We start from the raw sequence: 230,686 nt of genomic DNA on the forward strand, positions 1-230,686 counted from the left end.
CGTCGCTCCTGTGCTTGTGCTTGTCTCACTTTTGTTTCCGGAAAAAATGCCGCTTGTCTTTTCGCTTCCTGAGCTTATCGCGATGGGGGCTGCAGTCCTTTTGACGATCGTGATCTCTAATGATGGGGATACGAACTGGTTTGAGGGAGCAACACTGTTAGCGGCATATACGATTATGGGAATCGGCTTTTACTTGCTGTAGTCATTGCACCCGGGCATTCGCTGCCCGGGTGTTTTTTTGGCGGATGCGGGGAAATAAGGTGCCAAAGTAGGATGAAATTTTCACCGCGACGGATAAAGGACGTATTTTGAAAGAAAATAACAGTGAATACGGAAAAGAAAGGAGCGAATGTAATGAAAAAATGGGCCGTTTCCTTATTGACGGGCGTGCTTCTTCTCTATGCGGCGACGGTTCCGACAATGGCAGCTTCCGGCAAACCGGCGCCTGGCACGGTGATCGATATATCAAAAGAAAATACGTATCCGAACCCGACGCAAGATTTGCCGCATTTAGAGCCAAGTTCGTTTACGAAACAGCTGTTGAAATCAGCGAACGTAAAAATTGAGAATCCGGAATTGATCCATCTCTTTAACGAATCCTCAGCGGCGAATACCCCTTGGGCTGTCGGCTACCGGGCGACGATTTATTTAGGCCAATGGCCACTCAATTACCAGTCGCTTGAGACATCCACGAATTGGGAATATCAAAAGGTCAACACGAATTTTCTCGATAACCGCAGCGGTGAGGCTGCGCAAAAGTTATATTATAGACAAGAAATGCAAAAGCACATCCGCGGCGGATTGACGGCAAAAGTGCCGAACGAAGAGGCGGTGAAGCGGATGATGTTAAATAAGGCGATGGAAAAAACGAAGCTGCCGCTATCATTCAGCACGGTTGTTGGAATTGGTACGAAAAAAGACCAGTCATACAATGTGCCGGCCAAAAAAATGGGCTATTTGTATGCATATGCTCCGGCCGTGAATGAAAAAGGAAAAGTGACGTATGGCGAAGTGTACATCGTTTTGAAAGGGAACAAAAAGAAAATCGTTGTCAAAAACGTGACGACAAGAGGGGTCGGGGCATGGATTCCGGTGCAAGACCGTCTATACATGTCTTATGTTATCAGCGACCAACCAAGATAACGAAGGTGTCCCAGAGGTAATGGGACACCTTCTCTTATGCCGCTATATGCACGTGAATGACACCTATCGGCCGCACTTTGTTTGTTCGAAGTTTCTTTTACCGTGCAACGCGTGCCGAACGTTTTGTAAAATCGACATTGCGGTAATAGGTTTGTTTGACAAGCACGTTTGGTCCGAGGCAACGCGCGGCCGGACAATGGCAAAGAAGTTCGTTAGCGAGTTTCGAACGGCGCCATTGGCGATACACGTCCGGCAACGAATCATGAATGATGTTGCCAAGTGGCGGTTCATCACCGAAATCGGTAACGATGACATCACCGGTAAAAATGTTGATGTTAAGCCGCGAGCGGCCGTCCGGGTCGTTGCGCACGGTGACGTTTTTGCTTTCATACAGCCGCTTTAATAGGCGAAGATCGTCTTCATTATCACTGCATGGATAAAACGGCAACGTGCCAAACAACATCCACACATTTTCATCACGAATATCGAGTAAATGATGGATCGCTTGGCGCAACTCCTCTAAGCTTAACGTCTCAAGCGCACCCGCAAAATCGCTCGGGTACATCGGATGAATTTCATGCCGCCGGCAGCCCATTTCCTCGACGACTTGGCGGTGGATCGTTTCCAAATGACGAACCGTCCGCTTGTTGATCATTGTTTCTGCGGACACCATTACCCCTGATTTCGCCAGCGCTTTCGCGTTATCGAGCATACGCTGGAAATATTTTTCACGCTGGGCACGCGTCGGTTTCCGTTCCATCATGGCAAAGCCGCCGTCGACAAAATCGTCGATCGTCCCCCAGTTGTGGGAGATGTGGAGCACATCCAAATACGGAATGATTCGTTCATAGCGAGCTAAATCAAGCGTTAAATTCGAATTGAGCTGCGTCCGCACCCCGCGTTCGTGTGCATAGCGAAGCAGAGGAACGACGTATCGTTCCACCGATGTTAACGACAGCATCGGTTCGCCGCCGGTGATGCTTAAGGAACGCAAATGCGGAATTTCTTCGAGACGACGGATCAATAAATCAAGCGGCAACGCATCCGGATCTTTCGTTGCCAATGTATAGCCTACGGCGCAATGTTCACAGCGCATATTGCAAAGTGTCGTTGTGGTCAACTCAATATTGGTCAACTCAAGTTTCCCGTATTCTTCAATATCGACATATGCCTCCCACGGGTCATATGCCGGTGTAATCGCCGGCATTGTCGATGAACGCATGGCCTTCTTCTCCTTTTTCCATTTAAAATCCCACCGTCCATTATCAGCCTCCGTCTTCACGCTTGTCAATCGTTTTGGCTCGTTTCTTATACATTCCATTTGTATGACGATGGTGCGGCCATCATGTTGTGGAAAATAAAGATTTTTTACACAACAAGGAAAAAGGGAGTATAATAAAGGAAGATTGGACAATTGGATGAACAGGGGAAGGGGCGTTGAACGGAAATGGACAAATTCCAGCAAAGCATGTATGACTTAATCGTCGAGACGTCGACGAAGTTGCCTAAAGACGTTCGTCGAGCAATCGCTCAGGCAAAAGTGCGTGAAAATCTGGGGACACGTGCAGCTATGGCGCTCGATACAATCGTTGAGAACATTCAAATGGCTGATGAAAACGTTTCACCGATCTGTCAAGACACCGGTTTGCCCACATTTAAAATCAAAGTTCCAGTCGGCGTGAATCAAATTGAAATGAAAAAAGCGATCCGTGCCGCCGTTGTCGAAGCGACGAAAAACGGCAAGCTGCGTCCGAACTCGGTCGATTCGCTCACTGGCAAAAACAGCGGCGACAACTTAGGAGAAGGCGTACCAGTCATTAAATTTGAACAATGGGAAAACGATTACATTGACGTCCGCTTAATTTTGAAAGGCGGCGGCTGTGAAAACAAAAACATTCAATACAGCCTTCCGTGTGAACTCGAAGGCCTCGGCCGCGCCGGACGCGACCTTGACGGCATTCGCAAATGCATTTTGCATGCGGTGTACCAAGCACAAGGGCAAGGATGCAGCGCTGGTTTTATCGGTGTCGGCATTGGCGGCGACCGCTCATCCGGCTATGAGCTTGCCAAAGAGCAGCTGTTCCGTCCGGTCGATGATGTCAACCCGATTGAAGAGCTGCGCCAACTTGAAGAATACATTATGGAAAACGCCAATAAGCTCGGCATCGGTACGATGGGATTTGGCGGTGAATCGACATTGCTTGGCTGTAAAATCGGCGTTATGCACCGCATCCCGGCGAGCTTCTTCGTGTCCGTTGCCTACAACTGTTGGGCGTTCCGCCGTATGGGCGTGAAAATCGACCCGCAAACCGGCGAAATCATGGAATGGCTATACCAAGATGGCGAGGATATTGATTTGACCAAAGAACTTGAAAAAGCAGAAGCCGCTGCGGCGCTTGAACAAGGGGAGACGCGCGTCATCGATCTTGTTCCGCCGCTATCTGAAGAACAAGTGCGCCAGCTTCGTGTCGGCGATGTTGTCCGCATCAGCGGCATGATTTATACGGGACGCGACGCCATTCATAAATATTTAATGGACCATGATGCTCCGGTCGATTTGAATGGGCAAATCATTTACCATTGCGGTCCGGTCATGTTAAAAGATGAAGAAGGCCGTTGGCATGTCAAAGCGGCAGGTCCAACGACAAGCATCCGTGAGGAGCCGTACCAAGGTGACATTATGAAAAAATTCGGCGTTCGCGCTGTCATTGGCAAAGGCGGCATGGGTGCGAAAACATTGCAGGCCTTAAAAGAGCATGGCGGTGTCTACTTAAATGCCATCGGCGGTGCAGCTCAATATTACGCTGACTGTATCCAATCGGTAGAAGGCGTCGATTTGATGGAATTCGGCATTCCAGAAGCCATGTGGCATTTGCGCGTTGAAAATTTCACTGCTGTCGTCACGATGGACTCGCACGGCAACAGCTTGCACGAGGATGTTGAAAAATCATCGTTGGAAAAGCTGGCCCAATTCAAAGAGCCGGTGTTCAAATAAACGTGAAGAAGCAACTGCAACCGAATGGCTAGTGAAAAGATGGCTTGGCCCCAAAAGCGTGTTTTGTATGCGCTTTTGGGGCTTTTTTGTAAAAAATGGCGCGCGTAAAGCGTTGGCGAGGGAAAACAATAAGAAAAAGGAAAAAGACGGTGGCTAAGGAGGAACTCTGCGCATGAAATGGCTTCTTTCCCTCGTGTTCATAATCGCACTCGTTCCCACCCCCGCTTTAGCGGCAAGCAATGCGCCGATCCATTGGGGATTCAAGCGGAGTGAAAACCATGAACCCCCGTCAGCGGGGAAAGAGCTTGATGAACTGTTGGCGAAGTACGATGCTTTTTATTTAGGCGATACGAGTGAAAAAACAGTGTATTTAACGTTTGATAACGGCTATGAAAACGGCTATACGGCAAAAATTTTAGATGTGTTAAAAGAAAAACAAGTGCCGGCTACTTTTTTTGTCACGGGCCATTACTTGCAAACCGCACCTGATTTGGTGAAACGAATGGCTGCGGAAGGGCACATCATCGGCAACCATTCGTGGCATCACCCTGATTTGACGACAGTAAGTGATGAGCGGCTGCGTGAGGAGCTGGAAAAAGTCAAAGAAAAGACAGAGGAATTGACCGGGCAAAAAGGGATGGTGTACCTTCGTCCGCCGCGCGGCATTTTTAGTGAACGGACGTTGTCCCTCGCCCGCGACCTAGGCTATTATCATGTTTTTTGGTCGCTTGCCTTCGTCGATTGGCAAACCGATCGCCAGCGAGGGTGGCGATATGCGTACGACCAAATGATGAAACAAATCCATCCAGGTGCGATTGTGCTTTTGCACTCTGTCTCGAAAGATAACGCCGACGCGCTGCCCAAAGTGATCGATGACTTGCGCAAACAAGGGTATACGTTTGCCAGCTTAGATGAGCTGATGGGGAAAAAGATGGGACTCCATCCGTGGCTGTTTCGCCCATAAGGCGCTTTATAATCACATATGGAGCGAAGTGTTTGGAGATGAGGCGTTTGTCCCTGCCTTTCCAACTGAATCGTATGCGGCTGCTTTGTCCGATTCGTTGGTTTGGCGGGGCGTTTTTCGTTATAATAAGGGCACGGACCAACGAAAAAGGTGAGGACAATGTGGAAACGAACGATCACCGTGCCTGCGCCGTATGATTTTGCCCATGTGCTCGACCGGCTTTCGTTAGATCCGCTGATGGCGGTTGACGTAGAGCGACAGCGCATCACCGTGCCGCTTCATCTTGACGGCTTAAAGATACCGGTCGTAATTGAAAGCATCGGCACAAAAGAAGCCCCCCGTTTTGTTGTTTTGGCACCGCATTCCAATCGGCAAGAAGACATTCTTGAGCGCGTCTCCCATTTATTCCAATGGCAGACGCCGCTTGCCCCGGTGTACGATCATTTCCGCACGACCGAGCTGGCGCCGCTGTTTGCCCGTTATGAGGGGCTGCCATTAGTGCTTGATTTCGATTTGTATTTTTGCCTGATGAAATGTTTCATCCATCAGCAACTTCATCTCAAAGTGGGCTATCGACTTACAGAACGGTTTGTCAAAACGTTCGGTGAGGAACGGGACGGCGTTTGGTTTTACCCGCGCCCAGAAGATATCGCCGCCCGCTCGTATGATGACTTGCGCGCCTTACAGCTGAGCAGGCGGAAGGCGGAGTATATCGTTGATGTGTCGCGTCTGATTGCCGACGGAACGCTGCGACTTGATGACCTCGAGCAAATGGAAGACGGTGAAGTGATGGAGCGGTTGACCGCCATACGAGGCATCGGGCCATGGACCGTGCAAAATTTTCTCCTGTTTGGGCTTGGCCGTCCGAACGTCTTTCCGCCGGCTGATATTGGCTTGCAGCGGGCGGTTGAACGACTTTTTCAGCTTCCGAAGCGGCCGACTGCTAGCGAGCTGGCATTGCTCGGCGAACGATGGAAGCCGTACACGAGTTATGCGGCTCTTTATTTGTGGAGAAGTATTGAATGAGAGGGACTGATATGACAAAGCAACAAACGAAGGTAAAGATTCAAAAAGGCGATCAATTTCCGCTGACGATTCAGCGCATCGGCATTAACGGTGAAGGGGTCGGTTATTTTCAAAAACAAGTTGTCTTTGTCCCCGGCGCCTTGCCAGGTGAGGAAGTGATCGTTGAGGCGACAGACATTCACCCTACCTATGCTGAGGCGAAAATCAAACGCATCCGAAAGCGCTCGTCTCACCGCGTCACGCCGTCATGCCCGCTCTATAACCAGTGCGGCGGCTGCCAGCTGCAGCACTTGTCGTACGAGGCGCAGCTTGAAGCGAAGCGTGACATTGTCATCCAAGCGTTGCGTCGTCACGTCCGTCGTCTCGATGTCGACAAAATTGACATCCGCCCGACGATCGGGATGAACGATCCGTGGCATTACCGAAACAAAAGCCAGTTTCAAGTCGGAGTGAAAAAAGGAAAGGTGCTCGCCGGGCTGTACGGCCTGAACTCACACCGGCTCATCGACTTGTCGGAATGTCGCGTCCAACACCCACAAACGACGCGCGTGACCAACATTGTCAAAACGATTTTGCAAGATTTGCGCATCCCCATTTACAATGAGCGGACAAGAACAGGCGTCGTACGGACGATCGTCGCCCGCGTTGGCTTTCATACGGGGGACATCCAGATCGTTCTTGTCACGGCGACGAAAGATATTCCGCGCAAAGAGCTGCTCATTGACGAAATTCGTCGCCGTCTTCCAGAAGTGAAATCGATCGTGCAAAACATAAACGGCGAAAAAACCTCGCTCATTTTCGGCGACGAGACAGAAGTGCTAGCAGGAGATGAATACATTCAAGAAACGCTCGGCGATTTGTCATTTGAGCTCTCCGCGCGCGCCTTTTTCCAGCTTAATCCCATCCAAACGGTGAAATTGTACGATGAAGTGAAAAAGGCATCCGCTCTCACCGGAACAGAGAGGATCGTTGATGCCTATTGCGGCGTCGGCACGATCGGTCTTTGGCTCGCTCGCGACGCCAAAGAAGTGCGCGGCATGGATACGATTCCGGAAGCAATCGAAGATGCAAAGAAAAACGCCAAAAAACACGGCTTTGAGAACACGCATTATGTGGTCGGAAAAGCGGAATATTGGCTGCCAAAATGGGTGAAACAAGGATGGAAGCCGGACGTCGTCATCGTCGACCCGCCCCGCGTCGGCTGCGACCGAGCGCTGCTTGAGACGATCCTTCGCGTCCGCCCGCAAACGGTCGTCTACGTCTCATGCAACCCATCCAGCCTTGCCCGTGATCTTGATACCTTGGCTAGGGCGTATCGCGTCGACTACATTCAACCGGTCGACATGTTCCCGCATACGGCGCATGTGGAGACGGTTGCGAAGTTGATTTTAACAAGATATTCATAAATGGAAACAAGGATAATGGTTGTTCATCAAAATCTGTATGAAAAAGGTCCCTTTTATGGTACCTGTGTCACTGCTTGATCTTCCTTATTTAGGGATTTTTATTAAAGTAAAAAGTGCCTGATCAGACGAAAAATTAGATTCCTTCGTTTCAGGCACTTTGATATTTGTTTAGCTCTGCCGGTCTTTCTGGATAGAGATATCAAGTGGGCCATCGTCAGTGCACTTTGGTTCTTGAGGTAACCTGTAATGACATAACGGTTTGTTTCATTAGGCAAGAGGTAGACATTCGACCCATACATGGTCACGGATCAAAAAACTTTTACTAAAGGCAACTGATTTTTATTATAATTCACTGACTCCCTTGATTTCATAAAACAGCAATCATATTTTCGTTAAGCAAGAAAAACCGGAAGCAATATTTCATCAACCAATAACTCAAGACGTTTTGCATCCATAGTCTCTCTGCGCAGGAGATTTTCTACTCGGATGAGGTCAAAAGGCAAGGTCAGTGTCGCGTCGCTGACCTCTTTTATTTTTTCTCCCCGGTTTTTTGCGAACCCAAGCAGTTTACGCATGACCAAGATATTTTTATTTCTAGCGTTAGTTTCAATCTTCGACAATTTTTCGCTGTCTTGTCCTATCTCAAATAAAATCGCATTCATTATTTCAAGCCCACCCTCTGTATAAATGCTTTGATAGAGGGTAAGCAACTGCAACAAGTCACCACGCAGGCTTCCTGTGTCCTCGATCTTATCAATCAATTCCCCGCCGAGCGCGTTCTTCGTTTTATATTCCATGATTTCATGGATTAGGTCAAATTTTGTATTCCATCGCCGGTATAAGACAGTACGGCTGGTTTTCGCAGCATGTGCGATTTGCTGAAAAGTAAGATTGGTATAACCGACTTTTTTGATCAACTCTATCGTGGCGTTATAAATGCTTTCGATCAGTGCGTCTCCTCGTCTACGCACATTCTTGCTCGCATCGTTCATTTCATTCACCATCTCTCCGCAAAGTGTTTGCCAACACGAGTTTTTCAAGCTTATATTTCAGCAAAAATCGGAAAACATTATATCATAATTTAAAAAAAATTTTAAGGTACATATTGAACCTTATTTTTAAATCATTTATACTAATTAAGGTACAATATGTACCTTAATTAAAAATAGGAGATGGAAATATGGGAAAAGAAAAATTACCAAAAGGAATGATTAGCATCGCGTGGATTTTGGTGCTTGGTGCAATTCTGCCTATGTTGGACTCCACGATCATCAATATTGCGGTGAACGATTTAGCCAAAGCGTTCTCAACCACCTTTGCGGTTACGCAATGGGTGGTGACTGGATATGTTCTCGCTTTGGGGATGGCAGTCCCGCTTTCCGGTTGGCTGATGCAAAAATATGATGGCAAGAAAGTATACATGGTTGCATTGGGACTGTTCTTAATCAGCTCGCTTCTTTGCGGTCTTGCATGGGATATGCAGAGCTTAATCGCATTTCGTATGCTGCAGGGGCTCGCTTCCGGCATCATAATCCCAGCGCTGACGACTTTGGTTGTACAAGCTGCTGGCAGTGAAAACCTGGGCCGTGTCATGTCCGTTGTCGGTATTCCGGTGGTTTTTGGCCCTATTGCCGGACCGGTTATCGGAGGATTCATTTTACAGCACTTATCGTGGCATTGGTTGTTTTTTGTAAACCTTCCTATAGGGGGCATAGCATTACTCATCGCACAATGGAAATTGCCGAAGTTCGAGGCAATGAATAAATCTGCAAAACTGGACTGGATAGGGATTCTGTTGCTGGCCATGTTATCTGGAATGGTTGTCTTTGGCGTGACGGAGATTAGGGCACAGAACACGCGAGCAACTGGCATCCTGGCATTCGGCATTGGCGCTATCTCGTTGGTGGCATACTTGCTTTATGCGTCGAAGAGAAAGGATCAAGCATTGATACCACTGGATCTGTTCAAATCAAAAAATTTCAGTGCTGCGTTTCTTTCACTGTTTTTAGCCGGATTTGCCACCAATGGGCCTATGCTTCTCTTCCCGATGTTTTTTCAAAATGTACTTGAGCTCAACGTCATTACAGCGGCACTTTGGCTGATTCCCCAAGGTGTGGGAATGCTGGTCACACGGCCTTTGATCGGTAAAATGACGGATAAGCTCGGGGCACGGTATGTAGTACTGCCTTCCATTGCCATAACCATCATCGGGACACTTCCATTTGTATTCTTTGATGCCGACACGTCGCAATGGCTCATATGGTTGGTACTGTTTGTACGAGGAATAGGCGTCGGAGGGATCACGGTCCCTGTGATGAGTGATTCTTACGTAGGGCTCCAAAAGCTGCAAGTCCCAGCAGCCAGCGTTGCCACCCGCATCATCCAAAACGTTGGAGCCGCCTTTGGTTCCGCCATTTTGGCAACGGTGGTCAGCAACGCTCTAAATGTGAAGGAGGCTACAGCAGCCAACTTTGCCGGCGCTTATCACGCAGGTTTTATCACAAGCTTAATCTTCATGGTAATTAGCATTCTGCCTGCACTGTTTTTGACAAACAAGATGAGCATAGCGAGGGTCGAAGGACAGTAATCTGCATCTAAGGCTTTGATTGTGAAATATATGAGTTGCTACTCTCATTAGAAATCAGAATGGCCTCTTGTCGGTGATCATTGACAAGAGGCAATCAGACTGTTGAAAAACGATTTTGTCAAGGGACAAAACCGTTTTTTTTATGATATATGTTGAGAAAACAACTGATGAGGAGAAACCACTTATGTACTACTACCAATCGAACGTAGAGATTCAACAAAATCGTCAAACTTATGAATCCATGTATGATCCGAGGTACCGTCAAGAATTTTGTGTAATGTAATGGGGTAGGGTTTCTCTGAAATGGATTTGAATTGATAGGGGACTGATTTTCTCCACACAGGAGACTGAATATTCAGTCTCTTGTGCGGAAAGGGAAAATCCCCTTATTTTGTTTATTTACAATATTTGGTTAACAATAACGTTCTTCAAACATTCGTTGAAGGGCTTCTTGCGCTTCGGCAAATCCTCGCAACTTTCGCCCTGCCCATTTCTCGTTAAAGTCCTGTATCGTCAAATATACGACTTTTTCAGCGGCTTCTAAACTGCTCAAACTGTTCATCGGTTTTAGGCGTTTCCGAATCTCCTTGATCGTTCGTTCGATGGCATTGGTCGTATAAATCACACTTCGAATACTGCTTGGATAGTCCATAAAGGTGAGAAGGACATCCAACTCATTTGCCCAAGATTGGACTTCCCTTGGGTATTTGTGAGACCATTTGGATTGAAACTGTTGAAACATCTCCAATGCGATTTCTTTATTCGGAGAACGATAAATGAGTTTCAGGTCCTCCGCCATTTCGAATTGATCTTTTTTCCGAACACGGCTGAGGGTGTTGCGGACTTTGTGCACGACACAGCGCTGCACATCGGCTTTCGGATACACCGCCTTAAAGGCTTCCTCCAACCCCGGAAGGCCATCGAAGACGCCAAGAAGCACTTCCTTGACGCCTCTTTTGTAGAGCTGTTGGAGAATCTCCTGCCATACATAGGCGCTTTCTTGTCCTCCTACGAAGAAATCAAGAATTTCACGATACCCTTCTTCGTTCACCCCCAATACCACATAAATAACTTCTTTCTCTACCGTATCCCGGCGAAGTTTCACGTACAAGCCGTCCAAATATAAGACCGAATAACGCTGGTGTAGTGGACGAGCGTGCCATTTCTCGATGTCTTCCTTCACGACATCGGTAATCCGGCTGATCGTCGCAGGAGAATAGGTGCTTCCTAGAATTCGTTCGATAAACTTGCCAATTTCACGCGTGCTCATGCCACTTTGGTACATCCTGATGATGGCTTCCTCCAGCCAGCCCGTGTGGCGTTGGTAAGGGGCAAACAGCTGCGTTTGAAATTCTCCGTTTCGGTCTCTAGGGACCAAAAGACCTTCAATCCGACCGTATTGCGTATCTAGATTTCTCTGATAGTAGCCGTTTCTCATATTCGACGTTCCAGCCTGTTCAATTTCGAGGAAATTTTTAATTTCTTCCCGCATGATCAGTTCTAATTTTTCCTTTACAAACTGACGAATAACACTTTCCAGTTGATTTGCCCAGTCTACATTCGGTATACTTCTTTTAGACATAGGTAGGGTTCTCCTTTCTCTGGAATGTTTTGGTCCAAATCAGAGAATACCCTACCTTTTTTCTTTTGGTCTAGCAAAATGCTTTACACAAAATTTTATACATCATCTGATCCGAACCATATCTTGGTTCCCATCGATAAATGGATGGATTGAAACAGTGTATATCAGTTACTTGAACCGTTTTATCCAAGTACCATTGGTCGCTCCACGATGGATCCGTTGATTTTTGTAAAAATCCTCATGATTCAATATCTAGAAGGGTTTCGATCCGTTCGGTTTACCTGTAAACAAATCCAGCAACACGCCACGTATCGCTGGTTTTTAAGCATTTCCGCCACCGAGAAAGTCTCTTGCCACTCCAGCGTTTCCAAGTTTCTTCGCCATCGGGTCGATCCTGGTGTATGGGAAGCGTTATTTGGTCATGTCCTTCAATGGATTCAAGAAGATGGTTTCTTGTCTCCGGATACGTGGGCAGCGGATGAAACAGAGTGAAAAAGCGAATACCAATAAACAAAAACGCATCCAAGTGATTCAGACGATGGTGGTGAAAGAAGATGAGGGCGTGTTACAACTGGTCAATGAAAAACGACAACATCATGGAAAAAAACCGTTCGCTCCCAAAGCAGAGAAGCTGGCAACCAAAAGGATGATCTGTAGCACCACAGATCCAGATGCTGAGTTATCGGTTAAACACGATCCGCGCGGTCTCTTTGCGTTCCACGATCATCGAATCGTTGACACCTTGCATCATTTTATTTTGGACGCTTACGTAACGGCCGCCACCGTGCCTGGCCATCGGATTTTGATGGGGCGAATCGAGCGGGTTGAACATCAAGTAGGATATTCTCTCAAGGAAATCGTGTTAGACGCTGGCTATGATAACGCCCGACTAGCAAGAGAATGAGAGAAAAAAGGGATTTTGGCGTATATATCGTATCGACGTTTTCACCGAAAGGAACATCCCGATTGTCGTTCCGCAAAGTTCCAACAAGTCACAGACAGACGATGTGGATGCGTGTCCCTTTGGCGTAAAGTTCACCTATTCGACGTCCACCCGTTCTGGATATCATGAGTACAAACCAGCCGTAAAAGGAAGTTGTGTGGGATGTCCTGACGCAACAGGCGCAAAGGATCGTGTATTTCGAGTTTCCGTTCATCAAGATATCTACGAACAGATGCGGAAACAACGATGATCGATGAGAGGAAAAGTGTTGCGATCGGTACGTCCATCGACCATTGAGCGAAGTTTCGCCGAAAGCAAAGAACTCCACGGTCTTCGTTTCACACGATACCGTGGAGTCCAGCAAGTACAAATTCAGGTTTGGATCACCGCCATGATCCAAAACCTCAAAAAGTGGACCAAATTGCGATCAATCCAACAATATGGTCACCTACCAAATGGAAGAGAAAAAGAAAAGAAAAAGTTCACCCTCCTCATGAGCTTTTTCTTGACGTCTGACTTTTTCAACACCTTGAAAAGCTAAGCAACACGTTGCTTAGCTTCAGCTTGTCGACAAAGTCGACAAGCTGTTTTATTATGAAGGTAAGACGAGGGAGAAATGGAGGAAAGGAACGATGCTTCGGCCACACCAAGAAGATGGGCGCTATACCGAAACCACGGTGAAACTGGATGATCTGGTTCCAGAGGATCACTTGGTAAGAAAGCTGGATGCGGCCATTGATTTTTCTTTTATCTATGATGTGGTGAAAGATCTCTACTCTCCTGATCATGGACGTCCGAGCATTGATCCAGTGATGTTGTTTAAAATGTATTTGATTCAGTATGTATTTGGGATTCGCTCCATGCGTGAAACCGTCGAACAAATCCGAACCAACGTCGCCTACCGTTGGTTTTTAGGACTTAGTCTTCATGATCCCGTTCCTCATCACTCGACGCCAAGTAAAAACTATGCGCGTCGTTTCGCTGGAACGGATGTATTCCATCAAATTTTTTCACGGATTTTAAAAGAAGCCTTTGAACACGGATTGGTAGATTCGAGTGTCTTGTACGTAGACTCCACTCATGTCAAAGCAAGCGCCAATAAAAAGAAGTTTACAACGGAAATGGCAGAAGTCGAAGCCAAAGCCTACCAACAGGAACTCGAAAAAGAAATCGAACGGGATCGGATCGCTCATGGAAAATCGCCGTTGCCATCTGAGAAAAAAAAAAACGGGAAGTAAAAGTAAGCAAAACGGATCCGGAGAGCGGACTGTTGGTGAAAAATGAACGGGAGCGAGTGTTTGCCTATTCGTATCATACAGCTTGTGATCGCAACGGATGGATTCTACAGACCTACGTGACGGCAGCCAACGTCCATGACAGTCAAGCGTTTTTTGTGCTGTTCGAACGAGTGAAACGGGAAATCCAATCATGTCCGGAAGCCGTGTGTGTAGACGCAGGATATAAAACTCCTGCCATTGCCAAGTATTTACTCGAACAAGGGGTAAAGCCGATTTGGCCGTACACTCGCCCGAAAACAAAAGATGGATTCTTTCGGAAATCAGATTTTGTGTATGACGAATATTTTGATTGTTATCTATGCCCCAATGATCAAGTTCTATCTTACTCTACTACGAATCGGGAAGGGTACCGGGAATACAAATCGGACCCGGCGGTGTGCCGAAGCTGTCCGTATCTTCATCAGTGCACGCAAAGCAAGAGCTACACCAAAGTAGTCACTCGCCACGTATGGCAGGACTACTATGAAGAAGCAGAGCATTTGCGGTATGTTCCGGAATACCGGGAACTCTATGCCCTCCGAAAAGAGACGATTGAACGGGATTTCGCCGATATGAAAGAGAAGCATGGTCTGCGCTGGACGCATTACCGGGGATTGGAAAAAAATGAGGCGCAGGCGATGCTTGTTTGTGCTGCCATGAATTTAAAAAAACTGGCGAATTACCTATGGAAGGCGAAGCACCGCCCTTTCTTTTCCTTTGCATGGCTTCCCATCCTACCCACTTTTTTTGAAAACATAGTCTATTTATGGAACAAAATGGGTTTCAGACATTCGTCTGAAACCCATTTTGTCAACAGTCTGAAAGCACCAAAGGTGCTTAAAAAATATATTTCGAAAGATGCTCCTTATCGGAAGCATTGGTCTATTTTAGATAATGAATGGAGGGGGATTCTTGAGATCTTTGAGTAACACCCGAGTTCGACAGTGACTAGGCAAACAAATCGCCTCCCAGCCCTTGATACAGAAGGGCTGAGAGGCAATTGGGCATACTTCTAGCGTGTATCTAGGAGCGAGGATGAATGTCTAGGATCTTCAGAGGAGGCTCCAGCCCTAGAGCCACAGAGGTTTTCCTTTGTTTGGTCGTGATCTTTGTACACTGATAGAGGTCACGATATTTTGAAGAAAAATGTCCTAACGTGGAGCGCTGACATTTGTCTCTTACTTTCGGCCACGATTTTACTCTCGATTCGGATCAAGAGGAGGATTAGACCGTGGAGAAGCACGTGAGCATAGATGCAATCCTCCAATTGATGGTACATTGACAGTAACCACGGTTACCCATCGAATGTACATGTCTATATTATAAACAAAAAAACTTTATATTAAAAGGATTAAATTATAAAGCGTGTGCCTATGAAATTCGGCGTTTTTTCCTAGGTTAACCACCGCTAAACCCTTGATATAACGGCATTTCTGGCATTTTCATTTGCCTAAAATGGGCCTCAAACTGTCGAACTCGGGTAACAATGACCAAAGGAAACAAGAATCCCCCACTTCCACCGGCATTAGCCGGTAAGTGGGGGTAGTTCAATCTTTTTTGTATAGGCGGATGATTGAATATTAATGTGTTCCTAAAAATCCGTACATAAATAGAAAAATAAAGATAAAGGTTAATACGGCACCTAGTATTGTTTGATTAAGTGTGTTTCCATTACTGTTTAAATTTTTTAAAAAGCTTGCTAAATTTAAAAACCACAAAACACCTATTATTGGTAAAACAAGTAAGTATATATATTCCATTTAAAAAACTCCTTTTACTTGTAAAGTTTGAACTCCCCCGGATTGACCCCCTAAATTTGGACACATCCTATCTTAATTTTAGGTTATTCTCAAAATTTCTCGTTTTTTCTTGGCAAGAAGACAAAATCCTCTTGCCTTATACGCGAACTTCTTTGATGATTAACGATTCCGTTTGCGCTTTTTTGTAAAATTCATGCGGTGGAAGATCGAGAATACTCGAATGAATCCTTCGCTCGTTATAAAATTTCATGTACTCCATCACGGCTTGATAAGCTTCTTCATAGCTGTCAAACGCCATTCTTCCTAGACATTCCTCCTCCAGTAAACGATGAAACGCTTCCATATGCGCATTCATATTCGGCGTCCGTGGTGGAATCCGTTCATGTTCGATTCCAAATCGCTCACAGGCAGCTTCAAAGGCATGAGAAATAAATTGCGGGCCGTTGTCTGTCCGAATCACAGGTTTATTTGCCTGTTCAAATTGCTGACGCTTGAATAACGCTCTTTGAAGCGTCTTTACGGCATCGCTTCCTGAACAACTCAACCCAATATGGTAATCAATTACCGAACGGTCATACACATCGATGAGCGACAAAACAAAGAAAAAGCGTTCTTCTCCTTCGATATATCCATATTTCACATCCATTTCCCATAACTGATTCGAGCCTGTAATAATGCGATTTCGAGCGAGTTTCTTCGGATATGGAATCCGTTTCTCTCGCTGCGGACGTAGTAAGTCCATCGCTTTACACAATCGATATACTTTTTTCTTACTGATCACAAGCTGATGGTCTCTTCTTAACTGAATGGTCAGCTTTCGATATCCGTAGGCAAATCCTTCTCCCATCACAAGCTCAGAGAGCCATTCTTGGATTTGTTCGTCTGACACTTTTTCGCCAGTTGCCGTTAGAGAGTAGCCGGGTGTTGGACGTCCCCCACCTACTGTTTTCTTCTCGACTTTTCCGTTCTGCTGATAATAGTAGGTTGAGCGATTGATTTCTAGAATCTCCAATACTTTTGTAATCGGATATCTTTTCTTGATCCACTGCTCGGCTACTTCCAATTTTTCAGTAAGTGAAGGTTCTTCTTTTTTATCAAATCACGCAAAATCGCGATTTCTAAATCTTTTTCCCCTAATAGCTTCTTGAGCTGCTCGTTTTCTTCCTCCAGCCGTTTGATTTCAGCTGAAGAGGGAGAGGAAACCATTTCTTGTCCTAGTTTTCCTTCTTCATATGCCTTCACCCATCTTTGCACAAGATTCGGGCTAAGCTCGTATCTTCTAGCTACCAATGCTTTATTTCCGACTTCTAATGCTTCTTTCACCACTTGTAGCTTAAATTCCTTCGAATGTTTTCTTCGTTTCATGTAATATCAAAAGCCCCCTTCATTTGGTCACTTCGATTATAAAAAACACCTTATCGAGTGTCCAAATTCATTAGGGGGCTAATGAGCAATGACCTGCTTCGCATCAAGTGTAATACTGTGCTGGATAGAAAGTGTTGTGCTAAAAGGCAAATCGGATTGCCATCTATGACAAAGGTGGATCTCTTTCATCTTCAATAGGACTTCATTGATCACGCGGATAGAAGGTACCCGTATCACAATTTGGAGAAACAAGGTAAGACAAAACAATCTTCATATGAGAGGGTTTTTATATGAAAAAGAAAATTTTTGCATATGTAGGGACAAGGAATGAAAACTCTCAACTTATCCATTATATTAATAATCTAAAAAAAGACGTACTAAAATATAAAAATGATGATATTGAAATAGAGTTTAACACGAGTGTTGATTATCCAAAATTAGACATACGCCTTCCATAAATTTGGGCATACTCAAACAAAGCAGCGGCCATCCCGGATTTCCAATCGAGAGGAAGCTGCCCAGAGAAAAAACGGCGAACGAACGAAATGAAGGAAAGAGAGACGTTCGTCTGTTTTTTGGTTTGATCATACAGCCATCGCAGCAACACATACGCGATGAACGCCGCAAACAGTTGGTTGTATACCGCATTTTCCGTCGTGCCAAACAAGGTCGGGACATTCAGATATTGCTTCACCCAACGGAAAAAGACCTCAACAGTCCAACGTTGTTGGTACATGTCGGCAATGGTTTCCGCAGACGCATGGAAGAGGTTCGTCACGACCCGAATGTCGCGGCCATTCGCATCTCGAAAGATCACCACCCGGTGACGCTTGGTGGAGCGGCATTGTTTCGTCCCCAACTGGCACGTGAAGTCGGCTTGAACCGATGAGGATGTGCTGGAAAGGCGTTTCAAGCTTTTTTTCTGATGAAGTTCGATGTTGTCCTTCATCCGAATGACAAAGAGCTGATGCTGCTCCACAAATCGATCGAGGCGTTCGATTTTGAAATACGCCCGGTCTTCCACCAGCACTTGTTGAGCGTTCGTCAACTGTTCTCCCACCGGGCCATCATGACGCAGTCCGATGGTTTCCACCACGTCTGCCGGCAACGAGGATTCCGGCGAATACGCGACGTGCAGCTTCACTCCGGCGCGTTCGCCGTGATACGGCGCCCATGGCAGGCGGTTTTTCCCGACCGTGACGGTCGTCGAATCCACCACCCGAAGCGGTTTGGGAAACCGAAGCGAGCGGCGGGTTTGGCGGTTGCACTTGGAAATGATCAACGCCAACAAGCGTTTCATGATGTCATAGGGAACTTCTTTCGCTTTCTTGGATACAGTTGAATAATGGAATCGCGGCAATCCATACAGAGGCCCCACATCGGCTCCGTGGCGAAAGCTTTTCCATTGATGCATGGCGGCCAGCAGGAAGAAGTGAATCAACTCGCGCAACGTAAAGGTTCGAGACGAATCACGATACCCAACCGCTTCGGCAATCAGTTGAATCTCTTCATCCGAAACAAGTTTTTGCATCAAATTCGGGAGTGTGGTATGCTTGTTCATAGAGAGCACCTCCTGGGTTTGTTTGTGTCGCTACTCACATTCTACAGGAAAGGTGCTCTTTTTTCTATACCCTTTGGATTTTATTGGATAATCAACACGCCTGAGAGTTTAATATTTTTACAGCTTATAATACAAACATATATAATTCCCTAGGATGTAAAAACTGTTTCAATAAAGGATTTTGTAATCAGGATAAAATAGAAAACGATGATATGGCTTTATTAAAAGCTAAGATGCTGGAAGCTGATTTTCTAATATTATCAAGTCCTGTATACTCTCATAATGTTTCAGGAGATACAAAAACATTCATTGATAGAATAAGTTATTGGTGTCATCTTCTTAGACTAGCTGGTAAACCAGGTTTAGTTATTGCTTCAGCATCTAGCAATGGAGCACATTTCGTTATTGACTATTTGGAAAAGATTTTTAGATATTTAGGGGTATTAGTAGTTGGAAGAATAAGTATCTTTAGTGTTAAAGAACCTGATATTTATGAACGTGAGAAATGCGCTAAAATTATAAATGAATATCTCACTGGTAATCTTAAAGTAAAAAGTAACGAAGATTTGGAAGCTGTTTTTCAGACAATGAAATATATTATTAGTAACCAATCAGAAAACCATGCAGAATTTTTATATTGGAAAAATAGCGGAATGTATAACTGCAACACTTTCCAAGAATACCTAGATAAATTGGAGTATAATCTTGTATGAGATTTTATAATTGTACTTTAATAATTTTATTTATCCACTAGGAGATTGAATATTCAGTCTCCTAGTGGAAAACACGAACATTTTTTAATAGAGTGATTGAAAAGCTACGCAACTTTCTATAAGAACATCTTTTATTAAAGTTTTGGTTTATCGCTCTTTATATTTAATTACAAAATTTACATAGGCCCCCATAACAGAAAAATTCGTTACCATCGAAAGGATGAAAACGAATCCAGTCGAAGTATCTCCTTGCAACTGTAATCTGTTGGAAAATAAATCTATCGAGATGTTGGTGTCAATACTCAACATATTAAAATGTTTCCAGGACGAAAGACCGGTGTCAAAGATGCGGAATGGATCGTGGACTTATTACGTCAATGGATATTAAGAGGAAGTTGCATTCCCAACCATGCGCATGGGAGTGGCAGGAATGGATCCGCTATCGTCGCAGTTCCATCGAGGAACGGACACGACAACTCCATCGCATTCAAAAAGTACTCGAAGGAGCGAAAATCAAGTTATCCTCAGTGGTGTCAGAAATCAGTGGGGTTTCCGCACAGAAGATGATTCGGGCACTGATTCAAGGCACCGATGATCCAAAAGTGTTGGCTCAATTGGTTAAAAGGCGGCTGAAAAAAAGCGAAGAGCTCCAGAGCGTGTGGAAAGGACTCCTCTCTTCCCATCAGCGAATGATGTTAGCTGAACAACTGCGACAGTGGAATATTTGGATGAAGCGATTGCCTGATTCGATCAAAAGATTGAGGAGTGAATGCGCCCTTTTGATAAAGATCTGGAGCTCATCGATAAGATTCCAGGAGTAAACCGGCAGAGTGCGGGACAAATTCTTGCGGAAATCGACACCGATATGAGTCGTTCTTTTCCGCGGACGATCTCGTTTTATGGGCTGGGCTGGCTTCGGGAAACCATGAAAGTGCAGGAAAATGAATATCGACACGAACGAAAAAGTTGAGGGCTTGTTTGGTTGATTGTGCTCGAGCCATGCACTACAAAAGGACATGTATTTGTCTGCCAAGTATTCATCGCATTGCCGCCTGGAGTGGGAAAAAACGAGCCGCCTTTTCATGAATAACTTGTTAATCAGAATATGTTAGGGAGGATTTCAATGCAAAATATAATTTATAGACCTAGTATTTTACTTCTAATTATATTCTTTATTTCCTTGATAGTTACTAAATTATTTCCATCATTAGCATCGACTATTTTCGATATATGGATTTTGGGCATTTGTTTGATTATTGCTATTTTTTTGCACGAATTAGGACATGTGATATTTGCGTTATTGTGTAGATTTAATTTCCATTTTTTTACTTTTGGTCCCTTTTTAATTGAAAAAGTGCAAGGAAAATTAAGAATACGTGAAAATAAACATTGGATTTATTTCGGTGGAGTTTCTTTTGTAACCCCTACCGTTGCAATTTTTTCTACAATAAAAGCAAAATGGGGATTATTTTTGCTGGGAGGCCCTTTGTTTAGTTTGATAGCATTTCTTGTATTTTTTATGATTGGGAAGATTTATCAGAACGATTTTATGCTATGGTGTTCCATTTTAAACATTATGATATTTATAGCCACCTCATTTCCGATTACAAAAGGGGAAGTAAACGACGGAGGAAATATATTTTTATTATTTAAAGACAGGGAACAAGCGGGTTTACAGATTTTAAAATTTCAAATACTTAGTGAAATGTTTAGTTCAAAAAGACCTATGGAATGGGATAAAGATCTGATTGAAAAGTGTAAGGAAATCATTAAAGAAAAAAATCCGCTAGAAAATCATATGATCTATACATTTCTTTTTTATTATTATTTTGACATTGGTCATGTGGAACAGGTTTTTTCAAGTATACAGCCAATCATAAATGAACCACTTACAAAGGAAAATAAATTTATCAAAGGTAATTTTAACAGTTTATACATACTCTATAAATTTTTATATGAAAACAATGAAAAAAACTTAGAAGAAATAGATAAATTATTTAAAGGAGTATCAAAATTAGATTCATATGCTTATAATCGTTCCCTTGCCATCATTAAGTATTTAAAGGGGGATGTGAAAGGAGCAAAAAGTTTGATAAACAAATTAGAACATGAATTAAGCTATACTAATGGTCAAGGTGTGTATCATGTTGAAAAAGATATCTTACAAAAATTAAGATTAAAAATGATGATATAATTAGCACATTATTTTGGACTACCTTTTTCAAATTATTATTTCAGTTCAAAATCTATATACATGCAACATGAAGAGTTAACTTCTCAGTCATCCTGCACACCCTAAGCGCTGCAGCACTTCCTCCGGACGTTCGTGGATGTAGTTGACAAACCGAGTAATGGCTTGAATGATATCGTTGCGATCCTTGTGAAATACATTGGCAATCACCGTATCTTTCAGCCATTTCCATAAGCGTTCGATCGGGTTCAGCTGTGGCGAATAGGGAGGAAGGTAAATAAAGTGAAAACACTGCCCTTCTTCCCGCAAAAACTCCTTGACCATTTTGGCATGGTGAATGCGGGCGTTATCCAACACCAAGACCATGAGACGGTCCGGATAGCGCTCTTTGAGCATTCTCAAGAAATCCAAGAACGTCGCGGCATTGGCAGCGGTCGTTTGATGAAGCACCGTTTCGCCATCGTGGATGTTGACCGCGCCAAACAGCGATACGTGGGCATGATGGCCGAACGTCGGCACTTGTTTTTGGCGGCCGACTGCCGACCATGTGGACCGCAAGACATGGTAAGAGCGGATATGTGTTTCATCAAGGTACAACAAGACCGAATCAGGATCCATTAAGTTTTTTTTATGAAGTCGATCTGTTTCTCAAAATTCTTTTGTCGATCCGGATCGCCTTTGGCCAATGTGTAGGTCGGCCGTGTCCACGACAGCCCTTTGCGGTGCAGGAGTTTTCGCAACGCTTCGCGGGAAATGCAAACACCGAAGTGCTTTTCGACATAGGATTGCAGGAGTTTGGTGTTCCACGCCGAAGCGACGTCCCAGCCCAGTTCTACGGGAGTGGTGGTCAACACAAGCTGTTTGATCTCTTCCTGCTGTTCTTCGGTGAGAAACGGCTCCCGCCCGGGGGCGAAATCCCGATGAAGCAAGAGCTCCAGACCGCCTTCGTTGAACAGCGACACATAATGGGAAACGGTTTGTCGGCACACGTTGACCATGGAGGCCACCTCTTTGCCCAAATAGCCTTCCATGACCAGGCGAACCGCCATCACCCGTTGGCGAAGAAGGGTGTTTTTGATTTTCCGTTCCTGTTTGCGAAGTGTCCGAGGTGTCCATCCGTGATCGTTGGTGATTTTGAGACGTTTCATGCAGAATTCCGCTCCTTTTCCATGCTTTTCCTTAGGAGCAGTATAACCGGAGTGGGAACCACTTATACGAAGGTTAACTTTTCAATGAGCATATATATAAAAATAGCGCGCAATCTTTGCGAGTTATTTTAGATTTTGCACAGTATCTCGTATGATTTGCACATTCTTTTGAAACGAAAGGAAGCTACTATTCGCCCACTTCCTTAGTAAAAATGTTCTTCTGTTGCTATACGGACAATTTCCTCGTCGATCTGCTGGCAGCTGTACAAAAACATTTTCCGTTCGATATACGCTCCGACTTCCTTTTTGGTTAGTAGCTTCATGTAATACTGTATGATGATTCGCTGGCTCAATGGCCGATGGTGGTTCAGCCCAAGTCTCGTTTGTAAATGGGGGAGTCTGGATAAAATCCAATAACATAGGGATTCGTCGAATCCATTTGAAAATTGAACAAAATCGTGATACCCTACAGGAACAGGAACGCATCTTTGGCCAGATGCATTTCATACAAAATGAAGACGGGAGCAATCCTTCTTTCGCTGTACATGAGCTTAATACCTTATTGAATTTGATAAAATAGGCCGATCTTTCGGTATTTTGGTTCTTTTTCCTAATCCAAGGGCAAGTCCACGATAAAAATCCGTGACTCCCTTAGTGGGTAAAGGAAAATAGAAGACGTGATACATTGAGCGTAAGTTTCTACGTTCACCTCAAAGTCATGAATGTGAATCATGGTCATGTCTCTCCACCGTAACTAAAAAATTTAGAATATTTTTTTGGGTAAGGGGAGAGAGGGATTCCGAAGGAATTTGCAAAAATAAAGTATTTTAATGCAGAAATACAATGATAATTTACATTACATCTGAAAACTTGTCTTGACCCGCGGCTGAAGCCGTATTTGCTTCAGCTGAAAAAAGAATTCACGACATATCGCTTGAAAATTGTGATGGAATTGAAAAGCGGCTATTCGATCCGCATCTATGAAATTTTGAAAAGATGGCAATTTATAAACGACGTGGAAATTCCGCTCGATGATCTGCGGAAAATGGTAGGCGCGACCGACAAGTATCTCGAATACCATAATTTCAAAAAAAGAGTCCTTGCTCCGGCGCAAAAGGAAATCTCGGCGAAGACGGACCTGGCGTTTGCGTATAAAGAAGTGAAAAGCGGCAGGAAAGTCGTGGCGATCCGCTTTTTCATCCGCGAGCGGCGGGTGGGCGGAAAAGGTGTTGTTCCGGAAATTCCGCATGAAACAGGCGGCGTCGATGCGCTATATTCCCAATGTCTTGCCCGCTTTGCGGAGCGCGGCCAGCCGCTGCCGCCAAAGGCATTCGCAAGGATAGCGCTGCTGTCGCAAAAAGTGTTCGGCGAGGACTGGATTGATGAATTAACGAAAATGATCGATGACGTTGTAGAGCGAACCGATATTCGCGAGCCGTTGTTTTTATTATACGAATAAAGGAATCAACGTTTATTTCTTCTTTTCTTCCTAACCATATTCCTCTTCCATTAGCCAAGGAGACTTGGGATTGTCCATGCGAAGCGCGTCCAAGAGACCGTTAGCTGCACTAAAAAACATTTTGTGAAACGCAAAAAGAAAAAAACGGCACTTACAGGCGTTTTTTCTTTTTGGAGAAATTCATGCCCGATCGGTTCAAACGCGTTGACGGGCGAATTTTGAACGCTTATAAACGCTTTTTTATCCGTTGGCTTGGCGTAGAGAAAAAAGTTGGCATATTGATGGAATCATCTTGTATTTGCCACCGCATCCGCTTCTTTTGCTTCGAATCGTGCCCTTCTCTCCGTCTGGAAAATAAATCCGCTTTTTGCTGTTTTTTATGCGATTTCGGCGACTCATCGTTTAACTTTATCGTTAACTCCATTTTTGTCAAAACAGAATTTTCAAGGCTCAAATTTTCGAAAAAAATCATTTTCGACAGCCTAGCCTGATAGGAAAATATTCTCTCTGACAGTTTGATTTCTTCCCGCATGATCATTTTCCTTCACAAACTGACGAATGACACTTTCCAGTTGATTTGCCCAGTCGATATTCGATACACTTTTAGACATAGGTAGGGTTCTCCTTTCTCTGGAATGTTTTTCGTCCAATCAGAGAATACCCTACCTTTTTTCTTTTGTTCTAGGCAAAATGCTTTTACACAAATCCATTTTTTCCAAAGTAACACCTGAAATACGGGGTTTTTTACTATTATCGCCACTGTTGACATACGTATCATGGATCTCCACAAGAGGATACTCTTCCCAACCATTTTTAACAGCATGAAAAGTGCTGTTCTTTTTGCACTTTCACATAATAACAGCCAATATTCCTTCATAAAAAAGAATTTCTGCTGCATTGGCATATCCTCATAAGAAAACTCTTCAAATCTGTAAATCGGAGTAGTTAGAGTATAATCTTCGACTGATACAGAGAAAGCCATAAAATTCCTCCTAACAGTCACAGACACTATTAACAATGCAAAGACATCCAATCCAATCATAGCGGTTTAAAGTGACACACCATTTCACAAAAACGTATGTTACTATCATTCCCTTTTTTACTGTTGAACGCGCTTGATTAAAACATCAAGCGAAACGGAAACATATTTCCCTGCAAAGGGGATAAATGGTCACTCATTTTGTTAACGATGGCCTTATGACCGATATTTTTTGGTTCATCACCAAATTTTGTGATTTAGTGACAAAAAAGAGAACCCGAGTTCGACAGTTTTGAGGCCATTTTAGGCAAATGAAAATGGCCAAAATGCTGTTATATCAAAGATTTCGCGATGCGGATCCTAGAAAAAAACACTGAATTTCATAGGCACACGACTTGTTTATTTTAACTTTTAAAACAGCTGAATATCGGTTATAATATAGGCATGTACATACGGCGAGTAACACGCAAAAACAAAGATGGAACGACCGTGGCGTATCTCCAGCTTGCTCACAACGAATGGGATCCGAAGGCCAAATATGCGAAAGCGAAGGTGATTTATTCGTTTGGGCGCGAAGACGAGGTGGATCGCGCTGTCTTGGAGCGTCTGGCCAAAAGCATTTCGCGATTCCTTTCTCCTGAGCAGGCTTGGGAAATCGAGACGTTGACAGGAGAAGTGTCGGATGACTTTCAGTTTCAATCAAGCAAACGCCTTGGTGGCGCTTGGCTTTTGGATCAGCTCTGGAGACAACTGGGATTGGGAGAGATTCTCCACTCCTTGTTTGCCTCCCGACATCATCAGATTCCGTTGGAACGGCTGATTTTTGCCATGGTGGCGAATCGTGCCCTTCATCCGTCAAGCAAGTTGGCGATGGAGGAGTGGGTGGAGAAAGACGTGCATATCCCTCATCTTCCCCAAGTCGCCAGCCACCAGTTGTACCGGGCGATGGATGAGCTGCTGGCTGTGCAGCCGGAATTGGAACGCCAAGTGTTCCATGCCGTGGCCGATTTATTGAACCTGGAAGTCGATTTGATTTACTTTGATACGACTTCGTCGTACTTCGAAGTGGATCCATCCGAAACACCAGAAGGAGAATCGCTTCGAAAGCAGGGGTTTTCCAAAGATAAGCGTCCCGATTTGGTCCAAATCGTCATTGGACTGGCCGTTACCCGGGAAGGAGTCCCCATTCGCGCTTGGGTATGGCCTGGCAATACGATGGATATGACGGTCATCAAACAGGTGAAACAAGACTTGATTGGCTGGAAGCTTGGGCGTGTGATCAGCGTGATGGACCGCGGATTTTCGTCTGAAGAGAATTTGCGAATCTTGCAACAGGCCGGGGGACACTACATTGTCGGCGAAAAAATGCGGTCCGGCAAAGCCGCCGTCGAAGAGGCCCTAAACCGTCGCGGGCGCTACCAACAAGTTCGCGAGAACTTGCATATCAAAGAAATCATCGTGGGCGACGGAGAAGCGCGTCAGCGCTATGTTCTCGTGTACAATCCCAGCGAAGCCGAACGCCAACGCAAGGAACGGGAAACGCTGCTCGAATCGCTGAAAGAGGAGTTGGAGGGGCTTCGCCAACTCCCCAATGAAGCTCATCATAAGGCCACCTGCCGGCTGCGTTCCCATCCGTCCTACGGAAAATACTTGCGTCAATTGAAGGATGGAACGCTTCGCATCGACAAGCAAGCGGTTCGTGAAGCGGAAACGTACGATGGCAAATATCTCATCCGAACCTCCGATGACACCTTGTCTGCCGAGGATGTCGCGCTCGGGTATAAGCAACTGGTGGATATCGAGCAGGCCTTTCGGACGTTGAAATCAACACTCGAGCTGCGCCCCATGTATCATCGCTTGGAAGACCGTATCCGGGCGCATGTGCTGCTCAGTTGGCTGGCTCTCTTGCTGGTTCGGATCGTGGAGATCCGAACTCATGAATCGTGGCCGAAAGTAAGAGACGAATGCGAGCGTCTCATGCTTGGACATTTTTCTTCAAAAAACGGCGACCTTTATCAACGAACCGAACTGACGGCCAAACAAGCGCTATTCCTTGCGGCTCTAGGGCTGGAACCTCCTCCAAAGATTCTAGGCATCCACCCTCGCACCTAGATACACGCCCGAAGTGTGCCCAAATGCCTCCGATCCCTTTTGTATCAAGGGGCGAGAGGCATTTTGTTTGCCTAGTGACTGTCGAACTCGGGGAGAAAGCACTAACGAGATCCTGGCAATAATGTTAGTGGTGAAATAAACATTAAGGAGGTCTCGTAAGTGCTTTCTATATCACTAGGATTGCCAGAATTTAAAGTGATTAAACAAGAACTTCTTTCCTATGGTTATGCGATTCATGTAGAGAAAACAGAGACACAGGAACGTTGCCCTCATTGTGGGTTTGCCACTTCCTCTGTCCACGACAGACGGACAAGAAAAGTACGGGATTTGGCGATTTTCCATCAACCGGTGAACTTGTTCGTAAAGGTAAAGCGCTATCGGTGCTGGAATGGTTCCCAAGTGTTTTCCGCCTCTTTGGAATCGATTTCACCCAATCAACACTACACCAATCGATTTTGTGAGTACTTGTATGAACTTTGCGAAGGTTCCACCATTCAAGAGGTTAGCCGAACAGAGCCCTTTTGCTTCTTTTCAGGAAGCAGCCAACACGCTTGAAAGGTGGAAGGAGCCTATTCTTTCCTACTTTTTGTGCCCATATACGAATGCCCGAATTGAGGGGACGAATCACAAGATCAAAAACATCAAACGCCGGGCATATGGCTATCGAAATCTAGAACGGTTTCGTTTGCGTGTATTTCTGGAGTGTACAGGGAACACTACAGGCAGTCAGGCTGCTTAAGCGCTCCCTTCTTCCGCTATCGGTATGATAGTTGATAGAATGGAACCCGTCAAGGAAAGCACTTGACTGTTTCCATTCTACCAACTTCGTGGTCTGTATGCGGAAGAAGGATCCTGACTGATGAACCTATTTCATCCAGCTAACATGTCTCTAGGATTGAGTAGAAATCACAGAAAATGGTGAAGACCCAAAAAATGAAAGGAGATAAGGTGACGATTTATTTCGCTAAAAACGAACAGCATACATCGATCGATGGGAAACAGGACGTTGTCTACAAGTTTTTTGCCTCTATTAAATCGAATCATAGTCATCAAGCAGTGCAATTTATATATTCGATTACTTGTGAGGATATAAATAAGAAATGTCACATCGACGTGGCCAAAGAAGAAGAACGAGCGAAAATGTTAATGCACTCTATTAAATTTCAAGATTGAGGGAGAGAGCATCATGCCGCAAAACTTAGTGTTGGATACCGATCTGTTACGCGCGAGAATCATGGCGTTAGAATATGATCATTTGACGGAAGCGGAAATTCGCCGTATTTATATGGAAGAAGCGGGAAAGGCCCCTCGCCTACATTAAAGTCTATCATTCAGACGATTTTAAAGAGGGGCAGGATTTTGGCTTTGACGACACGATTATTCATTTTTACGATGAGAAACAAGGGATTAATCAAAAATATACAATCACTCGTGGAAGTGAAATGTCGGAACATGATACGTGGAAGTCACTTGATCAGGGGGCAACAAAGTGATGATAGAGAGCTTTTAGAGTTTGGTGCTAAAGCCATATAAACAATAAATGGGGACTTGCATACCAAGTCGGGTTTTCTTTTTTCTCCCTCGCTTATTCTCGCTTTTTATTCGTCAGCAACGATTGAATTCCCCTGCTGTCCTCAAAAAACGGACAAAATTCCTCGTTCTTTTTATCTAAAAATGGATAAAATAGCACTTTTTATTAAAAAGGGCATTGTTATATGATACGTATGGATAGAATGGAACAGAGTGGAAAGGAATGGGTGGCCTTGAAAAGATATTGGCAAGCGTTATGGTTATCGGCACTTGTATTGATGGGAGGATGTCACATGGAGGAACAGAAAGAACAGCCGAAGGAATGGCCGGACACGGTCGCGTTTCAGGATGAGTATACCCGAAAGTTTCTCGTGTCGCCGAAGGAAGTAAAGGACGGATATTATTTGTTCCGTTCACAAACAGGTGGTTTTACAATGTTGTTTCCAGAAGAAGCGAGAATGGACGAAGGGTTGTATGAAAAGCATGAAAAAGAGTACGAACGTTCATTTATAAGGGGAAGTCGACAAAAGGAAAATGTCGCATATACTATCCATGTCATTTATGAAAATGACGAAATAACGGAAGATATAGATACGAATCTATTTCTATTATCGTCAAGAGCTTATGCGAATTATGATGGAGAATATAAAAAAATGAAAGGAGATAAGGTGACGATTTATTTCGCCAAAAAAGAACGGCATACATCGAACAATGGAAAACAGAACGTTGTCTACAAGTTTTTTGCCTCTATTAAATCGAATCATAGTCATCAAGCAGTGCAATTTATATATACAATTGGTTGTGATGATATAAATAAGAAATGTCACATCGACGTGGCCAAAGAAGAAGAACGAGCGAAAATGTTAATGCACTCTATTAAATTTCAAGATTGAAAGGAGGGGGGGATGATGCCGCAAAAATTAGTGTTGGATACCGATCTGTTACGCGCGAGAATCATGGCGTTAGAATATGATCATTTGACGGAAGCGGAAATTCGCCGTATTTATATGGAAGAAACGGGAAAGGAACCTCCCGCCTATATTAAAGTCTATCATTCAGACGATTTTAAAAGGGGAGGGATTTCGGCTTTGATGGAACGATTATTCATTTTACGATGAGAAACAAGGGATTAATCAAAAATATACAATCACTCGTGGAAGTGAAATGTCGGAACATGATACGTGGAAGTCACTTGATCGGGGGCAACAAAGTGATGATAGAGAGCTTTTAGAGTTTGGTGCTAAAGCCATATAAACAATAAATGGGGACTTGCATACCAAGTCGGGTTTTCTTTTTTCTCCCTCGCTTATTCTCGCTTTTTATTCGTCAGCAGCGATTGAATTCCCCTGCTGTCCTCAAAAAACGGACAAAATTCCTCGTTATTTCTATCTAAAAATGGATAAAATAGCACTTTTTATTAAAAAGACCATTGTCATATGATACGTATGGATAGAATGGAACAGAGTGGAAAGGAATGGATGCCGTTGAAAAAATATTGGCAAGCGTTATGGTTATCAGCACTTGTATTGATGGGAGGATGTCACATGGATGAACAGAAAGAACAGCCGAAGAAATGGCCGGACACGGTAGCGTTTCAGGATGAATTTACTCGTGAGTTTATGGCATCAACGAAAGAAGTCAAAGAAGGGTACTATTTGTTTCAATCGAAAACAGATGGGTATACGATGTTATTTCCTAAAGACGCTGTAGTGGCAAAATGGCTGTATGAAAGAGATGGAAAGGATTTCGAATCATTAGCTATCGGATGGGACAATGAGGAGGAAAATTTAGACTATTCTATAGATCTTCAATATGAACAAGGTGAGCACATGGAGGATATTGAAACCAATTTATATTTATTATCCTCTCGGGCTTATGCGGATTATAACGGTTCATATATGAAACAAGAATATAATGACAAAACTATTTATTTTGCCAAAAGCCAAAAAGACATTTCGGTGGATGATAAACATGATACGGAATATTTGTTTTTTAGTTATATTAAATCAAACAATAGCCATCAAGGAGTTTTATTTATATATTCAGTAAATTGCAATGATGCTAGGAAAAGTTGCCAAGTAAAGGTGGAGGAAGAAGAAAAAACAGCCAAAATGTTGATGAGGTCTATTACGTTTTATGATTAAGGAAGGGATACGCTGTGTCGCAAAAACTTGTGTTAGATACGGATCTGTTGCGTGCGAGAATCATGGCGTTAGAATATGATCGTTTGACGGAAGCGGAAATTCGCCGTATTTATATAGAAGAAACGGGAAAGGAACCTCCCGCCTACATTAAAGTCTATCGTTCAGACGATTTTAAAAAGGGGAAGGATTTCGGATTTGACGGCACGATTATTCATTTTTACGATGAGAAACAAGGTATTAATCAAAAATATACAATCACTCGTGGAAGTGAAATGTCGGAACATGATACGTGGAAGCCACTTGATTGGGCCTATAATCTCTTTGGGATCTTTGTGGGGAAAAGTCACAAACAATATAGCCACGCATTTCGTTTCGATAAAATAGTGACCGAAAAAATTAACGAGGAATTAAATCAGAGAGGAGCGACTATAAAACTCCAGGCAATAGGGCTTGGTCATTCGTTAGGTGGCAATCATGCACAAATGTTCCAGCTCATTGAGAAAGTGTTTGATCAAGTCTATGTGATCAATGATGCACCACCAAGTGTTTATCATTTGGCGTATATAGATCGTGGTTTTCGAAAAGAAATAGAGAAAAAATTTGATATTGAGTCTATACAAAATGACAACGCCATCTACTCTCTCCCCCCTGCGGAGTTGAAGGCGTTTGCGGAGGAATATTATAAGAAGCGCGTAGATGAACATTCGATCCATCATTTGACTGCTCAGGAGGATCTGCTGTATGCGGTGAGCGGGGTGCGGGGATTTATTGATATAGGCAGCCGTGACTGGATCGATACGAACAACCAATTTACGAGCCTCAAGGGCTTGATTGAGAAGATCCCTGATCAAGATGTAAAGGCGATTCAACTGTATTTCTCGCAATATGCGGATGTATACAATGAAAAGGGCTTGGACGGGGTCGTCCAAGCGATGACAGGGGTCGATCTCGAGTGGATCGAATCGCTTACACAATATGATGTGGGCGATTATGTATGGAACATGCCTGACATCGTGGAAAAAGTAAGCGATATGTTCAAGGACATGAGAGAGAAAATCCCGGAATTGTTAAAACATATAAAAATATTGCAGCGACATAAAGAGGCGATTCTGCAGGCATTCGTCGACTCCGGTTTTCTCACCATGGAACAAAAAGAAGCGATTTCGCAGGAAGTGAAGCATATTGAGCAAGATGTCAAGAAGCTGGATCAGATATTGAGCGATGTGCGGAACAACGCGGTTTGGTTCATGGCGCTCGGGGGGCTTTCATCGGGGATCGCACTATTTGTCGTGTTCAAACAGATCAAACATTATGTGACGGATATCCTCGCCCGGCTTCAGACGATTAACCGACATATGGCTGATGTGAGAGAAGCTGCGGTTACGAGTGTCGACGCGCATTCGCTGCATAAGGTGATCAACACCCTCGCACGCGCAAAAGGAAGAGAGTATGACAAGCAAGGGAATATGATCTTAGTAGGGTGGATCGAGACGGAAAAGGGGACGAAAAAGATTCGCCTGAACATATCGTCAGCGGTACGTCTATATCAGAAGGGGCTGCGCATTACGGAGGAGAAAGAAGCGGTGTTGCGTCAGATAAAGCGGCTTTATATCCAAGAGTATGTCGAAGATTTTGAGGGGAGAAAGCGACAGCTCATAAGAAAGATCGAAGACATGGAACAAAACCCAAGCGCCTACCAGCACTTGTTGGGCTCGTTTTCGTATGACGCGCAACAAGTGTATGTATTGCGTCGAATTGATGTGCATGAGTCGATTCCTACGATGGATCCGTCCATTCCTGATGCGTTTGAAGGAATGTTTGCGTCCTACGAACAAGAGATTGCCAAAGGGAGGGAGCTCATCGCCAACATCAAACAGGCGTTTGAGCAGTTTTTTGAGAAAGACAAGCAGTTAGCCAATCTTTTTGATTTGCGCTATGAGTAAAGAGGGATGTTACGTATGAGACAATTGAATATGCTTTACCATTTTGATGTGGAGCAAGATTTGATGGACAAGGCAACGGGATTTATTCAACTGTTGCATCGAATGCAGGAATGCGACAGGGATTTAGTGCAAGTGGTCCGTGACGCCATGAAGGACATGCAGGGAAAAATAGCTGATAAAACCAATGAAGCGATCGAGCAATATCAAAAGAGGAACGAATGGCAGTGTGAAATGTATCAAAACAGCATGAAGACAGCTGCCCTGCGCTATACGAATATGATCAACGATATGAGGGGACAGAACATCACTTTGTATTACGATGTAATCGTACGAGAGATGAAGGGATAAAAATTCTCATCGGAGATAAACAGGGGGACAGCCGGAAGAGAACAAGATAAAAAGTGCCTTCGAATGGTCGGAGCCTAGTGACATAGGTCTATATTCACCATTTTTTTTATTTTCAGTCGTTTTTATTAAGGTGGATATGAAAAAAGTAGATACTGAGATTAATAAAATATGGTATAAAATACTTATTTTTATATAAATGTATTTATATTGTTGCTTGATGGTAATTTTCTTGTTTAAAATTGTAGGGGAAAAATCTGGTTAAAGGGGGACTGGAAAATGGCAGGCGTGATTCGTCTCACACCGGAAGAACTGCGTGGTGTTGCCAGACAATATAACGTTGAGAGTTCTAATGTCACCGAACTCATTGCAAGGCTCGATCAAATGAGTCATACGCTTCAAGGGATTTGGGAAGGTGCTTCGAGCGAAGCGTTTATCCAACAGTATCAAGAGTTGCGCCCATCATTTGAAAAAATGGCTGTTCTATTGAACGAAGTGGGGCAACAATTGCACAATTCCGCTACCATTTTGGAAGACACGGATCAACAAATTGCCAGCCAAATTCGCGGATAAAGGGAGACATTCGGAAAAAAGCGCTACAAATCTTACAAAAGATTATGGCGCTTTTTTCTGTATGCATGTTAGATAAAGAGTTCAATGCTGTTCCTCTTGAACACCGTGAGTGTTGCGACCATTCCTTCCAAGCCCATGTAGGTGCCGCCTATCGGATGGGGAGGTCGCCGCAGGCAACAATGAAGCTTCATTTTTCAATGAGCATGTATATAATCGGAGGATTCCCAACCATGTATATTCAGGTCACGATTGACCTTCGCCATTATACGCACGATGTACTAGATCTTCGTTTATCCGATCTGTATTCGATTAAGAAGATGGTGGAGATTGTTTGGCAGTTAAAAAACATATCGACGCCACCGAGGGAAGGCTGCTGGGTGCGGGTTGAAAATAAACAAGCGGTCTTCCCTGGTTGTGCGACATTACAGGCGAGCGGTATTACCAATGGGGACCGCATTGTGATTTTGTAACCATCGAGAATGGGATAAGGAGCATTATTTTATTATGAGTGAAAAAAAGACGTATTTGGAAACGCAACTAGATGCTGTCATGATCAATGATCAGCCATATACGGTCATCTTTCAGCGCGCCAAATTGAAAATGCAGGATCCGTTGGAATTAGAGGTGCTAAAGGAAGTTGACCCTTGCATCGTGCGGGACATCGATGTATCCGAAGATGAGGTAAAAGTGGTGATCAAACCGCCTTCATCGTTTTTGACGTTTGCGGCGATAAGAAAGACCACATTACTTTCTCGCATCAGAGCCGCTCTCCATCTTGTTTCCAAGGTGAAGCATCATTCCGCTCGCCGATTGATTTTCATCGTCTGTCCGGAAAACCTGATGTTTAACCGGGCATTGGAGCCGTTTTTTCTACATGTGGGCGTGAAAGAAAGTTTGCCCCCTGATGAGTGGGATGACGAGCGCCTTCTTCGTGAAGTGAAAGCGACGGTGCTTGCTTTGACGGAAGGCGAATATCGCTTTGACGAATACTTGAAGTTTCATGAAACGTTGAAATGTTCCCCGATTGCGAAGGAATTATGGCAAGCGGATCATTTGGATGCGGTGTTAGCAGTTTTAGAGAAATGGGTGGATGAAGAAGAGGCAAAAGAACGGGCTAAAGTGCACATTCCCAAAAAAAGATGGAACATGCAAAGGTACATATTTTTTTCGGTCATCGGATTGTTAATCCCTGCAATCATCTATGTATTTTATTCTTTCTTTTTTGCGCAGCCGAAGCAAGAGGCCTATATCCAAAGTACAGAGTTGTTTTTGCAAAATAAATATAGCGATGTCATTACCACGTTGGAAGATTATGCGCCCGAAGACATGCCATATGTCATTCAGTACGAGCTTGCTTCTTCTTATGTCATGACGGAATCTCTCACAGAAGAGCAGCGTCAAACGGTATCGAACAATATTACGCTCAAAACAGATGAGCAATATATGTTGTATTGGATTTACATCGGCCGTGGTCAAAGTGAAGAGGCGCTTGAATTGGCGCGGACGATAGAGGATCGGGATTTAATTGTGTACGCGCTTTTAAAATATCGAGAACAAATAAAGGGCGATGCAGATTTGTCAGGGGACGAAAAACAGAAAAAATTGGATGAAATTGATCAGGAAATAAAGGAATACGAGAGGGAACGAAAAGAGAGCGAAGCTCAATTAGAGGAAGAACAACAAAGCGAACAACAGCCGCCGGCCTCCACGCCAGCCGCTGATTCATCTAGTGAGACAACGCAATCGTCGCATGAACCGTCTGCTACTAACAATCAAAAGTCCCAAAAGTAAAAAAGCGCAGCTGTGGGCATCTTAGGAGAGGATTGTATGAGCCAACTATGGGTTTTGTATGAAACGTATTGCCAACTGTTTTCGCTGACAAACGAAGAGAAGGTCATTGTCATTGGCAATCAGTTAGAACACCACGTGACCGTTTCATCTTTTTCATTTCGCAACGGATATATCCAAATCGAAAAGAAATCGGACGGCTCGACGCTTGCGGTATTGCAAGGAGGCCGACAGATCGGCGAGCTAAAGCCCGGATGTTCCATTACGGTTGACGTTGATGGGCAACAAATGACGATCGCATGGAGCGGTGAAGAACAGAGAAAATATGTTTATTATGTCGGGCAACAAAGCGAGGTGCTTGTCTCCAATGATCCTCAAGCAGATATTGAGACAACGAATGCCCGCTTTTCGTTGCGAAAGCATCGGGGACAATGGGTCGTCATCCCAGACGATGATGCTCCATTGTTTTTAAATGGGGTGCAGCTATCCGATGCTGTGTCGCTGCGAAACGGCGATGTTCTTTTATGTCCATATATGCAGTTTGTGTTTATCGAAGAAGATTTGCTTGCGGTGACCAGTAGCGAAGAGGTGGTTTCATCGCTGACCGAAACGATGCCGCCTCTTTCCGAGATGAAGAAAAAATATCCGATGTACCGTCGGACGCCGCGTATGATTTATGAGTTGCCGAGCGACAAAGTGAGCATTTCATTCCCGAGTCAGGAAGGGGACGGTGACCCGCGTGGTTTATGGTTGATGGTGTTGCCGCCGGTTATGATGTTGCTAGTGATTGGCGCGGTGGCTCTCATACAGCCTCGGGGCGTTTTCATTATGATTTCGATTGCCATGTTTGCAACGACGATCGTAACATCGACAGCGCAATATATGCGGGAAAAAAAGGCACGCCAAATGAGAAAAGAAAAACGTCGGCGCATTTATACAAATTACTTGGAGCAAAAGAGGGAAGAGCTTCAAGCGTTATCCGAAAAACAAAGAAACGTATTATACTATCATTTTCCGTCCTTTGAGCAGATGAAATCATTCGTCATGCAAGTGAACAGCCGCATTTGGGAAAGAACGGCGGAGAGCGCCGATTTTCTTCATGTGCGAATCGGAACGGCGGACGTGCCGGCCACTTATGAGGTGTCAGTGAGCATGGGCGATTTGGCCAACCGGGAAATCGATGATTTGTTGGAGCAGGCACAACATATAGCCAAGGTGTATCAAACCGTAAAACATGTGCCGCTTCCAATTGATGTGTCACACGGAGCGATCGGAATGGTTGGGAAACGATCCATTGTGAACGGTGAAATTGAGCAGTTGGTGGGTCAAATCGCGTTTTTCCACAGCTATCATGATGTGCGGTTTGTGGCGATTTTCTCAGAGGATGATTATAAGCATTGGGAATGGATGAAATGGCTCCCGCATTTTCAATTGCCGAATTCATTCGCCAAAGGGCTCATTTATAACGAGCAGACGCGTGATCAATTGCTGTCATCGATATACGAGATGTTGCGGGAGCGTGCCTTGGACGAAGAGAAAGACAAAAAACGGTTCTCCCCACATTTTGTGTTTATTGTAGCCGACCGTTCGTTAATTGCGGAACATGTGATTTTAGAGTATTTGGAAGAAAAAAATGAAGACATTGGCATTTCCGTTATTTTTGCTTCAGAGACGAAGGAGAGCTTAACGGAAAACGTTCATACGCTCGTGCAATACATTAACGAGCGGGAAGGTGAGATTGTCATTCAGCATCGGAAGGCGGCACATATTCCGTTTCAGCTGGATGAGCATTCAACAGAAGGAAATGAATCATTTGCCCGAATGCTACGCTCATTGAATCATCAAAAAGGAATGAGCAATTCAATACCAGAAAAAGTAACTTTCTTAGAAATGATGCAAACACGCCGGGCAAATGAGCTGCAGATCGTCCAAAACTGGTTGTCATGTCAAACGTCCCGTTCGTTGGCCGTCCCAATTGGATTGAAGGGGCGAAACGACGTTGTCGAATTAAATTTGCATGAAAAAGCGCACGGGCCGCACGGGTTAGTCGCTGGAACGACGGGATCGGGGAAAAGTGAACTGCTGCAAACGTACATTTTGTCATTAGCAGTACATTTCCATCCGCATGAAGTCGCCTTTTTAATTATTGACTACAAAGGGGGCGGCATGGCGCAACCGTTTAAGAACATGCCGCATTTACTCGGCACGATCACAAACATTCATGGCAGCAAAAACTTCAGCGCTCGGGCGCTCGCGTCCATCAACAGCGAATTGAAAAAACGGCAGCGCCTTTTTGATCGTTATGAAGTCAACCATATTAATGACTACATGGAATTGTACAAACAAGGCAAAGCAGAACAGCCTTTACCACACTTATTTTTAATCGCCGATGAATTTGCGGAATTGAAAAGCGAAGAGCCGGACTTTATTCGTGAATTAGTAAGCGCCGCTCGCATCGGCCGGAGCTTGGGCGTCCATCTCATTTTGGCAACGCAAAAGCCACGGGGTGTCATTGACGAACAAATTTGGAGCAATGCTCGCTTTCGGATCAGCTTAAAAATGCAAGATGTAAATGACAGCAAAGAGATTTTGAGAAATGGTGACGCCGCAGCGATCACAGTGCCGGGAAGAGCTTATCTGCAAGTTGGGAATAATGAAGTATACGAACTGTTTCAATCCGCATGGAGCGGTGCACCATATGTGGAGGAAGGAGTCGAGGCGGAGGATGAAATTCATATCGTGACCGATTTAGGTCTTGTGCCGGTGTCGAATGTGGCGACGGATCGGAAGCGAAGCCGCCAAAAGCCAAAAACGGAAATTGAAATGGTAGTCGAGCAAATCATTGAGACACAAAAACAATTAAACATCGAAAAATTACCAAGCCCATGGCTTCCGCCGCTTCCTCCACGTTTAGCGCGCCCAGCCTCAGTGACAGCGGAGGCCAATGCCTTTCCGATCGGCTTAAAAGACGAGCCAGAACTGCAAAGTCAGTCTGATTATTTCTATCAATGGCTTGAAGATGGGAATATTGGTATTTTTGGTTCGGCAGGATACGGAAAATCAACGACGATGATGACGCTACTTCTAAGTTTTGCGGGTGCCTACAACCCGGCGCAGCTTCATTATTACATCTTTGATTTTGGAAACAGCGCGTTATTGCCGTTGCGCCAGTTGCCGCATACAGCTGACTACTTTCGGTTAGACGATGAAAAGAAAATAGAAAAGTTCATCAAGTTCATGAAAGAGGAAATGGAGCAGCGCAAACAACGGTTTATGGAAAAAGAAGTGAGCACGATTAAATTATATAATGCGCTGTCAGAAGAGAAGCTTCCCATTATTATAGTGGCACTTGACAATTTTGATGTTGTAAAAGAGGAAATGCCTGACTTTGAAACGCAGTTGATTCAATATGCCCGCGACGGGCAATCCCTTGGAATCTTTTTCATCATGACAGCGACAAGAGTGAGTGGAATTCGCCCGCCGCTTATGAACAATTTAAAAACAAAAATTGTTCATTACTTCATTGACAGTTCGGAAAAGTTTTCGCTGATTGGGCGAACGCCGTACGATGTTGATCCGATTCCGGGCAGGGCGCTGGTAAAAAAAGATAATGCAGCTTTAACGCAAATCTATCTTCCGGCTGACGGGGAAGACGATATCGAAGTGCTCGAGAATGTCAAACGAGAAATGGAACGATTAAAAGAAGTATATCAACACATACCGAAGCCAAAACCGATTCCAATGCTTCCACCGCGGCTGTCAATGTCCGTCTTTACAAACACGTATGTTCAACACCGAGCTTCAGGATTCATTCCTGTTGGGCTCGATGAGCAAACGGTTCGCCCAGTGGCGATCAACATGCGGACGGATCCGCACTGCTTGATTGTCGGGCAATCAAGAAAAGGAAAAACAAACGTGGTCAAGGTCATTTTAGAGTCCTTACTTGTGCAAGAACCGGAAAGCATCGGCTTATTGGATGGAATCGACCGGGGACTCGCCGGCTACGCGAATCGGGACGACATTACTTATATAGAAGCAAAAGAGAGACTAGCGCAGTGGTTGAACGAAGCGGATGCTGTGTTGCAACAACGAGAGAGGGAGTATATTCAAGCAGTCAACGAAAATCGTGCGACAACGTTGGCGTGGCCGCCGGTTGTATTCGTCGTTGACAGCCTCTTGCGCCTTCAGCAAGAAACCGACAGCATCATGCAAGGCCGGATTGCCAACATGATGAAGCAGTACAGCCATCTTGGATTCCATGTGTTTGTTGCTGGAAATGCCAATGAATTTGTGAAAGGGTTTGACGCATTGACAGCGGAGTTGAAACAAATTCGTCAGGCCATTCTCGTAACGAAAAAATCTGAGCAAAGCTTGTTTGCATTGCCTTTTACAAGAAACGAACAAGAAATTGAACCGGGATTTGGCTATTTTGTCGTTGGTGGAAAAGACCAAAAAATCCAAATTCCAAAAGTCGAATAAATCAAAGGATCGGGAGAACGGATATGAATGGAAAATGGAAAATCGCGAAATTGATTGGATTGATCATCTTCATTGTCAGCCTTCCCGTACTGTTTTTTGCTTTCATTGGCCAAAACCCAATGAAACAAACAAACAAGGCGACCAATCATATTGCCGTTGTCAATGAAGATATGGGGGCGAAATACGATCAGAAAACCTATTTCTTTGGCAAGGAGATCGTCCCCGCCCTTGCCGACCGTTCAAGTTACCATTGGTCGGTAGTGAACCGCAGTCAGGCGGAGAACGGGTTGAAAAACAATGAATACGATGCAGTCGTGTATTTGCCTTCTGATTTTTCTCGAAACATTTTATCGTTTAATGACAAGCAACCATTAAAAGCCACAGTGCAATATAAAATCCAGCCGAATTTGGATGCGAAGCATAGGGAACGGGTGCAAAGAGAACTTGAAGCATCCAAAAACATGATCAATCAAAAAATGTCCACCCTCTATTGGAGTTACGTGGCGCAAGAGATAGCGGCGATTCGGAAGAAATTTAACGACATCTTAGAAAAAGAAATCGCGTTCCAGAAGGCGATGTACGCTTTTTATACCCCTAGCTCAGCCAAACTCGCCGAAGAGATTAAAAGGCAAAAAGATATGCTGCAGGAGCTGCTTGAGGCATCGAACAATGCGAAAGATTCTTCCGCTGGCACTTTGCAAGGAATCGAAGAGGCGGAAGCAGAAATCACCGCTTTTGTTGACAGCCTGAGCCAATACAGGGAATATCAACAACGGCAAAACGAACTTCTGCAAGAGGGGATTCATGAATACAAAAAGAGATTTAACGAACGAATGGATTTGATGCTCGGGAAGCCATGGGAGGTGAAGCCGGACGTTCGCCATCAAGAGCAAAATTTACTTGAATCAATCACCACTTTGCGAAACACGGTGGCAGAAAGCCACACATCACTAATGACCTTCAATGAGCAGCTGAAACAATCAACGGTTCAGGAACAATTTGAACAGTTGCTCACATGGAAGAAAGAGTTTGTTCGTCAGTATCAGATAGAAGTCAACAATCAAACGCTCGATCGTTTGCAGCAGTCGCTCATTGAGTTTCGACAAAAACTGCAATCTCCTTCCCCGGGCCAAACAGACGAAGAGCAACCGGCACCAATTGAAGCGCCACCGCAACCTGCCGATGAGAATTTGTTGGATGCATTGCAGCAACAACTTGCCAATTTGAAAGCACAATGGCAAGCGTTCAAACCGCAGAGTCCGCAGGAAAGCTGGGAGCATATTGAAGGTTCGATAAGCCAACTTGAGACGGAAATGGAAAAGACGAAACAAGCGTGGCAACAACAACTCGCTTTGCAACAGCAATGGCAGCAAAAATATGCACAACTCGTCGAACAGCTGAACAAACAATTAACTGAAGGAAAAGCCGATTCGATCGACGATATTGTGCAGCAAATCAAGGAAAAGGAACAGGCGGTTCTCGCGTCGCCGGCGCTGCCAGAAAGCCGCAAACAAGTGTTGTCATCTCATTTTGAAGCGGTGATTCAAAATCGAAATACAGCCGATCTTCTAGACTATTTTGCATGGTTATCGATTTTCGACGAGGCAGTGCAGCAAACAACTCGTTTTGATGAAGAGTTAGTTGATCAGCTCTTGATGAATTGGAATCAAAGAGATGCTATTTTCCAGATGCTATCGGATGTGCGAGGGTATTTTGAGGAGCTGGAGCAACACTCAGCGTCTTCGCTGAAAGAAGTGGAAGCGGCTGAAGAAAGTACAGAATCATTTATAGAGACAACGCTTGGGTATATACAGGAATACGATGAAAACGTGCAAAAAATGCAAGAGACGATCACAGGCCAGTTGCAGGAGCTCAGCGATGCGGTGAGCGAAGTGACGATGCAACTGCAAGAGGCGGTAAATGAAGGACAACAAACAGAAGAGATTTGGAGAGGAAACGATGGGGAATTTGTCATAACGATCCAACAAAACACGATGCAAGATGTACAACAAATTTCCGATCTCATCGCCTCGATTGCCGAAGATCAAGATCACATTGTTGATTATACAAATGAACTGCATGAAAAAATAGATTCAGTTCAAACGAAAGCAGACGAATTGAATGATAAATGGGCGGCCAATGTGAATACGACAAAGCAAATTCGCAATGACGTATATCGCCTTTTAAACAACACGATGATCGATCAACAGGCCAATGGCTATGTGTACGATTATTTAACAAACCCTGTGCAAGTAAGGGGCGATTTACCAGAGGAACAAACGACGTATACGCCGCCGGTTGTAGTGTTGATCATTGTTTTGCTGTGCGGCATGCTCATCGGTTTCTTCCTTCATTATTATTCTAATAGCCCATTCATGTTGCAGCTTGCTCTATTGCTCCTGATGAATGTGGTGGTTGGGTTAATCATCAATATCTATAGCTTGAAAATTTATCCGATGCAAGATGTGCGAGCCATCAAGTGGAGCGTGTTGACGATCGTTTTGTTATTCTTCTGTTCTTCGATGGTTCGATTGGCATTTTTGATCGGACCGTTTACCGGTTGGATTCTTGGAGTCGGGCTTGTACTTTTCTTCATCACTCCATTGCTCGATTTAGTGTTGCCTAACTTCCATTTTGAGCATCCGATTGCAGAAACGTATATATCGATTCAATACGGAGATCAACAAATCTTTTATTCGACCGTCGTAATGATGGGGGTTCTGTCATTATTGATGGCGGCTGTCCCGTTTTTGAAACATCGCCTTGCCGACCAACAAGAGGAGGGGGAAATGTATGAAGGATAAGGGGCGTTTTTCGTTCCTTTTCCTTCTTGTCCTGTTGTTGTTAATGACAGTGGCGAAGGAGGTAAAGGCGGATGAAGGGCCATCAGTGGAACCAAACCAATATGAGAGGAACCCCGTTGAATTGCGCACAGACTATATTCGGGAGCAGTCACTTTTAAACGGGAAAAAAGAGCTTCCAAAAGAACAGTTGACATTGACATTTCAGCGATCGACTCCTTCTGTTTTGGAGCGGACAAAAGCGCAATTGTTTTTATCTTCAGAGCGAAACACCAATACGATCACCACGAAAGCCGAAAAGTTAAAGCTGTTTTCATCAGCGAAGGAAATAACCACCTCGTCTCGTCCCGCATCGAATGAGGAGGAAGCAACGAATTCGTCCCATTTGCTTTGGGTGTTTGGGATTCTCATTTTCGCACTGCTTGCAGCGATGTTTGCGATCGTCGTCCCCCGAATGAAACAGTTTGTCCGTTAAGGAGTTTAACGGGGGATGCAAGGGGGCATTGCGGACAGGTGAGACGATGAGTGAGGAACATGAAATTGGGGAGGGAATCCAAGTGTCATCGACGTTAGAGTCAATTGAAAAGGAAATAAAGAGGAGAGCATACGAAACAGCGATCTCCATTTTACGGTCTTACCAAGGGCAAGTGCATGAAGCAATGGGAGAATTCCGAGATGGCATTCGCAGCTTTCATCGCGCCAACGATGAATATATTCCGCACTGGCAAGGAGAGGCGCGGGAAGCGTATGAGTGGATTTATGCTGATTTAAAGCAACTCGAGACACGAATTGGGACGACGGCGGATGAATTGGTTGACGAAATCAGCAGGGAAATCGCCCGTCTTCGTCGAAAGATAGAGGAGTTGTAATCCACTATGATTCGATTGAAGCCTGATGAGTTGGAAACGGTCGCCGGACATATTCCCGAAGCGGAAGATGCGTGCCAACGGGCACGGACGACGTTATCGTGGGAGCTCTCCTCCCTTGTGATGAATCTCCCGGGCGTCAGCACACCCGCGATCGAAGAGCTGAGGGATGAACTCGTTCATTGGCTGAAGCGTTATGAAGACAAACTGAACGAAGCCGAAGAACTTCTGTATCGCACCGCCGCCGCGATGCGCCAAGCGGACCAAACGCTCGCCGACAATATGAAGGAATTGGGGTTGGAGTTTCTCGGATGGTACGACGTGCAACGACTATTCGGCGAGTACGATCCGGTCACTGGGGAGCGCCTGTCAGCGGGAGATCGGCTGCTGGCAGGCGGGATGTTGCTATTGTCGGTTGTTCCACCGGCCAAAGGCGCCGGCATAGCCGGAAAAGCAGCGATCAAGGGAGCGAAGGCGCTCGACACCGCTTCCACCTTGTCGAAAGTGAAACATGTCGTGCACGGTGATAAAATAAAAGGGTTCTTCCAAACAATCTACCATCAAGTCGTCAAAGCGCCGTTGACGGAAACCGCCCGCCTGTTTAAGAAGCAGTGGGATGAATTCGTCGAAAGCATTGCCTCCGTTTCCTGGCAGCCGGCATATGCCGGCGATGTGGGCTTAGCATTTCAGGGAGGGATGAATGAAGCGAAAGATGTATCCCTCAACATGATAAAGAACGTTGAGGGGGGAGCGATTGGGAAGAGTGCTAAGGGTACGGGTAAATTTAGTAAGTATGATGTAGGATTATATAAAGAAATAAAAGGTGTACCGGGGTTAGATGCACATCATGTTGGACAAAAAGTAATTATGAAAAAATTCATTCGAAATTATGATCCAAATAATGCACCAGCAATATTAGTACCAAAAGCTGGACATACAAGAAAAGGTCCTAGGGGAATAGTTTCGAGAAGTTCAAAAGGAATTGAGAGTGCAAGACAATTATTAGCAAGAGATATAATGGAGTTAAGAAGAGTATATCCAGACATTCCTAATTCTCAACTTCGAAAATTAATTGAATTAAATAAACAATTGTATCCAGAGATGAGAAGGAGATGAGATATATGAATAAAGAAGAGTTTGTTAAACTTTTACATCAGTCAATTATAAAAGAAAATCGTAATTTTTATCGAGATATATTCAATAATACTGATATTAATGAAGTTACAGACCCCTATTGGAAAGAAGCATTGATGTTTTATTCGGAACTATCAGATAAAAATAAAGAAATATTATTTAAAATAATCGAACAAGTAGAAGTGGATGCTGTATCTAATATTTTAGGGGTGTTAGATGGGGTAGTATCAATAGGAGAAGAGGATATTGAGTTTAAAGTGACAATTAACAACAATAATGAACCAATTAATGGAGATTTACAAGACCTATTTTTGGAGTATGATGAAGAGAATAGATAACAAGTTTAGGAATACATTTTATATTTACTGATATACCATTTATAACTTTCTTTTAAAGCAATTTTTGAATTTTGAGATCTAAGTGTTATCAATAGAAATCAAAAGCTTCTATACTAACCTTCAGTGACTATAGCTTCTCAAGGTTTTTTCATTTTATAACAGAGCTAAGTAGCGATGCATCAAACAGACCAAACGCTCGCCGACAATATGAAGGAATTGGGGTTGGAGTTTCTTGGATGGTGCGCCTATTCGGCGAGTACGATCCGGTCACTGGGGAGCGCCTGTCGTTTGGGGATCGGCTGCTGGCAGTTGGGATGTTGGTTATTATCGGTTGTTCTACCGGCCAAAGGCGCCGGCATAGCCGGAAAAGCAGCGATCAAGGGAGCGAAGGCGCTCGACACCGCTTCCACCTTGTCGAAAGTGAAACATGTCGTGCACGGTGATAAAATAAAAGGGTTCTTCCAAACAATCTACCATCAAGTCGTCAAAGCGCCGTTGACGGAAACCGCCCGCCTGTTTAAGAAGCAGTGGGATGAATTCGTCGAAAGCATTGCCTCCGTTTCCTGGCAGCCGGCGTATGCCGGAGTAGGCCCGGCGTCTCGGGTGTGGATGAGTGGGTCCAAGAATGAAGTTAAAGATGCCACTTTCCACATGATAAAGAAAGCTGAAGGAGAGGCGGTTGGACGGGGGACGAATAAACTTTATAGAGGAGATAGTTTGTTGCACTCATCTAAAAGACCTAATGGAATTGGTAAACCGTTTATATCAGATTCAGGTAATTTAGTTCCTGCAAATAGTAAAGGCATATATAAAAATCGGCAAGTTACTGTTATAGAGCATATTCTCGGAGGTTACAGAAGGAAAGCAAAATCAAATAGTCCCTATATTAGTTTTACCGGTAACAAACTCGTTGTTGGAAATTACGGAGATTATTTAATAGAGTTAGATATTTCTTCTTTGAGAAAAGCCATTAGGTCAGGAGAAGTTAAGAATGTAGCTATTTTATCTCCGAAACAGATTCGAAAATTAATCGAACGAGATAGATCTTTTTCTGATTTTTGGAAGAAAAGGGCATTAAATTGGACTGAGAGAGATAATGAGTATTTGATAAGAGGTGAAGTACCTAGCAAATTCATAAAAATTTATCCTAGGGAGTGAGTATTAAATATGTTTCTATATTTTCAAAATGAATGTCTAGGTGAAATACAGGATATTAACACTGAAGGTATGTGGGTATACGGTAAACTTATAGCGAATCAAAATATGGTGAAGTTTAGGAAGTTTTTTGAGGATCTAACGAATGAGGAAAATCATTTTAAAGAAAGTGAATATAATGAGGAATGGTTGAATGATGATAATTGGTTTGTTGTAGATAGTCATGGAGATAAAAAGGGAATTTATTTACCTGCTGTGTATGAGGATGGAGAAATAAATTGGAGATGGAGATAAAGCTTAGGGTTAAGAAAAAACCTTGAAAGGTAACATGCCTTTCAAGGTTTTTTTCTATTGTACCTGCCATCGTGACTGTATTACAAGCATTGCCTCTGTTTCGTGGCAGTCGGTGTATGGGGTGTTCAGTGTCTCTGGTGTGGATGAGTGAGGCAAGAGACGCGTCCCTCAACATGATAAAGAACGTTGAGAGGGAGTAGTTGTAACTGCTAAACTAAAATGGACAGAATCCGACAAATAAAATTGAACACTCATTTACCAATTTTACTCCGAACAGCTATGATAGATGTTGAATGCTATCTAGCTGTTGGAGGGATGGAAAGGTGGATAAGTGGGAAGTGTACATGGAAATTTATCAGCTCTTAAAGCAAGGATTTAGTAAAGCCACTATCGCTAAAAAATTAAACATATCCAGAACGACATTATATAACTATTTAAAACGTTCACCAGAGGAAATGACGATATGGCTGGCTTCTACGAAGCAGCGAAGAAAAAAGTTAGACCCTTACCGAGAGATTATTTTACATTGGATTCAGAAGCATCCAGATCTATCAGCGTCTCAAGTACAAGATTGGCTGGAGGAACAATATCCCGATCTCCGTGTGGGAGAAAGTACGGTCCGCAGCTATGTGAGGAATTTACGAGAGGAGTGGAACATCCCAAAAGAAACTTCTGTCCGCCAATATCAAGCAGTGCCAGATCCACCAATGGGTCACCAAGCGCAAGTCGATTTTGGAAAAGTCAAAGTAAAAAATCAACAAGGAAAGGATATCGTGTTATATTTTATCGCCTTTGTTCTTTCGCACTCCCGTTATAAATACATGGAGTGGCTGAATCGTCCTTTTACGACGAGAGATGTCATCCAAGCGCACGAGAATGCGTTCCAATGGTTTGGGGGAATCCCAAACGAACTGGTTTACGATCAGGACAACCTGATTGTGGTCAGCGAAAATGCCGGGGATCTCATTCTCACGGCCGAATTTGAAGCCTATCGGAGACAACGAAACTTGACTCTTCTATAAATGCTAGTTTAAGAATGTACAAAAGTGATTGGATAAGAATGTACAATTTTGATTTTAACATGCATACTGATTTCGAGGTGAAATGGTGTGCATGTAAATTTGAAAATCACAACAGAGATTGAAATTCATAGTTTATCAGATTTGCCAAAATTTAAAACCCTTATGGAGAGTTTGGGAATGAAAATTAATAAGAGTCAATTAGCACGAGATCTCAATGTAGATAGGAGGACGATTGATAAATATTTGAATGGTCTTATCCCAAAAAAGACACGAAAAAGAGGGTCTAAGATTGATAAATACTACGATGTGATTTCTCAATTGCTTTCAAAAGAATCGAAACAAATTTTTTATTATAAACGGGTTCTTTGGCAGTACTTGAAAGACAATCACGGCTTAGAATGTTCCCAATCAGCCTTTCGGGCCTATATTTCTCGGAAACCAGAGTTTCAAGCATATTTTTCTGAGGGTAAACGGACAAAACCGGTTGGTCAGGTCGTTCGTTATGAAACGGAACCTGGAGAACAAGCGCAATTTGATTGGAAAGAAAATATTCGATACGTAACGAAAGAAGGGGAAATATTAAACGTTAATATAGGGGTATTTCTTCTGTCTCATTCACGATTTCGAACTTTTTTATTAACACTTTCAAAATCGCAGAGTGTGTTGATGTCCTTTTTGATGGAGACGTTTGAAAAGATTGGAGGCGTGCCGAAAACCATTGTCTTTGACAATATGAAGACCGTCATGGATGAAGCGAGAACGGAGTATTCGAAAGGGGTGGTCAATGAACGGTTTGATCAATTTGCCAAAGATTGCGGATTTGACATTCATCCGTGTAAAGCCGGTAGGCCTTATACCAAAGGGAAAGTGGAAGCCACGATGAAGCTAATCGATGAAATTCATGCCTATCAAGGTCAATTTTCATATGAGGAACTTCAGAATTTTGTTCAATCCCTTTGTGAACGGATCAATCATAGCTATCATCAAGGAACGGGAAAAATCCCTATCTTAGCCTTTGAACAAGAAAAGAATCTCTTACAACCCCTGCCAAGGAATGAAATAAGAGATTCTTACAAAATCAAACATACACTTGTAAAAGTCAATTCAGCGGGAATGGTTACCTATAAAGGGAATCAATATTCCGTCCCTGCTGAATACAAAGGAAAAACAGTTGGATTACAAGTGTATGATGACCATATTTACGTTTATTATAACATGCATTTGATTACTCAACATAGGATTAGTTCAATAAAACTGAATTATAAACAAGAACATTACATCGAAATCTTGTCGAGGGGATTACCTCATCACCCGGATATTGATGAGCTAGCCAAGAAGAATTTACTTGCGATTCATGAGGTGTATAAAAATGAATAGTAGTTATCAACAATTAATTCAAAACTTAGAGTATCTCAAGTTAAAACAAATGATTTGTCACCTGAATGAAACCATTGATTTTAGTACGAAAAATCAGCTGTCGTTCGTTGATACACTAGTAAAATTAACGAATTATGAAATTGATATGCGTGAAAGAAATATGATTAACTCGATGGTTAAGGTGGGGGCTTTCCCTCACCTAAAGGAATTAAAAGATTTCGATTTTGACTTTCAGCCTTCAATCAATAAACAACAGATTCTAGATTTTACGACATTACGGTTTATTGAAGAGAATGAAAATATTGTTTTTTTAGGTCCAAGTGGCGTTGGAAAAACCCACTTGGCGACTGCGATTGGAATCGCAGCTGCCAAAAAGCGGACAAGTACGTATTTCATTAAATGTCACGAACTGATTTTACAATTGAAGAAAGCGAAAATGGAAAATCGTTTAGACAATCGTTTAAAACATTATGGAAAATACAAGCTATTAATCATTGATGAGATTGGCTATTTGCCGATTGACAGAGAAGATGCAAAATTGTTTTTCCAGTTGATTGATTTACGGTATGAAAAGAAAAGCACGATATTTACTACCAATGCCAATTTTAAGGATTGGGGGGAGGTATTTCAAGATTCAAAGCTAGCCAATGCCATCCTAGATCGTATTTTACATCACGCGACCGTGATTAATATTGTAGGGGATTCATATCGAATAAAAAATCACTTAGAAAGAGAAAAAGAAAACGAGTAAAAATGTACATTCTTAAACAGTCAAAAGTGTACATGTTTATCTTGACATTTACATCTTCATGTATGTCGAAAGGCAGATCCGGAAAGTAAGGGGAAAATCGAAAACGTCGTAGGATTTATCAAACATAACTTTGCCAAACATCGGATCTTTACTACTATCGATGCATGGAATGAACAAGGATGGAATTGGCTGCGCCGAACAGGAAACGGCAGAGTTCATAATACGACAAAAAAGAGACCGGCCGATGTGTTCGAACTCGAAAAAGCACACTTACGACCGATCTCTCCATCATTGGACGTGACTGGTGTCCCCAAAACAAACCTTACCAACAGTATAACAAGGACGGTGAGAAAGGACAATACCATTCTGTACAAATCCAATCGATACACGGTTCCGTGCGGAACCTATACATCGTTTGGGAAAACGGTGCAAATCGTCATTCAAGAGGCAGAACAAGAACTCCTGATCTATGATTTGGAAACCGGGGAATACTTAGGGAAACACCCGATCACTCACGGCAAAGGGAAACTCATTCAAAACCGGAATCATCTGCGTGATCGAGCGAAAGGGATCGATGTGTATCTCGAGAGGATTGCCCATGAATTTGAAAATCCGGATGCGGCCAAGGAGTATCTCGAACGTATACGAAAAAACTATCCACGATATATACGGGATCAATTACAGCTCATTCAAAAGCAGCTGGCTCAATCTCCACTCTCTCTGTGCAGCCAAGCGCTGCAAAAATGTATGGAATTACAGTTGTATAGCGCCTCTGCATTTACAGATATGGTCGGTTACTTACAACGACAACATAGATGGAACACTTCCGACAAAGTCGTTTCAGTGAACCGAATTCAACCATTACGTGAGGGGAACCTTTCGGTTTTGGAAGCTCAACCAGCTGTCAGAAGCATCGAAGAATATATTGAGATTTTGGAGGGAAGAACGAAATGAGCCAGCTGGCGAAAGTACAAGAGTTATTGCGAACGTTGCGTTTGACAGAAACGGCTTTTCACCTGCCTGTACTAGTGAAACAAGCAGAAACAAACGAGATGACCTATCTTCGTTTTTTGTCCATAGTATTACAGTATGAACAAGATTGTCGGGAGAAAAAAGCACGGGAAAGGCGTCTAAAATGGGCAGCTTTCCCGTATTACAAGACATTGGACGAGTTTCAGCTGGATGAACAGCCATCACTGACAAAACGGCAATTTCATCAATTGCGGGAACTCGCATGGTTAGACCAACTTTTTAACTTAATTTTATTAGGACCGCCAGGTGTAGGGAAAACCCATTTAGCGATTGGACTTGGGATGGAGGCGATTGATCAAGGGTATAAAGTGACGTTTATTACCATGGGAGAGTTGATTCAAGCGTTAAAAACAGAAGAAATCACTCGCAAATCTCGAATTCGTCTTCAGCGTCTAAGAGAATCCAACCTCGTGATTATCGATGATCTCATGTTTATGGCGATGGATCAACGAGAAGCCAATTTGTTTTTCCATTTGATCAATGACTTGTACAATCAATCATCCATTATTTTAACGTCCAACAAGGGACCAAGTGAATGGGGAGAACTACTGGGGGATCCAGCGATCACTACAGCCGTATTAGATAGAATTATTCATCGGGCAGAGGTGATTCATTTAAACGGAGACAGCTATCGCATGAAGCATAGAATTTCCATTTTCAGCGATGAAACTGTTCAAAATTAATGAGCAAAAAGTGTTCAATTTTACTTGACGGTTACAGTAGTTGAGAAGAGTGCTATGGGGTACGGGTAAACCTTTACAAAAACATCATTATGCTACTAATAAAAGTAAAAAATATACTTCACAAATAGAGGCTATAACCAAAAAATATGGACTAGATTTGGATGGCGTTTGGAATATAGAAATTACTACCTCATCAGGGAAGACATCCAAATGCTTATCATGAGTATGTGTTAAGTAATATTAGGAATTTTGATAAAATAGCTAAGGGGGATAAAAGGAAATTTTTAATATTATTTGAACAACTAAAAGAGGAAATTAGAAAGAACCCAGAGATGCTTTATAAAGATTATTGGAGGAAGAAATAATGAGGTTTTATAAGTTGCTAATGGATGATAGTGACGATAGAGATGTAGTAGCACACTGTATAGATACAAAGGGATTTGAACAATATGAATTATCGGAAGGTAAGTACATTCATAATTGGAATAGCGAAATCACCTTTTACTTTGACCCTAAAGAAGCAGAAAAGTTAACAGATTATTTAGCAAATAATTTAGGATGGTTTATAGTTTCTGAAAGATTTAAAGCGATTTTAGAAGAAGTAGATAGTGGTATACAATATCTTCCTGTAAATGTAGTAAATAAAGGTGAAAATAAAATTTTAAAAGGTTTTTCTGTAGCTAACATTTTGAATGTTGTTGATGCATTAAACTTAGAACATTCAGATTACAGTGTGTTTGAGCTTGATGGTGAAAGAATATATAGTATTAAAAAATATGCTTTATGTAAAGAGGCAATACAATCAAAGCATATTATTAAACTCAAGGGTGATGAAATTCCAATATTCATATCAGAAGAACTTAGAGAATTAATAGAGAAAAATAATATAACAGGATTTGACTTCTTAGAGGTTAAAGTAATCTGATTTTATACAGTAATATGGCTCTGAATCATAAGGATCTGACTTCCTTAAAAGAACCAAAAATATCACGAGTGTTGATTATCCAAAATTAGACATACGCCTTCCATAAATTTGGGCATACTCAAACAAAGCAGCGGCCATCCCGGATTTCCAATCGAGAGGAAGCTGCCCAGAGAAAAAACGGCGAACGAACGAAATGAAGGAAAGAGAGACGTTCGTCTGTTTTTTGGTTTGATCATACAGCCATCGCAGCAACACATACGCGATGAACGCCGCAAACAGTTGGTTGTATACCGCATTTTCCGTCGTGCCAAACAAGGTCGGGACATTCAGATATTGCTTCACCCAACGGAAAAAGACCTCAACAGTCCAACGTTGTTGGTACATGTCGGCAATGGTTTCCGCAGACGCATGGAAGAGGTTCGTCACGACCCGAATGTCGCGGCCATTCGCATCTCGAAAGATCACCACCCGGTGACGCTTGGTGGAGCGGCATTGTTTCGTCCCCAACTGGCACGTGAAGTCGGCTTGAACCGATGAGGATGTGCTGGAAAGGCGTTTCAAGCTTTTTTTCTGATGAAGTTCGATGTTGTCCTTCATCCGAATGACAAAGAGCTGATGCTGCTCCACAAATCGATCGAGGCGTTCGATTTTGAAATACGCCCGGTCTTCCACCAGCACTTGTTGAGCGTTCGTCAACTGTTCTCCCACCGGGCCATCATGACGCAGTCCGATGGTTTCCACCACGTCTGCCGGCAACGAGGATTCCGGCGAATACGCGACGTGCAGCTTCACTCCGGCGCGTTCGCCGTGATACGGCGCCCATGGCAGGCGGTTTTTCCCGACCGTGACGGTCGTCGAATCCACCACCCGAAGCGGTTTGGGAAACCGAAGCGAACGGCGGGTTTGGCGGTTGCACTTGGAAATGATCAACGCCAACAAGCGTTTCATGATGTCATAGGGAACTTCTTTCGCTTTCTTGGATACAGTTGAATAATGGAATCGCGGCAATCCATACAGAGGCCCCACATCGGCTCCGTGGCGAAAGCTTTTCCATTGATGCATGGCGGCCAGCAGGAAGAAGTGAATCAACTCGCGCAACGTAAAGGTTCGAGACGAATCACGATACCCAACCGCTTCGGCAATCAGTTGAATCTCTTCATCCGAAACAAGTTTTTGCATCAAATTCGGGAGTGTGGTATGCTTGTTCATAGAGAGCACCTCCTGGGTTTGTTTGTGTCGCTACTCACATTCTACAGGAAAGGTGCTCTTTTTTCTATACCCTTTGGATTTTATTGGATAATCAACACGCCTGCAAAAATATCATATAAAAATTTTTCACTTTCTACTTTGGAATTGCTTAATTGAAATTAAAAAGGACAGCACCAAAATTATTGGTCACTATAGTGTGAGTAATGTTTAAGAGCAACACTTAAAGCTAAAATCGCAGAACTTATAGATAAGAAATATGAAAAATGATACCTTGATTGGCCACAAGCTTTTCAAGGTTTTTGTTTTAAAAACGAAGTTCACTGCTCGTGTGTCCTCGAAAATCTCATAAAAACAAAGAACTGATCTAGCGTACTACCGCCGCGATGCGCCAAGCGGACCAAATGCTCGCTGGAAATATAGAGGAATTGGGTTTGGAGTTTCTTGGATGGTGCGCCTATTCGGCGAGTACGATCCGGTCACTGGGGAGCGCCTGTCGTTTGGGGATCGGCTGCTGGCAGTTGGGATGTTGTTATTATCGGTTGTTCCACCGGCCAAAGGCGCCGGCATAGCCGGAAAAGCGGCGATCAAGGGAGCAAAGGCGCTCGACACCGCCTCTACCCTATTATCGAAAGTGAAACATGTCGTGCGCAGCGATCAAATCAAAGGGTTCTTCCAAACGATCTACCATCAAGTCGTCAGAGCGCCGTTGTTGGAAACCGCCCGCCTGTTTAAGAAGCAGTGGGATGAATTCGTCGAAAGTGTCGCCTCCGTTTCCTGGCAGCCGGCGTATGCCGGAGTAGGCCCGGCGTCTCGGGGATGGATGAGTGGGTTCAAGAATGAAGTTAAAGATGCTACTTTCCACATGATAAAGAGAGTTGAAGGGGAAACGGTTGGAAAAGGGATAATTAGTAGTACAACGAAGTAGAAAGTAACTATAAGACTAAAAGCTACTAAGCTATCTTCAGAAAAAATCCAATTGGATTGGTTACCTGATAAATATTCTGTTGTAGAAGTAAAAGGAACAGTTAAGGTTGCGGGCAAGGAAGTAGATGTGTCAAGAAGAGTTTACCAAATAGAGATTGAGAAAAATTATGTGCCGAAAGATCCTGCAGCAGCCGGGGTGACTAATAAAGAACTGATGTTGAAAGGAAAATCCCCTTATGTTGTTAAAGACAGGAAAGAAAGTAAAGTCGAACTTCACAAGCTGATTCAAAAAGAGCCTAGGGGAATGGTTGAGATTGCTGAATCTATACATAATAAGTTCAGCAGAGAATTACATGGCTTGGTAGAGGACGGAAATAGTTTTAGAAATGATTCGTTGCTTGAAAAACAATGTAATAATTTTAGGAGCAACTATTGGAAAATGCGTGCAAATGAAGATTAGAAGGGAGGAAAAATGTGATGAATGAGAAAATAAAAAAAATGATCGAAGAGTATGGAGAGGAAAGGGATTTTTTCGGAGGCGCATCAGAGCAGGAGATCCGAAAAGCTGAAGAAATACTCGGTTTACAGTTCCCTGAAAGTTATCGTGCTTTTCTAAAGGAATATGGCTCAGGCGGTATATGCGGGGTTGAAATCTTAGGTATTGAAGGAAATCTTGGGGCTTCTGTAGTAAAAGCAACAGAAAGATGGCGAAAGTTAGGGCTAGATAAGAAACTAATTGTTATCGAAGATTCAGGAGAATTTGTTCGATGTATGTATTCGGCGGATGTTCGTGACGAAAAAGTGTATAGTTGGGTTAGAGGAGGGAAAGAACTTTCCGTTCGCTATGATACATTTGATGATTATATAATGGATATGTTTCAAGAAGGAATTGATAACTTGTAGGTATATGAGAAAATGAATGGATAAAATTCTGGGTTGAATTGGAAAACGCAAATAAAAATAAATCTTGATTGGCGACAAGCCTTTCAAGGTTTTTGTTTTAAAAAACGAAGTTCACTGCTCGTGTGCCCTCGAAAATCTCATAAAAACAAAGAACTGATCTAGCGTACTACCGTTGCGATGCGCCAAGCGGATCAAATGTTCGCTGACAATATGAAGGAATTGGGGTTGGAGTTTCTCAAGTGGTACGACGTGTAGCGCCTATTTGGCGAGTACGATCCGATCACTGGGGAGCGCCTGTCAGCGGGAGATCGGCTGCTGGCAGGCGGGATGTTGCTATTGTCGGTTGTTCCACCGGCCAAAGGCGCTGGCATAGCCGGAAAAGCAGCGATCAAGGGAGCGAAGGCGCTCGACACCGCTTCCACCTTGTCGAAAGTGAAACATGTCGTGCACGGTGATAAAATAAAAGGGTTCTTCCAAACAATCTACCATCAAGTCGTCAAAGCGCCGTTGACGGAAACCGCCCGCCTGTTTAAGAAGCAGTGGGATGAATTCGTCAAAAGTGTCGCCTCCGTTTCCTGGCAGCCGGCATATGCCGGCGATGTGGGCTTAGCACTTCAGGGAGGGATGAATGAAGCGAAAGATGTATCCCTCAACATGATAAAGAACGTTGAGGGGGGAGCGATTGGGAAGAGTGCTAAGGGTACAGGAAAAGGTTTATTGCCGGGCGAAGGGAAAGTAGGAACTTACAAACAATTAATAAAACAAGGCAAAGCGTTTGATAACCTTACTCCACACCATATGCCATCTGCTGAAAAAAGCCGGTATAAAGCGAAATGATGGTGTTAGCATGAATATGGAACAACCACATCCTGGTACTGGGGGAAGACACCGTAGGACTTATACTTATGGACTTTCTGGAGAAAAATTAAACGATTATTTAAATCTTAGCTACCGAGATGCACTAGCACATGATATTTGGGATGCTCGAAGAATTTATATGAAGGATGGGCTATACACTCCGAAAATAAGAAAAAGTTTAAGAGATGTAATTCAATTGAATAAGGAATTGTACCCAGAATTATTTAAGAAGTAATTATTTATAAGGAGGGAATATTTTTGGATATTAAGTCGGAAATAAAAAAGGTATACGATAACCGTCTGCTTAAGACAGAAAAACAAGTGGAAGAATTTGAGCAAGCTTTAAAAAATATATATGAATATGGTGAGGTTTCAATTATTAAAGATTTAATTTTAGCTTTTGATGATAATACTGAACACCATGAGGTAATGTTTAACTTGGTGCATACTATTGAGCATTTATATAAGAATAAAATAGAGGAAGGGTTAAAACTAATTGCTACTTCTGTGCCAACGGTTATAAGTTATGGGAGGGAATGGATAGAAATTTTACATTACAGAATATTAAATCACCCCCATGTGCGTACAATTTATGCAAAAGTTTTGGAGAATATCGACATCAAAACAAGAAATATTATTAAAGATTTGTTAGGAGATATAAAGAAAGAAGATCCAGAATTGTTTGGTGAGTCAGTAGATGAGGTATTAGATAATATTTAAGAACTAATTATGAAAACCTTGATTGGCAATATGCTTTTCAAGGGTTTTCTATTTTCAATCTAACAGCTATATCAAATAATAAAGTGTGTTTACGAGAGAATTTAAGTATGTTTTTTACCAACATTTTAATTCAGAGCTCATAATGGTTCACCTACAACGAGCTTGGCTGCAATGCATGGTAAAGCGACTAACGCCACGAATACCCTTCGAGTACACTTTAAAACACGAGAGAACGCTTTCTCGTGGCGAGAAATAGGGTATAAACTTTTAACTTTTAACCGACTATGACAATAATAATAAACTGGCAAATTATTTTTGTATTGTATTTTCACTAGAGACGGTCGTATAATACTCGTCATTATTAAAAAGCGTTACATAAATTGTAATTTTTGTAACGGGAGGGCGACACATTGAACGTTGTCGGGTATATACGAGTCTCAACGCAAGGACAAGCAAGAGATGGTTACAGCTTGAAATATCAAGAAGAGGAAATCAAAGCATATTGTGAGAAAAACGGCTGGAACTTGATCCATATTTTTAGAGATGAAGGCATTAGCGGGGCAAAAATGAATGAAGAAGCGTTCGAAGTAGACAGGGTGGGTTTACAGGAGATGTTGGCCCACCTTTCTTCTCTCCAAATTAAGTATGGCGTGGTGTTAAACACAAGCCGGTTGTGGCGCTCTGACATGGTGAGAGTGTTGATTCATCGAGAGTTACAGAAGTATGGGGTGGATATTAAAAGTATTGAACAGCCATCCTACAGTATCTACAAAAAAGACCCAAGCGATGTATTGGTCAATGGACTAATGGAGTTATTAGACCAATATCAGCGATTGGAAATTGCTTTAAAACTAAAGAAAGGTCAGCATAAAAAAGCAAAAGAAGGAGGATATGCCGGAGGAAGGGTGATCTTTGGCTATACGAAACCAAAAGGGGAAAAGGAACTCAAGGTACATCATGAACAAGCTAAAGTGGTCAAACGGGTCTTTGAACTAAAACGAAAACATCCTCAAGGGTCTTTAGCTCACATTGCCAGGGTGTTAAATGATGAAGGGTACAAAACCGCTCAAGGAAAACCATTTACAAAAGTACAAGTAAAGCGAATTTTAGACCGAAAGAGCTTTTATCAAGGGATGTATACCTACGGCCCCATACAAGCCCATGGCAAACACGAAGCCATTCTTTCAAACGTCACTTAAAAAATTCATGAGTTTTCTTATATATCGATATAGATGATGCCTCCATGGACAGGCTGATGTACCAATGCGCACCGGAAGGTGAACGCTCGAACTAACGGATTGACCCCCTAAATTTGGACACATCCTATCTTATTTTAGGTTATTCTCAAAATTTCTCGTTTTTTCTTGGCAAGAAGACAAAATCCTCTTGCCTTATACGCGAACTTCTTTGATGATTAACGATTCCGTTTGCGCTTTTTTGTGAAATTCATGCGGTGGAAGATCAAGAATACTCGAATGAATCCTTCGCTCGTTATAAAATTTCATGTACTCCATCACGGCTTGATAAGCTTCTTCATAGCTGTCAAACGCCATTCTTCCTAGACATTCCTCCTCCAGTAAACGATGAAACGCTTCCATATGCGCATTCATATTCGGCGTCCGTGGTGGAATCCGTTCATGTTCGATTCCAAATCGCTCACAGGCAGCTTCAAAGGCATGAGAAATAAATTGCGGGCCGTTGTCTGTCCGAATCACAGGTTTATTTGCCTGTTCAAATTGCTGACGCTTGAATAACGCTCTTTGAAGCGTCTTTACGGCATCGCTTCCTGAACAACTCAACCCAATATGGTAATCAATTACCGAACGGTCATACACATCGATGAGCGACAAAACAAAGAAAAAGCGTTCTTCTCCTTCGATATATCCATATTTCACATCCATTTCCCATAACTGATTCGAGCCTGTAATAATGCGATTTCGAGCGAGTTTCTTCGGATATGGAATCCGTTTCTCTCGCTGCGGACGTAGTAAGTCCATCGCTTTACACAATCGATATACTTTTTTCTTACTGATCACAAGCTGATGGTCTCTTCTTTTAACTGAATGGTCAGCTTTCGATATCCGTAGGCAAATCCTTCTCCCATCACAAGCTCAGAGAGCCATTCTTGGATTTGTTCGTCTGGCACTTTTTCGCCAGTTGCCGTTAGAGAGCAGCCGGGTGTTGGACGTCCCCCATCTACTGTTTTCTTCTCGACTTTTCCGTTCTGCTGATAATAGTAGGTTGAGCGATTGATTTCTAGAATCTCCAATACTTTTGTAATCGGATATCCTTTCTTGATCCACTGCTCGGCTACTTCCAATTTTTCAGTAAGTGAGGGTTCTTCTTTTTTATCAAATCACGCAAAATCGCGATTTCTAAATCTTTTTCCCCTAATAGCTTCTTGAGCTGCTCGTTTTCTTCCTCCAGCCGTTTGATTTCAGCTGAAGAGGGAGAGGAAACCATTTCTTGTCCTAGTTTTCCTTCTTCATATGCCTTCACCCATCTTTGCACAAGATTCGGGCTAAGCTCGTATCTTCTAGCTACCAATGCTTTATTTCCGACTTCTAATGCTTCTTTCACTACTTGTAGCTTAAATTCCTTCGAATGTTTTCTTCGTTTCATGTACATCAAAAGCCCCCTTCATTTGGTCACTTCGATTATAAAAAACACCTTATCGAGTGTCCAAATTCATTAGGGGGCTAATGAGATCTTATATTGGATAAACAGTTTGAATAAATGAAGATTTTTACTTTGAAGATAAATCACGATAATCAATAGTTGAACTGATACAAAACGTAAAGTCGATACATACTGTTTTTGAAGTTTGGATTGACCTATTGTAAAATGAGAGTGCTCTTACAATTTAGAGAGATTCTCATACAAGGGCTATTTTATGCTCATCTAATTTTATCTAGCATCACGGGGATTATATCTTATTTAATGAATGTAGCGGGATTGTTTAAAAGCTAACAGTAAAATTACGAAGGAAAACAGGATGAGTGGTAAATGAAAAAAGTGATAAACATAATTTGGAATATTAGTTTTATATTTTATTTATTAGCACTGGTCATGCTGTTGTTTGTAGGAGTTATGTTTGTGGGAGCTAGAGGGCATGTATGGACAGACTTATCGTTAATCGAATATTTAAGGCGTTCTTCAAATTTCGTTCCATTTAAAACGATTAGTATATATATTAAGGCGATGTTTAACGGAAGTTTGAATATAAGTATACCGATAAAAAACCTCTTGGGTAACTTAATTATGTTTTTACCAATGGGAATTTATCTGCCTTACTATATTAAAAAGATAAACAAGGTAGGTAGGTTTACATTCTCGATGATTATATTGTTATTTGTGATTGAAGTAACACAATTAGTGACAAGAAGAGGAAGTTTTGATATTGATGATTTTATACTTAATATCGTAGGTGCTTGGATAGGTTTTATTATTTGGAAAACAAAAACCGTTCAGAGGTTACTTAAATTAGATGTTTCTTACTCTTCAGCTAAAGAGGGCTTTAGATGAATAAGACTAAACTCAGATACAGAACTTCCGGTTGATTGGAAGTTCTGCTTTTTTATATAAAATCAGCAATAAACTTTAACAGAGCCTATTCTAAAATAAAACAGCGCTTATTCCCTACACTGCTTAAACATCTAACAAGGCCGAAGAATTGGTTTATCGAATCGTCGAAAAAACGCTACTCACCAGAGTTAGGGAGATGGATGATGTATCTGCTCTTGTTCACTCGATCCTGCTTTTGTTCCACCATGATGAGATGGAATCAGTTGATTCAATGCGGTGGGGAAACTGTGTATGAGACATGAACCTCCTTTCAGGTAGTTAACAGCACGTTGATGTTAACTAAGGAGTTTGGTTCATGTCTTTTTATTTGTCTGATTGTAAGTTTGCTTATCTGGGGAGTGTGGCCTTCGATATGTGCATATGACAGGTTTACGGCATTTTTATTTGGACAGTAGTTTAGCCACAGGCTGGGCTGTGTGGGTGATGGCGCATCTACCAATGCTCACATTCTTTTTTCTGCTCCATCAAACGAAAAATACGCCTCGAGTCGTAGTCAAAATATATCTTCGGAACATGATGGGAGGCAGGGAGTGTGCGGTACGATAGAAAGCGAAGGGAGGCGAAAGGATGGCAAAAAAGATCGGGTTGTTCATTGCCAGCGCGGCCGCGTTGATGGTGCTCTTGTTTCACCTCGGGCCGCTTGTCGGATTGGCGATCACGCTGGCGATCTTGTACTATGCGTTCAAAAAGTATTTGAAAGCTCCATCGACGTTTGGAAAAATCGCATGGGCGTTGATTGGCTGTGCGGCGTTAGTTATCAGCGTTTCGAATGTGCCGGCGCTGATTGCGCTTGTCGCGGCATATGTCTTGTATGTCGTGTATAAAAAATGGAACAGTGCGAAAGGTGAGCGTACCGTTCCAGAAACCGATGACCCGTTTGTCAATTTTGAAAAACAATGGGCTGAGCTGCAAAAGCATCATTAATCATATGGATGGAAAAGGAGTGGATCAATGATGGGATTGTTCTCACGTTTGAAAACGATCATTGAGGCTGATCTTCATGAATGGCTCGATGAAAAAGAAAAGAAAAATCCAATTGCGTTGCTCAATCATTATTTGCGCCAATGTGAGCAGGAAGTTGAGCGGGTACGGCAGTTGCTTGAGCGCCAATATGTGTTGAAAGAGAAGTTTGCCCGCGAACATCACGAGGCAGAACAGATGGCGGAAAAGCGGGCCAAGCAGGCGGAGGTAGCCGAACGAGCTGGAGAAGAGGGATTGGCCGAGTTTGCGCGGCGTGAGCAGGCGCAATATACCGAACGGGCGGCCCGCTTAAAGCAACTGCTCGAACAAGCAAGCCACGAGCTGTTTGAGTTGGAAGCGAAATATGAGGACATGAAGCATAAGCTGAAGGATATGCAGATGCGGCGTATGGAGTTGATGGGGCGCGAAAATGCGGCGCGGGCACATTACCGGATTCATCGGGTGATCAATGGGGACACCGGTCCTGCTCAGGCAGCGTTTGCGGATGCTGAAGTTTATCTTGATCGCCTTGAACGGCAAGTCCAGTCCGATTATTATCGGAACACGATCGATGCGCGCATCGCTCAGTTAGAAAAGCAGTTGCAAGAAGGGAAATAACCGGATATGCTAAAGGCGTACATAGTTACGCCTTTTTCATTTTGGACAACAGGGGGCTCCCCACATGCTTGATCAGCAGAAGAAAACCGATTATGTCAGCTGGGCTGTCTTGCTCATCTTTTTGCTTTTTGTTGTCGAAATTGCATTTTTCCATCCTGGGTTGCTGTTTTCCATCGGATTAGCGATCGCTTTGCTTTATATCGGAAAACAGTCATGGCCACGCAAACGGGGGAAAGTGCTTTTTTGGATCGGTGGCATTAGCCTTGTGTTTCATGTGTTTACGATGGTGACGGCCCGGTTGGTCATTGTTGCTGGCTTATTTTATGTTCTGTGGAAATTCTTTCAATCCAAGCAGCAACCGACTGTCATTCGGCCAGTCATCATTGAAGCGAAGGACAGTCAAGGGGAAGTCATCGACCGAAAGCCGCTGTTTCATAATGTGCTGTTTGGACGGCAAACGACTCCCGAACATGTGTATGAATGGGATGATGTGAATATTCAAACCGGCATTGGCGATACGGTGATCGATGTCAGTAACACCGTCTTGCCAAAGGGAGAAGCAGTCATTGTTGTGCGCGGCTTGATCGGTCATGTGCGCGTGCTTGTCCCGTATGAAGTAGAGACAAAGGTCGTCCATTCAGCTATCTTTGGTGGGGGAACAGTGTTTGGGCAAGAAGCAAGGCATTTGCTTAACCAAACGCTCATTTATCAAACCCCTTCATATCAAGCGGCCGAGAGAAAACTGAAAATTGTCACCTCACTGATGATTGGTCACCTTGAGGTGAAGCGGTTATGAGCCGACCGTTGATGGTTTCTGTTTTGTCAGCGCTGATTCTTTTCATTTTGTTATCCCTTTCCTTTGTTTACGTGTTTCCGCCGGAGACGTGGGCGGAGTTGTGGGACAAAACGGTGATGGGCGTACCGTTTTTGCTGTTTGTGTCGGTTGTCAGCTTATTGATCGGGATCGCGAGCGGACTTGTGTTAGATTTCGTTTGGCGTAAGCAGCGGCAAGTTGTTATGCAGGCGCTCGAGCAAATTGAACACGGTGAAATGGGGGAACTTTGGCGGGAAGAGCCGTCACCGGAACTTCAGGACCTTTGGCGGCAAATCGAGAAGCTGCAAACGCAATGGCTCGAGCAAACGAAACGTGTTCAAAAATTAGCGGCAGAAAAGGTCGAACAGGAAGAACGGCTCGTTGAACGCATTCTTTCCGAAGAACGCACGCGGTTGGCGCGGGAGCTGCATGACTCCGTCAGCCAACAATTGTTTGCCGCTTCCATGATGATGTCAGCGATTACAGAAACAATGCCACCCGATGATGAACGGCAACGCAAACAATTGAAAATGGTTGAGCAAATGATTCACCAGTCCCAATTGGAAATGCGGGCGCTGCTTTTGCATTTGCGGCCGGTTCAGCTAAAAGGAAAGTCACTGCAAGAAGGGATGGAAGAACTGCTGACAGAATTGACGGGCAAAGTGCCGCTCGAGATGAAATGGAAAATCGAAGATGTTCCCTTGGATAAAGGGGTGGAAGATCATCTGTTCCGCATTTTGCAAGAGTCGCTTTCCAACACATTGCGCCATGCAAAAGCGAAAACGGTTGAAGTGTTGCTGATTGAACGGGACGGGTTTGCCATTTTGCGCGTCACAGACGATGGTGTTGGCTTTGATGTGGAACGTTCGAAAAGCGGTTCGTACGGGTTGCAGCATATGTATGAACGGGCGGCGGAAATCGGTGGAACATTGAAAGTAGTCAGCTTAAAAGGCCAAGGAACACGACTGGAAGTGAAGGTGCCGCTTGTGTATAAGGGGGGATGACCGTGATAAAGGTGTTGCTTGTCGATGATCATGAAATGGTGCGGCTTGGCGTATCCGCGTATTTATCCGCTCAACCGGACATGGAGGTGATCGGCGAGGCGGAGGACGGGCAAAAGGGAGTTGAGCTTGCTCTCACATTGCGCCCTGATGTCATTTTGATGGACCTTGTGATGGAACCGATAGACGGCATTGCGGCAACGCAGGAAATCATGAGTGCATGGCCGGAGGCGAAAATTATTGTTGTGACGAGTTTTTTGGATGATGAAAAGGTGTTCGCAGCGCTCGAAGCAGGGGCGACGAGCTATTTGTTGAAAACATCGAAAGCAAGTGAAATTGCCGACACCATTCGGGCCACGTTCCATGGACAATCGGTGCTCGAGCCGGAAGTAGCGGGAAAAGTCATGCAAAACCGGCGAAGACAACGAGAGCGGCTGCCACACGAACAGCTTACGAGCCGAGAGATGGAAGTACTTTTATTAATGGCGCAAGGAAAAACGAACCAAGAAATGGCCGATGAATTGTTCATTTCACTCAAAACGGTGAAGGTGCATGTGAGCAACATTCTCGCCAAACTTGGTGTCCAAGATCGGACGCAAGCGGTCATTTATGCTTTTCGTCATGGGTTGGTGAAATGATGCGTGCATCATTTAGTTGACATGTGTAAGAATATCGCCATGTTCATACGAAAACCGCTCCACTTCATCAAGACGAACAAGAAGATGAAACGGGAGCGGTTTTGTTGTTTGCGGTGGATCAGAACGGTTGATCTGCTGAGAGAAATCTCGTTTGTTTGACCAATTTGCGAAGATTTCGGTCACGGTGAAGCACTTCCGTTTGTGAACACTTCGACAGAGGATGGGATGTCTGCGAGTTTTTCTTCAAGATGATCGATTCATTCAGTTGTTTGTTCATCCTTACGTTTCCTCATGAAGCGGTTTATAATGCCACCAACTTTGCCGTACAATAAACTCATACAATAAAGAGCATTGGGTAGAAAAAGAAGGTGACCATGTTGGAAGCAAGGTGGAAGTTCGATAATAGTTATGCAAGGCTGCCAGAACGCTTGTTTAGCAACGTTCTCCCTACGCCAGTGCGTGCGCCGAAATTGGTGGTGCTCAACCGTTCGCTCACAGCCGAGCTTGGGCTGAATGAGGAAGCTTTACGAAGCGAAGAAGGGGTGGAAGTGTTAGCGGGAAATCGGATTCCGGACGGGGCTAGGCCGTTAGCGCAGGCGTATGCTGGTCATCAGTTCGGTTATTTCACCATGCTTGGGGACGGACGGGCAGTGTTGCTTGGCGAGCACATCACTCCAAGCGGCAAGCGGGTCGACATTCAACTAAAAGGATCTGGGCGGACGCCGTACTCTCGTGGCGGAGATGGGCGTGCGGCGCTCGGGCCGATGCTGAGGGAGTATATCGTGAGCGAGGCAATGCATGCCCTCGGCATTCCGACGACCCGAAGCTTGGCGGTCGTGACAACAGGAGAGACCATTATACGCGAAACTGAACTGCCTGGGGCGATTTTAACCCGCGTTGCGTCGAGCCATTTGCGTGTCGGCACATTTCAATATGCAGCGCAGTGGGGGACGAGAGAAGAGCTGTGCGCGTTAGCTGATTATGCGCTTGAGCGGCATTTCCCTGAGTTTGAGGCGGTTGCGAACCGCTATTTGTTTTTACTTGAACAAGTCATCAAGCGCCAAGCGGAATTGATCGCAAAATGGCAGCTTGTTGGCTTTGTCCATGGGGTGATGAACACCGACAATATGACGATCAGCGGGGAAACAATCGATTACGGGCCGTGCGCGTTTATGGACACGTATGACTTGAAGACAGTGTTTAGCTCAATCGATACGGAAGGACGGTACGCGTACGGTCATCAGCCGTATATCGGAGGCTGGAACTTGGCTCGTTTTGCGGAGAGCTTGTTGCCGCTGTTGGATGATAAGAAGGAAAAAGCGGTGGAGTTGGCTGAAGAAGCGCTTGGCCAATATTCAAAATGGTATGAGTACTATTGGCTTGGCGGGATGAGAGCAAAATTGGGACTTGCCGAGGAACAGGAACACGATGCAGAGTTGATCACCGAGTTGTTGCGGTTGATGGAAGAATACCGTGCAGACTATACGAACACATTCCGAGCATTGACATTAGGTGAGTACACTGGAATGGAGCTGTTTGACACTTCTGAGTTTCGTGAGTGGCACGAGCGGTGGCAAACGAGGCTTAGCAAGGAATCAGTCTCGCGAGAAGAAGCGTATGAACGGATGCGCCGTCACAATCCAGCGGTCATTCCGCGCAATCATCGGGTTGAAGAGGCGTTGGCTGCTGCAGTCAATTGTGGAGACTATCAGGTCATGGCTCGACTCCTTAAAGCGTTGGCCGATCCGTACGCTTACTCGCCGGAACAAGCGGAATACGCCGAACTGCCGCCGCCATCTGACCAGCCGTATCGGACGTTTTGCGGGACGTAATAAAAGGGACTTAGCAGCTCTTTTTTACTGTCAGTCCGGTGATGCTTTAATTCAATCATAAAGGTGAAACGAAACAATACGAAAACAAGAAAAGGAACTTTCCTATATCCAGAAAAAGGGACGAATGTTAGGAGCCCTTTTTTCTTTTTTCCTCTTTACTTTTACGTTACGTCAAGGTGTATCGTCATGAATAGGGAGGTGAGGAACATCGAATACACCGTGCATGAACTGGCCAAATTGGCAGGAGTGACAAGCCGGACGCTTCGGTATTACGATGAGATTGGTTTGCTCAAGCCGGCACGGTTGAGCGATGCCGGGTATCGGCTATACGGACCGCGTGAAGTCGATCTTTTGCAGCAAATTCTCTTTTACCGTGAACTTGGCGTGGATTTGGAAACGATCAAACAAATCGTTCATTCCCCGGAATTTGACGAACTTGAAGCGTTGCGGCAGCATCGCCAACAGCTATTGGAAAAAAGACGCCATCTTGATGCATTGATTGCGAGCGTTGAAAAAACGATTATTGCCAAAGAAGGAGGAATCACGATGAGTGACAAAGAAAAGTTTGCCGCGTTCAAGGAGCGGTTGATTGAAGAAAACGAGCGGAAATATGGAGAAGAAATTCGCCAGAAGTATGGCGACGAACAGGTCGATCGTTCCAACAATAGACTGCGGAATATGACAAAGGAACAGTTTGATGAGGCGGAACGGCTCGGCAAGGAAGTGCTAGAGGTGTTGAAAGAAGCGATGCAAGATGGTGACCCGGCCGGAGAGAAGGCGCAACGGGCGGCTGATTTGCACCGTCAATGGCTTTGCTTCTGGTGGGATCATTATTCCAAAGAAGCTCATGCCGGGTTGGCGCACATGTATGTTGAGGATGAACGGTTCAAAGCGCACTATGACCAAGTGCATCCGGGAGCGGCTGAATTTCTTAAAGAAGCGATTTTGATTTATACGGGAATGAAGAAGTAAGCCGGGCGCAGCCTGTTTCCTATCGGGAAGCAGGCTGCATTTTTTGTGGGGAGGAGTGGATGATGGCCAGCGCGCACAAAAAGTACATAGATAATCTAATTGCAATCGCTGTTTGTTATCATTAAAATGGAGGCACAAAGAGAGTCGTAGTAAGATGGGGGATGCAGTGTCGTTTGTTTCTGAAGAAAACAGAAAAGATTTGCATTCCCGTCTATAGCACACGCTGAACGAATTGTACTTTATTCAACGAGCGCTGGATGAATCGACGATTGTCGTGATTACTGACAAAACAGGAAAAATTACTTATGTGAATGAGGCGTTTTGCTGCATCTCCCAATATAGTCGGGAAGAATTGAGCAGCAATCCCCATCGTTTAGTTGAATTCAGGGCACCATAGCCCTGAGTTTTTTGGGAATATATGGAGGAAAATTGAGAAAGGGAAAATACGGAGGGGAGAGATGAAGAATAAGGAGGAAGATGGAAGTTATTATTGGGTTCAGTCGACGATTGTTCTTTTTTAGATGAACAAGGAAAGTCATATAAAATATGTTTCCATTCGTACAGATATTACCCGTTTATAACAAATTGAATATATGGCGAAACACGATGATTTAACGGGCCTTCCCAATCGACGGTTGTTAAAAGAACAGTTTCCACAAATGGTCGAGGAGACGAAAGCGAAGGGACATCTATTGGCTGTCTATTTTATTTATTAAAAACTTGCCACATTCAGCGGATGACCAAGCGATTATTGCTGCAGACATCAAGATGGCTCGCCAATTAGGCATTGACACCCTTGCGGAAGGAATTGAAAATAAAGAGCAAATTCAACAGTTAAAAGAAATGGGGGCAACAGCGGGCAAGAATATTTTTGGAGTCCGCCTGTACCGGAAACGGACTCGTTTTTGGACCGCACGAAGTGAGCAGTTTCAATATACATAACGAGAAAAACGAATGAAAGGAGTGGATGACATGGAAACGCTCAGAAAGCAACTGAGAGCCATTGACCAAAAGGGATATAAAGCGTACAAAGCGATTGAAGGGACCTATTCTTTTCCGGCGTTTACCCTTGCCATTGACCATGTGCAAGGAGACCCGTTCGCTGAACCATCGAAAATTCGAGTGATCGTGCCGCGGGCAAAGACAGTGTTAGCGGCAGAATGGACCAATACGACGCCGCGCCGCATCCGCTGCGAAGATGTGGTTGCGCGCCGTGTTCACTACGAATTACGGCAATGGCCATCGCGGGCGCGTGGGTCAGGAAAAAGCGGGCTTGTGTTGATCGACGCTCCAGGGCAAAAAGTGCTGGAGCGTACGGCGGTGCTAATTGGTGATGAGACGATTACTGTTTGTTTATCGGTTGGCTTGCCGGCCAATGGGCGGCGCATTTTAGCGAAAGAAGCGGAGAGTATTTTTTTCGAACAGATTCCGGCCGTGATCGAGCGGGCGGTGTATGGCCTGCGCGAAGGTGACATTCGACCCGCAGTCGAGTTGGCCGATCAGCAGCACACTATTCGGCGTTATTTGCATGAGCACGGATTGGTGGCGTTTATCGCTAACGGCTCCATATTGCCTCGTGAAAGCGGAGTGAGCGATAAGCCGCTGCGGCAAGGGGCGGTACCGTTTCAAAGCCCGCCGGAGCTCGAGGTGGCGATCCCTGTGCCTCACCGCACTGAGCCTGTGAAAGGCATGGGCATCCCGAAAGGAATTACACTCATTGTCGGCGGCGGTTACCATGGAAAATCAACACTGCTTCAGGCGTTAGAGCATGGTGTGTATGACCATATCTCCGGTGATGGACGGGAGTTTGTCATCACGGACAGCAGGGCAGTGAAAATTCGCGCCGAGGATGGACGCAGCGTTGCGCATGTTGATATTTCCCCATTTATCGGCATGCTGCCATATGGAAAGGAAACGACGCGTTTTTCGACGGAAAACGCGAGTGGCAGCACCTCGCAAGCCGCGAGCATGATCGAAATGATCGAAGCTGGGGCATCGGCGTTTTTGATTGATGAAGATACAAGCGCCACCAATTTGTTCATGCGCGATGCACGCATGCAGGCACTCATTGCGAAAGAGGCCGAACCGATCACTCCTTATATCGACAAAGCTCGCCAACTGTTTCATGACTATGGCATTTCGACGGTGCTTGTCGTCGGTGGTTTAGGAGACTATTTCGAGATTGCTGATGTTGTGATTAAAATGGAACAATATGTTCCGTCTGATGTGACCGTTGAAGCGAAACGGATCGCCGCAAACATGCCATCGGGGAGGAAGGCGGAAGGCGGGGAGTCGTTCGGCCACATTCGTGAGCGTATCCCGCGCCCGGAAAGTTTAAACAGCCAAAAAGGAAAAAAAGCAAAGGTCACAGCGAGAGGGCGGCATGTGATTCAATACGGGCAGACAGATGTGCTTCTTTATGCGCTTGAACAGCTCGTTGACGACAGCCAAACAAGGGCGATAGCTGCCGCGTTGTTCCATATCGAGCGGAAAGGATGGCTGGATGGAAAGAAGACAGTTCGTCAATTGCTTGATGCCATCGAGGAACAGTGGGACCGGCATGGGCTTGGCTCTGTTTCTTTCCGAAACGGTCATCCTGGTGAACTCGCTCGCCCGCGTCGTTTCGAATTGGCGGCGGCACTCAATCGGCTTCGGACGCTTCGGTGCAGCCAATAATAGCAGGCTGGCAGGAGAAAGGGGGCTCGTTTTCTCCTGTCAGCCAAACGAAATAGAGAACTAGGGACTTGTTTGTCTTATCAATCAAAACAGAAGCAACAGTTTCGAGAATGGTAACAGCTTGTGGGCACAAACAAGACAGCCCTTCGATCATTTCGTTTCGACTTCATAAAAAACAAGATAATCCTCATGCTGATAGTGATGCAACCAAAAAATAGCTGACAAAATGTGCTTGAATCCGTCTTTCTGACGGCGTTCCTATGATTTTGCTCTAGCGCTATCTGTCGATTATCGTTATAATTATGTTTATCAGTTCAACGCGGTGGAGGGCGGCAACGAAGTCGCCGGTTGGTGAGAGAGGGATCGGGGCATGAACAAATCCAAAGGCTGGATCGAATCTGAAATCAGCAAAGCCTTAACAAAGTGGGAGAAGGATTTTCTCGGCCGCGGTTCGTTGTCTGTCAAAACCGACATTTTGCGCGATATGATTATCGTTTCCTTGCATGGTATTTTGACGCCTGCCGAATACGCCCTTTGTGAGTCAAAGGAAGGAATGCTGGCAGTGAAGCGATCGCGGACGAGTTTGGTTGAATCCGGAGTCAATGACTTAAAAGAGATGATTTTCGAAATTACCGGTGAACAGGTGAAAAGCTTTCATACCGATTTAAGCACCCAGACAGGTGAGCGAATTATCGTCTTTAAACTGTTCAACAATTTGGAAAAACAACTGGTCAAATAAATGTTTTAGATGACAGGTTAACAAAATTGTTTTATAATTAAAATAATTTTTATCATCCTTAACTGAGAAACCTCTACGCGTGAGCGTAAGTGGGGGTGAATTGGTATCCTTCACCAACTGTGGAACGCATGCAGTTGGGGGGCTAAGAATCACCTACGTTTAAGTGTAAACGTAGGTGGGGGAGCGTTCAAATGAATAAAGAGGACGTTATGGTCAGGAGTCCTTCAAAAAACCTACATCTGCTTAGGTTCGTTGAAGGAAAACTGACCGGCGTCTGTTGCACAACCGACGACGGGAGATCTTCAAACAATCAATGAGTGATTGGCTGAAGGTAAACCGGCTATGGGCAATCTATGGGCAATGGAAAGGCCTTTTTTGGCCTCCTTTGCTTGATTGACATAGCCGGTTTTTTCTTTTTCTCCCGAACAACAGGAAGAGAACGGGGAGGAGATGTGAATGGGGATGGAATGGTTCGTATGGGGCTGGTTAGTAGCGGTGGGGATCGTTTTTGCCAGTGCGATTATATGGCTATTTCCACGCATGCCGGAGCAGTATGTGCGTATACACGTCTGGTTATTGCTTTTGCCGGGAGCGGCAGCGCTGGCTGGATGGATCAGCGCTGGAACCGTGGAAGTCGGGATGTGGCGGTTCGATACAGTCAGCTGGTTGGTCGGTATCTATATCTCGCTCCTTAGCTGGGTCATTCAACGGTTTGCCCTCCGTTATTTATATGGTGACCGTGCTTACCGGTTTTATTTTTCATTGTTGACTTGGACGGCATTTGCCGCCTCACTCACATGGGCGGGCGGTGATTTGCGGTTGATGGCCATATGCTGGGGGATGCCATTGATCGGTCTTGTGGCATTAACCGCGTTGAAAAAAGAGTGGGGGCCAGCTCGGTTTGTCGCCCGGCAGATGGCATTGGTATTTGGCATCAGTTGGCTTGCTGTTACCGTCGTAGCCGTTTGGCTCGGAACAGCGACTGGCGAATGGCAGCTTGCTTCTGCGTTGTCGGTGGAACCCCTTGCTCGTCTAGACGCTTGGGAGAAAGCGGTGATGAACGGGTTGCTTATTTTGGCGGCTATCATTCCGGCTGGGCAATGGCCATTTCACCGCTGGCTGATGGAATCGGCAGTGACACCGACACCGGTATCGGCGATCATGCATGCCGGGATCGTGAATGCCGGTGGGTTATTGCTTTGGTGCTTTTCTCCCCTCTTTAGCGGGACAGGGGCGCATGCGGCGCTGTTTCTCATCGCCTTTTTCTCGATTTTGATCGGGACAGGGATTAGTCTTGTGCATGTTGATTATAAGCGCCAGCTTGTCGCGTCAACGATGGCGCAAATGGGCGTCATGTTTGTGCAATGTGCCCTTGGTTCTTACGGAGGAGCGGTGGCGCATTTAATGCTGCACGGGTTGTTTAAAGCGACGCTTTTTCTGCAGTCCGGTTCTGTCGTTCCACAAGTGGGCCGGGCGGGATATCGAAAGGCGGGCGGTTCATGGCGAAGCGGCATGATCGTTGGAGCACTGCTTGGGACGGCTTTTTGGCTTTTTGCTTCCGGTGAACCAGCTCGATTGTTAAGTGCGCTTCTGTTTGGCGCTTCGGCATCAGTTGCTTGGGGACGGCTCGCTGACTTTCGCGAAGGCCGCTGGTTTGGCTTCGCTGTGGTCGCCACTTTGGCATTTGTCTCGGAAACGGTGCGTCATCAGTTTATGGTGCTCTTCAATGAAGAGAGGGTGTTCTCGTTTGTTCCGTCTGCTTCATTTGAATGGATGGTAGGCATGTTATTCGCCGCCGCAGCGCTCGCTGCCGTATGGATTGCAAACCGGCGCACGTCGATGCTTGCCGTTCGTCTGTATATGCGGTTTGTGCACTTTGGAGAACCGCGTCCAGCGGCGATGGAGACGCATCCACATTATTTGACAACCTATATGAAGGAGGGAATGGCCCGTGAGTAAAAGTGCAATGTCGCTTGAGCGAACGGTTGTAATGTTGAATGAAGATGACACGCAAGGCCGCCCGCTTGCTGACCTTGTCAAGGAAGCGGCAAAGGCGATTGCTCCGCTTTGGCCAATTTCGTCATTTATCGCCCGCCATCCATGGATGGGATTAGAAGGGGAGCTGTTTGCCGATGCAGCCGACCGATGGCAACAAGTTTATGGGATTGACTTGTATCCGCCGATGACCGTGTTCTATACAGCATTGGAAAAAGGGGAGATTGATCCTGTGTTCATTGAGCGGCGGCTGCAGAGCTGGCTTGACAAACAGTCACTCCCGGTGCCACGTCACGAAGCGGAACGGCTTTGCCGCTCCCTCCTTTGGAACGACACCGTGCCGGAAGAAGCGTTCAGTCTCCCAGAGATGGCTCAGTTAGCGGAAGGAACGCAACTGCGTCCGATGGCTGTCCAGCCGATTAGCAAGCGGTTGGATCAAATTGCTAAACGGCTCGATCAACAAATGATCAAGTGGTGCAAGTTATTTTACGATGAAAGTGGAGGAACATGGACGCTTCCTCAACGTGAACAAGGTTTTTATCAGGCATGGCGCCAGCTTGTAGTCACGGACCCGTCGCTTTCAAAAGATGAGCGGAAACGTTTTTCCGGTTGGCCGCATGATAAACATGAAGCACTGAACTACGCGCTCGAAAAGCTAGGGATACGGGACGAAGACGTGGTTGCGTATTTGGAAGCTCATTTGTTGGCATTGCCCGGATGGGCCGGTATGGCAGTATGGAGATCGCATCGAGCAGGCGATGAGGTGGGCGGATTGATCGATTATTTAGCTGTCCGGCTCTCGCTCGAGTGGGTACTTACGGCCCCGCATTTGCCGTTACACGGGGAAGAAAATGGAGAGCGCCGCGATGTTCTTCCACTGTTGGCAGCCTGGTTTTATTGGACCGGAATGACGCCGGAAGACTGGCGGCGCTTGCGGACGAACGAACAACAAGCCCGCCTGGCTTTTGCGGATCGCTTTTGGCGGATTGACCGCCATCACCTTTGGCTTGAGGCGTGGGAAGATACAGATGAAGCAAAGCTAAAAGAGGCGGTGTCCACACGTCATCGGATGAGCGAACCGGAGCAGGTCGCGGCTCAGTTATTGTTTTGTATTGACGTTCGTTCCGAGCCGTTTCGCCGTCATTTGGAAGCAGCTGGGCCGTTTGAAACATACGGATGTGCGGGATTTTTCGGCTTGCCGATTCAAACACGCGTGCTTGACAGCGAAGACGTCCATCCGTCATGTCCGGCAATTGTCGATCCCCGGCATGAAATTCGCGAAGTGGCGCCCCCTGAAGAAGTGGAGCCATATCGCTTCCGGCGTGATATGTTTCGCTTTGTCAGCAAGACGTTTAAAAAAATGAAGCAGCATGTGTTGGCTGGATTATTGCTTCCGGAAATGAGCGGGCCATGGCTTGGCTTACATACGCTCGCCCGGAGTGCGGCTCCGGCTTGGGCTGGGCAGGTCATTCGCTATACTAAAAAGTCGGTGGAACAAAAACCAAAGACGACGTTGTCGCTTCACTACCATGAAGGGGATGAAACGACCGGCCTGCCGATCGGTTTGACAAATGAAGAGCAAGTCGAATATGTGAAGCAGCTGCTTGTCACCATCGGTCTAACGTCCTCGTTTGCCCCGCTTGTTGTCGTTTGCGGTCATGGAAGCGAAACGACAAACAATCCGTACGCCTCGGCGCTTGACTGCGGGGCGTGCGGCGGTGTTGCAGGAGCGTTTAATGCTCGAGTGTTTGCCGCACTGGCGAATTTACCTAGTGTGCGAGCTGAGCTAGCAAAAGAGGGAATCGTCATTCCGGATGAGACCGTGTTTGTCGCTGCTGAACATATCACGACGGTTGATGAATTGCGCTGGTTGGAGGTGCCGCCGTTATCGGAAGCAGCCCAACAGTCGTTTGATCGGCTCAAGCAAGCACTTCACGATGTGAGCCGCCAGGCAAATGCTGAACGGATGATGAAGTTGCCGCATGTTGGCGGCAAGCCGCGCGATCCGGTAGCAGAAGCACAGCGCCGCGCGGTTGACTGGAGCGAAATCCGTCCGGAATGGGGATTGGCAGGAAATACTGCTTTTTTCATCGGACGTCGGGCATTAACGAAGGGTGTTCATTTGGATGGAAGAGTGTTTTTGCATAGCTACGATTGGCGCGACGACCCGACCGGTGAAGCGTTAGCCCGCATTATTGCCGGACCGGCGACTGTCGGGCAGTGGATTAATTTGCAATACTATGCGTCAACAGTCGCTCCACACTATTATGGAAGTGGCGATAAAACGACCCAGACGGTCACAGGCGGCATCGGTGTCATGCAAGGGAATGGAAGCGATCTGCTGGCCGGCTTGCCGTGGCAGTCAGTCGTGTCCTCCGACCGCGAGCTGTTCCATTTCCCGCTCCGGCTGCTCGTCATTATTGAAGCGCCGTCCTATTATATCGAGCGATTGCTCAATGAAAACAGCGAATTTCGGCGCAAAGTCGAGAATGGTTGGCTCCGTCTGTCCTCCATTGATCCAAATAGCGGGGCATGGATGAAATGGGGGGACACCCATTCCTTATCAGTGTGGTCACGTGAAATGGGAATAGGAAAATAATTGCCGCTTGCTCGGTTTACGTAGCAAGCGATTTTTTTATTAAAAATAAAAACGATTTGCTGTTATCGCGGGTATATAAAGTGAAAACTCCTTTCAGGAGGTGGAGAGATGGAAAGGGAGCTAATTGAGCGAATCCAGCACGGCGATGAAGCGGCGTTCGCTGAATTGTATGAGCTTTATGGAGAATATGCTCTGCGCGTAGCGGCAGCGGTGACTGGCAGCAGTGCGAACGCGGCGGATGCTGTACAAGAAACGTTTATCCGCGTGTATGACCATATCGGGCGCTTTGACCCTGCGAAGCCGTTTCGACCATGGTTTTATCGCATTTTAATCAATGAATGCCGGCGGTTAATGAAAAAGCAGCGAGCCGTGACGATCTTGAGCGAGGAGATGGGGGCTGCCGATCTGCTGACGTATGAAGACCGTTACACGTTTGCACAGTATGAAGAGTTATATAAGGCGATCGGGCGATTGAAGGAAAAGCAGCGCATTCCTGTCGTGTTGAAATATTTGCAAGGATTTACCACTGAGGAAATTGCTGATATTCTCGATTTAAACGTCAATACAGTAAAATCACGTCTGTTTAAAGCACGAAACCAACTAATGAAATGGATGGAAATGGAGGGAGAAAGGGGTGCGACAAATGGATGAACGGAAATGGGATGAAATGATTCAAGAGGCGTTGTTGTACGGAACTGATAAGGCAGCTGAGCAGAAAGAAGAGGTCTGGATGCATATTCGCTCTCGGATGGTAAAGCAGCAACGGAAACGTCGCCGAGGAGGCAAGTGGATATGGACGATGGCTTCGGCGGCCGCAGCAGTCATGCTGGCGTTTTTATTCACTCCTCCTGGCCAAGCAGCGATCGACCAAGTGAAGCAATGGTTTGTCCCGAAAAAAGTGGTCACAGAAGAAATTGAAGGACAAAAAGAACAAAAAGAAGTGACATTAAAAGAAGGGAAAGCCGGTTATGTCATTTACATTGATGAAAGCATGTACCGGCTGGAAAAAGGGGATGGATATGATCGGATTGTGCCGCTTCATCAAGGGAACGCCAACATTCCACCGGTATATATGGAAATTCGTCAAGTGACAGACCAATCCCCAGAAACAGTTGCCGCTGAGCTAGAACAGGAAGTGAAGGGAAAATATCCGATCATTATTCAAAATGGCAAGGTAAACGAACCAGTGGCTGGCTATGTGATTCAGGGAGAAGCTGGGTATCAGTGGAATGACGAAGTCGTTAGATATTATGTCGTTCCGAACGGCAAAGGCGGCGCGTTCATTATCGAACAACGGTATTTTCTTGAAGCAAGCGAAGGTCATGGCGCCCGGTTTGACCATATGTTAAAGCAGTTTCACATTGTCGATAAGCAACAAGGAAAATAAACGGTCTTCTGTCAGTCGGCACACAAAGGCAGGGAAAACAGTAGCGGGCAACGAAATAAAGTAGTAGATGATGTAGTAAACATTAGGCGCGAAGGAAAGAGGGAAAGCGGATGAAAACGCAGTTTATTGCTGGTCATGCACGACTGCCGGCTGGAATGGCGGCGAAAAGCCTTTACGATACGTTGACGATTACCGCGGAAATTGATAAAAAGTACGGGGTGATCGTGGAAGCGTCGTGCACGCTCGCGACTGAACACGGCCGTGACTATGTTGCTCGTCTGCTTCGCGGTCATTCGCTGCGTGATGGCATTGACGGGCTGTTAGCTGAGCTTGACGCGGGGTATTTAGGCAAAGCGCATTCCGCTCTCTGTGCGGCGCTGAAAGATTTGTACAAGCAATATTGTAAAATGGACGAGAAAGAACAATAAGCGGCTGTTCCTCATCGGCGGATGAGGACAGCCGCGTTTTTGCACAGAGCGGCGATTTGGACAACTGCCGTTTCGCTGTTGTTTTAGTTCTCGTCTGGCCGCCATGCCGGCAATGTTTTGCGCAACGGTTTGTCCTTACGGTAGCCAAGCACGTACTCAGCCTGCATAATCGTATGAATTTCCCGTGTACCTTCGTAAATGACCGGTGCTTTCGAGTTGCGTAAGTAACGCTCGACTGGATATTCGTTCGAGTAGCCATAAGCGCCATGGACTTGAACCGCATCATCGGCTGCTTGGTTGGCATAGTCACAAGCGATCCATTTGGCGAGCGACGTTTCCCGCGTGCAGCGTCGACCTTCATTTTTCAGAAATCCGACTTTGTAGACAAGCAGGCGGCTGATTTGCAAGCCGGCTTCCATGCGGGCGATCATTTGCTGAACAAGCTGGTGGCGACCGATTTCTTTACCAAACGTTTTTCGTTCATGGCAATATTTGACGCTCGCCTCTAAACACGCCATAATGAGGCCGACGGCGCCGGCAGCGACGGTGAAGCGGCCATTGTCGAGTGCTGACATGGCGATCTTGAACCCTTCTCCTTCCTCACCGAGCAAGTTTTCTTTTGGGACGCGGACGTTGTCAAAAAACAGCTCGCCCGTGTTGCCGGAGCGGATGCCGAGCTTCCCTTTAATCGGGCGCGACGAAAACCCGGGCATTGTCCGTTCGACGATGAAGGCGGAAATGCCGCGATGTTTTTTCGATTTATCCGTGTAGGCGAATACAAGGAAATGGTCGGCGATGTCAGCAAGGGAAATCCACGTTTTTTGCCCGTTTAAAATATAGTCATCGCCATCACGGACAGCGGTCGTTTGAATCGAAGCAACGTCTGAGCCGGCGTTTGGTTCGGTTAGGCCAAAGGCGCCGATTTTTTCCCCGCGGGCTTGCGGGATGAGATATTTTTGTTTTTGTTCTTCCGTCCCCCATTGCAATAGCGTCAAGCTGTTCAGACCGGTGTGAACCGAGACAGCGGTGCGGAAGGCGGTGTCACCGCGCTCGAGCTCTTCGCAGACGATGGCGAGCGAGTTGTAGTCCATGCCCATGCCGCCATATTGTTCTGGAATGCAGACACCCATTAAATTGAGCTCGGCGAGCCGTTTGAAAATGTTGCGGTCAAATTCGCCGCGCTCATCCCATTCTTTGATATACGGCATAATTTCTTTGTCGACAAACTTGCGAACCGTTTGCCGCAACATCTCTTGTTCTGGTGTAAAGTCGAAGTTCATCATCGTTTTACTCCTCCTATGCATCTATTGTATATGTCCGCGTTTGCTTGGCGCTTGCGGGCGCCGAGCCGTTGCGGGAAGCCATGTCTCTTGCGTTGGTCAGGACGATTCGTTTCGGTCGCTTTGGAGCGTTTGTTCGTTTCGCCATCCGATATCGGATTCGTTGTTATGCTCGCCAGCGAGCGGCGGTGGAAGCCGATAGGATACCGGCGTTTCAGATAGCTTGAGCGGGCTGGCGACAAGCGGGAGAGAGCCGACGGTCGGATGATGCATGATGACCATCATTTCACGCGCTGCCGTTTGTGGGTGGCGAAACAGTTCATCTAGCGTCTGTACCGGGCCGCACGGAATGCCTTTTTCAGCAAGAAGGCGTTGCCATTCCGCTCTCGTCCGTTGTTTGATCTCTTCGTTCAGCCGCCGGTTGAGTTCATCGCGATGGGCAACGCGGCCCGGATTTGTCTGAAAGCGAGGATCAGTTCCGATCGAACGATCAGATAACAACGAACAAAGCGCTTGAAACTGTCGGTCATTACCGACGGCGATGACGATCGGCCCGTCGCTCGCTTCGTATGTTGAATACGGAACGATGTTCGGGTGTTCATTGCCGAGCGGTTTTGGAATGTTGCCGGATAATAAGTAATTAGCGGCAACATTGACTAGTGCGCCGATAGCGCAGTCAAAGAGCGATAGATCGATTTTTTGTCCGCACCCCGTTTTTTCACGGGCGAGCAATGCCGCTTCAATAGCGATGGCCGCGTACAAGCCAGTAAATACATCTGTAACGGCCACGCCGACTTTGAGCGGGCCGGTGTCAGGGGTGCCATTAATGCTCATCCAGCCGCTCATCGCTTGAATGATGTAGTCGTAGCCGGCAAGTGGAGCGAGCGGTCCGGTTTCGCCGAACCCGGTGATCGAACAATAGATGAGGCGAGGATTCAAACGGGACAGCTCTTCATAGCCAAGTCCCCATTTTTCCATCGTCCCGGTTTTGAAGTTGTGAATGACAACATCAGCCGTTTCCGCCAAGCGGCAGACCGTTTTTCGCCCTTCCTCCGTTTTTAAATCGGCGGTTATGCTCCGCTTGTTGCGATTGACGGCCGTATAGTAGGCGCTCATGCCGTTTTTAAACGGCGGTCCCCAAAACCGGGTATCATCCGATCCACCCGGTGCCTCGACTTTGATGACATCGGCACCTAAATCGCCTAAAATCATCGTCGCATACGGACCTGCCAACACGCGGGACAAGTCGAGCACACGCACACCATCGAGTGCTCCTCCCATCGGGTTTTTTTCCTCCTTTCCCTTTCACATGCAAAAAGCCGGTTCCCTGCCAAATGTGCGAAACAGGAACCGGCTCAAGCGGACTGAGGGGGGCATTCCGGCACGGAGATGCCGTCAGGCCGCACAGTTCTTTTTCGGTGACGAGTATATGAAAATCAATGTTGTCTACCAAGCAGCAGGACAAATGAGCAGATGGTGCGTCCGTCTGGTCTGCACAACCGGCCAAGCTGACAGGAGACGGCTCGCTATATTTATTATAAAATTTTGATAGATAATTGTAAATAGTCTAAACATTACTCGCAAAAAATACTCGAGAGCTAAAGTCAGCTAAAGAGTGAAGCAAACATCCGTTTTGTTGCATTAACAATGTAGCGATTGCCGCCGCCGTTTCCCACTTTTTAAGCAAAGACCAAGCAGCTGATTACGATAGTCGGCAGGAAAACATCGCAGTCTGAGACCAAAAGCGCGCAACATTCGTCTATATCCATATATAATTGTAAAGAAAGGGGAAACGCTGACGTAAAGGAAGTGATGGTGCATGTTCCGCATTTTAGTGACGGCAGACGCCAATTATCTTCCACCGCTGAAAGTGCTCATGCATTCGTTATTTTGCAATAACCGGCGCCCGTTTACATTTTATTTGCTTTATTCGCGCATTGCGGAGGAGGAGATCCGGGCGCTTAGTGATTTTGTTCGCAAGCAAGGGCACGAGCTTGTGCCGATTTATGTGGATCCACAACTGTTTCATGATGCTCCGGTGTTTCGTCACTATACGGCTGAAATGTATTACCGGCTGGCGGCGCATATGTTTTTGCCTTCGGATGTCGAGCGCGTGTTGTATCTTGATCCGGATATTGTCGCTATCAACCCGATCGATGAGCTGTATGAGATGGATTTTGAGGGCAATTGGTTTATCGCCGCTGAGCATACACATTCCACGAAAGTAGCCAACTTGTTCAACAAACTCCGACTGAAGACACCGAATGCCAAGGGCTATTTCAACACAGGCGTAATGATGATGAATATAGCGATGATGCGGCAACACGTTCAGCTAGAGGAGATTTATCAGTTCATTCGCGACAACCGGTTTAAACTCGTCCTTCCCGATCAAGATGTGCTTAACGGACTGTATTGGGACAAAATTAAACCAGTCGACGGGTATCGCTACAACTACGATGCTCGTTACTATGATTTTTTACAGCTGCTGCCGAATCCAAAGCATGATTTATCGTGGATTGAGAAAAATACGGTTTTCATTCATTATTGCGGCAAAGAAAAACCATGGAAACAAAATTATAAAGGGGAACTCGGCCTGTTTTACAAGCGGTACAGCCAAATGCTTGAACTGGAAGGAGAGGCGATGGTGTAACCCGGTCGAGACAAAGGGAATTAGCCGCTTGTAAGCAAGAGCAGAAAAGCAATGTCAGTTAGGTCAATCAAAAACAAACGAATCAGCAAGGAGAAGAGAGCACTCGACTTGCTTTCTGTTATGGGAGGCATAACCCGCGACATTGCAGCTTGGAAGTGAGGGAGGCAAGCAAAAGGTGTCCCGTTAAGCGGGACCCCCTTGTTCGACTATCGTTTGCGTTCTTGCCGGCGGATGCCAGCCGCTGCAGCGCGCGCTTGCGCTTCGAGGTCTTCGTGGTCGGCAAATTCTTCGGAATACTCGACATCAATGTTGTCTTTCAGCTGCTTCGGCACCTGTGGTAAAGTCGCCTTATTTTTATCACGTGCCCGTTGTCCGCGAGATCGGCCCATTGTCCATGCCCCCTATAGAAAAGTGGTGAATCGTACGATTCATTCTTTAGGATGGCAAGGACAGAGCGGTTGTATAAATAGCAATCGTTTCTAATGGCGCGCTTTTTTAGCCGTATAACCGCCCGCTTGGTCGGCCATTTTAAAATCGCGGGCATAGCTCACTTCTTGGGCGCTTGTCAGTGTATGTTTTACTTTTTCACGTTTTCGTTTTTCCGCCATCACTCGTTCCCTCACTTTGCATCAAGATTCATTCAGTTCCATTTTGGACGACACGAGCCGTTTTTATGCATAAAAAGAGGATGTCTGGACGGACATCCTCTTTTTGGATCGTCATGCGTTCTCCCGTGTTTACGCTTCTTTCCGTTGTTCCTCTTCAAGCGTGAAGGAGGGATGGCGCATCGTATAAAGCGTGTAGTTGTCTTTCGTAATTTCATACAAATTGTACACATCCGCACCGATTTGTTCGAGCAGCGTCCGCCGCGTTTCATTGGCCGATGTCACATACGGTAGCTTTTCCACTGCCTTAATCGAGCGGACATTGACTTTACGGATGCGTAAAAATACTGTTTCGATGGAAAGTTCATAAAACAGTTCATGGAAAAATGCTTCTTTGGCGCGCCGGTTGTAGCCGAGTCCGTGGTATGGTTTGCCGAGCCATGTTCCTAAAAAACCGGCACCATCTTGTATATCAAAGAGGCTGATCGTGCCGATCGAGTTTCCCCATTCATCCAAAATCGTGCGTGAAATGACCTCTCCTCGTTCTTCGGCCTCAATGAGCTGTTTTGTCATAAACAAAAACTCTTCGTACGAGCTGGCTTTTTGGCGCACAAAAGGGAAGACGTCCGGGTGCACCATCAGCTCGTATAGCGCATGGCAGTCTTGCAACTCGCGTTTTTTCAGCATGGCCAATCCCTCCTTTTAAATGCCGAGGGCAGCCTCCCAACGCGAGTAGGACCCACCCTCGAAATTTTTTTATTAAAACTTCGTTAAAAAAATTTCGGGGTGGGAATCGAACCCACTAGAACCAGCGCGAGCGCTGGTGGCGCACCATTTGCCTTCCCCTTATTCCTGTTTGTATGCGATTATGAACAACAACTGTTCTGAAGTCTTCTTTATCATACACGATTAGATGGAAAAAAGAAATTGCTTTTTTGTTAATTTTTTTTGGATATTTTTTGTTCGTCTTGCGACAAAACTAAATCCTTGAGACAATCTTCTAACGTTGGAAATGAAAAGCGGAACCCGGCTTGCAGCAACTTTTCCGGGATGACGCGTTGTCCTTCCGTAATAAGCATGCTCATTTCACCGAGGAGGAGGCGAAGCGCTGCTGCAGGGACCGGAAGCCAGTGCGGACGGCGAAGCAGGCGGGAAACCGTACGGCCGAACTCATCCATTTGTACCGGATGAGGCGCCGTGAAGTTGACGGGCCCTGCCAGCTCATCATGTTCGATGATATAGGCGATTGCACGGGTGACGTCCTCAAGATGAATCCATGACAGCCACTGATGTCCGCTGCCGATCCGGCCGCCGATAAATAAACGATATGGTATGACCATCATCGGCAAGGCGCCACCGTGGCGAGCGAAGACAACACCAAACCGGGCATAAACGGTGCGGATGCCGCTCTGTTCGATTGGATGAGCCGCCGCTTCCCACGCTCGAACAGTTTTAGCGAGAAAATCAGCGCCATAATCGGTCGTCTGCTCGGTAAAGGTAGCGGAGTCGGAAGTGCCGTAAACACCGATGGCACTCGCGTTGATAAACAGTGACGGACGCTTAGATAGCGAGTGGATATAGTTGACCATTGCTTCGGTAGCTCGAAGACGGCTGTCAACAATCACAGTTTTTTGCTTCGTCGTCCAACGCTTTCGATTGAGCGGCTCGCCGGCCAAATTTAGCGCCACATCGATGGCGGTTGGTTTTTGGCTGTCGTTGAAGGAAAGATAATGAATGTTTCCTTCAGAAGGCTTGGGTGAGCGAGTGAAAATATAAACGTCATGCCCTTGTTTAGAAAAAGAGTGGGCGAGCGCCTGGCCGATTAGTCCAGTTCCACCATTTATGGCAATGCGCACAGTTCTTCCCTCCTTTTATTTTATGCATAAGGAAGCGGGAAATCATCGCATGCGGGTGACACGTTCCCTTCCCATTTCGCCGTTTATGTCGAGAATTCCTCTCTATGGTAAGATAAAGGAGAGGGGGAACGAGGCATGGGAACGATTGTTGACATTACGGTGACGAAAGAAAACGCTGAGCGGTTTTGGATCGTCATTCACCGCGACAACGAGTCAGCGTTAAAGCTGACAGTCGACCAAGACGTATTGCTTAAATTCCGTTTGAAAAAAGGGATGATCATCGACGATGCCCTTCTTCGTGATATCGTCTATGCCGATGGGATAAAAAAAGCGTACCAACAAGCGCTCTATTTTTTGGCGCATCGGATGCGATCGGAGCAAGAGATTGTTGAACACTTGAGAAAAAAAGGTGTTGTCGATCCGGTCATCGAAGAAGTGCTTGAAAAACTTCGCGCCGAGCGGTATGTCGATGATGAGGCGTTCGCTGCTGCTTATGTGCGTACGCAAAAGAACACATCTACCAAAGGACCGCGTCTCATTCAGGCTGAACTTGAGCGGCTCGGCGTACCTGCGAGTGTGATTGAACAAAGCTTAGTCGAATACTCGTTTAATGAACAAGTGATTGCAGCCCGCTCGCTTTACGAAAAGGCAAAAAAACAACGGCGGGCAGAGTCGGCGCGCGCTTTTTTGGAGCGAGTAAAGCAACAGTTGATGCGCAAAGGGTTTTCGCATGAAGTGATCGCTATCGTCCTAGCGGATGGGAGCGGCCATACCGAGGAGGAAGAGAGAGAAGCGCTACATGTTCAGGCAGAAAAGATTCGTCGCCGCTATGCGCATCACCCGCGCCCGCTTTATGAACAAAAAATGCGTCAAGCTCTTTACCGGAAAGGGTTTTCGCTTGCTTTGATCGACGAGTGGCTGCGCAGGCAAGATGACGATGGATGACCATCGCAACTAAAAACGGGAAAAGAAATGGTGCTGCCGGTTAAAAAAGAAAAAGGAGATGGCCAAAAATGCTCAAAGAGGAACAAAAACGATATAGTGAAATGACAAAAGAAGAATTACAGCAAGAAATCGCTGTCTTAACGGAAAAAGCTCGCAAGGCGGAACAGATGGGCATGGTGAACGAATATGCCGTTTATGAGCGGAAAATTGCTATGGCAAGAGCGTATATGATGAATCCAGCTGATTTTCAGCCTGGGGAGATATACGAGATTGAAGGGGCGCCAGGGGAGTATTTTAAAGTGCGATATTTAAAAGGGGTGTTTGCTTGGGGATGGCGGCTGAAAGGAAACGGAGAGGAGGAAGCGCTGCCGATCTCATTGCTGCGAAAGCCTAACTTGCCGTAAGTAAAAGCATGCAAGGGAGGCTTGACAATCGAAAACACGCCCCTTCCTCTATCTTTATCCGGTGAGCGGCACAGAGAGCCATTTGATGTTTGAAAGAAAACCTAGGGGATTGCCCCTAGGTTTTGTTACGACCGCTTGCGCGTTTCTCGCTCTAAAATGATCAAGTTAAGCGGTTGCCGCGTTTCACCGTTTACTTGCGCGTGGGCATGCTTGCGGTTAGCCCATGGCTGCGGGAACGGATTCGAATACAAGTTGTCATAAAACGCCTTGCGCCGATGGTGACCCATGACTGTTCACCTCGCTGCGGAATATGCTGGGGAACATGGCGGATAGCACCATGCTCCCACGTTTTTGCTCACTATTAAAAGAAGTCGCTTCGTTCACCTGAGGCGCGCATCCGTTCTTGCGGGTGGGTGTTGGTCGTACCGTCAGCCCGCTTTGATGCATACTCGGATTTGGCGCGTGGCTCTCCCTCAAACTTGTTGTTGTTTTGGTTTGGGAAGTTGTGCTCCTTATTCCGCACCGCACATTCCCCCTTAATGGAGTGCTCGTGTTGGGATGGCCAACACGTATTTTTATTATGGGATAATCGAGTGTGCTTATGTGTGCAAATTGTTGGGACAAACATGGGCGCTGGTGACCACTGTCAGTTTGGTGCGAGTTCGAGTTTTTTTCGTAGTCTTCCTTCGCTGAAAATCCATCCGGTGTATGAGCTGACAATGTTGAGGTTCCGGTCAAGCTGAACGACAGCGACGAACGAATAATATCCTTTACTCCGGTAGCGCAAGTCGGTAAAGCGTACTTCGTAATGGTCATCGTATTCGTTCATTTCCCAACGGTATACCGGGGAAAAGGATAAAAAAGCAGCAACATTTTCATCGCGTTTGGCCGCATTCATGACTGGGTGGTCTGGAAGCGGCCGCTTTTGGAAACGGGCGAGAATGAGAAGACGACCGCGTTTGATGCGGGCGACATAAAATTCGTCGCTCGTCGAAATGGCTAAGTGCCATTCACGGGGGCGCCACGTCGGTACGGTAATGATCTCGGTCACGCCATCGATCGTGGAGCGAACGAGCTGTTTTATGTTGGCCTGTTGGCGGAAGCGAAGCACGTAATATGCGGCGATGATTACATAGATGGTGAAAAATGTATAACCTGGGTGGGCGCCGAGAAGCAGTCCACCAATCCCGAGCAAATGGAGCACAAAAATGATCGGATCAAACGTATGAACGACGCCAAGAGCGATCCATTTTTTCGTAAACGGGCGCAACGCTTGTGTCCCGTAAGCATTAAAAATATCGACAAACACGTGAAAGGCAACGGCAATAAACGTCCAGAGCCAAACGCGGAACCAATCTGTCTCCGGATAGACGGCGGTCATCACGCCAACGATTAATAACGGCCAAAGAATGACGCTCGGAATCGAGTGGGTAATACCGCGATGGTTGCGAATATATTTGGCATTATTGTGCAATTTTAAAATCGTATCGATATCTGGCGCCTGTGAGCCGGCAAGCGTGCCGATCAACACAGCGCGCGATAAGAGCGGATCGTGGGCGATGGCGGGATCGAGCGAAGCAAGGCTGCCGAGCGCCACTCCCATTAAAACGTGTGTGCCTGTATCCAACGTCAAGGCACCTCCTTTATTAGCGTCGTTTGTTAGTATATCCCGCATGGAGCCCGGCCAATAACCGCTCCGTTTCAGAGCGGTTGGTCGGTGAGGTAAATAATAGTATCGGTAGTGTACCACATGATGCTGTCAGTCAGCGAGGGACAGAATGACTAAATCGGTGTCTATTTGTTGTTGGGGACATCTAGCAGGGAAGGAAAAAGGCTTGATCGGGGACGGTTTTACTCGAATAAAAAGCGCCCGCGCAATCGGCGGGACGCCTCATTCGTTTTGCTAGTCGCTTGGATTGCTGTCCATTTTTTTGAAAGTCTATTTGCTTGCTGCTATTTTGTCCGCTAACCAACTGGTTAGCTATCATTTCCAAGACGTTGGCCGATCGCCTTAAGTGCGGAAAGGAAAAATCGAACGGCGCGGTTGATATCCGGGTCGTTGAGCGCCTTAAACAAGTCGAACAGCCCGACTTTTGTCGGTTCGACAGAGGTCTGTTCGTACGCCTCGATAGCACCGGAGGCGATATGTTCAAGCAGTTTGGCTGTCCGTTCCGGATCAAGAGAAGAGGCGAGGCTGGCCCAGGCGAACGCGTGATTGACCATCGTTGTTACGGGTTTTTGATTGAGCTGGCCGACGACGATTTTTGCTACGTCTTCCCGCGCTTTTAATAAAGCGTTAGCTGCCTCAAGCAAACCGCTTTCGTGCAGCTGTTCGATGAACTCGAGGAGTTCGTGAACTGCTTCTTCACTGTCACCGACAGCCGCTTTTAGTTTCGTCAGCGCTTCGGCCCGTTTTTCCTCTTCGGTCATCTCATGTTTTTGAATGGTGGTAATCGGTTTAGCCACCGATTTTCACCTCCTTTTCCGCTTCCGTGAGCGGTACGTAATCGCGGCGTCGCCATTTTCGTTCGACCTCGACGCCGTTTTGCGGATGCCGCTTTTGAAAGCGTGGGTTTGTACGCGGCAGCGGCGTCTCTCCTGATCGTTCAAGCACTTCCATACGCACTCGGGCTTGCTTATACGCCGGTGTATTTGTGCGATGGTCGGTCTGTGGACCGGTTAAAATGTTAATAGCGCTCTCATTGGCGGTTGAATGCATCGGCAAGAACAGCTCATTGCCTCTGACCCGGTCGGTGACGAGCACGCGCACTTTGACACGGCCGTATGGTGAGATGAGCCGGACGAGCGCCCCGTCACTAATGCCGCGCTCTTTGGCGAGTTCTGGCGACACCTCAACGAAAATGTCCGGAAACTTGCGCTGGATGCCTTTTGATTTGTACGTCAAGTTTCCTTCGTGGAAATGCTCAAGCAGCCGGCCGTTGTTGACGAGCAAATCGTACTCTTCCGGGTATTGCACCGGTTCGACCCAGTCAGCTAGCGCAAAGCGAGCTTTGCCGTCCGGGAAGTTGAACCGCTCTTTGTACAAAAGTGGTGTGTCGGCGCCGTCATAGCTGCCCCAGCATAAGCTGTTCCAGCCTTCGAGCCGGTCATAATGCGCCTGCGAATAGAGTGGAGCCAAGCTGGCGATTTCGTCCATAATTTCGCTCGGACCGGCGTAATTCCAGTCGGCGCCAAGCCGTTTTGCGATTTCTTGAATGATCCACCAATCCGGTTTGGAGTCGCCAAGCGGCTCGAGCGCTTGGTAAAACCGTTGGATGCGGCGTTCGGTGTTTGTGAATGTTCCTTCCTTTTCTAAGCTCGGCGCTGCCGGCAAGATCACATCAGCAAATTGCGCCGTTTTTGATAAGAAAATGTCTTGGACGACGACAAAGTCGAGTTTCGCTAACGTGTCTTGCACGTGGTTGGCGTTACAGTCGACAAGCGCCATATCTTCACCGATGATATACATCGCTTTTAGATCACCGCGTTCAGCAGCTTCAATCATTTGAATGTTGTCAAGACCAGGTTTGGCATCGATGCGGACGCCGTACGCTTTTTCAAATTTCGTGCGCGCTGCGTCATCGGTCACATGTTGGTAGCCAGGCAGCCAGGAAGGGAGCGATCCCATGTCACAGGCGCCTTGGACGTTGTTATGGCCGCGCAATGGGAACGCACCGGCGCCCGGACGCCCGTAGTTTCCGGTTGCGAGCAGCAAGTTGGAAATCGCCGCCGATGTGTCGCTGCCGCCTGTATTTTGCGTCACGCCCATGCCCCAGAGGACGCATGTGCCGTCTGCTTTGTGAATCATTTCAGCAATGCGGATGAGATCGGTTTTGGCGATGCCGGTTATTTGTTCAGCATAATCGAGTGTGTATTTTTCTAGCAACTGTTTAAATTCATCAAAGAAATGGACGCGTTCGCGAATGAACGATTCATCATGCCAGCCTTGGTCAATGATATATTTCGTTACTGCCATGAGCCACACTTGGTCGGTGCCTTGTTTCGGACGGATGAACAAATCGGCACGCTCGGCCATTTCGTTGCGGCGCAAGTCCGCGACGATCAGTTTTTGACCGAACAGTTTATGCGCCCGTTTTACGCGAGTCGCAATGACGGGATGTCCCTCAGCGGGGTTGGCGCCGATGATGATAACCAAGCCGGCGGAAGCGATATCATAAATCGTGCCGGAATCGCCGCCCATGCCGACCGTGCGGAACAAGCCGTCAGTAGCTGGCGATTGGCAATAACGTGAACAATTGTCGACGTTGTTCGTTTCAAACACTTGCCGAGCCAGCTTTTGCATTAAATAGTTTTCTTCATTGGAAATTTTCGATGATGAAATAAAGCCGATGGCGTTGCCTCCGTATTGTTGCTTGATGGCGCCGAGCTTTTCTGCGACCAAGTCAAGCGCTTCCTCCCATGTCGATTCGACGAAAGTGTCCCCTTTACGGATGAGCGGTTTTGTTAAACGCTCTTCGCTGTTGATAAAATCCCAGCCGAATTTCCCTTTGACACACGTTGAAATGGCGTTGACAGGCGCTTCGGAAACAGGTTGGATTTTTAAAATCTTGCGTCCTTTTGTCCATACTTCAAACGAACAGCCAACACCGCAGAACGTACAAACCGTTTTCGTTTTTTTGATTCGCTGTTGGCGCATAGCGGCTTCAATTTCGGAAATGGCGAAGATACTCGTGTAATTCGGCTCAACTTCTTTGACAAAATCGATCATTGGTTTGAGCACATCTTGGTCTAAACCGGTCATAAATCCGGCTTCGCCGAGCATCGATTTTTCCATTAAAGCGTTGCACGGGCAGACGGTGACGCAGTGTCCACAGCTGACGCACGACGATTCGTTGATCGGCACGCCGCCATCCCAAACGACGCGCGGCCGTTCCGCTTCCCAGTCAATGGAGAGTGTTTCATTGACTTGTAAGTTTTGGCATGCCTCAACGCACTGCCCACAGGCGATGCATTGGTTCGGATCATAGCGGTAAAAGGGGTGTGACATATCTACCTCGGACGGGTCGACTTTCGGACGGTACGGATATGTTTGATGTTCAATTTGCATCATTTCCGCTGTGTTATGCAGCTTGCAGTTGCCATTGTTGTTGTCACATACCGTACAATACAAGAGATGGTTTTCCAAAAGGCGATCCATCGCTTCTTTTTGTGCCACTTTCGCCCGCGGTGAGCTAAGTTCGACGACCATTCCGTCTTCCACTAGCGTTGAGCAGGCGCGAAGAAGCGAGCCGTTAACTTCAGCGATGCACGTGTCGCACGTTTGAATAGCGCCAAGCTCCGGCGTGTAACAAACTTGCGGGTGAGGGAGACCGTGTTCATTGACAGTTTCTAAAATGGTCATCCCTTGTTTGACGTGATACGGGCGTCCATTGATGGTGACTGTTACCGTTCGTGTTTCCATCATCACTCCTCCTTTGCAAAATAAAAACTCCACCAGCGATGAGAAGCGTGTTTCATCGTGGTGGAGTAGTTCTTTAGCATGGCGATACTAAACAACCAATCCAATATTCACTAGATTCGTAGAAAAATAACAAGAGAAACCTTATTATTTTTCCACTATATACACATCTGTTATAGTTTATTATAGTATGGAGAAACATAGAACACAATGGATGAACAGGAAGTTTTTCAAACGTTGGCGAAAGGAGAGGGGATGGAGATGTCGAGAAAAGAAGCCGCGTTTAATGATATTGTGCGCAAAGTGCGTAAACAGTTGTTTGGCAAAGGACCGGAACGGATTAAAACGTATTTTGTCGACAACTTGGCGATCTCCATTTTGCATGGCAATTTAACGCCGACGGAAAAATTTATCGCCCGCACGCCGGAAGGGCGGGACATGGTGCATGCAGCAAGAACGAAAATGATTCAAGATGTGTATGCCCAACATGTGCCTGATGGTATGGAAGAACTTGCTGGATCGAAACTGCTTTACTTGTTCAGTGATATTAAAGTAGAAGAAGATATGGCCGTTTCCGTGTTTGTGTTTGAAAAACCGATTGAATTGTGACAAATTTGTGAACAATTTTGGTTGTGTTTCGCGATTGTTCATGGTATGCTTATGAATGTAAGTAATGTGAAAATAGGGAGAAGCCTTGTCGGCTAACGGGGGGTGTCCGGTTGGCAGAAAGGTTTCGAAAACGGATGTGCGTTGGTTTCGCTGCAGATCGTACTGGGTGTAAACTACCGCCGCCTTTCGTAAGCAGAAGGATGATTGACCTTCTGTATCGAAAGGCGGCGGTTTTATTTTGAACAAGGGAGGAGGGGGGACTTGTTGGACGGGTTTGTGGCCAAAAGACGGTATATCGTTAAATATCGAAATGGGCAGCTGGCCGAGGAAGAAGATGAGATCGCGCTCGAGTTTCCGCTGACGGTGGTAGTCAACGGGCAAGAGTTTGCGACAATCGTCTGCACACCGGGTCATATCAATGAACTTGTCATTGGTTTTCTGGCGTCAGAAGGAGTGATTCGTGTAATCGATGACATTAAGGCGATGACGATTGACGGGGAGCGGGGCTTCGTGTATGTGGAGCTCACCTCAGACGAGCTCCCGGCAAAACAGTTTTACGCGAAGCGATTCATCGGCTCGTGCTGTGGAAAAAGCCGGCAATTTTATTTTTACAATGATGCGAAAACCGCCAAAACGATTGTCGGCGGCATTACTGTCAAAGCGGATGATTGTGTGTGTTTAATGAAAACGTTACACGAACAGTCAATTGATTTTGCGGCAACCGGTGGCCTTCATAACGCTGCGCTTGCCACGCCGGATAGAATTGTCGTCATCCGCTCTGACATCGGCCGCCATAATGCGCTTGATAAATTGTACGGTTACTGCTTGCGCCATCAAGTGGCGATGAAAGACAAGCTTATTGTATTCAGCGGTCGCGTCTCGTCAGAAGTGCTCTTGAAGGCGGCGAAAATGGGCATAAGCATCCTGTTGTCGAAATCAGCGCCGACGACGCTAGCCTTAGATTTGGCGGAAGAACTTGGAATTACCGTTGTCGGTTTTTTACGTGGACAGGATTTTAATGTGTATACGCATGAGAAGCGTATTATTATCGAATGAAAGGGGAGAAAATGCCTTGAAAAACCGCTGGCTGATTGCTTTATCCGCTGTCGGCATCCATATCTCCATTGGATCGGTTTACGCATGGAGCAACTTTACGAATCCGTTGAAACAATTGTTTGGTTGGTCGGATCAAGAAGTCGCTCTCACATTCAGTATTGCGATCTTATTTTTAGGATTATCCGCCGCATTTCTCGGCCATTTTGTTGAAAAGCATGGACCACGGAAATCTGGACTATTGGCTGCCATCTTCTTTGGTCTCGGGGTGACTGGGTCCGGATTAGCGGTAGCACTTGGATCGAAGTACTTGCTGTATTTGTTTTACGGTGTGTTGGGAGGAATAGGGCTTGGTGTCGGTTACATTGCGCCCGTGTCGACGCTCGTCAAATGGTTTCCGGACCGTCGAGGGCTAGCGACAGGACTGGCGATTATGGGATTTGGGTTTGCCGCGGCAATCGCGAGTCCTGTGATGAATAGTTTGATTGATTCCGTTGGTGTACAAAATACGTTTTTTATTTTAGGTATCACGTATTTTGTCATTATGACGGTATCTTCCCTTTACTTAGAAAAACCGCCGGAAGGATGGCTGCCGGAAGGATTTCAAGAAAAAGTGAAGGCCGGAAAAGCCAAGCCTTCGCTTGACTTGGCGCAATTGACGGCCAATGAAGCTGTTAAAACAAGACGGTTTTGGTATTTGTGGTTTATGCTGTTTATTAACGTCACATGCGGCATTGCTGTTTTAGCGGTGGCCAAGCCGTTAGCGGTAGAAAGCATCGGCATCAGCCAAACGGCAGCGGCGGCACTGGTTGGCGCCATTGGGGTATTTAACGGGCTAGGGCGCATCGGTTGGGCGTCAGCTTCCGATTATATTGGGCGGCCGAATACATACACGACATTTTTCGTTTTGCAAATTTTGATTTTCTTCTTGTTGCCGAATGTATCCATTAAATGGCTGTTTGTTGTGATGCTGACGATTGTGTATACGTGTTATGGCGGCGGGTTCGCCTGTATTCCAGCATATATCGGTGATTTGTTCGGAACAAAACAGCTTGGCGCCATCCATGGTTATATTTTAACTGCTTGGGCAGCCGCCGGGTTGGTCGGACCCATGTTTGCGGCATATATTAAAGACACAACTGGCTCTTATGAAGGAAGTTTAGCCTTTTTTGGCGGATTGTTTGTCATCGCTCTCGTTTTGTCTTTGCTTGTTCGCATTGATATTCGTCAAATGCGTGCTCAATATGAACAGACAGCCTATGTTTCCACGACAAAAGAACAATCCCATCACGTATGAGTCAACTATTTTTCGGTGAAATCTAACGTAGATTCTTGATGAGAATCACGGACGTTTGTCTGTTGTGTTTGTGAGGAATGCCAGACAAAGCGTAGTAGGAAGGAAGCTACATTCCTATCAAAAGGACTCTCTCCCTGCTAGGATAGTGATTGATCCAAACAGCGGAGGGAGTCCTTCACTAGTTATAAACCTTTCATCCTGCAAAATGGTCTATGCTGTTTCCCCATTCTCATGTTGTCACGTTTTCAGCCTCTGTGTTTTTCCAACTGCCGATGCCGTGATGTGCATCGTTTTTACGTCATATCTTGAGCAAGATCTTCGTCTCTCCATGTTCTGTAGTGGATCACCCAGCCGTTTGTCTTCCTGCATGCTGCAAGTCATGTTGGGGGTTTTTTGGTATAATGGGATGGACAATAGACACCATGGGGGACATAATGAATATGACAACGTGGACAAAACGGTTTCCTGCCCGCGAGTTTCAGCGCGATTTGCTTGATTGGTTTGCCCGTGAGCGCCGCGATTTACCGTGGCGCCAAGACCGCGATCCGTATAAGGTTTGGGTATCGGAAGTCATGTTGCAGCAGACGCGCGTCGAGACAGTGATTCCGTATTTTGAAAAGTTTATCAGGCAATTTCCGACGCTAGAGGCGCTCGCTGACGCCGATGAAGACGAAGTGCTGAAAGCGTGGGAAGGGCTCGGCTATTACTCGCGTGTGCGCAACTTGCATGCAGCGGTAAAAGAAGTGAAAGAGCGCTACGGAGGAAAAGTGCCGGATAATCCGGATGAGTTTTCGAAGTTGAAAGGAGTCGGTCCGTATACGGTCGGGGCTGTATTGAGCCTCGCCTACGGCGTGCCAGAGCCAGCGGTCGATGGTAACGTCATGCGTGTGTTGTCTCGTTTGTTTTTGGTGACGGATGACATTGCTAAGGCGTCAACACGAAAGCGGTTTGAACAGATTGTCCGTGAAATTATGGCGTATGAACAGCCTGGGGCATTTAATGAAGCGTTGATTGAGCTGGGTGCTCTTGTTTGTACGCCGCGCCGCCCATCGTGCCTTCTTTGCCCGGTGCAAGCTCATTGCCGGGCGTTCGCGGAAGGGGTGCCAGAGGAACTGCCGGTGAAAACGAAAAAAACAGCGGTGAAACAAGTGCCCCTTGCGGTCGCGGTGCTGACTGACCAAGATGGGCGCATTCTGATTCGCAAACGTGATCATACCGGTCTGCTGGCAAACTTGTGGGAATTTCCAAGCTGTGAAATGAAGGGCGAAGGTGAGACAGAGAATTTGGAAAGGGCGTTTTTGAACGAGCAAGGTCTCGACGTCAAGCTTGGTGAACCTATCGCTTCGTTTGATCATGTTTTTTCCCACTTAGTTTGGAAGCTGACGGTGTTTTATGGACGATTGCTTGATGGCGAGCGGCTGGAGGAACCGTATCGATTGGTGTCAGAGAGGGAGCTAGAGACATACGCATTTCCTGTGTCACATCAGCGCGTTTGGCGGGAATATCAAGAGCACGCAGGCGAAGTGCGCCGCCTGCGTTAATCGGGAACTGGCATCGTGCCATGCGTGTACGTCGCTTCGCGGCGCCCAAGGCCGCCGCGCGCTTCAATTTCTTCAATAATTTCCCGATGAATCGTTTGCCCTTCGATGTTTAAATACGGAGCAATTTGCTGGAATGAATGGTGGAAATAAGCGAGTTCATCATCGGTCCATTCCGTTTTTGGAATCATTGACAGTTCAGTCATATCGCGGCCGACATACATAGGCTGCGCCTCCTTTGTTTGCGGAATTCGGCTATATTATACGTAAAGGAGTGGAAAAACATGAGTGGAAAAGTGGCGGTCGTTACGGGAAGCAGCCGCGGCATTGGTAAAGCGATTGCTTTGCGACTGGCGCAAGAAGGATATGATATTGTCGTTAATTATGCTCGCAGCAAAACAGCAGCTGAAGAAACAGCACGTGAAATCGAAGCGCTCGGCAGAAGAGCGCTTGTCGTCAAAGCGAACGTTGGCGACGTCGAGAAAATTCGTGACATGTTTGCCCATATAGACGAAGCGTTCGGGCGGGTCGATGTGCTGGTGAATAATGCCGCATCCGGCGTGTTGCGACCGGCGATGGAGCTGGAAGAAACGCATTGGAATTGGACAATGAATATCAACAGTAAGGCACTTTTATTTTGCGCCCAAGAAGCAGCAAAACGGATGGAAAAAGTCGGCGGTGGAAAAATCGTCAGCATCAGCTCACTCGGCTCGATCCGCTATTTGGAAAACTATACGGCTGTCGGCGTGTCGAAGGCGGCACTTGAGGCTCTTACGCGCTACTTGGCCGTCGAGCTGGCACCAAAAAATATCGCCGTCAACGCCGTTTCTGGCGGAGCGGTTGATACGGATGCGTTGAAACATTTCCCGAACCGCGATGAGCTACTCGCTGATGCGGCGGCGAACACCCCAGCCGGGCGCCCGGTGAAACCGGAAGATATCGTTAACGCCGTCTTGTTTTTGTTATCCGATGCGGCTGAAATGATTCGCGGACAGACGATCATTGTTGATGGTGGAAGATCTTTACTTTTATAATGTCGGCGGATAGAACGGCCACCTCCGGGGCATAGTAAGGTACGTGGAGGTGAGAGCAATGGCCAAACAACCGAACAAAACATCTGCTGGCACGAACATTCAAGAAGTAAGACAACAAAATGCACAATCGTCGCAAGCTGCTCAAGCTGGCCAATTCGGCACTGAGTTTGCGGCTGAGACGAATGTACAACATGTCAAACAACAAAATGCGCAAGCAGAAGCCCGCAAAGCACAAAACGCTAATCAGTAACCGATCATTATAAATGGCCGATGCCATCGAGCGCTAATGGCGGCGTATGTTGCCAAGAGAGCGCAGGCAAGAGGCCGGATAGGAAAGTCAAAAAGCGGAGGCAGTACGCCTCTGCTTTTTTGTCGACAAAAGCTGCTAAGGCTCTACATAATTAGCTAGAGGATTTGAAAGGCGGGTCGCGAAATGATAAAGCAGACGGCAGGACAAAGGGGAAGGGAGAATAGGAGGAGCATGGAACAGATTTGGGTGGATGAACGGGAAGAAACGTTATTTTTGTGGCATGAAATGGAGCGCTGTCAGGAGATTACCCGCCAGTTGGAGGAACTCGAACGCGAAGCGCCGACCATTGCTCTTCGTGAAGAAGTACGGCAAATGAAACAGCAAGTCGAAGCCATTCGCCGCGTGTTTGAGAGACAGATGTCATCTAGCGCTTGAAGCAGGCCGCATCCTTCAGCGCTGCACCGCTAGGCCGCTTTTGCTTCGGCAAGGCGGCTTTCTTTTCATTTGCGAAGTAAACAAGGTATAATGAAAAGAAGAAGCTCCCATCGGAAAGTAGGGAAGAGTGATGCCAGCATACCCACGGGAAGGGAAAATCATTCAAATCCATAGCTACAAACATAATGGGACGATCCATCGCATTTGGCAGGAAACGGTCGTGTTAAAAGGAACATCAGCGTATGTAATCGGCGGCAACGACAAAACGCTTGTCATGGAAGCGGACGGCCGGACGTGGGTGACACGCGAGCCGGCAATTTGTTTTTTTCACGCCAAGCATTGGTTTAACATTATCGCTATGATTCGCGAGGACGGAGTATATTATTATTGCAATTTAAGCTCCCCGTTTGTCTGGGATGACGAGGCGCTGAAATATATCGATTACGATTTGGATATTAAAGTGTTTCCTGATATGACGTACATGCTTCTTGATGAAGACGAATACGAGCGGCATCGCCGCGAGATGAACTACCCGGATGTGATTGACCGTATTTTAAAAAATAACGTCCAGAAGCTCATTGGTTGGATCCAAGAGCGGAAAGGACCGTTCGCGCCCGAGTTTATTGACAAATGGTACGGAGTGTTTCAGGCGTACCAAAAATAGCGGCATGAAAAAAGCCTGTTCGGCACCGCTGACAGGTTTTTTCTGCTTTTTCAGGGGGGATCTCCATGGGAAGTATCCGTCGTTACTGGCAGTTTGTCCGTCCTTACCGTTGGCATATCGCTGCCACAATGGTTATTGGCATCATAAAATTTTCTATTCCGTTACTCATTCCATTGTTGTTGAAATTCGTCGTTGATGACGTGATCGCCAATCACGCACTTTCACTTGAAGAGAAAACAAACCGCCTTTGGCAGGCGCTCGCCTTTATGCTGATCGTCTTTCTTGTCATTCGGCCGTTTGTCGAATATTACCGGCAATATTTCGCGCAATGGACAGCAAGCAAAGTGTTATACGATATTCGTCAGCAACTATTTCATCATATGCAAAAGTTGAGTGTTTCGTATTATGCGAACCACCGGACGGGTGAGGTGATCTCGCGCGTTATCAATGATGTTGAGCAGACAAAAGAATTTATTATTACTGGGTTGATGAATTTATGGATCGATATGGCAACGATCTTGATCGCCCTCGTGATTATGGTGAACATGGATGTCAAAATGACGCTTATTTCTGTCAGTACGCTGCCGCTTTACGCGTTTGCGGTCAAATATTTTTTTGGCCGCCTGCGTCAGCGCACCCGTCAGCGTTCACAGGCGCTCGCTGAATTGCAGGCATATTTGCACGAGCGAGTGCAAGGGATGCCGGTCGTGAAAAGCTTTGCGATTGAAGACGAAGAACAGCGGCGTTTTTCAAAGCAAAACGGTCATTTTTTAACGAAGGCGCTTATACATACGAGTTGGAACGCTAAATCGTTTGCAGCGGTCAATACGATTACCGACATCGCGCCGATCGTGGTCATCATCTATGCGGGGTATGAAGTGATCACTGGACAGATGACCGTCGGTACCATGGTGGCCTTTGTCGGTTATATCGAGCGGCTGTATACACCGCTTCGTCGCCTGGTTAATGCCTCGACGACGTTGACGCAGTCGTTTGCCTCGATGGATCGCGTGTTTGAATTTTTGGATGAGCGGTATGATATTGATGATGCGCCACAGGCGATTGAGTGTCGCTGTGTGAAAGGCGATATCGTCTTTGACCGCGTCACGTTCGCCTATCACGACGGTGGGCCGCTGGTGCTTCGCGATGTGTCGTTTTCCGTCAAAGCGGGGGAAACGGTCGCCTTAGTCGGTCCAAGCGGTGGTGGCAAATCAACGCTTGTTAGCTTAATTCCGCGTTTTTACGATGTGACCGATGGCCGCATTTTGCTTGATGGCATGGACATTCGCTCGTTTCGCGTCCGCAGCTTGCGCGATCAAATTGGCCTTGTGTTTCAAGACAACTTTTTGTTCAGTGATTCAGTGAAAGAGAATATTTTGCTCGGCAAGCCGGACGCGACGGATGAGGAAGTCATCGCTGCGGCGAAAGCAGCGAACGCTCACGAGTTTATTATGAGTTTGCCCGACGGCTATGACATGAGAGTCGGTGAGCGCGGCGTCAAGCTTTCCGGCGGGCAAAAACAGCGGATTGCCATCGCTCGCGTGTTTTTGAAAAATCCACCGATTTTCATTTTTGACGAGGCGACGTCGGCGCTCGATTTGGAAAATGAGCAATACATTCAAGAAGCGCTTGATCGTTTGGCGAAAAACCGCACGACGTTTGTCGTCGCCCATCGTTTGTCGACGATCACCCATGCTGATCGCATTTTGTTCATCGAAAACGGGCAAATTGTCGAAAGCGGCACGCATGAGGAACTCATGGCGAAACGAGGGAGCTATTACGAGTTGTTTATGGTTCAACACTTATGATAGTAAACAAAAATATTAATATTATTGAAAAACATAAAAAAAGCGGTTTTGCCTTAGGCAAAGCCGTTTTTTATTGTTTTATTTCTTTTTAGATAATTTTAATTTTTTATAATATTATATTGTATTATAGTATGATGCATGTCATAATTTTGTTGAGAGAGAAAAAGTTTCATGAAATGGGGTTATGAGGGGGGAGGGGGAGGATGGAAGCACCTTTATTGGAAGTTCGGGGGCTTCGAACCTCTTTTTTTACAGATGACGGGGAGATTCCCGCTGTCGATGGTGTTGACTTTTCTGCTCGTGAGGGTGAAGTGCTCGGTATCGTCGGGGAGTCTGGATGCGGAAAAAGCGTCACATCGCTGTCAATCATGGGATTATTGCCAAAAGGAATCGGCAAGGTGGTCGGCGGTGAGATTTGGTTTAAAGGTGAGAATTTAGTCGAAGCCTCAGAGCGACGGATGAAGCAAATCCGTGGGAATGAGATCGCCATGATTTTTCAAGAGCCGATGACGTCATTAAACCCATTATTCACCATTGGCGATCAGCTAGTTGAGGCGATTCGTCTTCATACAAAAATAAGGAAAAAAGAAGCGAGAGCACGGGCGGCAGAAATGCTCAAACTTGTCGGATTGCCGCGCGCCGAACAAATGCTGGATGAATATCCGCATCAGTTGTCAGGCGGTATGCGTCAGCGGGTGATGATTGCCATGGCGATGGCGTGCCAACCGGCGCTTTTGATCGCTGATGAACCGACGACAGCGCTTGATGTGACGATTCAAGCACAAATTTTAGCGTTGATGAAAGAATTAAACCGGACGTTCGGCACAGCGATTATGATGATTACTCATGATTTGGGAGTTGTGGCTGAAATATGTGATCGTGTGATCGTGATGTATGCCGGTCAAATTGTTGAAGAGGGAAGTGTTCAGGCGATTTTTCGACGGCCACAGCACCCGTACACCGCCGGTTTAATTCGCTCGATTCCCGATATCCGTGGTAAAAAGGAGCGTCTGTACTCCATTCCTGGACAAGTGCCGAAGCCGGGGAGCGTTCGCTGTGGTTGCCGGTTCGCTGAGCGGTGTGAATATGTGTTTGACCGCTGTCGTCAAGAGGATCCGCAGCTATATGAAACGGGCGAACAAGGACATCGCACCCGTTGCTTTTTGGCGCTAGAGAAGGGAGGGGGAGTCGATGAGCGACCTGTTGCTCGAAGTGAAAGGGCTTAAAAAATATTTTCCGATTACCGGTGGCATTTTTGGCAAACAAATCGGAATGGTGAAAGCGGTTGATGATGTGACATTTACCGTATATCGCGGCGAGACACTTGGGATCGTCGGTGAGTCCGGTTGTGGCAAGTCGACGACAGGACGAATGCTGATGAGACTGATTGAGCCGACGGATGGTTCGATCACTTTTGAAGGAAAAGAGGTAACGGCTTTATCCAAAACAGAGTTGCGTCGGTTGCGGCGCGATATGCAAATGATTTTCCAAGATCCGTTTGCCTCCCTCAATCCGCGCCATACGGTGGAAAAAATTTTAGAGGAGCCGTTGATTGTTCATGGCATCGGGTCGAAAGAAGAGCGGAAGCGTCGGGTGCGTGAGATGCTTGAAGTTGTCGGGCTCGGTTCGTATCATGCGAAACGTTACCCGCACCAATTTAGCGGCGGTCAGCGCCAACGCATCGGCATCGCGCGGGCACTGATGACCAATCCGAAGCTGATTATCGCCGATGAGCCGGTCTCAGCGCTCGATGTGTCGATTCAAGCACAAGTGCTTAATTTGCTTGAAGATTTGCAGAAACAGTTTGGCCTTACATATATTTTCATTGCTCATGATTTGGGAGTGGTACGGCATATTAGCGACCGAGTCGGCGTCATGTATCTAGGAAGGATGGTCGAACTAGCGGACAGTGAGTCGCTATATGAAGCGCCGAAACATCCGTATACGAAGGCGCTTTTGTCTGCTGTGCCGATTCCCGATCCGGACCATAAAGCGGAGCGTCAGCTACTCTCCGGTGATTTGCCGAGCCCGGCCAATCCACCGCAAGGGTGCGCATTCCATACGCGCTGCTCGGCTTGTATGGACATTTGTCGTGCTCAACGTCCAGCATTAAAAGAAGTAGCGACTGGACATTACGTCGCCTGCCATTTATATGAATAAACAGCAGGCGGTGTGATGATAGACAAAACAAGTAAGGGGGAGAAACGATGAGAAGAAACAAATGGTTTACCTGGCTGGCCATGCTGCTTGCCGTTGTGCTTGTCTTTGCCGGCTGCAGCAAGCCGAAGGAAAGCACAGGGGGCAGCAGCGAAAAACCATCGGCCCAAGACACTCTTGTCTATGGCCGCGGTGGCGATTCGGTATCGCTTGACCCGGCGACAGTGACGGATGGTGAGTCGCTCAAAGTCACGAAAAACATTTTTGACACACTGCTTGACTACAACGATAACGACACATCCGTTAAGCCAGCATTGGCGACGAAGTGGACGGTTTCTGAGGATGGACTGACGTACACTTTCGAGTTGCGTCAAGGTGTAAAGTTTCATGATGGCACGGATTTTAACGCTGAAGCAGTTGTATTCAACTTTGAGCGTTGGGCAAACGGCAATGAAGACAAGTTCCCATACTATGGCTCGATGTTTGGCGGCTATAAAAATGATGAAGGCCATGTCATTAAAGAGGTGAAAGCGATTGATGACTATACCGTACAGTTTGTGCTGAAGCGTCCGCAAGCGCCGTTCTTGAAAAATATCGCCATGCCGCCGTTTGCCATTGCCAGCCCAGAAGCTGTGAAAAAATACGGTGACAAATTTGGCGAACATCCGGTTGGCACCGGACCGTTTATCTTTAAAGAGTGGAAACGAAACGAACGGATCATGCTTGAGAAAAATAAAGAATATTGGGAAAAAGGTTATCCGAAGTTGAATCAGCTTATTTTCGTTTCCATTCCGGACAACTCAGCGCGCCTCAATGCCCTTTTAAAAGGGGAAATCGATATCATGGAAGACTTGAACCCGACGGACTTAAAACAAGTGGAAGGAAACAAAGAGTTTCAAATTTTTAAGCGTCCGTCGATGAACGTCGCCTATGTTGGACTGACAGCGACGAGAGGCCCTCTGAAAAACAAACTGGTGCGCCAAGCGTTGAACCATGCAGTCGATAAGAAAGCAATCATCGATGCGTTTTACGCCGGACAGGCGGAAGTGGCAAAAAATCCGATGCCACCGAGCATTCCAGGGTATAACGATGCCATTCAAGACTACCCGTTTGATCTAGAAAAAGCCAAACAATTGCTCGCGGAGGCCGGATACCCGAACGGCTTTGAAATCGAACTTTGGGCGATGCCGGTGCCGCGTCCGTATATGCCGGATGGGCAAAAAATCGCTGAAGCCATTCAAGCAAACTTTGCCAAAATCGGTGTCAAAGCGAAAATTGTGTCATATGAATGGGCGACTTACTTAGAGAAGCTCGCTAAAGGGGAAGCGGATACCTTCATGCTCGGTTGGACCGGCGACAACGGTGATGCGGATAACTTCCTATACGCGCTCCTTGACAAAGACAGCATTGGCAGCAACAACTACACGTATTTTGCGAACGATGAGCTTCATAACATTTTAGTTGAGGCGCAAACAGTCAGCGATGAAAATAAACGCAATGAGCTGTATAAACAGGCACAAGAAATTATTAAAGAAGAGGCACCGTGGATTCCGCTCGTTCACTCGACTCCGCTGTTAGCCGGCAAGACAAATATTCAAGGGTTTCATCCGCATCCGACTGGCTCAGACAAATTTACAAAAGTGGAATTTCAATAATCAGTTGGGAGAGGGGAAGGAGCGCATCTTCCCCTCTTTGTTTACCGCACGTTAAGGGAGGGATACTTGGGTGCTGTCGTATATAGTGAGAAGGGTGCTGATGATTATTCCCGTCTTATTTGGCATGTCGTTAGTTGTGTTTTTTATGATCCGAGCGATTCCTGGCAACCCCGCACAAGTCATTTTAGGACAAAAGGCGACGAAGGAAGCAGTGGCGGCTTTGACCCATAAACTTGGATTGGACGAGCCTTGGTATGTCCAATATGTCAAATATATTGGCGGGTTGCTGCGTGGCGACTTAGGGGAGTCTATTCGCACCGGCGCTCCCATCGCCGAAGAAATTTGGCCGTATTTGGCGGCAACGCTCGAGCTGTCGTTAGCAGCAATGTTGATTGCTGTTGTGATTGGTGTCAACGCCGGCATTATTAGCGCTTGGTTTCAGCATTCATGGTTCGATTATATTGCGATGGTATTAGCGTTAATCGGCGTTTCGATGCCCATTTTTTGGCTTGGGTTGATGGAGCAGTGGTTGTTTTCGATTCAGCTCGACTGGCTGCCGACGTCAGGTCGGGAGGACGTGCGTAACCCCATTGAGCCGATTACCCATCTCTACTTGATCGATACACTGCTCAGTGGAAATACGGAGCAGTTTTGGCAAGTCGTCCAACATCTCGTGTTGCCGAGTATGGCGTTAGCGACGATTCCGATGGCGATTATTGCCCGCATGACACGCTCTAGCATGCTCGAAGTGATGAAATCGGATTATATCCGCACCGCAAGAGCGAAAGGGGTAAGCATGTTTTGGGTTGTGTATAAGCATTCGTTAAAAAACGCCATTATTCCCGTATTGACTGTCATCGGCTTGCAAACAGGGCTATTGCTTGGCGGAGCAATTTTGACGGAAACGATTTTCAGCTGGCCTGGCATTGGACGTTATATTTATGATGCAATCGGTTACCGAGATTATCCAGTTATTCAATCAGGAATTTTAATTATTGCTGCCATTTTCATTTTCATTAATTTAATCGTTGACTTGCTTTATGCAGCGATTGATCCGCGTATTAAGTACAATTAACGAAGAGGGAGGCGTGTGTATGGCTGAATTAGCGCGCACACCGGCAACGCCACCGACAGCGATTGAGGAAGAAAGAACTGTTTCATTATGGGGAGAAGCTTGGCAACGGTTTCGAAAGAATAAAATCGCGCTTGTTGGGACAGGGATCGTCTTATTTTTTATTATGATCGCCATCTTGGCGCCCTGGTTGGCGCCGTATGACTACAAAGAACAGCAGTTGGCTGAGCGGCTGCAACCGCCTTCGAGTGAGCACTGGTTTGGAACGGATGATTTTGGCCGCGATATTTTCTCCCGTGTGATTTATGGAGCGCGCATTTCATTATGGGTAGGGTTTTTCTCTGTGCTCGGGTCGATCGTTGTCGGCTCATTGCTTGGCATTATCGCTGGCTACTACGGCAGATGGATCGATGGAGTGATTTCACGACTATTTGATATTATGCTAGCATTTCCGAGCATTTTATTAGCGATCGGCATCGTTGCGGTGCTCGGCCCGTCTTTGCAAAATGCCCTTATTGCCATTGCTGTCATTAATGTGCCGAACTTCGGCCGTTTAATCCGTTCTCGCGTGTTAAGCATTAAGCAGGAGGAATACATTATGGCGGCAAAAGCAATCGGTATGAGCGATTGGCGCATTTTGTTTCACCATATTTTGCCCAACAGCCTAGCGCCGATTATTGTTCAAGGGACATTGGCGATCGCTACTGCCATTATCGAAGCGGCGGCACTTGGCTTTTTAGGATTAGGGGCACAGCCGCCAAACCCAGAGTGGGGGAAAATGTTGTCCGATGCGAAAGATTTTTTAACGCAAGCACCGTGGACGATGATTTTTCCAGGACTGGCGATTATGTTAACCGTGCTCGGTTTTAACTTAATGGGTGACGGGCTGCGCGATGCGCTTGACCCACGGATGAAAAGCTAAAACAGGCGGCCCGCTATGAGCGGCCGCCTGTTGACTTTTCGAGCTGTTTCGTCAGCTCCTCATCATAATGGTAATGGTGGAAGCTATCAATTAACTTATCTAAATGCTCAAGCCGATCCCCGTAATCGATGATCGCTCCAATTAAGGAGAACAACCGGTACTCAGCGGGCAGCTGTCCTTCGGAGTAAAAGGTCGCCGCGAGCCGTTCACGCTGGCGGTATATTTCTTCGGCTCTCTTGTTATGGGGAAGCGGTTTTGCCTTATGGATAAATTTCAGCAATAGCTGCTCATGATAGTCAAGCAAGTGGCTGAGATGCAAGCTGATGGCTTGGTGGAGCTCAGCAGGCAGACGTCCGAGCTCGTTTTCAAGGCGATGAAGCCATTTTAATACTGACAGCGCTCGGTCAGCCGCAGCAATCATCTGGCGGTATAAAACGAGCTTGCGCGATTTTTGGAAGCGCTGGCGACGGAAATACGTGCGCTCTTCCTTATACATGAAATAAAGATGCTTGAGTTTCGTCATTTCATCGAGCAACGTTTCGATTTCATCTTTTAAATGATGATGGTCGGCAACTTGTTGCTTATGCAGTCGGATCCATTTTAAAATCGTTTCCGTCTCACCACTAATTTTTTCGTACAACTTTTTTTCGTACTTTGGCGGCAAGAAAATCAAGTTGACGAGAAAGGCGGCGAAAATGCCGAGCATAATGGTTAAAAAGCGGATAGCTGCAAATTCGATAAACTGGCGTTCCGTATATTCCATAATCGCGATAACGGTCACAAGCGCCACCGAAATCGTCGACGATTCAAGACGCATTTTTAGGCAAAGAGCGATGACGATCATGAGCGTCAAGCCGACGATAAGTGGGTCACGGCCAAGGATGAGAACCGCGGTGATTGCGAACAAGGCGCCGATCACGTTCGCTTGTACTTGTTCAATTAATGATAAGTAGGAACGATAAATGGTCGGCTGCATGGCGAACACCGCAGAAATGCCGGCAAACACTGGTGATGGAAAATGAAAAAGCGCCGCTAAAAACAGAGCCAACGCCACGGCGATTCCCGTTTTAAAAATGCGGGCACCGAGCTTCATCTATGGAAATCTCTCCTTTTCGATTTGGTAAACCATTCTGTACTATACACACTTTTATCTATGAGTTCAAGGGGAAAATATAACGCCCCGCCGAAATCGGCAGAGCGTTGAAAAGATTCAGAAGGCAGTCTTGCTATTGGCGGTGCGTCGGTTAGAGAGGCGGGTATTCATTTCCTGATAAAAACGGGTTCCATCAAGCCATTGTGTTTGCCCGGCAGCAGAGCGGATGAGCGCTAGCGGCTGCCCTGGAGTCAGCGACTTGGCGGTGTCGCCATATGGCTTGGAGGTGATGAACACACGGGAAGGAGTGTCCATTTTCCAAAGCGACTCGGCGGTGTTGGCAATCCATATGGCTTCCTGTTCCGAACAGGCGGCAAAAAGAACATGTGGTTGTTCCAGCGGCGACAATCCGTTTTGTTTAGCCTTATTTGGCATGAAAGCAAGTCCGACTGCTTCGAGCAGGCTGTAACCGTCAATGTAAATGAGCGTCTCGACTGCCGAAATAGACGTTTTAGCGCTATGAACAAGCATGCCGGCTGAACCGAGACGCTTATAGCAAAGAGGCGCGCCTGCTTGCCCGACATAAGCGAACGTAGCAGTTGAGGCGAGGAATGGATGAGATACATCCGGTTCGCGCAGCAATTGGGCTAATGTGTCAGCTTGATAGACCACATGGGTATGGCTAAGCGAGGCGACGCGGACGATTGAATCGCGCTCCATTGCCGCCATCAAGCGGAACAAACGGTCGGATAAGGAAAACACATCCCTCGGCAACATAGCGATTTGTAAAAACAAGGTATTGCCATCCGAGGATGGTCGGATGGATTCGAAAAGAAGAACAAAGCCGAACTGTTTGCAAAGTTGGCGGAGATGCACCCGAATCGGATCTGCGTCAGCCGACCGAGAAATGTGTACATGGCCGACGATGAAATGATCATTTGTTGCAATTTCTGGGTTTTGTCCGGCGTTGGCAAGTTTCTCCATCCATAGCTTGCGTGGGATATCGAGTTGGATGATGACGTTCCCTTTTGCCGGATGCCCCCATTGCGCAAGCGCCCCAAGGACGGATTGGACATGCTCGTTAGTCGGGATGTCCTGCTTTTCTACTGCCGCCAACAAAAAAGCACCTCGTTGTTCTGCTGCGTTTGGCGAACGATGTGTGTGTTGCTCCATATATACTAGGCGCGGTCGGGAGGGGGTTCTCCCATCGGCGCCGGTCACCTCCTCGAATGGCTTGCTGGATGAAAAATGACAGTCTTAATTTTCAGAATTTGTTGTTTATCATATCATGTGGGTTGCAGGAAATCAATGGTTCCTTATCTTGTGGCGGTATTGTTCACAAAATTGTCAACATCAGCAGTCGTATAAATAAACAGCGCCCGCCTAGCAGCGGGCGCTTCAGCTTGTCGACAAAGTCGACAAGCTGTTTTATTATGAAGGTAAGACGAGGGAGAAATGGAGGAAAGGAACGATGCTTCGGCCACACCAAGAAGATGGGCGCTATACCGAAACCACGGTGAAACTGGATGATCTGGTTCCAGAGGATCACTTGGTAAGAAAGCTGGATGCGGCCATTGATTTTTCTTTTATCTATGATGTGGTGAAAGATCTCTACTCTCCTGATCATGGACGTCCGAGCATTGATCCAGTGATGTTGTTTAAAATGTATTTGATTCAGTATGTATTTGGGATTCGCTCCATGCGTGAAACCGTCGAACAAATCCGAACCAACGTCGCCTACCGTTGGTTTTTAGGACTTAGTCTTCATGATCCCGTTCCTCATCACTCGACGCCAAGTAAAAACTATGCGCGTCGTTTCGCTGGAACGGATGTATTCCATCAAATTTTTTCACGGATTTTAAAAGAAGCCTTTGAACACGGATTGGTAGATTCGAGTGTCTTGTACGTAGACTCCACTCATGTCAAAGCAAGCGCCAATAAAAAGAAGTTTACAACGGAAATGGCAGAAGTCGAAGCCAAAGCCTACCAACAGGAACTCGAAAAAGAAATCGAACGGGATCGGATCGCTCATGGAAAATCGCCGTTGCCATCTGAGAAAAAAAAAAACGGGAAGTAAAAGTAAGCAAAACGGATCCGGAGAGCGGACTGTTGGTGAAAAATGAACGGGAGCGAGTGTTTGCCTATTCGTATCATACAGCTTGTGATCGCAACGGATGGATTCTACAGACCTACGTGACGGCAGCCAACGTCCATGACAGTCAAGCGTTTTTTGTGCTGTTCGAACGAGTGAAACGGGAAATCCAATCATGTCCGGAAGCCGTGTGTGTAGACGCAGGATATAAAACTCCTGCCATTGCCAAGTATTTACTCGAACAAGGGGTAAAGCCGATTTGGCCGTACACTCGCCCGAAAACAAAAGATGGATTCTTTCGGAAATCAGATTTTGTGTATGACGAATATTTTGATTGTTATCTATGCCCCAATGATCAAGTTCTATCTTACTCTACTACGAATCGGGAAGGGTACCGGGAATACAAATCGGACCCGGCGGTGTGCCGAAGCTGTCCGTATCTTCATCAGTGCACGCAAAGCAAGAGCTACACCAAAGTAGTCACTCGCCACGTATGGCAGGACTACTATGAAGAAGCAGAGCATTTGCGGTATGTTCCGGAATACCGGGAACTCTATGCCCTCCGAAAAGAGACGATTGAACGGGATTTCGCCGATATGAAAGAGAAGCATGGTCTGCGCTGGACGCATTACCGGGGATTGGAAAAAAATGAGGCGCAGGCGATGCTTGTTTGTGCTGCCATGAATTTAAAAAAACTGGCGAATTACCTATGGAAGGCGAAGCACCGCCCTTTCTTTTCCTTTGCATGGCTTCCCATCCTACCCACTTTTTTTGAAAACATAGTCTATTTATGGAACAAAATGGGTTTCAGACATTCGTCTGAAACCCATTTTGTCAACAGTCTGCAGCGCCCGCCTAGCAGCGGGCGCTTGAATGGCAGAGGCATGCCGGCCTAGAGCACTCGTGATTGAACCAGACAATGCGCGGCGTAAAGCTGTTTCTTTACTAATTGAAAAACGTTACCCGTGGTGCTATATACATGCAACATGAAGAGTTAACTTCTCAGTCATCCTGCACACCCTAAGCGCTGCAGCACTTCCTCCGGACGTTCGTGGATGTAGTTGACAAACCGAGTAATGGCTTGAATGATATCGTTGCGATCCTTGTGAAATACATTGGCAATCACCGTATCTTTCAGCCATTTCCATAAGCGTTCGATCGGGTTCAGCTGTGGCGAATAGGGAGGAAGGTAAATAAAGTGAAAACACTGCCCTTCTTCCCGCAAAAACTCCTTGACCATTTTGGCATGGTGAATGCGGGCGTTATCCAACACCAAGACCATGAGACGGTCCGGATAGCGCTCTTTGAGCATTCTCAAGAAATCCAAGAACGTCGCGGCATTGGCAGCGGTCGTTTGATGAAGCACCGTTTCGCCATCGTGGATGTTGACCGCGCCAAACAGCGATACGTGGGCATGATGGCCGAACGTCGGCACTTGTTTTTGGCGGCCGACTGCCGACCATGTGGACCGCAAGACATGGTAAGAGCGGATATGTGTTTCATCAAGGTACAACAAGACCGAATCAGGATCCATTAAGTTTTTTTTATGAAGTCGATCTGTTTCTCAAAATTCTTTTGTCGATCCGGATCGCCTTTGGCCAATGTGTAGGTCGGCCGTGTCCACGACAGCCCTTTGCGGTGCAGGAGTTTTCGCAACGCTTCGCGGGAAATGCAAACACCGAAGTGCTTTTCGACATAGGATTGCAGGAGTTTGGTGTTCCACGCCGAAGCGACGTCCCAGCCCAGTTCTACGGGAGTGGTGGTCAACACAAGCTGTTTGATCTCTTCCTGCTGTTCTTCGGTGAGAAACGGCTCCCGCCCGGGGGCGAAATCCCGATGAAGCAAGAGCTCCAGACCGCCTTCGTTGAACAGCGACACATAATGGGAAACGGTTTGTCGGCACACGTTGACCATGGAGGCCACCTCTTTGCCCAAATAGCCTTCCATGACCAGGCGAACCGCCATCACCCGTTGGCGAAGAAGGGTGTTTTTGATTTTCCGTTCCTGTTTGCGAAGTGTCCGAGGTGTCCATCCGTGATCGTTGGTGATTTTGAGACGTTTCATGCAGAATTCCGCTCCTTTTCCATGCTTTTCCTTAGGAGCAGTATAACCGGAGTGGGAACCACTTATACGAAGGTTAACTTTTCAATGAGCATATATATAACTACTACTAAAGATGGATCTTATTCAGTACATAGTGGCACTTCTTTAGCTGCAGCTCATGTAACAGGAGTAATTTCATGGATTATAGCAAATGAAGAAAGATATAATTTACAAGTAAATGATCCTAAACTAATAAAAAAGATTCGTGGAATATTAAAAAAGTATTCAATAGACCTTGGTGATCCAAACTACTATGGGAATGGGTTTATAAAATTAAATTAGGGGTGAATTGTTAATGATTAAGAGAATTATATCTATTATTCTATCAGTTGTTCTTTTTATTGGACTCTTACCAAATAAAGCTGTTTGGGCCAACGATTCTGTAGATGAAATACAACCGAATGAATACAGGGTACCGTCAAGAATTTTGTGTAATGTAAGATAGATAGGGTATCTCTGAAATGGATTTGGAATGGATAGGGAACCGGTTTCCTTCACACAAGAGACTGAATATTCAGTCTCTTGTGTGGAAAGGGAAAATCCCCTTATTTTGTTTATTTACAATATTTGGTTAACAATAACGTTCTTCAAACATTCGTTGAAGGGCTTCTTGCGCTTCGGCAAATCCTCGCAACTTTCGCCCTGCCCATTTCTCGTTAAAGTCCTGTATCGTCAAATATACGACTTTTTCAGCGGCTTCTAAACTGCTCAAACTGTTCATCGGTTTTAGGCGTTTCCGAATCTCCTTGATCGTTCGTTCGATGGCATTGGTCGTATAAATCACACTTCGAATACTGCTTGGATAGTCCATAAAGGTGAGAAGGACATCCAACTCATTTGCCCAAGATTGGACTTCCCTTGGGTATTTGTGAGACCATTTGGATTGAAACTGTTGAAACATCTCCAATGCGATTTCTTTATTCGGAGAACGATAAATGAGTTTCAGGTCCTCCGCCATTTCGAATTGATCTTTTTTCCGAACACGGCTGAGGGTGTTGCGGACTTTGTGCACGACACAGCGCTGCACATCGGCTTTCGGATACACCGCCTTAAAGGCTTCCTCCAACCCCGGAAGGCCATCGAAGACGCCAAGAAGCACTTCCTTGACGCCTCTTTTGTAGAGCTGTTGGAGAATCTCCTGCCATACATAGGCGCTTTCTTGTCCTCCTACGAAGAAATCAAGAATTTCACGATACCCTTCTTCGTTCACCCCCAATACCACATAAATAACTTCTTTCTCTACCGTATCCCGGCGAAGTTTCACGTACAAGCCGTCCAAATATAAGACCGAATAACGCTGGTGTAGTGGACGAGCGTGCCATTTCTCGATGTCTTCCTTCACGACATCGGTAATACGACTGATCGTTGCAGGAGAATAGGCATTGCCTAAAATTCGTTCAATAAACTTGCCAATTTCACGTGTGCTCATGCCACTTTGATACATCCTGATGATGGCTTCCTCAAGCCAGCCCGTGTGGCGTTGGTAAGGGGCAAACAGCTGCGTTTGAAATTCTCCGTTTCGGTCTCTAGGGACCAAAAGACCTTCAATCCGACCGTATTGCGTATCTAGATTTCTCTGATAGTAGCCGTTTCTCATATTCGACGTTCCAGCCTGTTCAATTTCGAGGAAATTTTTAATTTCTTCCCGCATGATCAGTTCTAATTTTTCCTTTACAAACTGACGAATAACACTTTCCAGTTGATTTGCCCAGTCTACATTCGGTATACTTTTAGACATAGGTAGGGTTCTCCTTTCTCTGGAATGTTTTGGTCCAAATCAGAGAATACCCTACCTTTTTTCTTTTGGTCTAGCAAAATGCTTTACACAAAATTTTATACATCATCGAATACAGAGATGATATAGACATTGTTGAAAATAACTCTGAAGAAATTGTAGCTGAAACAAATGTTTCAACGGTTGATGAAGATATAACTGTTTCTGCTTCCTGGGACAAAATAAACAATGAATTTATAATAACGTCAGTAGAAAAAGATTCAGAAGGAAATGAATTAGTTAAAGAATATGAAGTAGAGTTAAAAGAAGCATCAGAAGATAAAATTGTTGCTGTATTTAAAGATACTGAAACAAACGAAGAATTTGTGGTAAACTCAAATGAAGCTCATGCGTCGATGGCATTTCTAGCTCCAATTGGGGTTGTAATAGGTGAAGCGCTTTTATCTCATTTAATTGCTGCATCTGCTGCAGTGGTAATAGCAGGTGTAACATATACTGTTGCAAGTAAAGTTGCCAGTAAATTAAGAAATAAAAGTTATGATCACTATGCAGCTGTGATAAGAAAGGGAGACGTGTATATTGGTAATCCAATATCATACTCAGCCGCAGTTGCTAGAATGAAGTCTGGTGGCGATGTTTGGTCGAAATCATATTCTTTAGCTGCAAAAGTGGCTCGTGGAGCAGGAAATGGTAGGACTCCTGTGGGACCAGAGAGACACGGTAATGGTAAGCCAGGATACTATTGGCATTTTCATACTTATAACAGAAGTGGCGGGCATTCATTCTATTAATTTTAAAGGAGCAGATTCTTATGATTCAAAAATTATTTGATAAATATAAAGAGCTTAAAATTCCAAATAAATTTACACTTCAAGAAGTAGATTCTATACTTAAGGAAAAATATAATGCTGTAGAAATTGATAAACAGCAATATACTCATTTAAAAAAAGATCCTTACATTAATTATGAAAAAATTGCTAAATCTTACAAGTTAGAAGATAAAGATGTTTTAAGCAATCTGTTTAGTGATGAGGAAAAAAATAATTTTATCGAGATTATAAAAGAGAATAGTAATTATCCGATACACCCTGAAGAAGATTACAATAAAGCTCTTGAACAAAGAAATTTACAAGAAGGTAAATTACTCTTAATTTTTCTAGAGTCTGAAGATGGAAAATATATTAGTTCTTTTACATTACAGGGACAATGTGAAAAGCTATACAATGAGCTTGTAGTATTTAAAGGAATAGACCCCGATGAATGTGATATACAAAATGAAAACTTTGTACACTACTTAGAAGCTCTTTTAAAAGCTGGCTATATAAAAGAATAGTCTATTTGTTTAAAAGAAGACGGTGGCTTATTATATGTGCCATCGTCTTTATATTTTCATTACTCGTTTTATAAGATTAAGTTATAAAAAAAGATCTAAAATTGTCACTCAAATGACACCATATAGTTAAGAAGGAAATGTTCACCTTTTATCGAATTGAGTAGGCGAAAGGAGGGATAATAAATGATAAGTGAACCTAGAAGTAAATTAGATTATCTGTTAATTTATTTCGAACTTCTCTCTAAGATAAAATATGGTGATTCATATGTTAATTGGACTTCTCAAGAATTAGAAAGAGTATCTAAACAGATTCGCGAAGAAATAGAAAAACTTCGATGATTGAATGAAAAGCATCCCATTTCGGGGTGCTTTTTTATTTGGAGTGATTTTATGCCGAGCAGACCACTAAAACCATGCAACAAGATCGGTTGCACTAACTTAACAAGGGATAGATATTGTGAGCAACATAAACATCTATTCGAGCGAAGGAAACGGTCAAGGAAGAATGACAGGGACTATGACAAACACAAGCGCAACCAACAAGCAAGAGCCTTCTACCATAGTCGAGAGTGGGAAAGAACAAGACTGGCCGTGTTATCAAGAGATAACTACTTGTGCCAGCGATGCTTAAAGGAGAAACGGATTACAAGGGCGGTTGTCGTGGACCATATACGACCATTGCTTGTTGATTGGGAAAGACGGTTAGACATGAGCAATCTACAATCCCTGTGTGCTAGCTGCCATAACAAGAAGACGGCAGAGGACAAACGGCGGTATGGGTAGGGGCGGTCAAAAAAGTTTTGCAAGGGCCTACGGGACCGGCGGGGGCCAGGCAAACGCGCACAAAATTCGTTTTTTCTCATAAAAGGGGTAAGCAGGACCCGAGTTCGACAGTCACTAGGCAAACAAAATGCCTCTCGCCCCTTGATACAAAAGGGATCGGAGGCATTTGGGCACACTTCGGGCGTGTATCTAGGTGCGAGGGTGGATGCCTAGAATCTTTGGAGGAGGTTCCAGCCCTAGAGCCGCAAGGAATAGCGCTTGTTTGGCCGTCAGTTCGGTTCGTTGATAAAGGTCGCCGTTTTTTGAAGAAAAATGTCCAAGCATGAGACGCTCGCATTCGTCTCTTACTTTCGGCCACGATTCATGAGTTCGGATCTCCACGATCCGAACCAGCAAGAGAGCCAGCCAACTGAGCAGCACATGCGCCCGGATACGGTCTTCCAAGCGATGATACATGGGGCGCAGCTCGAGTGTTGATTTCAACGTCCGAAAGGCCTGCTCGATATCCACCAGTTGCTTATACCCGAGCGCGACATCCTCGGCAGACAAGGTGTCATCGGAGGTTCGGATGAGATATTTGCCATCGTACGTTTCCGCTTCACGAACCGCTTGCTTGTCGATGCGAAGCGTTCCATCCTTCAATTGACGCAAGTATTTTCCGTAGGACGGATGGGAACGCAGCCGGCAGGTGGCCTTATGATGAGCTTCATTGGGGAGTTGGCGAAGCCCCTCCAACTCCTCTTTCAGCGATTCGAGCAGCGTTTCCCGTTCCTTGCGTTGGCGTTCGGCTTCGCTGGGATTGTACACGAGAACATAGCGCTGACGCGCTTCTCCGTCGCCCACGATGATTTCTTTGATATGCAAGTTCTCGCGAACTTGTTGGTAGCGCCCGCGACGGTTTAGGGCCTCTTCGACGGCGGCTTTGCCGGACCGCATTTTTTCGCCGACAATGTAGTGTCCCCCGGCCTGTTGCAAGATTCGCAAATTCTCTTCAGACGAAAATCCGCGGTCCATCACGCTGATCACACGCCCAAGCTTCCAGCCAATCAAGTCTTGTTTCACCTGTTTGATGACCGTCATATCCATCGTATTGCCAGGCCATACCCAAGCGCGAATGGGGACTCCTTCCCGGGTAACGGCCAGTCCAATGACGATTTGGACCAAATCGGGACGCTTATCTTTGGAAAACCCCTGCTTTCGAAGCGATTCTCCTTCTGGTGTTTCGGATGGATCCACTTCGAAGTACGACGAAGTCGTATCAAAGTAAATCAAATCGACTTCCAGGTTCAATAAATCGGCCACGGCATGGAACACTTGGCGTTCCAATTCCGGCTGCACAGCCAGCAGCTCATCCATCGCCCGGTACAACTGGTGGCTGGCGACTTGGGGAAGATGAGGGATATGCACGTCTTTCTCCACCCACTCCTCCATCGCCAACTTGCTTGACGGATGAAGGGCACGATTCGCCACCATGGCAAAAATCAGCCGTTCCAACGGAATCTGATGATGTCGGGAGGCAAACAAGGAGTGGAGAATCTCTCCCAATCCCAGTTGTCTCCAGAGCTGATCCAAAAGCCAAGCGCCACCAAGGCGTTTGCTTGATTGAAACTGAAAGTCATCCGACACTTCTCCTGTCAACGTCTCGATTTCCCAAGCCTGCTCAGGAGAAAGGAATCGCGAAATGCTTTTGGCCAGACGCTCCAAGACAGCGCGATCCACCTCGTCTTCGCGCCCAAACGAATAAATCACCTTCGCTTTCGCATATTTGGCCTTCGGATCCCATTCGTTGTGAGCAAGCTGGAGATACGCCACGGTCGTTCCATCTTTGTTTTTGCGTGTTACTCGCCGTATGTACATGCCTATATTATAACCGATATTCAGCTGTTTTAAAAGTTAAAATAAACAAGTCGTGTGCCTATGAAATTCAGTGTTTTTTTCTAGGATCCGCATCGCGAAATCTTTGATATAACAGCATTTTGGCCATTTTCATTTGCCTAAAATGGCCTCAAAACTGTCGAACTCGGGACACAAGTTTACAAAAGAAAAGATTTATTTGAAGTTGATTCGCCAGTGATTGTTTATTGGGATCACTTTCATTATGTGGTATTAGAGAAAATAAATAAAAGGGGATACCATGTGTTGGATCCTGCTATTGGTCGATGCATTTATTCTAAAGAGGAGTTTCATAAACATTTCACAGGTTATTATTTGGAATTAAAACCCAACAATAATTTTAAAAGGAAGAAACCGAACAATGTTTGGCTACCATATCTAAAAATAGCCTTTGAGAAACCTAAATTATTATTTTCAGTCACGAGTGTTGATTATCCAAAATTAGACATACGCCTTCCATAAATTTGGGCATACTCAAACAAAGCAGCGGCCATCCCGGATTTCCAATCGAGAGGAAGCTGCCCAGAGAAAAAACGGCGAACGAACGAAATGAAGGAAAGAGAGACGTTCGTCTGTTTTTTGGTTTGATCATACAGCCATCGCAGCAACACATACGCGATGAACGCCGCAAACAGTTGGTTGTATACCGCATTTTCCGTCGTGCCAAACAAGGTCGGGACATTCAGATATTGCTTCACCCAACGGAAAAAGACCTCAACAGTCCAACGTTGTTGGTACATGTCGGCAATGGTTTCCGCAGACGCATGGAAGAGGTTCGTCACGACCCGAATGTCGCGGCCATTCGCATCTCGAAAGATCACCACCCGGTGACGCTTGGTGGAGCGGCATTGTTTCGTCCCCAACTGGCACGTGAAGTCGGCTTGAACCGATGAGGATGTGCTGGAAAGGCGTTTCAAGCTTTTTTTCTGATGAAGTTCGATGTTGTCCTTCATCCGAATGACAAAGAGCTGATGCTGCTCCACAAATCGATCGAGGCGTTCGATTTTGAAATACGCCCGGTCTTCCACCAGCACTTGTTGAGCGTTCGTCAACTGTTCTCCCACCGGGCCATCATGACGCAGTCCGATGGTTTCCACCACGTCTGCCGGCAACGAGGATTCCGGCGAATACGCGACGTGCAGCTTCACTCCGGCGCGTTCGCCGTGATACGGCGCCCATGGCAGGCGGTTTTTCCCGACCGTGACGGTCGTCGAATCCACCACCCGAAGCGGTTTGGGAAACCGAAGCGAGCGGCGGGTTTGGCGGTTGCACTTGGAAATGATCAACGCCAACAAGCGTTTCATGATGTCATAGGGAACTTCTTTCGCTTTCTTGGATACAGTTGAATAATGGAATCGCGGCAATCCATACAGAGGCCCCACATCGGCTCCGTGGCGAAAGCTTTTCCATTGATGCATGGCGGCCAGCAGGAAGAAGTGAATCAACTCGCGCAACGTAAAGGTTCGAGACGAATCACGATACCCAACCGCTTCGGCAATCAGTTGAATCTCTTCATCCGAAACAAGTTTTTGCATCAAATTCGGGAGTGTGGTATGCTTGTTCATAGAGAGCACCTCCTGGGTTTGTTTGTGTCGCTACTCACATTCTACAGGAAAGGTGCTCTTTTTTCTATACCCTTTGGATTTTATTGGATAATCAACACGCCTGATTTTCAGTATTAATTGGGTCAATGTTTATTCAATTACTGACTATAATAATGCCTTTACTTACAAAATTTGCAATAGATGAGATTGTTGGCTTAAATCATTACGAGTTTTTTTACAATTTTCTTCTCAGTATTATTTTTCTGGTTTTAATTAATGGAGTAATCCATTTTTTACGCGGCCGTTTTTTAGCCAATTTAAGGGTTCATCTTGATTGGAAATTAATGAGCAGGTTCTTTAAACATTTAATTAATTTACCTTTTCAGTACTTTCAAATGAGATCATTTGGAGATATAGTATACAGGGCAAATGCCCATATAATGATACGTGAACTTTTTTCTCAACAGACCATCATGAGTTTTTTAGATTCTACTTTAATTCTTATCATACTTGGATATATGGCAATAAATTCACCTTGGTTAACAGGATGGGTAATTTTATTTGGGTTATTGAATGTATTATTATTAACCTTAACACAAAATGCGATTAAGCAGCGCTCCGAAGAGGAATTATCTGAACAAGCTAAATTTCAAGATGCACAAGTTGAAACATTATATGGTATTTTTGGAATCAAAATGGCCGGTGTAGAACGACAAGTTTTTAATCAGTGGGAGCGCTTGTTAAAAAATCTATTAAGTGCATTTAAGAAAAAAGAATATTATTCTAATAAAATAAATGCTTGCATAGTGAGTTTGGAGCTGGCTGCTCCTTTAATAATTTTAGCTTTATCATTACACCAAGTTCAACTTGGAAACATTACTGTTGGGACAATGGTGGCATTCTATTCATTAACAGGGACTTTTTTCGGACTGGTATCTTCTTTAGTTGATACAGTACAAAGCATGATAATGATGGACACTTATTTACATAGGATAAATGATGTAATGGAAGCTCCAACAGAAAAAATGATGATGTATAAAATTTTGTGTAAAGCATTTTGCTAGACCAAAAGAAAAAAGGTAGGGTATTCTCTGATTTGGACCAAAACATTCCAGAGAAAGGAGAACCCTACCTATGTCTAAAAGTATACCGAATGTAGACTGGGCAAATCAACTGGAAAGTGTTATTCGTCAGTTTGTAAAGGAAAAATTAGAACTGATCATGCGGGAAGAAATTAAAAATTTCCTCGAAATTGAACAGGCTGGAACGTCGAATATGAGAAACGGCTACTATCAGAGAAATCTAGATACGCAATACGGTCGGATTGAAGGTCTTTTGGTCCCTAGAGACCGAAACGGAGAATTTCAAACGCAGCTGTTTGCCCCTTACCAACGCCACACGGGCTGGCTGGAGGAAGCCATCATCAGGATGTACCAAAGTGGCATGAGCACGCGTGAAATTGGCAAGTTTATCGAACGAATTCTAGGAAGCACCTATTCTCCTGCGACGATCAGCCGGATTACCGATGTCGTGAAGGAAGACATCGAGAAATGGCACGCTCGTCCACTACACCAGCGTTATTCGGTCTTATATTTGGACGGCTTGTACGTGAAACTTCGCCGGGATACGGTAGAGAAAGAAGTTATTTATGTGGTATTGGGGGTGAACGAAGAAGGGTATCGTGAAATTCTTGATTTCTTCGTAGGAGGACAAGAAAGCGCCTATGTATGGCAGGAGATTCTCCAACAGCTCTACAAAAGAGGCGTCAAGGAAGTGCTTCTTGGCGTCTTCGATGGCCTTCCGGGGTTGGAGGAAGCCTTTAAGGCGGTGTATCCGAAAGCCGATGTGCAGCGCTGTGTCGTGCACAAAGTCCGCAACACCCTCAGCCGTGTTCGGAAAAAAGATCAATTCGAAATGGCGGAGGACCTGAAACTCATTTATCGTTCTCCGAATAAAGAAATCGCATTGGAGATGTTTCAACAGTTTCAATCCAAATGGTCTCACAAATACCCAAGGGAAGTCCAATCTTGGGCAAATGAGTTGGATGTCCTTCTCACCTTTATGGACTATCCAAGCAGTATTCGAAGTGTGATTTATACGACCAATGCCATCGAACGAACGATCAAGGAGATTCGGAAACGCCTAAAACCGATGAACAGTTTGAGCAGTTTAGAAGCCGCTGAAAAAGTCGTATATTTGACGATACAGGACTTTAACGAGAAATGGGCAGGGCGAAAGTTGCGAGGATTTGCCGAAGCGCAAGAAGCCCTTCAACGAATGTTTGAAGAACGTTATCATTAACCAAATACTGTAAATAAACAAAATAGGGGGATTCTCCCTTTCCACACAGGAGACTGAATATTCAGTCTCCTGTGTGAAGGAAACCGGTTCCCTATCCATTCCAAATCCATTTCAGAGATACCCTATCTATCTTACATTACACAAAATTCTTGACGGTACCGAAAAAATACCGGAGAAAGCTATAAAACTAGAAAAACTTTCAGGCAATATTAGACTAGAAAATGTTAGCTTTTCTTATACAAAATATAGTCGCCCCGTACTTAAAAATATCAGTCTTGAAATAAAAGCAGGGCAAAAAGTTGCGATTGTTGGACCATCAGGATCAGGTAAAAGTACACTGGCCCGGATGTTATTAGGTTTATATGAACCAAATGTAGGTGAAATATTTTATGATAATGTTAATTTAAAAGATATAGATAAGCAGTGGTTACGGAGAAAAATTGGAGTTGTCCCTCCAGATGCCACTCTTTTTAACAAATCCATTCTTCACAATATTTCAGTTTACGAGGAAAATCCTTCTATGGATGATGTAATTGAAGCTGCGAAAATTGCCCAAATACATGACGAAATAATGGCTATGCCAATGGGTTACTACACACCTGTCTCTGAAATGTCGATGAATATATCAGGTGGCCAAAAACAAAGAATTATGTTAGCAAGAGCCATTCTACAAAAACCTGCTATTTTGATATTAGATGAGGCAACAAGTTCATTGGATAATATTAATGAGAAAAATATTGATAAACATTTAAATGAAATGAATTGTACTCGTATTATAATAGCGCACCGTTTAAGCACAATTAAAGATGCGGATTGCATTATTGTTCTGAATGATGGAAAAATAGTTGAATCGGGGACTCACTACGAGTTAATGAAAAAGAAAGGCTTCTATTACAATCTTTATTATTCAAAGAGTAATAATGAGGAATTAGACGCCGTTTTGGAAGGTGAAATTTAAATGACTACTTTATTTGTAAACGAAGTCAAAAATCAAAGTATCGATATAGGGGATATGGACCGCTATCATTTTGAGTTTCTTCAGCCGATTTTGGAACATAAACGCTTTGTCTTCCTTGGGGAGAGCAGCCATTGCGTCAAAGAATACAGTCTAGCAAAAGTAAGCCTGATTAAATATCTTCATGAAGAATTGGGGTTTCATGTACTTGCCTTTGAAAGCGAATTGGGGCCATGTATGATCGGCGATTATCTGTCTGATCAACTTGATTCTAAACGTTTTATGGCGGGTACCATTGGGCGTGTGTGGCAAAATGAATTTGTCCTTGGATTATTTGACTATATGAAAAAAATGAAGCAGGAGCGGCCGCTGTATTTTACTGGTGTGGATGTTTATCAAGGAAAAAAGGAGAATTTGTTTTCGGAATTCCTCGAGTCTTATTTAACGGGTCCGACCAAACAGAAGTTTGTCGATTTTGAAAAGCGGGCGATCGAGGTTTTGATTGCAGCCGATAAACGGAAAATCAAGCGTTCAATGCGCCAAAATATAAGGGAAGAGATGGAAAGTAAGGGCATGGAATTGATTGAGGAACTCAAACAGCATTGTTTTCCGGACAGCAAGATTTATAAAATTGTCCTCCGTACGATGGAAAATAGAGTAAATTACTTGAAAGCAACTTTAGAAAAAAGTTTCTCGAAACTTTTTGAGTATCGGGATGCATTAATGGCAAAAAACCTAGAATTTTTAGCACAGGAAATATACCCAAATGAAAAATTTATCATTTGGGCACATAACATGCATATTAGCAAAAATACTTCCGCCAAGCGCCTGTCTGCCTATAAATCGTTTGTGGAAAACCTCTCCCAAACGATTAAGGAGAAAAGTTTTGTATTGGGGTTGTATGCAAAGGAAGGCAAAATGTTGGATTATACAGGTAAGGAATATCCAATAAAAAAAATGAATAAAAAACATTTGGAAAGCCTTCTTGACCATTCCCCTTATCAAAATAGTTTTATTCAGTGCAATGGAAACTGGGCACAGAAAAAGTGGCGGGCCTATGAGGGCGGAGGAATGCCTACTTCCTTTGTACCTGCACAACAATATGATGGGATTTTATTTTTTAAATATGTTTCCCCAGCTTACTTTGACGTTTCTGAGAAGAACAGAGAAGAGTAATTTGAAGCTATGAAATGATCAATGACATTGTGGAATGGTCAGCTAAAAGGTGAATTTGGAATAAATCCATTCTGTCGTGGCATTACTTAGAATTGTTTGGTCTAGAATACATCTATTATGTGTTTTGTAACACGTTCATTTATTAAAAAAGGTGATAAGATGATGTATAAAATTTTGTGTAAAGCATTTTACTAGATCAAAAGAAAAAAGGTAGGGCATTCTCTGATTTGGACCACAACACATTTCAGAGAAAGGAGTACCCTACCTATGTCTAAAAGTATACCGAATGCAGACTGGGCAAATCAACTAGAAAGTGCTATTCGCCAGTTTGTAAAGGAAAAATTAGAGCTGATCATGCGGGAAGAAATCAAAAATTTCCTCGAAATCGAACAAGCCGGAACATCGAATATGAGAAACGGCTACTATCAGAGAAATCTAGATACGCAATACGGTCGGATTGAAGGTCTTTTGGTCCCTAGAGACCGAAACGGAGAATTTCAAACGCAGCTGTTTGCCCCTTACCAACGCCACACGGGCTGGCTTGAGGAAGCCATCATCAGGATGTATCAAAGTGGCATGAGCACACGTGAAATTGGCAAGTTTATTGAACGAATTTTAGGCAATGCCTATTCTCCTGCAACGATCAGTCGTATTACCGATGTAGTGAAGGAAGACATCGAGAAATGGCACACTCGTCCACTGCACAAGCGTTATTCTGTCTTATATTTGGATGGTTTATACGTAAAACTTCGTCGCGAAACCGTGGAGAAAGAAGCCATTTATGTGGTGTTAGGGGTGAATGAAGAAGGATATCGCGAAATTCTTGATTTCTTTGTGGGAGGACAGGAAAGCGCCTATGTATGGCAGGAGATTCTTCAACAACTATACAACAGGGGCGTAAAGGAAGTGCTTCTGGGCGTATTCGATGGACTACCGGGGTTGGAGGAAGCCTTTAAGGCGGTTTATCCGAAAGCCGATGTGCAGCGTTGTGTCGTTCACAAAGTCCGCAACACGCTCCATCGTGTTCGGAAAAAAGACCAATTCGAAGTGGCCGAGGATCTCAAGCTGATTTATCGCGCGCCGAATAAGGAGATGGCGTTACAAATGTTTCAACAGTTTGAGTCGAAATGGTCCAGCAAATATCCAAGAGAAGTTCAATCTTGGGCCAATGAGTTGGATGTCCTCCTTACATTTATGGATGATCCAAGCAGTATTCGAAGTGTGATTTACACGACCAATGCCATCGAACGAACGATCAAGGAGATTCGGAAACGCCTAAAACCGATGAACAGTTTGAATAGTTTAGAAGCCGCTGAAAAAATCGTGTATTTGACCATTCAAGATTTTAATGAGAAATGGGCAGGGCGAAAGTTGCGAGGATTTGCCGAAGCGCATGAAGCCCTTCAACGAATGTTTGAAGAACGTTATCATTAACCAAATACTGTAAATAAACAAAATAGGGGGATTCTCCCTTTCCACACGAGGCTGTCTCAAAAGGTCGTTAAACCGACCTTTTGGGGACAGCCTCTGTTTCTTTTCTTTACTATTTGGTTATTTATTCCTTTTTTGAAGCAGGAATTTCTCCTTATTTCTGAATTTTATCCTGTTTTTTCTTTGTTGGATCGGTTGTGGCCGCCCACTTTCTCAAATTGTGAGCAGCACAAATAAGCCCCCATTCCAAGGTAATTTTTGGGAGCCCTCTTAACAAAAAGCGCTGAAATTGCTGGTTGTGCTTGATTTGCCCAAACACCGGCTCGTTTTCGATTTGTCGTTTTCGGTACGTCGCCGCCCCTTCTTCCGTGGACAGCCGTTTACGGATCTCCTGCCGTTGTTGTTGATTTTTCAAGGAAACGCGGATGGTTTTCGTGTCTTTGCCTTTGGCGCATGCCGTCTGAAACGGGCATCCGGCACAAGCCGTACAACGATACGTCCGTTTGACGGTAACGTACCCGTTGTCGGTCGTTTCCTTCCGTTCATACACAAACACCAACCGTTCCCCTTTGACGCAAATCCACTCATCCAGCTCCTCATCATACGTCATGTTCTCGATTCGGCCGATCTCCTTCGCCCACGCTTTCGTTTGTTCCCGATCCAACGTGTTGTACTTGATCAGGGCGACTATCTCCTTTTTCTCACAGTACGTGTAGTTCTCCTCACTCCCATAGGCGGAATCCGCAATGGCTTGTTTAGGCATTGGACGCCCATAGGCGGCCAATTGCTCCAAATGCGGAATGAAACATCCGGCATCCCCTGCCCGTTGATGCACGCTAAATCCAGTGATGAATTGGTTCTCTGTCCCAATCTGCACATTGTACCCCGGTTTGAGCTGGCCGTTTTTCATATGGTCGTCCTTCATCCGCATAAACGTGGCATCCGGATCCGTTTTCGAAAAACTGTTCCGTTCGCCTAATCTTTCTTTGTATTCTTCATATTTTTTCTTACGGGGGAGAAGATCTTGTTCCAATTGCCGTTTGGCTTTCTTTAACGTACGATTCTTCGGCTCTTTCTTTAGGCGCTCTTCCACTTGTTCGATGACGGCTTCGATCCTTTCGGACGTGATCGGTGAAGCTTCCAGCTTTTCTTGAAAATCCCCCTCTTGTTCCGCCTCTTCATCTTCTTTCGTCACCTGTTCGATCGAGGCAACGATTTTCCGGAATTTCTCCTCCAGTTTCTGATCGTACTTTTCCGTTGATTTGCGCCAAACGAATGTATATCGGTTGGCATTGGCTTCGATTTTCGTTCCATCCAGAAAATAATCCTCTAACTTGACCAGCCCTTCTTGACGCAGAAGATCGACAATGGAGAAAAACGTTTCGTAAATGATGTCCTTCATCCGTTCCGACCGAAATCGGTTGATCGTGCGAAAATCCGGTGTTTGATGGCCGGATAGCCACATAAAGTAAATGTTTTCTTTCAACTGCTTGGCGATTTGGCGAGAGGAGTAGATCCGATTGGCGTAGGCATACAGGATGACTTTCAACATCATTTTCGGATGATAGGCTGGACGCCCTCCGCCAGGATAGAGGGAAACGAACAGAGCCGGATCCATTTTTTCCACTGCCAGATCCACGATCCGGCAAAGATGATGTTTGGGAATGAAAATTTCAAGATCCATTGGCAAAATGAGTTGATCTCGGTTATAATAAATGTACATAAGAAAACCGTCCTTTCTTTGGTAGGGTTGTGGTGACTCTATTATACCAAAAGAGGAACGGTTTTCTTCTTTTTTATCCAAAAAAGTGTCCCAAAAGCGAACGCTATGCGAACACTTTTGGGACATCCTCGTGTGGAGAAAATCAGTCCCCTATCAATTCAAATCCATTTCAGAGAAACCCTACCCCATTACATTACACAAAATTCTTGACGGTACCGAAGTTGTGTTATACAGAGGTTTTTATAACGACATTAAACATGAAACGTTGAGGAGAATTTTTTCAATTATTCATTGCCGTTTGAACAAGTTGTTCTCATTTATGAACTACAAAAATAAACCAGGAGTTGGTGGTCATTATAATGCTCATGAAAGTAGGGAGCTGATTGATCTTATTAACCAAATAAGAGTGATTCAAGCAACTTTAAAAGAGGAAAATAGCGAGTTTTATTTTGAAATAGACAGTTACTATGAAGAAATACTTGAAACTTGCATGCAATTTTTATCTGAAATTGGAGGCAGTTCGATTCCTGAGGATTTCCCTAAAATAAATATTATTGAACATAAGCCTATTTTTACTCTTGTTAACTCAACAATGGTTGAAAGCCCCTTTAACATGAAATCAGCAGTCAGAATTCGGCTTATAGGAGAGGGATCTTATGCTAAAGTTTTTAAGTATAGGGATCCTTACTATAATTGTGATTTCGCTATTAAAAGAGCAAACGAAGACCTTCGTCCTGATGAACTAGAAAGGTTTAGAAATGAGTATAATGTTCTGAAGACTCTTAACTCACCTTTTATTATTAAGGCATACCATTACAATGAAGAGAAAAATGAGTACACTATGGAATTAGCTGATCAAACGTTAGAAAAATTTATAAGTAGAAATAATGGCTCAATATCTTTTGATACAAGGAGAGCTTTAGTTATTCAATTATTAAACGCATTTGAATACATCCATTCAAAAGGAATTTTACATAGGGATATTAGTTATCAAAATATTTTAATTAAACAATATGATGATGGTTCTTCATGGGTAAAAGTGACGGACTTTGGTTTGGTGAAGCGTCCTGAGAGTAAATTAACTAGACAAGGTACGGAAATAAAAGGGGTTATTAATGATTATTCTGATTTAAGAAAAGTTGGTTTTGAAAATTACGAGATAAGGCATGAAACATATGCACTTGCCCAAGTGATTTATTTTATACTTACTGGCCGAAAAGGTGAATTCACAAGAGAAAAAAATACTGAGCTCAAGAACTTTATTTTAAAAGCTGTTTCAGCAAATAAAGAAGAACGTTTTACAAGTGTTAAGGAAATGAGAGAAGAACTGATAAGGGTAGTGTTACCTTCTCTCAAATCAGAAATCAAATGTTAAATTAAATTGAATTAAATATTGAGAACACCTGTAATTTTTGTTATGAGAATTCGACGATTACTAAGTAAACAAATCGCCTCTGAACCCTTCTTTATCAAGGGTTGAGAGGCGCTTCTAGGATTCCTAGAGAAGTCCCACCTCTATAGATGTAAAGTGGGTATCCATATTTCTGAATTTCTATAAATTTAATGTTTATACCCGTGGTGCTAGATAAAATGAGATAAGTATAAAAATAGCCCTTGCATGAAGGATCTCCTTTAAAATGAAAGTGCTACCAAACATTCAAAAGGAGAGTTCACATGCAAGAGCACTTTCATTTTACAACAGACGAAGCGAAAATTCAAAAACAATATGCAGCGATTTTATTCTTTGTATCTGGACAATTGTCTTTAATTCAGATGTATTTACAACGTCGAAATCGCCATTTGTTGAAGCAAGAAGATGAGGTCATCATCGCCGTCCATGTTCTTGGAAAGTTGTTAGGTTTTACATCCGAACGAGCTTGGCACCGATTTGTGATCGGAAACTTATTTTCGAAAGATTTATTTCCTGAACGCTCTCGATATAACCGTCGTTGTCGAAATCTTGGCTTTGCCGTCAAATGGATCCGATATCAACTAGCCAAACGTGGGCAACATCATGCTTATGCGGTAGTGGATAGCTTACCCATTGAACTCTGCCACCACGTACGAATATATCGCGTCAAACGGTTTCAAGGAATCGCAGATATTGGGTATTGTGCATCCAAAAAGATGGCTTACTATGGATTGAAGCTTCATCTCCAGATCACTGACCAAGCGCTTCCGATGGGATATGTCGTCACCGAAGCATCCTGTCACGACCGGACAGCTGCGGAAACCGTGATGGTCCAACTTCCTCATCCGTATACACTTGGTGACAAAGGATATGTGAGCCAAGACTTGCAAAAGAAGCTGTATGATGAATACAAGATCACTTTTTGGACGCCCGTTCGGAAAAACCAGAAAATCCATCAATCGAAAGCATGGAAACGATGGATGAAACGAAAGCGCAAAGTCATTGAAACCGTGTTTTCCGTTCTCATTGATCAGTACCGGATCACAGAGATTCGATCCAACTCTGTTTCTGGATTTGAATCATCTTTGGATGGCATTTTACTCGCTTATTCACTCGTCATTCTTGGGCTAGTTGAGCGTTAAAGTTCAACTAGCACCACGGGTAAACGTTGTTTTTGAGCCTTTCAAAAATGGCAGTTGTCGGGAAACATTCATTTTTCTTTAGCCTGCTAGAGGCAAGGGTCGCATGCCATGCCGATTATAGTTGTCGGAACGCGCGACCGACCGCGTCAATCGTGTAGGCGATGTCGTCTTCTGTATGGGCGAGAGTAATAAACCATGCCTCATACTTGGACGGTGCGAGATTGACGCCTTGCTTGAGCATTAGCTTGAAAAATTTCGCAAACAACTCGCCATCGCTCCGCTGGGCCTGCTCATAGTTTTCAACTTTTTCTTCTGTAAAGAAGACAGTCAGCGCGCCTTTGAGGCGATTGATAGTTACCGGCAGGCCGCATTGGCGGGCATGAGTCATGATCCCTTCTTCGAGCATGGCGCCAAGCCGGTCAAGATGCTCGTATACGCCTTCTTGTTTCAACACTTCGAGGCAGGCGATACCTGCGAGCATCGATGCTGGATTACCAGCCATCGTCCCAGCTTGGTAGGCTGGGCCAAGCGGAGCAACTTGTTCCATAATATCTTGGCGTCCGCCGTACGCCCCAATCGGCAAGCCGCCACCGATAATTTTCCCCATGGCCGTCATGTCAGGTTCAATGCCAAGCAAGTTTTGCGCTCCCCCGTACATAAAACGGAAAGCAGTGATGACCTCATCATAAATAACGAGCGCCCCGGCTTCATGGGCGATATCGTTCACGGCTTCTAAAAAGCCGGGTTTCGGAAGGACAATTCCGAAGTTGCCGACGATCGGTTCAACCAATACGGCCGCGACGTGTTCGCCCCAAACGTTCATCGCCTCACGGAATGATTCCACATCATTATATGGCACCGTAATGACTTCTTGGGCAATGCTTTGCGGCACGCCAGCTGAATCCGGCGTCCCTAATGTCGAAGGACCTGAGCCGGCGGCGACAAGCACGAGGTCGGAGTGACCGTGATAGCAGCCGGCGAATTTAACGATTTTGCTGCGGCCGGTGTAAGCTCGAGCGACGCGGATGGTCGTCATCACTGCTTCTGTTCCTGAGTTGACAAACCGCACTTTCTCAAGTGAAGGAATCGCTTCTTTTAACATTTTCGCAAATGTAATTTCGTGCGGTGTCGGTGTGCCGTACAACACCCCTGTTTCCGCGGCGCGCTGGATGGCCGCGGTGATGTGCGGGTGGGCATGTCCGGTAATGATCGGTCCGTAGGCGGCCAAATAGTCAATGTATTTGTTGCCATCTACATCCCAGAAATAGGCCCCTTGCGCCCGTTCCATGACGACCGGAGCGCCACCGCCGACTGCTTTATATGAGCGGGATGGGCTGTTCACCCCGCCGACAATGTGTCGAAGTGCTTCTTCATATAATTGTTCCGATTTTGTCCACTGCATCGCTTGATATCCTCCTGTTTCCGATGACTGCCCCTTTATTTTACCATAATGTGCTGTTCACTGTGGCTGTCGTGCTCGCTAGAGAGAAGACATCATTTGGTCATTGCGGGAGACGAGGGGGAAAAGTAAGCCGACAACCGATATAGGATATGCGTTTTCAGCACATTAAAGATATTTCCACAAATTCCTCGCCAGCTTCTAGAAGACAAAACAGGTGAAAATAACATGGATTTATGTATAATTGCAACATAGAAGGAAGGCGGCAGCCTGTCTTCGTTTGTTCACTTCAAAGAGAGGCAGGAGGAGAAGGATGAACGCTATTGAAGTAGAGGAGTTGCGAAAAGAATTTAAAGTGCACAAAAGCCGCTCCGGCCTCGTCGGAGCGTTTCGTGATTTATGGACGCGCCGTTACATGACGGTTCGTGCGGTTGACGGCATCTCCTTTACCGTCAAGCAAGGGGAAATGGTCGGCTATATCGGCGAAAACGGTGCTGGTAAATCGACGACGATCAAAATGTTGACTGGCATTTTGACACCGACATCCGGTCGCATCATTGTCAATGGGATGAACCCGCATAAGGAGCGGGAGAAATTTGTGCGGACAATCGGTGTTGTCTTCGGCCAGCGCTCACAATTATGGTGGGACATCGCTGTTCAAGAGTCGTTCCGACTGTTAAAAAAGGTGTACCGTGTCCCGGATGAGCAATACGCTCGCCATATGAGCGAAGTAATTGAGATGCTTGAGATCGGCCCGCTCCTTGACAAACCGGTGCGCAAGCTGTCGCTCGGGCAGCGGATGCGCTGCGAGCTCGCCGCTGCGCTCATTCACAATCCGCCCCTATTGTTTTTAGATGAGCCGACAATCGGTCTAGATGTGCTTGTCAAGCTCAACATCCGCCAGTTTTTGAAACAGTTGAACGAACGGTATGGAACGACGATTTTATTGACGACGCACGATATGTCGGATATCGAAGCGCTGTGCGAGCGGGTGATTATGCTCGATGAAGGGAAAATCATTTACGATGGTTCGCTTGAGCAGTTAAAAGAAAAATGGGGGCAAGGAAAACGGGTCGCCTTTACATTTGCTGAAGGAAAGGACGCCTCCATCTTGCAAGAGCTGACCGCCGGATTGGATGTTGTCTGGAAAAAAGGCGAACAGTCCAACGTCTGGGTGGCGCACGTTCCATCAGGAGGAGTTCCGGAAGTCGTCAGCCGCGTCGCCGCCCGCTATGCGCTGCAAGATATCCGCATTCATGAAGTGTCAACGGAAGAGATTGTCCGCAATATCTATGAGGAAGGTGCGGTCCATGGATAAATATGTGGAAATGATCCGCATCCGCTTTTTAATGATGCTTGCCTATCGGACAAACTATTATACTGGCATTCTTATTTATGCTATTAACATTGCGGCGTATTATTTCCTTTGGGCGGCTATTTACGGGGACAAACCGTCGATGCAAGGGATGTCGCTTGGACAAATGACGACGTATGTTGCCATTTCTTGGCTGTCAAGGGCATTTTATTTTAACAACATCGACCGTGAAATCGCTATGGAAATTCGCGATGGAAAAGTAGCGACCGAGCTCATTCGCCCATACAGCTATTTAGGGATGAAGGCGGTTCAAGGGCTCGGCGAAGGGTTGTTCCGTTTGTTCTTTTTGTCGTTGCCCGGGCTTTTAGTCGTGTCGCTCTTTTTGCCGCTTCAGTTTCCAGAAAACGCCCATACATGGCTGTCATTTAGTTTGTCGCTCCTGCTTAGCTTTGTTATTTATTCAGAGCTGAACTTGCTAGCGGGGGTGGTGACGTTTTTTACATTCCGTAACGAAGGGTTGCTCAGGGCGAAACGGTTTATCATCGATCTGTTTTCCGGGCTCATTTTGCCCGTTTCCTTTTATCCGGATTGGGCGCAACGACTGATGGATTATTTTCCGTTTCAGGCGATTAGCTACATCCCAAGCATGATCATTACGGAAAGCTTCCAAGGCGCCGACGTTCGTGACGGCTTGATCGTGCAGGTGGCATGGTGCGCGCTGTTGCTTTTACCAATCGGGTTGTTATGGCGGATGGCGAAAAAGCGGCTCGTCGTGCAAGGGGGGTAAACGATTGTTTTATATATCGGTCTTTTTTCAATACATGGCGCAATATATGAAAACAAAATTGCAATACCGTACCGATTTGCTCATTGAGTGGTTGTCCGACTTCATGGCTCAGGCAGTCAATCTCGTGTTTTTGCTCGTCGTTTTTGGCCATACACCGCTCCTTCACGGTTGGACGCGCGATGAAATTTTGTTTATTTACGGCTTTTTTCTTGTGCCGTATGCGGTATTTGGCGCTTTTTTTAATCTATGGGATTTCAATGAGCGCTATATTGTCCAAGGAGAAATGGACCGTGTGTTGACTCGCCCGGTGCACAGCCTATTTCAGATCATTCTCGAACGGATGGAGCTCGAATCGTTGTTAGGGGCTATACCGGGATTGATCATTATGGCGTACGCTAGTGTCCGGTTATCGCTGACGTTTCATTGGTATGATTTCTTTATCTTTATTTTACTTGTGATCGGCGGTGCGTTCATTTACGCCGGCATTTTCATTTCGCTGGCAACCATTAGCTTTTTCGCTGATGCTCGCACCTCGATTATGCCGATGATGTACAACATTAGCAGCTATGGCCGCTATCCGATCGATATTTATCATCGGGTCATTCGCTATATTTTAACATGGGTGCTTCCGTTTGCCTTTGTTGGCGTCTATCCGGCTTCGTATTTTCTTAACAAGCAAGAGTGGTATGATTATGCGTTTATGACCCCGGTTGTTGGCGCGCTGTTTTTCGCCATCGCTATAATGCTTTGGAACGCCGGGGTTAGGAGGTACCGAGGGACGGGGAGTTAACTGCCTCGTCCATTTTTTTGCTTAATGGAGGTTGTCATGAAAATGACAAACAACGTCCAAACAATTGCCATAATCGTTTACGCATAGTTTCGATTTCATCGCGTAAAATAATTTGTGAATGTATTCACAATAATAAGAAGGGAGAATAGTGATGAAAAACGGAGGAGGAAACAGAGTAGCGGTTGTCGGCACAGGGTTTGTCGGTTCCAGCTATGCATTTGCTTTAATGAATCAAGGGATTGCTGATGAGATTGTGCTCATTGATGCAAATGAAAATAAAGCCAAGGGCGATGCGATGGATTTAAACCATGGGAAAGTGTTTGCACCGAATCCCACCAACATTTGGTATGGGGATTATCGTGATTGTCGTGATGCTGATTTAGTCGTCATTTGCGCCGGTGCCAACCAAAAACCAGGTGAGACGAGGCTCGATCTAGTCGATAAAAATATCGCCATTTTCCGTTCGATTGTCGAATCGGTTATGGCGTCCGGGTTTCAAGGGTTGTTTCTTGTCGCTACCAATCCGGTCGACATTTTGACCTACGCGACATGGAAGTTCAGTGGCTTGCCTTATGAGCGGGTGATCGGTTCGGGGACAATTTTAGATACGGCACGGTTCCGCTTTTTGTTAGGTGAGTACTTCGATATTGCCCCGACGAATGTACATGCCTACATTATTGGCGAACACGGCGATACTGAGCTTCCGGTCTGGAGTCAGGCTGATATCGGCGGCGTGCCGATCCGCAAGTTGATCGAATCAAAAGGAGAGCAGGCAAGGGAAGAGCTGGAGCACATTTTTGTCAACGTTCGTGATGCCGCTTATCAAATTATCGAGAAAAAAGGGGCGACGTACTACGGCATTGCCATGGGGCTCGCCCGCGTGACGCGCGCCATTTTGCATAACGAAAACGCTATTTTGACCGTCTCGGCTTACTTAGACGGTTTATATGGCGAACGTGACGTCTATATCGGTGTACCGGCGGTCATCAACCGTCATGGTATTCGCGAAGTGATTGAGCTTGAGCTAGACGATAACGAGCAAAAATGGTTTCAACATAGCGCAGCGACACTGAAAGGTGTGTTGGCTCGCTCCTTTGCGCAGTAAGTCAAGGCGTTAACTTTCTACAAAAATGGAGAAGGGCTCTGCTAAACGGGTAGTCTAGGCAGGCAGCGCAGCTTGACGCTGCTGTTTCAAGTACGATCACTATCGAGATCGCGGCGGTTCACTCCGTCATAATTGTCCATTCGGCCACGTATATATGAACAACGGACAAGGATGGAGGGAATGTGATGGATTACGCCTTCCTCGGAGTGGTTACCGCCGTACTGCTCGGTAGCATCACCTCAATTTGGACAGCGCGCGTTCAAGCGACGCACCGCCTCTCACTCGACAGTCTGTGGGTGCTCGTTCAATGGTATGTAACGATGCTGCTCGGTTTTGCCATGATTTATATGATTTTGCAGGTGAATGGCCATGCAGTGTTCACTCCGTCCTCAAATAGCGACGTGGATAACCGCTTGTCTTTGCTTGGGGATAGCTTGTACTTAAGCGGCATAACGCTCTTATCAGTGGGATACGGAGATGTGACCCCGATCGGCATCGGACGGTGGATCGCGATCACTGAGGCGTTGCTCGGCTACATTATGCCAGCTGTCATCGTAGCGCGCACCGTATTTGATTGGGACCGCCGCTAACAGTTGCAATTTTCTTCCCACTCCGTTACGCTAAAAGAAAATAAAGCAGACGGAGGGAACGTCATGATAATTGCCATTGGCCAACCAGCCCCGGATTTCACCTTGCCGGCAAGCAACGGGAAAATGGTTTCGCTTTCAGACTTCCGAGGCCAATATGTCGTGCTTTATTTTTATCCGAAAGACATGACGCCTGGATGCACGACTGAAGCATGTGACTTTCGTGACCGCTATGAGCAGTTTACCAGGTTGAATGCCGTTATTTTAGGGGTAAGCACGGACCCAGTTAAGCGGCATGAAACGTTTATTGAGAAATATCAACTGCCGTTTTTGCTTCTTTCCGATGAACAACATCACGTAGCAGAACTATATGGGGTTTGGAAGAAAAAGCGGAATTTTGGTAAGGAATATATGGGCATTGAGCGCTCGACATTCATTATTGCTCCCGATGGAACGTTGGTAAAGGAATGGCGCGGGGTGAAAGTAAAAGGACACGTCGATGAGGCGCTTGCGGAAGTTGCCCAATTGGCCTCATCTAGGTAAGCGTCCAAGCGACATAAACTGTTTTACATATGATACATAGTAACCTCCTCAAATGAATGAAATGTGGTGGGCGGAAAATATTTCTGCCCCCTTTTTTTGTTAAAAGAACGTTTAAGCCCATATATTAATGGTATCTATATTGACAAAAGGCATACATTCCTTGTAGACTAATTATAAATATTATAAAATGATAATTTTTTTTATCTTTTGCAGAGAGTGAGGTGCATGACGGTGTCTGTCAACGAGCAACTGAAGGAAGCGCTGGACATGCTGAAAAAGACGGGCATACGCATCACGCCACAGCGTCATGCGATATTGGAGTATTTGATCAGCTCGATGTCCCATCCGACGGCTGATGAAATATATAAAGCGCTCGAAGGGAAATTTCCTAATATGAGCGTAGCTACCGTCTACAATAACTTGCGCGTCTTTAAAGAGGTCGGGCTTGTCAAAGAGTTGACATACGGTGATTCGTCAAGCCGGTTCGATTTTGTCACATCCAATCATTATCACGTCATTTGTGAACAGTGTGGCAAAATCGTGGATTTTCATTATCCAGCGCTCGATGAAGTTGAGCAGCTAGCTGCTCATGTTACTGGATTTAAAGTCGATCATCATCGCATGGAAGTGTATGGAGTATGCCCTGACTGTCAAAACGAGAAGGGGCGGACACATTAAAAAAGCTGATAGCGCGACAGCGGCTATCAGTTTTTTCTTTTTTTATTGTATTTCTCATCGAATTCTTTTCCTTCAAGTTCGCGATCCAACGTCAGGGGCTCGCGGCAAAACATACATAAATCAACGCGTCCAAGCATTTTCGTCACCTTACCGCATGATGGACAAACGACTTGGACAGCTCTCGTTGAGAGTGTACCGATCCAAAAGTACACGATGCCACTTGCGACGAGAAATAAAAGTCCAAGCACCATAAACAGCGTCATGATGATCGGGGACGTGCGGAAAAACAGCCCAAGATACATGACGATGACGCCGACGAAAATCAAGCTTAAAGCAAATGTGCGAATTTTGTTGATTTTACTCGAATATTTGATACCCATGGTCGTCCCTCCTACATACATCACTATACCATAAAACAGGGGACAATCGTGAAGGAGAAATCAACAAAATTGATGGGCGTTTTTTACTCAGAATAGAGGAATTTCTCGTCTTTTGTCGAATAACGAACGACAACAACGAATTCTCATCTTTGCCGAGGAACGAACGATAGCAATAAGACATAGATTGTGGGATGCATGTAATCGCAGCATAAACGGCCGCTAGCAACATTTTTGTTATCTGTATAAAACAAGGTTGAATCATTGACGACGTTGGAAGGGAGGAAGCCGTTACAGAAAAACAACTGGCCCCAAAAGTGAAAGAAAATATGCTCTCTCCGTCGATTTTTTTGAGGGGGAGAGCTCGGAAGATGTCACAGCTTTACCTGTTTTCTGTAACGGGAACGATTTATGGAAGAATTGCTGCGTCCCATTTATCAAGAATGGGCAAGCCGTTGCAATACGCTCGGAATTTTACTGATTGAGAAAAATGAGGGACATGAGACGGTGACAGATACGTTTGATGCGTTGTTGCTCGTCATTGTCGATTTGCAAAGTGAGCCATTGTTTTTAAAGCATTACTCGATTAATGGTGAGAAGGCAGCACTTTATGCAGTGAATGAACAAAAATTAAACGAATGGTTTGTTCTCGGGTCACATCGAAAGGCCGTCGATTGGGTATTCAATGGAAAAATCGTGTTTGACCGCAATGACTACGTTTGGCAGTTGCGTCAACGTCTTGAGCAATTTCCTCCTAGGGAACGGCAGCTGAAAATGGGATTGGAATTTGCCAAACTGATTCGTCGTTATACTGATGGCAAGGCACTGTTTAGTGCTCGACATTGGCTTGATTCATACAACCATATGATGCACGCCTTGCACCATTTAGCACGGTTAACAGTCATCGAGCATGGCCTTTATCCGGAAGTGACGGTATGGAATCAAGTAAAGCAAATGGATGGGCAAATTTATAAATTATATGAGGAGTTAGTCGGTAGCGAAGAACCGCTTCCAAAACGACTCGAGCTTCTGTTGCTGGCGAGCGAATTTTTAATTCATTCTTTTGTGGCACCAGGATCCTCCCATTTATGTGAGGTGCTAAAGCAAAAAGAGGGAGCGTGGAGTATCGAGGAAATGACCCACCACCCACAGTTTGCCCCCTATTCGGTCGACCTTACCATCATGCTTGAATATTTAGTAGAAAGAAAAGTGTTAAGTGCGGTAGAGGTACCGACAAATGGGGAAAAAATGTTTGAACGTTATTATACTTTGCAGGAAGAGAAAAACTGATGAGCCTTTCCGTCTGGGCTCCCCTTTGTTTAACCTGTTTCAGAAAGAGGTTCCTCAACTTTGAGGGGGAAGTGTCATTGTACGGAATCACACCCGTTAACTTTTTGTAATGAGACGGGGGAACCCGAGCGCACCGCCTTCGCTATCGTAGGCGGAAGGAGCGTATCAATTTCGGTTAGGCATGAAAGTTTAGATCATGAACACAGAATGGTTGAAGAAATTTCGGCAGCCCAGCAAAGATGGGCTGTCTATCCAAAAAAGTAAAAAAAGCTATTGACTTCTATGTCGAACGATGATATATTTTAAATCGCTGCCGCGACGAAAAAACGTTGCGAAGCAAGATGAATAAAAAAGTGTTGACAACTCATAATAAACATGCTAACATATAGAAGTCGCTTCGAGAGAGCGAAAAACAAACTTGTTCCTTGAAAACTGAACGAAACGAAGCGCAAGTCAATCAACTTTCTTTTGGAGAGTTTGATCCTGGCTCAGGACGAACGCTGGCGGCGTGCCTAATACATGCAAGTCGAGCGGACCGAACGAGAGCTTGCTCTTGTTCGGTCAGCGGCGGACGGGTGAGTAACACGTGGGCAACCTGCCCGCAAGACCGGGATAACTCCGGGAAACCGGAGCTAATACCGGATAACACCAAAGACCGCATGGTCTTTGGTTGAAAGGCGGCTTCGGCTGTCACTTGCGGATGGGCCCGCGGCGCATTAGCTAGTTGGTGAGGTAACGGCTCACCAAGGCGACGATGCGTAGCCGGCCTGAGAGGGTGACCGGCCACACTGGGACTGAGACACGGCCCAGACTCCTACGGGAGGCAGCAGTAGGGAATCTTCCGCAATGGACGAAAGTCTGACGGAGCGACGCCGCGTGAGCGAAGAAGGCCTTCGGGTCGTAAAGCTCTGTTGTGAGGGACGAAGGAGCGCCGTTTGAATAAGGCGGCGCGGTGACGGTACCTCACGAGAAAGCCCCGGCTAACTACGTGCCAGCAGCCGCGGTAATACGTAGGGGGCGAGCGTTGTCCGGAATTATTGGGCGTAAAGCGCGCGCAGGCGGTCCTTTAAGTCTGATGTGAAAGCCCACGGCTCAACCGTGGAGGGTCATTGGAAACTGGGGGACTTGAGTGCAGGAGAGGAGAGCGGAATTCCACGTGTAGCGGTGAAATGCGTAGAGATGTGGAGGAACACCAGTGGCGAAGGCGGCTCTCTGGCCTGTAACTGACGCTGAGGCGCGAAAGCGTGGGGAGCAAACAGGATTAGATACCCTGGTAGTCCACGCCGTAAACGATGAGTGCTAAGTGTTAGAGGGGTCACACCCTTTAGTGCTGTAGCTAACGCGATAAGCACTCCGCCTGGGGAGTACGGCCGCAAGGCTGAAACTCAAAGGAATTGACGGGGGCCCGCACAAGCGGTGGAGCATGTGGTTTAATTCGAAGCAACGCGAAGAACCTTACCAGGTCTTGACATCCCCTGACAACCCAAGAGATTGGGCGTTCCCCCTTCGGGGGGACAGGGTGACAGGTGGTGCATGGTTGTCGTCAGCTCGTGTCGTGAGATGTTGGGTTAAGTCCCGCAACGAGCGCAACCCTTGCCTCTAGTTGCCAGCATTCAGTTGGGCACTCTAGAGGGACTGCCGGCTAAAAGTCGGAGGAAGGTGGGGATGACGTCAAATCATCATGCCCCTTATGACCTGGGCTACACACGTGCTACAATGGGCGGTACAAAGGGCTGCGAACCCGCGAGGGGGAGCGAATCCCAAAAAGCCGCTCTCAGTTCGGATTGCAGGCTGCAACTCGCCTGCATGAAGCCGGAATCGCTAGTAATCGCGGATCAGCATGCCGCGGTGAATACGTTCCCGGGCCTTGTACACACCGCCCGTCACACCACGAGAGCTTGCAACACCCGAAGTCGGTGAGGTAACCCTTACGGGAGCCAGCCGCCGAAGGTGGGGCAAGTGATTGGGGTGAAGTCGTAACAAGGTAGCCGTACCGGAAGGTGCGGCTGGATCACCTCCTTTCTAAGGACGAAAAGCGGAAGCGCCGCGGTCGGCTCTCGAAGCCAAATGTTCTTCACCCGTAGGGGTGCTTGCACCCCCGAGGGGGAAGGTTATTTGGCAGAAGAGAGCCAGGCGCTGGAGCTAGACATCACGAAAAGCGGAGGCCGTTAATGGCCAATCATTAACAAATCGTGCTTTTGTTTCGTTCAGTTTTGAAGGAATGAAAATTCCTTCGAATCGTTCCTTGAAAACTAGATAACCGGAAAAGCTGAGGTGCCGCGGTCAGTTCTCGAAGCCAAATGTTCTTCACCCGCAGGGGTGCTTGCACCCCAAGGGGGAAGGTTATTTGGCGGAAGAGAGCTAGGCGCCGAAGCTAGACAATAAGGAAGAAGCCGAAACGCGCTGTAGGTTAAGCTAGAAAGGGCGCACGGTGGATGCCTTGGCACTAGGAGCCGATGAAGGACGGGGCAAACGCCGAAACGCTTCGGGGAGCTGTAAGCAAGCGTTGATCCGGAGATGTCCGAATGGGGAAACCCCCTGCCCGTAATGGGGCAGGATCCATGCCTGAATCCATAGGGCATGGAGGGCACACCCGGGGAACTGAAACATCTTAGTACCCGGAGGAGAAGAAAGCAAATGCGATTCCCTGAGTAGCGGCGAGCGAAACGGGAACAGCCCAAACCAAGAGGCGTGCCTCTTGGGGTTGTAGGACCGCTCAGATGGGAGTGAGAAAGGAACGGGGTAGACGAACCGGTCTGGAACGGCCGGCCAGAGAAGGTGACAGCCCTGTAGTCGAAACTTCGTTCCCTCCCGAGCGGCTCCTGAGTACGGCGGGACACGGGAAATCCCGTCGGAAGCAGGGAGGACCATCTCCCAAGGCTAAATACTCCCTAGTGACCGATAGTGAACCAGTACCGTGAGGGAAAGGTGAAAAGCACCCCGGAAGGGGAGTGAAAGAGAACCTGAAACCGTGTGCCTACAAGTAGTCAGAGCCCGTTCATGGGTGATGGCGTGCCTTTTGTAGAATGAACCGGCGAGTGACGATGGCGTGCGAGGTTAAGCCGAAGAGGCGGAGCCGCAGCGAAAGCGAGTCTGAATAGGGCGTTTGAGTACGTCGTCGTCGACCCGAAACCAGGTGATCTACCCATGTCCAGGGTGAAGGCCGGGTAACACCGGCTGGAGGCCCGAACCCACGTACGTTGAAAAGTGCGGGGATGAGGTGTGGGTAGGGGTGAAATGCCAATCGAACTTGGAGATAGCTGGTTCTCCCCGAAATAGCTTTAGGGCTAGCCTCAAGGTGAGAGTCTTGGAGGTAGAGCACTGATTGGGCTAGGGGCCCTCATCGGGTTACCGAACCCAGTCAAACTCCGAATGCCAATGACTTATCCTTGGGAGTCAGACTACGAGTGATAAGATCCGTGGTCAAGAGGGAAACAGCCCAGATCGCCAGCTAAGGCCCCCAAGTGCACGTTCAGTGGAAAAGGATGTGGAGTTGCGAAGACAACCAGGATGTTGGCTTAGAAGCAGCCACCATTTAAAGAGTGCGTAATAGCTCACTGGTCGAGTGACTCTGCGCCGAAAATGTACCGGGGCTAAACGTGCCGCCGAAGCTGCGGGATGACCGTTGGTCATCGGTAGGGGAGCGTTCTAAGGGCATCGAAGCCAGACCGGAAGGACTGGTGGAGCGCTTAGAAGTGAGAATGCCGGTATGAGTAGCGAAAACAGAGGTGAGAATCCTCTGCGCCGAAAGCCTAAGGGTTCCTGAGGAAGGTTCGTCCGCTCAGGGTTAGTCGGGACCTAAGCCGAGGCCGAAAGGCGTAGGTGATGGACAACAGGTTGAGATTCCTGTACCACCTCCTTCCCGTTTGAGCGATGGGGGGACGCAGGAGGATAGGGTGAGCAGGCGGCTGGAAGAGCCTGTCCAAGCAGTAAGGCTGGCCAGTAGGCAAATCCGCTGGCCGTAAAGGCTGAGCTGTGATGGCGACGGATTTGATCCGGAAGTCCCTGATTCCACACTGCCAAGAAAAGCCTCTAGCGAGGGAAGAGGTGCCCGTACCGCAAACCGACACAGGTAGGCGAGGAGAGAATCCTAAGGCGCGCGGGAGAACTCTCGTTAAGGAACTCGGCAAAATGACCCCGTAACTTCGGGAGAAGGGGTGCTCTTTGGGGTGATGAGCCCCGAAGAGCCGCAGTGAAAAGGCCCAAGCGACTGTTTATCAAAAACACAGGTCTCTGCGAAGCCGAAAGGCGAAGTATAGGGGCTGACACCTGCCCGGTGCTGGAAGGTTAAGGGGAGCGCTTAGCGCAAGCGAAGGTGCGAACCGAAGCCCCAGTAAACGGCGGCCGTAACTATAACGGTCCTAAGGTAGCGAAATTCCTTGTCGGGTAAGTTCCGACCCGCACGAAAGGTGTAACGACTTGGGCACTGTCTCAACGAGAGACCCGGTGAAATTATACTACCTGTGAAGATGCAGGTTACCCGCGACAGGACGGAAAGACCCCGTGGAGCTTTACTGCAGCCTGATATGGAATTTTGGTATCGCTTGTACAGGATAGGTGGGAGCCAGGGAAGCCGGAGCGCCAGCTTCGGTGGAGGCGTCGGTGGGATACCACCCTGGCGGTATTGAAATTCTAACCCGCACCCCTTATCGGGGTGGGAGACAGTGTCAGGTGGGCAGTTTGACTGGGGCGGTCGCCTCCCAAAAGGTAACGGAGGCGCCCAAAGGTTCCCTCAGAATGGTTGGAAATCATTCGGAGAGTGCAAAGGCACAAGGGAGCTTGACTGCGAGACGGACAGGTCGAGCAGGGACGAAAGTCGGGCTTAGTGATCCGGTGGTTCCGCATGGAAGGGCCATCGCTCAACGGATAAAAGCTACCCCGGGGATAACAGGCTGATCTCCCCCAAGAGTCCACATCGACGGGGAGGTTTGGCACCTCGATGTCGGCTCATCGCATCCTGGGGCTGTAGTCGGTCCCAAGGGTTGGGCTGTTCGCCCATTAAAGCGGTACGCGAGCTGGGTTCAGAACGTCGTGAGACAGTTCGGTCCCTATCCGTCGTGGGCGTAGGAAATTTGAGAGGAGCTGTCCTTAGTACGAGAGGACCGGGATGGACGCACCGCTGGTGTACCAGTTGTCCCGCCAGGGGCACCGCTGGGTAGCTATGTGCGGAAGGGATAAGCGCTGAAAGCATCTAAGCGTGAAGCCCCCCTCAAGATGAGATTTCCCATCGCGTTAAGCGAGTAAGATCCCTCGAAGATGACGAGGTTGATAGGTCCGAGGTGGAAGCGTGGCGACACGTGGAGCTGACGGATACTAATCGATCGAGGGCTTAACCTAGAAAAGCGGAGGCCGCCCGCCTATCGGCGAGACGTGCTGGAGGGCCTGCGAGGAGGCTCGAACCAAGCAAAGCTTGGTTCTGCGTGGGTGGTGCCACAGGAGCGTATGCAATGTGTCGCCGCCACAGCAGGACCGAAGCGTCGCGAGCCGATGGCGGCCGGAGCTAGACAGTACGAAAAGCGGAGGCTTCTTCCCCCAAAAACGGTTATCTAGTTTTGAAGGAATGAAAAAAAGCTTGACAATAAGCTGTTTTTCATTATAATAATACTTGTCTGTTGTTGCCTAGTGGTGATAGCGGAGAGGAAACACCCGTTCCCATCCCGAACACGGAAGTTAAGCTCTCCAGCGCCGATGGTAGTTGGGGCCAGCGCCCCTGCAAGAGTAGGTCGCTGCTAGGCATGATAAATGGAGGATTAGCTCAGCTGGGAGAGCACTTGCCTTACAAGCAAGGGGTCGGCGGTTCGATCCCGTCATCCTCCACCACTTTCAATCGTCGCGGGGTGGAGCAGTCCGGTAGCTCGTCGGGCTCATAACCCGAAGGTCGCAGGTTCAAATCCTGCCCCCGCAACCAAAATGGTCCCGTAGTGTAGTGGTTAACATGCCTGCCTGTCACGCAGGAGATCGCGGGTTCGAGTCCCGTCGGGACCGCCATCATTTCAAAACTATGAAATAAAAAATCACATGCGGCTCGGTAGCTCAGTCGGTAGAGACGAGCATCAGCATCATCGAATTTGCTGCGAGTTGCCTCGACGCATCATACTTCCTCGAATCGGCTAGTAGAGGAAGAGGCACAGGGTAATTCAATGAACTAGGTAGAAAATAACATATGGCTCGGTAGCTCAGTCGGTAGAGCAAAGGACTGAAAATCCTTGTGTCGGCGGTTCGATTCCGTCCCGAGCCACCATCATTGTGGATATGCCGGCTTAGCTCAATTGGTAGAGCAACTGACTTGTAATCAGTAGGTTGCGGGTTCAAGTCCTGCAGCCGGCATCCTTCATATGAGCCATTAGCTCAGTAGGTAGAGCATCTGACTTTTAATCAGAGGGTCGGAGGTTCGAGTCCTCCATGGCTCATCACAATGCGGAAGTAGTTCAGTGGTAGAACACCACCTTGCCAAGGTGGGGGTCGCGGGTTCGAACCCCGTCTTCCGCTCCACTCGTTTGCCGGGGTGGCGGAATTGGCAGACGCACAGGACTTAAAATCCTGGGGTAGGTAACTACCGTGCCGGTTCGAGTCCGGCCCTCGGCACTTGCGCTCGTAGCTCAATTGGATAGAGCATCTGACTACGGATCAGAAGGTTAGGGGTTCGAATCCTCTCGAGCGCGTTGACGGGAAGTAGCTCAGCTTGGTAGAGCACACGGTTCGGGTCCGTGAGGTCGCAGGTTCAAATCCTGTCTTCCCGATTTTCCTGTGGGGCCTTAGCTCAGCTGGGAGAGCGCCTGCTTTGCACGCAGGAGGTCATCGGTTCGATCCCGATAGGCTCCACCATTCAAATATATAAATTTGGCGGTGTAGCTCAGCTGGCTAGAGCGTACGGTTCATACCCGTGAGGTCGGGGGTTCGATCCCCTCCACCGCCATTATTATCGGACCTTTAGCTCAGCTGGTTAGAGCAGACGGCTCATAACCGTCCGGTCGTAGGTTCGAGTCCTACAAGGTCCACCATTATTACGTTACTTTTTGGAGGAGTACCCAAGTGGTTGAAGGGGTCGGTCTTGAAAACCGAGAGGCGTCGCAAGGCGCGCGGGGGTTCGAATCCCTCCTCCTCCGCCATCCATTTATCCATGAATAAATTTACATCATGCCGGCTTAGCTCAATTGGTAGAGCAACTGACTTGTAATCAGTAGGTTGCGGGTTCAAGTCCTGCAGCCGGCACCATCAATGTGGCGGCTATGGCGAAGTGGTTAACGCACCAGATTGTGGCTCTGGCATGCGTGGGTTCGATTCCCACTAGTCGCCCTTTCTCTTCTTCCTTAATTTATATTTGTTGCGGGTGTAGTTTAGTGGTAAAACCTCAGCCTTCCAAGCTGATGTCGTGGGTTCGATTCCCATCACCCGCTTTTATGGGCCTATAGCTCAGCTGGTCAGAGCGCACGCCTGATAAGCGTGAGGTCGGTGGTTCAAGTCCACTTAGGCCCACCATTTTCCATTGCATATTGTCAGATGATTCGATATAATACTAATCGAGCATTTCTTGATTATTCCGCAATAGCTCAGCGACGAGCCCTTACTTCATCGAATAGGCTACGAGTTGTCCCGACGCATTCAGCTTCTTTGAATTGGCTAGTAGAGGAAGGGACACTGAGCATAAACATCCTCGAATAAGCTGAATCAGCTAGTAGAGGAAGAGACGAAGTAGATTTGGAAGAATGTTTCTTAGTTATTCCGCAATAGCTCAGCGGTAGAGCAACCGGCTGTTAACCGGTAGGTCGTAGGTTCGAATCCTACTTGCGGAGCCATTATGGAGAAGTACCCAAGTGGCTGAAGGGGACGGTTTGCTAAACCGTTAGGTCGCAGTTTTGCGGCGCGCGGGTTCAAATCCCGCCTTCTCCGCCATGATTGGCCCGTTGGTCAAGTGGTTAAGACACCGCCCTTTCACGGCGGTAACACGGGTTCGAATCCCGTACGGGTCATCGTTGTTGGCACCAGATATTCTGGTGCCCCTTTTATACGACGAATTTTGTCGATTTTTGCGTTTTTTCTTGCCATGTACGTACTGTTTTGTTATAATGAGTTTCGTTAAGTTTTAAATAAAATATTGGGGACAACGCAGTGTTTCGTTTCGTCATAGAACGAGGCATTGCGTTTTTTTATTATACTAGCAATTGTGCGTCGGCCTCACCGCCATGGATTTGCGTAAACATCGTTTGAATAGCCTGAAGTTGGCGATTGGCAACATCTTCAGGAATCGATGGAAGAAAATAAACGATTTGCAAAGCGTTTTTCGTTCCTTTTGTCACCGCTGTGCGTTTGGAATCGACGATTGGGCTGCCGAACGGACCGTGTTCATCTTTGCTGACGAGTTTATTCGCAAAGTTGACGGTGCGTCCATTTAGAGCTATGTATTCATCTTGTTCTGTACCTACGGTAATCATCACGGATCCTTGGATACAATCAAGATCGTAAATGCCGAGTGGTATTTTATAATAGAGCGAAAAGAAGTTGTTTACATCGACTGCTGAATGGATCGATGGAACAAAGTTTTTTTTCTGGATACGACGGTATAAGCTTTCACTTGAGGGTCGGTAACGCCCTGGATCCGTGCCGATTTGTTTGAATGCCTGACGCCATTCGGCGAGCTCGGGAATGTCGGCGATGGCTTTTTCCTGTAGCTCAAAGTAAATCGACTTTTGAAACAGTTCAAGCCGGCCTTTTAACATTTGCGGCGAGTCGCCGATTTCGATATGGTGGTAGCGGATCACGCCAAATTTGCCCGAAGGAAGACGTTGTTTTAATTCTTCTGATATGATGCATTTCATATGAATCACCCCGTGTTTCATTTTACCATATACCTCGAAGGGAGGGAAAATAATGGACATTGTCTCTTTGAAACAGGAAGTGATTGAATACAGCCGGTCGATCGGCATCGATAAAATCGGTTTTGCAAGCGCTGATCCGTTTGTGGAACTAAAGGAGCGGCTTCGTCGGCAACAGGAGCTTGGCTATCAATCCGGATTTGAGGAACCGGATATTGAAAAGCGGACAAATCCGTCGTTGCTTCTTCCCGAGGCGAAATCGATCATTGCCATTGCGCTTGCCTATCCATCAAAAATGAAAGATGCTCCACGCGGGACGAAAAATGAGCGGCGTGGCCTTTTTTGTCGTGCATCGTGGGGAAAAGACTATCATGATGTGTTGCGGGAACGTTTACGCCAACTTGAAGAATTTTTACTTGCGAAGGTACCACATGCCCGTGTTCGTTCGATGGTGGATACGGGAGAACTCGCTGACCGGGCCGTGGCAGAGCGGGCAGGGATCGGTTGGAGTGGGAAAAACTGTTCCATTATTACGCCGGAGTTTGGTTCGTACGTGTATTTGGGTGAGATGATTACAACGATTCCGTTTCCGCCCGATGAACCGATCGAAAACCGGTGCGGCACATGTACGAAATGCATCGATGCGTGCCCCACAGGGGCGCTCGTGCAAGGGGGACAACTGAATGCGCAGCGGTGCATCTCATTTTTGACGCAAACGAAAGGCTTTTTAGCCGATGAATTTCGTGAGAAAATCGGCAATCGGTTGTACGGTTGCGATACGTGCCAGTTGGTCTGCCCGGAAAACAAGAAGAAAGATTTCCACTTGCATCCGGAATTCGAGCCGGATCCCGAGGCAGCGAAACCGAAGCTCATCCCGCTTCTTCAGGTAAGCAATCGTGAGTTTAAAGAGAAATTCGGCGCAATGGCAGGCTCATGGCGCGGGAAAAAACCGATCCAGCGCAACGCCATTTTGGCGCTCGCCCATTATAAAGACCGGACAGCTGTTCCGCATTTATTGCGGCTGCTGAAAGAAGACAGCCGTCCCGTCATCCGTGGGACAGCAGCGTGGGCGCTCGGGAAAATCGGGGATGTAAGTGCCAAGCCATATCTCGAAGAGGCAAGACAAACGGAAACAGATTCAGATGTAGTCGCCGAAATCGAAAAAGGGTTGAAACTGTTGACAGAGGTAAAGGAATAGGGAAAAAACTGCCGCTTCCTCACATAAGGTAGTAACAAAAACGAAAGTGGGGAGCGGCATGAAAAAGCGGCTGCATGATTGGCTCGATAAGCGGGCGCACTCATTTGTCTCGGAAAGCAATATCCAAGGCGATGAAGAAATTACTAGGAAGCAGCAACTTTGCCAAAGGCGTGGGGCAGAAATTGTCCGTTGCACTATTCGAGGGCAAATTATCGGCAGACAGACAGTCGAGCGAGAGACAAAAATGGTTTATATTGCCCATCATCAATTTTTAATTAAGCACGGGGCAACTTTATATATTGAGGAGCAAGTCGAGGAGCGATGCGCCCGTTTTTTAGGCACCGAGTTGGTGGATGATAAACGGGTTAGCCGGATGGGGGAATACGTTGAAGCGCCTCGTGTCGAACGTGAGCAATGGACAGGAGAGCGCCTTTCTTACCAATATGACCGTGCTCAGGCGGTACGGTATGCAGAAACGTGGTGGAATCGGCATAACCCGGCGTTTCCGTCTTTTTCTGTTGATTGCACGAACTTTGTTTCCCAATGTTTGTATGCGGGCGGAGCGCCAATGACCGGCTATCCGAACAGGGCGCGGGGATGGTGGTGTCAAAACGGAAGCTGGAGTTACAGCTGGGCGGTCGCCCATTCGCTGCGCTGGTATTTGAGTGGATCGCGCATCGGTCTACAGGCGGTGGAAGTCCCTGAACCAGAACAATTGATGGCAGGTGATGTCATTTGTTATGATTTTCAAGGGGATGGACGCTTCGACCATTCCACCATTGTGGTGGCCAAAGACCAAGATGGGATGCCGCTTGTGAATGCCCATACGACGAACAGCCGAATGCGGTATTGGTCATACGAAGATTCGAGCGCCTATACGCCGAACATCCGGTATAAATTTTTTCACATCATTGATCGCAAATAAACGACGTTGTTGAGGTGAACGAAATGCCGCTTCATGTAGTACTATACCAACCAGAAATTCCAGCAAATACAGGGAATATCGCCCGCACATGTGCGGCGACGGATACAGCGCTTCATTTGATTCGTCCGCTCGGGTTTTCGACGGATGATAAAATGTTAAAGCGCGCCGGGCTTGACTATTGGCCATATGTCAATATTTCGTATTACGACTCCATTGACGAGCTGTTTGCCCGATTTCCGGGGGGAGAATTTTACTTTATTACGAAGTTTGGCCAGCAATATTATGACTCGTTTGACTTCAGCGATCAGAAAAAAGACATTTTTTTTGTATTTGGCCGCGAGACGACCGGGTTGCCGAAGGAGCTCCTCGAGGCCAACAAGGATCGTTGCTTGCGCATCCCGATGAACGACAAAGTCCGTTCGTTGAATTTATCAAATACGGCGGCTATTTTAGTGTATGAGGCACTGCGTCAGCAACGGTTTCACGGATTGTCGTAAACAAAAAAACGACCTTCGCTATGGAGGTCGTTTTTTTGGGCTTTATTGTTTGACACCCGGTTTGTCTTCGTACCCAGCCGTGAAAATGGCTGTTAAAAAGGCGATGATAACTCCTAACATCAGCAATGTGCGCATCGTTTTTTCCTCCCTTGCAATGAAAGTGGCAGGCGTTTCCCCTTTATTATAACGAATATGGCCGAGCATGTGAATGACTGCCGCGAACTGTTCGAAGACAAAATTTTTTTTGTGGCGAATGATACGGGACATCCTCGCATAAATTGTAATAATCTTGCTGTAAGACATCCAAGGGTGAGGAGGTCCTTTATGGATATTTTAAGAAAGATCGCACGGTACCGGGAAGAGGAAGAGAGGCTGAGATGGGAAGGAACGTTCGCTGAGTATTTAGAGATTTTAAAAGAAAAGCCGTGGGTCGCCCAGTCGGCTCATTCGCGCGTTTATAATATGATTAAAGACGCTGGGGTTGAAGAGGTGAACGGGCGGAAACGGTATAAGTTTTTCAGCCAGCATTTGTTTGGGCTCGAGGAGGCGCTCGAGCGGCTTGTTGAAGAATATTTCCACCCAGCGGCAAAACGACTTGATGTACGCAAACGGATTTTGCTGCTGATGGGGCCGGTTGGCGGCGGAAAGTCAACGTTGGTAACGCTTCTGAAGCGCGGGCTTGAGGAGTATTCAAAAACGGAGCGCGGCGCCGTTTATGCGATTAAAGGTTGCCCGATGCATGAAGATCCACTTCACCTCATTCCTCACCATTTGCGCGACGATTTTTACCGTGAATACGGCATTCGCATTGAAGGGGAGCTGTCGCCGCTCAATATGATGCGGCTTGAGAAAGAATACGGTGGTCGGATTGAAGACGTGATGGTCGAACGCATTTTCTTCTCAGAAAATCGGCGTGTCGGCATCGGGACGTTCAGCCCGTCCGACCCGAAATCGCAAGATATCGCTGATTTGACGGGAAGCATCGATTTCTCGACCATTGCTGAATATGGTTCAGAATCCGACCCGCGGGCGTATCGGTTTGACGGCGAGCTGAACAAAGCAAACCGCGGCATTATGGAATTTCAAGAGATGTTAAAGTGCGATGAAAAATTTCTTTGGCATTTGCTATCGTTGACGCAAGAAGGCAATTTTAAAGCGGGAAGGTTTGCGCTTATCAGCGCTGATGAACTGATCGTTGCCCATACAAATGAAACAGAATACCGCTCGTTTATTTCCAATAAAAAGAATGAAGCACTCCATTCGCGCATTATCGTGATGCCGATCCCGTACAACTTGCGTGTCTCGGAAGAAGAGCGCATTTATGAAAAAATGATTCGAGAAAGCGACGTTGCTGATGTGCATATTGCCCCGCACACGCTGCGCATTGCGGCCATGTTTACGATTTTGACGAGGCTGAAAGAATCGAAACGGCCGGATGTGGATTTATTGAAGAAAATGCGCCTGTATGACGGAGAGATGATCGAAGGGTTCAACGAAGTCGATGTAGAAGAGCTGAAAAAAGAGCATCCAGACGAAGGAATGAGCGGCATCGACCCTCGCTATGTCATCAACCGCATTTCGGCTTGCATCATCCGAAAAGAAGTGCCATCGATTAATGCGCTCGATGTGCTTCGTTCACTGAAAGAAGGGTTGGATCAGCATCCATCCATCTCAAAAGAAGATCGTGAACGATATTTGAACTTCATCTCGCTTGTGCGCAAAGAGTATGACGAAATCGCCAAGCAAGAGGTACAAAAGGCGTTCGTGTATTCGTATGAAGAGTCGGCGAAAACGTTGATGGATAACTATTTGGATAATGTCGAAGCATATTGCAACAAAACGAAACTGCGCGACCCGCTCACTGGCGAGGAAATGAATCCGGATGAAAAACTGATGCGCTCGATTGAAGAACAAATCGGCATTTCTGAAAATGCGAAAAAGGCGTTCCGCGAAGAAATTTTAATCCGCATCTCCGCCTACGCGCGCAAAGGACAAAAGTTTGATTACAATTCGCACGAACGGTTGCGCGAAGCGATCCAGAAAAAGCTGTTTGCTGATTTGAAAGACATCGTGAAAATTACGACATCGACGAAGACCCCCGATGAGCAGCAATTGAAAAAAATCAACGAAGTTGTCGCCCGTTTGATTGATGAGTACGGGTATAATTCCACATCAGCGAATGAATTGCTCCGATATGTCGGCAGCTTGTTGAACCGTTAGGCATGCCTCGAGCATTCGGGCATGCTTTTTTTACGCCGATAATCGGGCTTGTCCACTTCTTGATTCCTTGTCCATTTTCCACATTCATCTGTCAATTATTTCGAATTTTTGCATAGGATAAAATAAACAACTTGGCATAGTGATGGTCCGTTTTGATGACGCCAACATAAGTATATGCGGGAAAATGAAAAGTGTGAAAATGATTTTAACAAAGGAGGGGAAAAAATGAAGGGGAATTTTATTGTATCGAAAGAAGACTGGTCCCTCCACCGCAAAGGATATGACGATCAAAAGCGCCATCAAGAAAAAGTAAAAGAAGCGATCAAAAATAACTTGCCGGATTTAATTACGGAAGAAAGTATTATTATGTCCAACGGACGTGACGTCATTAAAATTCCGATTCGCTCGCTTGATGAGTATAAAATCCGCTATAACTATGAGAAAAATAAGCATGTCGGTCAAGGAAACGGGGACAGCCAAGTCGGTGACGTGGTAGCCAGAGATGGAAGCGGGGAGGGGAAGGGGCCAGGAAAAGGCCAAGGAGCTGGCGACTTGCCAGGCCAAGACTATTACGAAGCCGAAGTGTCGTTGATGGAAATTGAAGAGGCGTTCTTTAGTCAACTGGAACTCCCGAACTTGAAGCAGAAAGAGCGCGACCAAAACGTTGTTCAGCATATCGAGTTTAACGATATTCGCCGCACCGGACTGATGGGGAACATCGATAAAAAGCGGACGATGCTCGCTGCGTTCAAACGCAATGCCATGAGCGGCAAACCGGGCTTTTATCCGATTTACCGCGAAGATTTGAAGTTTAAAACGTGGAACGAAGTCGTCAAACCGGAATCGAAAGCAGTCGTCTTAGCGATGATGGACACAAGTGGTTCAATGGGCATGTGGGAAAAATATATGGCGCGCAGTTTCTTCTTCTGGATGACACGCTTTTTGCGCACGAAGTACGAGACGGTGGACATCGCCTTCATTGCCCACCATACCGAAGCGAAAGTCGTCAGTGAGGAAGAATTTTTCACCAAAGGGGAAAGCGGTGGAACGATTTGTTCGTCGGCTTACCGCAAGGCGTTGGAACTGATTGAAACAAAATATTCGCCGTCACGCTACAACATTTATCCGTTCCACTTCTCTGACGGGGACAACTTGACATCTGACAACGCCCGTTGCGTCAAGCTTGTTCAAGAGTTGATGAAAGTGTCGAACATGTTTGGGTACGGGGAAGTTAACCAGTACAACCGCCATTCAACGCTCATGTCAGCGTACCGTAATATTAAAGATGAAAAATTCCGCTATTATATTTTAAAGCAAAAATCAGATGTGTTTCATGCCATGAGAACGTTTTTCCGCAAAGAAGAAAGCGAGCAGCCGGTTTGACCCTCTTGCAAATGAAAAAGGGGGTTTTTCTTTATTAAAAAGGAGGGGAGGGCGATAGCCCTCCCTAGCAAGTTATTGCTTTTGCAGTGTGGCCACCATGGCGAGCACAGCGCCAAGCACATCTTTTCCCTTAGGGGCGTGCACTGTCAAAAGCATCGGCGCCGGTTGGGTGCTGGCGATCACATGGACGGTAACACCGTCAGCTTGAGCGATGTACCAAAGAGCATCAGTGAACGGTTTTGGAAGTTGATTAGTTTGCTGACGGGCGGCGTTGGCGTCAATCGCTTGGGCATGTTCTTTGGCCAATTGTTCATAGTTTGTCTCCTCATTAGGAAGAAGGCGGATGCGGGCAAACGTGTCTCCATGGAGCAGTACATCAGCATGCGGTTCTTCGGCGTCGAGTGTCCATCCCTCTAGGACATAGAGCGAAAAATGTTGGTTGTCGCTTGTTGTCAACGTTGCTGTTCCTGTGACCGTTTGATTTCCAATTTGATAAGACAACGAAGTCGTCGGGCGGGAAAAGTCGGTTTCATCCCCCTTCGACCCATTTTGCCCCCCTCCTGCTTGCTTTTGTTCATCAACAGGGGGAATTTCTTGGCCGGTTGGTTCTGATGGTTGCATGTTGGTAGAAGTCTCGTCTAGACTAACTGTTTGTTTTCCTTTCGCTTCTTCCTCTTTTGATGAAGGTGTCTCCGTACCGCAACCGGCAAGAAAGGCAGCGGTGACGGCAATCAAGAAAAGCGATTTCCAATATGGAACCATCTTGATTCCTCCTTGCTATCCATATACCATTCATTATAGCAGTTGAAACAGTGGAAACAAACTGAATCTTCCCCTTACTTTTCCTTTTTTCTTACTTTCTTTTTATTTTCCGCGTTCAAGGCGATATGTGCGCCTCCCCAAATGATAGTGACGAGCAGAGCGAGTAAAGCAAATCCGTGAAGCATATGAACCCCTCCTTTTGTATACTAGATGGTGAAATCAACATAATGGATGAAACGCGTTTCAAGTCAAGCGTTTTTTAGGAAGGGGTGGGAACGTGGCGAACATCCGTGATTTGGCGAAAGAAGCGGGTGTGTCAGTATCTACCGTATCAAGGGTATTAAACGGGTATCCATATGTGAGTGAGGAAAAGCGGAAGGCAGTTTGGGAAGCAGTTGAGAAGCTCAATTATACAAAAAACATCCAAGCCGTTCATTTGGCAAAAGGAAGGACAATGATTGTCGGAGTCATGCTTCCGTACATTCATCATCCTTATTTTTCAGCGGTCATTGAAGGGATTTCCAAAGAGGCGCTTCGTTATGGTTATCAGTTGCTTTTGTTTCAGACGAATTATGACGTAGAGCGGGAACTCGAGGCGTTAGAGCGGTTGCGAATGAAGCAAATGGATGGCTTGATTGTCTGTTCTCATGAAGTGGGATGGGAAATTTTTGACGCATACCAAGAAGAGGCCCCCATCGTTTTATGCGAGCAAGTGACAGAATATGATTTTTTCACGGTCTATATCGACCACTATCAAGCGTTTGCCAAAGCTCTTCACTATTTGGTGAAAAAAGGACATCGACGGATTGGCTATTGCATCGGGAGAAGGACAGGACCGAACAGCCAAGCGCGAGAAGCGGCGTATCAAGATGTGTTGCGTGATGTCGGCGTTACGCCCCAGCGCCAATGGATTTTTGACGGCTGTCTATTTCTTGAAGACGGAAAACGCGTGATCGAACAATGGATGGCAATGGAAGAGCGTCCGAGTGCATTGCTTGTAACGAGCGACCAAGTGGCAGCCGGTATCGTATTGGAGGCACGACGCATCGGGGTGCGCATTCCAGAAGAGCTTACTATCATCGGGTTTGATAATGATCCGCTGGCCGAAATGTTGGGCATTACGACAGTGGCACTCCCTCATTTTACGTTGGGGGAAAAAGCGTTTCGGCTTCTTCACCATTGGCTGGAGACAGGAAATGTTCCTCGAAAACAAGAAGAGTTGCCTACCCGGTTGGTCGTGCGGGCTACCGGGTAAGCTATATTCGTTTCAACTGATAGCGGTTGACGGGGCGACCAATACTGCCATATTGCACATCGAGCACAACCTTTCCACTTTTCTCAAGGTATTCTAAGTAGCGGCGAGCGGTGACGCGGGCGATGCCGACGCCTTCAGCCACTTCTTCAGCGGAGACAGGGGAGCACTGTTGGCGCAAATAAGTGACGACTTTTTCCAATGTCACTTCGTTTAATCCTTTTGGAAGTTCAGGGAGTGGGTCGACATACCGTTCGGCCGTTTGCCGCAACGCATCGAGTTCTGCTTGAGTGAGCGACTGTTTTTCGGCGAGCGATTGGCGGAATGCCCGATAGTTTTCTAGCGCTTGCTTGAGCCGTTCAAATTTAAACGGTTTGACAATATAATCAAACGCGCCGTTTTGTAAAACGCGGCGTACTGTTTCAATATCACTTGCGGCCGTGATGGCTAGAATGTCGACTTCATGCCCACGGGCGCGAATTTCCTTTAACGTTTCAAGGCCATCTAATTGCGGCATGTAAATGTCAATGACCGCTACATCAGGGTGGAGCTCCTCGATGAGGCGCAGTCCTTCTTCTCCGTTCCCGGCGAGGCCGACGACGGCAAAACCGTTCACTTGTTCAATCATTTGTCGGTTCACTTCTTGGACCATTGGGTCATCTTCAATGAGCAATACACGGTACATTGTCTTTCCCTCCTTTGGCTTGGGGCAGGGGCTTGTCGAATGCGGCTGCCACTGTATGAATAAGGTTACATATCAAATGTAATGGTAAATACGGTCCCTTTCCCTTCCTCAGACTGAACATCGATGTGACCGTTTCCTTTTTCCACAATTTGCTTCACTAAATATAGGCCGATGCCGCGCCCGTTTTGTCCTTTTGTTGAAAAGCCTTCGTCAAAAATGCGATCGATATGCTCGCGAGCGATGCCTTGGCCGTTATCTTCGATTGAGAGGGAGCAAATGTCTTCATTTTGTTCAATACTAACGTAAATTTCTTTTTCCCGACCGGTTACCCCTTGGAACGCATCGAAGGCGTTTTCAATTAAGTTGCCAAGGAGAACGACGAAATCATGGTGGTCGAGGCGCGGCGGAAAACGATAAAGGTGGCTGTGCCGGTCGATCGTCACAAGAATGCCAAGCTCTTTGCCGCGGCGGATTTTGCTTAACAATAACCCTGAAATGCTTTCGTCCTTGATGTTGCGGCTTAAAAACTGCGTGAGTTCCTCCTGCTCTTCTGTAACTTGAAACACGTATTCAAGCGCCTTCTCAATATGGCCAAGCTGGATCAGTCCGGCAATCGTATGGAGCTTATTCATGTATTCATGGTTTTGCACACGCAAGGCATGGACAAACGCTTTTACCCCCGTTAGTTCTTCAGCCAGCCGTTTCACTTCTGTGCGATCTTGGAAAATGCCGATTGCACCAACGGTTTTCCCATTGACTTTAATCGGGATGCGATTGCTCCAGATCGTTAAATTGCCAAGCTGCAGCTCTTTGTTATAAATCGGCTTGTTCACTTTCAATATTTCGGGAAGATACGTATCCGGAATGACAGAACGGATGGGCTGCCCAATCACATCCCCTTCGATACCAAGCATTTGTTTCGCCCGATCGTTAAAAATAGTAATATTTTCATTGCTGTCGATGGCGATGACGCCTTCGTGCATAGCGTTAAACGCCTCTGTTCGCTCAACAAGCAGTTTGGCAATTTCATGCGGTTCTAGTTCAAACATTTGCCGCTTAATATGAGAGGCGAGCAGCCAAGCTCCACTTCCACCAGCGAGCAACGACAAAATAACGGCCATGGCGATTTCTTCTTTTAGCGTATCAATTGCTTCTAAAAACGTTGGCAATCGGTAGGCGGCGATGACGACGCCAATCTGTTCATGGTGGCGATTCATAATAGGGACGAAGGCGCGAACTACTGTCCCGATTTCTCCACGTGCTTTTGATGTGTATGTATGTTCCGCGAACGCCGGCCCTTCATCAGCCCCGCGGGAGACGGTGCCAATCATTGATGGAAGCGGATGAGAGAGACGAATTTTGTTCATATCGAGCACAACAATATAATCAGCGCTATGGATGATGCGTACCCGTTCGACGATCGGGTTTACGAGCGCCCGGTTTTCCTTTGGCCCGACAATGTGCTGCTTGACTTCCGGCAGTTCGGATACGGTGCGCGCTGTCAATAGGGCGCGTTGGCTTAACTCTTCTTCCTTTGTATGGAAAAAGTCGCTTATAATAAAAACACCACTCAGCAGCATCGAAAAGCTGACGATAACAAAAATTAAAATCGTAATTTTCCAACGGATCGGCAGTCGATTCATCGGTGAACTCCTCTGTTTAGGCAGAAAATTCATTATTATTTATTCTAACATGATTCCGGTGATATGATAAAAAAGAAGAAAACGATGGACGAAAACGGTGTGGACAATGGGAAAGCTATGGAAATTGTGGGTACTCCTTCTTATGATCGGCATCGGCCTTGTTGCTTGGAACGTCAGCCGCCAAGCCGATCAGGAACGGATTGTGTACGACGATGAACAAAAAGGATTGCAAAAACAAATTATCATCTATTTTAGCCACGTCGTTGCGGAAAATACGCCGAAGGGGCTAGCAGCGCAAAAGTTTGCCGAACTCGTGGAACAAAAGACGAACGGCCGTGTCAAAGTCGAAGTGTTCGCGAACGGTTCGCTTTACTCGGATGGGGAGGAGCTTGATGCGCTGCTGCGCGGTGATGTACAAATGATTGCCCCGTCATTTTCAAAGGTCACAGAACTGATTCCGGAGTGGCAAGTGCTCGATTTGCCCTTTTTATTTCGCGATGATGACGATGTGCGTCGTGTGTTCACTGGAAAAGTCGGAGCTGAACTGCTCGGAATGCTTGAAGAAAAAGGAATCAAAGGACTAGCGTTTTGGAGCAACGGCTTTAAACAGATGATGGGAACAACTCGTCCGCTTATCGAGCCTGATGACTTCCGGGGCTTGCGTTTTCGCATTATGCCGAGCGAAGTGATCGATAAGCAGTTCCGCTTGCTTGGCGGTGAACCGGTTGCCGTTTCGTTTGACCATGTATACCGGGCGCTTGAGCAACATGAGTTTGATGGTCAGGAAAATACGATTTCCAACATCTATTCAAAGGGGTTTTACAAGTTTCAACCATATATTACGATTAGCAACCACGGCTATCTTGGCTATGCAGTCATGATGAACCGATCGTTTTGGGACAGTTTGCCGAAAGAGATTCAACAAAAAATAGCCGAAGCGATGACCGAGGCGACCCAATGGAATTTGCGGCAGTCAAAGGCACAAAACGAGCGGGAATTGCAACAGCTGAAGCAGCAAAAGAGCGTCCAGCTTTACTTGTTATCGGAGGAGGAAAGAAAGAGATGGGAACAGAAATTTGCCCCGTTGTATAAGGAGTTTACGAGACAATTCGGTTCTAGAATGTTGAATGAAATCAAGGGATTCCGTGAATAAGCTTCCATCAGTGGAAGCTTTTTTTATGGGAATCAACGCAGTTTTGTAGTTGCAACTTCGCAAACGTTTAAGACCAAAAAGACCAAAATGACCATTATCACCATAATATTTTTATTTGGCTGACTTTTCTTTATGATGTTGTTGAAAGCGTTGTCAAGACGGTGAAAGGAGTGGGAGAAATGAGGGGGAAATTCAAAAATTTAACCGTACAAGTCATTATCGGTATTGTTTTAGGGATTATCGTCGGATTTTTATTTCCGGAATTTGGTTCTAAATTAAAAGTGTTAGCTGATGGATTTATTAAGTTGATTAAAATGGTGATTGCCCCGATCATTTTCTTTACCGTTGTGATCGGGATCGGCAATATGGGAGACTTGAAAAAAATTGGCCGCATCGGCGGAAAGGCCCTCCTTTACTTTGAGATTGTGACGACGTTTGCGTTGGCGATTGGAATTGTTGTTGTTAACCTCATCAAACCAGGGGTTGGCTTCAACACTGATGCAGCCAAAGGTGGCGACATTTCACAATATACGAAGCAAGCGGAAGAAACAAGCCATGGGTTTGTTGATTTTGTGCTAAGCATTATCCCGGATAACGTTGTCGCGGCGATGGCCAGCGGGGAATTGCTTCCGGTGCTCTTCTTCGCCGTTCTGTTTGGATTGGCGGCGGCTGGTTTAGGGGAAAAAGCCAAACCAGTGCTTTCCTTGTTTGAGCGGATCGCAGAAATTTTCTTTGGCGTCGTCAACATGGTCATGAAGGTATCACCGATCGCCGCATTTGGTGCGATGGCGTATACGATCGGCACGTTCGGTCTCGGCTCGCTCGTGTCGCTCGGCAAGCTGATGGGATCGGTATATATTACGATGGCGCTCTTTATTTTCATCGTGCTCGGCGGGATTGCCAAGTTTTACGGATTTAACATCTTTAAGTTTCTCGCCTATATTAAAGAAGAATTGTTGCTCGTTCTTGGCACGTCTTCATCTGAATCGGCTTTGCCGCGGTTGATGGAGCGGCTTGAAAAATACGGTTGCTCGAAGTCGGTCGTTGGCCTTGTCGTTCCGACTGGATACTCGTTTAACTTGGACGGCACATCGATTTATTTGTCGATGGCGGCCATTTTCATCGCCCAAGCATACGGGATTGATTTAAGCATTTGGCAAGAGTTGACGTTGCTTGGAGTGTTAATGCTCACCTCGAAGGGGGCAGCAGGGGTGACCGGTTCGGGCTTTATCACCCTAGCCGCCACGTTAGCGGCGTTCCCAATGATTCCGGTCGAGGGTATCGCCTTGCTGCTTGGGGTCGACCGTTTTATGTCCGAGGCGCGGGCGATTACAAACATTATTGGCAACGCAGTAGCCACGGTTGTCGTTTCGAAAATGGAAAATGAGTTTCATCCTTCTGCTGAACAAAAACTAGCGGAAGGGAATATGACCATTGCGAAGTAAGAAACATGGGGCTGCTCCAAAAGGCCGCACAGTTGGCCTTTAGAGCAGCTTTTTTCTAGTACATTTAAGAAACGGAGTGGACTTCACTTTATGTTTCCGGCGCTAAACGATTTTGGGTAGTGAAATACTACACTCCTATACAAACAACAAAGGGATGATGACAAGAGAGTGATGAATACTGCAGCCAAAATGAAAGTAAAGTAAGCACGTTTGAATCAAAATCCAAACGGCACCTTTGGGCATATATTTTGCTTTTTCTTGGCTGTTTTCCCATAATAAAACTATATAGATGTTGAAGGGGGAAGTAGAGTGAATAGTTTGCAAGATTGCACTGTATTACATAACGGTGTGAAAATGCCGTGGGTCGGTCTTGGTGTTTACAAAGTAAAAGAGGGAGAGGAAGTAAAAGGAGCGGTGCGTACCGCATTGGAGGTAGGATATCGCCATATTGATACGGCCGCTTTTTATGAAAACGAGGAAGGGGTCGGACAAGCGATCCGCGAATCGGGTATTCCGCGCGAGCAAGTGTTTGTGACAACGAAAGTATGGAATACGGACCAAGGATATGAAACGACGCTCAAAGCGTTTAATACAAGCTTGAAAAAGCTCGGCTTTGATTACGTTGACTTGTACTTAGTCCACTGGCCGGTGAAAGGGAAATATAAAGAAACGTACAAGGCGCTTGAAAAGCTGTATAAAGACGGCTATGTGCGCGCGATTGGTGTAAGCAACTTCCAAATTCACCATTTGCAAGATGTACTAGCCGATTGTGAAATTAAGCCTATGGTCAACCAAGTTGAGTATCATCCGCGCCTAACGCAAAAAGAGCTGCATGCGTTCTGTCGAGAAAACGGCATCCAGCTTGAGGCATGGTCGCCGCTTATGCGCGGGGAAATTTTAAACGAACCAACAATCGTTGAGATTGGGAAAAAATACGGAAAAACACCGGCGCAAGTCGTGCTGCGTTGGGATTTGCAAAACGGTGTCGTGACGATTCCGAAATCGGTGACGCCGGCGCGCATTAAAGAAAACGCTACTATTTTCGACTTTTCGCTGACAGATGAGGAAATGAGACAAATCGATGCGTTAAACTTGAACAAGCGGATTGGAGCCGATCCGGACAATTTCAATTTTTGATGAATGGATCGGTTAAACAGCGCCCATCGTCGGCGCTGTTTTTTCTAGAGATATGATGAAACCAAAGCGGTATGTTTGACGTATGAAACAATGAACAAGTACAATAAATAATAGTATATACATTGGATGATCATTAGAAAAACGGAGGGTGCTGCGATGCTATTCCATCCGATGGATATTTTCATTTTTATTGCTTTCTTGATCTCGCTTTGGGCACAATGGAAAGTGTCGAGCAACTTCAAAACTTGGTCCGAAGTCCCGGCTTCATCAGGCTTGACGGGAGCGGAAGTGGCGCGCATGATTTTGGATCGTCACGGCTTGCACCATGTGCCGGTTGAGGTCGTGCCGGGGCGGCTTTCTGACCATTACGATCCAATTTCCCGCGTCGTTCGTTTGTCCGAACCGGTCTTTTACGGGCGCTCAATCGCATCCATTTCCGTTGCCGCTCATGAAGTCGGCCATGCTGTTCAGCATCAGCAAGGGTACGCGGCGCTTGTTCTTCGCCACCGGATGTTTCCAATTGTGAACTTCGCTTCCGGTGTGGCTCCGTTTTTGCTGTTGGTGGGATTTTTGCTTCAACAATTTTCGTTGCTCGGTCTCGGCATTTTGTTCTTCTCACTGGCAGTGGCGTTTCAGATTATTACGCTACCCGTCGAGTTTAATGCAAGTGCACGGGCGAAACGGTTTATGCTCGCTGAAGGAGTGATCGCTCCAGATGAAACGCGCGGCGTGAACAAAGTGCTTGGGGCAGCAGCGTTGACGTATGTCGCTGCGACATTGATTGCTGTGCTTGAGTTGCTGAAATATGTACTCATTTTTACCCAAGCGAACAATAGCGAAGAGTAAACCGTTCGCCGCCGCTTCGGACCGCCCGCCGTTGGCGGCCGTTCGGCGGCATTACTGTCTATAGGGTGCTGTTGAAACTTTTATTCGCAGGAGGTGTAACCTGGGCGCTCCATCCGCGCTCAGAGACAAATTGGACATAGCCAGTTTGCTGTTAGTGGCATTGCTCATCGCTTGCACCGCCTTTTTCGTCGCTTCGGAATTTGCGATCGTCAAAGTGCGCAGTTCGCGCATCGACCAACTTGTTAATGAAGGAAATAAACAGGCGGTGGCGGCGAAAAAAGTGATTTCGAATTTGGACGGTTATTTATCGGCGAACCAGCTTGGCATTACTCTTACTTCACTTGGCCTTGGTTGGCTTGGGGAGCCGACGGTGGCGCGGATGTTGCTGCCGCTGTTTGAACGCCTCCATTTATCGGAATCCGTCTCCCACTTTTTAGCGTTTATTATTTCATTTTCACTCATTACGTTTTTGCACGTTGTTGTCGGTGAATTGGCACCGAAAACGTTTGCCATTCATAAGGCGGAAGCGATTACGTTGTGGACGGCTAAGCCGCTTATTTGGTTTTACAAAATCATGTATCCGTTCATTTGGACGCTCAACAATTCTGCGCGGCTCGTGACACGTCTGTTCGGCCTTAGGCCGGTGGCCGAGCATGAAATCGCCCACTCCGAAGAAGAGTTGCGTTTGATTTTATCGGAAAGCTACAAAAGTGGGGAAATTAACCAATCTGAGTACCGCTATGTTAACAACATTTTTCGTTTTGACGACCGTGTGGCCAAAGAAATTATGGTACCGCGTAAAGAAATCGTGGCGTTAGACATTAACAAGAGCGTCAAGGAGAATTTAGCCATTATTCAAGAAGAAAAATATACGCGTTACCCAGTTATCGATGGAGATAAAGACCATGTACTCGGGCTTATTAATGTAAAAGAAGTATTTACAGATTTTGTTGCTAACCCGTCAAACGAAAAACAAATGAAAGATTACATCCGTCCGATTATTCAAGTCATTGAATCGATTGCCATTCATGACTTGCTCGTAAAAATGCAAAAAGAGCGCATCCACATGGCGATTTTAGTGGACGAGTATGGCGGTACGTCTGGACTTGTTACGGTCGAGGACATTTTGGAAGAGATTGTTGGCGAGATTCAAGATGAGTTCGACATTGATGAAACGCCTTTGATCCAAAAAATTGATGACCGATTTATTTTGGATGGTAAAGTGCTCATTGGCGAAGTGAATGACTTGTTGGGGCTAGAGCTTGATGATGACGATGTCGATACGATTGGCGGTTGGGTTTTGACGAAATATTACGACATTCAGACGGGTGACAGTGTGGAAATTGATGGTTATCTCTTTACGGTGAAAGAAATGGATGGCCATCATGTCAAGACGTTGGAAGTGGTGAAAAAAGAACCAAAGCCGGATGAAGAGGAAAGCGAGCCGGCGGATGCGGGGGAAGAGGAGCAGTTGCGCTTGTAAGGCAGACGGGAGAACCGTCTGCCTTTTTATCATCTTTATCGACCACATCTCCATCCCAAGCAAAAACAGGGAGCGCTCAATGGTAAATGTGTGAGAGATCAACCGGGAAATCGTTCGTCGGCGCGAGGCAAACGATTTCTTCATTAGTAAACGGATGGCGGAACGTTAGTTTAACGGCATGAAGCGCATGGCGATGAAACGTTGGTTGGCCGCCATAAAGCATATCGCCGACAAGCGGGTGACCAAGATGGGCCAAATGGACGCGAATTTGGTGTGTCCGCCCGGTGTCAAGGTTTAGCTCAACGAGCGAGGCGGATGGAAACGTTTCAAGCACGCGATAATGTGTCACTGCCCTCGCTCCTGTTTTTGAGACGCGCCGGCGCGTCGGATGATGGCGGTCACGACCGATCGGCGCGGAAATCGTACCTGATTTCGGTGACAGGCGGCCATGAACGAGGGCGACATACGTCCGCTTAATGGTACGATGAGCAAGCATTCGGTCAAGCGTCGCCCCGGCGAGCGGATGTTTGGCAAATAAAATCGTCCCTGACGTATCACGGTCGAGCCGATGAATATGGCGCACTTTTGTCAAAATGGCCTGCGATTGCAAATAAAAGGCAACCGCATTGGCAAGTGTGCCCGTCTGTTTTGGCTCGGATGGATGGATATCGATACCAGCTTCTTTATTCAAGATGAGCAAGTGCTCGTCTTCCCATAAGACGGAAAGCTCCCGGTATTCCGGGATGATTAGTGACGGCTCTGATTCATACGCATAAAGCTGAAGTCGATCCCGTTCACGAAGTGTCGTCTGCCAAGAGACGGCTTGGCCGTTCAGTTTGACGCCCTGTTCCATTCGCCAGCGGTGGGCGAGTTTTTTTGAAGCGGCCCAAACTTCTTTGAGCAGCTGCTCAATGGTCAGCCCACTCCATAGGCTGGGGATGATGCATTCAAGCCAATCGCCTTTTCTTGTCCACAAACGTTGCTATACCTCCCAGTTCCCTGTAGTCGAGGAAACACTTTCTACCTCTATAGGTGTATTGAATATGATACACTCATAGTATCGTTTTAGCGATGGAGAACGCAAGCATTGTAACAAGAAAAGGTGGTATGAACATTGAAAATTATGTACGCGGTGACTCCAGAGCAAGAAAATTACATGCATTATTTATTGAACTATTTCTACACTGACATTTTCCCATACTATTTTGATGATGAGCAAATTCACCAATTTGAGGAACTTGGCATTCTTTCGTTGGAACATGAGCATGTTACATATAACGGAACGATGAAAGAGGCGTTTCAAATCATCTCAGCGCTGCAGTCGTTGATTACGGTCATCGAACATATTGGTGAGCAAGGAGAGTGCGAACAATACGAGTGGTTGTTTGTGCGTAATCAAAACATTTTGGCTCGTCATGGCATCTCTTTTCCGTTTCAGGCAAAGCAGTTTACCCATAAGAAGGCGCTACGGTGCAGCGTCTATTTTCCTGCGACGAGCCAGTGGGTGATGTAAGGAAAAAGGAGCTAAGCCGCCATCGGGCGCAGCTCCTTAGTTTTTTTGCTCCGACAATGAGGAGAACCATTGGCGGAACGTTTGTTTATCGTGATACCCTTCAATGCGTTTCGTCTCTTTTCCGTTTTCGTAATGGACGATGGTCGGGGTGGATTCAATCCCATATGTATCCCAGCCATTTTCAAATTCGAGCAAGTTAAACAGTTTTAAATCGATGCCAAGCTGTTTGGTTAACGGCACGACAATTGGCGTTGTCCGCCGACAATGTGGGCATGTTGGACTGTAAAAATAAACGGTAAGAGACTTTCCATCGGCTAGCTGTTGTTTTAACTCGTCAGGCAAAATAATGTTTTGGTAATTCGGATCATCGAGTTGATCGATGGTGGCCGGATGCAGCTCGCTTTTCTGATAAGGATTATTTTTAGCTGCTTCTTTTTGTTCATACAACGTAACAAAAGCAATAGCAGCAAATAAAACGACAATTACCCCGCCAAATATGAGCAGTTTTTTCAACGTTCATTCTCCTCCTTTTGCTGCCGCATAACAGCAAGGCTCAAGAAAATGATAATGGTAAAGGCCGTCAACGCCAAAAATGGAATGGTAATAAAGCCGAGCCAGTTAATGTATTGTCCTGTACATGGGACACGGCCACAGCTGATGGCGTAGTCTTGGAAAAACGGGATCTTTTGTAAGGAATAGTGATATAAAGAAATCATGCCCCCGATAATCGATAGCGCCAAACTATAACGGGCAGCTGTAAAATCTTTGCGAACGATGGCGATTCCTAAAATGATGACTTGTGGATACATAAAAATACGTTGAAACCAACATAAGTCGCAAGGAATAAAACGAAGCACTTCAGAAAAGTATAAACTCCCAAGGGTGGCAACAAACGCTGTCGCCCAAGCGAACAACAATAAATGTTCTCTTCGTTTTTCTTCCTCCATGTGTGCACCTTCTTTCTTATGCAGTGCTGACGACAGTAGCCATCTTGGCGAGAAAATTAGCGGGGAAATCGTCATTTTCAGCTTTGGCTTCCCGATTACTGCTTTCTTTCAGCGAAAGAACTTAACTTCATTATAAGGGATGAAAAATGGCACGTCCATTCGCAACCGCCAAAGGGCATATTTTCTATCTATTATCCCCCAGCAAACGAGCCATACTAATCGGTGAAAGGGGAGGATTACATTGACCAACAACAATGCGAACAAAGTGCAGGACATTATGACGAAAAACGTCGCGACCGTTTCGCCGAATCAAACGGTGCAAGAAGCAGCGCAAATCATGAGCCAAAAAAATATTGGCGCGCTTCCGGTTGTGGAAAGCGGGCAAGTCAAAGGGATGATTACCGACCGCGATATTACGCTCCGCGTCACATCCCAAGGGAAAGACCCGGCGGCAGTAAAAGTATCAGATGTCATGACCAACCAAGTCGTCACTGGTACGCCAAACATGAGCGTCCAAGATGCGGCTAACGTCATGGCGCAGCACCAAGTTCGTCGTTTGCCAATTGTAGAGAACAACCAGCTTCAAGGCATCGTTGCTTTAGGGGATATCGCGACGAACAGCGCATCAAATGAAGCGGCTGAACAAGCGCTAACGAACATTTCCGAACCGTCACAGCCACAAGGATAATGGAAGAAAAAGGGTGTCCATATTTTCCAGGACATCCTTTTTCTTTTAGCAGGTATGTTGTATGATGGTAACGAATACATAAAGAGGAGAAATAAAGATTGGAGGTAACAGCAATGGAGTGGAGACAAAAATATGAACAATGGCTTCGCGAACCGCAGTTGGATCCAGAGCTGAAGCAGCTTCTGGAGCAACACCGTGACGATGAGCGGTGGCTCGAAGATTGTTTTTACAAAAATTTGGAATTTGGCACCGGCGGTATGCGCGGTGAAATTGGACCGGGGACGAACCGAATGAACATTTATACGGTTCGGAAAGCCTCGGAGGGTTTGGCACGATACATACAATCGTTTGGCAATGAGGCGAAACAGCGTGGAGTCGTCATTGCCTACGACTCCCGGCATAAATCGCCGGAATTCGCCATGGAAGCGGCGAAAACGTTAGCTACAAACGGTATTCAAACATACGTGTTTGATGAATTGCGGCCGACGCCGGAGCTGTCGTTTGCCGTTCGTCATTTGGGAGCATTTTCTGGCATTGTCATTACCGCCAGCCATAACCCACCGGAATATAACGGCTACAAAGTATATGGTGAAGACGGAGGGCAGCTGCCGCCGGATACTGCTGATGAAGTGATCCGCTACGTCAATGAAGTCGAGAACGAGCTCGCCATTCATGTCGAGGATGAAGAAACGTTAAAAGAAAAAGGGCTGATCCGCATCATTGGCCAAGAAATTGATGAGGCGTATGTGAATGCCGTAAAAACCATCTCGCTTCATCCGGAACTGGCTCAAGAGACGGATATTCGCATCGTGTTTACGCCGCTTCACGGCACGTCAAACAAACCGGTGCGCCGTGTGCTAGCTGAACTTGGCTACCAAAACGTTTTTGTCGTTCAGGAGCAAGAACAGCCGGATCCGAATTTTTCAACTGTTGCCTCACCAAACCCAGAAGAGCATGCAGCTTTTGCCTTAGCGATTGAGCTTGGCAAGCAAGTAAATGCCGACTTGCTCATTGCCACCGACCCGGACGCAGACCGGCTCGGCATTGCTGTAAAAAATGAGCAAGGAGAGTATGTCGTTTTAACCGGTAACCAAACGGGTGGGCTGCTGCTTCATTATTTATTGTCTCAGCGGAAAGAAAAAGGTTTACTGCCACAAAATGGCGTCGTCTTAAAAACGATCGTGACATCCGAGTTTGGCCGGGCGATTGCTGACTCGTTCGGTTTGGAGACGATCGATACGCTGACCGGATTTAAATTCATTGGTGAAAAAATCAAGGAATATGAACAAACGGGTCAGTATACGTTCCAGTTTGGCTATGAGGAAAGTTACGGATATTTAATCGGGGATTTTGCACGCGATAAAGATGCGGTACAGGCAGCCGTTCTTGCAGCGGAAGTGTGTGCGTTTTACAAACAGCAGGGGCTGTCTCTGTATGAAGCGCTTCTTCAATTGTTTGACAAATACGGGTATTACCGTGAAGGGCAACAGTCGCTCACGTTAAAAGGCAAGGAAGGAGCGGAAACGATCGCTGCTATTTTATCGTCATTCCGCGAGCAACCGCCGGTTGAGGCAGCTGGGAAAAAAGTGACAGTGATCGAGGATTACAAAACGAAGGAGCGGACGAATACGTTAACTGGGGAGAAAACTGCCATCACACTTCCAACTTCGAACGTCTTGAAATACGTATTAGAGGATGGCTCTTGGTTTTGTCTGCGTCCATCAGGGACGGAGCCGAAAATGAAAGCGTACTTTGGTGTCAAAGGAACATCACTGCAAGATAGTGAAGAAAAATTGGCGAACCTTACTGATGCTGTCATGCAACGAGTGCATGACGTCTTGCGTACCGTTTCGCCTTCTTATGCTCAATAATCAATGAACAATCAACGGCGGGGAATTGGACGAAACCAATTCCCCGTTGCTTTTACGAGTAAAAATATGCGTACTGCTCGACTCCCATTTTTTGTTCACTCACCTCAAGCGCATGATCAATATAGCGCAATAAGGCAGTGAGCCTCTCCTGAATGACGGAGTAGTCGTGCTCGAAATTATAGGCGTGGAGAAATTTCTCAATTTTTTTCGACAGCATGTCATCAGGCGTGCGCACCATTAAAATGAGCAAATTGTCCCATTCGGAGCGATGCGTATAATAAAGCGCCCTATCATAGTCGATGGTGTTCAAGCGGCATGCCTCCTTTATCAAGAAGGAGTCATTGTTAGTGTATGACGGCTAAACGTTTTGTTGCGCTGTAAATGTTGTGTCATGAGGGAAAATATAAATTATAACCGAAATGGAGAGAAAAAAGGAAAAGTAAATGTTTTAATTTTTCGACAATAATAGTATCCTCTAAGCAAGGGGATGATGAGAATGAACAAACGACACGAGGGACAAGAAATGATAAAGATGTGCAAATGGATGGCGTCTGTCGGCTTAATCGTTGGAATAGCACTTTTTTTGCTCAGTTTTATCGCAAACGCTTACAATAAAGACTTTTTCCTAACGATCGTCAGCCTCGGAATCATCGGAGCCTCCATGGTCATGTTTGGATTTGGCTTGTTTATGGGCTTGTTGATAGAAACGTATCAACGCGATTCGACCGAAAATGTATAGTGCGGGTAGAGAAAGAAAAAGCACCGGCGTTCAATCCGGTGGTTTTTGTTTTTGTTGGGCATGCCAGTAGAAAACCGTGAAAATGAAAACGGCCAGAAAAACGGAAAATAAAAATGGACGGTAGGCATCGATGTACTGCCTGAAAGCCATCCAGCGGCTTTCGAAATAGGTGCCGATCGTCAAAAAAACCGCGACCCACACCACCGCTCCACTGTAGGCGAACAAGGCAAATTTTCTCCAATCGTAAGCATTCACGCCGGCCCAAAAGGCGGCGAGATGCCGAACGCCCGGGATGAAATAGCAAATGAATAATACGGCTGGGCCGAGCTTCGAGAAGAGTGTTTTCGTTTGTTGGAGCCGCTTTTCTGTTATATGGAGCTTTGGGCCGAATTTATGCAAAAACGGCAAGCCGAGCGTAATTCCAAGAATGTAACCGAGCGAAATGCCGGTAGTTGCCCCAAACAAGCAGACAAGAAAGGCGAGCGGATACGAAAATGCGCCGGTGGAGACGCGGTAACCGGTATAGATCAACAATAGTTCGTCAGGAATCGGCAGCCCGACGATGCCAAGCATAAGCGCGATCATAATGCCGACATAGCCAAAGTGATCGATGAGATGGTGCAAATAATGTTGCAAATCATCACCACGCTTTGCTGCAATTTTTATATGACCATTATAATGAAAAAAGTGAAAAATGAAAATGAGTGGCAGCCGGGGAACGATGACAAACGATTGAACGTATCAAAACGCCTTTTTCCTCATACATTGTGATAAGGGGAAAAGGGGGGATTAGGATGCGGCAGGACGAGCTGAAAGAGCTGGAACGGGCGATTGCTGAGATTACGGAAATTGCTGAAGGATTTGGTCTGGATTTTTACCCGATGCGCTATGAAATTTGCCCGGCGGACATTATTTACACGTTCGGCGCCTACGGAATGCCGACGCGTTTTTCCCATTGGAGTTTTGGAAAGCAGTTTTACAAAATGAAGCTGCATTACGACTTAGGGTTAAGCAAAATTTACGAACTCGTCATCAATTCGGATCCTTGTTATGCATTTTTGCTTGATACGAACACGCTTATTCAAAATAAGTTGATCGTCGCCCACGTGTTGGCGCATAGCGACTTTTTCAAAAACAATATTCGCTTCAGCAACACGAAGCGCGATATGGTTGAGAGCATGGCGGCGACAGCTGAACGGATTAAGCGTTATGAACATCAATATGGAAAGCTGGAAGTGGAAAAATTTTTAGATGCCGTCTTGGCCATTCAAGAGCATATCGACCCGTCGCTGTTGCGGCCGAAATTGTCATGGACATGGGAAGATACGGAGGTGTACGAGGAAGAAGAACAGCCAAAAACATCAACGCCATACGATGACTTATGGTCGCTTGATGAACGGAACAAGCCAAAAACGCCGCCACGGAAAAAACGGCGCAAGTTTCCGCCGCAGCCGGAAAAAGATGTGCTATTGTTCATTGAAGAATATAGCCGCGAGCTCGAGGACTGGCAGCGTGATATTTTGACGATGATGCGCGAAGAAATGCTCTATTTTTGGCCACAGCTCGAGACAAAAATCATGAATGAAGGCTGGGCGACGTATTGGCATCAGCGCATTTTGCGCGAGATGGATTTGACGAGTGATGAAGCGATCGAATTTGCTAAACTGAACGCCAACGTCGTGCAGCCGTCGCGCACCGGCATCAACCCGTATTATTTAGGATTGAAAATTTTTGAAGACATTGAAGAGCGATGGAACAATCCGACGGAAGAAATGAAAAAATATGGCGTCAAACCAGGATCGGGACGAGCGAAACTTTTTGAAGTGCGTGAGTTGGAGTCCGACATCTCGTTTTTGCGTAATTATTTGACGAAAGAGCTCGTCATGCGTGAAGATATGTATTTATTCCAAAAGCAAGGAAAAGATTACAAAATTGTGGATAAAAACTGGGAGAATATCCGTGATCAGCTCGTCAGTATGCGGGTGAACGGCGGATTCCCATACATTACAGTGAATGATGGCGATTATATGCGCAATGGGGAGCTATACTTAAAGCATTGGTACGAGGGAATTGAATTGGATTTGAAGTATTTGGAAAAGGTATTGCCATACATTTATCAGTTGTGGGGACGCCCCGTTCATATGGAGACGGTCGTCGAAGAAAAACCAATGCTGTTTACGTATGACGGGAAGACGGTGCATCGCAAATATTTATAATTCAGGGCAGGGATATCCTGCTTTTTTTGTTTGTCACGATGGATATGTGAAAAATGACACAAATTATTCGAAATTATGCCGGATAATGTTGCTGATCTTATGAAATAATATGAAGTGGATTATTTGTGATAATTGTCACAAACTCATCAATATTGTCTGTTTGTCCGGGGGGATGGTTATGTGGGAGCGGCATGAAAAAAAGCTTGTATTTATTAGCTTTGCTGTTGCGGCAGTGGCGTTGCTTTCCTTGATTGGCCGCTTGTTTTCATAAGGGGGGATGAATCATGAACGGCTATGATCCAGTGTTGCTTAGCCGTATTTTGACAGAATTGACGTTAACGGTCCATATTATTTACGCCACGATTGGTGTCGGGGTCCCGCTTATGATCGCTATTGCTCAGTGGGTTGGGATTCGCAAAAACGACATGCATTACATCTTGCTCGCCCGACGTTGGACGCGCGGCTTTGTCATCACTGTAGCGGTCGGGGTGGTGACTGGAACGGCGATCGGCTTGCAGCTATCGCTTTTATGGCCGAACTTTATGCAGCTGGCTGGTCAGGTGATCAGCTTGCCGCTATTCATGGAAACATTTGCTTTCTTTTTTGAAGCCATTTTCTTGGGCATTTATTTGTACACATGGGATCGGTTCAAAAATCAAAAAAAACATTTGCTTTTGCTCATTCCGGTGGCCATCGGCTCTTCGGCATCAGCCATGTTTATTACGATGGTGAACGCGTTTATGAATACGCCGCAAGGGTTTGAGTTGAAAAACGGAGAGCTTGTCAACATTGATCCTATCGTGGCTATGTTCAACCCAGCGATGCCGACAAAGGTCGCTCATGTGTTGGCAACGTCATATATGACGTCGGCATTCGTGCTCGCCTCGATCACTGCTTGGCATTTATGGAAAGGCAACCGCCACATTTACCATCGTAAAGCACTTCATTTAACGATGAAAACAGCTTTTATTTTTTCCGTAGCTAGTGCGTTGGTCGGTGACTTATCCGGAAAATTTTTAGCCGAATACCAGCCAGAAAAGCTGGCAGCCGCTGAATGGCATTTTGAAACGAGTTCCCACGCGCCGCTTATCTTGTTCGGCACGCTTGAAGAAGACAACGAAGTGAAATATGCTTTGGAAATCCCATATGCTCTTAGTATTTTGGCCCATAACCATCCCGCCGCAGTTGTGACTGGACTGAATGATATTCCGGAAGATGAGCGTCCGCCGCTGTACATTCATTACTTATTTGATGTGATGGTTACGATCGGTGTGTTTTTAATGGTTGTCGCAGCCGTATATTGGCTTGGATCAATTTTCCGATGGAAATGGACGGCGAAAAATTGGTTTTTTGGGCTGTTAGTGGCAGGAGGGCCGTTGGCGATGATCGCGATTGAGGCTGGATGGTACTTAGCGGAAGTCGGGCGGCAACCGTGGATTTTGCGCGGCTATATGAAAACCGCAGAAGGGGCGACAACGTCCGCGCATGTTGATACGATGCTTGTTTTGTTTTGCCTTTTGTATATAGTGTTGGTCATTGCAAGTGCAACAGTGCTCATTCGCATGTTCCGCCGCAACCCGGTCGAACGGGAGCTGGAAGAACGCGCGAATAGGGGGGAGGTGGCGCCATGACGCTCGAAGTCATCGGCATCTCGGTACTATGGTTGTTTTTGTTCGGCTACATTATTGTTGCCTCGATTGATTTCGGAGCCGGGTTTTTCAGCGTTTATAGCCATTGGGCAAACCAACAGCATATTTTGCATCGCATCATTCAGCGTTATCTTTCCCCTGTATGGGAAGTGACGAACGTCTTTCTCGTCTTTTTCTTTGTTGGCATTGTCGGCTTTTTTCCAAAAACAGCGTATTATTACGGATCGATTTTGCTTGTTCCTGCAAGCATTGCCATTGTTTTGTTAGCCATCCGCGGCTCGTACTATGCGTTTCATACGTACGGGGAGACAGAGCGGAACTGGTATTTGCTCGCTTATGGATTGACGGGTTTGTTTATTCCCGCCTCACTGTCAATCGTGTTGACGATTTCCGAAGGCGGATTTGTAGAAGAAAACGCGGCGGGTGTTGCGCTTGACTATGGGAAGCTGTTTGCGAGCCCGTTGTCATGGAGTGTTGTGTTGTTAAGTGTGACGAGCGTTCTTTATATTTCTGCTGTTTTTTTGACGTATTATGCGGACGCGGCTGGGGATGAACAAGCGCGGGCGCTGTTACGCCGCTACGCCCTTCTTTGGAGCGGGCCAACGATGTTGTCAGCGCTGCTCATTATATACCAGCTCCGCTACCATAATCCTGAGCATTATGACAATCTATGGAATGTAGCATGGATGTTGGTTATTTCCTTTTTGTTTTTCGTCATCACAGTTTGGCTGCTTGGGCGGCAGCGGCGATTCGGATGGGCGTTTATTGCGCTTTTGTTTCAATATGCGTTCGCCTTTTACGCCTATGGCATTTCGCATTATCCGTATTTGCTATATCCCTATTTGACGATTTATGACGGGTTTACGAATGAAACGATGGCCATGGCGTTGATCGTCGCGTTTATTGCAGGATTACTGTTGTTAATTCCGTCGCTTTATTTACTTATGCGTCTCTTTTTGTTTAACAAGGCGTACGTCAAAGGAAAATGGGAAGGAGGAAAAGGGTGATGCAAACATTTTTGATCATGTATGCGCCGATGGTTGTCGTCGTACTGTCGGTCGTTGCTGCGTTTTGGGTTGGCTTGAAAGATGTGCACGTGAATGAGTAAACACTTTCAATGTTTGATGATGCATAGTTTGCCGTCAATCGCCCACACTAGCGGATGATAACGAATCAAGAAAGGGTGGGCGATCATGAAAGAAACATTGCAGCGTGTGAAAGAGCAGTTGGAACAATCGTTTAACGAACCACACTCGACGAGCCTTGACGGGGCGATTCATGAACTGGAGCAGTTAAAAGCGAACGCTGGAGACAAACAGAAAATGATCGAAGATGTGATCCGTGCGGTGACTCACGCGCGAAATGCACGAATAGAGCTTGCCGAGGCTGGCGATGAATCGGCAACGAACGCTTTCGCTGAGGCCTACCGTGCGCTCGATCAAGCGATTGAATCGTACAGCGATGTTGATAACGATCCGGTGTAAGGCAGGTGGGGATGTCCCATCTGCTTTCTTCTATGACGGTAATGCGGTAGGTCAAATCAGTAGACGATTGGTAACAAACATGGTACAATAACAGCGGATAAAGGAAGAGAAAGGTTTTCTAGGGTTCCGCGGCTGCTTTGCGGCCGGCCTGTGACCGAGAGAAAACGCGCGGCATTCTCGCGTACACGGAGGGACAAAAGCCCGGGAGGAATATCATGTTGATATTTCTCACGGCTTTTTTTATTTTTCAAAAGGAGGAATGAAACGTGGCGTGGGTATACCTAGTTGTCGCCGGGATATTCGAAGTCGTCTGGGCCATTTCGCTGAAATATACGGCTGGGTTCACCCGCCTGTGGCCGTCTGTCATGACCGTTGCCGGGATGGCAGCCAGCTTTTATTTTTTATCGATGGCGATAAAAACATTGCCGATTGGCACCGCCTACGCGGTATGGACAGGAATCGGGGCGTTTGGGGCGGTTGTCATTGGCATGCTATTTTTAAATGAGCCGGTTAATGCGCCGCGGATCGTCTTTTTATTATTCATTCTCGTCGGAATCATCGGTTTAAAGTTTACAGCTGGTCAGTAAAAAGGTGGAAGGATCAAGAGATGATCAGCCGGTTTCGAAAACAAGAATCCATTTCCACTTTCCGTTTGGCGTGGAAAAGATTGATTTTTTGTTGTCATTGGGAAAAATTGAGTTGACAGGACGTATAAACATTGAATATTATGTAATTGAAAGGTAAATATCCTTTTGTTAAAGGGGAGTAGCTTTAACAGCAAAGTCGTCAGTTCAGGGTGTACGCCCTCGGCTTTGTTGGCAACGGTAATGTTGTTAGCGAGACCTTTACCTGTTGTGGTAAAGGTCTATTTTATTTAAAGACCTTTACCAAGCGTGGTAAAGGTCTTTTTCATTTCATGAAACGAAAGGGGGAGGATAACCGTAAAGGAAAGTGGACTCGACTTCGTGGGGAATTGTGAGAAAAATGGAGGGAAATGTCATGCGCAAGTGGTTGAGGTGGCTTCGTTTTGTTGTTAACGTTCGGCGTTTTCTTCCGTTTTTATTTGAATTTTTTGCTTCGCGCGAGGTATCAGTGTGGAAAAAGACGTTCTTCGTTGGATTGTTGCTGTTGTATATTGCGTCGCCGTTTGATCTCATTCCTGATTGGTTTGCGCTATTTGGCTTTATCGATGATTTTACCGTTTTCATGTTTATTTTGCAGCAAATCATTAAGATGGCTCCGGCTTCATTAAAGGAAAAATATAACTTGTAAAGGGGGATGTCTGTGGATTTATTTTCTCCAGAATTTTGGACGGCGTTGCTGTCGATTGTTATTATTGACCTTGTGTTGGCGGGGGATAATGCGATTGTCATCGGATTGGCAGCCCGCAATTTGCCAAAACATCAGCAAAAAAAGGCGGTGATTTGGGGGACTGTCGGTGCTGTCGTTATCCGAGCGATGGCAACGATTTTCGTTGTATGGCTCCTTAAAATTCCAGGCCTCTTGCTTGTCGGTGGTCTTTTACTTATCTGGATCGCTTATAAGTTGCTCGTTGAGGAAAAGGGGCATGATGATATAGAAGCGGGGGGGAGTTTATGGGAAGCAGTCCGCACGATTATTATTGCTGATGCATTGATGGGACTTGATAACGTGTTGGCGGTGGCTGGTGCCGCGCATGGGCATTTCCTCCTCGTTATCTTAGGGCTGTTGATTTCCGTTCCGATTATGGTGTGGGGCAGCACGCTCATTTTAAAATGGATCGAACGCTTCCCGATCATTATTACGATTGGTGCTGGCATTCTCGCTTGGACGGCATCAAAAATGATCGTCGACGAGCCGTTTTTGAAAGGATACTTTGCCAACCCTGTGATTAAATACGGATTTGAGCTGCTTCTTGTCGCTGCTGTCATTGCGATTGGAACGCAGAAAAAAAGAAAGGCCGCCAAAAAACCGCATTTGAAAGTCGCCAATGAATAATTGGCGGCTTTTATAATGGGCGGTGACGGGACAAACAGCTACTTCCATTTCAACAAAAGGATTTGTAACAGCCGACCGATGGCTACCCCAGGGATGACCGATAATATTGGCAGCCAAATGGGCCCGAAAAATATGCCGGCAATCGTGACATCGAACGAGTATATTAAGCCGACCGTCACAGAGTAGGCGGAACAAACAAACGGCAAAAATGAGTATGGTGTTTGTCCGCCACCAGCATCTTTGAATGCATCCCACAAGGTGAAAAAATATAAACAAGGGTAAAACATCAGCCAATTAATTTTCACGATGTTCGCTGCTTCATATGTACGGCCTAAAAAGCTGAGCCAGATCGCTTCATTAAACTGTGATTGTGTGTTAATAAGCAGTTCCAAAAAAATAAACACGATTCCTTTTATATACTTCCTGTTTAACAATTGTCCGAAACCGGGCAAAGCAATGCTCCACAACAATGTTTCCATCGCTTTCACTTTCTCGACCCTTTACTGAAATAATGATCATTGCTTCAACTGGTGCACCATGAAGCGGAGCGAAGAGCAGCAGAGGAGGATTTAATGGACAAAATGCGGTGCACATTTACATTTTTTGCAATGAAGACCTATTTTATACTTTTTGGTAATAGTAAATCAGGGAAATTCTACCTGATGATTTAAACAGTACAAAAGTAGAGGAAAAAATATATTTGATTTTTTCAGAATAATAAATATAATTGTAATATAAATAATTTTGGTAAGAGACGTAGCAAGGAGGAAGCATATGAAAGGACTAAAATCGATTTTGTTATGGGGATTGATTTCTGTTCTCGGGGCTGCAGGGTTTGCCATTTTGGCGTTAAGCCGCGGCGAGTCAATCAATGCGATTTGGCTCATCGTTGCCGCTGTCTGTACATATGCGGTTGCTTATCGCTTTTACAGCCGGTTTATCGCTCGTAAAGTGTTTGGACTTGACGATAACCGAAAAACGCCGGCGGAAGTGTTCAATGACGGGAAAGACTATGTTCCGACGAACAAATGGGTGCTGTTTGGCCATCATTTCGCTGCTATTGCCGGTGCGGGACCGCTTGTCGGACCGATTTTGGCCGCACAAATGGGGTATTTGCCGGGAACGCTTTGGATTATCATCGGTGTCGTCCTCGGTGGAGCGGTGCAAGATTTCATCATTTTATTCGCTTCCATGCGCCGCAACGGAAAATCGCTTGGCGAGATGATTAAAGAAGAAATGGGGCCGGTGACGGGCTTTATCGCAGCGCTTGGTATTTTAGGTATTATGATTATTTTATTGGCTGTGTTGGCGCTCGTTGTTGTGAAAGCGCTTGTTGGAAGCCCGTGGGGAATGTTTACGATTGCGGCAACGATTCCGATTGCGATTTTAATGGGGATTTACATGCGCTTTATCCGTCCGGGACGTGTCGCAGAGGCATCGCTTGGAGGGGTTATTCTTCTGATCTTGTCCATCGTGGCTGGACAATATGTATCGGAACACCCGACGCTTTCTGCAATGTTTACGTTGAAAGGTGAAACAATTGCCATCTTAATGATTATTTACGGTTTTGTCGCTTCGGCGCTGCCGGTATGGTTGCTTTTGGCGCCGCGGGATTATTTGAGCACGTTTTTGAAAATCGGAACGATCGTCGGTCTTGCGCTTGGTATTTTAGTCGTCATGCCAGATTTGCAAATGCCGGCGGTGACAAAATTTATCGATGGTACAGGACCGGTCTTCGCCGGTAACTTGTTCCCGTTCTTGTTTATTACGATTGCTTGCGGTGCGGTGTCCGGATTCCATGCGCTCGTTTCGTCCGGCACCACACCGAAGATGATCGAGCTTGAAAGCCATTCGCGGCCGATTGGTTACGGCGCGATGTTGATGGAATCGTTCGTCGCTGTCATGGCGATGATCGCCGCTTGCATTTTGACACCAGGAGCATACTTCGCGATTAACAGCCCGGCGGCGGTGATCGGTACGGATGTTGCGCAGGCGGCAAAAGTTGTGTCATCGTGGGGATTTACGATCACCCCTGACATGTTGGCGGAGCTGGCGAAAGACGTTGGCGAGCAAACCGTGTTGTCGCGCACGGGCGGGGCTCCAACGCTGGCGATTGGTATGGCGGTCATTTTATCAGACATCATTGGCGGTAAGGCGCTCATGGCATTTTGGTACCACTTCGCCATCTTATTTGAGGCGCTCTTCATTTTAACGACGATTGATGCCGGCACGCGCGTTGGCCGCTTTATGATCCAAGATATTATGGGGACATTTTATAAACCGCTTGGCAAAACGGATTCGCTCGTTTCAAACTTAATCGCGACAACTCTTTGTGTATTGGCGTGGGGCTATTTCTTGTATCAAGGTGTTGTTGATCCGCTTGGCGGCATTAACACACTATGGCCGCTGTTTGGCATCGCCAACCAAATGCTCGCTGGCATCGCTTTATTATTCGCAACGACAGTTCTGTTTAAAATGGGCAAAAAAGCGTATGTCTGGGTCACGCTTGTGCCGACGACATGGCTGCTCGTTGTCACATTGACGGCCGGGTACCAAAAGCTGTTCCACGAAGATGTGAAAATCGGATTTTTGTCGCATGCCAAACTGTTTAAAGAACATTTGAGTCAAGGAAAAGTGCTGGCGCCGGCAGCGAATGAGGCGCAAATGCGGCAAATTATTATGAACGACTATATTGATGCTGTGCTATGTGCGATTTTCATGCTTGTTGTGATCGCAATGCTCATCTCGGCGCTAAATATATGGATCAAAGTGTTGCAAAACAAACATGTGCCGCTCAAAGAAGCGCCATACGTGCCGCGCGACAGTGAAGAAGGAGCGAAGAACTATGCCTAAATGGTTGCAAACCATTTTGTCTTACCGTCGGCAGTTTCTTGACTTGCTTGTCGGTGTGCCGAACTATGAAAAATATGTCGAGCATATGAAAACTCATCACCCAGGTGAGCCGATTAAATCACGAAAAGAATTTTTTTGTGAGGCGCAAGAGGCACGTTATAACGCCAAAGGCGGTAAAGTGTCGCGCTGTTGCTAGAGGTGGGAGGGAAGAAGGGGTTGATCTCCCTTCTTCTTTTTTGTCTTTGTGAAAGTGAGAGAACGCCTTAACTTTCCAATTTGAGAAAAGAAAGACCACCTTCACAAAACAGCTTGACTCATCTATAAGATGTGGGACTAGTGCTTCGGTAAAAAGAGATTGGCCATGCCGGCCAATAAAACAAGAAGAAAGGGGTTATTATATGCGAATTCTTGTCGTTGGTGCTGGCGCTGTTGGAGGGTATTTCGGCGGTCGATTGCTTGAAAAAGGGGGGGATGTGACATTTCTCGTCCGTGAGCGGAGAAAACGGGAACTTGAGGAACATGGACTCGTGATTCACAGTGTACATGGTGATGCGGTGCTGAAGCCGAAACTGATGGTTGCCGGGGAACCGTCCGAGCCGTTTGACGTTGTCATATTTTCTAGCAAAGCGTATCACCTGGCGGGCGCTATCGCCGATGCTAAGCCATATATTGGCCAAGAGACGATGATTTTGCCGCTGCTAAACGGCATGGCTCATATGGATACTCTATGGGAGACGTTTGGACGCAGGAATGTCCTCGGCGGCCTTTGTTTTATTGAAACGACACTGAATGAGAAGGGGGAAATCGTGCAGACAAGTTCAGCGCATGATGTCCGTTTTGGCGAGTGGTCAGGGGAACGAACGGAGCGGACCGAAGCGCTTGAATCGCTGTTTGCGGGAGCCAATGCCCGCTTTCGTTTGAGCGAACGAATTGCCGCTGATATGTGGAATAAATACTTGTTCATCGCGACGATGTCGGGCGTGACAACGCTGTTTCGTGCTCCGATTGGGCCAATTCGTTCCGGTGAATACGGGGGAGCCATCATCGATCGGCTGCTTGGGGAAATTAAGGAGATTATGCAGGCACACGGTGCACCGCTAACTGATGAGATGGCCGAGCGGCAGCGCATTCAGCTCGAACAAATCGCCCCGACGATGAAATCATCGATGCAACGCGACATGGAAAAAGGGCAGCTGATTGAAGCCGACCATTTGCAAGGGTATTTGCTGCTGCTTGCTAAGCGATATGGCATTCAAGCGCCGCTGCTTGAAACGGTGTACCATAATTTGAAAATTTATGAAGCGAGTCGTGCGGCTGGTGAATAACCGATGCTGGCTGTTTGGCGGGAGCTTGTAAGTTCTTTGCCAAATGGCCGCTTTTTTTGTAAAAGAGAGTTGTTTCTCACAGTAATGTAGTGTACAGTTAGTAGTGAAAACGTGTGCACAAAAAGGGGGAGGCAGCCTTGAAGAAAACATGGTGGAAAGAGGGCATCGCCTATCAAATTTATCCGCGCAGCTTTATGGATGCAAACGGCGACGGCATCGGTGATCTTCGCGGGATTATGGAAAAACTGGATTACTTAGTGGAGCTTGGAGTTGACATCATCTGGATTTGTCCGATTTACCGGTCGCCGAACGCCGATAACGGATATGATATTAGCGACTATCATGCGATTATGGATGAGTTCGGAACGATGGACGATTTTGATGAACTGCTCGCTGAAGCCCACCGGCGCGGGCTGAAAGTCATTTTAGATTTGGTTATCAACCATACGAGCGACGAACATCCGTGGTTTATTGAATCGCGTTCATCGCGGGACAATCCGAAGCGTGATTGGTATATTTGGCGCGACGGCAAAGATGGGCGTGAGCCGAACAACTGGGAAAGCATTTTCGGAGGTTCGGCGTGGCAATACGACGAGCAGACAGGACAATATTATTTGCATATTTTCGACGTGAAGCAGCCTGACTTGAACTGGGAAAATGACGAAGTTCGCCAGGCGCTGTATGAGATGATTAATTGGTGGCTCGACAAAGGAATTGACGGGTTCCGTGTTGATGCCATTTCCCATATTAAGAAAAAGCCGGGTCTTCCCGACTTGCCGAATCCGAAAGGGTTGAAATATGTACCTTCGTTTGCTGGCCATATGAATCAGCCGGGGATTATGGATTATTTAAAAGAATTGAAAGAGCAAACGTTTGCACGTTATGATATTATGACGGTCGGCGAGGCGAACGGGGTGACCGTTGACGATGCTGAACAATGGGTGGGCGAAGAAGACGGCATCTTTAATATGATTTTTCAATTTGAGCATTTAGGGCTATGGCAGCGGCGGACTGATGGCTCGATCGATGTTCGGCGGCTGAAGCGGACGTTGACGAAATGGCAAAAAGGGTTAGAAAACCGTGGATGGAACGCGCTTTTTTTAGAAAACCATGACTTGCCCCGTTCTGTTTCAACATGGGGGGATGACCGTGATTATTGGTTGGAGAGCGCGAAGGCGCTCGGCGCGCTCTACTTTTTCATGCAAGGGACGCCGTTCATTTACCAAGGCCAAGAGATTGGTATGACCAATGTGCAGTTTTCAGATATTAACGATTACCGTGATGTCGCTATTTTACGGCTGTATGAGCTCGAACGGGCGAAAGGACGAAATCATGATGACATTATGCGCATCATTTGGCAAACAGGTCGAGATAATTCGCGCACGCCGATGCAATGGTCAGACGCTCCGAATGCGGGATTTACTAGCGGAACGCCGTGGATCAAAGTGAACGAAAATTATCGCACCATTAACGTAGAGGCCGAGCAGCGTGATCCGAATTCAATATGGTCGTTTTATAAACGAATGATTCAGCTGCGGAAAACAAACGAACTGTTTGTTTACGGAACGTATGATTTACTTTTAGAAAATCATCCGTCCATTTACGCGTATACAAGAACGCTCGGCCATGAACGGGCGCTTATCATTGTCAATTTATCTAACCGTCCTTCGCTTTACCGCTATGACGGCATCCGCCTTCAGTCGGACGATTTAGCGCTTGGCAACTATCCGGTTCGGCCACATAAAAACGCGACCCGCTTTAAGCTCAAACCGTATGAAACCAGGGTCTACGTCTGGAAAGAATAAGGAGGAGTCTTCCTATCCGCGTTGAATAAATAAAGGTGGAAGGGAGATGAGCAACAATGTCAACGATCGATCCGATTCGTTATCCAATCGGAACGTTTCAAGCGCCGGCACAGTTTCGTGCTGAGGACGTAAAAGAATGGATTGCGGCCATCCGCGAGCTTCCAGATGCATTGCGGGCCGCTGTTGCGGGTTTGAATGATGAACAGTTGAACACGCCGTATCGCGATGGCGGTTGGACCGTGGCTCAAGTTGTTCACCATTTAGCTGATGCGAGCATGAACGCATTTTTGCGTACGAAATGGGGCTTGACAGAGGATAAGCCAGCCATTAAGCCGTTTGAAGAGAGTGAATGGGCGAAAACGGCCGACGCCCGTTCGTTGCCGATCGAGCCGTCACTCATGTTGCTTGAAGGGCTGCACGTGCGGTGGGCGACGCTGCTTGAGTCCATGACGGAAGCGGACTTTCAACGTCTTATTTGCCCTGAAGGGGCGAAACAAGCGATGCCGCTGTACGTGCTGACCGCGCTGTATACATGGCATGGGAAGCACCATACTGCGCAAATTATGTCATTGCGCAAACGGAAAGGATGGTAAAAGCTGCCGAATTGGCGGCTTTTTCATTTGTATGAAAAAATATGGCTCGAAAACATTTTGTTTAAACAGAAGCATACAGTTATGTTATACTGACAAATATTAAGGGACACGAAATACATATTTTATTAAGGGGGATCGGCATGAATGCGCAACAAAAACATGTTGTTGCGGAGCAGAAAGAAAAAATTTGGACGCGCAATTTCGTTTTAATTTGCTTAGCTAACTTTTTCATCTTTCTTGGGTTTCAAATGACGTTGCCGACATTGCCGCTGTTTGTCGAATATTTAGGAGGCAACGATCAGTTAATTGGCCTTGTTGTCGGAGTATTTACGTTTTCGGCGCTTATTGTCCGTCCGTTCGCTGGCCATGCGCTTGAGACACGAGGGCGCCGATTTGTGTTTTTGTTCGGATTGTTGATCTTCGTCATTTCGGTTGGCTCGTACAGCTTCATCTCTAGCATTTTCCTTCTCTTCTTAATGCGGGTTGTTCAAGGGATTGGCTGGGGGTTTTCGACAACGGCATCCGGCACGGTGGCGACAGATATCATCCCAGCGAACCGCCGTGGGGAAGGGATGGGTTATTACGGGTTGTCAGGGAATATTGCCCTCGCCTTTGGGCCGTCTCTCGGACTCGTGCTGGCGGCTGCCATTCCGTTCAGCCATTTATTCATGATTTGTGCGGCGCTTGGCGTGGCGTCTTTGTTGTTTGCCGCGGCCATTACATATAAAAAAGCAGAAGCGGGACATGATAAAGGTGAAAAAAAATGGGATCTTTACGAAAAGACGGCCTTGATTCCGTCGGTGCTGCTGTTCTTTTTAACGGTGACATTTGGCGGCATTGCCTCGTTTTTGCCCTTATATACAGCGCAAAAACAGATCGGAGGCTTACAGCTTTACTTTTTGCTTTACGCCCTCGCTTTAATGGTAACCCGGACGTTCGCCGGCCAGCTGTATGACCGGAAAGGACATCGGGCCGTCTTTCTTCCTGGTGCGGGGCTCGTTTTGCTGGCGATGCTTATGCTTGCTTGGCTGCCAGGGGAATGGGCGTTATTGACCGCAGCGGTGCTGTATGGGTTTGGATTTGGCATGGTGCAGCCGGGGCTGCAGGCATGGTCGGTTGAGCGGGCGCCTGTTCACCGAAAAGGGATGGCGAATGCAACATTTTTCTCGTTTTTTGATTTAGGCGTTGGCATCGGAGCGATCGTCTTCGGTCAAATCAGCCATTGGTTTGGCTACCCGAGCATTTATTTAGCTGCCGCCGGTTCGGTGCTTATTTCGATGCTCGTTTATTTGAGTGTGCTGCGCAAAGAACAGCCGCTCCGCTCAGGACAAAAAAGAAACGCTTAAGGTCAGCCCTTAAGCGTTTTTCTTTAACGTCGCGAATGCACTTCATAAATGGCGAATTTTAAATAGTCGCCTTCATCAGCAGCGAGTAGCTTCGGGTGGTCATAGCCGGCGCCGCTCCAGTATACTTGGCGCAGCACTTTTTTGGCGTCAAACGCCGCGTCGGCAACCATCTCTTGAAACATGTGCGGACGGACATGGTAAGAGCAGCTCGAAGTGACGAAAAAGCCGCCGTCTTTGACAAGCTTCAGCCCATTTAAGTTGATATCTTTATAGCCGCGCAACGCTTTCGGAACCGCATGGGCGGATTTGGCGAACGCCGGTGGGTCGATGATGACGACATCCCACTGTTTGCCGGCGCGCACTGACTCGCGCAAATAATCAAAGGCGTTGGCGACGACAAAATCAACGTTTGTAAAGCCGTTTAAGGCTGCGTTTCGCTTCGCCGTTTCAATCGCATGTTCGGAAATGTCGACAGCGGTGACGTGTTTTGCTCCGTACAGACAGGCGTTTAGCATAAATGAACCGGTATGAGTGAAGCAGTCAAGCACGGTTGTCTCCGGGCCGATGAGCGGGCGGAGGGCGGCGCGGTTTTGCCGCTGGTCGAAGAAAAAGCCGGTTTTTTGACCACCTTCAATATCGACAATATATTTGACGCCGTTTTCCTCGATTTCGATTTCTGTTTCTGCTTCTCCATACCAAAAGCCTTTTTCTTGTTTAAGTCCCTCAAGTTCCCGAACGTACACATCGTTGCGCAAATAAATGGCTCTTGGTGCGAACACATCAAGCAAGCCGCGCAAAATCCAATCTTTACGTTTTTCCATTCCAAGCGCCAAAATTTGTACAGAGAGCACATCCTCGTATTTATCGACGATGAGCCCAGGCAGAAAATCGGCCTCTCCATAGATGGCGCGGCAAGAGCGGATGCCGGGAATCATCCGTTCACGGTACGCCCATGCCTGGCGGATGCGCTCGATAAAAAACTCCTCATTCAGTTCGTCATCGGGGTTTTGCGTCAGTATGCGCACAATGATTTGTGAGGCCGGGTTAATGTATCCTTTCGCCAGCCAATAACCTTGGTGGTTATAGACATCGACGAAATCACCTGGCGTAATGTCCCCTTCAATGCGGTCGACTTCACTTTGGAAAATCCATGGATGACCTTGTTCAAGCCGCTTTTTTCGTTGGCGTTTTAAAATGACTTTTGCCATCAATTCCACTCCCATTCGATAGTCAGTCGTTGCGTTTTAATCATAGCGAATCATGGTGGGCGGCGCAACGCCGGACGGAAAAAAGAGTTGACAATCACCGCTGCCGTGATATGATAAATTTGAATAGGAAAATGTCATCATGATGGGACATCCACTAGGGGGGCCTTTAGAAAGGCTGAGATCAAAGTGTGCCTTTGAGACCCTTAGCACCTGATCTGGGTAATACCAGCGTAGGGAAGTGGAGAGGAGCTACACATGGGGTAAGGATGGTTTTGCCTTGCCTTGCGAAATGGTATGCCCAAGCCGCTTTCTTTACGCTAGTTAGTAAAGGAAGCGGCGTTTTTATTTTTTGGAAAAGGGGGAGAAAGAATGTCAATTGCCAAGCAAATTTGTGAAGCCGCCGAGCGGCGGCGAATATAAGTTTTTGAAGATGGCGTACCCGTTCGAATGATGACAGTCCGTTAGACTGACATTGATGGAGCGGGGGACGATTGTGGAAGGAGAGGCATGCGATGGTGAAGACAGCAAGAGGATTGAAGTTGGCTGACATTTTGACAACGATTGTGATTGCAATCGTGTTTGGTGTCATTTACAAAGTATGGTCCCCAGTATATGAAGTCGTGAAAGTGTTCGGGGTTCATGCCGATCAATTGGTTTACGGCATGTGGTTTATCGCTTCATCGCTTACCTATTTGCTCATCCGTAAGCCAGGAGTGGCGCTGCTTGCCGAAATTGCGGCTTCGTCCGGCGAATTGATCATGGGGTCGCAATGGGGGCTTGAGGTGCTCATTTATGGAGTTGTTCAAGGATTGTTTGCTGAGCTTGTGTTTGCGGCGTTCCGCTATCGGCGCTTTGACGTGTTCGTCGTATCGTTAAGCGCAGTCAGCGCCACGGTCGGTTCGCTCATCATGGACTTTTACAAAGGATATATCGAGGCGCTAGCCCCATGGAATATGGCGCTCTTTTTGCTGGCACGTTTTGTTGGTGCCATCCTCATTTCCGGCGTGTTCGCTGTCTCGTTGGCCAAGGCGCTTGAGAAAACCGGGGTGACACAGATGTGGCGGCCAGCTTCAAAAGAAGATTATGATGCGCTGAACCGATAAGGCGGCTGATAAACGATGGGACATGGAATTACAATCGATCGGCTGCGCCTCAAATTTCCCGGACATCGTGAGCTGTTGTTTCACGATTTATCACTGTCGATTACCGCAGGGGAGAAAGTGCTCTTTCTTGGCCCATCTGGATGTGGCAAGTCAACGTTGTTGCAAGTGATGGCTGGCATCATTCCCAACTCAGTCGATGTGCCGATGAAGGCGGAACATCTCGAGCTGCCAAAACGGTGGGGCTATGTGTTTCAAGACCCGGATGCACAATTTTGCATGCCGTACGCGGATGAGGAAATCGCATTCGCTCTTGAAAATAGAGGGGTACCGCGCGAGGAGATGCCCGCCCGCATTCGCGCTCTTTTGGATCAAGTTGGGTTGACAATCGAACCGCATACGGATATTCATACACTCTCCGGCGGGATGAAACAGCGGCTGGCGCTCGCTTCCGTGCTTGCGCTTGAGCCGGAGGTCCTGTTTTTGGATGAGCCGACCGCACTGCTTGATGAGGAAGGGACAAAAGCAGTATGGCAAACTGTCAAGAAGGTGAGCCGCGATAAAACGGTCATCATCGTCGAACATAAAATCGATCATGTCCTTGACTTTGTTGATCGGATTGTGCTGCTCGGCCGTGATGGAAGAGTCATGGCTGATGGCAAGGCAAGAACAGTATTTTCCCAATATAAAGATGTCATCAGCGCTGAAGGCATTTGGCATCCGGGCGTTTGGGACGAATACGACCGGAGGGTACAGCGGCGGAAGTGGCGGGAAGGAGAAGAACTCCTTTGTCTTCGCGATTTTCGTGGTTTTCGCAAGCGGGAAGTGAAAATTAGCGTTTCCGAAGCGGTGGTGCGGGCAGGTGAATGGATTGCTGTCACTGGCCGAAATGGTGCCGGTAAGAGTACACTCTTGCACGCACTCATGCAGCTCATCCGTACACAAGGAGATTATCGGTTGTTAGGAGATGATGTCAAGCAGCGGCAGCCATTGCATCGTCATATCGCTTTTGTGTTTCAAAATCCGGAGTTCCAATTTGTCACCCATTCCGTACGGGATGAGCTCGCTTATTCGCTCCGGCTCGAGGGGCGTTCGAGCGAGGAAACAGAAGAAACAGTCGCCCGTCTTTTGCGCGAATTTGACCTTGTCGGCCAACAAGATACGCATCCGTACCAGCTGTCAGTCGGCCAAAAGCGTCGATTGAGTGTGGCTGCCTCCGTTGTTGCCGGCCAACGACTCTTTTTGCTTGATGAGCCGACATTTGGGCAGGATGCGAAAAATACGTTCGCTTTGCTCGAGATGCTTGAATCGTACCGTGAACAAGGGGCAGCGATTGTGATGGTCACTCACGATGAACAAATCGTCCGCCGCTTTGCGACGAGACGTTGGGTGATTGAAGGCGGAGCACTTGTCCAGGACGAGCGGTTAGGTATCCGGGAGTTGGCGTTCGCCGAAGGAGGAGCCGGGCAATGAAATGGGAGATTCACCGCCGTGAGACATGGCTTCATGAGACGAATCCGAGCTTGAAGTTGATCGTGCTCGTTATTCTCTTTTTTGCTGTTTTGTTCATTCATAATCCGAACGTACTGATCAATTTCTCGCTCGCCCTTTTTGTTTTGTTTTGCTTTGGGACGGGTTATTCGGCGAACGCACTTGTTTGGATGTTTTTGCCGTTCTTTCTCATCTTTGTTTCTACCGCTTCATCAATGATGATGTTTGGTGAAGGAAAGACGACATGGTTTCGCTGGGGGCTCATCCATGTTACGGAAGAGAGCTTTTGGCGCGGTGTGCATCTTGGGTTTCGCGCCTTGGCACTCGGGCTATTGGGTTTAATTTTTTCCTTGACGACCCGGCCGGTGCATCTATTTTACTCGCTGATGCAGCAGCTGAAGCTCAAGCCGAAATATGCGTACAGCTTTCTAGCAGCTGTCCGTTTGCTGCCGATGATGATTGAGGAGTTTCAAAACGTGCATTATGCTTTGAAAGTACGCGGCGTGCCGAATCGTGGAGGGTTTAGCAAAGTGAAACGCTACGCCATTCCGCTTTTATCGCAAAGCATTCGGCGCGCTCAGCGCATCGCGGTGGCGATGGAGGCGAAACAGTTTTCAGGCAGCGGCCCGCGCACGTTTTACTATGAAATCGGGTTTGGCAAATATGACGTTCTGTTTGTTATTTTGTTTGTCGTTTTGTTATTTGTTTCCTATCATGTTGGCATTCATTATCCGTACATTTCTATAAACGATGTACGGTAGAAAGAAAGGGATCTAGATGGGAACGCTTCATTTCGTTTCGACCGGTCGGCAGACGGCCGATGAGTTCGCCGCCATTTGTCAGCACATCCATCCGTACGCCGATTGCATTCATATTCGTGAAAAAGAGAAAACAGCGCGCGAGGTTGCCGCGTTTGTCACTGCGCTGCTTCGTGTCGGGGTGCCACCCCAAAAAATCATCGTCAATGACCGCGTCGATGTGGCTGCAGTGTATGGCGTCCATGGAGTGCAACTCGCCTACCATAGCCTACCGGTGCGGGCTGTCCGCCGCTCATTTCCGAGTTTGACAGTCGGATGCTCGGTGCATGGGCTGGCGGAGGCGAAGCAGGCGGAAGAGGACGGTGCCCACTTTTGTTTATTCGGCCATATTTTTCCGACCGCCAGCAAACCGGGGGTGCTTCCGCGCGGCGTAGACTTGCTGAAGGAAATAGCCGCTGCTGTACATATTCCCGTCATTGCCATCGGCGGCATCCATGCCGGCAATGCCCGCCGAGTGCTAGAAGCGGGGGCAGCGGGAGTGGCGGTGTTGTCGGCGATTTTTTTCGCAGCTGATCCGGTCAGTGAAGCGAAACGGCTAGCTGAAATTGTCAAGGGGGAGAGGATCAAGTGACTATACATTATTATGACGTTGCCATTGTTGGCGGTGGGGTGATCGGGGCGGCGGTGGCCTTCGAGCTTGCCAAACGGAAGTATCGCGTCGCGATTTTAGAAAAAGGAACGATGGCTGGTGAGTCGTCGAGCGCAGCCGCCGGCATGCTCGGAGCACAAGCAGAATTTTCTACGCCAAGTCCGCTCGTGCCGCTCGCCTTAAAAAGCAGGACCCTTATGCCGTCCTTGGCGGAAGAGTTGAAGGAACGAACGGGGATTGACATCGGCCTCGTCGAAAAAGGGATGATCAAAATAGCGACAACGGAGGAAGAGGCGGAAGATCTCCGCCGGCATTATACATTTTGGAGCGCGACGGACCAGCCGGTGCGCTGGCTGACGAAAGAGGAAGTGCTTGAGATTGAGCCCCGCCTCTCAATGGAAGCGATTGTTGGGGCCATGTACATTGAAGGCGACGGACAAGTGAGCGCCCCGGATTTGGCTGCTGCTCTCGTCCATGCTGCTGTATCAGCCGGCGCTCGCTTATATGAGTATACAGAAGTATTGAACATCCGTTCAGACGCCGGTGGGCATCACCTTGACACAACGGATGGAACATTTTCGGCTGAGGCGGTCGTCATCGCCTCGGGCGCCTGGGCGTCGCAGCTTGGCAACCTGCTTGGGCTTCCTCTTTCTGTGTCCCCAGTCAAAGGGGAGTGCGTCATGGTGCGTACACCGGTTCCGTTGTTGCAGGCGACCGTGTTTGCCAAAAACGGTTGCTATATTGTGCCGAAGCGAGGCAACCAACTGTTGATTGGTGCGACGTCCACTCCGGGCACATACGACCGGCATGTGTGCGCCGGCGGGGTCATGAATTTGCTTCATCGCGCTGCCCGCCTGCTTCCGGATGTCAAACAGGCAGAATGGGTGAGGGCGTGGAGCGGCATCCGTCCGCAGACGAAAGACGGTTTGCCATATATCGGCGAACATCCGGAGCGACACGGCGTGTTTGTCGCTGCCGGCCATTATCGAAACGGGATTTTGCTCAGCGCGATTACCGGGCAGCTAATGGCCGACTTAATCGAACGGAAAGAGCCTGAGGTTGATTTGTCACCGTTTTCTTTGACACGCCATTCAGAAGAAAAGGTGGGGATTGAATGACATTGATCGTTAACGGGGAGACGATCACCGTGCCCGATGAGGTGAAAACGGTTAGTGATTTGCTTTCGCATTTCCGTCTTGATAATAAACTGGCGATTGTGGAAGTCAACGTTCGCATTATTCAAAAGCATGAGTACGGAATAACGACGCTCGCGAATGGCGATCGCGTCGAAATCGTTCATTTTGTGGGAGGCGGTTGAGATGTTGAAAATCGGTCCATATGAATTTTCTTCACGGTTGTTGCTTGGAACGGGCAAATATCCGAGCCTAGATGTGCAAAAAGAAGCGGTGGAAGCATCGGGGGCGGAAATTTTGACATTTGCGGTTCGGCGGATGAACATTTTTTCTCCAGAGCAGCCGAACTTTTTAGAGCAGCTCGACTTAAGCAAATATAAGCTGCTGCCAAACACTGCCGGGGCGAAAACAGCCGAAGAAGCGGTGCGCATCGCGCGGCTAGCGAAAGCATCGGGGTTATGTGATATGATTAAAGTAGAAGTGATTGGCTGTGACAAAACGTTGCTCCCGGATCCGGTTGAAACGTTAAAGGCAGCAGAAATGCTCCTTGAAGAAGGGTTTATCGTGTTGCCGTATACGTCTGATGACGTTGTGCTGGCAAGACGGCTGCAGGAGCTTGGCTGTCATGCGGTCATGCCAGGGGCGTCGCCAATCGGGTCAGGGCAAGGCATCATCAATCCGCTCAATTTGAGCTTCATCATCGAGCAAGCGACTGTGCCGGTTATTGTTGACGCCGGCATCGGCGGCCCGGCGGATGCAGTGCTGGCGATGGAGCTTGGTGCGGACGGGGTGTTGCTAAACACCGCTGTTTCTGGTGCAGCTGATCCAGTGAAAATGGCAAAAGCGATGAAGCTGGCGATTGAAGCGGGCCGACTTGGCTATGAAGCCGGGCGTATCCCGAAAAAGCGCTATGCGTCAGCGAGCAGCCCGATGGAAGGAATGAGTGTTGTTTGAACGAACGATATTCCCGACAGCAATTGTTTGCCCCAATCGGTGAGGCAGGACAAAAGAAAATACGGGAAAAGCATGTTGTCTTAATCGGCGCTGGAGCGCTTGGCACGGGCAATGCTGAAGCGCTCGTACGCGCTGGGATTGGCAAATTGACGATCATTGACCGCGACTACGTCGAATGGAGCAATTTACAGCGCCAGCAGTTATACAGCGAAGCGGATGCGAAAGAGCGGCTGCCAAAGGCGATCGCTGCCAAGCGACGTCTCGAACAAGTAAACAGTGATGTCCAGATTGAGGCCATTGTCGGGGATGCCGGTCCAGAGGAGTTGGAGGCGCTTGTGGCTGAGCAGCGCCCCCATTTACTGATTGATGCAACCGACAATTTTGACGCGCGCATGGTCATCAATGATGTCGCCTATAAATACAGCATTCCGTGGATCTACGGTGCCTGTGTCGGCAGCTACGGCTTAAGCTACGCCTTTATCCCCGGGCGCACACCGTGCCTATACTGCCTGCTAGAAACGGTGCCGCAAGGGGGCTTGACGTGCGACACGGCCGGTATTATTAGCCCGACGGTGCAAATGGTTGTTAGTTACCAGACGGCAGAAGCGTTGAAAATTTTAGTCGAAGACAGGGAGGCGTTACGCGGCAAGCTCGTCTCGTTTGATCTTTGGACGAACGAATATGCGGCCATTCGCATTGATGCAGTGAAAAGAGATAATTGTCCGACGTGCGGTCATGATCCGTCCTATCCGTTTCTTTCTTATGAACAGCAGACGAAGACGGCCGTGTTGTGTGGGCGTGATTCCGTGCAAATTCGCCCGTCTGCCCGTCGGCAATACGATTTAAATGAACTGGCAGCGTTATTTCGACGTCAAGGGCTTCAAGCTGAAGCAAACCCATATCTCGTCTCTGTTTCGATCGGCGACAAGAGGCTCGTCGTATTTGGTGACGGCCGTGCACTTGTGCACGGTACAAAAGACGTGCAAGAGGCGAAAACGATTTATTACCGGTATTTAGGGTAAAACCGTTGAGCATGAAGGGAGCATCTCTCGAACATACGGAATGGGGGCGTCCGTGTCAAGGGGCGTCCCTCTCTTTTAGCTGTCACGAAACTGTCAAAAAACGTTCTTTCTTTGCCCGCTTCTCCCGCTTGTTCATATGGTACGATGAGAACGGGAGGGAAAGATGAATGGTTGAGTGGTCAATTACGCTGAATATCGCTTCATTGTTGGTGCTTATGTATTTTATTGGAGCTTGTTGGCTTGAATCCTAAAACGCGTCGGCGCGTCCCGGCGCGTTTTTATTTGGATGTATATGGAAATGAAACGCTTCAACTATAGCCAGTTGGCGAAAAATTTGTTATATTTAAAGTAAGGAATGGAAACCGACTGCGAACGACATGTGCAGCCATTTCCGCCCGGTGAAGCAAACTTTGCTTTCACAGGCATGTTTCGGTGAAAAAATGGATATGAATAACATAGTCATGTTCCTATAGGAGTGTGAAGATTCTTTGGAAGAGTGGCCGTTAAGGTTGTTCGGTTGGTTTTTTCTTTTCCTGCTCGTCAACGCATTGTTTGCTTCAGCCGAGGCGGCTTTTTCATCAGCAAGCAAAGCCCGGTTAAAGCATTATGCGGAAGAGCACCCACACAACCAGCGTCTCCAGGCAGTGATCGAACAGCTTGATCGTGCATTGTTGGCGCTTGCCATTGCCAACCGTCTGACGAGCATTACAGCGGTTGCGCTGTTTATTTATATCGCTGCTTCACTACTTGGGGAACAGACTGGTTTATTTGTCTCGATTGCGGTGATGACCATTTTGTCCATCGTCTTCAGTGACATTTTGCCAAAATCGATGGCGAAAGAGCAGGCAGAAACGCTTGCGATTCGGTATGTCAGCCTCGCCTATGGGCTGATGAAACTCATGGCGCCCGTAACGGCATTGTTTCAAGCGATGAGGGAACGAATTTCTCGACGGTTCACCAACGGAGCTGCGGCGCCGGCCGTCACGGAGGAAGATATCAAAGTGATGGTCGAGTTAAGTGAAGAAGAAGGGGTCATTGACAACAAGGAAAAAGAACTGATTCAACGTTCGCTCGATTTTGATGAGATTTTAGTCGAAGAAATTTTCACACCGCGTGCCGATATGGTGGCGGTTGAGGTGAATCAGCCGATTGAAGAGATTCGTGACGTATTTTTGGAAGAAAGGTACTCCCGCATTCCAGTGTATGAAGGGGATATTGATAACGTCATTGGTATTTTATCGGAGAGTGACTTTTTCAGCGAACTTGTACAAAACCACGATGTGCGCATCCGTGAATTGTTGCGCCAGCCGCTGTTTGTCGTCGAGTCGATGAAAGTGTCCGACTTGCTGCCAGAACTGCAAAAAAGCAAAGTACACATGGCGATCGTCGTCGATGAGTTCGGCGGCACAGCCGGCTTGATTACGCTCGAGGATATTATCGAGCAAATCGTCGGCGAAATATGGGATGAACATGACGAAGCGGTGAAAACGGTGCGCCAAATCGATGAACATAGCTTTGAATTCAGCGCCGAACTACCGCTTGACGAATTTTGTGAAGTGATGAAGATCGATGTGCCAGAAAGCGAATCGCGTACGTTGGGTGGCTGGATTTTTGAAATGTTTGAACGCATTCCGGCAGTCGGCGAAACGTTGCAGTACGGTCCGTTGACGCTGACCGTTCGCCAAGTTGATAATCGACGCATTCGCAAAGTGCTTGTCTCTTTGAATCAACCACTCGCCGGGCAGGCGGGAGGCATGTGACAGTGAGATGAAAGAGCCCCAGGCTAACTGCCTGGGGCTTTTGCCATCTATTATGAAGTTGTCTGTGAAATGATTATTGAACGTTACCGAATTGGCCACCGAGTTGTTGTTGAGCCATTGCTACAAGGCGTTTCGTAATTTCGCCGCCGACCGAACCGTTTGCACGGGAAGTCGTATCAGCGCCAAGGTTGACACCAAACTCTTGAGCGATCTCGAATTTCATTTGGTCGATGGCTTGTTGGGCGCCAGCGACTAACAGTTGGTTATTGTTATTGTTGCGTGCCATAACTGATCATCTCCTCTTGTAAATTTTAATGGCTGGGTTGGCTGGATTTGCACCAGCACTACACGCCGTAAGGCGTGCTGCCAAGCTTGGCTGAACCCAACGTCCACCCGCTTTTGCCTTCGCCAGCATAGGTGTTGTGGCGAGTGCCTCTTTTGCTGGTGGTACTCATAGTTTGAGTTGTTTTTAGTCCGTTATTCATCTTGATTATATGGTAATTTTTTACGTTTTATCGCTGCTATCATTAGGGAATATGTAAAATAAGGAGCATCTTATAGGAGGAAACAGCATGAATGTATGCCCGCTTTGCAACGGGCTGCGCCAGATAACGGTATATTGCAGCTACTGCCGGCAGCCAATGGAAGACCAAGGAAAAATTACGGACTATTTTGATGATTACAGTCCGTATATGGATGGGGACCTTATGAAGCTTGTTGATGGTTACCCGTACACATATACGAATCATGAGTGTGTTCATTTGTTTTATTGTCCGCATTGTCAAGAAGAGGAAGTACGTTTTATTAAAGAGTAGGCTCTAGCACAATGCTAGAGCCTACTAAATCTATATAGAAACAAATGGGGGCTTACTTTTCATCTGCAGAGCGAATACGCCGTTCCGTTTCGATGTCAAAGAAATGCGCTTTGTTCATATCGAGTGCAAGATCGAGGCGGTGACCCGGCTTAATTTCGGTGCGAGCATCAATGCGAGCGACAAACTCTTGGCCGTCGATGTTCGAGTAAATCATCGATTCAGCACCAAGCAGCTCAGCGACTTCGACGTGAGCCGTAATTTTTGTTGCCGGTGAAGCCTCTAAGAAGAGCGGCTCGTCGTGAATATCTTCCGGACGAATCCCTAAAATGACTTCCTTGCCAATGTACCCTTGGTCGCGCAATACTTTCATTTTTCCTTCCGGAATGCCAAACGATGTGTTACCGACAACAAACTTGCCGTCTTGCAGCGTCCCTTTAATAAAGTTCATGGCCGGGGAACCGATAAAGCCGCCGACAAAAACATTTTCCGGTCTTTCATACACTTCGCGCGGCGTCCCAACTTGCTGGATGACGCCGTCTTTCATGACAACAAGGCGAGTTGCCATCGTCATCGCTTCCGTTTGGTCGTGGGTAACGTAAATCGTCGTCGTTTCCAAACGTTGGTGGAGCTTGGCGATTTCCGAACGCATTTGCACGCGCAGTTTCGCATCCAAGTTCGAAAGCGGTTCATCCATTAAAAATACTTTCGCGTCGCGGACAATCGCACGTCCCAACGCTACGCGTTGACGCTGTCCACCGGAGAGCGCTTTCGGTTTCCGGTCTAAGTATTGTTCGAGTCCGAGGATGCGAGCTGCCTCGCGGACGCGTTTGTCGATTTCTGCTTTCGGGAACTTGCGCAACTTTAAGCCGAATGCCATGTTGTCATAAACGCTCATATGTGGATAAAGGGCATAGTTTTGGAACACCATGGCGATGTCACGGTCTTTTGGCGGCACATCGTTCATCCGCTTGCCATCGATATAGAGATCACCTTTTGAAATTTCCTCAAGACCGGCGACCATCCGCAATGTTGTCGATTTGCCGCAGCCGGACGGACCGACGAAGACGATAAATTCCTTATCTTGAATATGTAAATTAAAGTCTTTAACGGCGGTGACATTGTTGTCGTAAATTTTGTAAATATGGTCAAGAATGAGTTCTGCCATCGTGAATCCCCCTGTTATTGAAATCGTTTTCCTATAGCAATAGTGTATAGAAAAATACGAACATTCGTAAATGGACAAGGTGCACAAAAAATGCCGCCTGTTTTCGGCGACATGACGAGATGGCATATCGGCGGTTAAGTAAGGCGGCGATGCAAAATAGCTAAGTAGATCGCCACTGCTCCCTTAAATCGCTTGATGTCAATACCGGTTTGCTCCGTCCACTTATCGATCCGGTATTGCAAACTGTTTCGGTGCATGTATAGTTTTTTCGCTGCCATGGAGACGTTTAAATTGCATTGTAAAAATGTCTCCATCGCTCGTATTTCATCTTCATCAAATTGATCAAGGAACGATAAGATTCGGTCGGTCTTATCATCGCTCTCAGCGCTAAGGAGAGGAAGTGGAATGGCATCTTCCCACTCATACACCGTTTGCTTCGGCCAAAAGCGACGAGCGGCGGAAAAACATTCTTTTTCGAGGAGAAACGACTCGTGTAATCGATCATCGACAGGGCGAACCGGGCCGATGAATAGATGGATCGTAGTGTAAAAATCGGCGGCGAGCGCGTCAGCCATTTCCGCCAGCAAGGGCAGTTCAGCCGTCCGTTTTTGCTTGGCTTCGATGATTAGTCCGTTCTTGTCTTTGTCCCAAACGATCGTTATCGGGGACTCAAACAAGTTGTGGATCGTTTCGGCAAACTCGGTTTTATTTGTGATCGGCTGATTGACGGTAAAGTGAATCAGACGGCAGTACGGGGTGGTCAGCATGGCAGGCGCTGACGGGTCACCGTTTTCCATCCACCGTTTCCACACTCGCTCCTCTTCACTTTCACGTTCCCGACGATGTTCGGTTGGAGTCAAAAACAGCGCTAACAATCGCTGTTCTCGTTTCGTTAACCGCTGTTTGGCGATGCCGATTTCATCGCCATCGGCGGTGTAAAACCATTCATATGCCTCTGGGTGTTCCGGCTGGCCGTTAATGACGATATCCCCTTCATAAAGTGACTCGAGCTCCTTTAACATCGCGGCGCAACCCTTTCTATCGTTTTTCATTCATTATAACAAAAAGCCGACTTTCCCGGCGGAGGGAAAATCGGCCCATCGGTCAATCGCCTGCTTCATAAGGCGGTTCCTCTTTTACAAGGTCGCGCGCTTCTTCGATATTCACCTCATCATCGTGGCCGTACACATTACCGCCGGCCATCCCTTCATTAATCATGCGGTCGATATCCATATAATACTCATTGCGGCCTTCGTATAAAGCGTCTTGGCGTCCGGCTTCTTTCCGTTCCATCGTCTTGCTCCTTCCTCATTGTTTTTTCTAGTTTGTGCGGAATCGGCATACATTATCCGCTGGCTTCATATGGATAGAGCAGAACAAGCGAGGAGGAGTGATATGGCATGATCGTTCCCATTCAAAAGTTAATCAAAACGACCATCGTAGCTGAGAAAAAGGCGAGGCAGCTTGCCGAGATCAGAAAGGACGAGCCAACATGGACTAGCTACTTAGATGAGGCGCGGCGGCAACGGCAACTCTGGCAATATGTGCACTATTTAGTGGCTGGCGTTGATGTACAATGCGGTGAAGGAAGAGAGAGAAAAGAAGTGGAGACCAGCCGTTTTGACTTGCTGCAATCTCTTGCTGAGGCAGAATGGGAAAAGGCAAAGTTATGCCAGGACATTAGTGGACGACTGGATGGCGCGGCCAAACAGGCAGTCAGCCAAGTGTTTCGCCAAGCTCTTCGATACAGCAGTGAGTTTTTGGCTATGGCGCAAGATGAGCTAATTCGGCAAACAGCTGATTGAGCCTCCTGAGCCGATGCATTTCAATTTCCGGCTCATCAAACACCATCGGTTTGGCATTGATTTCATAAATGTACAGCTGCCGCTCACGACTGACGCCGATGTCAGCGGAAAACTCTCCGACAAAGCCGAATCGCTCGCTGAGCCGCTTTCCGCTCAGCGCAATCAGCTGCTCGAGCTCCTGTTCATCGATACGTTCTTTGACTTCTGTGTATGGCAACACCGTTCCACCATGAAAGACATGGGTTGTCACTGACTGTGTCCTAGCAAGACGGACACCGATGCCGGTAATTGTGTAGCGGTCGTGTTGCCAATGAGCAAGCACGCGCAAATCGTAGCGGCAACCATTCCATGTGTCGGCGTCCGCTGCTGCTTGAACAATGTAACGGCACGATTGGACAAGCGGTGCCAGTTCATCGAGCGACTCCAGCCGTTTTTGGCTGCGGGGGGATTCGCAGACAACCGCCGCCCCAGGCAAAGCGGTGAGGCGGAACAATCCACTTCCTCTTGACCCATTATCTTGTTTTACATAGATGCAACCGTATTGATCAAGCCAGGCGCGTACATCGTCCACCTTGTCAACAAGTGCAGTCGGCAACAAATACGGCCAAAGCCGACGATCAGTCCGCAATGCGTCGTAAACGTCCGATTTGCGGAAAAAGGAGCGGTTGACGAGCGGGATGTTATGGGCGGCAAGCCGGGCGACTGCGGTTTGAAACGGCTCGGTTTGTTCTTCTTTCCAGCTTTTTATTCGATTGTAGACGACATCTGGCAACGGAGTGAGTGCTTCAACAAAACGCTCAAGCGACGGGACGAATACATAGCCGGAAACTGTTTTTTCACCGATGCTGGTGGCCGCACTGACGATGGCGATGCCACCGTCGGCATGGATCGAGCGAATGACTGTCTCAAGCCATCGCTTTTTCCTGCTAAGCAAGGCAGGGATAGATGATTCGCTCACTAAAATACCGACAAGCGGCCCGACCCGTCTGCCTTTCGTTCGGACAGCAAACGTGAGATCAGGAAGAGAAGCGGCGAAGGCGAGCTGACCGTTGCCAAATCGGTAAAGTCCCTTCCTTTCCTTGCAAACCCACTCACCGGTGTCGCGTCGGAAGCCGATTGTGATCATGACCAAAGCGCCTCTGGTTCGGTGATGGCTGTTTTGCTTAGGTGGACAGCATAAGCGAGCGGCAGCAATACCGTGCGCTCATCGGCTTCTTTGAGCCCTGGGTGCTGAAAAATCGAACGTCCTGGTTTGGAGTTGGCTTCGAACATCCAAATTTCCCCTTGTTTATCTACACCAAGATCAAAGCCAATTTCACCGATCAATGTTTCTGATGTTTCATCAAGGCACCGGCTAAGCGTGAGAGCGACATGATTCAGGCGGGTTAGCATGTTGTTTCGCTGAGCAGTGTCCGGAAAAATTTCTTCGAGCGTTTTGACGATTCCACCGCTGTTCATATGAGTGGTGATGCTTTGTCTTCCGGCGATTTTGGCCGCGATAGCGCTCACTTGCCATTGGCCGTATTCGTTTTTATTGGTGTGGACGCGAAAATCCGTCGGTCGACCATTGACGGTCATGAGCGGCACAGCCTGCTGAATGACATAGCGATGAAGCGGCGCGTCGGTGAGTAAATGATGCCATAGCGCCATGGCAGTTGGAAACACGGCGGTTTTCGTTTCTCCTTGTTCGTCGCGAGAGCGGCATTCGTAGACATTGTTTTTTTTCGTCAAATGATAGATGCCGCGGCCGAGGCTGCCATCAGCCGGTTTCACGTATGCTTCCGTGTAGCGGGTGAGAAACTGTTCGATCGTCTGCTTTGTGATGTGTGCGGATGTCGCTGGCAAATATGGTTGTGCTTCAGGATGGGCGGCAAGCCGGCGGTAAATATCCCATTTGTTAAAAAAATGGCCGTTAAAGACCGGAATGCCATAGGCGGTTTGCAGTGTCTCGGTGACCGTTTGAAACATTTCGCTATTTTCGATGCGCCGGTTTGGCAGGCGGTTGTAAATGACCGTTGGCAATGGAACCGTATGGCGTTCCCAGCCTCGTTCTGTATAAAAATAGCCGTTGACCGTTCCGTTTTCCCAATCGATATGGGGGGTGCCGAACAAAAAGGCAAATCCACCGACTTGCTTCTCTTGCGCCAACAACTTGGCGAAAAAGAAGCTCCGGCTTCCAACAGGGCGATGGAGCGACTTGGTGAACCCAGCGGTCAAAATGCCGACAAGCGGGCCGAAATGGACGGCTTCTGCAGTCAAAAAGACATGAACGTTAGCGGCAAATGGAATGGATAGGCGCCGGGCGACGTCACTTGTTATGATCACACAGTCAGTGAGTGTGGAAGAGGATACAATTCGGCATGGGACAAGCAGGCTGCCAAACGCAGCTGCCGTTTGTCCAGACGCTTGAACTGAAGCCGGCAAGGTGACCGTGTTTTCTCCTGTTTCGTCAATCATTAACGTATAAGTCATCGGCTATTCACCCCGCTTGCTAAAAACAAACAGTAGCGGAGCGGTGCTTCATAGATCGCGTTTTGCTGCTCGGGTGGGAGAATGTTGATCACTTTTCTTCCCGGTTTCGAATTCACATCCAAAATCCAGACCGCCCCGTTGTCAGCCACGCCAAGGTCTAAGCCAATCTCAAACAGCGAGCCGAATTCGTTGTCGATATAAGTTGGCAGTGTGCGGATGATCGTTTCGATGCCATCAAGGACTAAGACGCGCTTTGGAGAAGGCAGGTAATCGAGCCAATCGGCAAACGGTCGAATATCGGCGCCAGATCGGATGTTCGCTACCCATGTTCCCGGACGTCCGACTCGCACAGCCCGTACCCGTTCGACCCAACGGCCGCCTTCATCTTTTTGCAATAAAAAGCGGAGATCAAACGGTTCGTGTGCCGGGGTGGACAACGAAAGAAGAGGCTGCAGCATATAACTATCGCGGCGGTTCAAAGAGGTAACGAGCTTCTCAAGCTCTCTCCGGCGTGCAATGACCGCCCGTTCTTGACCGAGCCCGTCTTGGACGGATAACGTTTTTCCTTGTTTTTGAATAACGTAAATGCCGCGCCCGCTGGAACCGTGCATCGGTTTGGCGACGACGGCTTGTTCATGGCGGAGAAGCTCGAGTATGTCATCGGTGCGTTCAAGGCGAACAGTAGGCGGTACATACGCTGACAAAAGCGGATGGGTAGAAAGCGATTCAAACACATCCCATTTGCCCGGCAATCCGTAGCCTAAAAAGACTAAATCAGGTCGCTGTTTCAGCCAATGCATAATCGGTTTTGCTTTTTTTGAACGGTCGTCATGACCGTAAAAGCAACGGTCGTATAAAAACGGCGGAATAGTAAAAACGGCATCCATCCATTCGTTCGTCTCCGGCTGAAAGACAAAGCCGTGAACATGTTCTGTCTGTGGGTCGATATTTAGTGGCGAAAAACGATAAACCGAAATGCCATAGTGATTGGCGCGTTTGGCCACCTCGGTAAAATATGTGAGCTCTTGTTGTTCGTCAAGAGTGACAAAACCGAGTGAAATCAACATCGTTCACTCCTTTTCCTCCATCAATGTCAAACAATACTCGATGATCGCTTTCGCCGATGGGCGAACAGTTTGTGGAGCGGACGTCATATCCGTTTGTTTCGACGGCTTTGTATTCACTTCAATGATCCATGGCTGATCATGAACATCGATGGCGAGATCAATGCCCAACTCCCCGTATAACCCTTCCGCCTCAAGCGCCAGCACGGTTGCTGCTTCCATCGCAATTTCTTTGAGAAGCTGTTTTTGTTGGAAAGCGTCTGACGCCGTATACCATTCCCTCAATACCGTATTGATCGCCATCAGTTCCCCGCCGCGAGCGAGGTTGGCGACAAACTGGTCGGGCGGCGCCACACGGGCAACCGCTGAGGTGACGCGCCAATGATTGTTGCGGACGCGATGGCAAAGGAGTCGGAAATCGACCGGTCGGCCGTCAATCGTGTGGATCTCCAGTCCTTGCTGAATGATCATTGGAGCCTTCGTTCGACGTCGCAAAGCGGAAACTAAAGTATCTATCGAGCTGTATGTGGTTGTCGAAGCGGAAGTGGAATGACGGAGGCGAATGGTGCCGTCCGAACGTTCAAGACGGAAAATTCCCCGCCCTTGGCTGCCGTGGATCGGTTTAAGAAAGACAGATGGGAAGGCGGTGAGAAAGGCTTCAAGCGTATCTTCATTGCTCCATAACGCCGTTTTTGGCAAATACGGATGCAAGTACTCATGTTGCTCGAAGTAGCGGTACACTTCCCATTTGTGCAAAAAACGATGATTGAACATCGATCCGCCTTCTACAGCAAGCCGGGTGAGCAATTCAGCAAACAAAGGGGAATGTTCCGATTGTCGCGAGTGGAGCCGGTTGTAGATGACGTCAGCTGGAGGCACGTCCCGTTTCATCCATTCGCCGCCAATCCACTGGTAGCCGATGCGTTGCAAATAAAGCGACGGCGATGTGACGTAAAAAAAGAGGCCGCGCTCTTTTGCGCACTGCGCTAATTCCTCACAAAAACAATGAATAGAGCCAAACGATGGTTGTTCAGTTGTTTCCGTTATTTCCGTTAACACTGCAACGGTTCGTTGTTCGCTCATCGCAGTCCCTCATTTGCGCATTCATCAGGCAAGCTCTATAATGAAAAATTAGGCAAACGTTTATATCGTATCGTATGATGAGGGCTGCCGTTTGGTGACAGCGGCACAGACGAAAGGGGAAGGCGATGAACACGTTCGTTTATTTGTTGTTTATGATGGCAGTCGGGGCGCTCATTGGCGGGATGACGAATTTTATCGCTATCGTCATGTTGTTTCGCCCGTATGAGCCGATATACATATTTGGAAAGCGACTGCCGCTAACTCCCGGTTTGATCCCAAAACGGAGGCGAGAACTTGCCGAGCAACTCGGGAAAACAGTCGTTGAGCATTTAGTGACGCCGGAAGGGCTGCGGCGTAAGCTTACGGATCCCGTCTTCGTCGCAGAGGTGGCCGATTGGGGGCGCGAATGGTTGAAACGATGGCTTTCACGTCGGGAAACGCCGGCACAGCTGCTTGAACGCCTTGGCGTTCATGCGCCGGATGAATGGCTTAGTGAACTGGCAGCTAAGCAAGCAGGGCGGGCGTATGAACAATGGAGTGAAACATGGCGTCTGCGGCCCATTCGCGATCTATTGTCGCCGGAACTGAAAGAAACGATGGAATCACGCATTGAAAGCTTGGCCGACTACTTGGCCGACCGGGTGATCGACTATTTCAGCAGCGAAGAAGGGAAGCGGCAGATTGCTGGCATGATCGACCGTTTTTTTCAAGAGAGAGGGATGGTCGGAGGTATGATGCAAATGTTGCTCGGCAATGTTAATTTCGTCGATAAAGTGCAGTCAGAGCTTGGCAAATTTTTACGCCATGCCGGTACAAGGGCGATGTTAGCCCGTCTTCTTTGGACGGAATGGAACAAATGGATCAGCTATCCATTAGCTGCGGTCGAAGAGATGATCGGCCGCCAGCGCATCAAGGAGACGGTGAGCGCCGCCGCCCGTGGTCTTGTGCGAAACAATGACTGGCTCGACCGTCCGCTCGCCGAGCTGATCGCTCCGTATGAACGAGAACTGTTCGACCGCTTCGTTCCGCAAGCAGCGAACGCAGCGATCCATGCGCTCAGTGATAAGATCGAGGGAATCGTGGGGAAGCTCGGATTGGCGGACATTGTCCGCAATCAAGTTGAGTCGTTTTCACTGAGGCGATTAGAGGTGATTATTTTATCGATCGCCCGCCGCGAGCTGAAAATGATTACGTATTTGGGCGCTTTGCTTGGCGCAATGATCGGCGCCGTTCAAGGAATCATCGGCTTATGGCTGTAGCTGGAGGCATATCGCCGACCGCCGGCGCATACGTTAGAACGTGAACAATATTGATGTAGGAGGATCCTTTTCATGTCTGAATCTCTTCACGCACTTGCCAGACAGCTTGAGCAGGCAATTCGGGCGAGCCAGCCATTTCAGCAATTGAAACAGGCGTACGAAGATGTCCGTCGTGATGAAACGGCCTATCAGATGTTTGCGAATTTCCGCGACATTCAGCTTCGGCTTCACGAAAAACAAATGCGCGGAGCAGCCATTTTGCCCGATGAAATCGAACAGGCGCAAAAGGCGATGGCACTCGCTCAACAAAATGCGAAACTAGCTCGCCTAATGGCGCTTGAACAACAAATGAGCATGACGATTGCCGAAGTCCAACAAATCGCGATGAAACCGCTCGAAGAGTTGCATCGTTCGTTGATGGAAGAAAAATAGGGAAGAACACCCGGTCGGGTGTTCTTTTTTTGTCCGTTTTGTCATAGTCATGAGAATGATAAGAAATGCAAAGCTGCCGCTAGCAGATGAAGAGGCGGCTTTAGTTGACGGAAAACGAGGCACAGACAAAAGGGGGAGACAGCCGTGTATTATAAGCTGTTAGCACTCAACATTGATGGAACGATTTTGAAAAATAACGGCCGCCTGCCACGTGAAACGAAAGAGGCGGTCGCCTATGTGAAGCGAAAAGGAGTTTACGTCACGTTAATGACAAGTCGCAATTTGCTCTCCGCCCGCAAGGTGGCAAAAGCACTGCGACTTGATGGGATGCTCATCACCTTTCAAGGGGCGATGATCGGCAAAACGCTTGATGACAAACTGTTTGAAGCGGTGATTCCTGAAGAGCGGACGTTTAACATCGTGCAAATTTTAGAAAACTTTAACTGCAATATTCGTCTGATGCATGAGCGGTATTCGCTCGGTAACCGGAAAAAAGTGAAAAAAAATCTCGTCGTACAGACGGTGCTCTCGTCAAGCGACCCATTTTTCTACCCGACCCAGTTTGTCGATTCACTCGGCGATGTGCTGATCGATGAACCGGTGGCCGTGCCGAAAATCGATGTTTATTTTGCCGAGGATGAGGAGCGGGATGAGGCCGCAGCTGTGCTGGCAAAATCTGTTCCATCCATTGATATGATTATGCATCCGAACGGAAAAATGGAAATTGTCCCGCAAGGGGTATCTAAGCTCACTGGACTGCGTCGGCTTGCTCAACATATCGGTGTATCGCTCAAAGAAACGGTAGTGATTGGCGATGGTGTTGACGATTTGCCGGCAATTGAGGCAGCTGGGCTTGGCGTCGCCATGGGCAATGCACCGGTCGAGGTGAAGAGGGCAGCCGATTGGGTGACGCGCTCAAACGAACAGCTCGGCGTCGCTTACATGGTGAAGGAACATTTCCGCAAACAACAACGAATAGAGTTTTTGCAAAAGCTCAAAACGAAACAGTAAAGGGCAAGGGAGGGTGTTCCAAAAGAAGAGGGACACCTTTTTTCTTGTCTATGCGCATGAAACAATATATTTTACTTCTCAAAGAAAAATGAGCTGTTCAGAATTTATATCGCTCGTTTGAAGCGGCACCTTTCCACAAAGGGCAGCGAAGGAGGTGTATTCTTCCGCTTGACGAGGGAAACAGCAGTTCTGTACACTGAAAGAAGTTTGACAGAAAAGGTGATGAACGTGCGTATCGAAATTCAAGGACTGCCGAATCCTGAACGGTTTCAGCGTCCGCTTGAAGTGATAACCGAGCTGTTTTTCGAATCGCCTGTGCTTTCGTTTGCGTCGCTTCTTGAAGCGGATGCCTCCGTTTCGTTTACCGTTAACGAAAACGGTCGCATCACCGTTTCCGGAATGCTTGTCGACAAGGCGACCGGGCGCGTCGAGGAAGCTACGTATGAGTATGATGCACCAATAGGAGCGGACGGGAAAGCGCGTGAAAAACGGTTGAAAAACGCCATCTTCCATGTGTATGTAACGCTTCTTGAACGCTATACCAACATCATTCAGCCATGGGGCATTTTAACCGGGGTCCGTCCGGTGAAACTGCTTCATCAGCTGCTGCGTTCCGGGATGACGAAAGAAGAGGCGCATCAGAAGCTAGCGGAAGAATATTTAGTAACAAAAGAAAAAATTGAGCTAATGCAAGCGATCGTTGACCGCCAGCTCACGGTTGTGCCGGATTTGTACGATTTGTCCCATGAAGTGAGCATTTATATCGGCATTCCATTTTGTCCGACGAAATGCGCTTATTGCACGTTTCCGGCGTACGCGATCAACGGCCGCCAAGGGTCGGTTGACGCCTTTTTAGCCGGGCTTCATTACGAAATGGAAGCGGTCGGCCGCTTTTTGCGTGAACGCGGTATCCGGATTACAACGATTTATTACGGCGGCGGGACGCCGACGAGCATTACAGCTGAGGAGATGGACCAACTATACGCTCATATGTATAAGGTGTTTCCGGATGTCGACCGCGTCCGCGAAATTACAGTCGAAGCCGGACGACCAGACACCATTACCCCTGAAAAGCTCGACGTCTTGAAAAAATGGCAGATCGATCGCATTAGCATCAACCCGCAGTCATACATTCAAGAGACGTTAAAAGCGATCGGCCGCCATCATACCGTTGAAGAAACGATCAACAAGTTTCACTTGGCACGAAAAATGGGGATGAACAACATTAATATGGATTTAATTATCGGTCTGCCTGGCGAAGGGCTGCCGGAGTTTACGCATACGCTTGCCGAGACAGAACAGCTCATGCCGGAGTCGCTCACCGTTCATACGCTATCGTTCAAGCGGGCCTCAGAAATGACGAAAAACAAACAAAAGTATAAAGTCGCCGACCGTGAAGAAATACAAGCGATGATGAAAGCGGCCGAAGAGTGGACGAGCAAGCATGGTTATGTGCCGTATTATTTGTATCGACAAAAAAATATTCTCGGCAATCTCGAAAATGTCGGTTACGCCTTGCCAGGACATGAGAGCATTTACAATATTATGATCATGGAAGAGCAGCAGTCGATCATCGGACTCGGCTGCGGGGCGTCAAGCAAATTTGTCGACCCGAAAACAAGGAAAATCACCCGCCAAGCGAATCCAAAAGAGCCAAAAGTGTACAACGAACATTTTATGGAATACACAGAAGAAAAACTAAAAATCATGGAAGCCATTTTTGGTTAAATGAAAACACCCCGGGCGTTCCGGGGTGTTTTGCTTAGCGGTGAAACAAAATCAACTTGCCGCTCGCGTTGACGCAGCGGTGGGTTTTATCAAAACAGCCGCGCTCGCGAAGCTTTTGTTCGCCGATTTTTTTTGCTTCCTCATCATTGGCAGCTTCAAATGTCTCATCAAGCAACTTTTCTCCGTTACGTTCAAAAGCGGTCAACGTATACGTCGGCATGTGAACATCTCCCTTCGCTGAATCATGATTCACTTCTTTTTCATTAGCGAATCATAAGGAAAATTCCTGCTTGTGGTTGAAACTTTTTTTAGGTGGTAGACGTTATATATAGGGGTGGAAATTTCATTTTATTTTGGGGGAATGTGGATGAGTTTAGAGATCATTGATGTGACGAAGCGATTTGGTCAGACGACGGCTGTTGATCATTTGACGTTGACGGTTCCAGAAGGGAAAATGTTTGGATTGCTTGGGGCAAATGGAGCGGGAAAAACGACGACCTTTCGGATGATTTTAGGGCTCCTATTGCCGACAGAAGGCACGATTCGGTGGCAAGGAGAATCGATTGATTACTCTAAAAGTCATCTGATCGGTTATTTGCCGGAAGAGCGCGGATTGTATCCGAAGTTGAAAGTGCAAGAGCAGCTTTTGTATTTAGGACGGTTGCGCGGAATGAAAAAGGCCGATATTGTCCCAGAAATCAATCGCTGGCTCGAGCGTTTTCATATCCGTGATTACGCCAACAAGCGGGTTGAGGAGTTGTCGAAAGGCAACCAACAAAAAATCCAGTTTATTGCCGCTGTGCTTCATCGACCGAATCTATTAATCTTAGATGAGCCTTTCAGTGGACTTGATCCGGTAAACGTCGAGCTGTTGAAAGAGGCGGTGCTTGATTTAAAACGAAACGGAACAACCATTGTTTTTTCAAGTCATCGGATGGAACACGTCGAAGAGTTGTGCGAGCATGTATGCATTTTGCGAAGTGGGCAAGCAATTGTATCTGGGGCGCTGCGCGAGTTGAAACGGTCATTTGGCAGGAAAAATCTTCTCATTCGCGGCGAAGGAGCATTTGAAGAATTGAAAGATTTTCCTGGCGTCCTTCGATACAGTCAAACGGCTGAAGGGGTGCGATTGCAAATCGCCAATGAAGAGACAGCGCAAGCTATCTTCCGCCATATCGCAGATCGGGTGACGGTGCGTCTATTTGCTTTGGAAGAGCCGTCTTTGCATGATATTTTTATCGAAAAAGTAGGTGCTGCGTATGAATAAATTTTGGCTTGTATTAGGACATACGTATGTGACAAAGCTCAAGGCGAAGGCGTTCCTGATCACAACCGCTATTACCTGTCTCTTGATCATCGGATTGGCCAATATTAAGACGATCATCGAGTTTTTCACCAGCGATGAACAGGAGCATGTCGCGGTCATTGACCGTACGGAATCTTTGTACAAAGCGCTCGAAAAGCAGGTGAATCGTGAAGAAATCACGTTAACTAAAATTACCGATATGGAAGACGAAGCAAAAAGGGCTGTCAAAGAAGGAGAATGGGATGGATTGCTCATATTGTCTATGGATGCGGAAGGATTACCGGAGGCAGCTTATTATGCGAATACGATTGCAGATAATCGAACGCCTGAAGAACTGGAGCGAGTGTTAAATGAGCTGAAAACAGCACTTTCTGCTGCTAAAATCGGCCTCACAGAGGAACAAATGGCCGTGCTTTACCAACCAGTTCCGTTTCAAAAGGTGGCGCTAGAAGAAAACGCGAAAACCGAAGAGGAGTTGAACCAAGCGCGTTCACTTGTTTACGTCCTTCTGTTCGCAATGTATATGTTTGTCCTCATGTACGGAGGTATGATGGCTACCGAAGTCGCGACAGAAAAATCGTCGCGTGTGATGGAGATTTTAGTGTCGAGTGTTTCTCCCGTTCAACATCTGTTTGGCAAAATTATCGGCGTGGCGCTTGTCAGCTTGACACAGTTTTTCGTTTTCTTTGCTGTTGGGTTCACCGCTCTCAAAATGAACGGTCAGGAATTGTGGCGCTTTCTAGGGTTTGACAATGTGTCGATGTCGATATGGGTGTATGCGCTCATTTTCTTCCTGCTTGGTTATCTCTTGTATGCGGTGTTATTTGCTGTGCTCGGTTCGCTCGTCAGCCGTGTGGAGGATGTGCAGTCAGCGATTACCCCGGCAATGATATTGGTTATCGTCGCATTTATGATCGCCATGTCTGGATTGAATATGCCGGAATCAGCGTTTATCATTGGTGCCTCGTTCATTCCTTTTTTCACCCCGATGCTCATGTTTTTGCGCGTCGGTCTCGTTTCAGTACCGATGTGGGAAGTAGCGCTCAGTTTTGCCTTGTTATTAGCGACGATTGCTGTGCTCATTTATATCGGCGCGAAAGTGTATCGCGGCGGTGTGCTCATGTATGGGCGGATGAATATTTTCAAAGATATGAAACAAGCCGTTCAGCTGACAAAAAAATAAGCGGTGTAAAGAGACGATGGAGCCCGGTTTCCTTGCCTAGTCGGCAAGGCTTTCTTTTTGCGGTTCGACCGTTATGATATACTAAAGGGTACGTAAAGAGAAACGGAGGAGAACAAACGTGGCGAAAGGCATTATTCATTATGAAGTCGGGGAACAAGTCGATTTGTTTTTGCTCATTAAATCAGCAACCAAAGGCATTGCCAGCAACGGCAAGCCGTTTTTAACATTAATTTTACAAGATAAAAGCGGCGACATTGAAGCAAAGCTGTGGGATGTGTCTCCTGACGATGAGGAACGGTACGCGCCGGAATGCATTGTCAAAGTGGTCGGTGATATTCATAATTACCGCGGCAAACTGCAGCTTCGCATCCGCTCGATCCGCCCCGCCCATCCGAGCGAAGCGGTGCGTGTTGATGATTTTTTAGAGACTGCTCCGCTTACTCGTGAGGAAATGAAGGCGAAAGTGATGGATTACATATTTTCCATGGAAAATCCAAATATTCAGCGCATTACGCGTTATTTGCTAAAAAAATATGAAACGCCGTTTTTTGAGTATCCGGCAGCGACGAAAAACCATCATGAATTTATTTCCGGACTGGCGTATCACGTCGTCTCTATGCTCGAACTCGCTGAGGCGCTCGTTCGCTTGTATCCGTCGCTCAATAAAGACTTGCTTTATGCCGGCATTATTTTGCATGACCTTGGCAAAGTGATCGAACTGTCCGGCCCAGTATCGGCGGTGTATACGCTTGAAGGCAATTTGCTCGGTCATATTTCAATCATGGTCAGCGAAATTAGCAAGGCGGCTGAACAGCTCGGCATTCAAGGCGAAGAGGTCGTCATTTTGCAACATCTCGTGTTGTCGCACCACGGAAAAGCGGAGTGGGGCAGCCCGAAGCCGCCGCTTGTCAAAGAGGCGGAAGTGCTTCATTATATTGATAATTTAGATGCGAAGATGAATATGATCGACCGTGCACTGGAAAAAGTGAAGCCAGGCGAGTTTACCGAGCGCATTTTTGCCCTTGACAACCGTTCATTTTACAAGCCGGCGTTTTTGGCTGTTTCAGCGCCAAAGACAGCGGGTAATGAGAAATAGCTACAGGGATAGGAGGGATGAGACGGGATCGAACCACCGATCATGGAAATCATCCCAATTCTCCAACATAGTTGAAAGAAGGCTCGAACGAGCGGCGATGACAGAGGAGGAAAGCAAAGGGGAAAGAAAAAACGAGACGAGCATAAGCGTTGTCCCGAAGAAAGAGGCGGTATATCCGCCTCTTTCTTTATGCATACGGTTGCCTGCTTGTGCGTATAGTTTAGTAAGACAAGCACAGTAAAAGGGGGATGGAGATGCTTAGCTTGCCGTGGTGGATCTACTTAGTTGTTGCCGGTATTATTTTCAGCGGTTATATGACCGTGAAAACAGCAGCGCGCGAGCGGGAAATCGATGAGGCGTTCATTGAAAAAGAAGGGGAGATTTATATGGAGCGCATCCGTCAGGAGCGCGAGCGGCGAAAGCAGGCAAAGTCCTTGTAATCAAGGGCTTTTTTTTTGGGGTCATCATTTGAAAGCGCTTTTTCAAAAAATTCCCTTTCTTTTTTAAAAATTCGTGTTAGGATAATAATATCAAAGGGACTACCTGGAGAATAAAGTGAGGGATGACAGTGGAACGCGTGTACAATTTTAACGCCGGCCCGTCGGCGCTGCCGTTGCCGGTACTCGAGCGGGCGCAAAAGGAGCTACTCAACTTCCAGAATACTGGCATGTCGGTGATGGAATTAAGCCATCGCAGCAAGGAATATGACGCCGTCCACAATGCGGCGAAAGAGCGGCTCAAGCGACTCCTCAACGTACCGGATGGCTATGACATTTTATTTTTGCAAGGTGGGGCGAGTCTGCAGTTTTCGATGGTGCCGATGAATTTCCTCACCGAAGGGAAAATCGGCTGCTATGTTTTAACCGGTTCATGGTCGGAAAAAGCGCTGAAAGAAGCGCAAAAAATCGGTTTGACGACGGTCGTCGCTTCAAGTAAGGAGGCGAACTACACGTATATTCCATCGTTGGACGACGTGAAATGGCCGAAAGATGCTTCCTACGTCCATATTACGTCCAACAACACTATTTTTGGTACACAATGGAATGAGTTTCCAGACGTGCCGGTTGATCTTGTTGCTGATATGTCAAGTGATATTTTGAGCCGGCCGTTTGATGTCAGCAAGTTTGCCTTGATTTACGCTGGAGCGCAAAAAAATCTTGGCCCGTCGGGAGTCACGGTCGTCATCATCCGCAACGATTTGCTTGAACGAATTCCGGATGGGCTGCCGACGATGCTCGACTACCGGACGCACCAAAAAAGCAATTCGTTATACAACACACCACCGACGTTTGCGATTTATATGCTGTCGCTCGTGCTCGAATGGGTTGAAGAACAGGGCGGAGTGGCGGCAATCGAAGCGCGCAACCAGCAAAAAGCAGCTGTGCTGTATGAGGCCATTGACGAAAGCGGAGGCTTTTACAAACCGCATGCGGAAAAAGGAAGTCGCTCGCTCATGAACGTCACGTTCACACTGCCGAGTGAAGAACTGACGAAGGCATTCCTCGCAGAAGCGAAGGAGCGAAACTTTGTCGGACTTGGTGGACACCGATCGGTTGGGGGCTGCCGAGCGTCGATTTACAACGCTGTACCGCTTGAGGCGTGCGAGGCACTCGCGGCATTTATGAACGACTTCCGTCGCCGTTTTGCCTGAAAATTTTTTCTTCACTTTTATACTGCAAAGTGATATAATGATAGAAAAATTCTCAAGCAAGAGAATAGGTGAGGAGAGAAGAGGAGAGATGAGCATGAATGTGAGAACATTAGTATCGATGGCGCTGTTAGTCGGAATCGGAGCTGTGCTGCACGCGGTCATTCCCGGGTTGTTTGCCGGCATGAAGCCGGACATGATGCTGGCGATGATGTTTTTGGCAATTTTGTTGTTTCCAAGTGCTAAAGCGGCTGGTATTGTCGGTGTCGCCACCGGCTTGATCTCGGCAATGACGACGACGTTCCCGGGCGGGCAGCTGCCAAATGTGATCGATAAAATCATCACCGCCTTTGTTGTGTTTGCCCTAGTGACATTGCTGAAAAAATATAGCCAAACGGTTATCGGAGCCGCGGTGCTGACGGCTGTCGGCACCGTCATCTCCGGTGTGGTGTTTTTGACGGCGGTGCTTTTGATCGTCGGGTTGCCAGGTGAAGCGGCGTTTTCGACGCTGTTTGTCACCGTTGTGCTGCCAGCTGCGGCGTTGAACACGGTGGCGATGGTCATCGTCTATCCGATCGTGGCATCGATTTTCCGACGGATGAACGTCACAGCGCACGTGTAAACGGCAAAAAACCCGATCATTGTTGGTCGGGTTTTTTGCTATCAAAGTGGGTAGGCAAAAAAAGCCCATTGCTAGCCTGGTTACTACCTTCTGTTATGTGAAAATTCAAATAAGTGCTAGGCGTAGCCGAGAAGCCAGGCAACGAGCAGACAAATGGACGCTATTCCAATATAGCGCACTGCCTGCTCTTTCAACAGCGCTTTCGGCGGATACGCCCGCGCTTTCCATAAGGAAACAAACGCGTTTATAAAAAAACAGAAAAATAAGAATCCAACAGCAGCAAACAGCCATTGTATATACATCATTATGTTCTCCCCCTGTATGCAGCAAGCGCTTTTATACTTACTAATATGAATATGCAGAAAAAATTATAAAAATAAATATTTTTGTCTTTATTCCTTTTTGTTTTATTGATATAATAGAAAGTAAAAAATACGGTGAGGGAAGAGTGGGTGGAACGATGAAATCGACGGAACAACATTATTCCATCAAAGAGGCCATGTTATTTAGCCAACGGATCGCCCAGCTGAGCAAGGCGCTGTGGAAATCGATTGAAAAAGATTGGCAACAATGGATTAAACCGTTTAACTTGAACATTAACGAACACCATATTTTATGGATTGCGTACCATTTTAAAGGCGCCTCCATTTCGGAAATCGCCAAGTTTGGTGTGATGCACGTCTCGACAGCATTTAATTTCTCGAAGAAGTTGGAAGAAAAAGGGTTGCTTTCGTTTTCTAAAAAACAAGATGATAAGCGCAATACGTACATTGAGCTGACGGAAAAAGGCGAAGAAGTGCTGATGAAATTGATGGAGACATACGACCCAACAAGAAATGCCGTCTTTAACGGGGCGCTGCCGTTACGCGAGTTATATGGTAAGTTTCCTGAAATTTTAGAAATGATGTGCATCGTCCGCAATATTTATGGGGACGACTTTATGGAGATTTTTGAACGGGCGTTCGAAAACATTAAAGAAGATTTTGTTGAGCAAGATGGCAAACTCGTCAAGCGGGCGCCAAAAGCGGAAGAGCACGAGAAAGAACTGGCCAGCCAGGCTAACTGACAGTTCGGATGAGTGTTTTTAGCTCTGTCATGAGCGGCACGAACATTTGTTGAGCCAACATGGCATCAACTGTTTGTTCAAGCGGAAGGTTCGGATGAAGCATCCCGGCAAATTGCACGAGCAGGGGAGTGAAGATTGTCAATCCTTCCGCTTTTTGCTGCTCATATTGTTCAGCGAGCTCCTGGCAAAACGAAAGGAACGCGTCGACTTCTTCTTTTGTTAAATCAGCGCGGATGATGAGAGAATAAAACGGTTTTTTTGCTTCATCCACCATTTCCATCAGCAATGACTGGTGAAATTCGAGCTTGGCCACTCGCTTTTCCAATGATTCCATACACCGTGCTCCTTTGGCTGACATAAAATTATGACGGCTTTTACGTATATTTTACCGAATTTGTTCACATTAACCAATAGAAAAAATCGGTTCGCCATGCTCGGAAGAGAAAAAAAGATTGATTTCTCACTATGAACGATGTAAAGTTAAAGCCATGGGCGGCGTTTGGCTAAGATGGGGAGGAGGGGAACAGCTTTGGCGCTTTATTTTATCCCTCTGGCGGTTATGATTTTGTTTTTGGTGAACAAGCTCACCCACTCGCTCTGTGCACAGCGCGATATTCCGGAGGAGCAACAGCCGGCCGTTTTTCGCACGATTAATGTACTTATTACGATTTTATTGATTTCTTCCTATTTCGAAGTATTGTTTACATAAAAAGCTGCCCGCCCTGCTCACAGGTGAAGATGGGGACGATGAAGAAAAAGGGTGCTCCCGGCGTGGGAGCACCCTCTTTCATTTAGTAGATGACACAAGCACAGCCGACAATGATTAGCAAAATAAACAGCACGACAATTAACGAAAACCCTCCGCTATAAGGTGCGCTCATCGTAACACCCCCTTTCGGCAAGGAGAACACCAGCACAGTGCTTCATCCCCATCATATGTATGGCAAGCGTACATGTGATGGGCAGATGACTAAAATGGAAAGAGGTTTTTTTTTGGCTGTAAATGTGATATAGTTATTGTCGTGGTTTAGGCGGACAGGTGTTTTGTTTCCCCGTGCCGTTGACATGTTGAACAGGTCTAAAAGCTTGATGCCGGAACATCAATAGCCGGCCTCGCGGAAAAGGAAAAACGAAAAAAGATATAGGGGTTGTGAAACAAATGAAAAAATGGATGATGGCTACCGCCGTTGTTTCGCTTATGGCTTTGTCGGCCTGCAATAACGGCGATTCAGAAGCAGTTGTGGAAACGAAAAACGGTGCTATTACGAAAGATGAATTTTATAATGAGATGAAAGAGCGTGTCGGCAAGACAGTGCTACGCGACTTGATTGATGAAAAAGTGTTGAGCAAAAAGTACAAGGTGACCGATGAGGAAATTGACCGTGAAATCGAACGGATTAAGGAAGCGTACGGCACACAGTACGACCTGGCTGTACAGCAAAATGGAGAAAAAGTGATCCGCGAGATGATCAAGCTCGACCTGCTACGGGCGAAAGCGGCTATTGAAGACATTAAAGTGACGGATAAAGAGCTGAAAGAGTATTATGACAATTACAAGCCGAAAGTTCGCGCCAGCCATATTTTAGTGGAAGATGAAAAAACGGCGAAAGAAGTGAAAGCGAAGTTGGACAAAGGCGAGGACTTCGCCAAGTTGGCGAAAGAATACTCGCAAGATCCTGGCTCGGCTTCTAACGGCGGTGACTTAGGCTGGTTTGGCGCAGGGAAAATGGTCAAAGAGTTTGAAGAGGCTGCCTACAAGCTGAAAGTCGGCGAAGTGAGCGACCCGATCAAGACGGATTACGGTTACCATATCATTAAAGTGACGGATAAGGAAAAGAAAAAAACGTTTGACAAAATGAAAGAAGAAATAACGTTTGAAGTGAAACGGAGCAAACTCGACCCGTCAACGATGCAGTCGAAAGTGGACAAGCTTGTGAAAGATGCTAATGTCAAGATCAAAGACAAAGATTTGCAAGATGTGCTTGAGCAACAATAAAAACCGGGAGCAGGAAACCCCTGCTTCCGGTTTTTTAGTTGAGCTGTTCGCGGATTGTGGCGGCGATCGCTTGCAAGTCGGCAGGCGTATAGTCGCTTGCATGTGACTTCCAAACAGCTCCGAACCCGTCGCCTTTGCCATAGCGCGGAATAAGGTGGAGATGGTAATGGAACACCGTTTGCCCGGCTGCTTCGCCATTGTTGTTCAGCAAATTGAGCCCGGCTGGTGAGAACGCTTTATTCAATGCGTTGGCGATCGTCGGTACGACGCTAAACAGCCGACTGGCCATATCAGGAGTGAGGGTAAAAACGTTTTCTGTATGTACTTTCGGGATGACAAGCGTATGCCCTTTTGTCACTTGGCTGATGTCTAAAAATGCGAGCACGTGCTCGTCTTCGTACACTTTCGCCGCCGGCAGTTCGCCCTTAATAATTTTGCAAAAAATGCAATCGCTCACGGAAACGGTCACCCTTTCCTTTCGTTTTCTTCATTTTACCATAAAAAAACCGGGATGTAATCCCGTGAAACGATTACATCCCGGTCGATGAAAAGGGGAGAGGATCATTCAAATGTGCGTTTGATGAACACCCCATTTGCGACAAAGTCGTTTAGACGTGAGCGCTTCCTTTGTTCAAGGTGACCATCCCCTTTTGGACAGGTTCGTTGCTTTCGAGCAACAAATAGATGGTCTTTATTTATGAACAGTTACAACGTCTTGCAGCTCACAAAGGTGTCTTTGACAAACACCCCATTTCAGATGGATTGTTCATCGGTTTTTATTTGGTGATTCCCCATCCCCTCTTCGCTATTTATCATGCCCGGGATAAGAGCATTTATACAGAACGACGAAAAGAACTTTTTTGGTAACGATAGACGTTCTTTGGTAAAATGGGGACAAACGTGATTCAAGATACGGAAAGGAAGCGAACGATGACGCTTTTGCAAGTGGAGCACTTATACGGGGGATATACGTCGCAAAACGTGCTTGAGGATGTGACGTTTACGGTTGAACGTGGAGAAATGGTCGCATTAATCGGCTTAAATGGTGCTGGCAAAAGTACGACGATCAAACATATTATCGGGCTGATGGAACCGCGTCGCGGTACGATTTCGGTCAACGGATATACGTTGGCTGCGAAGCCGGAAACGTACCGGAAGCAATTTGCTTTTATTCCCGAAACACCGGTGTTGTATGAAGAATTGACGCTTGAAGAGCACTTGCGGCTAGCGGCGATGGCGTACGGACTTAGTGAAGAGGAATATGAGCGCCGCCTTCCGCCACTGCTTCGTGAGTTTCGCTTAGAGCGGCGGCTTTCCTCGTTTCCAGCGCACTTTTCCAAAGGGATGAAACAAAAAGTGATGATTGTTTGTGCTTTTTTGCTTGAGCCGCCGCTTTATGTTATCGATGAGCCGTTTCTCGGCCTTGACCCGCTCGCCATACATGCGTTGCTGGAGCGGATGAATGAACAAAAGGCGAAGGGGGCAGGCATCTTGTTGTCGACACACATTTTAGCGACAGCGGAGCGATATTGTGATTCGTTCATCATTTTGCATCAAGGACGCGTCAAAGCGAAAGGGACACTTGACGATATTCGCCGCCAGTTCGGGCTTAAAGCGGCGACGCTCGATGAAGTATATATCGAATTGACAAAGGACGATGCGCCATGATCGATGCCCGTAAGCTTTGGTGGCAGCGTCTCCGAGCCGAGGGGAAAAAGAGGGCGCGCTATTTGCGCTATATGTTGAACGATCACTTGCTCGTTGGTTTAATCATCGTTCTTAGCGGTGTAGCGGTCACGTACAAGCGTTGGGTCGAGACGCTTCCCGACTCGTTTCCATATGCGGCCATTGCTGCGGTGGCGTTCGGCTGGGCAGCTGCAGCGGGGACGGTGCGCACGTTGTTTCGTGAGGCGGATACAGTGTTTTTGCTGGCTGCTGAATGGCAGCTGCGCCCGTATATTCGCCGGGCATTTCTCTTCTCAGCCATGTGGCATGTATACGGCCTCTGCTTGCTGCTTTTGTTGGCCGGCCCGCTTCACTCCCGGTTTTCTTCGGTGCCGTGGCCGCTTTTTTTGCTTGGACTCGTCGGCTTAAAGTTTTGGAATTTATGGGCCGCTTGGAAAGGAAGTTACATCGCCGAGCCGTCTTTTCACCGCCAAAGCGCGCTCGCCCGCTTTGGGTTAGCCGCATTAGCCGTTTATTTTTGGCTGGCAGACGCGCCATGGCTGTTTTTAGTGACGATTGTTGCGCTGATGGTGGCTCTTTCGATTTACTTAGCACGTTTAACGAAAGATAAAATGTGGAAATGGGATCGGCTTATTGCCGAAGAGCAGCGCGCAGCAAGAGCGTTTTATCGATTGGCGAACTTGTTTACCGATGTCCCCGAATGGAAGGAGGAAGCGAAGCGGCGACGCTGGCTTGACCCGTTGCTTCGTCTGATCCCGCACGGGCAAGGGAACGCCTTTTTTTACTTGTACGTACGCACATTTCTTCGCGCTGGCGGGTATGCGGGGTTATACATCCGTTTGACGATGATTGGGAGCGTGTTGCTCGTTGTGGTCGATCACGAATATGCACAGGCAGCCATCTTGTTTTTGTTTCTTTATGCGACCGCCATTCAGTTATCGGTACTACCTTCTCGCCATCGGTATTTGCTATGGACACAACTGTACCCGCTGCCGCGAACGCAGCCAGCTGCTGCTGCCATTCGGTTGTTCTCTATCTTGCTTATCGGACAAAATACCGTGTTTCATCTTGTGTTGTTTGCTGTTTCCCCGCACTTTCTTTGGCTTGTCACATGGGTGGGTGGAATCGTTTGGGGCGTTTGGACGGCCAAACGATATGTACGCCCGCGACACGAGCGAAAAGCCGGGCGCTAACGCTTTTTTGTGTTGGCGCCGGCATTTTTTATTTTTGGTGAACATGTCTCCGCACTATACACCTTTGTCCACACTCACACTTCTGCTTGTGCTTCTTCCTTACATCTCTGTTCCCGGATTGTGCTTCAGACTGTTGTTTGCACTTTGTTCTCACACCTCTGAGCACGTTTCATATGCTGTAGTACACCGGCCTAGGTGCACGTCCGGGGGGACGGGCTGGAAGTTGGGGAGAAAGGGGATTGGTTTATGGGTGTAGAGCTTGTGGCACTGCACTGGATTTACTTGCTGTTTATCGTGCTCATTATTGGGTTTATGGTTGCCCGCAAAGATACATCGCTCGTTTGCATTGCCGGCATTTTTTTGTTGGCGGCGGTCGCCACCCATTCACTGAGCGCGGCAGTGAGCGGGGTGTTTAACAGCTTTATTTACGCCATTACCGAACTGTTGCCGACGATTTTAGTCATCTCGATTATTGTCGCGATGAGCAAAGTGCTGTCGGTGACTGGTATTAACGATGTGATGGTGTCGCCATTTGTCCGTTTTATTCGCACGCCGGCTTGGGCGTATTGGACGATCGGGATGTTGATGATGGTGATTTCTTGGTTTTTCTGGCCGTCTCCGGCCGTTGCCCTGATGGGGGCGGTGCTATTGCCAGCGGCGGTCCGCGTCGGGCTGCCCGCGCTAGGGGTGGCGATGGCGATGAACTTGTTCGGACACGGTATCGCCCTTTCTGGTGATTTTATCATTCAAGCGGCGCCGAAATTGACGGCTGATGCAGCCGGATTGCCGGTTAGCGAGGTAATTGCTGCTAGTGTACCACTCGTTTTTGTTATGGGGGTGGTCACGACTGTCACCGCATTTTATTTGTTGCGCCGCGACATGAAGCGAGGGCGCTTGACGAGTGGGGATGCAGAAATCGCTGCGGCCACCGATTCGACGCTCGAGAAAACGGGTGGGCTGCTGGCCGAGCCAACCAAAAAATGGCTGGCGTTTTTGATTCCGGTGCTGTTTGCTCTTGATGTTGTTGCGATGTTTTATTTGCACTTGCAAGGCGGCGAGGCAACGGCTCTAGTTGGCGGCACAGCGATTTTTATTTTAATTCTCATTTCTATTTTAGCTCACCGACAAGAAAGCTTTGAGGAAGTGACGAATTATTTTATCGAGGGATTCCAGTTCGGGTTTAAAGTGTTCGGCCCTGTTATTCCCATTGCTGCCTTTTTCTATCTTGGCGATGCCGGGTTCGCGAAAATTATCGGTGACTATTTGCCACAGGCGTCACAGGGCATTGTCAACGATTTAGGGGTGGCTTTAGCCCATGCGGTGCCGTTGAGCAATGAGATCGGAGCGGTGACGCTCACAATCGTCGGGGCCATTACCGGTCTTGACGGCTCCGGGTTTTCTGGTATCTCGCTTGCCGGTTCGGTCGCCCATTTGTTCGCAGTTGCCATTGGTGGCGGAGCGGCTACGTTAACGGCACTTGGCCAGATTGCCGCCATTTGGGTCGGCGGTGGCACGCTCGTTCCATGGGCGCTCATTCCGGCGGCTGCCATTTGCGGAGTCGACCCATTTGAATTGGCGCGCCGCAACTTAATTCCAGTCGCTGTCGGTTTAGCGGTCACGACCGTTGTCGCCATGTTTCTCATTTAAAGAAAACGCTGTCCCGTGCGGCCGGGGCGGCTTTTTTGTTATAATAAGCATGTGTTGAAAAATCGGGCGATTTTTTGACAGTTTGTTTCCTTCTCTATACATTGGACAGCGAAAGCTGTATAGTGAAAAAGAGATAAGCAATGTGAATGTGCAAAAAATGAGAAAACGGTTGTCTGGAATAGATGAAAGAAAGGCGGATGGAGATGACAAGACGAATCAACGATACCTTTTTGCGTGCCTGCCGGGGTGAAAAAACGGCTTATGTGCCGGTCTGGTACATGAGGCAAGCTGGACGGTCGCAGCCGGAGTATCGGGCGCTGAAAGAAAAATATTCACTATTTGAGATTACGCACCAGCCGGAGCTTTGCGCTTACGTCACGAGGCTTCCGGTTGAGCAATATGGCGTTGATGCTGCCATTTTATACAAAGACATTATGACCCCGCTGCCAGCGATCGGTGTGGATGTAGAAATTCGCGGCGGCGTCGGGCCGGTGATCGCCAACCCGATCCGCTCGCTCCATGATGTTGAACGGCTAGGGGAGATCGATCCAGAACATGATGTGCCGTACGTGCTTGAGACGATCCGGCTCCTAGTCAACGAACAACTCGATGTGCCGCTCATCGGGTTTGCCGGCGCGCCGTTTACGTTGGCCAGCTACATGATTGAAGGAGGTCCATCCAAAAACTATCATAAGACAAAGGCGTTTATGTATGCCGAACCGAAAGCGTGGTTCGCTTTAATGGACAAGCTCGCTGAGATGACGATCCGCTACGTGAAAGCACAAATTCAAGCCGGGGCAAGCGCGGTGCAAATTTTTGACTCTTGGGTTGGCGCTGTCAATGCAGACGATTACCGGACATTTATTAAGCCGGCGATGGCGCGTATTTTTGCTGCCTTGCGTGAAGAAGGAGCGCCGCTCATCATGTTTGGCGTCGGTGCGAGCCACTTGGCACACGAATGGAATGACTTGCCGCTTGATGTCATCGGTCTTGATTGGCGGTTATCGATTCGCGAGGCGCGCCGTCGAGGCATTACAAAAGCCATTCAAGGCAACTTGGATCCAGCAGTGCTGCTTGCGCCGTGGGATGTGATCGAGGAGCGGGTGAAGCGTATTTTGGACGAAGGGATGGAGCAGCCGGGCTATATTTTCAACTTAGGTCATGGCATTTTCCCGGATGTCCAACCGGCGACATTGAAACGGCTGACTGCCTTTATCCATGACTATACTTCAACGAAATAAAAGAGGTGCAACACAATGGCGAAAAAAACGGTCGGACTGCTTGTTATGGCGTATGGAACCCCGTATAAAGAAGACGATATCGAACGATATTACACGCATATCCGCCATGGAAGGAAGCCGCCACAAGAACAAATTGACGACTTAAAAGCGCGCTACCGAGCGATCGGCGGGCTGTCACCGCTCGCTAAAATCACGGAAGCGCAGGCGAAACAGCTCGAGAAGCGGCTGAACGAAATGCAGGATGAAGTCGAGTTTTGCATGTATTTAGGGCTGAAACATATCGAGCCATTTATCGAGGATGCGGTCGAGCGCATGCATGCTGACGGTGTGAAAGAGGCGGTGGCAATCGTTTTGGCGCCGCATTATTCCACATTCAGCATCCGCTCGTACAACGAGCGGGCAAAAGCGGCGGCGGAAAAGCTTGGTGGCCCGGTTATTTACACGATCGATCAATGGTATGACGAACCAAAGTTTTTGCAATATTGGTCGGAAAAAGTGAAAGCTATTTTCGACGCCATGAAGGAACGTGAACGGGAGCAGGCGGTGCTCATCGTATCAGCCCACAGCCTGCCGGAAAAAATCATCCAAGCTGGTGATCCGTATCCGGCGCAACTTGAAGACACGGCAAAGCGCATCGCCGAGCAAGCCGGTGTCACTCATTACGCCGTTGGTTGGCAAAGTGCTGGAAATACACCGGAGCCTTGGTTAGGCCCGGATGTGCAAGATTTGACGCGCCAGTTGCACGATGAACAAGGTTATACATCGTTTGTTTATGCGCCGGTCGGCTTTGTCGCCGATCATTTAGAAGTGTTGTATGATAATGATATTGAATGTAAACAAGTGACCGAAGAAATTGGCGCCCGCTATTACCGGCCAGAAATGCCGAACACCGATCCACTGTTTATTGATGCGTTGGCGACGGTCGTGCTAAAACGGCTTGCAAAAGAAGGCGATGAGCATGAGTGAAGAGAAACGGACGGTTGTCATTATCGGCGGTGGCATTACTGGTCTCACTGCTGCCTACTACTTGCAAAAAGCGATCAAAGAACAGCGTCTGCCGCTGACATGTAAGCTTGTCGAAGCAACACACCGGCTCGGTGGAAAAGTGCAGACGGTCATCCGTGACGGCTATGTCATTGAGCGTGGCCCAGACTCTTTTTTGGCAAGGAAAACGAGCGCGTTCCGTCTTGTAAAGGAAGTTGGCCTTGAACATGAAATCGTCCACAATGCGACTGGGAAATCGTACATTTTAGTAAACGGCCAATTATATCCGATCCCAGGCGGAGCGGTGATGGGCATTCCGACGCGCATCGCCCCGTTTTTAACGACTGGGCTGTTTTCTCCAGTCGGCAAGCTGCGAGCGGCACTCGATTTCGTGTTGCCGCCGGTGAAAACAAACGGTGACATGCCGCTCGGCCAATTTTTTCGCCGCCGTTTAGGCGACGAAGTGGTGGACAATTTGATCGAACCGCTGCTGTCTGGCATTTATGCCGGTGACATTGACGAAATGAGTTTAATGGCGACGTTCCCACAGTTTTTTCAGCTCGAACAAAAATACGGCAGCCTCGTTCGAGGAGCAAAACGAACGACGCCAAAAGAACAGAAAGAGCGAAAAGGAGCGTTTCAGACATTAAAAACCGGCTTGCAGTCGCTCGTTGAAGAAGTGGAAAAGCGGCTTGAACCGGGCAGTGTCATCAAAGGGACGCGTGTCGAGCGGATCACCCGGGCTGGTTCGGTGTACCGTCTTCAATTGAGCACTGGTGAAACATGGGAGGCGGACAGCGTGATCATCACTGTGCCGCACCACATTGTACCGGACATGCTCGCTGATTATCCGTTTTTCGCCCCATTTCGTTCGGTACCGCTGACATCGGTGGCGACGGTGGCGCTTGCTTTTCCGGAGAAAGCGATCCGCCAAGATATTGATGGCACTGGGTTTGTCGTCTCGCGACGCAGCGATTACACAATGACGGCGTGCACGTGGACGCATAAAAAATGGCCGCATACGACACCGCCTGGCAAAGCGCTTTTGCGTGGCTATGTCGGACGACCGGGGGATGAAGACATCGTTGATCAGCCGGACGATGAGATCGTCCGCATCGTGCTTGATGACTTAAACAAAGTGATGAAAATTGATGGCCATCCGGAATTTGCCGTCATCTCCCGTTGGAAGCGGGCGATGCCGCAATATACAGTCGGGCATCGAGAGCGGCTGGCGGCGATTAAGCAGCATATGGCGGCGGAGCTGCCAGGGGTGTTTTTAGCTGGCAGCTCCTATGAAGGTCTCGGATTGCCTGATTGCATTGATCAAGGGGAGAAGGCGGTCCGTGATGTGCTTGATTATTTGCGGCAAGGGGAATCAAACCGATCGGCAGAAGCCGTGTACAGCAGCGCTCAATAAGCCGTTTAGTCATCGACTCATCAGCCCTCAGGCAATGCTTTGCCTGGGGATGAATGGTGTCGTTTCTTTAGGTAGAGGGTGCCGCAACTGTGTCTTAAGATGTGTATTATTTTTGCCCTTTACGCCGGAGGCAGGTCTATGATAGGATAAAAATGAATTGACCAAATCGTTCATTCAGTCATATTAAAGGATGAGGCTAATGGCAAGCGATCGTAAACGGCAGATTATCGAAGCAGCAGCTCAATCGTTTGCTGCTTTCGGCTACAAGGCAACGACGATGGAACAGATCGCCAAGCTCGCCAACGTCGGCAAAGGGACGATTTACACGTTTTTTAAAAGCAAAGAGGAGTTGCTTGATGAAATCGTTTCGTCCTTGATCGCGGAAATCAAAGTAGAAGCTGAGCAAGCGATGGATTCGTCGTTGCCGTTTTCCGAAAACGTTCATCGAGCTCTGTACCGTATTTTAGAATTCCGCCAGCGCCACCAGCTGACAGCGAAGCTGCTCCAAGAAATGCGCAGTATTGGCACGATAGCGGTGCAGGAAGTGCTGACTAAGTTCGACCGGGCGATGGTTGAGTTTATTCGGCAAAAAATTGAGGCGGCGGTGGAAAAAGGGGAAATCCGCCCATGCAATGCGGAAATAACGGCGTTTTTAATGCTAAAGATGTACATTGCTCTCATTGTCGATTGGGAGAAAGATCATCAACCGCTGACAAAAGAACAAATTGCCGAATTGTTTGCGCTTTATTTTTTACAAGGATTGTCCAAGTAGATAATCCTATCTTTTTTTGATCTTTTTGACTAAATGAACGAATTGGTCATTTATTTAAAGGAGGGAGCCACTCTATGTTGATAAAAGAACTGCGCACGATTATCTTCCGCCCGAAAGTGCTCATTCCGATTCTAGCGATTTTGCTCATTCCTCTTCTTTATAGCGGATCGTTTTTATGGGCGTTTTGGGATCCGTACGGCCATGTAGATCAGCTGCCGGTGGCGGTCGTCAATGAAGATAAGGGAGCGGTGCTTGACGGCAAGAAAATTAACCTTGGCGACGATGTGGTAAAGCGGCTGAAAGAAAATGGAACGTTTGATTGGCAGTTCGTCAGTCGCAAGCAAGTGGATGATGGTTTGAAGAACCAAAGGTATTACATGGCCGTCATTATTCCCAGTGATTTTTCTGCTAACGCAACAACGGTGCAAAGCGGCAACCCAAAGCCGCTGAGACTCGTATACATCCCAAATGAAGGGGCGAATTATTTAGCTGGAAAGATTGGCGATTCTGCCATTGAGGCAATAAAAGAAGAAATTTCGAAAAATGTAACAAAAACGTATGCAGAAACAATGTTGACGAACATGAAGGCAGCAGCCGACGGGCTCGATAAGGCAAGTCAAGGAGCAAATCAGCTGCACGATGGGCTCCGAACAGCGGGACAAGGAAGCCGTTCACTTTCCGACGGAATGGAAGCGGCGGAGCGAGGAAGCGCTAGTTTGGCCGCTGGAGCGGAAAAAGTCAAGGACGGGGCGTCTGATTTGTCCCATTATTTAACCGAGTTAGCTGAGAAATCATTGACGTTTGAAAACGGGTTACAAGAGGCGAGTGACGGGGCAAAACAACTACAAACTGGAGCGACGGCACTTCAGGATGGGCTTGGAAAATTGGCAGTCGGCAGCCAAAAACTTGCTTCTGGCGCTGTAGAAGCTCAAAATGGGGCATCGTCGCTCGCGAATGGATTGCACACTTCGCTTCATAGTATGAAAGAACTGCAATCACAATTGCCATCTCTCACTAGTGGGGCGAACGAGCTTCGTGACGGGGCGGCTGAGCTGGGTGAAGGAATTCAAGCGTGGCAACAAAAGGCGGGTGAGGCGGCTGACGGAGCGAGTGAAGTGAACATAGGGCTGCAGCAGTATGCGGCTCAACTTGAAAGGCTGATTGAGCAAACGGACGATCCGCAGCAAAAAGCAACTTTGCAGACGCTTTATGAGCAGCTTCAACCGCTTGTAAAGGGAAGCGAGAGTGTAGCAACTGGCATTCGCGGGCTAGCTGACCAAGCGGGACGCATCAAAAACGGTGCTTCTCAGCTTGCTGACGGTGCAGCGGCGTTCGCTTCGGGGCAGCAGGCAGTGCAAGAAGGCATCGGAAAGCTCGTTAACGGACAACAGCAGCTTGTCGATGGCGCTGATCGCTTAGTGGCCGGCCAACAAACACTGGTCGATGGTGCGAAGGAGCTTGAAAACCAGCTTCAAGCCGCTTATCAAGGGGCACAAACAGTCGCAGTCGGCAGCAGCAAGCTGGCTGATGGAGTCAACCAACTTGCTACTGGTTCCAGCCAGCTTGTTTCCGGAACAAGTGAGTTGGCGGACGGGGCGAACAAACTTTCCGACGGCGTTTCTGCTGTGGCTGAAGGTGCGACTTCGCTCCATCAAGGATTTGATAGTCTTCTCCGCGGTGGACGATCGCTGTCAACCGGACTCGTACGGCTTGAACAAGGAGCGGGTGAGTTGGCTGACCGCTTAAGCGAAGGAGCGGAAAAGGCAGATAGTATTCAAGCGAACGAGCGTGTATCCGAGATGATCGCAGATCCAGTACAAAACGACAAACGGCCACTCCACCACGTGCCGAATTATGGAACTGGCTTTGCTCCGTACTTTTTATCGCTTGGCTTGTTTGTTGGGGCTCTGCTATTGACGATCGTCTTTCCGTTGCGTGAACCAGTCGAACGGCCGTCGTCCGGGGTGGCTTGGTTTTTTGGAAAATGGGGAGTATTGGCTATTGTGTCGGCGGCACAAACACTGTTGGCCGATGCATGGGTGTTGTACGGGCTTGACTTGCATGTACAAAGCGTTTGGCGCTTCCTGCTGTTTACGTGGATCATTAGTATGGCATTTATGATGATTGTCCAATTTCTCGTCACCTTGTTTGACAATCCGGGCCGGTTCCTGGCCATTTTGCTGCTCATCGCCCAGCTTATAGGAAGCGCCGGCACGTACCCACTTGAGCTCATTCCGGACGCACTGCAATCGCTTCATCCGTGGTTGCCGATGACCCATGCCATCCATGGGCTGCGGACCGTTATTTCGGGCGGTGATTTCGTGTTAATGTGGAAGGAGGCGGCGATATTGGCTATAGTGGCGACAGTCTTTGCTTTAGGGACACTTGCGTATTTCTGCCTTCTTTATCGCCGCCGCTATGCGGTATGGACAGAAACTGAAACAACGGTTGAAGCGTGATTGGTTTTGACTTGAAGAGCGTCATTTCATGAGCAAAGGGTTGATCCCAAAAGGTTGTAAAACGTCCTTTTGAGATCAGCCCTTTTGTTTGATTTTCATTGTTTCGGAAAGGAATTTCCCTCCCTTTTAAAGCAGCAATCCGTTGTTTCTTTGTCGCAGCGGTGCTATGGTATTATGAGATGAATGAGAGATGTTAGCTGTGCGTCAGGCTTAGCGTCAAAAAAAAGCCCCCTTGGAAGGAGGCATTACGGAAAAGGCAGGCTGCATCGGGGAACAGCCTATCGCCGGCGGGGCAGCCGGCAAACGTGACGCAAGGGCAGCGTCCGCTCACCTATTGGCGGTAAGCGGAGCCAAGGCAGTCAGAACAGATGTTGCCGTAACATTCATGCTGTTCATCCATTTCTTTACCGCAGTGCATGCATTTTTTGGGCGGTAGGTTTTTGAAAAATTCTAACACTTTTACTAACATTTCGATCCCCTCCGTTGTCTTGGTAGCTTTATTGTACTATAACACAAAACGATGTGTCAATATGTGTTTTAAAACAAAAAGGCGACAAAGATGAAAAAATGAACACAATTGTGTATGATGAAGACAAAATGAATGAAGGGAGAGAACAGGAAATGAAAGTAACGGTCATCGGCTATTGGGGAGGGTTTCCAGCCGTCAATGAAGCAACATCGGCGTATTTGTTCGAGCATGACGGTTTTCGCCTACTTGTCGATTGTGGGAGCGGAGCACTTGCTAAGCTGCAAAATTATACGACCGTAGAAGATTTAGATGCGGTCATCCTTTCTCATTACCATTACGACCATATCGCTGATATTGGCCCGCTTCAATACGCGCGCCTCATCCATAAAACATTAGGAGCTGACTTGCCGGTGCTGCCGATTTATGGTCACACGGAAGACGAGGAAGCATTTGAGCGCTTAACGCATAACGGCATTACGGAAGGGATCGCCTATGATCCGAAAGGGGAGCTTGCTGTTGGGCCGTTTTCAATTACATTTCTAAAAACGGTTCATCCGGTGCCTTGCTACGCGATGCGTATTACCGCCGGCGACAACACGATCGTGTATACGGCTGATTCTAGCTATATACCGGAGTTTGTGCCGTTTGCTAAAGGAGCTGATTTGCTCATTTGTGAATGCAACTTTTACGCTGGACAAAACGCAGCGCCTGCCGGACATATGACGAGTGAAGAAGCGGCAACCATCGCTGAAGGAGCGGGCGTTGGTGAACTATGGTTGACGCATTTGCCGCACATTGGCCGTCATGAACAGCTCATCGAGGAGGCGGGACGGACGTTTCGCGGTGTCATTCGCCTTGCCCGAACCGGTCTTGTCTGGGAGCGATAAGTTGAGCAACGAAAGAACAGCAAAGGAAACGCTTTCTCTTGCTCTTTGCTGTTCTTTTTTTTATAATTGGTATAGTTCGAATTTTTTTACTTATAAAATGAATGGGTATTCATTCATTTTGGGGGGATGATGATGAATTTAACAGCGCGGCTAGCGCAAATGGCGAAACAACTACCAGACAAGGATGCATATGTGTTTATGGGGGAACGATGCACGTATCGGCAATTGAATGCTGCCATATCACAATTTGCTGATGGACTGGCGCAACTTGGCATTCGCCAAGGAGACCATGTCGCCCTGTTGCTTGGCAATTCTCCTCAGTTTGTCGTCAGTCTGTATGGAGCGCTTCGGCTTGGGGCGACAGTGATTCCGATTAATCCGATTTATACGCCGGAGGAGATTTCCTACATTTTACATAATGGCGATGTCAAGGCGGCGATCGGACTCGATTTGCTCGCCCCGCTGTTTGCCGAAGCGAAGAAGCGGCTGCCACTATTGAAGTATGCGATCGTTTGTGAAACGCCACAAGGGAAAGAAAAAGGTATTTCATTGTCGGGAGAGATGAAATCGTTTGCAGAAGTGTTGGCTGCCGGCAGCCCAGATTTTACAGGGCCGGAGCTGAAGGATGATGATGTCGCTGTTATATTGTATACGTCCGGAACGACCGGCAAGCCAAAAGGAGCGATGCTTACCCATAAAAACTTGTACAGCAATGCTCAAGACACGGCGGATTATTTAGGCATTAATGAAAATGACCGCGTGATTGCTGCCTTGCCGATGTTCCATGTCTTTTGTCTGACAGTGGCGCTCAACGCTCCGCTGATGAATGGAGGAACAGTACTTATCATGCCAAAGTTCAGCCCATCACAATTGTTTGCGCTAGCCCGCGAAGAAAAGGCAACGATTTTTGCCGGTGTGCCGACAATGTACAACTTCCTTTATCAACATGAAGAAGGAAGTGCAGACGATTTACGGACGCTTCGTCTTTGTATCTCGGGTGGTGCTTCTATGCCAGTCGCGTTGCTTGAAAACTTTGAGAAAAAATTCAATGTGATCGTTTCAGAAGGGTATGGACTGTCGGAGGCGTCGCCGGTTACGTGTTTCAATCCGCTCGACCGGCCGCGCAAGCCCGGTTCAATTGGAACGAGCATTAAAAACGTTGAAAACAAAGTCGTCAATGAATATGGTGAAGAAGTGCCGATCGGAGAAGTAGGCGAGCTTGTCGTCCGCGGTCCCAATGTCATGAAAGGGTATTACAAAATGCCGGAAGAAACAGCCGCTGCCTTGCGAGACGGTTGGCTGCACACCGGTGATTTGGCGCGCATGGACGAAGATGGTTATTTCTATATCGTCGACCGAAAGAAAGAGATGATTATCGTCGGTGGATACAACGTGTACCCGCGCGAAGTCGAGGAAGTGTTGTATAGCCATCCGGATGTCGTTGAAGCCGCTGTGATCGGTGTGCCAGATCCGGATTACGGCGAGATGGTACGGGCGTTTGTCGTCACGAAAAATCCAGAACTAACGGAGGAGCAATTGCTCGCCTACTGCCGCGAGCGGTTAGCGAAGTATAAAGTGCCGGGTGAAATCGACTTTTTAGAGGAACTTCCGAAAAATGCGACAGGAAAAATTTTACGGAGAGCATTGAAAGAACGGTTGACTGCTTCTCACACTTAATAGTGCTGAATGTTCAGCACTTTTTCTTTTTTTTGAATAGTATATTGAAATTAAAGAGATAAACTTATATAATTTGACACATAAAAGCATAAACGTTCAAAAGGACTAAATTTATCTACATAGGGGGGATCGGATGATGGGCAAACATATGCAGCGGCTTGTGGCGTTATGCGCAGCAAGTATTTTGGCGCTTAGCGGCTGCACTGGAGCGAAAGAAACGGGAAACAGCCAAGGAAACGACGGCGGGCAGGAAGCGAAGGAAAAAACATATAAAATTGGGGTGACACAAATCGTCGAGCATCCGTCACTTGATGCGGCGCGCGAAGGATTTGAGCAGGCGCTAAAGGACAAGGGGCTGTCCGTCAAGTATGATGTACAAATCGCCCAAGGCGACCAAAGCAATAACCAAACGATTGCTACAAACTTTGCCTCCGATGGCGTTGACTTGATTTTCGCCAACTCGACGCCAAGCGCACAGGCGGCGCTTAATGCAACAAAAGACATTCCAATTATTTTTACGTCAGTGACCGACCCGGTTGGCGCCCAACTGGTTCAATCGATGGAACAGCCAGGCGGCAATGTGACAGGTACGACCGACACACATCCGGAGGCGATTCCGAAAACAGTGGAGTTTATTACTAAGTATATTAAAGGTAACCGTGTCGGTATGGTGTATAACGCCGGTGAACAAAATTCAGTCGCCCAAGTCGATCAAGTGAAAAAAGCAATGGAAGGCACCGATTTGAAAATCGTTTCTGCATCAGTATCTACGTCGGCCGAAGTGAAACAGGCGACTGAATCGCTCGTTGGCAAAGTTGACTGTCTGTACATCATTACCGACAATACGGTCGTGTCAGCACTTGAGTCGGTCATTCAAGTCGCCAATGAACATGACATTCCTCTTTTCGTCGGCGAGCTCGACTCGGTGAAGCGCGGCGGGTTTGCAGCATATGGGTTTGACTATTATGACATCGGTTACGAAGCCGGGGAAATGGCGGCGCAAATTTTGCAAGACGGCAAGAAGCCGGCCGATCTGCCGGTTCAATACCCACAAAAATTAAAGCTTGTCATTAACAAAAAAGCGGCGCAAGAAATGGGAATTGAACTCAACCCAGAATGGGATTCGATCGCTGAATATATCGAATAAACGGTTATCCCTCCTTCCGTGAAGGGGGGATTTATTGCCAAAAAGTAGGTGAGAATTGTGTGGACAGCGATGTTTGGTTCTGTGGAAGTGGGCTTGATTTATGCCATCATGGCGCTTGGCGTCTACTTGTCATTTCGCATTCTGGATTTTCCTGATTTAACGGTTGACGGCAGCTTTGTTACCGGCGCATCGGTCGCTGCCGTGATGATTGTCGGTGGAGCGAATCCGTTTGCTGCTTCGGCCGCAGCGCTTTTAGCAGGTTTTGCTGCAGGGACGTTGACAGGGCTGCTGCATACGAAAGGGAAAATTAACCCGCTTTTATCCGGCATTTTAATGATGATCGCT

At 46.9% G+C, this 230,686-nt stretch carries 218 protein-coding genes, 21 tRNA genes, 3 rRNA genes, 11 pseudogenes and 2 riboswitches (2 of these 255 cut by a window edge); of the genes and pseudogenes, 192 read left to right on the forward strand and 61 right to left on the reverse strand.

The window, feature by feature from the left end:
* Both cax and NSQ22_RS02450 read left to right on the forward strand, forming a co-directional pair.
* Positions 1-202, forward strand: the 3' end of a protein-coding gene (gene cax, locus NSQ22_RS02445) for a calcium/proton exchanger (protein WP_008881197.1). It extends 851 nt beyond the left edge of the window; only the last 202 of its 1,053 coding nucleotides appear in the window; its start codon lies beyond the left edge, outside the window; it ends in the stop codon at positions 200-202.
* A gap of 152 nt (positions 203-354) precedes the next feature.
* Complete coding sequence (locus tag NSQ22_RS02450; RefSeq protein ID WP_008881196.1) at positions 355-1,143, forward strand: YfkD famly protein; 789 nt, start codon at positions 355-357, stop codon at positions 1,141-1,143.
* Positions 1,144-1,240: 97 nt separating this feature from the next.
* Here NSQ22_RS02450 and yfkAB read toward each other — a convergent pair whose 3' ends face one another.
* Positions 1,241-2,365, reverse strand: a complete 1,125-nt coding sequence (gene yfkAB, locus NSQ22_RS02455) for a radical SAM/CxCxxxxC motif protein YfkAB (protein WP_008881195.1) — start codon at positions 2,363-2,365, stop codon at positions 1,241-1,243.
* A 225-nt stretch (positions 2,366-2,590) separates the two neighbouring features.
* Between yfkAB and NSQ22_RS02460 the strand changes: the two genes are divergently transcribed.
* The 4 genes from NSQ22_RS02460 (at position 2,591) to rlmD (ending at position 7,534) form a co-directional block, all read left to right on the forward strand.
* Positions 2,591-4,138, forward strand: a complete 1,548-nt coding sequence (locus tag NSQ22_RS02460; protein ID WP_008881194.1) for a fumarate hydratase — start codon at positions 2,591-2,593, stop codon at positions 4,136-4,138.
* A 172-nt stretch (positions 4,139-4,310) separates the two neighbouring features.
* Positions 4,311-5,102, forward strand: a complete 792-nt coding sequence (pdaA, locus tag NSQ22_RS02465; RefSeq protein ID WP_008881193.1) for a delta-lactam-biosynthetic de-N-acetylase — start codon at positions 4,311-4,313, stop codon at positions 5,100-5,102.
* A gap of 159 nt (positions 5,103-5,261) precedes the next feature.
* Positions 5,262-6,128 (forward strand): DNA-3-methyladenine glycosylase, encoded by an 867-nt coding sequence (locus tag NSQ22_RS02470; protein ID WP_008881192.1) that lies wholly within the window; start codon positions 5,262-5,264, stop codon positions 6,126-6,128.
* Positions 6,129-6,139: 11 nt separating this feature from the next.
* A complete protein-coding gene (rlmD, locus tag NSQ22_RS02475) occupies positions 6,140-7,534 on the forward strand; it encodes a 23S rRNA (uracil(1939)-C(5))-methyltransferase RlmD (RefSeq protein WP_011886758.1) in 1,395 nt (464 codons plus the stop codon).
* Between the two features lie 392 nt (positions 7,535-7,926).
* On the opposite strand, the gene NSQ22_RS02480 is transcribed toward rlmD, so the two are convergent.
* Entirely contained in the window at positions 7,927-8,538 is a 612-nt protein-coding gene (locus tag NSQ22_RS02480; RefSeq protein WP_311088783.1) for a TetR/AcrR family transcriptional regulator, read from the reverse strand.
* A gap of 176 nt (positions 8,539-8,714) precedes the next feature.
* On the opposite strand from NSQ22_RS02480, the gene NSQ22_RS02485 reads away from it, so the two are divergent.
* On the forward strand, positions 8,715-10,121 hold the full coding sequence (locus tag NSQ22_RS02485) for an MDR family MFS transporter (protein WP_081157242.1): 1,407 nt from the start codon (positions 8,715-8,717) through the stop codon (positions 10,119-10,121).
* A gap of 412 nt (positions 10,122-10,533) precedes the next feature.
* Here the strand turns inward: NSQ22_RS02485 and NSQ22_RS02490 are convergent, their stop codons facing one another.
* Complete coding sequence (locus tag NSQ22_RS02490) at positions 10,534-11,703, reverse strand: IS256 family transposase (protein WP_339264133.1); 1,170 nt, start codon at positions 11,701-11,703, stop codon at positions 10,534-10,536.
* A gap of 240 nt (positions 11,704-11,943) precedes the next feature.
* Here NSQ22_RS02490 and NSQ22_RS02495 point away from each other — a divergent pair, with 240 nt between their 5' ends.
* The 4 genes and pseudogenes from NSQ22_RS02495 to NSQ22_RS02510 all read left to right on the forward strand — a co-directional run bounded on the left by NSQ22_RS02495 (position 11,944) and on the right by NSQ22_RS02510 (position 14,852).
* Entirely contained in the window at positions 11,944-12,195 is a 252-nt protein-coding gene (locus tag NSQ22_RS02495) for a transposase (RefSeq protein ID WP_339264134.1), read from the forward strand.
* Complete coding sequence (locus NSQ22_RS02500; protein ID WP_223812809.1) at positions 12,182-12,607, forward strand: hypothetical protein; 426 nt, start codon at positions 12,182-12,184, stop codon at positions 12,605-12,607. Before NSQ22_RS02495 ends, NSQ22_RS02500 begins: the two co-directional genes overlap by 14 nt.
* Positions 12,608-12,899: 292 nt before the next feature.
* On the forward strand, positions 12,900-13,187 hold the full coding sequence (locus tag NSQ22_RS02505; protein ID WP_223812810.1) for a transposase: 288 nt from the start codon (positions 12,900-12,902) through the stop codon (positions 13,185-13,187).
* Between the two features lie 91 nt (positions 13,188-13,278).
* Positions 13,279-14,852: pseudogene (locus tag NSQ22_RS02510) on the forward strand (IS1182 family transposase).
* A 967-nt stretch (positions 14,853-15,819) separates the two neighbouring features.
* Here NSQ22_RS02510 and NSQ22_RS02515 read toward each other — a convergent pair.
* Positions 15,820-17,048 (reverse strand): IS3 family transposase gene (locus NSQ22_RS02515; protein ID WP_099233002.1). Its coding sequence is split into 2 segments (ribosomal slippage): positions 15,820-16,778 and positions 16,778-17,048, totalling 1,230 coding nucleotides; the frame shifts between segments, so codons are not numbered across the junction.
* A gap of 427 nt (positions 17,049-17,475) precedes the next feature.
* Positions 17,476-18,609, reverse strand: a complete 1,134-nt coding sequence (locus NSQ22_RS02520; RefSeq protein ID WP_015374614.1) for an IS4-like element IS5377 family transposase — start codon at positions 18,607-18,609, stop codon at positions 17,476-17,478.
* 137 nt (positions 18,610-18,746) lie between these two features.
* On the opposite strand from NSQ22_RS02520, the gene NSQ22_RS02525 reads away from it, so the two are divergent.
* The 3 genes from NSQ22_RS02525 to NSQ22_RS02535 all read left to right on the forward strand — a co-directional run bounded on the left by NSQ22_RS02525 (position 18,747) and on the right by NSQ22_RS02535 (position 21,516).
* Positions 18,747-19,322 carry an NAD(P)H-dependent oxidoreductase gene (locus NSQ22_RS02525; protein WP_339264595.1) on the forward strand — a complete coding sequence of 192 codons (576 nt, stop codon included), beginning with the start codon at positions 18,747-18,749 and terminating at the stop codon, positions 19,320-19,322.
* A gap of 353 nt (positions 19,323-19,675) precedes the next feature.
* Positions 19,676-20,143 (forward strand): hypothetical protein, encoded by a 468-nt coding sequence (locus NSQ22_RS02530; protein ID WP_087959862.1) that lies wholly within the window; start codon positions 19,676-19,678, stop codon positions 20,141-20,143.
* Between the two features lie 302 nt (positions 20,144-20,445).
* Positions 20,446-21,516 carry a M50 family metallopeptidase gene (locus NSQ22_RS02535; RefSeq protein WP_087959863.1) on the forward strand — a complete coding sequence of 357 codons (1,071 nt, stop codon included), beginning with the start codon at positions 20,446-20,448 and terminating at the stop codon, positions 21,514-21,516.
* 87 nt (positions 21,517-21,603) lie between these two features.
* On the opposite strand, the gene NSQ22_RS02540 is transcribed toward NSQ22_RS02535, so the two are convergent.
* From NSQ22_RS02540 to NSQ22_RS02550, 3 genes and pseudogenes are all read right to left on the reverse strand, one after another.
* Positions 21,604-22,131: an IS630 family transposase gene (locus NSQ22_RS02540; protein ID WP_060476368.1), complete on the reverse strand. Its 528-nt coding sequence runs from the start codon at positions 22,129-22,131 to the stop codon at positions 21,604-21,606.
* A complete protein-coding gene (locus tag NSQ22_RS02545) occupies positions 22,131-22,661 on the reverse strand; it encodes an IS630 family transposase (RefSeq protein WP_014195313.1) in 531 nt (176 codons plus the stop codon). Before NSQ22_RS02545 ends, NSQ22_RS02540 begins: the two co-directional genes overlap by 1 nt.
* Before the next feature lie 272 nt (positions 22,662-22,933).
* Positions 22,934-23,365, reverse strand: a pseudogene (locus NSQ22_RS02550) (AAA family ATPase); the annotation flags it as partial.
* Positions 23,366-23,547: 182 nt separating this feature from the next.
* On the opposite strand from NSQ22_RS02550, the gene NSQ22_RS02555 reads away from it, so the two are divergent.
* Positions 23,548-24,120 (forward strand): replication initiation protein, encoded by a 573-nt coding sequence (locus NSQ22_RS02555; RefSeq protein WP_223812949.1) that lies wholly within the window; start codon positions 23,548-23,550, stop codon positions 24,118-24,120.
* A 226-nt stretch (positions 24,121-24,346) separates the two neighbouring features.
* On the opposite strand, the gene NSQ22_RS02560 is transcribed toward NSQ22_RS02555, so the two are convergent.
* Positions 24,347-24,652 (reverse strand): hypothetical protein, encoded by a 306-nt coding sequence (locus NSQ22_RS02560; protein WP_081157653.1) that lies wholly within the window; start codon positions 24,650-24,652, stop codon positions 24,347-24,349.
* Between the two features lie 12 nt (positions 24,653-24,664).
* Positions 24,665-25,102 (reverse strand): hypothetical protein, encoded by a 438-nt coding sequence (locus NSQ22_RS02565; RefSeq protein WP_099233000.1) that lies wholly within the window; start codon positions 25,100-25,102, stop codon positions 24,665-24,667.
* A 441-nt stretch (positions 25,103-25,543) separates the two neighbouring features.
* Here NSQ22_RS02565 and NSQ22_RS02570 point away from each other — a divergent pair, with 441 nt between their 5' ends.
* The 26 genes and pseudogenes from NSQ22_RS02570 to NSQ22_RS02695 all read left to right on the forward strand — a co-directional run bounded on the left by NSQ22_RS02570 (position 25,544) and on the right by NSQ22_RS02695 (position 52,391).
* Positions 25,544-27,211: an IS1634 family transposase gene (locus tag NSQ22_RS02570; protein ID WP_172437878.1), complete on the forward strand. Its 1,668-nt coding sequence runs from the start codon at positions 25,544-25,546 to the stop codon at positions 27,209-27,211.
* A gap of 159 nt (positions 27,212-27,370) precedes the next feature.
* Positions 27,371-27,950, forward strand: a pseudogene (locus NSQ22_RS02575) (transposase).
* 447 nt (positions 27,951-28,397) lie between these two features.
* Positions 28,398-28,532, forward strand: coding sequence for a hypothetical protein (locus NSQ22_RS02580; protein ID WP_255350164.1), 135 nt, complete (start codon positions 28,398-28,400; stop codon positions 28,530-28,532).
* On the forward strand, positions 28,528-28,704 hold the full coding sequence (locus NSQ22_RS02585) for a DUF6792 domain-containing protein (RefSeq protein ID WP_311089733.1): 177 nt from the start codon (positions 28,528-28,530) through the stop codon (positions 28,702-28,704). Before NSQ22_RS02580 ends, NSQ22_RS02585 begins: the two co-directional genes overlap by 5 nt.
* A gap of 330 nt (positions 28,705-29,034) precedes the next feature.
* Positions 29,035-29,634 carry a hypothetical protein gene (locus NSQ22_RS02590; RefSeq protein WP_099233569.1) on the forward strand — a complete coding sequence of 200 codons (600 nt, stop codon included), beginning with the start codon at positions 29,035-29,037 and terminating at the stop codon, positions 29,632-29,634.
* A 15-nt stretch (positions 29,635-29,649) separates the two neighbouring features.
* Positions 29,650-29,859 carry a DUF6792 domain-containing protein gene (locus NSQ22_RS02595; RefSeq protein ID WP_311088794.1) on the forward strand — a complete coding sequence of 70 codons (210 nt, stop codon included), beginning with the start codon at positions 29,650-29,652 and terminating at the stop codon, positions 29,857-29,859.
* Positions 29,860-30,195: 336 nt separating this feature from the next.
* The gene (locus tag NSQ22_RS02600; protein ID WP_339264136.1) at positions 30,196-30,885 is read left to right on the forward strand and encodes a hypothetical protein; all 690 of its coding nucleotides are present in this window, start codon (positions 30,196-30,198) and stop codon (positions 30,883-30,885) included.
* A gap of 14 nt (positions 30,886-30,899) precedes the next feature.
* Positions 30,900-32,828 (forward strand): DUF6792 domain-containing protein, encoded by a 1,929-nt coding sequence (locus NSQ22_RS02605; protein WP_081157539.1) that lies wholly within the window; start codon positions 30,900-30,902, stop codon positions 32,826-32,828.
* Between the two features lie 15 nt (positions 32,829-32,843).
* Positions 32,844-33,176, forward strand: a complete 333-nt coding sequence (locus tag NSQ22_RS02610) for a hypothetical protein (protein WP_008881178.1) — start codon at positions 32,844-32,846, stop codon at positions 33,174-33,176.
* 276 nt (positions 33,177-33,452) lie between these two features.
* Complete coding sequence (locus NSQ22_RS02615; RefSeq protein WP_008881177.1) at positions 33,453-33,746, forward strand: WXG100 family type VII secretion target; 294 nt, start codon at positions 33,453-33,455, stop codon at positions 33,744-33,746.
* Between the two features lie 230 nt (positions 33,747-33,976).
* The gene (locus tag NSQ22_RS02620) at positions 33,977-34,216 is read left to right on the forward strand and encodes an EsaB/YukD family protein (RefSeq protein ID WP_008881176.1); all 240 of its coding nucleotides are present in this window, start codon (positions 33,977-33,979) and stop codon (positions 34,214-34,216) included.
* 34 nt (positions 34,217-34,250) lie between these two features.
* A complete protein-coding gene (essB, locus tag NSQ22_RS02625) occupies positions 34,251-35,537 on the forward strand; it encodes a type VII secretion protein EssB (protein ID WP_081157540.1) in 1,287 nt (428 codons plus the stop codon).
* 36 nt (positions 35,538-35,573) lie between these two features.
* Positions 35,574-40,013, forward strand: coding sequence for a type VII secretion protein EssC (gene essC / locus NSQ22_RS02630; protein ID WP_081157541.1), 4,440 nt, complete (start codon positions 35,574-35,576; stop codon positions 40,011-40,013).
* A gap of 23 nt (positions 40,014-40,036) precedes the next feature.
* Positions 40,037-42,817: a type VII secretion protein EsaA gene (esaA, locus tag NSQ22_RS02635; RefSeq protein ID WP_008881173.1), complete on the forward strand. Its 2,781-nt coding sequence runs from the start codon at positions 40,037-40,039 to the stop codon at positions 42,815-42,817.
* Positions 42,807-43,289: a type VII secretion protein EssA gene (gene essA, locus NSQ22_RS02640; RefSeq protein ID WP_081157542.1), complete on the forward strand. Its 483-nt coding sequence runs from the start codon at positions 42,807-42,809 to the stop codon at positions 43,287-43,289. The genes esaA and essA overlap by 11 nt, the downstream gene beginning before the upstream one ends.
* A gap of 82 nt (positions 43,290-43,371) precedes the next feature.
* Positions 43,372-43,683 carry a DUF5082 domain-containing protein gene (locus tag NSQ22_RS02645; protein ID WP_029761876.1) on the forward strand — a complete coding sequence of 104 codons (312 nt, stop codon included), beginning with the start codon at positions 43,372-43,374 and terminating at the stop codon, positions 43,681-43,683.
* A gap of 6 nt (positions 43,684-43,689) precedes the next feature.
* The gene (locus NSQ22_RS02650) at positions 43,690-44,796 is read left to right on the forward strand and encodes a pre-toxin TG domain-containing protein (RefSeq protein WP_011886774.1); all 1,107 of its coding nucleotides are present in this window, start codon (positions 43,690-43,692) and stop codon (positions 44,794-44,796) included.
* A 5-nt stretch (positions 44,797-44,801) separates the two neighbouring features.
* Positions 44,802-45,152: a hypothetical protein gene (locus NSQ22_RS02655; protein WP_029761977.1), complete on the forward strand. Its 351-nt coding sequence runs from the start codon at positions 44,802-44,804 to the stop codon at positions 45,150-45,152.
* A gap of 159 nt (positions 45,153-45,311) precedes the next feature.
* Positions 45,312-45,845, forward strand: a pseudogene (locus NSQ22_RS02660) (pre-toxin TG domain-containing protein); the annotation flags it as partial.
* Positions 45,846-46,319: 474 nt separating this feature from the next.
* Entirely contained in the window at positions 46,320-46,601 is a 282-nt protein-coding gene (locus tag NSQ22_RS02665) for a hypothetical protein (RefSeq protein WP_008881167.1), read from the forward strand.
* A gap of 323 nt (positions 46,602-46,924) precedes the next feature.
* Positions 46,925-47,623, forward strand: coding sequence for a DDE-type integrase/transposase/recombinase (locus tag NSQ22_RS02670; RefSeq protein ID WP_339264138.1), 699 nt, complete (start codon positions 46,925-46,927; stop codon positions 47,621-47,623).
* Positions 47,624-47,710: 87 nt separating this feature from the next.
* Entirely contained in the window at positions 47,711-49,000 is a 1,290-nt protein-coding gene (gene istA / locus NSQ22_RS02675; protein ID WP_087960193.1) for an IS21 family transposase, read from the forward strand.
* Positions 48,993-49,751 carry an IS21-like element helper ATPase IstB gene (gene istB, locus NSQ22_RS02680; protein WP_060476369.1) on the forward strand — a complete coding sequence of 253 codons (759 nt, stop codon included), beginning with the start codon at positions 48,993-48,995 and terminating at the stop codon, positions 49,749-49,751. The genes istA and istB (NSQ22_RS02680) overlap by 8 nt, the downstream gene beginning before the upstream one ends.
* A gap of 345 nt (positions 49,752-50,096) precedes the next feature.
* On the forward strand, positions 50,097-50,705 hold the full coding sequence (locus NSQ22_RS02685) for a hypothetical protein (RefSeq protein ID WP_339264139.1): 609 nt from the start codon (positions 50,097-50,099) through the stop codon (positions 50,703-50,705).
* On the forward strand, positions 50,702-51,466 hold the full coding sequence (gene istB, locus NSQ22_RS02690; RefSeq protein ID WP_081157650.1) for an IS21-like element helper ATPase IstB: 765 nt from the start codon (positions 50,702-50,704) through the stop codon (positions 51,464-51,466). Before NSQ22_RS02685 ends, istB (NSQ22_RS02690) begins: the two co-directional genes overlap by 4 nt.
* A 364-nt stretch (positions 51,467-51,830) precedes the next feature.
* Positions 51,831-52,391 carry a DUF1629 domain-containing protein gene (locus tag NSQ22_RS02695; RefSeq protein ID WP_011886777.1) on the forward strand — a complete coding sequence of 187 codons (561 nt, stop codon included), beginning with the start codon at positions 51,831-51,833 and terminating at the stop codon, positions 52,389-52,391.
* A gap of 75 nt (positions 52,392-52,466) precedes the next feature.
* Here NSQ22_RS02695 and NSQ22_RS02700 read toward each other — a convergent pair whose 3' ends face one another.
* Entirely contained in the window at positions 52,467-53,600 is a 1,134-nt protein-coding gene (locus NSQ22_RS02700) for an IS4-like element IS5377 family transposase (protein WP_015374614.1), read from the reverse strand.
* A gap of 445 nt (positions 53,601-54,045) precedes the next feature.
* On the opposite strand from NSQ22_RS02700, the gene NSQ22_RS02705 reads away from it, so the two are divergent.
* The 7 genes and pseudogenes from NSQ22_RS02705 to NSQ22_RS02735 all read left to right on the forward strand — a co-directional run bounded on the left by NSQ22_RS02705 (position 54,046) and on the right by NSQ22_RS02735 (position 58,204).
* Positions 54,046-54,525, forward strand: coding sequence for a pre-toxin TG domain-containing protein (locus NSQ22_RS02705; RefSeq protein WP_011886778.1), 480 nt, complete (start codon positions 54,046-54,048; stop codon positions 54,523-54,525).
* Positions 54,526-54,576: 51 nt separating this feature from the next.
* Positions 54,577-54,984: an HNH/ENDO VII family nuclease gene (locus NSQ22_RS02710; RefSeq protein ID WP_171355695.1), complete on the forward strand. Its 408-nt coding sequence runs from the start codon at positions 54,577-54,579 to the stop codon at positions 54,982-54,984.
* Positions 54,985-55,001: 17 nt separating this feature from the next.
* Positions 55,002-55,427, forward strand: coding sequence for an SMI1/KNR4 family protein (locus NSQ22_RS02715; RefSeq protein WP_011886780.1), 426 nt, complete (start codon positions 55,002-55,004; stop codon positions 55,425-55,427).
* 132 nt (positions 55,428-55,559) lie between these two features.
* Positions 55,560-56,096: pseudogene (locus NSQ22_RS02720) on the forward strand (pre-toxin TG domain-containing protein); the annotation flags it as partial.
* A gap of 178 nt (positions 56,097-56,274) precedes the next feature.
* Complete coding sequence (locus tag NSQ22_RS02725; protein WP_011886782.1) at positions 56,275-56,520, forward strand: hypothetical protein; 246 nt, start codon at positions 56,275-56,277, stop codon at positions 56,518-56,520.
* A gap of 23 nt (positions 56,521-56,543) precedes the next feature.
* Entirely contained in the window at positions 56,544-57,005 is a 462-nt protein-coding gene (locus NSQ22_RS02730) for an Imm30 family immunity protein (protein ID WP_011886783.1), read from the forward strand.
* Positions 57,006-57,415: 410 nt separating this feature from the next.
* Positions 57,416-58,204 carry a recombinase family protein gene (locus tag NSQ22_RS02735; protein ID WP_011886784.1) on the forward strand — a complete coding sequence of 263 codons (789 nt, stop codon included), beginning with the start codon at positions 57,416-57,418 and terminating at the stop codon, positions 58,202-58,204.
* Positions 58,205-58,396: 192 nt separating this feature from the next.
* Here the strand turns inward: NSQ22_RS02735 and NSQ22_RS02740 are convergent.
* Together NSQ22_RS02740 and NSQ22_RS02745 are read right to left on the reverse strand one after the other, a co-directional pair.
* Positions 58,397-59,627 (reverse strand): annotated as a pseudogene (locus NSQ22_RS02740) (IS3 family transposase).
* Between the two features lie 105 nt (positions 59,628-59,732).
* Positions 59,733-59,843: pseudogene (locus NSQ22_RS02745) on the reverse strand (IS982 family transposase); the annotation flags it as partial.
* A gap of 168 nt (positions 59,844-60,011) precedes the next feature.
* Between NSQ22_RS02745 and NSQ22_RS02750 the strand changes: the two are divergent.
* The 11 genes from NSQ22_RS02750 to NSQ22_RS02800 all read left to right on the forward strand — a co-directional run bounded on the left by NSQ22_RS02750 (position 60,012) and on the right by NSQ22_RS02800 (position 70,101).
* On the forward strand, positions 60,012-60,530 hold the full coding sequence (locus NSQ22_RS02750) for a VanZ family protein (RefSeq protein WP_011886787.1): 519 nt from the start codon (positions 60,012-60,014) through the stop codon (positions 60,528-60,530).
* 627 nt (positions 60,531-61,157) lie between these two features.
* The gene (locus NSQ22_RS02755; protein WP_339264142.1) at positions 61,158-61,514 is read left to right on the forward strand and encodes a flagellar basal body rod protein; all 357 of its coding nucleotides are present in this window, start codon (positions 61,158-61,160) and stop codon (positions 61,512-61,514) included.
* Between the two features lie 30 nt (positions 61,515-61,544).
* Entirely contained in the window at positions 61,545-62,168 is a 624-nt protein-coding gene (locus NSQ22_RS02760) for a PspA/IM30 family protein (protein ID WP_171355534.1), read from the forward strand.
* 64 nt (positions 62,169-62,232) lie between these two features.
* Positions 62,233-62,964, forward strand: coding sequence for a cell wall-active antibiotics response protein LiaF (liaF, locus tag NSQ22_RS02765; RefSeq protein WP_008881586.1), 732 nt, complete (start codon positions 62,233-62,235; stop codon positions 62,962-62,964).
* Positions 62,961-63,986, forward strand: a complete 1,026-nt coding sequence (locus NSQ22_RS02770) for a sensor histidine kinase (RefSeq protein ID WP_008881585.1) — start codon at positions 62,961-62,963, stop codon at positions 63,984-63,986. The genes liaF and NSQ22_RS02770 overlap by 4 nt, the downstream gene beginning before the upstream one ends.
* Positions 63,987-63,988: 2 nt before the next feature.
* Positions 63,989-64,621 (forward strand): response regulator transcription factor, encoded by a 633-nt coding sequence (locus tag NSQ22_RS02775; RefSeq protein ID WP_339264596.1) that lies wholly within the window; start codon positions 63,989-63,991, stop codon positions 64,619-64,621.
* Positions 64,622-64,995: 374 nt separating this feature from the next.
* Complete coding sequence (locus tag NSQ22_RS02780; RefSeq protein WP_011886789.1) at positions 64,996-66,453, forward strand: YdiU family protein; 1,458 nt, start codon at positions 64,996-64,998, stop codon at positions 66,451-66,453.
* A 186-nt stretch (positions 66,454-66,639) separates the two neighbouring features.
* A complete protein-coding gene (locus NSQ22_RS02785; RefSeq protein WP_008881581.1) occupies positions 66,640-67,425 on the forward strand; it encodes a MerR family transcriptional regulator in 786 nt (261 codons plus the stop codon).
* 593 nt (positions 67,426-68,018) lie between these two features.
* Positions 68,019-68,141 carry a diguanylate cyclase gene (locus tag NSQ22_RS02790; RefSeq protein WP_078172604.1) on the forward strand — a complete coding sequence of 41 codons (123 nt, stop codon included), beginning with the start codon at positions 68,019-68,021 and terminating at the stop codon, positions 68,139-68,141.
* A 4-nt stretch (positions 68,142-68,145) separates the two neighbouring features.
* Positions 68,146-68,367 (forward strand): EAL domain-containing protein, encoded by a 222-nt coding sequence (locus NSQ22_RS02795; protein ID WP_029761740.1) that lies wholly within the window; start codon positions 68,146-68,148, stop codon positions 68,365-68,367.
* Positions 68,368-68,397: 30 nt separating this feature from the next.
* On the forward strand, positions 68,398-70,101 hold the full coding sequence (locus NSQ22_RS02800; protein WP_029761741.1) for an ABC-ATPase domain-containing protein: 1,704 nt from the start codon (positions 68,398-68,400) through the stop codon (positions 70,099-70,101).
* Here the strand turns inward: NSQ22_RS02800 and NSQ22_RS02805 are convergent.
* The gene (locus tag NSQ22_RS02805; RefSeq protein WP_339264145.1) at positions 70,067-70,255 is read right to left on the reverse strand and encodes a hypothetical protein; all 189 of its coding nucleotides are present in this window, start codon (positions 70,253-70,255) and stop codon (positions 70,067-70,069) included. The two genes, NSQ22_RS02800 and NSQ22_RS02805, sit on opposite strands and share 35 nt — an antisense overlap.
* Before the next feature lie 216 nt (positions 70,256-70,471).
* On the opposite strand from NSQ22_RS02805, the gene NSQ22_RS02810 reads away from it, so the two are divergent.
* From NSQ22_RS02810 to NSQ22_RS02835, 6 genes are all read left to right on the forward strand, one after another.
* Positions 70,472-70,840 (forward strand): DUF2294 domain-containing protein, encoded by a 369-nt coding sequence (locus NSQ22_RS02810; protein ID WP_011886792.1) that lies wholly within the window; start codon positions 70,472-70,474, stop codon positions 70,838-70,840.
* Between the two features lie 456 nt (positions 70,841-71,296).
* Complete coding sequence (locus tag NSQ22_RS02815; RefSeq protein ID WP_008881578.1) at positions 71,297-72,799, forward strand: NADH dehydrogenase subunit 5; 1,503 nt, start codon at positions 71,297-71,299, stop codon at positions 72,797-72,799.
* Positions 72,800-72,806: 7 nt separating this feature from the next.
* Complete coding sequence (locus NSQ22_RS02820; protein ID WP_087959869.1) at positions 72,807-75,434, forward strand: DUF2309 domain-containing protein; 2,628 nt, start codon at positions 72,807-72,809, stop codon at positions 75,432-75,434.
* Between the two features lie 108 nt (positions 75,435-75,542).
* Entirely contained in the window at positions 75,543-76,085 is a 543-nt protein-coding gene (locus tag NSQ22_RS02825) for a sigma-70 family RNA polymerase sigma factor (RefSeq protein WP_008881576.1), read from the forward strand.
* Positions 76,078-76,821, forward strand: coding sequence for a hypothetical protein (locus tag NSQ22_RS02830; protein ID WP_011886795.1), 744 nt, complete (start codon positions 76,078-76,080; stop codon positions 76,819-76,821). Before NSQ22_RS02825 ends, NSQ22_RS02830 begins: the two co-directional genes overlap by 8 nt.
* A 110-nt stretch (positions 76,822-76,931) precedes the next feature.
* Positions 76,932-77,249 (forward strand): DUF3870 domain-containing protein, encoded by a 318-nt coding sequence (locus tag NSQ22_RS02835; RefSeq protein ID WP_008881574.1) that lies wholly within the window; start codon positions 76,932-76,934, stop codon positions 77,247-77,249.
* A gap of 83 nt (positions 77,250-77,332) precedes the next feature.
* Here the strand turns inward: NSQ22_RS02835 and NSQ22_RS02840 are convergent, their stop codons facing one another.
* Both NSQ22_RS02840 and NSQ22_RS02845 read right to left on the reverse strand, forming a co-directional pair.
* Positions 77,333-78,532 carry an acyl-CoA dehydrogenase family protein gene (locus tag NSQ22_RS02840; protein ID WP_008881573.1) on the reverse strand — a complete coding sequence of 400 codons (1,200 nt, stop codon included), beginning with the start codon at positions 78,530-78,532 and terminating at the stop codon, positions 77,333-77,335.
* Positions 78,533-78,628: 96 nt separating this feature from the next.
* Complete coding sequence (locus NSQ22_RS02845) at positions 78,629-79,810, reverse strand: CoA transferase (protein WP_008881572.1); 1,182 nt, start codon at positions 79,808-79,810, stop codon at positions 78,629-78,631.
* Positions 79,811-80,348: 538 nt separating this feature from the next.
* Here NSQ22_RS02845 and NSQ22_RS02850 point away from each other — a divergent pair.
* Complete coding sequence (locus NSQ22_RS02850; RefSeq protein ID WP_339264147.1) at positions 80,349-81,179, forward strand: glycosyltransferase family 8 protein; 831 nt, start codon at positions 80,349-80,351, stop codon at positions 81,177-81,179.
* 206 nt (positions 81,180-81,385) lie between these two features.
* Here the strand turns inward: NSQ22_RS02850 and NSQ22_RS02855 are convergent, their stop codons facing one another.
* The 4 genes from NSQ22_RS02855 to NSQ22_RS02870 all read right to left on the reverse strand — a co-directional run bounded on the left by NSQ22_RS02855 (position 81,386) and on the right by NSQ22_RS02870 (position 83,640).
* Complete coding sequence (locus NSQ22_RS02855; protein WP_008881570.1) at positions 81,386-81,568, reverse strand: YfhD family protein; 183 nt, start codon at positions 81,566-81,568, stop codon at positions 81,386-81,388.
* Positions 81,569-81,658: 90 nt separating this feature from the next.
* Complete coding sequence (locus NSQ22_RS02860) at positions 81,659-81,787, reverse strand: YfhE family protein (protein WP_078172606.1); 129 nt, start codon at positions 81,785-81,787, stop codon at positions 81,659-81,661.
* 129 nt (positions 81,788-81,916) lie between these two features.
* The gene (locus tag NSQ22_RS02865; protein ID WP_008881568.1) at positions 81,917-82,471 is read right to left on the reverse strand and encodes a GNAT family N-acetyltransferase; all 555 of its coding nucleotides are present in this window, start codon (positions 82,469-82,471) and stop codon (positions 81,917-81,919) included.
* Positions 82,472-82,722: 251 nt separating this feature from the next.
* Entirely contained in the window at positions 82,723-83,640 is a 918-nt protein-coding gene (locus tag NSQ22_RS02870) for a TIGR01777 family oxidoreductase (protein WP_008881567.1), read from the reverse strand.
* Positions 83,641-83,775: 135 nt separating this feature from the next.
* Between NSQ22_RS02870 and recX the strand changes: the two genes are divergently transcribed.
* Positions 83,776-84,585 carry a recombination regulator RecX gene (gene recX / locus NSQ22_RS02875; protein ID WP_008881566.1) on the forward strand — a complete coding sequence of 270 codons (810 nt, stop codon included), beginning with the start codon at positions 83,776-83,778 and terminating at the stop codon, positions 84,583-84,585.
* Positions 84,586-84,653: 68 nt separating this feature from the next.
* On the forward strand, positions 84,654-84,989 hold the full coding sequence (locus tag NSQ22_RS02880) for a YfhH family protein (RefSeq protein WP_008881565.1): 336 nt from the start codon (positions 84,654-84,656) through the stop codon (positions 84,987-84,989).
* A gap of 125 nt (positions 84,990-85,114) precedes the next feature.
* Here NSQ22_RS02880 and NSQ22_RS02885 read toward each other — a convergent pair whose 3' ends face one another.
* The 5 genes from NSQ22_RS02885 to fdhF all read right to left on the reverse strand — a co-directional run bounded on the left by NSQ22_RS02885 (position 85,115) and on the right by fdhF (position 90,411).
* Positions 85,115-85,276, reverse strand: a complete 162-nt coding sequence (locus NSQ22_RS02885; RefSeq protein WP_008881564.1) for a YpzG family protein — start codon at positions 85,274-85,276, stop codon at positions 85,115-85,117.
* Between the two features lie 74 nt (positions 85,277-85,350).
* The gene (locus NSQ22_RS02890; protein WP_008881563.1) at positions 85,351-85,512 is read right to left on the reverse strand and encodes a small, acid-soluble spore protein K; all 162 of its coding nucleotides are present in this window, start codon (positions 85,510-85,512) and stop codon (positions 85,351-85,353) included.
* Between the two features lie 123 nt (positions 85,513-85,635).
* On the reverse strand, positions 85,636-86,616 hold the full coding sequence (locus tag NSQ22_RS02895; RefSeq protein WP_339264151.1) for a metal-dependent hydrolase: 981 nt from the start codon (positions 86,614-86,616) through the stop codon (positions 85,636-85,638).
* A 350-nt stretch (positions 86,617-86,966) separates the two neighbouring features.
* Positions 86,967-87,455, reverse strand: a complete 489-nt coding sequence (locus NSQ22_RS02900; protein WP_008881561.1) for a DUF1641 domain-containing protein — start codon at positions 87,453-87,455, stop codon at positions 86,967-86,969.
* Positions 87,448-90,411 carry a formate dehydrogenase subunit alpha gene (gene fdhF / locus NSQ22_RS02905; RefSeq protein ID WP_008881560.1) on the reverse strand — a complete coding sequence of 988 codons (2,964 nt, stop codon included), beginning with the start codon at positions 90,409-90,411 and terminating at the stop codon, positions 87,448-87,450. Before fdhF ends, NSQ22_RS02900 begins: the two co-directional genes overlap by 8 nt.
* Before the next feature lie 258 nt (positions 90,412-90,669).
* On the opposite strand from fdhF, the gene NSQ22_RS02910 reads away from it, so the two are divergent.
* The 4 genes from NSQ22_RS02910 to mutY all read left to right on the forward strand — a co-directional run bounded on the left by NSQ22_RS02910 (position 90,670) and on the right by mutY (position 94,908).
* On the forward strand, positions 90,670-91,017 hold the full coding sequence (locus NSQ22_RS02910; RefSeq protein WP_029761750.1) for a DUF2294 domain-containing protein: 348 nt from the start codon (positions 90,670-90,672) through the stop codon (positions 91,015-91,017).
* A gap of 264 nt (positions 91,018-91,281) precedes the next feature.
* Complete coding sequence (gene fdhD / locus NSQ22_RS02915) at positions 91,282-92,073, forward strand: formate dehydrogenase accessory sulfurtransferase FdhD (RefSeq protein WP_029761751.1); 792 nt, start codon at positions 91,282-91,284, stop codon at positions 92,071-92,073.
* 16 nt (positions 92,074-92,089) lie between these two features.
* Positions 92,090-93,367, forward strand: coding sequence for an OFA family MFS transporter (locus tag NSQ22_RS02920; RefSeq protein WP_029761752.1), 1,278 nt, complete (start codon positions 92,090-92,092; stop codon positions 93,365-93,367).
* 440 nt (positions 93,368-93,807) lie between these two features.
* Positions 93,808-94,908 (forward strand): A/G-specific adenine glycosylase, encoded by a 1,101-nt coding sequence (gene mutY / locus NSQ22_RS02925; protein ID WP_029761753.1) that lies wholly within the window; start codon positions 93,808-93,810, stop codon positions 94,906-94,908.
* On the opposite strand, the gene NSQ22_RS02930 is transcribed toward mutY, so the two are convergent.
* Positions 94,905-95,129 carry a hypothetical protein gene (locus tag NSQ22_RS02930; protein WP_008881554.1) on the reverse strand — a complete coding sequence of 75 codons (225 nt, stop codon included), beginning with the start codon at positions 95,127-95,129 and terminating at the stop codon, positions 94,905-94,907. The genes mutY and NSQ22_RS02930 overlap by 4 nt on opposite strands.
* A 60-nt stretch (positions 95,130-95,189) precedes the next feature.
* On the opposite strand from NSQ22_RS02930, the gene fabL reads away from it, so the two are divergent.
* The 10 genes from fabL (at position 95,190) to nikC (ending at position 104,902) form a co-directional block, all read left to right on the forward strand.
* The gene (fabL, locus tag NSQ22_RS02935; protein WP_008881553.1) at positions 95,190-95,939 is read left to right on the forward strand and encodes an enoyl-[acyl-carrier-protein] reductase FabL; all 750 of its coding nucleotides are present in this window, start codon (positions 95,190-95,192) and stop codon (positions 95,937-95,939) included.
* Positions 95,940-95,997: 58 nt separating this feature from the next.
* Positions 95,998-96,189 carry a gamma-type small acid-soluble spore protein gene (locus NSQ22_RS02940; protein ID WP_008881552.1) on the forward strand — a complete coding sequence of 64 codons (192 nt, stop codon included), beginning with the start codon at positions 95,998-96,000 and terminating at the stop codon, positions 96,187-96,189.
* Between the two features lie 231 nt (positions 96,190-96,420).
* Entirely contained in the window at positions 96,421-96,624 is a 204-nt protein-coding gene (locus tag NSQ22_RS02945) for a YgaB family protein (protein ID WP_029761755.1), read from the forward strand.
* A gap of 130 nt (positions 96,625-96,754) precedes the next feature.
* Complete coding sequence (locus NSQ22_RS02950; protein WP_011886805.1) at positions 96,755-97,288, forward strand: DUF402 domain-containing protein; 534 nt, start codon at positions 96,755-96,757, stop codon at positions 97,286-97,288.
* Between the two features lie 65 nt (positions 97,289-97,353).
* Positions 97,354-99,096, forward strand: a complete 1,743-nt coding sequence (locus NSQ22_RS02955; RefSeq protein WP_087959872.1) for an ABC transporter ATP-binding protein — start codon at positions 97,354-97,356, stop codon at positions 99,094-99,096.
* Between the two features lie 203 nt (positions 99,097-99,299).
* Positions 99,300-100,322, forward strand: coding sequence for an ABC transporter ATP-binding protein (locus tag NSQ22_RS02960; protein WP_008881548.1), 1,023 nt, complete (start codon positions 99,300-99,302; stop codon positions 100,320-100,322).
* Positions 100,288-101,256, forward strand: coding sequence for a dipeptide ABC transporter ATP-binding protein (locus tag NSQ22_RS02965; protein ID WP_008881547.1), 969 nt, complete (start codon positions 100,288-100,290; stop codon positions 101,254-101,256). Before NSQ22_RS02960 ends, NSQ22_RS02965 begins: the two co-directional genes overlap by 35 nt.
* 47 nt (positions 101,257-101,303) lie before the next feature.
* Entirely contained in the window at positions 101,304-102,908 is a 1,605-nt protein-coding gene (locus tag NSQ22_RS02970; protein WP_008881546.1) for an ABC transporter substrate-binding protein, read from the forward strand.
* Positions 102,909-102,978: 70 nt separating this feature from the next.
* Positions 102,979-103,983 (forward strand): ABC transporter permease, encoded by a 1,005-nt coding sequence (locus NSQ22_RS02975; RefSeq protein WP_011886810.1) that lies wholly within the window; start codon positions 102,979-102,981, stop codon positions 103,981-103,983.
* Positions 103,984-104,002: 19 nt separating this feature from the next.
* Positions 104,003-104,902 (forward strand): nickel transporter permease, encoded by a 900-nt coding sequence (nikC, locus tag NSQ22_RS02980; RefSeq protein WP_008881544.1) that lies wholly within the window; start codon positions 104,003-104,005, stop codon positions 104,900-104,902.
* Between the two features lie 13 nt (positions 104,903-104,915).
* On the opposite strand, the gene NSQ22_RS02985 is transcribed toward nikC, so the two are convergent.
* Together NSQ22_RS02985 and NSQ22_RS02990 are read right to left on the reverse strand one after the other, a co-directional pair.
* Complete coding sequence (locus NSQ22_RS02985; RefSeq protein WP_008881543.1) at positions 104,916-105,995, reverse strand: aromatic acid exporter family protein; 1,080 nt, start codon at positions 105,993-105,995, stop codon at positions 104,916-104,918.
* 117 nt (positions 105,996-106,112) lie between these two features.
* Positions 106,113-107,168, reverse strand: coding sequence for a glutamate synthase (locus tag NSQ22_RS02990; RefSeq protein ID WP_050772223.1), 1,056 nt, complete (start codon positions 107,166-107,168; stop codon positions 106,113-106,115).
* 298 nt (positions 107,169-107,466) lie between these two features.
* Here NSQ22_RS02990 and NSQ22_RS02995 point away from each other — a divergent pair.
* Positions 107,467-108,983 (forward strand): annotated as a pseudogene (locus NSQ22_RS02995) (IS1182 family transposase).
* Positions 108,984-109,093: 110 nt separating this feature from the next.
* Here NSQ22_RS02995 and NSQ22_RS03000 read toward each other — a convergent pair.
* Both NSQ22_RS03000 and NSQ22_RS03005 read right to left on the reverse strand, forming a co-directional pair.
* Positions 109,094-109,621: an IS630 family transposase gene (locus NSQ22_RS03000; protein ID WP_060476368.1), complete on the reverse strand. Its 528-nt coding sequence runs from the start codon at positions 109,619-109,621 to the stop codon at positions 109,094-109,096.
* Positions 109,621-110,151 (reverse strand): IS630 family transposase, encoded by a 531-nt coding sequence (locus NSQ22_RS03005; RefSeq protein ID WP_014195313.1) that lies wholly within the window; start codon positions 110,149-110,151, stop codon positions 109,621-109,623. Before NSQ22_RS03005 ends, NSQ22_RS03000 begins: the two co-directional genes overlap by 1 nt.
* Positions 110,152-110,202: 51 nt before the next feature.
* Here NSQ22_RS03005 and NSQ22_RS03010 point away from each other — a divergent pair, with 51 nt between their 5' ends.
* Entirely contained in the window at positions 110,203-110,472 is a 270-nt protein-coding gene (locus NSQ22_RS03010; protein WP_190300611.1) for a S8 family serine peptidase, read from the forward strand.
* A gap of 13 nt (positions 110,473-110,485) precedes the next feature.
* Positions 110,486-110,602, forward strand: a pseudogene (locus NSQ22_RS03015) (SAR2788 family putative toxin); the annotation flags it as partial.
* Between the two features lie 159 nt (positions 110,603-110,761).
* Here NSQ22_RS03015 and NSQ22_RS03020 read toward each other — a convergent pair.
* Positions 110,762-111,928: an IS256 family transposase gene (locus tag NSQ22_RS03020; RefSeq protein ID WP_339264157.1), complete on the reverse strand. Its 1,167-nt coding sequence runs from the start codon at positions 111,926-111,928 to the stop codon at positions 110,762-110,764.
* A gap of 107 nt (positions 111,929-112,035) precedes the next feature.
* Between NSQ22_RS03020 and NSQ22_RS03025 the strand changes: the two are divergent.
* The 3 genes and pseudogenes from NSQ22_RS03025 to NSQ22_RS03035 form a co-directional block, all read left to right on the forward strand.
* Positions 112,036-112,716: pseudogene (locus NSQ22_RS03025) on the forward strand (SAR2788 family putative toxin); the annotation flags it as partial.
* A 20-nt stretch (positions 112,717-112,736) separates the two neighbouring features.
* The gene (locus NSQ22_RS03030) at positions 112,737-113,258 is read left to right on the forward strand and encodes a hypothetical protein (RefSeq protein ID WP_008881969.1); all 522 of its coding nucleotides are present in this window, start codon (positions 112,737-112,739) and stop codon (positions 113,256-113,258) included.
* Between the two features lie 390 nt (positions 113,259-113,648).
* Positions 113,649-114,041: an HNH endonuclease signature motif containing protein gene (locus tag NSQ22_RS03035; protein WP_339264159.1), complete on the forward strand. Its 393-nt coding sequence runs from the start codon at positions 113,649-113,651 to the stop codon at positions 114,039-114,041.
* 189 nt (positions 114,042-114,230) lie between these two features.
* On the opposite strand, the gene NSQ22_RS03040 is transcribed toward NSQ22_RS03035, so the two are convergent.
* On the reverse strand, positions 114,231-115,898 hold the full coding sequence (locus NSQ22_RS03040; RefSeq protein ID WP_172437878.1) for an IS1634 family transposase: 1,668 nt from the start codon (positions 115,896-115,898) through the stop codon (positions 114,231-114,233).
* 192 nt (positions 115,899-116,090) lie between these two features.
* Here NSQ22_RS03040 and NSQ22_RS03045 point away from each other — a divergent pair.
* Positions 116,091-116,396: pseudogene (locus tag NSQ22_RS03045) on the forward strand (cysteine peptidase family C39 domain-containing protein); the annotation flags it as partial.
* On the opposite strand, the gene NSQ22_RS03050 reads toward NSQ22_RS03045, so the two are convergent.
* Positions 116,366-117,499 carry an IS4-like element IS5377 family transposase gene (locus NSQ22_RS03050; protein ID WP_015374614.1) on the reverse strand — a complete coding sequence of 378 codons (1,134 nt, stop codon included), beginning with the start codon at positions 117,497-117,499 and terminating at the stop codon, positions 116,366-116,368. The pseudogene NSQ22_RS03045 and the gene NSQ22_RS03050 overlap by 31 nt on opposite strands.
* A gap of 116 nt (positions 117,500-117,615) precedes the next feature.
* On the opposite strand from NSQ22_RS03050, the gene NSQ22_RS03055 reads away from it, so the two are divergent.
* The 5 genes from NSQ22_RS03055 (at position 117,616) to NSQ22_RS03075 (ending at position 123,344) form a co-directional block, all read left to right on the forward strand.
* A complete protein-coding gene (locus tag NSQ22_RS03055) occupies positions 117,616-118,542 on the forward strand; it encodes an ABC transporter transmembrane domain-containing protein (protein WP_339264598.1) in 927 nt (308 codons plus the stop codon).
* A gap of 70 nt (positions 118,543-118,612) precedes the next feature.
* The gene (locus tag NSQ22_RS03060) at positions 118,613-119,779 is read left to right on the forward strand and encodes an IS256 family transposase (RefSeq protein WP_339264161.1); all 1,167 of its coding nucleotides are present in this window, start codon (positions 118,613-118,615) and stop codon (positions 119,777-119,779) included.
* A gap of 73 nt (positions 119,780-119,852) precedes the next feature.
* Entirely contained in the window at positions 119,853-120,737 is an 885-nt protein-coding gene (locus NSQ22_RS03065) for an ATP-binding cassette domain-containing protein (RefSeq protein ID WP_339264162.1), read from the forward strand.
* Positions 120,738-121,910, forward strand: coding sequence for an erythromycin esterase family protein (locus NSQ22_RS03070; protein WP_008881879.1), 1,173 nt, complete (start codon positions 120,738-120,740; stop codon positions 121,908-121,910).
* A 267-nt stretch (positions 121,911-122,177) separates the two neighbouring features.
* The gene (locus NSQ22_RS03075; protein ID WP_190300612.1) at positions 122,178-123,344 is read left to right on the forward strand and encodes an IS256 family transposase; all 1,167 of its coding nucleotides are present in this window, start codon (positions 122,178-122,180) and stop codon (positions 123,342-123,344) included.
* A 151-nt stretch (positions 123,345-123,495) separates the two neighbouring features.
* Here the strand turns inward: NSQ22_RS03075 and NSQ22_RS03080 are convergent, their stop codons facing one another.
* Positions 123,496-125,064, reverse strand: coding sequence for an IS1182 family transposase (locus NSQ22_RS03080; RefSeq protein ID WP_339263380.1), 1,569 nt, complete (start codon positions 125,062-125,064; stop codon positions 123,496-123,498).
* Between the two features lie 319 nt (positions 125,065-125,383).
* Between NSQ22_RS03080 and NSQ22_RS03085 the strand changes: the two genes are divergently transcribed.
* Both NSQ22_RS03085 and NSQ22_RS03090 read left to right on the forward strand, forming a co-directional pair.
* Positions 125,384-126,439, forward strand: a complete 1,056-nt coding sequence (locus NSQ22_RS03085) for a serine/threonine-protein kinase (protein WP_253806245.1) — start codon at positions 125,384-125,386, stop codon at positions 126,437-126,439.
* Between the two features lie 299 nt (positions 126,440-126,738).
* The gene (locus NSQ22_RS03090; RefSeq protein WP_099232982.1) at positions 126,739-127,617 is read left to right on the forward strand and encodes an IS982 family transposase; all 879 of its coding nucleotides are present in this window, start codon (positions 126,739-126,741) and stop codon (positions 127,615-127,617) included.
* A 115-nt stretch (positions 127,618-127,732) separates the two neighbouring features.
* On the opposite strand, the gene NSQ22_RS03095 is transcribed toward NSQ22_RS03090, so the two are convergent.
* Positions 127,733-129,019, reverse strand: coding sequence for a glutamate-1-semialdehyde 2,1-aminomutase (locus tag NSQ22_RS03095; RefSeq protein ID WP_029761757.1), 1,287 nt, complete (start codon positions 129,017-129,019; stop codon positions 127,733-127,735).
* Positions 129,020-129,329: 310 nt separating this feature from the next.
* Here NSQ22_RS03095 and NSQ22_RS03100 point away from each other — a divergent pair, with 310 nt between their 5' ends.
* From NSQ22_RS03100 to perR, 7 genes are all read left to right on the forward strand, one after another.
* On the forward strand, positions 129,330-130,334 hold the full coding sequence (locus NSQ22_RS03100; protein ID WP_029761758.1) for an ABC transporter ATP-binding protein: 1,005 nt from the start codon (positions 129,330-129,332) through the stop codon (positions 130,332-130,334).
* Positions 130,327-131,118, forward strand: a complete 792-nt coding sequence (locus NSQ22_RS03105) for an ABC-2 family transporter protein (RefSeq protein ID WP_011886813.1) — start codon at positions 130,327-130,329, stop codon at positions 131,116-131,118. Before NSQ22_RS03100 ends, NSQ22_RS03105 begins: the two co-directional genes overlap by 8 nt.
* A 4-nt stretch (positions 131,119-131,122) precedes the next feature.
* Positions 131,123-131,908 carry an ABC-2 family transporter protein gene (locus tag NSQ22_RS03110; RefSeq protein WP_011886814.1) on the forward strand — a complete coding sequence of 262 codons (786 nt, stop codon included), beginning with the start codon at positions 131,123-131,125 and terminating at the stop codon, positions 131,906-131,908.
* A gap of 151 nt (positions 131,909-132,059) precedes the next feature.
* Entirely contained in the window at positions 132,060-133,013 is a 954-nt protein-coding gene (locus NSQ22_RS03115) for an L-lactate dehydrogenase (protein ID WP_081157605.1), read from the forward strand.
* A gap of 185 nt (positions 133,014-133,198) precedes the next feature.
* Entirely contained in the window at positions 133,199-133,603 is a 405-nt protein-coding gene (locus tag NSQ22_RS03120) for a potassium channel family protein (protein WP_008881536.1), read from the forward strand.
* Positions 133,604-133,666: 63 nt separating this feature from the next.
* A complete protein-coding gene (gene bcp / locus NSQ22_RS03125) occupies positions 133,667-134,143 on the forward strand; it encodes a thioredoxin-dependent thiol peroxidase (protein ID WP_029761761.1) in 477 nt (158 codons plus the stop codon).
* 225 nt (positions 134,144-134,368) lie between these two features.
* Positions 134,369-134,821 (forward strand): peroxide-responsive transcriptional repressor PerR, encoded by a 453-nt coding sequence (gene perR / locus NSQ22_RS03130; protein ID WP_011886816.1) that lies wholly within the window; start codon positions 134,369-134,371, stop codon positions 134,819-134,821.
* A 26-nt stretch (positions 134,822-134,847) separates the two neighbouring features.
* Here the strand turns inward: perR and NSQ22_RS03135 are convergent, their stop codons facing one another.
* Positions 134,848-135,201, reverse strand: a complete 354-nt coding sequence (locus NSQ22_RS03135) for a YgzB family protein (RefSeq protein ID WP_008881533.1) — start codon at positions 135,199-135,201, stop codon at positions 134,848-134,850.
* Between the two features lie 408 nt (positions 135,202-135,609).
* On the opposite strand from NSQ22_RS03135, the gene NSQ22_RS03140 reads away from it, so the two are divergent.
* The 25 genes from NSQ22_RS03140 (at position 135,610) to NSQ22_RS03260 (ending at position 144,458) form a co-directional block, all read left to right on the forward strand.
* Entirely contained in the window at positions 135,610-136,488 is an 879-nt protein-coding gene (locus NSQ22_RS03140; RefSeq protein WP_011886817.1) for a nucleotidyltransferase-like protein, read from the forward strand.
* Between the two features lie 465 nt (positions 136,489-136,953).
* Positions 136,954-138,510, forward strand: a 16S ribosomal RNA gene (locus tag NSQ22_RS03145).
* Between the two features lie 386 nt (positions 138,511-138,896).
* Positions 138,897-141,825, forward strand: a 23S ribosomal RNA gene (locus NSQ22_RS03150).
* A gap of 281 nt (positions 141,826-142,106) precedes the next feature.
* Positions 142,107-142,223, forward strand: a 5S ribosomal RNA gene (gene rrf / locus NSQ22_RS03155).
* The 16S, 23S and 5S rRNA genes sit together here with 21 tRNA genes alongside, the layout of an rRNA operon.
* A gap of 9 nt (positions 142,224-142,232) precedes the next feature.
* Positions 142,233-142,308 (forward strand) — tRNA-Val (locus tag NSQ22_RS03160).
* A gap of 11 nt (positions 142,309-142,319) precedes the next feature.
* A tRNA-Met gene (locus tag NSQ22_RS03165) sits at positions 142,320-142,396 on the forward strand.
* 4 nt (positions 142,397-142,400) lie between these two features.
* Positions 142,401-142,476 (forward strand) — tRNA-Asp (locus NSQ22_RS03170).
* A 177-nt stretch (positions 142,477-142,653) separates the two neighbouring features.
* Positions 142,654-142,729: transfer RNA gene (locus NSQ22_RS03175), tRNA-Phe, on the forward strand.
* Positions 142,730-142,742: 13 nt separating this feature from the next.
* Positions 142,743-142,815: transfer RNA gene (locus NSQ22_RS03180), tRNA-Thr, on the forward strand.
* Positions 142,816-142,825: 10 nt separating this feature from the next.
* Positions 142,826-142,898: transfer RNA gene (locus NSQ22_RS03185), tRNA-Lys, on the forward strand.
* A gap of 7 nt (positions 142,899-142,905) precedes the next feature.
* A tRNA-Gly gene (locus NSQ22_RS03190) sits at positions 142,906-142,980 on the forward strand.
* A gap of 7 nt (positions 142,981-142,987) precedes the next feature.
* Positions 142,988-143,073: transfer RNA gene (locus NSQ22_RS03195), tRNA-Leu, on the forward strand.
* 3 nt (positions 143,074-143,076) lie between these two features.
* A tRNA-Arg gene (locus tag NSQ22_RS03200) sits at positions 143,077-143,150 on the forward strand.
* A 4-nt stretch (positions 143,151-143,154) separates the two neighbouring features.
* Positions 143,155-143,228 (forward strand) — tRNA-Pro (locus NSQ22_RS03205).
* A 9-nt stretch (positions 143,229-143,237) separates the two neighbouring features.
* Positions 143,238-143,313 (forward strand) — tRNA-Ala (locus tag NSQ22_RS03210).
* 17 nt (positions 143,314-143,330) lie between these two features.
* A tRNA-Met gene (locus NSQ22_RS03215) sits at positions 143,331-143,404 on the forward strand.
* Between the two features lie 8 nt (positions 143,405-143,412).
* Positions 143,413-143,489, forward strand: a tRNA-Ile gene (locus NSQ22_RS03220).
* A gap of 17 nt (positions 143,490-143,506) precedes the next feature.
* A tRNA-Ser gene (locus tag NSQ22_RS03225) sits at positions 143,507-143,597 on the forward strand.
* A 30-nt stretch (positions 143,598-143,627) separates the two neighbouring features.
* Positions 143,628-143,703 (forward strand) — tRNA-Thr (locus NSQ22_RS03230).
* An 8-nt stretch (positions 143,704-143,711) separates the two neighbouring features.
* Positions 143,712-143,784 (forward strand) — tRNA-His (locus NSQ22_RS03235).
* A gap of 30 nt (positions 143,785-143,814) precedes the next feature.
* Positions 143,815-143,885: transfer RNA gene (locus tag NSQ22_RS03240), tRNA-Gly, on the forward strand.
* Positions 143,886-143,890: 5 nt separating this feature from the next.
* Positions 143,891-143,967 (forward strand) — tRNA-Ile (locus NSQ22_RS03245).
* Positions 143,968-144,209: 242 nt separating this feature from the next.
* A tRNA-Asn gene (locus NSQ22_RS03250) sits at positions 144,210-144,284 on the forward strand.
* A gap of 4 nt (positions 144,285-144,288) precedes the next feature.
* A tRNA-Ser gene (locus NSQ22_RS03255) sits at positions 144,289-144,381 on the forward strand.
* Positions 144,382-144,386: 5 nt separating this feature from the next.
* Positions 144,387-144,458: transfer RNA gene (locus NSQ22_RS03260), tRNA-Glu, on the forward strand.
* A gap of 180 nt (positions 144,459-144,638) precedes the next feature.
* Here the strand turns inward: NSQ22_RS03260 and NSQ22_RS03265 are convergent.
* The gene (locus NSQ22_RS03265; protein ID WP_081157345.1) at positions 144,639-145,304 is read right to left on the reverse strand and encodes a phenylalanine--tRNA ligase beta subunit-related protein; all 666 of its coding nucleotides are present in this window, start codon (positions 145,302-145,304) and stop codon (positions 144,639-144,641) included.
* A 52-nt stretch (positions 145,305-145,356) separates the two neighbouring features.
* On the opposite strand from NSQ22_RS03265, the gene queG reads away from it, so the two are divergent.
* The 5 genes from queG to yhbH all read left to right on the forward strand — a co-directional run bounded on the left by queG (position 145,357) and on the right by yhbH (position 151,524).
* A complete protein-coding gene (gene queG / locus NSQ22_RS03270; RefSeq protein WP_008881667.1) occupies positions 145,357-146,499 on the forward strand; it encodes a tRNA epoxyqueuosine(34) reductase QueG in 1,143 nt (380 codons plus the stop codon).
* A 58-nt stretch (positions 146,500-146,557) separates the two neighbouring features.
* On the forward strand, positions 146,558-147,424 hold the full coding sequence (locus NSQ22_RS03275) for an amidase domain-containing protein (protein ID WP_011886819.1): 867 nt from the start codon (positions 146,558-146,560) through the stop codon (positions 147,422-147,424).
* Positions 147,425-147,447: 23 nt separating this feature from the next.
* Positions 147,448-147,921, forward strand: a complete 474-nt coding sequence (gene trmL / locus NSQ22_RS03280; RefSeq protein WP_008881664.1) for a tRNA (uridine(34)/cytosine(34)/5-carboxymethylaminomethyluridine(34)-2'-O)-methyltransferase TrmL — start codon at positions 147,448-147,450, stop codon at positions 147,919-147,921.
* 324 nt (positions 147,922-148,245) lie between these two features.
* The gene (locus NSQ22_RS03285; RefSeq protein ID WP_011886821.1) at positions 148,246-150,141 is read left to right on the forward strand and encodes a PrkA family serine protein kinase; all 1,896 of its coding nucleotides are present in this window, start codon (positions 148,246-148,248) and stop codon (positions 150,139-150,141) included.
* A gap of 225 nt (positions 150,142-150,366) precedes the next feature.
* Positions 150,367-151,524, forward strand: coding sequence for a sporulation protein YhbH (yhbH, locus tag NSQ22_RS03290; protein ID WP_008881660.1), 1,158 nt, complete (start codon positions 150,367-150,369; stop codon positions 151,522-151,524).
* Positions 151,525-151,596: 72 nt separating this feature from the next.
* Here the strand turns inward: yhbH and NSQ22_RS03295 are convergent, their stop codons facing one another.
* Positions 151,597-152,286 carry a hypothetical protein gene (locus NSQ22_RS03295; RefSeq protein WP_011886822.1) on the reverse strand — a complete coding sequence of 230 codons (690 nt, stop codon included), beginning with the start codon at positions 152,284-152,286 and terminating at the stop codon, positions 151,597-151,599.
* A 277-nt stretch (positions 152,287-152,563) separates the two neighbouring features.
* Between NSQ22_RS03295 and NSQ22_RS03300 the strand changes: the two genes are divergently transcribed.
* Positions 152,564-153,541 carry a LacI family DNA-binding transcriptional regulator gene (locus NSQ22_RS03300; protein ID WP_029761470.1) on the forward strand — a complete coding sequence of 326 codons (978 nt, stop codon included), beginning with the start codon at positions 152,564-152,566 and terminating at the stop codon, positions 153,539-153,541.
* Between the two features lies 1 nt (position 153,542).
* On the opposite strand, the gene NSQ22_RS03305 is transcribed toward NSQ22_RS03300, so the two are convergent.
* Both NSQ22_RS03305 and NSQ22_RS03310 read right to left on the reverse strand, forming a co-directional pair.
* The gene (locus NSQ22_RS03305) at positions 153,543-154,223 is read right to left on the reverse strand and encodes a response regulator (protein ID WP_011886824.1); all 681 of its coding nucleotides are present in this window, start codon (positions 154,221-154,223) and stop codon (positions 153,543-153,545) included.
* 65 nt (positions 154,224-154,288) lie between these two features.
* On the reverse strand, positions 154,289-155,866 hold the full coding sequence (locus NSQ22_RS03310) for a sensor histidine kinase (RefSeq protein WP_008881655.1): 1,578 nt from the start codon (positions 155,864-155,866) through the stop codon (positions 154,289-154,291).
* A gap of 106 nt (positions 155,867-155,972) precedes the next feature.
* On the opposite strand from NSQ22_RS03310, the gene NSQ22_RS03315 reads away from it, so the two are divergent.
* The 5 genes from NSQ22_RS03315 to NSQ22_RS03335 all read left to right on the forward strand — a co-directional run bounded on the left by NSQ22_RS03315 (position 155,973) and on the right by NSQ22_RS03335 (position 161,930).
* Positions 155,973-157,019, forward strand: coding sequence for a TRAP transporter substrate-binding protein (locus NSQ22_RS03315; RefSeq protein ID WP_011886825.1), 1,047 nt, complete (start codon positions 155,973-155,975; stop codon positions 157,017-157,019).
* 179 nt (positions 157,020-157,198) lie between these two features.
* Positions 157,199-158,464, forward strand: coding sequence for a dicarboxylate/amino acid:cation symporter (locus NSQ22_RS03320; protein WP_011886826.1), 1,266 nt, complete (start codon positions 157,199-157,201; stop codon positions 158,462-158,464).
* Positions 158,465-158,773: 309 nt separating this feature from the next.
* Positions 158,774-159,601 carry an aldo/keto reductase gene (locus NSQ22_RS03325; protein ID WP_008881652.1) on the forward strand — a complete coding sequence of 276 codons (828 nt, stop codon included), beginning with the start codon at positions 158,774-158,776 and terminating at the stop codon, positions 159,599-159,601.
* A gap of 156 nt (positions 159,602-159,757) precedes the next feature.
* Entirely contained in the window at positions 159,758-160,447 is a 690-nt protein-coding gene (locus tag NSQ22_RS03330) for a zinc metallopeptidase (RefSeq protein WP_008881651.1), read from the forward strand.
* A gap of 130 nt (positions 160,448-160,577) precedes the next feature.
* A complete protein-coding gene (locus tag NSQ22_RS03335) occupies positions 160,578-161,930 on the forward strand; it encodes a hemolysin family protein (RefSeq protein ID WP_011886828.1) in 1,353 nt (450 codons plus the stop codon).
* Between the two features lie 76 nt (positions 161,931-162,006).
* On the opposite strand, the gene NSQ22_RS03340 is transcribed toward NSQ22_RS03335, so the two are convergent.
* The gene (locus NSQ22_RS03340) at positions 162,007-162,906 is read right to left on the reverse strand and encodes an RluA family pseudouridine synthase (RefSeq protein WP_087959876.1); all 900 of its coding nucleotides are present in this window, start codon (positions 162,904-162,906) and stop codon (positions 162,007-162,009) included.
* A 138-nt stretch (positions 162,907-163,044) separates the two neighbouring features.
* On the opposite strand from NSQ22_RS03340, the gene NSQ22_RS03345 reads away from it, so the two are divergent.
* Positions 163,045-163,443: a YhcU family protein gene (locus tag NSQ22_RS03345; RefSeq protein ID WP_008881648.1), complete on the forward strand. Its 399-nt coding sequence runs from the start codon at positions 163,045-163,047 to the stop codon at positions 163,441-163,443.
* A 36-nt stretch (positions 163,444-163,479) separates the two neighbouring features.
* Here the strand turns inward: NSQ22_RS03345 and NSQ22_RS03350 are convergent, their stop codons facing one another.
* Together NSQ22_RS03350 and NSQ22_RS03355 are read right to left on the reverse strand one after the other, a co-directional pair.
* The gene (locus tag NSQ22_RS03350) at positions 163,480-163,956 is read right to left on the reverse strand and encodes a thioredoxin family protein (RefSeq protein WP_008881647.1); all 477 of its coding nucleotides are present in this window, start codon (positions 163,954-163,956) and stop codon (positions 163,480-163,482) included.
* Positions 163,953-164,390 (reverse strand): disulfide oxidoreductase, encoded by a 438-nt coding sequence (locus NSQ22_RS03355; protein ID WP_060475651.1) that lies wholly within the window; start codon positions 164,388-164,390, stop codon positions 163,953-163,955. Before NSQ22_RS03355 ends, NSQ22_RS03350 begins: the two co-directional genes overlap by 4 nt.
* Before the next feature lie 241 nt (positions 164,391-164,631).
* Here NSQ22_RS03355 and NSQ22_RS03360 point away from each other — a divergent pair, with 241 nt between their 5' ends.
* Positions 164,632-165,078, forward strand: coding sequence for a CBS domain-containing protein (locus tag NSQ22_RS03360; protein WP_008881645.1), 447 nt, complete (start codon positions 164,632-164,634; stop codon positions 165,076-165,078).
* A gap of 113 nt (positions 165,079-165,191) precedes the next feature.
* A complete protein-coding gene (locus tag NSQ22_RS03365; protein WP_011886832.1) occupies positions 165,192-166,949 on the forward strand; it encodes a phospho-sugar mutase in 1,758 nt (585 codons plus the stop codon).
* A gap of 52 nt (positions 166,950-167,001) precedes the next feature.
* On the opposite strand, the gene NSQ22_RS03370 is transcribed toward NSQ22_RS03365, so the two are convergent.
* Positions 167,002-167,259 carry a YhdB family protein gene (locus NSQ22_RS03370; RefSeq protein ID WP_008881643.1) on the reverse strand — a complete coding sequence of 86 codons (258 nt, stop codon included), beginning with the start codon at positions 167,257-167,259 and terminating at the stop codon, positions 167,002-167,004.
* A 180-nt stretch (positions 167,260-167,439) separates the two neighbouring features.
* Between NSQ22_RS03370 and NSQ22_RS03375 the strand changes: the two genes are divergently transcribed.
* On the forward strand, positions 167,440-167,688 hold the full coding sequence (locus NSQ22_RS03375) for a hypothetical protein (protein ID WP_029761466.1): 249 nt from the start codon (positions 167,440-167,442) through the stop codon (positions 167,686-167,688).
* Positions 167,689-167,718: 30 nt separating this feature from the next.
* On the opposite strand, the gene NSQ22_RS03380 is transcribed toward NSQ22_RS03375, so the two are convergent.
* Positions 167,719-168,324 carry a DedA family protein gene (locus tag NSQ22_RS03380; protein WP_029761465.1) on the reverse strand — a complete coding sequence of 202 codons (606 nt, stop codon included), beginning with the start codon at positions 168,322-168,324 and terminating at the stop codon, positions 167,719-167,721.
* 158 nt (positions 168,325-168,482) lie between these two features.
* On the opposite strand from NSQ22_RS03380, the gene NSQ22_RS03385 reads away from it, so the two are divergent.
* The 7 genes from NSQ22_RS03385 to NSQ22_RS03415 all read left to right on the forward strand — a co-directional run bounded on the left by NSQ22_RS03385 (position 168,483) and on the right by NSQ22_RS03415 (position 175,014).
* Complete coding sequence (locus NSQ22_RS03385) at positions 168,483-169,904, forward strand: SpoVR family protein (protein WP_011886835.1); 1,422 nt, start codon at positions 168,483-168,485, stop codon at positions 169,902-169,904.
* A 284-nt stretch (positions 169,905-170,188) separates the two neighbouring features.
* The gene (locus NSQ22_RS03390; RefSeq protein ID WP_339264173.1) at positions 170,189-171,535 is read left to right on the forward strand and encodes a cytochrome ubiquinol oxidase subunit I; all 1,347 of its coding nucleotides are present in this window, start codon (positions 170,189-170,191) and stop codon (positions 171,533-171,535) included.
* Positions 171,532-172,560 carry a cytochrome d ubiquinol oxidase subunit II gene (locus NSQ22_RS03395; protein WP_008881636.1) on the forward strand — a complete coding sequence of 343 codons (1,029 nt, stop codon included), beginning with the start codon at positions 171,532-171,534 and terminating at the stop codon, positions 172,558-172,560. Before NSQ22_RS03390 ends, NSQ22_RS03395 begins: the two co-directional genes overlap by 4 nt.
* A 186-nt stretch (positions 172,561-172,746) precedes the next feature.
* A complete protein-coding gene (locus NSQ22_RS03400) occupies positions 172,747-173,037 on the forward strand; it encodes a hypothetical protein (protein WP_008881634.1) in 291 nt (96 codons plus the stop codon).
* 107 nt (positions 173,038-173,144) lie between these two features.
* Positions 173,145-173,247: riboswitch (guanidine-I (ykkC/yxkD leader) on the forward strand.
* A 56-nt stretch (positions 173,248-173,303) separates the two neighbouring features.
* Entirely contained in the window at positions 173,304-173,624 is a 321-nt protein-coding gene (sugE, locus tag NSQ22_RS03405) for a quaternary ammonium compound efflux SMR transporter SugE (RefSeq protein WP_029761463.1), read from the forward strand.
* Between the two features lie 412 nt (positions 173,625-174,036).
* Positions 174,037-174,309: a DUF1232 domain-containing protein gene (locus tag NSQ22_RS03410; RefSeq protein WP_029761462.1), complete on the forward strand. Its 273-nt coding sequence runs from the start codon at positions 174,037-174,039 to the stop codon at positions 174,307-174,309.
* A gap of 12 nt (positions 174,310-174,321) precedes the next feature.
* Positions 174,322-175,014 (forward strand): TerC family protein, encoded by a 693-nt coding sequence (locus NSQ22_RS03415; protein ID WP_029761461.1) that lies wholly within the window; start codon positions 174,322-174,324, stop codon positions 175,012-175,014.
* A 38-nt stretch (positions 175,015-175,052) separates the two neighbouring features.
* Here NSQ22_RS03415 and NSQ22_RS03420 read toward each other — a convergent pair whose 3' ends face one another.
* Entirely contained in the window at positions 175,053-175,502 is a 450-nt protein-coding gene (locus tag NSQ22_RS03420; RefSeq protein WP_011886839.1) for a hypothetical protein, read from the reverse strand.
* Positions 175,503-175,788: 286 nt separating this feature from the next.
* Between NSQ22_RS03420 and NSQ22_RS03425 the strand changes: the two genes are divergently transcribed.
* The 6 genes from NSQ22_RS03425 to NSQ22_RS03450 all read left to right on the forward strand — a co-directional run bounded on the left by NSQ22_RS03425 (position 175,789) and on the right by NSQ22_RS03450 (position 182,936).
* Positions 175,789-177,867: a carbon starvation CstA family protein gene (locus NSQ22_RS03425; RefSeq protein ID WP_029761460.1), complete on the forward strand. Its 2,079-nt coding sequence runs from the start codon at positions 175,789-175,791 to the stop codon at positions 177,865-177,867.
* A complete protein-coding gene (locus NSQ22_RS03430) occupies positions 177,860-178,063 on the forward strand; it encodes a YbdD/YjiX family protein (protein ID WP_011886841.1) in 204 nt (67 codons plus the stop codon). Before NSQ22_RS03425 ends, NSQ22_RS03430 begins: the two co-directional genes overlap by 8 nt.
* 202 nt (positions 178,064-178,265) lie before the next feature.
* Positions 178,266-179,192, forward strand: coding sequence for a ketopantoate reductase family protein (locus NSQ22_RS03435; RefSeq protein WP_011886842.1), 927 nt, complete (start codon positions 178,266-178,268; stop codon positions 179,190-179,192).
* Positions 179,193-179,329: 137 nt separating this feature from the next.
* Entirely contained in the window at positions 179,330-180,997 is a 1,668-nt protein-coding gene (locus tag NSQ22_RS03440; RefSeq protein WP_029761458.1) for an alpha-glucosidase, read from the forward strand.
* A gap of 56 nt (positions 180,998-181,053) precedes the next feature.
* On the forward strand, positions 181,054-181,590 hold the full coding sequence (locus NSQ22_RS03445) for a YfiT family bacillithiol transferase (protein ID WP_011886844.1): 537 nt from the start codon (positions 181,054-181,056) through the stop codon (positions 181,588-181,590).
* Between the two features lie 140 nt (positions 181,591-181,730).
* Positions 181,731-182,936, forward strand: a complete 1,206-nt coding sequence (locus NSQ22_RS03450) for an MFS transporter (protein WP_008881624.1) — start codon at positions 181,731-181,733, stop codon at positions 182,934-182,936.
* A gap of 23 nt (positions 182,937-182,959) precedes the next feature.
* Here NSQ22_RS03450 and NSQ22_RS03455 read toward each other — a convergent pair whose 3' ends face one another.
* On the reverse strand, positions 182,960-184,144 hold the full coding sequence (locus NSQ22_RS03455) for a class I SAM-dependent rRNA methyltransferase (protein WP_008881623.1): 1,185 nt from the start codon (positions 184,142-184,144) through the stop codon (positions 182,960-182,962).
* A 146-nt stretch (positions 184,145-184,290) separates the two neighbouring features.
* A riboswitch (TPP riboswitch) is annotated at positions 184,291-184,398 on the forward strand.
* A 258-nt stretch (positions 184,399-184,656) separates the two neighbouring features.
* On the opposite strand from NSQ22_RS03455, the gene NSQ22_RS03460 reads away from it, so the two are divergent.
* From NSQ22_RS03460 to NSQ22_RS03500, 9 genes are all read left to right on the forward strand, one after another.
* The gene (locus tag NSQ22_RS03460; protein WP_008881622.1) at positions 184,657-185,247 is read left to right on the forward strand and encodes an ECF transporter S component; all 591 of its coding nucleotides are present in this window, start codon (positions 184,657-184,659) and stop codon (positions 185,245-185,247) included.
* 15 nt (positions 185,248-185,262) lie between these two features.
* Positions 185,263-186,717 carry an ABC transporter ATP-binding protein gene (locus NSQ22_RS03465; protein WP_008881621.1) on the forward strand — a complete coding sequence of 485 codons (1,455 nt, stop codon included), beginning with the start codon at positions 185,263-185,265 and terminating at the stop codon, positions 186,715-186,717.
* The gene (locus NSQ22_RS03470) at positions 186,714-187,496 is read left to right on the forward strand and encodes an energy-coupling factor transporter transmembrane component T (protein WP_008881620.1); all 783 of its coding nucleotides are present in this window, start codon (positions 186,714-186,716) and stop codon (positions 187,494-187,496) included. Before NSQ22_RS03465 ends, NSQ22_RS03470 begins: the two co-directional genes overlap by 4 nt.
* Before the next feature lie 16 nt (positions 187,497-187,512).
* The gene (gene tenI, locus NSQ22_RS03475; RefSeq protein ID WP_008881619.1) at positions 187,513-188,124 is read left to right on the forward strand and encodes a thiazole tautomerase TenI; all 612 of its coding nucleotides are present in this window, start codon (positions 187,513-187,515) and stop codon (positions 188,122-188,124) included.
* The gene (gene thiO, locus NSQ22_RS03480; RefSeq protein WP_339264177.1) at positions 188,121-189,260 is read left to right on the forward strand and encodes a glycine oxidase ThiO; all 1,140 of its coding nucleotides are present in this window, start codon (positions 188,121-188,123) and stop codon (positions 189,258-189,260) included. Before tenI ends, thiO begins: the two co-directional genes overlap by 4 nt.
* Complete coding sequence (gene thiS / locus NSQ22_RS03485) at positions 189,257-189,460, forward strand: sulfur carrier protein ThiS (protein ID WP_008881617.1); 204 nt, start codon at positions 189,257-189,259, stop codon at positions 189,458-189,460. The genes thiO and thiS overlap by 4 nt, the downstream gene beginning before the upstream one ends.
* 1 nt (position 189,461) lies before the next feature.
* Positions 189,462-190,229 (forward strand): thiazole synthase, encoded by a 768-nt coding sequence (locus NSQ22_RS03490; RefSeq protein WP_011886848.1) that lies wholly within the window; start codon positions 189,462-189,464, stop codon positions 190,227-190,229.
* Positions 190,226-191,251, forward strand: coding sequence for a thiazole biosynthesis adenylyltransferase ThiF (locus tag NSQ22_RS03495; protein ID WP_029761455.1), 1,026 nt, complete (start codon positions 190,226-190,228; stop codon positions 191,249-191,251). The genes NSQ22_RS03490 and NSQ22_RS03495 overlap by 4 nt, the downstream gene beginning before the upstream one ends.
* A 488-nt stretch (positions 191,252-191,739) precedes the next feature.
* Positions 191,740-193,011: a hemolysin family protein gene (locus NSQ22_RS03500; RefSeq protein ID WP_008881614.1), complete on the forward strand. Its 1,272-nt coding sequence runs from the start codon at positions 191,740-191,742 to the stop codon at positions 193,009-193,011.
* Positions 193,012-193,084: 73 nt separating this feature from the next.
* Here NSQ22_RS03500 and NSQ22_RS03505 read toward each other — a convergent pair whose 3' ends face one another.
* A complete protein-coding gene (locus NSQ22_RS03505; RefSeq protein ID WP_008881613.1) occupies positions 193,085-193,297 on the reverse strand; it encodes an alpha/beta-type small acid-soluble spore protein in 213 nt (70 codons plus the stop codon).
* Positions 193,298-193,583: 286 nt separating this feature from the next.
* Here NSQ22_RS03505 and NSQ22_RS03510 point away from each other — a divergent pair, with 286 nt between their 5' ends.
* Positions 193,584-193,826, forward strand: a complete 243-nt coding sequence (locus NSQ22_RS03510; RefSeq protein WP_008881612.1) for a hypothetical protein — start codon at positions 193,584-193,586, stop codon at positions 193,824-193,826.
* A gap of 52 nt (positions 193,827-193,878) precedes the next feature.
* Here the strand turns inward: NSQ22_RS03510 and ugpC are convergent, their stop codons facing one another.
* From ugpC to NSQ22_RS03525, 3 genes are all read right to left on the reverse strand, one after another.
* Entirely contained in the window at positions 193,879-194,991 is a 1,113-nt protein-coding gene (gene ugpC, locus NSQ22_RS03515; RefSeq protein ID WP_008881611.1) for a sn-glycerol-3-phosphate ABC transporter ATP-binding protein UgpC, read from the reverse strand.
* 134 nt (positions 194,992-195,125) lie between these two features.
* Complete coding sequence (locus NSQ22_RS03520) at positions 195,126-196,013, reverse strand: helix-turn-helix domain-containing protein (RefSeq protein WP_011886852.1); 888 nt, start codon at positions 196,011-196,013, stop codon at positions 195,126-195,128.
* A gap of 82 nt (positions 196,014-196,095) precedes the next feature.
* Positions 196,096-196,284 carry a hypothetical protein gene (locus NSQ22_RS03525; RefSeq protein WP_011886853.1) on the reverse strand — a complete coding sequence of 63 codons (189 nt, stop codon included), beginning with the start codon at positions 196,282-196,284 and terminating at the stop codon, positions 196,096-196,098.
* 107 nt (positions 196,285-196,391) lie between these two features.
* Here NSQ22_RS03525 and NSQ22_RS03530 point away from each other — a divergent pair, with 107 nt between their 5' ends.
* Positions 196,392-196,796 (forward strand): hypothetical protein, encoded by a 405-nt coding sequence (locus tag NSQ22_RS03530; RefSeq protein ID WP_029761453.1) that lies wholly within the window; start codon positions 196,392-196,394, stop codon positions 196,794-196,796.
* Here the strand turns inward: NSQ22_RS03530 and NSQ22_RS03535 are convergent.
* The 4 genes from NSQ22_RS03535 to NSQ22_RS03550 are packed head-to-tail and all read right to left on the reverse strand — an operon-like array spanning position 196,756 to position 201,415.
* Positions 196,756-197,922 (reverse strand): YheC/YheD family protein, encoded by a 1,167-nt coding sequence (locus tag NSQ22_RS03535; RefSeq protein ID WP_011886854.1) that lies wholly within the window; start codon positions 197,920-197,922, stop codon positions 196,756-196,758. The genes NSQ22_RS03530 and NSQ22_RS03535 overlap by 41 nt on opposite strands.
* Complete coding sequence (locus NSQ22_RS03540) at positions 197,919-199,268, reverse strand: YheC/YheD family protein (RefSeq protein ID WP_011886855.1); 1,350 nt, start codon at positions 199,266-199,268, stop codon at positions 197,919-197,921. The genes NSQ22_RS03535 and NSQ22_RS03540 overlap by 4 nt, the downstream gene beginning before the upstream one ends.
* Positions 199,265-200,332, reverse strand: coding sequence for a YheC/YheD family protein (locus NSQ22_RS03545; protein WP_171355690.1), 1,068 nt, complete (start codon positions 200,330-200,332; stop codon positions 199,265-199,267). The genes NSQ22_RS03540 and NSQ22_RS03545 overlap by 4 nt, the downstream gene beginning before the upstream one ends.
* A gap of 6 nt (positions 200,333-200,338) precedes the next feature.
* Positions 200,339-201,415, reverse strand: coding sequence for a YheC/YheD family protein (locus NSQ22_RS03550; protein ID WP_008881604.1), 1,077 nt, complete (start codon positions 201,413-201,415; stop codon positions 200,339-200,341).
* 125 nt (positions 201,416-201,540) lie between these two features.
* On the opposite strand from NSQ22_RS03550, the gene NSQ22_RS03555 reads away from it, so the two are divergent.
* The 4 genes from NSQ22_RS03555 to NSQ22_RS03570 all read left to right on the forward strand — a co-directional run bounded on the left by NSQ22_RS03555 (position 201,541) and on the right by NSQ22_RS03570 (position 205,845).
* Entirely contained in the window at positions 201,541-202,674 is a 1,134-nt protein-coding gene (locus tag NSQ22_RS03555) for a DUF445 family protein (RefSeq protein ID WP_011886857.1), read from the forward strand.
* Between the two features lie 72 nt (positions 202,675-202,746).
* Positions 202,747-203,106 (forward strand): YlbF family regulator, encoded by a 360-nt coding sequence (locus NSQ22_RS03560; protein WP_008881602.1) that lies wholly within the window; start codon positions 202,747-202,749, stop codon positions 203,104-203,106.
* 144 nt (positions 203,107-203,250) lie between these two features.
* A complete protein-coding gene (locus NSQ22_RS03565; RefSeq protein ID WP_008881601.1) occupies positions 203,251-204,117 on the forward strand; it encodes a Cof-type HAD-IIB family hydrolase in 867 nt (288 codons plus the stop codon).
* 222 nt (positions 204,118-204,339) lie between these two features.
* Positions 204,340-205,845: a coproporphyrinogen III oxidase gene (locus NSQ22_RS03570; RefSeq protein ID WP_081157532.1), complete on the forward strand. Its 1,506-nt coding sequence runs from the start codon at positions 204,340-204,342 to the stop codon at positions 205,843-205,845.
* Positions 205,846-205,879: 34 nt separating this feature from the next.
* On the opposite strand, the gene NSQ22_RS03575 is transcribed toward NSQ22_RS03570, so the two are convergent.
* The gene (locus tag NSQ22_RS03575) at positions 205,880-206,065 is read right to left on the reverse strand and encodes a YhzD family protein (protein ID WP_008881599.1); all 186 of its coding nucleotides are present in this window, start codon (positions 206,063-206,065) and stop codon (positions 205,880-205,882) included.
* A gap of 147 nt (positions 206,066-206,212) precedes the next feature.
* Between NSQ22_RS03575 and NSQ22_RS03580 the strand changes: the two genes are divergently transcribed.
* The 6 genes from NSQ22_RS03580 to NSQ22_RS03605 all read left to right on the forward strand — a co-directional run bounded on the left by NSQ22_RS03580 (position 206,213) and on the right by NSQ22_RS03605 (position 211,700).
* Positions 206,213-207,112 carry an ABC transporter ATP-binding protein gene (locus NSQ22_RS03580; RefSeq protein ID WP_060475655.1) on the forward strand — a complete coding sequence of 300 codons (900 nt, stop codon included), beginning with the start codon at positions 206,213-206,215 and terminating at the stop codon, positions 207,110-207,112.
* The gene (locus NSQ22_RS03585; RefSeq protein WP_081157531.1) at positions 207,105-208,334 is read left to right on the forward strand and encodes an ABC transporter permease; all 1,230 of its coding nucleotides are present in this window, start codon (positions 207,105-207,107) and stop codon (positions 208,332-208,334) included. The genes NSQ22_RS03580 and NSQ22_RS03585 overlap by 8 nt, the downstream gene beginning before the upstream one ends.
* Before the next feature lie 118 nt (positions 208,335-208,452).
* Positions 208,453-209,430 (forward strand): 3'-5' exoribonuclease YhaM, encoded by a 978-nt coding sequence (yhaM, locus tag NSQ22_RS03590; RefSeq protein ID WP_008882068.1) that lies wholly within the window; start codon positions 208,453-208,455, stop codon positions 209,428-209,430.
* 254 nt (positions 209,431-209,684) lie between these two features.
* Positions 209,685-209,870, forward strand: coding sequence for a sporulation YhaL family protein (locus NSQ22_RS03595; RefSeq protein WP_008882066.1), 186 nt, complete (start codon positions 209,685-209,687; stop codon positions 209,868-209,870).
* Positions 209,871-209,998: 128 nt separating this feature from the next.
* Complete coding sequence (gene serC, locus NSQ22_RS03600; RefSeq protein WP_171355418.1) at positions 209,999-211,081, forward strand: 3-phosphoserine/phosphohydroxythreonine transaminase; 1,083 nt, start codon at positions 209,999-210,001, stop codon at positions 211,079-211,081.
* A 94-nt stretch (positions 211,082-211,175) separates the two neighbouring features.
* A complete protein-coding gene (locus NSQ22_RS03605; protein WP_011886865.1) occupies positions 211,176-211,700 on the forward strand; it encodes a tryptophan transporter in 525 nt (174 codons plus the stop codon).
* A 116-nt stretch (positions 211,701-211,816) separates the two neighbouring features.
* On the opposite strand, the gene NSQ22_RS03610 is transcribed toward NSQ22_RS03605, so the two are convergent.
* The gene (locus NSQ22_RS03610) at positions 211,817-212,005 is read right to left on the reverse strand and encodes a hypothetical protein (protein ID WP_029761445.1); all 189 of its coding nucleotides are present in this window, start codon (positions 212,003-212,005) and stop codon (positions 211,817-211,819) included.
* A gap of 155 nt (positions 212,006-212,160) precedes the next feature.
* Between NSQ22_RS03610 and NSQ22_RS03615 the strand changes: the two genes are divergently transcribed.
* Positions 212,161-212,766: an HTH-type transcriptional regulator Hpr gene (locus tag NSQ22_RS03615; protein WP_029761444.1), complete on the forward strand. Its 606-nt coding sequence runs from the start codon at positions 212,161-212,163 to the stop codon at positions 212,764-212,766.
* On the opposite strand, the gene NSQ22_RS03620 is transcribed toward NSQ22_RS03615, so the two are convergent.
* Positions 212,759-213,100, reverse strand: a complete 342-nt coding sequence (locus NSQ22_RS03620) for a YhaI family protein (RefSeq protein ID WP_008882061.1) — start codon at positions 213,098-213,100, stop codon at positions 212,759-212,761. The genes NSQ22_RS03615 and NSQ22_RS03620 overlap by 8 nt on opposite strands.
* A gap of 195 nt (positions 213,101-213,295) precedes the next feature.
* Between NSQ22_RS03620 and NSQ22_RS03625 the strand changes: the two genes are divergently transcribed.
* On the forward strand, positions 213,296-213,475 hold the full coding sequence (locus NSQ22_RS03625; RefSeq protein WP_008882060.1) for a hypothetical protein: 180 nt from the start codon (positions 213,296-213,298) through the stop codon (positions 213,473-213,475).
* 82 nt (positions 213,476-213,557) lie between these two features.
* On the opposite strand, the gene NSQ22_RS03630 is transcribed toward NSQ22_RS03625, so the two are convergent.
* Positions 213,558-213,647, reverse strand: coding sequence for a YjcZ family sporulation protein (locus tag NSQ22_RS03630; RefSeq protein WP_078172610.1), 90 nt, complete (start codon positions 213,645-213,647; stop codon positions 213,558-213,560).
* Between the two features lie 278 nt (positions 213,648-213,925).
* Here NSQ22_RS03630 and NSQ22_RS03635 point away from each other — a divergent pair, with 278 nt between their 5' ends.
* Positions 213,926-214,762, forward strand: a complete 837-nt coding sequence (locus NSQ22_RS03635; protein WP_008882059.1) for a peptidylprolyl isomerase — start codon at positions 213,926-213,928, stop codon at positions 214,760-214,762.
* Between the two features lie 34 nt (positions 214,763-214,796).
* Here the strand turns inward: NSQ22_RS03635 and NSQ22_RS03640 are convergent, their stop codons facing one another.
* On the reverse strand, positions 214,797-215,219 hold the full coding sequence (locus NSQ22_RS03640; protein WP_029761443.1) for an HIT family protein: 423 nt from the start codon (positions 215,217-215,219) through the stop codon (positions 214,797-214,799).
* A 473-nt stretch (positions 215,220-215,692) separates the two neighbouring features.
* On the opposite strand from NSQ22_RS03640, the gene NSQ22_RS03645 reads away from it, so the two are divergent.
* The 8 genes from NSQ22_RS03645 to NSQ22_RS03680 all read left to right on the forward strand — a co-directional run bounded on the left by NSQ22_RS03645 (position 215,693) and on the right by NSQ22_RS03680 (position 226,161).
* Positions 215,693-216,430 (forward strand): ABC transporter ATP-binding protein, encoded by a 738-nt coding sequence (locus tag NSQ22_RS03645; protein WP_011886869.1) that lies wholly within the window; start codon positions 215,693-215,695, stop codon positions 216,428-216,430.
* Complete coding sequence (locus NSQ22_RS03650) at positions 216,427-217,641, forward strand: ABC transporter permease (RefSeq protein WP_011886870.1); 1,215 nt, start codon at positions 216,427-216,429, stop codon at positions 217,639-217,641. The genes NSQ22_RS03645 and NSQ22_RS03650 overlap by 4 nt, the downstream gene beginning before the upstream one ends.
* A 246-nt stretch (positions 217,642-217,887) precedes the next feature.
* Positions 217,888-219,288, forward strand: a complete 1,401-nt coding sequence (locus NSQ22_RS03655) for a hypothetical protein (RefSeq protein WP_041264801.1) — start codon at positions 217,888-217,890, stop codon at positions 219,286-219,288.
* Positions 219,289-219,491: 203 nt separating this feature from the next.
* Complete coding sequence (hemE, locus tag NSQ22_RS03660) at positions 219,492-220,529, forward strand: uroporphyrinogen decarboxylase (RefSeq protein WP_011886872.1); 1,038 nt, start codon at positions 219,492-219,494, stop codon at positions 220,527-220,529.
* Between the two features lie 15 nt (positions 220,530-220,544).
* Positions 220,545-221,495: a ferrochelatase gene (gene hemH / locus NSQ22_RS03665; RefSeq protein WP_081156979.1), complete on the forward strand. Its 951-nt coding sequence runs from the start codon at positions 220,545-220,547 to the stop codon at positions 221,493-221,495.
* On the forward strand, positions 221,488-222,930 hold the full coding sequence (gene hemY, locus NSQ22_RS03670) for a protoporphyrinogen oxidase (RefSeq protein ID WP_011886874.1): 1,443 nt from the start codon (positions 221,488-221,490) through the stop codon (positions 222,928-222,930). The genes hemH and hemY overlap by 8 nt, the downstream gene beginning before the upstream one ends.
* 199 nt (positions 222,931-223,129) lie before the next feature.
* Positions 223,130-223,702, forward strand: coding sequence for a TetR/AcrR family transcriptional regulator (locus NSQ22_RS03675; protein ID WP_008879110.1), 573 nt, complete (start codon positions 223,130-223,132; stop codon positions 223,700-223,702).
* Between the two features lie 74 nt (positions 223,703-223,776).
* On the forward strand, positions 223,777-226,161 hold the full coding sequence (locus tag NSQ22_RS03680) for a YhgE/Pip domain-containing protein (protein WP_081156980.1): 2,385 nt from the start codon (positions 223,777-223,779) through the stop codon (positions 226,159-226,161).
* Between the two features lie 331 nt (positions 226,162-226,492).
* Here the strand turns inward: NSQ22_RS03680 and yhfH are convergent, their stop codons facing one another.
* Complete coding sequence (gene yhfH, locus NSQ22_RS03685) at positions 226,493-226,630, reverse strand: protein YhfH (protein ID WP_008879108.1); 138 nt, start codon at positions 226,628-226,630, stop codon at positions 226,493-226,495.
* A gap of 152 nt (positions 226,631-226,782) precedes the next feature.
* Between yhfH and NSQ22_RS03690 the strand changes: the two genes are divergently transcribed.
* The 4 genes from NSQ22_RS03690 to NSQ22_RS03705 all read left to right on the forward strand — a co-directional run.
* Positions 226,783-227,517, forward strand: coding sequence for an MBL fold metallo-hydrolase (locus NSQ22_RS03690; RefSeq protein ID WP_011886876.1), 735 nt, complete (start codon positions 226,783-226,785; stop codon positions 227,515-227,517).
* Between the two features lie 132 nt (positions 227,518-227,649).
* The gene (locus NSQ22_RS03695) at positions 227,650-229,194 is read left to right on the forward strand and encodes a fatty acid--CoA ligase family protein (protein ID WP_041264243.1); all 1,545 of its coding nucleotides are present in this window, start codon (positions 227,650-227,652) and stop codon (positions 229,192-229,194) included.
* Positions 229,195-229,330: 136 nt separating this feature from the next.
* Positions 229,331-230,341 (forward strand): ABC transporter substrate-binding protein, encoded by a 1,011-nt coding sequence (locus tag NSQ22_RS03700; protein WP_060475658.1) that lies wholly within the window; start codon positions 229,331-229,333, stop codon positions 230,339-230,341.
* A gap of 69 nt (positions 230,342-230,410) precedes the next feature.
* A protein-coding gene (locus NSQ22_RS03705) for an ABC transporter permease (protein WP_339264599.1) crosses the window boundary here: on the forward strand, positions 230,411-230,686 show its 5' end (the start). 717 nt of this gene lie beyond the right edge of the window; the window shows 276 of its 993 coding nt (coding positions 1-276); it begins with the start codon at positions 230,411-230,413; the stop codon falls past the right edge of the window.

Origin of the sequence: Geobacillus sp. FSL K6-3411 (genome assembly GCF_037965715.1) — a bacterium.
In the GTDB taxonomy this organism is placed as follows: Bacteria; Bacillota; Bacilli; order Bacillales; family Anoxybacillaceae; genus Geobacillus; species Geobacillus thermodenitrificans.

Coding starts and splice junctions, on each gene's coding strand:
- NSQ22_RS02450 (WP_008881196.1), top strand. CDS start 355: ATGAAAAAATGGGCCGTTTCCTTATTGACGGGCGTGCTTCTTCTCTAT.
- yfkAB (WP_008881195.1), bottom strand. CDS start 2,365: ATGCGTTCATCGACAATGCCGGCGATTACACCGGCATATGACCCGTGG.
- NSQ22_RS02460 (WP_008881194.1), top strand. CDS start 2,591: ATGGACAAATTCCAGCAAAGCATGTATGACTTAATCGTCGAGACGTCG.
- pdaA (WP_008881193.1), top strand. CDS start 4,311: ATGAAATGGCTTCTTTCCCTCGTGTTCATAATCGCACTCGTTCCCACC.
- NSQ22_RS02470 (WP_008881192.1), top strand. CDS start 5,262: ATGTGGAAACGAACGATCACCGTGCCTGCGCCGTATGATTTTGCCCAT.
- rlmD (WP_011886758.1), top strand. CDS start 6,140: ATGACAAAGCAACAAACGAAGGTAAAGATTCAAAAAGGCGATCAATTT.
- NSQ22_RS02480 (WP_311088783.1), bottom strand. CDS start 8,538: ATGGTGAATGAAATGAACGATGCGAGCAAGAATGTGCGTAGACGAGGA.
- NSQ22_RS02485 (WP_081157242.1), top strand. CDS start 8,715: ATGGGAAAAGAAAAATTACCAAAAGGAATGATTAGCATCGCGTGGATT.
- NSQ22_RS02490 (WP_339264133.1), bottom strand. CDS start 11,703: ATGTCTAAAAGAAGTATACCGAATGTAGACTGGGCAAATCAACTGGAA.
- NSQ22_RS02495 (WP_339264134.1), top strand. CDS start 11,944: ATGATTCAATATCTAGAAGGGTTTCGATCCGTTCGGTTTACCTGTAAA.
- NSQ22_RS02500 (WP_223812809.1), top strand. CDS start 12,182: ATGAAACAGAGTGAAAAAGCGAATACCAATAAACAAAAACGCATCCAA.
- NSQ22_RS02505 (WP_223812810.1), top strand. CDS start 12,900: ATGAGAGGAAAAGTGTTGCGATCGGTACGTCCATCGACCATTGAGCGA.
- NSQ22_RS02520 (WP_015374614.1), bottom strand. CDS start 18,609: ATGAACAAGCATACCACACTCCCGAATTTGATGCAAAAACTTGTTTCG.
- NSQ22_RS02530 (WP_087959862.1), top strand. CDS start 19,676: ATGGATCGTGGACTTATTACGTCAATGGATATTAAGAGGAAGTTGCAT.
- NSQ22_RS02535 (WP_087959863.1), top strand. CDS start 20,446: ATGCAAAATATAATTTATAGACCTAGTATTTTACTTCTAATTATATTC.
- NSQ22_RS02540 (WP_060476368.1), bottom strand. CDS start 22,131: ATGGATCCTGATTCGGTCTTGTTGTACCTTGATGAAACACATATCCGC.
- NSQ22_RS02545 (WP_014195313.1), bottom strand. CDS start 22,661: ATGAAACGTCTCAAAATCACCAACGATCACGGATGGACACCTCGGACA.
- NSQ22_RS02560 (WP_081157653.1), bottom strand. CDS start 24,652: ATGCGGGAAGAAATCAAACTGTCAGAGAGAATATTTTCCTATCAGGCT.
- NSQ22_RS02565 (WP_099233000.1), bottom strand. CDS start 25,102: ATGGCTTTCTCTGTATCAGTCGAAGATTATACTCTAACTACTCCGATT.
- NSQ22_RS02570 (WP_172437878.1), top strand. CDS start 25,544: ATGTACATACGGCGAGTAACACGCAAAAACAAAGATGGAACGACCGTG.
- NSQ22_RS02580 (WP_255350164.1), top strand. CDS start 28,398: ATGCCGCAAAACTTAGTGTTGGATACCGATCTGTTACGCGCGAGAATC.
- NSQ22_RS02590 (WP_099233569.1), top strand. CDS start 29,035: ATGGAGGAACAGAAAGAACAGCCGAAGGAATGGCCGGACACGGTCGCG.
- NSQ22_RS02595 (WP_311088794.1), top strand. CDS start 29,650: ATGCCGCAAAAATTAGTGTTGGATACCGATCTGTTACGCGCGAGAATC.
- NSQ22_RS02600 (WP_339264136.1), top strand. CDS start 30,196: ATGGAACAGAGTGGAAAGGAATGGATGCCGTTGAAAAAATATTGGCAA.
- NSQ22_RS02610 (WP_008881178.1), top strand. CDS start 32,844: ATGAGACAATTGAATATGCTTTACCATTTTGATGTGGAGCAAGATTTG.
- NSQ22_RS02615 (WP_008881177.1), top strand. CDS start 33,453: ATGGCAGGCGTGATTCGTCTCACACCGGAAGAACTGCGTGGTGTTGCC.
- NSQ22_RS02620 (WP_008881176.1), top strand. CDS start 33,977: ATGTATATTCAGGTCACGATTGACCTTCGCCATTATACGCACGATGTA.
- essB (WP_081157540.1), top strand. CDS start 34,251: ATGAGTGAAAAAAAGACGTATTTGGAAACGCAACTAGATGCTGTCATG.
- essC (WP_081157541.1), top strand. CDS start 35,574: ATGAGCCAACTATGGGTTTTGTATGAAACGTATTGCCAACTGTTTTCG.
- esaA (WP_008881173.1), top strand. CDS start 40,037: ATGAATGGAAAATGGAAAATCGCGAAATTGATTGGATTGATCATCTTC.
- essA (WP_081157542.1), top strand. CDS start 42,807: ATGAAGGATAAGGGGCGTTTTTCGTTCCTTTTCCTTCTTGTCCTGTTG.
- NSQ22_RS02650 (WP_011886774.1), top strand. CDS start 43,690: ATGATTCGATTGAAGCCTGATGAGTTGGAAACGGTCGCCGGACATATT.
- NSQ22_RS02655 (WP_029761977.1), top strand. CDS start 44,802: ATGAATAAAGAAGAGTTTGTTAAACTTTTACATCAGTCAATTATAAAA.
- NSQ22_RS02665 (WP_008881167.1), top strand. CDS start 46,320: ATGTTTCTATATTTTCAAAATGAATGTCTAGGTGAAATACAGGATATT.
- istB (WP_060476369.1), top strand. CDS start 48,993: ATGAATAGTAGTTATCAACAATTAATTCAAAACTTAGAGTATCTCAAG.
- istB (WP_081157650.1), top strand. CDS start 50,702: ATGAGCCAGCTGGCGAAAGTACAAGAGTTATTGCGAACGTTGCGTTTG.
- NSQ22_RS02695 (WP_011886777.1), top strand. CDS start 51,831: ATGAGGTTTTATAAGTTGCTAATGGATGATAGTGACGATAGAGATGTA.
- NSQ22_RS02700 (WP_015374614.1), bottom strand. CDS start 53,600: ATGAACAAGCATACCACACTCCCGAATTTGATGCAAAAACTTGTTTCG.
- NSQ22_RS02705 (WP_011886778.1), top strand. CDS start 54,046: ATGGTGCGCCTATTCGGCGAGTACGATCCGGTCACTGGGGAGCGCCTG.
- NSQ22_RS02715 (WP_011886780.1), top strand. CDS start 55,002: ATGAATGAGAAAATAAAAAAAATGATCGAAGAGTATGGAGAGGAAAGG.
- NSQ22_RS02725 (WP_011886782.1), top strand. CDS start 56,275: ATGAATATGGAACAACCACATCCTGGTACTGGGGGAAGACACCGTAGG.
- NSQ22_RS02750 (WP_011886787.1), top strand. CDS start 60,012: ATGAAAAAAGTGATAAACATAATTTGGAATATTAGTTTTATATTTTAT.
- NSQ22_RS02755 (WP_339264142.1), top strand. CDS start 61,158: ATGGCAAAAAAGATCGGGTTGTTCATTGCCAGCGCGGCCGCGTTGATG.
- NSQ22_RS02760 (WP_171355534.1), top strand. CDS start 61,545: ATGGGATTGTTCTCACGTTTGAAAACGATCATTGAGGCTGATCTTCAT.
- liaF (WP_008881586.1), top strand. CDS start 62,233: ATGCTTGATCAGCAGAAGAAAACCGATTATGTCAGCTGGGCTGTCTTG.
- NSQ22_RS02770 (WP_008881585.1), top strand. CDS start 62,961: ATGAGCCGACCGTTGATGGTTTCTGTTTTGTCAGCGCTGATTCTTTTC.
- NSQ22_RS02780 (WP_011886789.1), top strand. CDS start 64,996: ATGTTGGAAGCAAGGTGGAAGTTCGATAATAGTTATGCAAGGCTGCCA.
- NSQ22_RS02785 (WP_008881581.1), top strand. CDS start 66,640: ATGAATAGGGAGGTGAGGAACATCGAATACACCGTGCATGAACTGGCC.
- NSQ22_RS02790 (WP_078172604.1), top strand. CDS start 68,019: ATGGCGAAACACGATGATTTAACGGGCCTTCCCAATCGACGGTTGTTA.
- NSQ22_RS02800 (WP_029761741.1), top strand. CDS start 68,398: ATGGAAACGCTCAGAAAGCAACTGAGAGCCATTGACCAAAAGGGATAT.
- NSQ22_RS02805 (WP_339264145.1), bottom strand. CDS start 70,255: ATGATCGAAGGGCTGTCTTGTTTGTGCCCACAAGCTGTTACCATTCTC.
- NSQ22_RS02810 (WP_011886792.1), top strand. CDS start 70,472: ATGAACAAATCCAAAGGCTGGATCGAATCTGAAATCAGCAAAGCCTTA.
- NSQ22_RS02815 (WP_008881578.1), top strand. CDS start 71,297: ATGGGGATGGAATGGTTCGTATGGGGCTGGTTAGTAGCGGTGGGGATC.
- NSQ22_RS02820 (WP_087959869.1), top strand. CDS start 72,807: ATGTCGCTTGAGCGAACGGTTGTAATGTTGAATGAAGATGACACGCAA.
- NSQ22_RS02825 (WP_008881576.1), top strand. CDS start 75,543: ATGGAAAGGGAGCTAATTGAGCGAATCCAGCACGGCGATGAAGCGGCG.
- NSQ22_RS02830 (WP_011886795.1), top strand. CDS start 76,078: ATGGATGAACGGAAATGGGATGAAATGATTCAAGAGGCGTTGTTGTAC.
- NSQ22_RS02835 (WP_008881574.1), top strand. CDS start 76,932: ATGAAAACGCAGTTTATTGCTGGTCATGCACGACTGCCGGCTGGAATG.
- NSQ22_RS02840 (WP_008881573.1), bottom strand. CDS start 78,532: ATGATGAACTTCGACTTTACACCAGAACAAGAGATGTTGCGGCAAACG.
- NSQ22_RS02845 (WP_008881572.1), bottom strand. CDS start 79,810: ATGGGAGGAGCACTCGATGGTGTGCGTGTGCTCGACTTGTCCCGCGTG.
- NSQ22_RS02850 (WP_339264147.1), top strand. CDS start 80,349: ATGTTCCGCATTTTAGTGACGGCAGACGCCAATTATCTTCCACCGCTG.
- NSQ22_RS02855 (WP_008881570.1), bottom strand. CDS start 81,568: ATGGGCCGATCTCGCGGACAACGGGCACGTGATAAAAATAAGGCGACT.
- NSQ22_RS02860 (WP_078172606.1), bottom strand. CDS start 81,787: ATGGCGGAAAAACGAAAACGTGAAAAAGTAAAACATACACTGACAAGC.
- NSQ22_RS02865 (WP_008881568.1), bottom strand. CDS start 82,471: ATGCTGAAAAAACGCGAGTTGCAAGACTGCCATGCGCTATACGAGCTG.
- recX (WP_008881566.1), top strand. CDS start 83,776: ATGGGAACGATTGTTGACATTACGGTGACGAAAGAAAACGCTGAGCGG.
- NSQ22_RS02880 (WP_008881565.1), top strand. CDS start 84,654: ATGCTCAAAGAGGAACAAAAACGATATAGTGAAATGACAAAAGAAGAA.
- NSQ22_RS02885 (WP_008881564.1), bottom strand. CDS start 85,276: ATGGGTCACCATCGGCGCAAGGCGTTTTATGACAACTTGTATTCGAAT.
- fdhF (WP_008881560.1), bottom strand. CDS start 90,411: ATGGAAACACGAACGGTAACAGTCACCATCAATGGACGCCCGTATCAC.
- NSQ22_RS02910 (WP_029761750.1), top strand. CDS start 90,670: ATGTCGAGAAAAGAAGCCGCGTTTAATGATATTGTGCGCAAAGTGCGT.
- mutY (WP_029761753.1), top strand. CDS start 93,808: ATGACAACGTGGACAAAACGGTTTCCTGCCCGCGAGTTTCAGCGCGAT.
- NSQ22_RS02930 (WP_008881554.1), bottom strand. CDS start 95,129: ATGTATGTCGGCCGCGATATGACTGAACTGTCAATGATTCCAAAAACG.
- fabL (WP_008881553.1), top strand. CDS start 95,190: ATGAGTGGAAAAGTGGCGGTCGTTACGGGAAGCAGCCGCGGCATTGGT.
- NSQ22_RS02940 (WP_008881552.1), top strand. CDS start 95,998: ATGGCCAAACAACCGAACAAAACATCTGCTGGCACGAACATTCAAGAA.
- NSQ22_RS02945 (WP_029761755.1), top strand. CDS start 96,421: ATGGAACAGATTTGGGTGGATGAACGGGAAGAAACGTTATTTTTGTGG.
- NSQ22_RS02950 (WP_011886805.1), top strand. CDS start 96,755: ATGCCAGCATACCCACGGGAAGGGAAAATCATTCAAATCCATAGCTAC.
- NSQ22_RS02955 (WP_087959872.1), top strand. CDS start 97,354: ATGGGAAGTATCCGTCGTTACTGGCAGTTTGTCCGTCCTTACCGTTGG.
- NSQ22_RS02960 (WP_008881548.1), top strand. CDS start 99,300: ATGGAAGCACCTTTATTGGAAGTTCGGGGGCTTCGAACCTCTTTTTTT.
- NSQ22_RS02965 (WP_008881547.1), top strand. CDS start 100,288: ATGAGCGACCTGTTGCTCGAAGTGAAAGGGCTTAAAAAATATTTTCCG.
- NSQ22_RS02970 (WP_008881546.1), top strand. CDS start 101,304: ATGAGAAGAAACAAATGGTTTACCTGGCTGGCCATGCTGCTTGCCGTT.
- nikC (WP_008881544.1), top strand. CDS start 104,003: ATGGCTGAATTAGCGCGCACACCGGCAACGCCACCGACAGCGATTGAG.
- NSQ22_RS02985 (WP_008881543.1), bottom strand. CDS start 105,995: ATGAAGCTCGGTGCCCGCATTTTTAAAACGGGAATCGCCGTGGCGTTG.
- NSQ22_RS02990 (WP_050772223.1), bottom strand. CDS start 107,168: ATGGAGCAACACACACATCGTTCGCCAAACGCAGCAGAACAACGAGGT.
- NSQ22_RS03000 (WP_060476368.1), bottom strand. CDS start 109,621: ATGGATCCTGATTCGGTCTTGTTGTACCTTGATGAAACACATATCCGC.
- NSQ22_RS03005 (WP_014195313.1), bottom strand. CDS start 110,151: ATGAAACGTCTCAAAATCACCAACGATCACGGATGGACACCTCGGACA.
- NSQ22_RS03020 (WP_339264157.1), bottom strand. CDS start 111,928: ATGTCTAAAAGTATACCGAATGTAGACTGGGCAAATCAACTGGAAAGT.
- NSQ22_RS03030 (WP_008881969.1), top strand. CDS start 112,737: ATGATTCAAAAATTATTTGATAAATATAAAGAGCTTAAAATTCCAAAT.
- NSQ22_RS03035 (WP_339264159.1), top strand. CDS start 113,649: ATGCCGAGCAGACCACTAAAACCATGCAACAAGATCGGTTGCACTAAC.
- NSQ22_RS03040 (WP_172437878.1), bottom strand. CDS start 115,898: ATGTACATACGGCGAGTAACACGCAAAAACAAAGATGGAACGACCGTG.
- NSQ22_RS03050 (WP_015374614.1), bottom strand. CDS start 117,499: ATGAACAAGCATACCACACTCCCGAATTTGATGCAAAAACTTGTTTCG.
- NSQ22_RS03060 (WP_339264161.1), top strand. CDS start 118,613: ATGTCTAAAAGTATACCGAATGTAGACTGGGCAAATCAACTGGAAAGT.
- NSQ22_RS03070 (WP_008881879.1), top strand. CDS start 120,738: ATGACTACTTTATTTGTAAACGAAGTCAAAAATCAAAGTATCGATATA.
- NSQ22_RS03075 (WP_190300612.1), top strand. CDS start 122,178: ATGTCTAAAAGTATACCGAATGCAGACTGGGCAAATCAACTAGAAAGT.
- NSQ22_RS03080 (WP_339263380.1), bottom strand. CDS start 125,064: ATGTACATTTATTATAACCGAGATCAACTCATTTTGCCAATGGATCTT.
- NSQ22_RS03085 (WP_253806245.1), top strand. CDS start 125,384: ATGAACTACAAAAATAAACCAGGAGTTGGTGGTCATTATAATGCTCAT.
- NSQ22_RS03090 (WP_099232982.1), top strand. CDS start 126,739: ATGCAAGAGCACTTTCATTTTACAACAGACGAAGCGAAAATTCAAAAA.
- NSQ22_RS03095 (WP_029761757.1), bottom strand. CDS start 129,019: ATGCAGTGGACAAAATCGGAACAATTATATGAAGAAGCACTTCGACAC.
- NSQ22_RS03100 (WP_029761758.1), top strand. CDS start 129,330: ATGAACGCTATTGAAGTAGAGGAGTTGCGAAAAGAATTTAAAGTGCAC.
- NSQ22_RS03105 (WP_011886813.1), top strand. CDS start 130,327: ATGGATAAATATGTGGAAATGATCCGCATCCGCTTTTTAATGATGCTT.
- NSQ22_RS03115 (WP_081157605.1), top strand. CDS start 132,060: ATGAAAAACGGAGGAGGAAACAGAGTAGCGGTTGTCGGCACAGGGTTT.
- NSQ22_RS03120 (WP_008881536.1), top strand. CDS start 133,199: ATGGATTACGCCTTCCTCGGAGTGGTTACCGCCGTACTGCTCGGTAGC.
- bcp (WP_029761761.1), top strand. CDS start 133,667: ATGATAATTGCCATTGGCCAACCAGCCCCGGATTTCACCTTGCCGGCA.
- perR (WP_011886816.1), top strand. CDS start 134,369: ATGACGGTGTCTGTCAACGAGCAACTGAAGGAAGCGCTGGACATGCTG.
- NSQ22_RS03135 (WP_008881533.1), bottom strand. CDS start 135,201: ATGGGTATCAAATATTCGAGTAAAATCAACAAAATTCGCACATTTGCT.
- NSQ22_RS03140 (WP_011886817.1), top strand. CDS start 135,610: ATGGAAGAATTGCTGCGTCCCATTTATCAAGAATGGGCAAGCCGTTGC.
- NSQ22_RS03265 (WP_081157345.1), bottom strand. CDS start 145,304: ATGAAATGCATCATATCAGAAGAATTAAAACAACGTCTTCCTTCGGGC.
- queG (WP_008881667.1), top strand. CDS start 145,357: ATGGACATTGTCTCTTTGAAACAGGAAGTGATTGAATACAGCCGGTCG.
- NSQ22_RS03275 (WP_011886819.1), top strand. CDS start 146,558: ATGAAAAAGCGGCTGCATGATTGGCTCGATAAGCGGGCGCACTCATTT.
- trmL (WP_008881664.1), top strand. CDS start 147,448: ATGCCGCTTCATGTAGTACTATACCAACCAGAAATTCCAGCAAATACA.
- NSQ22_RS03285 (WP_011886821.1), top strand. CDS start 148,246: ATGGATATTTTAAGAAAGATCGCACGGTACCGGGAAGAGGAAGAGAGG.
- yhbH (WP_008881660.1), top strand. CDS start 150,367: ATGAAGGGGAATTTTATTGTATCGAAAGAAGACTGGTCCCTCCACCGC.
- NSQ22_RS03295 (WP_011886822.1), bottom strand. CDS start 152,286: ATGGTTCCATATTGGAAATCGCTTTTCTTGATTGCCGTCACCGCTGCC.
- NSQ22_RS03305 (WP_011886824.1), bottom strand. CDS start 154,223: ATGTACCGTGTATTGCTCATTGAAGATGACCCAATGGTCCAAGAAGTG.
- NSQ22_RS03310 (WP_008881655.1), bottom strand. CDS start 155,866: ATGAATCGACTGCCGATCCGTTGGAAAATTACGATTTTAATTTTTGTT.
- NSQ22_RS03315 (WP_011886825.1), top strand. CDS start 155,973: ATGGGAAAGCTATGGAAATTGTGGGTACTCCTTCTTATGATCGGCATC.
- NSQ22_RS03320 (WP_011886826.1), top strand. CDS start 157,199: ATGAGGGGGAAATTCAAAAATTTAACCGTACAAGTCATTATCGGTATT.
- NSQ22_RS03330 (WP_008881651.1), top strand. CDS start 159,758: ATGCTATTCCATCCGATGGATATTTTCATTTTTATTGCTTTCTTGATC.
- NSQ22_RS03355 (WP_060475651.1), bottom strand. CDS start 164,390: ATGGAGGAAGAAAAACGAAGAGAACATTTATTGTTGTTCGCTTGGGCG.
- NSQ22_RS03365 (WP_011886832.1), top strand. CDS start 165,192: ATGGAGTGGAGACAAAAATATGAACAATGGCTTCGCGAACCGCAGTTG.
- NSQ22_RS03375 (WP_029761466.1), top strand. CDS start 167,440: ATGAGAATGAACAAACGACACGAGGGACAAGAAATGATAAAGATGTGC.
- NSQ22_RS03385 (WP_011886835.1), top strand. CDS start 168,483: ATGCGGCAGGACGAGCTGAAAGAGCTGGAACGGGCGATTGCTGAGATT.
- NSQ22_RS03390 (WP_339264173.1), top strand. CDS start 170,189: ATGAACGGCTATGATCCAGTGTTGCTTAGCCGTATTTTGACAGAATTG.
- NSQ22_RS03395 (WP_008881636.1), top strand. CDS start 171,532: ATGACGCTCGAAGTCATCGGCATCTCGGTACTATGGTTGTTTTTGTTC.
- NSQ22_RS03400 (WP_008881634.1), top strand. CDS start 172,747: ATGAAAGAAACATTGCAGCGTGTGAAAGAGCAGTTGGAACAATCGTTT.
- NSQ22_RS03410 (WP_029761462.1), top strand. CDS start 174,037: ATGCGCAAGTGGTTGAGGTGGCTTCGTTTTGTTGTTAACGTTCGGCGT.
- NSQ22_RS03425 (WP_029761460.1), top strand. CDS start 175,789: ATGAAAGGACTAAAATCGATTTTGTTATGGGGATTGATTTCTGTTCTC.
- NSQ22_RS03430 (WP_011886841.1), top strand. CDS start 177,860: ATGCCTAAATGGTTGCAAACCATTTTGTCTTACCGTCGGCAGTTTCTT.
- NSQ22_RS03435 (WP_011886842.1), top strand. CDS start 178,266: ATGCGAATTCTTGTCGTTGGTGCTGGCGCTGTTGGAGGGTATTTCGGC.
- NSQ22_RS03445 (WP_011886844.1), top strand. CDS start 181,054: ATGTCAACGATCGATCCGATTCGTTATCCAATCGGAACGTTTCAAGCG.
- NSQ22_RS03450 (WP_008881624.1), top strand. CDS start 181,731: ATGAATGCGCAACAAAAACATGTTGTTGCGGAGCAGAAAGAAAAAATT.
- NSQ22_RS03455 (WP_008881623.1), bottom strand. CDS start 184,144: ATGGCAAAAGTCATTTTAAAACGCCAACGAAAAAAGCGGCTTGAACAA.
- NSQ22_RS03460 (WP_008881622.1), top strand. CDS start 184,657: ATGGTGAAGACAGCAAGAGGATTGAAGTTGGCTGACATTTTGACAACG.
- NSQ22_RS03465 (WP_008881621.1), top strand. CDS start 185,263: ATGGGACATGGAATTACAATCGATCGGCTGCGCCTCAAATTTCCCGGA.
- NSQ22_RS03470 (WP_008881620.1), top strand. CDS start 186,714: ATGAAATGGGAGATTCACCGCCGTGAGACATGGCTTCATGAGACGAAT.
- tenI (WP_008881619.1), top strand. CDS start 187,513: ATGGGAACGCTTCATTTCGTTTCGACCGGTCGGCAGACGGCCGATGAG.
- thiS (WP_008881617.1), top strand. CDS start 189,257: ATGACATTGATCGTTAACGGGGAGACGATCACCGTGCCCGATGAGGTG.
- NSQ22_RS03490 (WP_011886848.1), top strand. CDS start 189,462: ATGTTGAAAATCGGTCCATATGAATTTTCTTCACGGTTGTTGCTTGGA.
- NSQ22_RS03505 (WP_008881613.1), bottom strand. CDS start 193,297: ATGGCACGCAACAATAACAATAACCAACTGTTAGTCGCTGGCGCCCAA.
- NSQ22_RS03510 (WP_008881612.1), top strand. CDS start 193,584: ATGAATGTATGCCCGCTTTGCAACGGGCTGCGCCAGATAACGGTATAT.
- ugpC (WP_008881611.1), bottom strand. CDS start 194,991: ATGGCAGAACTCATTCTTGACCATATTTACAAAATTTACGACAACAAT.
- NSQ22_RS03520 (WP_011886852.1), bottom strand. CDS start 196,013: ATGTTAAAGGAGCTCGAGTCACTTTATGAAGGGGATATCGTCATTAAC.
- NSQ22_RS03525 (WP_011886853.1), bottom strand. CDS start 196,284: ATGGAACGGAAAGAAGCCGGACGCCAAGACGCTTTATACGAAGGCCGC.
- NSQ22_RS03530 (WP_029761453.1), top strand. CDS start 196,392: ATGATCGTTCCCATTCAAAAGTTAATCAAAACGACCATCGTAGCTGAG.
- NSQ22_RS03535 (WP_011886854.1), bottom strand. CDS start 197,922: ATGATCACAATCGGCTTCCGACGCGACACCGGTGAGTGGGTTTGCAAG.
- NSQ22_RS03540 (WP_011886855.1), bottom strand. CDS start 199,268: ATGACTTATACGTTAATGATTGACGAAACAGGAGAAAACACGGTCACC.
- NSQ22_RS03550 (WP_008881604.1), bottom strand. CDS start 201,415: ATGAGCGAACAACGAACCGTTGCAGTGTTAACGGAAATAACGGAAACA.
- NSQ22_RS03555 (WP_011886857.1), top strand. CDS start 201,541: ATGAACACGTTCGTTTATTTGTTGTTTATGATGGCAGTCGGGGCGCTC.
- NSQ22_RS03560 (WP_008881602.1), top strand. CDS start 202,747: ATGTCTGAATCTCTTCACGCACTTGCCAGACAGCTTGAGCAGGCAATT.
- NSQ22_RS03570 (WP_081157532.1), top strand. CDS start 204,340: ATGAACGTGCGTATCGAAATTCAAGGACTGCCGAATCCTGAACGGTTT.
- NSQ22_RS03575 (WP_008881599.1), bottom strand. CDS start 206,065: ATGCCGACGTATACGTTGACCGCTTTTGAACGTAACGGAGAAAAGTTG.
- NSQ22_RS03580 (WP_060475655.1), top strand. CDS start 206,213: ATGAGTTTAGAGATCATTGATGTGACGAAGCGATTTGGTCAGACGACG.
- NSQ22_RS03585 (WP_081157531.1), top strand. CDS start 207,105: ATGAATAAATTTTGGCTTGTATTAGGACATACGTATGTGACAAAGCTC.
- NSQ22_RS03595 (WP_008882066.1), top strand. CDS start 209,685: ATGCTTAGCTTGCCGTGGTGGATCTACTTAGTTGTTGCCGGTATTATT.
- NSQ22_RS03605 (WP_011886865.1), top strand. CDS start 211,176: ATGAATGTGAGAACATTAGTATCGATGGCGCTGTTAGTCGGAATCGGA.
- NSQ22_RS03610 (WP_029761445.1), bottom strand. CDS start 212,005: ATGATGTATATACAATGGCTGTTTGCTGCTGTTGGATTCTTATTTTTC.
- NSQ22_RS03615 (WP_029761444.1), top strand. CDS start 212,161: ATGAAATCGACGGAACAACATTATTCCATCAAAGAGGCCATGTTATTT.
- NSQ22_RS03620 (WP_008882061.1), bottom strand. CDS start 213,100: ATGGAATCATTGGAAAAGCGAGTGGCCAAGCTCGAATTTCACCAGTCA.
- NSQ22_RS03630 (WP_078172610.1), bottom strand. CDS start 213,647: ATGAGCGCACCTTATAGCGGAGGGTTTTCGTTAATTGTCGTGCTGTTT.
- NSQ22_RS03635 (WP_008882059.1), top strand. CDS start 213,926: ATGAAAAAATGGATGATGGCTACCGCCGTTGTTTCGCTTATGGCTTTG.
- NSQ22_RS03645 (WP_011886869.1), top strand. CDS start 215,693: ATGACGCTTTTGCAAGTGGAGCACTTATACGGGGGATATACGTCGCAA.
- NSQ22_RS03650 (WP_011886870.1), top strand. CDS start 216,427: ATGATCGATGCCCGTAAGCTTTGGTGGCAGCGTCTCCGAGCCGAGGGG.
- NSQ22_RS03655 (WP_041264801.1), top strand. CDS start 217,888: ATGGGTGTAGAGCTTGTGGCACTGCACTGGATTTACTTGCTGTTTATC.
- hemE (WP_011886872.1), top strand. CDS start 219,492: ATGACAAGACGAATCAACGATACCTTTTTGCGTGCCTGCCGGGGTGAA.
- hemH (WP_081156979.1), top strand. CDS start 220,545: ATGGCGAAAAAAACGGTCGGACTGCTTGTTATGGCGTATGGAACCCCG.
- hemY (WP_011886874.1), top strand. CDS start 221,488: ATGAGTGAAGAGAAACGGACGGTTGTCATTATCGGCGGTGGCATTACT.
- NSQ22_RS03675 (WP_008879110.1), top strand. CDS start 223,130: ATGGCAAGCGATCGTAAACGGCAGATTATCGAAGCAGCAGCTCAATCG.
- NSQ22_RS03680 (WP_081156980.1), top strand. CDS start 223,777: ATGTTGATAAAAGAACTGCGCACGATTATCTTCCGCCCGAAAGTGCTC.
- yhfH (WP_008879108.1), bottom strand. CDS start 226,630: ATGTTAGTAAAAGTGTTAGAATTTTTCAAAAACCTACCGCCCAAAAAA.
- NSQ22_RS03690 (WP_011886876.1), top strand. CDS start 226,783: ATGAAAGTAACGGTCATCGGCTATTGGGGAGGGTTTCCAGCCGTCAAT.
- NSQ22_RS03695 (WP_041264243.1), top strand. CDS start 227,650: ATGAATTTAACAGCGCGGCTAGCGCAAATGGCGAAACAACTACCAGAC.
- NSQ22_RS03700 (WP_060475658.1), top strand. CDS start 229,331: ATGGGCAAACATATGCAGCGGCTTGTGGCGTTATGCGCAGCAAGTATT.